The organism is Glutamicibacter sp. MOO4, from assembly GCF_056934395.1.
The window spans coordinates 172502-403187 of the sequence record NZ_CM167800.1; the positions used below are offsets into that span (position 1 = coordinate 172502).

209 protein-coding genes, 3 tRNA genes, 1 pseudogene and 3 riboswitches (2 of these 216 cut by a window edge) are annotated in these 230686 nt (G+C 56.4%); of the genes and pseudogenes, 132 read left to right on the forward strand and 81 right to left on the reverse strand.

Translation table 11 applies throughout. The features are described from left to right. On the reverse strand, window positions 1-48 hold the 5' end (the start) of the coding sequence (locus tag AC1Z3F_RS00785) for a LamB/YcsF family protein (RefSeq protein ID WP_483566327.1). It extends 711 nt beyond the left edge of the window; only the first 48 of its 759 coding nucleotides appear in the window; it begins with the start codon at window positions 46-48; its stop codon lies off the left edge, out of view. A 350-nt stretch (window positions 49-398) separates the two neighbouring features. Between AC1Z3F_RS00785 and AC1Z3F_RS00790 the strand changes: the two genes are divergently transcribed. Together AC1Z3F_RS00790 and AC1Z3F_RS00795 are read left to right on the forward strand one after the other, a co-directional pair. Next, a complete protein-coding gene (locus tag AC1Z3F_RS00790) occupies window positions 399-929 on the forward strand; it encodes a hypothetical protein (protein WP_483566328.1) in 531 nt (176 codons plus the stop codon). Then, window positions 898-1500 (forward strand): hypothetical protein, encoded by a 603-nt coding sequence (locus AC1Z3F_RS00795; protein WP_483566329.1) that lies wholly within the window; start codon window positions 898-900, stop codon window positions 1498-1500. The genes AC1Z3F_RS00790 and AC1Z3F_RS00795 overlap by 32 nt, the downstream gene beginning before the upstream one ends. Window positions 1501-1986: 486 nt before the next feature. Here the strand turns inward: AC1Z3F_RS00795 and AC1Z3F_RS00800 are convergent, their stop codons facing one another. After that, window positions 1987-3390: a DHA2 family efflux MFS transporter permease subunit gene (locus AC1Z3F_RS00800; protein WP_483566330.1), complete on the reverse strand. Its 1404-nt coding sequence runs from the start codon at window positions 3388-3390 to the stop codon at window positions 1987-1989. A 210-nt stretch (window positions 3391-3600) separates the two neighbouring features. On the opposite strand from AC1Z3F_RS00800, the gene AC1Z3F_RS00805 reads away from it, so the two are divergent. Continuing rightward, a complete protein-coding gene (locus tag AC1Z3F_RS00805; protein WP_483566331.1) occupies window positions 3601-4200 on the forward strand; it encodes a TetR/AcrR family transcriptional regulator in 600 nt (199 codons plus the stop codon). 221 nt (window positions 4201-4421) lie between these two features. Then, entirely contained in the window at window positions 4422-6644 is a 2223-nt protein-coding gene (locus AC1Z3F_RS00810; RefSeq protein WP_483566332.1) for an NADP-dependent isocitrate dehydrogenase, read from the forward strand. A 124-nt stretch (window positions 6645-6768) separates the two neighbouring features. Here AC1Z3F_RS00810 and AC1Z3F_RS00815 read toward each other — a convergent pair whose 3' ends face one another. Then, window positions 6769-7134, reverse strand: coding sequence for a hypothetical protein (locus AC1Z3F_RS00815; protein ID WP_483566333.1), 366 nt, complete (start codon window positions 7132-7134; stop codon window positions 6769-6771). 753 nt (window positions 7135-7887) lie between these two features. Then, window positions 7888-8265: a hypothetical protein gene (locus tag AC1Z3F_RS00820; protein WP_483566334.1), complete on the reverse strand. Its 378-nt coding sequence runs from the start codon at window positions 8263-8265 to the stop codon at window positions 7888-7890. A gap of 57 nt (window positions 8266-8322) precedes the next feature. Between AC1Z3F_RS00820 and AC1Z3F_RS00825 the strand changes: the two genes are divergently transcribed. Further along, the gene (locus tag AC1Z3F_RS00825) at window positions 8323-8877 is read left to right on the forward strand and encodes an RNase H family protein (protein WP_483566335.1); all 555 of its coding nucleotides are present in this window, start codon (window positions 8323-8325) and stop codon (window positions 8875-8877) included. A 30-nt stretch (window positions 8878-8907) separates the two neighbouring features. Here AC1Z3F_RS00825 and AC1Z3F_RS00830 read toward each other — a convergent pair whose 3' ends face one another. Together AC1Z3F_RS00830 and AC1Z3F_RS00835 are read right to left on the reverse strand one after the other, a co-directional pair. After that, the gene (locus AC1Z3F_RS00830) at window positions 8908-10440 is read right to left on the reverse strand and encodes a deoxyguanosinetriphosphate triphosphohydrolase family protein (protein ID WP_444612816.1); all 1533 of its coding nucleotides are present in this window, start codon (window positions 10438-10440) and stop codon (window positions 8908-8910) included. A 40-nt stretch (window positions 10441-10480) separates the two neighbouring features. After that, window positions 10481-11428 carry a 2-hydroxyacid dehydrogenase gene (locus tag AC1Z3F_RS00835; protein ID WP_483566336.1) on the reverse strand — a complete coding sequence of 316 codons (948 nt, stop codon included), beginning with the start codon at window positions 11426-11428 and terminating at the stop codon, window positions 10481-10483. A 117-nt stretch (window positions 11429-11545) separates the two neighbouring features. Between AC1Z3F_RS00835 and AC1Z3F_RS00840 the strand changes: the two genes are divergently transcribed. The 3 genes from AC1Z3F_RS00840 (at window position 11546) to AC1Z3F_RS00850 (ending at window position 13955) form a co-directional block, all read left to right on the forward strand. Further along, window positions 11546-11740: a hypothetical protein gene (locus AC1Z3F_RS00840; RefSeq protein ID WP_131090241.1), complete on the forward strand. Its 195-nt coding sequence runs from the start codon at window positions 11546-11548 to the stop codon at window positions 11738-11740. A gap of 389 nt (window positions 11741-12129) precedes the next feature. Then, complete coding sequence (locus tag AC1Z3F_RS00845; RefSeq protein WP_131090240.1) at window positions 12130-12588, forward strand: hypothetical protein; 459 nt, start codon at window positions 12130-12132, stop codon at window positions 12586-12588. Window positions 12589-12803: 215 nt separating this feature from the next. Next, a complete protein-coding gene (locus tag AC1Z3F_RS00850; RefSeq protein WP_483566337.1) occupies window positions 12804-13955 on the forward strand; it encodes a hypothetical protein in 1152 nt (383 codons plus the stop codon). 66 nt (window positions 13956-14021) lie between these two features. Here AC1Z3F_RS00850 and AC1Z3F_RS00855 read toward each other — a convergent pair whose 3' ends face one another. The 3 genes from AC1Z3F_RS00855 to AC1Z3F_RS00865 are packed head-to-tail and all read right to left on the reverse strand — an operon-like array spanning window position 14022 to window position 16607. Beyond that, the gene (locus AC1Z3F_RS00855; RefSeq protein ID WP_262198249.1) at window positions 14022-14570 is read right to left on the reverse strand and encodes a flavin reductase family protein; all 549 of its coding nucleotides are present in this window, start codon (window positions 14568-14570) and stop codon (window positions 14022-14024) included. Continuing rightward, window positions 14557-15597 carry a methionine synthase gene (locus AC1Z3F_RS00860; protein WP_483566338.1) on the reverse strand — a complete coding sequence of 347 codons (1041 nt, stop codon included), beginning with the start codon at window positions 15595-15597 and terminating at the stop codon, window positions 14557-14559. The genes AC1Z3F_RS00855 and AC1Z3F_RS00860 overlap by 14 nt, the downstream gene beginning before the upstream one ends. Window positions 15598-15614: 17 nt before the next feature. Then, entirely contained in the window at window positions 15615-16607 is a 993-nt protein-coding gene (locus tag AC1Z3F_RS00865) for a putative oxygenase MesX (RefSeq protein WP_444612820.1), read from the reverse strand. A gap of 121 nt (window positions 16608-16728) precedes the next feature. Between AC1Z3F_RS00865 and AC1Z3F_RS00870 the strand changes: the two genes are divergently transcribed. The 4 genes from AC1Z3F_RS00870 (at window position 16729) to AC1Z3F_RS00885 (ending at window position 22469) form a co-directional block, all read left to right on the forward strand. Then, window positions 16729-17670 carry a LysR family transcriptional regulator gene (locus AC1Z3F_RS00870; RefSeq protein WP_483566339.1) on the forward strand — a complete coding sequence of 314 codons (942 nt, stop codon included), beginning with the start codon at window positions 16729-16731 and terminating at the stop codon, window positions 17668-17670. 224 nt (window positions 17671-17894) lie between these two features. Then, a riboswitch (SAM riboswitch) is annotated at window positions 17895-17985 on the forward strand. Between the two features lie 109 nt (window positions 17986-18094). After that, window positions 18095-19396 carry an O-acetylhomoserine aminocarboxypropyltransferase/cysteine synthase family protein gene (locus AC1Z3F_RS00875; protein WP_483566340.1) on the forward strand — a complete coding sequence of 434 codons (1302 nt, stop codon included), beginning with the start codon at window positions 18095-18097 and terminating at the stop codon, window positions 19394-19396. After that, complete coding sequence (locus AC1Z3F_RS00880; RefSeq protein ID WP_483566925.1) at window positions 19396-20634, forward strand: cystathionine gamma-synthase; 1239 nt, start codon at window positions 19396-19398, stop codon at window positions 20632-20634. The genes AC1Z3F_RS00875 and AC1Z3F_RS00880 overlap by 1 nt, the downstream gene beginning before the upstream one ends. A 71-nt stretch (window positions 20635-20705) precedes the next feature. Continuing rightward, window positions 20706-22469, forward strand: coding sequence for an HNH endonuclease signature motif containing protein (locus AC1Z3F_RS00885; protein WP_483566341.1), 1764 nt, complete (start codon window positions 20706-20708; stop codon window positions 22467-22469). Here the strand turns inward: AC1Z3F_RS00885 and AC1Z3F_RS00890 are convergent. The 3 genes from AC1Z3F_RS00890 to AC1Z3F_RS00900 are packed head-to-tail and all read right to left on the reverse strand — an operon-like array spanning window position 22466 to window position 24958. Beyond that, complete coding sequence (locus AC1Z3F_RS00890) at window positions 22466-22984, reverse strand: gamma carbonic anhydrase family protein (RefSeq protein ID WP_483566342.1); 519 nt, start codon at window positions 22982-22984, stop codon at window positions 22466-22468. The two genes, AC1Z3F_RS00885 and AC1Z3F_RS00890, sit on opposite strands and share 4 nt — an antisense overlap. Window positions 22985-23021: 37 nt before the next feature. Next, window positions 23022-23864: a formyltetrahydrofolate deformylase gene (purU, locus tag AC1Z3F_RS00895; RefSeq protein ID WP_483566343.1), complete on the reverse strand. Its 843-nt coding sequence runs from the start codon at window positions 23862-23864 to the stop codon at window positions 23022-23024. Between the two features lie 47 nt (window positions 23865-23911). Continuing rightward, window positions 23912-24958 carry a flavin-containing monooxygenase gene (locus AC1Z3F_RS00900; protein ID WP_483566344.1) on the reverse strand — a complete coding sequence of 349 codons (1047 nt, stop codon included), beginning with the start codon at window positions 24956-24958 and terminating at the stop codon, window positions 23912-23914. A gap of 54 nt (window positions 24959-25012) precedes the next feature. Further along, window positions 25013-25089: riboswitch (ZMP/ZTP riboswitch) on the forward strand. Between the two features lie 40 nt (window positions 25090-25129). Here AC1Z3F_RS00900 and AC1Z3F_RS00905 point away from each other — a divergent pair. Beyond that, the gene (locus AC1Z3F_RS00905) at window positions 25130-25993 is read left to right on the forward strand and encodes a bifunctional methylenetetrahydrofolate dehydrogenase/methenyltetrahydrofolate cyclohydrolase (RefSeq protein WP_483566345.1); all 864 of its coding nucleotides are present in this window, start codon (window positions 25130-25132) and stop codon (window positions 25991-25993) included. Window positions 25994-26124: 131 nt separating this feature from the next. Beyond that, window positions 26125-26442, forward strand: a complete 318-nt coding sequence (locus tag AC1Z3F_RS00910; protein WP_058255460.1) for a TM2 domain-containing protein — start codon at window positions 26125-26127, stop codon at window positions 26440-26442. Window positions 26443-26499: 57 nt separating this feature from the next. Here the strand turns inward: AC1Z3F_RS00910 and AC1Z3F_RS00915 are convergent. Then, window positions 26500-27887: pseudogene (locus tag AC1Z3F_RS00915) on the reverse strand (MFS transporter). A 68-nt stretch (window positions 27888-27955) separates the two neighbouring features. Between AC1Z3F_RS00915 and AC1Z3F_RS00920 the strand changes: the two are divergent. Then, window positions 27956-28612 carry a LysR substrate-binding domain-containing protein gene (locus tag AC1Z3F_RS00920; RefSeq protein ID WP_483566346.1) on the forward strand — a complete coding sequence of 219 codons (657 nt, stop codon included), beginning with the start codon at window positions 27956-27958 and terminating at the stop codon, window positions 28610-28612. A 32-nt stretch (window positions 28613-28644) separates the two neighbouring features. Continuing rightward, window positions 28645-29001, forward strand: coding sequence for a VOC family protein (locus tag AC1Z3F_RS00925; RefSeq protein ID WP_483566347.1), 357 nt, complete (start codon window positions 28645-28647; stop codon window positions 28999-29001). Here AC1Z3F_RS00925 and AC1Z3F_RS00930 read toward each other — a convergent pair. Further along, window positions 28949-29605: a response regulator gene (locus tag AC1Z3F_RS00930; protein ID WP_483566348.1), complete on the reverse strand. Its 657-nt coding sequence runs from the start codon at window positions 29603-29605 to the stop codon at window positions 28949-28951. The two genes, AC1Z3F_RS00925 and AC1Z3F_RS00930, sit on opposite strands and share 53 nt — an antisense overlap. After that, window positions 29602-30756 carry a sensor histidine kinase gene (locus tag AC1Z3F_RS00935; RefSeq protein ID WP_483566349.1) on the reverse strand — a complete coding sequence of 385 codons (1155 nt, stop codon included), beginning with the start codon at window positions 30754-30756 and terminating at the stop codon, window positions 29602-29604. The genes AC1Z3F_RS00930 and AC1Z3F_RS00935 overlap by 4 nt, the downstream gene beginning before the upstream one ends. A 109-nt stretch (window positions 30757-30865) precedes the next feature. On the opposite strand from AC1Z3F_RS00935, the gene AC1Z3F_RS00940 reads away from it, so the two are divergent. From AC1Z3F_RS00940 to AC1Z3F_RS00960, 5 genes are all read left to right on the forward strand, one after another. Continuing rightward, window positions 30866-31663: a GAP family protein gene (locus tag AC1Z3F_RS00940; RefSeq protein WP_483566350.1), complete on the forward strand. Its 798-nt coding sequence runs from the start codon at window positions 30866-30868 to the stop codon at window positions 31661-31663. A 69-nt stretch (window positions 31664-31732) separates the two neighbouring features. After that, window positions 31733-32230, forward strand: coding sequence for a hypothetical protein (locus AC1Z3F_RS00945; protein ID WP_483566351.1), 498 nt, complete (start codon window positions 31733-31735; stop codon window positions 32228-32230). 130 nt (window positions 32231-32360) lie between these two features. Further along, a complete protein-coding gene (locus tag AC1Z3F_RS00950; RefSeq protein ID WP_483566926.1) occupies window positions 32361-33173 on the forward strand; it encodes an exodeoxyribonuclease III in 813 nt (270 codons plus the stop codon). A 9-nt stretch (window positions 33174-33182) separates the two neighbouring features. Continuing rightward, entirely contained in the window at window positions 33183-34199 is a 1017-nt protein-coding gene (trpS, locus tag AC1Z3F_RS00955; RefSeq protein ID WP_483566352.1) for a tryptophan--tRNA ligase, read from the forward strand. A 7-nt stretch (window positions 34200-34206) separates the two neighbouring features. Further along, complete coding sequence (locus AC1Z3F_RS00960) at window positions 34207-34713, forward strand: 2'-5' RNA ligase family protein (RefSeq protein ID WP_483566353.1); 507 nt, start codon at window positions 34207-34209, stop codon at window positions 34711-34713. A gap of 44 nt (window positions 34714-34757) precedes the next feature. On the opposite strand, the gene AC1Z3F_RS00965 is transcribed toward AC1Z3F_RS00960, so the two are convergent. From AC1Z3F_RS00965 to sdhC, 5 genes are all read right to left on the reverse strand, one after another. Beyond that, a complete protein-coding gene (locus tag AC1Z3F_RS00965; RefSeq protein ID WP_483566354.1) occupies window positions 34758-36212 on the reverse strand; it encodes a catalase in 1455 nt (484 codons plus the stop codon). A 113-nt stretch (window positions 36213-36325) separates the two neighbouring features. Then, on the reverse strand, window positions 36326-37108 hold the full coding sequence (locus AC1Z3F_RS00970; protein ID WP_131090214.1) for a succinate dehydrogenase iron-sulfur subunit: 783 nt from the start codon (window positions 37106-37108) through the stop codon (window positions 36326-36328). Continuing rightward, window positions 37108-38895 (reverse strand): succinate dehydrogenase flavoprotein subunit, encoded by a 1788-nt coding sequence (gene sdhA, locus AC1Z3F_RS00975; protein WP_131090213.1) that lies wholly within the window; start codon window positions 38893-38895, stop codon window positions 37108-37110. Before sdhA ends, AC1Z3F_RS00970 begins: the two co-directional genes overlap by 1 nt. A 53-nt stretch (window positions 38896-38948) precedes the next feature. Then, complete coding sequence (locus tag AC1Z3F_RS00980; protein WP_131090212.1) at window positions 38949-39395, reverse strand: succinate dehydrogenase hydrophobic membrane anchor subunit; 447 nt, start codon at window positions 39393-39395, stop codon at window positions 38949-38951. A 3-nt stretch (window positions 39396-39398) separates the two neighbouring features. Further along, on the reverse strand, window positions 39399-39779 hold the full coding sequence (sdhC, locus tag AC1Z3F_RS00985) for a succinate dehydrogenase, cytochrome b556 subunit (RefSeq protein WP_131090211.1): 381 nt from the start codon (window positions 39777-39779) through the stop codon (window positions 39399-39401). A gap of 279 nt (window positions 39780-40058) precedes the next feature. Between sdhC and AC1Z3F_RS00990 the strand changes: the two genes are divergently transcribed. The 24 genes from AC1Z3F_RS00990 to ilvA all read left to right on the forward strand — a co-directional run bounded on the left by AC1Z3F_RS00990 (window position 40059) and on the right by ilvA (window position 69529). Next, entirely contained in the window at window positions 40059-41174 is a 1116-nt protein-coding gene (locus tag AC1Z3F_RS00990; RefSeq protein WP_131090210.1) for a mannose-1-phosphate guanylyltransferase, read from the forward strand. A 214-nt stretch (window positions 41175-41388) separates the two neighbouring features. Next, window positions 41389-43533: a choline BCCT transporter BetT gene (gene betT, locus AC1Z3F_RS00995; protein WP_483566355.1), complete on the forward strand. Its 2145-nt coding sequence runs from the start codon at window positions 41389-41391 to the stop codon at window positions 43531-43533. Beyond that, complete coding sequence (locus AC1Z3F_RS01000) at window positions 43530-45044, forward strand: aldehyde dehydrogenase family protein (protein WP_483566356.1); 1515 nt, start codon at window positions 43530-43532, stop codon at window positions 45042-45044. Before betT ends, AC1Z3F_RS01000 begins: the two co-directional genes overlap by 4 nt. A 12-nt stretch (window positions 45045-45056) precedes the next feature. Further along, entirely contained in the window at window positions 45057-46619 is a 1563-nt protein-coding gene (locus AC1Z3F_RS01005; RefSeq protein WP_131090207.1) for a GMC family oxidoreductase, read from the forward strand. A 130-nt stretch (window positions 46620-46749) separates the two neighbouring features. Next, window positions 46750-47958: an amidohydrolase gene (locus AC1Z3F_RS01010; protein WP_444612842.1), complete on the forward strand. Its 1209-nt coding sequence runs from the start codon at window positions 46750-46752 to the stop codon at window positions 47956-47958. Window positions 47959-48245: 287 nt separating this feature from the next. Further along, window positions 48246-49334 (forward strand): BMP family lipoprotein, encoded by a 1089-nt coding sequence (locus AC1Z3F_RS01015; protein ID WP_131090205.1) that lies wholly within the window; start codon window positions 48246-48248, stop codon window positions 49332-49334. Between the two features lie 131 nt (window positions 49335-49465). Beyond that, window positions 49466-51067, forward strand: coding sequence for an ABC transporter ATP-binding protein (locus tag AC1Z3F_RS01020; RefSeq protein WP_131090204.1), 1602 nt, complete (start codon window positions 49466-49468; stop codon window positions 51065-51067). Then, on the forward strand, window positions 51064-52272 hold the full coding sequence (locus tag AC1Z3F_RS01025) for an ABC transporter permease (RefSeq protein ID WP_315973719.1): 1209 nt from the start codon (window positions 51064-51066) through the stop codon (window positions 52270-52272). The genes AC1Z3F_RS01020 and AC1Z3F_RS01025 overlap by 4 nt, the downstream gene beginning before the upstream one ends. After that, entirely contained in the window at window positions 52269-53540 is a 1272-nt protein-coding gene (locus tag AC1Z3F_RS01030; protein ID WP_131090202.1) for an ABC transporter permease, read from the forward strand. Before AC1Z3F_RS01025 ends, AC1Z3F_RS01030 begins: the two co-directional genes overlap by 4 nt. 9 nt (window positions 53541-53549) lie before the next feature. Then, window positions 53550-53960, forward strand: coding sequence for a cytidine deaminase (locus AC1Z3F_RS01035; protein WP_131090201.1), 411 nt, complete (start codon window positions 53550-53552; stop codon window positions 53958-53960). A gap of 41 nt (window positions 53961-54001) precedes the next feature. After that, window positions 54002-55315, forward strand: coding sequence for a thymidine phosphorylase (locus AC1Z3F_RS01040; protein WP_262198224.1), 1314 nt, complete (start codon window positions 54002-54004; stop codon window positions 55313-55315). Between the two features lie 239 nt (window positions 55316-55554). Next, entirely contained in the window at window positions 55555-56229 is a 675-nt protein-coding gene (locus tag AC1Z3F_RS01045; protein WP_131090199.1) for a DedA family protein, read from the forward strand. Window positions 56230-56320: 91 nt separating this feature from the next. Beyond that, window positions 56321-57526 carry an adenosine deaminase gene (locus tag AC1Z3F_RS01050; protein WP_131090198.1) on the forward strand — a complete coding sequence of 402 codons (1206 nt, stop codon included), beginning with the start codon at window positions 56321-56323 and terminating at the stop codon, window positions 57524-57526. Between the two features lie 110 nt (window positions 57527-57636). Further along, window positions 57637-58335, forward strand: coding sequence for a MazG nucleotide pyrophosphohydrolase domain-containing protein (locus tag AC1Z3F_RS01055; protein ID WP_483566357.1), 699 nt, complete (start codon window positions 57637-57639; stop codon window positions 58333-58335). Between the two features lie 90 nt (window positions 58336-58425). Then, the gene (gene eno / locus AC1Z3F_RS01060; protein ID WP_131090197.1) at window positions 58426-59706 is read left to right on the forward strand and encodes a phosphopyruvate hydratase; all 1281 of its coding nucleotides are present in this window, start codon (window positions 58426-58428) and stop codon (window positions 59704-59706) included. Between the two features lie 123 nt (window positions 59707-59829). Next, window positions 59830-60681 (forward strand): FtsB family cell division protein, encoded by an 852-nt coding sequence (locus AC1Z3F_RS01065; protein WP_483566358.1) that lies wholly within the window; start codon window positions 59830-59832, stop codon window positions 60679-60681. Window positions 60682-60709: 28 nt separating this feature from the next. Further along, entirely contained in the window at window positions 60710-61414 is a 705-nt protein-coding gene (locus tag AC1Z3F_RS01070) for a DUF501 domain-containing protein (protein WP_483566359.1), read from the forward strand. Then, complete coding sequence (locus AC1Z3F_RS01075; protein ID WP_483566360.1) at window positions 61414-62352, forward strand: Ppx/GppA phosphatase family protein; 939 nt, start codon at window positions 61414-61416, stop codon at window positions 62350-62352. Before AC1Z3F_RS01070 ends, AC1Z3F_RS01075 begins: the two co-directional genes overlap by 1 nt. Before the next feature lie 154 nt (window positions 62353-62506). Next, window positions 62507-63943, forward strand: a complete 1437-nt coding sequence (locus AC1Z3F_RS01080) for a S8 family serine peptidase (protein WP_444614608.1) — start codon at window positions 62507-62509, stop codon at window positions 63941-63943. A gap of 181 nt (window positions 63944-64124) precedes the next feature. Next, a complete protein-coding gene (locus AC1Z3F_RS01085; protein WP_131090194.1) occupies window positions 64125-65492 on the forward strand; it encodes an NAD(P)/FAD-dependent oxidoreductase in 1368 nt (455 codons plus the stop codon). Window positions 65493-65608: 116 nt separating this feature from the next. Next, a tRNA-Leu gene (locus tag AC1Z3F_RS01090) sits at window positions 65609-65693 on the forward strand. A 331-nt stretch (window positions 65694-66024) separates the two neighbouring features. Further along, complete coding sequence (locus tag AC1Z3F_RS01095) at window positions 66025-66831, forward strand: Bax inhibitor-1/YccA family protein (protein WP_444614609.1); 807 nt, start codon at window positions 66025-66027, stop codon at window positions 66829-66831. Between the two features lie 232 nt (window positions 66832-67063). Further along, complete coding sequence (locus AC1Z3F_RS01100) at window positions 67064-68254, forward strand: AI-2E family transporter (protein WP_483566361.1); 1191 nt, start codon at window positions 67064-67066, stop codon at window positions 68252-68254. Between the two features lie 3 nt (window positions 68255-68257). Then, window positions 68258-69529 (forward strand): threonine ammonia-lyase, encoded by a 1272-nt coding sequence (gene ilvA / locus AC1Z3F_RS01105; protein WP_131090191.1) that lies wholly within the window; start codon window positions 68258-68260, stop codon window positions 69527-69529. Between the two features lie 76 nt (window positions 69530-69605). Here ilvA and greA read toward each other — a convergent pair whose 3' ends face one another. Both greA and AC1Z3F_RS01115 read right to left on the reverse strand, forming a co-directional pair. Continuing rightward, window positions 69606-70103: a transcription elongation factor GreA gene (gene greA, locus AC1Z3F_RS01110; protein ID WP_131090190.1), complete on the reverse strand. Its 498-nt coding sequence runs from the start codon at window positions 70101-70103 to the stop codon at window positions 69606-69608. Between the two features lie 289 nt (window positions 70104-70392). Then, on the reverse strand, window positions 70393-70812 hold the full coding sequence (locus AC1Z3F_RS01115) for a DUF4307 domain-containing protein (protein ID WP_483566362.1): 420 nt from the start codon (window positions 70810-70812) through the stop codon (window positions 70393-70395). A gap of 243 nt (window positions 70813-71055) precedes the next feature. On the opposite strand from AC1Z3F_RS01115, the gene mca reads away from it, so the two are divergent. The 5 genes from mca (at window position 71056) to phoH2 (ending at window position 76872) form a co-directional block, all read left to right on the forward strand. Then, window positions 71056-71922 carry a mycothiol conjugate amidase Mca gene (gene mca, locus AC1Z3F_RS01120; RefSeq protein WP_131090376.1) on the forward strand — a complete coding sequence of 289 codons (867 nt, stop codon included), beginning with the start codon at window positions 71056-71058 and terminating at the stop codon, window positions 71920-71922. Between the two features lie 43 nt (window positions 71923-71965). Next, complete coding sequence (locus AC1Z3F_RS01125; protein WP_131090188.1) at window positions 71966-72247, forward strand: hypothetical protein; 282 nt, start codon at window positions 71966-71968, stop codon at window positions 72245-72247. Between the two features lie 33 nt (window positions 72248-72280). After that, complete coding sequence (locus AC1Z3F_RS01130; protein WP_483566363.1) at window positions 72281-74395, forward strand: thioredoxin domain-containing protein; 2115 nt, start codon at window positions 72281-72283, stop codon at window positions 74393-74395. A gap of 124 nt (window positions 74396-74519) precedes the next feature. Then, window positions 74520-75281, forward strand: coding sequence for an isoprenyl transferase (locus AC1Z3F_RS01135; protein WP_131090375.1), 762 nt, complete (start codon window positions 74520-74522; stop codon window positions 75279-75281). A gap of 274 nt (window positions 75282-75555) precedes the next feature. Next, on the forward strand, window positions 75556-76872 hold the full coding sequence (gene phoH2 / locus AC1Z3F_RS01140; protein ID WP_483566364.1) for an RNA 5'-3' helicase PhoH2: 1317 nt from the start codon (window positions 75556-75558) through the stop codon (window positions 76870-76872). A 102-nt stretch (window positions 76873-76974) separates the two neighbouring features. On the opposite strand, the gene AC1Z3F_RS01145 is transcribed toward phoH2, so the two are convergent. Next, entirely contained in the window at window positions 76975-77760 is a 786-nt protein-coding gene (locus tag AC1Z3F_RS01145; protein ID WP_483566365.1) for a hypothetical protein, read from the reverse strand. Between the two features lie 83 nt (window positions 77761-77843). On the opposite strand from AC1Z3F_RS01145, the gene AC1Z3F_RS01150 reads away from it, so the two are divergent. Then, on the forward strand, window positions 77844-78347 hold the full coding sequence (locus AC1Z3F_RS01150) for a prepilin peptidase (RefSeq protein ID WP_483566366.1): 504 nt from the start codon (window positions 77844-77846) through the stop codon (window positions 78345-78347). 4 nt (window positions 78348-78351) lie between these two features. Next, a complete protein-coding gene (locus tag AC1Z3F_RS01155; protein WP_483566368.1) occupies window positions 78352-78816 on the forward strand; it encodes an NUDIX hydrolase in 465 nt (154 codons plus the stop codon). Window positions 78817-78905: 89 nt separating this feature from the next. Here AC1Z3F_RS01155 and AC1Z3F_RS01160 read toward each other — a convergent pair whose 3' ends face one another. Together AC1Z3F_RS01160 and AC1Z3F_RS01165 are read right to left on the reverse strand one after the other, a co-directional pair. Continuing rightward, on the reverse strand, window positions 78906-80612 hold the full coding sequence (locus AC1Z3F_RS01160) for an MDR family MFS transporter (RefSeq protein WP_483566369.1): 1707 nt from the start codon (window positions 80610-80612) through the stop codon (window positions 78906-78908). 32 nt (window positions 80613-80644) lie between these two features. Beyond that, window positions 80645-81247, reverse strand: coding sequence for a TetR/AcrR family transcriptional regulator (locus AC1Z3F_RS01165; RefSeq protein WP_242632578.1), 603 nt, complete (start codon window positions 81245-81247; stop codon window positions 80645-80647). A 175-nt stretch (window positions 81248-81422) separates the two neighbouring features. Here AC1Z3F_RS01165 and AC1Z3F_RS01170 point away from each other — a divergent pair, with 175 nt between their 5' ends. Next, on the forward strand, window positions 81423-81989 hold the full coding sequence (locus tag AC1Z3F_RS01170; protein WP_483566370.1) for a GNAT family N-acetyltransferase: 567 nt from the start codon (window positions 81423-81425) through the stop codon (window positions 81987-81989). Here AC1Z3F_RS01170 and AC1Z3F_RS01175 read toward each other — a convergent pair. The 4 genes from AC1Z3F_RS01175 to AC1Z3F_RS01190 all read right to left on the reverse strand — a co-directional run bounded on the left by AC1Z3F_RS01175 (window position 81979) and on the right by AC1Z3F_RS01190 (window position 86339). Beyond that, entirely contained in the window at window positions 81979-83325 is a 1347-nt protein-coding gene (locus AC1Z3F_RS01175) for a hypothetical protein (RefSeq protein WP_483566371.1), read from the reverse strand. The two genes, AC1Z3F_RS01170 and AC1Z3F_RS01175, sit on opposite strands and share 11 nt — an antisense overlap. Window positions 83326-83423: 98 nt before the next feature. Continuing rightward, entirely contained in the window at window positions 83424-84836 is a 1413-nt protein-coding gene (locus AC1Z3F_RS01180) for a class II fumarate hydratase (protein ID WP_483566372.1), read from the reverse strand. 130 nt (window positions 84837-84966) lie between these two features. Beyond that, the gene (locus tag AC1Z3F_RS01185) at window positions 84967-85596 is read right to left on the reverse strand and encodes a carbonic anhydrase (RefSeq protein ID WP_483566373.1); all 630 of its coding nucleotides are present in this window, start codon (window positions 85594-85596) and stop codon (window positions 84967-84969) included. A 68-nt stretch (window positions 85597-85664) separates the two neighbouring features. Continuing rightward, window positions 85665-86339 (reverse strand): DUF4245 domain-containing protein, encoded by a 675-nt coding sequence (locus AC1Z3F_RS01190; RefSeq protein ID WP_165477364.1) that lies wholly within the window; start codon window positions 86337-86339, stop codon window positions 85665-85667. A 155-nt stretch (window positions 86340-86494) separates the two neighbouring features. Here AC1Z3F_RS01190 and glpX point away from each other — a divergent pair, with 155 nt between their 5' ends. Beyond that, complete coding sequence (gene glpX, locus AC1Z3F_RS01195; protein WP_131090374.1) at window positions 86495-87529, forward strand: class II fructose-bisphosphatase; 1035 nt, start codon at window positions 86495-86497, stop codon at window positions 87527-87529. 98 nt (window positions 87530-87627) lie between these two features. On the opposite strand, the gene manA is transcribed toward glpX, so the two are convergent. The 4 genes from manA to AC1Z3F_RS01215 form a co-directional block, all read right to left on the reverse strand. Continuing rightward, window positions 87628-88836 carry a mannose-6-phosphate isomerase, class I gene (gene manA / locus AC1Z3F_RS01200; protein ID WP_483566374.1) on the reverse strand — a complete coding sequence of 403 codons (1209 nt, stop codon included), beginning with the start codon at window positions 88834-88836 and terminating at the stop codon, window positions 87628-87630. A gap of 88 nt (window positions 88837-88924) precedes the next feature. Then, complete coding sequence (locus tag AC1Z3F_RS01205; RefSeq protein ID WP_483566375.1) at window positions 88925-90562, reverse strand: LCP family glycopolymer transferase; 1638 nt, start codon at window positions 90560-90562, stop codon at window positions 88925-88927. Window positions 90563-90580: 18 nt separating this feature from the next. Beyond that, window positions 90581-91111, reverse strand: coding sequence for a 5-(carboxyamino)imidazole ribonucleotide mutase (purE, locus tag AC1Z3F_RS01210; RefSeq protein WP_444612857.1), 531 nt, complete (start codon window positions 91109-91111; stop codon window positions 90581-90583). A gap of 75 nt (window positions 91112-91186) precedes the next feature. Then, window positions 91187-92347, reverse strand: coding sequence for a 5-(carboxyamino)imidazole ribonucleotide synthase (locus tag AC1Z3F_RS01215; RefSeq protein WP_483566376.1), 1161 nt, complete (start codon window positions 92345-92347; stop codon window positions 91187-91189). Between the two features lie 176 nt (window positions 92348-92523). Between AC1Z3F_RS01215 and AC1Z3F_RS01220 the strand changes: the two genes are divergently transcribed. Further along, window positions 92524-93105: a GtrA family protein gene (locus tag AC1Z3F_RS01220; RefSeq protein WP_131090170.1), complete on the forward strand. Its 582-nt coding sequence runs from the start codon at window positions 92524-92526 to the stop codon at window positions 93103-93105. Here the strand turns inward: AC1Z3F_RS01220 and AC1Z3F_RS01225 are convergent. Further along, complete coding sequence (locus AC1Z3F_RS01225) at window positions 93102-93830, reverse strand: TIGR03089 family protein (RefSeq protein ID WP_131090169.1); 729 nt, start codon at window positions 93828-93830, stop codon at window positions 93102-93104. The genes AC1Z3F_RS01220 and AC1Z3F_RS01225 overlap by 4 nt on opposite strands. Window positions 93831-94117: 287 nt before the next feature. Between AC1Z3F_RS01225 and AC1Z3F_RS01230 the strand changes: the two genes are divergently transcribed. The 4 genes from AC1Z3F_RS01230 to AC1Z3F_RS01245 are packed head-to-tail and all read left to right on the forward strand — an operon-like array spanning window position 94118 to window position 101826. Further along, the gene (locus AC1Z3F_RS01230) at window positions 94118-94642 is read left to right on the forward strand and encodes a WhiB family transcriptional regulator (protein WP_131090373.1); all 525 of its coding nucleotides are present in this window, start codon (window positions 94118-94120) and stop codon (window positions 94640-94642) included. Then, entirely contained in the window at window positions 94588-98118 is a 3531-nt protein-coding gene (locus AC1Z3F_RS01235) for a glycosyltransferase family 2 protein (RefSeq protein ID WP_483566377.1), read from the forward strand. Before AC1Z3F_RS01230 ends, AC1Z3F_RS01235 begins: the two co-directional genes overlap by 55 nt. After that, on the forward strand, window positions 98118-100871 hold the full coding sequence (locus AC1Z3F_RS01240; RefSeq protein WP_483566378.1) for a DUF5719 family protein: 2754 nt from the start codon (window positions 98118-98120) through the stop codon (window positions 100869-100871). The genes AC1Z3F_RS01235 and AC1Z3F_RS01240 overlap by 1 nt, the downstream gene beginning before the upstream one ends. 25 nt (window positions 100872-100896) lie before the next feature. Continuing rightward, window positions 100897-101826, forward strand: coding sequence for a COX15/CtaA family protein (locus tag AC1Z3F_RS01245; RefSeq protein ID WP_483566379.1), 930 nt, complete (start codon window positions 100897-100899; stop codon window positions 101824-101826). On the opposite strand, the gene AC1Z3F_RS01250 is transcribed toward AC1Z3F_RS01245, so the two are convergent. Then, window positions 101823-102284: a metallopeptidase family protein gene (locus AC1Z3F_RS01250; protein WP_131090165.1), complete on the reverse strand. Its 462-nt coding sequence runs from the start codon at window positions 102282-102284 to the stop codon at window positions 101823-101825. The two genes, AC1Z3F_RS01245 and AC1Z3F_RS01250, sit on opposite strands and share 4 nt — an antisense overlap. A gap of 99 nt (window positions 102285-102383) precedes the next feature. Here AC1Z3F_RS01250 and AC1Z3F_RS01255 point away from each other — a divergent pair, with 99 nt between their 5' ends. Then, window positions 102384-102770, forward strand: coding sequence for a DUF3499 domain-containing protein (locus AC1Z3F_RS01255; protein WP_131090164.1), 387 nt, complete (start codon window positions 102384-102386; stop codon window positions 102768-102770). A 179-nt stretch (window positions 102771-102949) separates the two neighbouring features. Further along, window positions 102950-104458 carry a TIGR01906 family membrane protein gene (locus tag AC1Z3F_RS01260; protein WP_131090163.1) on the forward strand — a complete coding sequence of 503 codons (1509 nt, stop codon included), beginning with the start codon at window positions 102950-102952 and terminating at the stop codon, window positions 104456-104458. 73 nt (window positions 104459-104531) lie between these two features. On the opposite strand, the gene AC1Z3F_RS01265 is transcribed toward AC1Z3F_RS01260, so the two are convergent. Together AC1Z3F_RS01265 and AC1Z3F_RS01270 are read right to left on the reverse strand one after the other, a co-directional pair. Then, complete coding sequence (locus tag AC1Z3F_RS01265; protein WP_131090162.1) at window positions 104532-106373, reverse strand: AMP-dependent synthetase/ligase; 1842 nt, start codon at window positions 106371-106373, stop codon at window positions 104532-104534. Window positions 106374-106451: 78 nt separating this feature from the next. After that, window positions 106452-107972: a dolichyl-phosphate-mannose--protein mannosyltransferase gene (locus AC1Z3F_RS01270; RefSeq protein WP_262198205.1), complete on the reverse strand. Its 1521-nt coding sequence runs from the start codon at window positions 107970-107972 to the stop codon at window positions 106452-106454. 158 nt (window positions 107973-108130) lie between these two features. Here AC1Z3F_RS01270 and rsmI point away from each other — a divergent pair, with 158 nt between their 5' ends. Both rsmI and AC1Z3F_RS01280 read left to right on the forward strand, forming a co-directional pair. Continuing rightward, on the forward strand, window positions 108131-108991 hold the full coding sequence (gene rsmI, locus AC1Z3F_RS01275) for a 16S rRNA (cytidine(1402)-2'-O)-methyltransferase (protein WP_483566380.1): 861 nt from the start codon (window positions 108131-108133) through the stop codon (window positions 108989-108991). A 136-nt stretch (window positions 108992-109127) separates the two neighbouring features. Next, window positions 109128-110615 (forward strand): NAD-dependent succinate-semialdehyde dehydrogenase, encoded by a 1488-nt coding sequence (locus AC1Z3F_RS01280; RefSeq protein ID WP_483566381.1) that lies wholly within the window; start codon window positions 109128-109130, stop codon window positions 110613-110615. 86 nt (window positions 110616-110701) lie between these two features. On the opposite strand, the gene AC1Z3F_RS01285 is transcribed toward AC1Z3F_RS01280, so the two are convergent. The 3 genes from AC1Z3F_RS01285 to AC1Z3F_RS01295 all read right to left on the reverse strand — a co-directional run bounded on the left by AC1Z3F_RS01285 (window position 110702) and on the right by AC1Z3F_RS01295 (window position 115411). After that, window positions 110702-113116 carry a transglutaminase TgpA family protein gene (locus AC1Z3F_RS01285; RefSeq protein WP_483566382.1) on the reverse strand — a complete coding sequence of 805 codons (2415 nt, stop codon included), beginning with the start codon at window positions 113114-113116 and terminating at the stop codon, window positions 110702-110704. Further along, complete coding sequence (locus tag AC1Z3F_RS01290; RefSeq protein ID WP_483566383.1) at window positions 113116-114297, reverse strand: DUF58 domain-containing protein; 1182 nt, start codon at window positions 114295-114297, stop codon at window positions 113116-113118. Before AC1Z3F_RS01290 ends, AC1Z3F_RS01285 begins: the two co-directional genes overlap by 1 nt. 151 nt (window positions 114298-114448) lie before the next feature. Continuing rightward, the gene (locus AC1Z3F_RS01295) at window positions 114449-115411 is read right to left on the reverse strand and encodes an AAA family ATPase (protein WP_262198201.1); all 963 of its coding nucleotides are present in this window, start codon (window positions 115409-115411) and stop codon (window positions 114449-114451) included. Window positions 115412-115619: 208 nt separating this feature from the next. On the opposite strand from AC1Z3F_RS01295, the gene AC1Z3F_RS01300 reads away from it, so the two are divergent. The 5 genes from AC1Z3F_RS01300 (at window position 115620) to AC1Z3F_RS01320 (ending at window position 121562) form a co-directional block, all read left to right on the forward strand. Further along, window positions 115620-116576: a TatD family hydrolase gene (locus tag AC1Z3F_RS01300; RefSeq protein WP_483566384.1), complete on the forward strand. Its 957-nt coding sequence runs from the start codon at window positions 115620-115622 to the stop codon at window positions 116574-116576. Between the two features lie 257 nt (window positions 116577-116833). Beyond that, a complete protein-coding gene (locus AC1Z3F_RS01305) occupies window positions 116834-118123 on the forward strand; it encodes a resuscitation-promoting factor (protein ID WP_315973716.1) in 1290 nt (429 codons plus the stop codon). Window positions 118124-118222: 99 nt separating this feature from the next. Continuing rightward, window positions 118223-119107: a 16S rRNA (adenine(1518)-N(6)/adenine(1519)-N(6))-dimethyltransferase RsmA gene (gene rsmA, locus AC1Z3F_RS01310; protein ID WP_262198200.1), complete on the forward strand. Its 885-nt coding sequence runs from the start codon at window positions 118223-118225 to the stop codon at window positions 119105-119107. 2 nt (window positions 119108-119109) lie between these two features. Beyond that, window positions 119110-120042, forward strand: coding sequence for a 4-(cytidine 5'-diphospho)-2-C-methyl-D-erythritol kinase (locus AC1Z3F_RS01315; protein WP_131090152.1), 933 nt, complete (start codon window positions 119110-119112; stop codon window positions 120040-120042). A gap of 149 nt (window positions 120043-120191) precedes the next feature. Then, window positions 120192-121562, forward strand: coding sequence for an NAD(P)/FAD-dependent oxidoreductase (locus tag AC1Z3F_RS01320; protein WP_483566385.1), 1371 nt, complete (start codon window positions 120192-120194; stop codon window positions 121560-121562). Window positions 121563-121589: 27 nt separating this feature from the next. Here AC1Z3F_RS01320 and AC1Z3F_RS01325 read toward each other — a convergent pair whose 3' ends face one another. Then, the gene (locus AC1Z3F_RS01325) at window positions 121590-121868 is read right to left on the reverse strand and encodes a putative quinol monooxygenase (RefSeq protein ID WP_131090150.1); all 279 of its coding nucleotides are present in this window, start codon (window positions 121866-121868) and stop codon (window positions 121590-121592) included. Between the two features lie 119 nt (window positions 121869-121987). After that, window positions 121988-123781: an ABC-F family ATP-binding cassette domain-containing protein gene (locus tag AC1Z3F_RS01330; protein WP_483566927.1), complete on the reverse strand. Its 1794-nt coding sequence runs from the start codon at window positions 123779-123781 to the stop codon at window positions 121988-121990. Window positions 123782-123944: 163 nt separating this feature from the next. Here AC1Z3F_RS01330 and AC1Z3F_RS01335 point away from each other — a divergent pair. The 8 genes from AC1Z3F_RS01335 to sufU all read left to right on the forward strand — a co-directional run bounded on the left by AC1Z3F_RS01335 (window position 123945) and on the right by sufU (window position 130923). Then, a tRNA-Gln gene (locus AC1Z3F_RS01335) sits at window positions 123945-124019 on the forward strand. Window positions 124020-124151: 132 nt separating this feature from the next. Continuing rightward, complete coding sequence (gene glmU, locus AC1Z3F_RS01340) at window positions 124152-125603, forward strand: bifunctional UDP-N-acetylglucosamine diphosphorylase/glucosamine-1-phosphate N-acetyltransferase GlmU (protein ID WP_483566386.1); 1452 nt, start codon at window positions 124152-124154, stop codon at window positions 125601-125603. 72 nt (window positions 125604-125675) lie between these two features. Beyond that, window positions 125676-126656, forward strand: a complete 981-nt coding sequence (locus AC1Z3F_RS01345) for a ribose-phosphate diphosphokinase (RefSeq protein ID WP_131090147.1) — start codon at window positions 125676-125678, stop codon at window positions 126654-126656. Between the two features lie 470 nt (window positions 126657-127126). Further along, window positions 127127-127432, forward strand: a complete 306-nt coding sequence (locus AC1Z3F_RS01350) for a hypothetical protein (protein WP_483566387.1) — start codon at window positions 127127-127129, stop codon at window positions 127430-127432. 589 nt (window positions 127433-128021) lie between these two features. Then, a complete protein-coding gene (locus AC1Z3F_RS01355; protein WP_131090145.1) occupies window positions 128022-128306 on the forward strand; it encodes a 50S ribosomal protein L25 in 285 nt (94 codons plus the stop codon). Window positions 128307-128336: 30 nt separating this feature from the next. Beyond that, the gene (gene pth / locus AC1Z3F_RS01360) at window positions 128337-128918 is read left to right on the forward strand and encodes an aminoacyl-tRNA hydrolase (protein ID WP_483566388.1); all 582 of its coding nucleotides are present in this window, start codon (window positions 128337-128339) and stop codon (window positions 128916-128918) included. Between the two features lie 259 nt (window positions 128919-129177). After that, window positions 129178-130470: a SufS family cysteine desulfurase gene (locus AC1Z3F_RS01365; protein WP_131090372.1), complete on the forward strand. Its 1293-nt coding sequence runs from the start codon at window positions 129178-129180 to the stop codon at window positions 130468-130470. Then, window positions 130471-130923 (forward strand): Fe-S cluster assembly sulfur transfer protein SufU, encoded by a 453-nt coding sequence (gene sufU / locus AC1Z3F_RS01370; protein ID WP_131090143.1) that lies wholly within the window; start codon window positions 130471-130473, stop codon window positions 130921-130923. Window positions 130924-131010: 87 nt separating this feature from the next. On the opposite strand, the gene nhaA is transcribed toward sufU, so the two are convergent. Together nhaA and AC1Z3F_RS01380 are read right to left on the reverse strand one after the other, a co-directional pair. After that, window positions 131011-132363: a Na+/H+ antiporter NhaA gene (nhaA, locus tag AC1Z3F_RS01375; RefSeq protein WP_483566389.1), complete on the reverse strand. Its 1353-nt coding sequence runs from the start codon at window positions 132361-132363 to the stop codon at window positions 131011-131013. Between the two features lie 168 nt (window positions 132364-132531). Next, window positions 132532-133026, reverse strand: a complete 495-nt coding sequence (locus AC1Z3F_RS01380) for a DUF2505 domain-containing protein (protein WP_262198198.1) — start codon at window positions 133024-133026, stop codon at window positions 132532-132534. A gap of 245 nt (window positions 133027-133271) precedes the next feature. Here AC1Z3F_RS01380 and mfd point away from each other — a divergent pair, with 245 nt between their 5' ends. Further along, on the forward strand, window positions 133272-136883 hold the full coding sequence (mfd, locus tag AC1Z3F_RS01385) for a transcription-repair coupling factor (RefSeq protein ID WP_483566390.1): 3612 nt from the start codon (window positions 133272-133274) through the stop codon (window positions 136881-136883). A gap of 23 nt (window positions 136884-136906) precedes the next feature. On the opposite strand, the gene AC1Z3F_RS01390 is transcribed toward mfd, so the two are convergent. The 5 genes from AC1Z3F_RS01390 to AC1Z3F_RS01410 all read right to left on the reverse strand — a co-directional run bounded on the left by AC1Z3F_RS01390 (window position 136907) and on the right by AC1Z3F_RS01410 (window position 141124). Beyond that, a complete protein-coding gene (locus AC1Z3F_RS01390) occupies window positions 136907-137401 on the reverse strand; it encodes a tetratricopeptide repeat protein (RefSeq protein ID WP_483566392.1) in 495 nt (164 codons plus the stop codon). A 91-nt stretch (window positions 137402-137492) separates the two neighbouring features. Next, window positions 137493-137750, reverse strand: a complete 258-nt coding sequence (locus AC1Z3F_RS01395) for a hypothetical protein (protein ID WP_131090138.1) — start codon at window positions 137748-137750, stop codon at window positions 137493-137495. A 35-nt stretch (window positions 137751-137785) separates the two neighbouring features. Further along, entirely contained in the window at window positions 137786-138472 is a 687-nt protein-coding gene (gene deoC, locus AC1Z3F_RS01400) for a deoxyribose-phosphate aldolase (protein ID WP_483566393.1), read from the reverse strand. Between the two features lie 59 nt (window positions 138473-138531). Then, a complete protein-coding gene (locus AC1Z3F_RS01405) occupies window positions 138532-140229 on the reverse strand; it encodes a phospho-sugar mutase (protein WP_483566928.1) in 1698 nt (565 codons plus the stop codon). Between the two features lie 85 nt (window positions 140230-140314). Next, on the reverse strand, window positions 140315-141124 hold the full coding sequence (locus tag AC1Z3F_RS01410; protein WP_444612883.1) for a purine-nucleoside phosphorylase: 810 nt from the start codon (window positions 141122-141124) through the stop codon (window positions 140315-140317). A gap of 123 nt (window positions 141125-141247) precedes the next feature. On the opposite strand from AC1Z3F_RS01410, the gene AC1Z3F_RS01415 reads away from it, so the two are divergent. The 3 genes from AC1Z3F_RS01415 to AC1Z3F_RS01425 all read left to right on the forward strand — a co-directional run bounded on the left by AC1Z3F_RS01415 (window position 141248) and on the right by AC1Z3F_RS01425 (window position 145259). Then, window positions 141248-142651 (forward strand): NAD(P)H-quinone dehydrogenase, encoded by a 1404-nt coding sequence (locus AC1Z3F_RS01415; RefSeq protein WP_131090134.1) that lies wholly within the window; start codon window positions 141248-141250, stop codon window positions 142649-142651. 332 nt (window positions 142652-142983) lie between these two features. Further along, the gene (locus AC1Z3F_RS01420) at window positions 142984-144372 is read left to right on the forward strand and encodes an MFS transporter (protein ID WP_131090133.1); all 1389 of its coding nucleotides are present in this window, start codon (window positions 142984-142986) and stop codon (window positions 144370-144372) included. A 146-nt stretch (window positions 144373-144518) separates the two neighbouring features. Beyond that, on the forward strand, window positions 144519-145259 hold the full coding sequence (locus AC1Z3F_RS01425) for an SDR family oxidoreductase (protein WP_483566394.1): 741 nt from the start codon (window positions 144519-144521) through the stop codon (window positions 145257-145259). Window positions 145260-145341: 82 nt separating this feature from the next. Here AC1Z3F_RS01425 and AC1Z3F_RS01430 read toward each other — a convergent pair whose 3' ends face one another. Then, a complete protein-coding gene (locus AC1Z3F_RS01430; protein ID WP_483566395.1) occupies window positions 145342-147123 on the reverse strand; it encodes an acetyl/propionyl/methylcrotonyl-CoA carboxylase subunit alpha in 1782 nt (593 codons plus the stop codon). 268 nt (window positions 147124-147391) lie between these two features. Next, window positions 147392-147910 carry a CGNR zinc finger domain-containing protein gene (locus AC1Z3F_RS01435; RefSeq protein WP_444612885.1) on the reverse strand — a complete coding sequence of 173 codons (519 nt, stop codon included), beginning with the start codon at window positions 147908-147910 and terminating at the stop codon, window positions 147392-147394. Window positions 147911-147935: 25 nt separating this feature from the next. On the opposite strand from AC1Z3F_RS01435, the gene AC1Z3F_RS01440 reads away from it, so the two are divergent. Next, window positions 147936-148139 carry a hypothetical protein gene (locus AC1Z3F_RS01440; protein ID WP_483566396.1) on the forward strand — a complete coding sequence of 68 codons (204 nt, stop codon included), beginning with the start codon at window positions 147936-147938 and terminating at the stop codon, window positions 148137-148139. Between the two features lie 31 nt (window positions 148140-148170). On the opposite strand, the gene AC1Z3F_RS01445 is transcribed toward AC1Z3F_RS01440, so the two are convergent. The 4 genes from AC1Z3F_RS01445 to AC1Z3F_RS01460 form a co-directional block, all read right to left on the reverse strand. Next, window positions 148171-148812: a Maf family protein gene (locus AC1Z3F_RS01445; protein ID WP_483566397.1), complete on the reverse strand. Its 642-nt coding sequence runs from the start codon at window positions 148810-148812 to the stop codon at window positions 148171-148173. Continuing rightward, on the reverse strand, window positions 148809-152312 hold the full coding sequence (locus AC1Z3F_RS01450; RefSeq protein ID WP_483566398.1) for an MMPL family transporter: 3504 nt from the start codon (window positions 152310-152312) through the stop codon (window positions 148809-148811). Before AC1Z3F_RS01450 ends, AC1Z3F_RS01445 begins: the two co-directional genes overlap by 4 nt. A gap of 4 nt (window positions 152313-152316) precedes the next feature. Next, window positions 152317-152988 carry a TetR/AcrR family transcriptional regulator gene (locus tag AC1Z3F_RS01455; protein WP_483566399.1) on the reverse strand — a complete coding sequence of 224 codons (672 nt, stop codon included), beginning with the start codon at window positions 152986-152988 and terminating at the stop codon, window positions 152317-152319. A gap of 121 nt (window positions 152989-153109) precedes the next feature. After that, entirely contained in the window at window positions 153110-154489 is a 1380-nt protein-coding gene (locus AC1Z3F_RS01460) for a dicarboxylate/amino acid:cation symporter (RefSeq protein ID WP_483566400.1), read from the reverse strand. Window positions 154490-154811: 322 nt separating this feature from the next. Between AC1Z3F_RS01460 and AC1Z3F_RS01465 the strand changes: the two genes are divergently transcribed. Beyond that, the gene (locus AC1Z3F_RS01465; protein WP_131090124.1) at window positions 154812-155201 is read left to right on the forward strand and encodes a VOC family protein; all 390 of its coding nucleotides are present in this window, start codon (window positions 154812-154814) and stop codon (window positions 155199-155201) included. A gap of 49 nt (window positions 155202-155250) precedes the next feature. Here the strand turns inward: AC1Z3F_RS01465 and AC1Z3F_RS01470 are convergent, their stop codons facing one another. The 3 genes from AC1Z3F_RS01470 to AC1Z3F_RS01480 form a co-directional block, all read right to left on the reverse strand. Then, window positions 155251-156918 carry a DUF885 domain-containing protein gene (locus AC1Z3F_RS01470; protein WP_131090123.1) on the reverse strand — a complete coding sequence of 556 codons (1668 nt, stop codon included), beginning with the start codon at window positions 156916-156918 and terminating at the stop codon, window positions 155251-155253. Between the two features lie 197 nt (window positions 156919-157115). Next, complete coding sequence (locus tag AC1Z3F_RS01475; RefSeq protein WP_483566402.1) at window positions 157116-157337, reverse strand: acyl-CoA carboxylase subunit epsilon; 222 nt, start codon at window positions 157335-157337, stop codon at window positions 157116-157118. 43 nt (window positions 157338-157380) lie between these two features. Continuing rightward, window positions 157381-158991 carry an acyl-CoA carboxylase subunit beta gene (locus AC1Z3F_RS01480; protein WP_131090121.1) on the reverse strand — a complete coding sequence of 537 codons (1611 nt, stop codon included), beginning with the start codon at window positions 158989-158991 and terminating at the stop codon, window positions 157381-157383. Window positions 158992-159186: 195 nt separating this feature from the next. On the opposite strand from AC1Z3F_RS01480, the gene AC1Z3F_RS01485 reads away from it, so the two are divergent. The 7 genes from AC1Z3F_RS01485 to AC1Z3F_RS01515 all read left to right on the forward strand — a co-directional run bounded on the left by AC1Z3F_RS01485 (window position 159187) and on the right by AC1Z3F_RS01515 (window position 166852). Further along, complete coding sequence (locus AC1Z3F_RS01485; RefSeq protein ID WP_483566403.1) at window positions 159187-160044, forward strand: SDR family oxidoreductase; 858 nt, start codon at window positions 159187-159189, stop codon at window positions 160042-160044. Between the two features lie 40 nt (window positions 160045-160084). After that, entirely contained in the window at window positions 160085-160951 is an 867-nt protein-coding gene (locus AC1Z3F_RS01490) for a biotin--[acetyl-CoA-carboxylase] ligase (protein ID WP_483566405.1), read from the forward strand. A gap of 85 nt (window positions 160952-161036) precedes the next feature. Next, on the forward strand, window positions 161037-161585 hold the full coding sequence (locus tag AC1Z3F_RS01495; protein ID WP_483566406.1) for a hypothetical protein: 549 nt from the start codon (window positions 161037-161039) through the stop codon (window positions 161583-161585). Continuing rightward, complete coding sequence (locus AC1Z3F_RS01500) at window positions 161582-162793, forward strand: adenylate/guanylate cyclase domain-containing protein (protein ID WP_131090117.1); 1212 nt, start codon at window positions 161582-161584, stop codon at window positions 162791-162793. The genes AC1Z3F_RS01495 and AC1Z3F_RS01500 overlap by 4 nt, the downstream gene beginning before the upstream one ends. After that, window positions 162793-163725: a PP2C family protein-serine/threonine phosphatase gene (locus AC1Z3F_RS01505; RefSeq protein ID WP_483566407.1), complete on the forward strand. Its 933-nt coding sequence runs from the start codon at window positions 162793-162795 to the stop codon at window positions 163723-163725. Before AC1Z3F_RS01500 ends, AC1Z3F_RS01505 begins: the two co-directional genes overlap by 1 nt. 47 nt (window positions 163726-163772) lie before the next feature. Then, window positions 163773-166049 carry an NAD-dependent DNA ligase LigA gene (gene ligA / locus AC1Z3F_RS01510; RefSeq protein WP_483566408.1) on the forward strand — a complete coding sequence of 759 codons (2277 nt, stop codon included), beginning with the start codon at window positions 163773-163775 and terminating at the stop codon, window positions 166047-166049. A 2-nt stretch (window positions 166050-166051) separates the two neighbouring features. Beyond that, entirely contained in the window at window positions 166052-166852 is an 801-nt protein-coding gene (locus AC1Z3F_RS01515) for an inositol monophosphatase family protein (protein ID WP_483566409.1), read from the forward strand. Window positions 166853-166862: 10 nt separating this feature from the next. On the opposite strand, the gene AC1Z3F_RS01520 is transcribed toward AC1Z3F_RS01515, so the two are convergent. Genes AC1Z3F_RS01520 through AC1Z3F_RS01535 form a run of 4 tightly spaced genes read right to left on the reverse strand, consistent with a single transcriptional unit; the run spans window position 166863 to window position 169996 of the window. Next, a complete protein-coding gene (locus AC1Z3F_RS01520) occupies window positions 166863-167471 on the reverse strand; it encodes a hypothetical protein (protein WP_483566410.1) in 609 nt (202 codons plus the stop codon). Between the two features lie 55 nt (window positions 167472-167526). Further along, the gene (locus AC1Z3F_RS01525) at window positions 167527-167976 is read right to left on the reverse strand and encodes an SRPBCC family protein (protein ID WP_483566411.1); all 450 of its coding nucleotides are present in this window, start codon (window positions 167974-167976) and stop codon (window positions 167527-167529) included. Between the two features lie 40 nt (window positions 167977-168016). Then, complete coding sequence (locus tag AC1Z3F_RS01530) at window positions 168017-168823, reverse strand: glucosamine-6-phosphate deaminase (RefSeq protein WP_483566412.1); 807 nt, start codon at window positions 168821-168823, stop codon at window positions 168017-168019. A gap of 27 nt (window positions 168824-168850) precedes the next feature. Beyond that, window positions 168851-169996 (reverse strand): ROK family transcriptional regulator, encoded by a 1146-nt coding sequence (locus tag AC1Z3F_RS01535; RefSeq protein WP_483566413.1) that lies wholly within the window; start codon window positions 169994-169996, stop codon window positions 168851-168853. A 97-nt stretch (window positions 169997-170093) separates the two neighbouring features. Here AC1Z3F_RS01535 and AC1Z3F_RS01540 point away from each other — a divergent pair, with 97 nt between their 5' ends. From AC1Z3F_RS01540 to AC1Z3F_RS01575, 8 genes are all read left to right on the forward strand, one after another. Further along, window positions 170094-170627 carry a GNAT family N-acetyltransferase gene (locus tag AC1Z3F_RS01540; protein ID WP_131090109.1) on the forward strand — a complete coding sequence of 178 codons (534 nt, stop codon included), beginning with the start codon at window positions 170094-170096 and terminating at the stop codon, window positions 170625-170627. Window positions 170628-170681: 54 nt separating this feature from the next. After that, complete coding sequence (locus AC1Z3F_RS01545) at window positions 170682-172595, forward strand: penicillin-binding transpeptidase domain-containing protein (RefSeq protein ID WP_131090108.1); 1914 nt, start codon at window positions 170682-170684, stop codon at window positions 172593-172595. A gap of 71 nt (window positions 172596-172666) precedes the next feature. Next, window positions 172667-173218, forward strand: a complete 552-nt coding sequence (locus AC1Z3F_RS01550) for a maltokinase N-terminal cap-like domain-containing protein (RefSeq protein ID WP_483566414.1) — start codon at window positions 172667-172669, stop codon at window positions 173216-173218. An 84-nt stretch (window positions 173219-173302) separates the two neighbouring features. Next, complete coding sequence (gene gatC / locus AC1Z3F_RS01555; RefSeq protein WP_022875011.1) at window positions 173303-173599, forward strand: Asp-tRNA(Asn)/Glu-tRNA(Gln) amidotransferase subunit GatC; 297 nt, start codon at window positions 173303-173305, stop codon at window positions 173597-173599. 4 nt (window positions 173600-173603) lie between these two features. Next, window positions 173604-175142 (forward strand): Asp-tRNA(Asn)/Glu-tRNA(Gln) amidotransferase subunit GatA, encoded by a 1539-nt coding sequence (gatA, locus tag AC1Z3F_RS01560; protein WP_131090106.1) that lies wholly within the window; start codon window positions 173604-173606, stop codon window positions 175140-175142. 5 nt (window positions 175143-175147) lie between these two features. Beyond that, window positions 175148-176656 (forward strand): Asp-tRNA(Asn)/Glu-tRNA(Gln) amidotransferase subunit GatB, encoded by a 1509-nt coding sequence (gene gatB, locus AC1Z3F_RS01565; RefSeq protein WP_483566415.1) that lies wholly within the window; start codon window positions 175148-175150, stop codon window positions 176654-176656. Window positions 176657-176801: 145 nt separating this feature from the next. After that, the gene (locus AC1Z3F_RS01570) at window positions 176802-177734 is read left to right on the forward strand and encodes a hypothetical protein (protein ID WP_483566416.1); all 933 of its coding nucleotides are present in this window, start codon (window positions 176802-176804) and stop codon (window positions 177732-177734) included. A gap of 774 nt (window positions 177735-178508) precedes the next feature. After that, complete coding sequence (locus tag AC1Z3F_RS01575) at window positions 178509-178790, forward strand: GrpB family protein (protein WP_483566929.1); 282 nt, start codon at window positions 178509-178511, stop codon at window positions 178788-178790. On the opposite strand, the gene AC1Z3F_RS01580 is transcribed toward AC1Z3F_RS01575, so the two are convergent. Further along, the gene (locus AC1Z3F_RS01580; RefSeq protein ID WP_483566417.1) at window positions 178744-179691 is read right to left on the reverse strand and encodes a GlxA family transcriptional regulator; all 948 of its coding nucleotides are present in this window, start codon (window positions 179689-179691) and stop codon (window positions 178744-178746) included. The two genes, AC1Z3F_RS01575 and AC1Z3F_RS01580, sit on opposite strands and share 47 nt — an antisense overlap. A 70-nt stretch (window positions 179692-179761) precedes the next feature. Here AC1Z3F_RS01580 and AC1Z3F_RS01585 point away from each other — a divergent pair, with 70 nt between their 5' ends. After that, window positions 179762-180337, forward strand: a complete 576-nt coding sequence (locus AC1Z3F_RS01585; protein ID WP_483566418.1) for a cysteine hydrolase family protein — start codon at window positions 179762-179764, stop codon at window positions 180335-180337. 285 nt (window positions 180338-180622) lie between these two features. Further along, window positions 180623-180967, forward strand: a complete 345-nt coding sequence (locus AC1Z3F_RS01590) for a GNAT family N-acetyltransferase (protein ID WP_483566419.1) — start codon at window positions 180623-180625, stop codon at window positions 180965-180967. Window positions 180968-180984: 17 nt separating this feature from the next. Here AC1Z3F_RS01590 and AC1Z3F_RS01595 read toward each other — a convergent pair whose 3' ends face one another. Both AC1Z3F_RS01595 and AC1Z3F_RS01600 read right to left on the reverse strand, forming a co-directional pair. After that, window positions 180985-181458, reverse strand: coding sequence for a mycothiol transferase (locus AC1Z3F_RS01595; protein ID WP_483566420.1), 474 nt, complete (start codon window positions 181456-181458; stop codon window positions 180985-180987). A gap of 169 nt (window positions 181459-181627) precedes the next feature. Next, window positions 181628-182692 carry a hypothetical protein gene (locus AC1Z3F_RS01600; protein ID WP_483566421.1) on the reverse strand — a complete coding sequence of 355 codons (1065 nt, stop codon included), beginning with the start codon at window positions 182690-182692 and terminating at the stop codon, window positions 181628-181630. A 229-nt stretch (window positions 182693-182921) separates the two neighbouring features. On the opposite strand from AC1Z3F_RS01600, the gene AC1Z3F_RS01605 reads away from it, so the two are divergent. Next, the gene (locus AC1Z3F_RS01605) at window positions 182922-183596 is read left to right on the forward strand and encodes a TetR/AcrR family transcriptional regulator (RefSeq protein ID WP_483566422.1); all 675 of its coding nucleotides are present in this window, start codon (window positions 182922-182924) and stop codon (window positions 183594-183596) included. Here the strand turns inward: AC1Z3F_RS01605 and AC1Z3F_RS01610 are convergent. Continuing rightward, window positions 183545-184129 carry a HutD/Ves family protein gene (locus AC1Z3F_RS01610; RefSeq protein WP_483566424.1) on the reverse strand — a complete coding sequence of 195 codons (585 nt, stop codon included), beginning with the start codon at window positions 184127-184129 and terminating at the stop codon, window positions 183545-183547. The genes AC1Z3F_RS01605 and AC1Z3F_RS01610 overlap by 52 nt on opposite strands. 142 nt (window positions 184130-184271) lie before the next feature. Between AC1Z3F_RS01610 and AC1Z3F_RS01615 the strand changes: the two genes are divergently transcribed. Further along, a complete protein-coding gene (locus tag AC1Z3F_RS01615; protein WP_483566425.1) occupies window positions 184272-185204 on the forward strand; it encodes an aminoglycoside phosphotransferase family protein in 933 nt (310 codons plus the stop codon). Between the two features lie 33 nt (window positions 185205-185237). Then, window positions 185238-185864, forward strand: coding sequence for a maleylpyruvate isomerase N-terminal domain-containing protein (locus AC1Z3F_RS01620; protein WP_483566426.1), 627 nt, complete (start codon window positions 185238-185240; stop codon window positions 185862-185864). Between the two features lie 38 nt (window positions 185865-185902). Here AC1Z3F_RS01620 and AC1Z3F_RS01625 read toward each other — a convergent pair whose 3' ends face one another. Beyond that, on the reverse strand, window positions 185903-186580 hold the full coding sequence (locus AC1Z3F_RS01625) for an HAD family hydrolase (protein WP_483566427.1): 678 nt from the start codon (window positions 186578-186580) through the stop codon (window positions 185903-185905). A gap of 29 nt (window positions 186581-186609) precedes the next feature. After that, complete coding sequence (locus tag AC1Z3F_RS01630; RefSeq protein WP_483566428.1) at window positions 186610-187056, reverse strand: MarR family winged helix-turn-helix transcriptional regulator; 447 nt, start codon at window positions 187054-187056, stop codon at window positions 186610-186612. Window positions 187057-187169: 113 nt separating this feature from the next. Between AC1Z3F_RS01630 and AC1Z3F_RS01635 the strand changes: the two genes are divergently transcribed. Further along, complete coding sequence (locus tag AC1Z3F_RS01635) at window positions 187170-188351, forward strand: MFS transporter (protein ID WP_483566429.1); 1182 nt, start codon at window positions 187170-187172, stop codon at window positions 188349-188351. 45 nt (window positions 188352-188396) lie between these two features. Next, the gene (locus tag AC1Z3F_RS01640) at window positions 188397-189227 is read left to right on the forward strand and encodes an aldo/keto reductase (RefSeq protein WP_483566430.1); all 831 of its coding nucleotides are present in this window, start codon (window positions 188397-188399) and stop codon (window positions 189225-189227) included. Window positions 189228-189297: 70 nt separating this feature from the next. On the opposite strand, the gene AC1Z3F_RS01645 is transcribed toward AC1Z3F_RS01640, so the two are convergent. After that, window positions 189298-190203, reverse strand: coding sequence for a LysR family transcriptional regulator (locus tag AC1Z3F_RS01645; RefSeq protein ID WP_483566432.1), 906 nt, complete (start codon window positions 190201-190203; stop codon window positions 189298-189300). A 134-nt stretch (window positions 190204-190337) separates the two neighbouring features. On the opposite strand from AC1Z3F_RS01645, the gene tdh reads away from it, so the two are divergent. The 7 genes from tdh to hutI all read left to right on the forward strand — a co-directional run bounded on the left by tdh (window position 190338) and on the right by hutI (window position 198794). After that, on the forward strand, window positions 190338-191390 hold the full coding sequence (gene tdh, locus AC1Z3F_RS01650; protein ID WP_483566434.1) for an L-threonine 3-dehydrogenase: 1053 nt from the start codon (window positions 190338-190340) through the stop codon (window positions 191388-191390). 31 nt (window positions 191391-191421) lie between these two features. Continuing rightward, window positions 191422-192621: a glycine C-acetyltransferase gene (locus tag AC1Z3F_RS01655; protein ID WP_483566435.1), complete on the forward strand. Its 1200-nt coding sequence runs from the start codon at window positions 191422-191424 to the stop codon at window positions 192619-192621. Between the two features lie 69 nt (window positions 192622-192690). Further along, window positions 192691-193716: a LacI family DNA-binding transcriptional regulator gene (locus AC1Z3F_RS01660; protein WP_483566436.1), complete on the forward strand. Its 1026-nt coding sequence runs from the start codon at window positions 192691-192693 to the stop codon at window positions 193714-193716. A 125-nt stretch (window positions 193717-193841) separates the two neighbouring features. After that, a complete protein-coding gene (locus tag AC1Z3F_RS01665) occupies window positions 193842-195206 on the forward strand; it encodes an ABC transporter substrate-binding protein (RefSeq protein WP_483566437.1) in 1365 nt (454 codons plus the stop codon). Between the two features lie 68 nt (window positions 195207-195274). Further along, entirely contained in the window at window positions 195275-196411 is a 1137-nt protein-coding gene (locus tag AC1Z3F_RS01670; RefSeq protein ID WP_483566438.1) for a carbohydrate ABC transporter permease, read from the forward strand. Next, window positions 196411-197358, forward strand: a complete 948-nt coding sequence (locus AC1Z3F_RS01675; RefSeq protein ID WP_483566439.1) for a carbohydrate ABC transporter permease — start codon at window positions 196411-196413, stop codon at window positions 197356-197358. The genes AC1Z3F_RS01670 and AC1Z3F_RS01675 overlap by 1 nt, the downstream gene beginning before the upstream one ends. A 245-nt stretch (window positions 197359-197603) precedes the next feature. Continuing rightward, the gene (gene hutI, locus AC1Z3F_RS01680) at window positions 197604-198794 is read left to right on the forward strand and encodes an imidazolonepropionase (RefSeq protein ID WP_483566440.1); all 1191 of its coding nucleotides are present in this window, start codon (window positions 197604-197606) and stop codon (window positions 198792-198794) included. 82 nt (window positions 198795-198876) lie between these two features. On the opposite strand, the gene AC1Z3F_RS01685 is transcribed toward hutI, so the two are convergent. Continuing rightward, window positions 198877-199128 carry a hypothetical protein gene (locus AC1Z3F_RS01685; RefSeq protein ID WP_483566441.1) on the reverse strand — a complete coding sequence of 84 codons (252 nt, stop codon included), beginning with the start codon at window positions 199126-199128 and terminating at the stop codon, window positions 198877-198879. Between the two features lie 175 nt (window positions 199129-199303). Then, window positions 199304-199936, reverse strand: coding sequence for a class I SAM-dependent methyltransferase (locus AC1Z3F_RS01690; RefSeq protein WP_483566442.1), 633 nt, complete (start codon window positions 199934-199936; stop codon window positions 199304-199306). Window positions 199937-200033: 97 nt separating this feature from the next. Here AC1Z3F_RS01690 and tpx point away from each other — a divergent pair, with 97 nt between their 5' ends. After that, window positions 200034-200531, forward strand: a complete 498-nt coding sequence (gene tpx, locus AC1Z3F_RS01695) for a thiol peroxidase (protein ID WP_483566443.1) — start codon at window positions 200034-200036, stop codon at window positions 200529-200531. Window positions 200532-200616: 85 nt separating this feature from the next. Here the strand turns inward: tpx and AC1Z3F_RS01700 are convergent, their stop codons facing one another. From AC1Z3F_RS01700 to AC1Z3F_RS01710, 3 genes are all read right to left on the reverse strand, one after another. Further along, complete coding sequence (locus AC1Z3F_RS01700) at window positions 200617-201507, reverse strand: phosphotransferase (protein ID WP_483566444.1); 891 nt, start codon at window positions 201505-201507, stop codon at window positions 200617-200619. Continuing rightward, window positions 201507-201686, reverse strand: a complete 180-nt coding sequence (locus AC1Z3F_RS01705) for a hypothetical protein (protein ID WP_483566445.1) — start codon at window positions 201684-201686, stop codon at window positions 201507-201509. Before AC1Z3F_RS01705 ends, AC1Z3F_RS01700 begins: the two co-directional genes overlap by 1 nt. An 83-nt stretch (window positions 201687-201769) precedes the next feature. Continuing rightward, window positions 201770-202351, reverse strand: a complete 582-nt coding sequence (locus AC1Z3F_RS01710; protein WP_483566446.1) for a phosphotransferase — start codon at window positions 202349-202351, stop codon at window positions 201770-201772. A 73-nt stretch (window positions 202352-202424) separates the two neighbouring features. Between AC1Z3F_RS01710 and AC1Z3F_RS01715 the strand changes: the two genes are divergently transcribed. Further along, window positions 202425-203195: a CPBP family intramembrane glutamic endopeptidase gene (locus AC1Z3F_RS01715; RefSeq protein ID WP_483566447.1), complete on the forward strand. Its 771-nt coding sequence runs from the start codon at window positions 202425-202427 to the stop codon at window positions 203193-203195. A gap of 70 nt (window positions 203196-203265) precedes the next feature. Here the strand turns inward: AC1Z3F_RS01715 and AC1Z3F_RS01720 are convergent, their stop codons facing one another. Beyond that, window positions 203266-203910 (reverse strand): VOC family protein, encoded by a 645-nt coding sequence (locus AC1Z3F_RS01720; RefSeq protein ID WP_483566448.1) that lies wholly within the window; start codon window positions 203908-203910, stop codon window positions 203266-203268. A 172-nt stretch (window positions 203911-204082) separates the two neighbouring features. Then, a riboswitch (SAM riboswitch) is annotated at window positions 204083-204203 on the forward strand. A gap of 103 nt (window positions 204204-204306) precedes the next feature. On the opposite strand from AC1Z3F_RS01720, the gene AC1Z3F_RS01725 reads away from it, so the two are divergent. After that, entirely contained in the window at window positions 204307-205650 is a 1344-nt protein-coding gene (locus AC1Z3F_RS01725; protein ID WP_483566449.1) for a bifunctional o-acetylhomoserine/o-acetylserine sulfhydrylase, read from the forward strand. Window positions 205651-205652: 2 nt separating this feature from the next. Then, complete coding sequence (gene metX / locus AC1Z3F_RS01730; RefSeq protein WP_483566450.1) at window positions 205653-206786, forward strand: homoserine O-acetyltransferase MetX; 1134 nt, start codon at window positions 205653-205655, stop codon at window positions 206784-206786. A 96-nt stretch (window positions 206787-206882) separates the two neighbouring features. On the opposite strand, the gene AC1Z3F_RS01735 is transcribed toward metX, so the two are convergent. Together AC1Z3F_RS01735 and AC1Z3F_RS01740 are read right to left on the reverse strand one after the other, a co-directional pair. Continuing rightward, on the reverse strand, window positions 206883-207740 hold the full coding sequence (locus AC1Z3F_RS01735) for an SGNH/GDSL hydrolase family protein (protein ID WP_483566451.1): 858 nt from the start codon (window positions 207738-207740) through the stop codon (window positions 206883-206885). Window positions 207741-207810: 70 nt separating this feature from the next. Continuing rightward, the gene (locus tag AC1Z3F_RS01740) at window positions 207811-208209 is read right to left on the reverse strand and encodes an SHOCT domain-containing protein (RefSeq protein ID WP_483566452.1); all 399 of its coding nucleotides are present in this window, start codon (window positions 208207-208209) and stop codon (window positions 207811-207813) included. A gap of 345 nt (window positions 208210-208554) precedes the next feature. Between AC1Z3F_RS01740 and AC1Z3F_RS01745 the strand changes: the two genes are divergently transcribed. Together AC1Z3F_RS01745 and AC1Z3F_RS01750 are read left to right on the forward strand one after the other, a co-directional pair. After that, a complete protein-coding gene (locus AC1Z3F_RS01745; RefSeq protein WP_483566453.1) occupies window positions 208555-210114 on the forward strand; it encodes an HNH endonuclease signature motif containing protein in 1560 nt (519 codons plus the stop codon). Window positions 210115-210665: 551 nt separating this feature from the next. Further along, complete coding sequence (locus tag AC1Z3F_RS01750) at window positions 210666-211313, forward strand: alpha/beta hydrolase (protein WP_483566454.1); 648 nt, start codon at window positions 210666-210668, stop codon at window positions 211311-211313. A gap of 3 nt (window positions 211314-211316) precedes the next feature. Here AC1Z3F_RS01750 and AC1Z3F_RS01755 read toward each other — a convergent pair whose 3' ends face one another. Further along, window positions 211317-211550, reverse strand: coding sequence for an RNA-binding S4 domain-containing protein (locus AC1Z3F_RS01755; RefSeq protein WP_131090069.1), 234 nt, complete (start codon window positions 211548-211550; stop codon window positions 211317-211319). A gap of 180 nt (window positions 211551-211730) precedes the next feature. Here AC1Z3F_RS01755 and AC1Z3F_RS01760 point away from each other — a divergent pair, with 180 nt between their 5' ends. The 8 genes from AC1Z3F_RS01760 to AC1Z3F_RS01795 all read left to right on the forward strand — a co-directional run bounded on the left by AC1Z3F_RS01760 (window position 211731) and on the right by AC1Z3F_RS01795 (window position 220993). Beyond that, entirely contained in the window at window positions 211731-213116 is a 1386-nt protein-coding gene (locus tag AC1Z3F_RS01760; protein WP_131090068.1) for a glycine--tRNA ligase, read from the forward strand. 6 nt (window positions 213117-213122) lie between these two features. Then, window positions 213123-214046: a GNAT family N-acetyltransferase gene (locus tag AC1Z3F_RS01765; RefSeq protein WP_483566455.1), complete on the forward strand. Its 924-nt coding sequence runs from the start codon at window positions 213123-213125 to the stop codon at window positions 214044-214046. A gap of 75 nt (window positions 214047-214121) precedes the next feature. Continuing rightward, window positions 214122-215333, forward strand: a complete 1212-nt coding sequence (gene chrA / locus AC1Z3F_RS01770; protein ID WP_483566456.1) for a chromate efflux transporter — start codon at window positions 214122-214124, stop codon at window positions 215331-215333. A 46-nt stretch (window positions 215334-215379) separates the two neighbouring features. Beyond that, a complete protein-coding gene (gene dusB / locus AC1Z3F_RS01775) occupies window positions 215380-216564 on the forward strand; it encodes a tRNA dihydrouridine synthase DusB (RefSeq protein ID WP_131090065.1) in 1185 nt (394 codons plus the stop codon). 55 nt (window positions 216565-216619) lie between these two features. Next, window positions 216620-217903, forward strand: coding sequence for a deoxyguanosinetriphosphate triphosphohydrolase (locus AC1Z3F_RS01780; protein ID WP_483566457.1), 1284 nt, complete (start codon window positions 216620-216622; stop codon window positions 217901-217903). Between the two features lie 9 nt (window positions 217904-217912). Then, window positions 217913-219790, forward strand: a complete 1878-nt coding sequence (gene dnaG, locus AC1Z3F_RS01785; RefSeq protein WP_483566458.1) for a DNA primase — start codon at window positions 217913-217915, stop codon at window positions 219788-219790. A gap of 54 nt (window positions 219791-219844) precedes the next feature. Further along, window positions 219845-219917 (forward strand) — tRNA-Asn (locus AC1Z3F_RS01790). 596 nt (window positions 219918-220513) lie between these two features. After that, a complete protein-coding gene (locus tag AC1Z3F_RS01795; RefSeq protein WP_483566459.1) occupies window positions 220514-220993 on the forward strand; it encodes a hypothetical protein in 480 nt (159 codons plus the stop codon). Window positions 220994-221232: 239 nt separating this feature from the next. On the opposite strand, the gene AC1Z3F_RS01800 is transcribed toward AC1Z3F_RS01795, so the two are convergent. Beyond that, on the reverse strand, window positions 221233-222054 hold the full coding sequence (locus AC1Z3F_RS01800; RefSeq protein ID WP_483566460.1) for a hypothetical protein: 822 nt from the start codon (window positions 222052-222054) through the stop codon (window positions 221233-221235). A gap of 306 nt (window positions 222055-222360) precedes the next feature. Between AC1Z3F_RS01800 and AC1Z3F_RS01805 the strand changes: the two genes are divergently transcribed. Both AC1Z3F_RS01805 and AC1Z3F_RS01810 read left to right on the forward strand, forming a co-directional pair. Next, window positions 222361-223023 (forward strand): hypothetical protein, encoded by a 663-nt coding sequence (locus AC1Z3F_RS01805; RefSeq protein WP_483566461.1) that lies wholly within the window; start codon window positions 222361-222363, stop codon window positions 223021-223023. An 11-nt stretch (window positions 223024-223034) separates the two neighbouring features. Next, window positions 223035-223496, forward strand: a complete 462-nt coding sequence (locus AC1Z3F_RS01810) for a hypothetical protein (RefSeq protein WP_483566462.1) — start codon at window positions 223035-223037, stop codon at window positions 223494-223496. A 356-nt stretch (window positions 223497-223852) separates the two neighbouring features. Here AC1Z3F_RS01810 and AC1Z3F_RS01815 read toward each other — a convergent pair whose 3' ends face one another. Then, entirely contained in the window at window positions 223853-224518 is a 666-nt protein-coding gene (locus tag AC1Z3F_RS01815) for a hypothetical protein (protein WP_483566463.1), read from the reverse strand. Between the two features lie 415 nt (window positions 224519-224933). Between AC1Z3F_RS01815 and AC1Z3F_RS01820 the strand changes: the two genes are divergently transcribed. From AC1Z3F_RS01820 to AC1Z3F_RS01840, 5 genes are all read left to right on the forward strand, one after another. Beyond that, complete coding sequence (locus AC1Z3F_RS01820; protein WP_483566464.1) at window positions 224934-225743, forward strand: DUF4352 domain-containing protein; 810 nt, start codon at window positions 224934-224936, stop codon at window positions 225741-225743. 212 nt (window positions 225744-225955) lie between these two features. Beyond that, window positions 225956-226147, forward strand: coding sequence for a hypothetical protein (locus AC1Z3F_RS01825; RefSeq protein WP_483566465.1), 192 nt, complete (start codon window positions 225956-225958; stop codon window positions 226145-226147). Continuing rightward, window positions 226137-227660: an ATP-binding protein gene (locus tag AC1Z3F_RS01830; RefSeq protein ID WP_483566466.1), complete on the forward strand. Its 1524-nt coding sequence runs from the start codon at window positions 226137-226139 to the stop codon at window positions 227658-227660. Before AC1Z3F_RS01825 ends, AC1Z3F_RS01830 begins: the two co-directional genes overlap by 11 nt. Further along, window positions 227657-229216: an SLC13 family permease gene (locus tag AC1Z3F_RS01835; RefSeq protein WP_483566467.1), complete on the forward strand. Its 1560-nt coding sequence runs from the start codon at window positions 227657-227659 to the stop codon at window positions 229214-229216. The genes AC1Z3F_RS01830 and AC1Z3F_RS01835 overlap by 4 nt, the downstream gene beginning before the upstream one ends. Window positions 229217-229323: 107 nt before the next feature. Next, complete coding sequence (locus AC1Z3F_RS01840; RefSeq protein ID WP_483566468.1) at window positions 229324-230490, forward strand: glycerate kinase family protein; 1167 nt, start codon at window positions 229324-229326, stop codon at window positions 230488-230490. A gap of 10 nt (window positions 230491-230500) precedes the next feature. Here AC1Z3F_RS01840 and AC1Z3F_RS01845 read toward each other — a convergent pair whose 3' ends face one another. After that, window positions 230501-230686, reverse strand: partial view of a PH domain-containing protein gene (locus AC1Z3F_RS01845; RefSeq protein WP_483566469.1) — the final stretch only. The gene runs 189 nt beyond the window's last position; the window shows 186 of its 375 coding nt (coding positions 190-375); its start codon lies beyond the right edge, outside the window — the gene reads right to left on this strand; its stop codon occupies window positions 230501-230503.

A 230686-nucleotide genomic window follows, 5' to 3' on the forward strand; every position in this document is an offset into this window, starting at 1 on the left:
GTTGCCGAAAGATTCGCCTACGTCAGAATTCAGGTCTATGAATGGCATTGTGATCCCCGTCTCGTAAACATGTCTTGGTAAAAGGATGCCTTACTTTCGATAATTGTTCAACAATCTGCGCAGAAGTTTCTTGTACTGCTTCGATTTCATTCACGGGCGACAAGGCGCGGAGGGGCCAGCGAACTGCTCCCCGAAAGTTGGACTGTCAAAGTCAACAACTTTTGGGGAGCATTTTCAGGCGTGCTGAGAGCGCACTATCCGAGTTTCAACGGGAACAACTCGTTGGACTCTTCGAGCAAGGCTATGGGTATCAGACAGCGTCATCAATAGCCAACTTGGGCTCTGAAGCGGCCAAACCCCTCTACAATCGGTGGTGGTTACATGGCAGGCTATGCCTCATGGAGAAACCAACTAAAACGCACTACTCCTTCGACACCGAGAGGGAAATCGTCGACCGATTCCTTGCCGGTGAAACTGCCATGGAACGCGCCGCAGATTTCAATCTGAGTTACAAACAGATGGTTATGAACTGGACACGTGAAGGGCGAATCGACGGCAAAATGCAGTCTTTTGTCCCCGAAGACAGGTCATCCGTTTCGACCAACGAGGTAGCAATGGATGAGGCCGGTGATCTCGTAGTGACACTCGATACTCCACGAACTCCGATGGATCTGAGGTTCCGGACCTTCACTGACCTCAAGGATGAGGTTCCAGTATCAGACATCCCCGATCGCGAGCTGATCTGCAGCGCTGGCGACTCTGAGTGCACGTATTCAACCACAGGTGATCAGACGATTGTCACGATTGGTCGAGCATCAGTCCCAATCGGTATGCATGTGCTGGAAGTCGCTTACCCTACCCAAGAGTCACCCGACAAAGCAGAAGGGATCAACCACTATGCCAATTCTTGGGCCATTCGAACCAGATAGTTTCCTCGCGGCGTCCTATATTCCGACGTCCCACCGCGAACTTCCCCTGCTGAGGCTTTTTCTTCCTGGAACGCTGCAAGAAGTGCCATTCCGGTGGAGCGCGATGCTGTTGGGGGAGCGGGAGCTTCGAGCCGATGATGATTGGCACGAGCTACTGTCGGCTTGGGCGGATCCGTGCAGCGGCGAGGAATCTCCCATTCCTCCTGTCGGTGAACTTGATGCATCTACTGCCAGGGTGCTGAGGCGGCTTTGCCAAGGGCTCACACTCCGGTGTGCACGGTGGGAAGGGTATTCTCAGGACGCGCTCTCTGGTGAGAAAATAACCATCGACGGCAATCATTTCCGGGAAACCGACCTGATTGTCGATCGTGATTTGTCTCAGGATCGGACAGTTCCGAATTTTGCTTGGGATCTTGAGGGCCAGGTGGCCTGGGGAAGTAGGCTTTACCCGGACTCATTGGTTATCGCAGCCACCCCGGAAAGGTATCGGGAGTTGTTCGGTACTGAGGGTGTTGATGCTGTGTCGCTTCGTAAAGATGAAGACCGGCCCCCGCCAAGTGCTGGCGATTGATCTGTGAAAGCACAATAAACAAAACCTTGTGATCATGGTGGCGGGTCTTTCGTTATCAGCTGAGAGAACAGGCTCTGCTCATGCCTATCGCACACGCGTCCCTCAACGCCTCAGAGGGGTGGACGTACTTGGCGGGTGTCATGCCCCATCGTGCGGGCGATGCGCGCCGCGTCGGCGAAGCGCGCGACTCGCCCATCACGACCGCACTCGCGCTGACTGGCTGTGTTGGTGGTGGCAGCAGCGCTCACCAGGGCGGTGGTGGATGGGAATACCTCCGGATCGACGGGAACCCCGTCACCCATACCGAGCTCAACTGCAAGGAAATCTCGCAGACCGTCGCCGGCTTCGAGGCACTCTCAACGATGCCAAGAGTGTGCGGGATTAAACAGTGAGCTCTTGCGCATCACGCTAGTCACCAGGCCTAGAAGGTAGACCCCGTCGTCCTGATCCTTCCGCGGCGCCCTGTGCGGTTGGTGCTCTGGCTATTTAGTGGCCAGCGCTTTGTCGATTGCCTTTGATCCGGAAGGCGAAGGCAATGCTGATGGTTGCGAGGATGGCCCCGACGATAAACGCGATATGCGCACCTAGGAACAAGCCCTGCGTGGCTGCGGTTCCGTCGGCGATTTTTGCTTTGGAAACTACTGACATGATGGTGACAAAAATGGTGGTGCCGATGGCGCCGGCAAGCTGTTGGCCGGTGTTAAAGATTGCTGAACCGTGGCCGAAGAGTCGTGGGTTCAGCGATGACATCGCCGAAGACATTAATCCGGTCATGAGCAATGCCAGTCCGATGGAGAAGACAATGTGGGTCAGCATAAACATCCACAGTTCACTCTCCGCGCCAACCAAGGTGTAGAGCCATTGACCTGCGGCCAGCATGATGGCACCTGGGATCAGTACTGGTCGTGGACCGTGCTTGTCGTAGATGCGACCAAAAATTGGCGAAACGATGATCTGAGCGACACCGCCAGGCAGGAGCATCATGCCAATCTTTAGTGAGTCGATGCCTTGGCCTGACTCCAGCAAAATCGGGATGATCATCAATGAACCGAGCAGCGTGCCAAAGGCGATCATGATCATGACTATGGAGAACGTGAATTCACGAGACTTGAAAGCCGAAAGGTTCAGCAGCTCGCGGCCCTGACCGGTGAGTGAAATCTGTCGTTTGATGAAGATGGCTAGCGAAACGATGCCGATAGCAAAGCTGAGAATGGTCAGGACCGGGTTACTGGCCGCATGCTCAATACTGGAAATTCCATAAACCAAGAATCCGAATGCCAGCGCCGACAACACGACGGAGACTGCATCAACGCGGATCTTGCGGACGTTGCTTGGAACCTTGAAGAAGATGATGCCAAGTACTAGCACCAGAGCAGCGATGGGAAGCATTAGCGCAAAGACGTAATGCCAGCTCAGGGCGTGGACAATGGCGCCAGATACCGTCGGGCCGATCGCTGGGCCGACGCCGATAACGATGGAGTTTAGGCCCATGATGGTGCCACGCTTTTGAACCGGCACCAAGGTCAAGGTGGTGGTCATCAGCAAAGGCAAGACGATCGCTGTTCCTAGCGCCTGAATGATTCGGGCCAGAAGCAAGAAGGCAAAGCTAGGAGCAAAAACGGCAATGCCAGTACCCACCAAGAAACTAATGATGGCAAACATGAACAGCGAGCGGTGATTGAAGCGCTGAAGCAAGAAACCGGTAGTCGGAATCACCACAGACATGGTTAGGAGGAATCCTGTTGTCAGCCACTGCCCGGTGGCGGCAGTGATGTCCATATCTGACATGATCCCCGGCAGGGCCACGGTTAATACAGTTTCGTTCAGGATCATCATGAAAGCTGCCAAAGCCAGTGCAGCGATGATCCCGGTGAGCTGTTTGGTGCTCAACTGTGTTTCAACAGGATGCGATGGTGATGCTACGGGTTCGGTTTCTGTACGTTCCGACGTCACTTTTCCTCTTTCTTGGAGTTCTCAACTTTCAAATAGTGTCACAGAGTGACAGAATTTCGTAAGTCAAAGTGTCACAGTGTGACAGGAAACTACTTTTGCATCAGAGTCGTGAGACGATCACTAGGATCTAAAGGTATGGAGGAATGCATGGGGATTCGTGATCAGCGCAAGGCCGAAACTTGGCGCAAGATTCAAGTTGCATCCTTAGATCTTGTGGAAGAGCTTGGGCTGGAAGCCACGACGGTGGCTCGAATTGCACAACGAGTTGGGATCTCTTCTCGCACGTTCTTCCGTTACTTTGATTCCAAAGAATCTGCCATCGTTCCCGGCCAGGGCGAGCTGGTCACCGCGCTCACTGACCTAGAGATCGCCAAAGGTACCTCCGCTTCGCTGATTTTCCAGTCGTTGCTTCACGTGTGCCGAGAACATTTTTCTGCGGAGATCGAACAGCATGAGTTCCGTAGGGTCACCCGGCTTATGCTCGCTGACCCCAAATTGTTGTTGATTGCCACTCAGCGGGAACAAGAACTCGTGGTGGAGCTGAGCCAATCTTTGATATCGCGGGGACTGTTAACGCCAATGCAAGCGATGCTGATTTCGGAGATGGTGGCTTCTACCTGGCGTGTTGCTTGGCAGTGCTTTACCCAAGCGGAAAAATCTGGAACTAGTGCCGCTCCCTCTCAATTCTTTGAGCAAGCGGTCAAGGAAATGGCGCAAATTTCGGCTGCAGGCCCGTCGGACTCCTAAAGGTGCAGGAAAATCACCATTGAGTTATGGCAGATTAACTTAAATGTGACAAACCGCTCCGATGCTATTCATCCCGGCATTTCGGGGAAAAATTGGCATTCCGCAAAAGGTTTCGCACTTCGTGAAAGTGTGGTGCACGCCAAAATCGGGTAGATTTGGAACGTTGAGTTCAGGGCGGTTAACACCGCTTCCGCACGACGTTCAGGGAGACGCCACACCTTATGGCCAAGATTATTTACACCCACACCGATGAAGCGCCAATGTTGGCGACTCACTCGTTCCTGCCAATCGTTGAGGCCTTCGCTTCGACTGCAGGCGTGGAATTAGAGACCCGCGACATCTCGCTGGCAGGCCGCGTTATCGCTACCTTCCCTGACTATGTCACCGAAGAACAGCGCATCAGCGATGCTCTGGCAGAACTTGGCGATCTAGCTAAGTCCCCAGAAGCTAACATCATCAAGCTGCCAAACATCTCGGCTTCCATCCCACAGCTCAAGGCCGTTATTGCCGAGCTGCAGGCTGCCGGATACGCACTGCCTGATTACCCGGACAATCCATCTTCGGATGAAGAGACCGACGTTCGCGCACGTTACGACAAGATCAAGGGTTCGGCTGTGAACCCAGTGCTGCGCGAGGGTAACTCGGACCGCCGCGCACCACTGAGCGTAAAGAACTACGCTCGCAAGTACCCACACTCCATGGGTGCATGGACTGCAGATTCGAAGACCAACGTTGCCACCATGGGCGCTGACGACTTCGCTTCGAACGAGAAGTCCATCGTCATTGACCAGGACAAGAAGATCTCGATCCGCTTTGTTGGCGAAGACGGCGAAGTAAAGGTTCTAAAGAAGCCTTTCGACGTTCTTAAAGACGAAGTTATCGACGGCACCGTCCTGCAGGTTGCTGCACTGGACGAGTTCCTGAAGAACTCCGTGGCTCGCGCCAAGGAAGAGGGTGTGCTGTTCTCGGCTCACCTGAAGGCCACCATGATGAAGGTTTCTGACCCAATCATCTTCGGTCACGTAGTCAAGGCATACTTCTCCGAGCTGTTCGCTACCTACGGTGACGAGCTGGCTGCAGCTGGCCTGAACCCAAATAACGGTCTGGCAGCTATCCTCGGCGGCTTGGATGAACTCTCTGACGAGGTTCGCGCCGGCGTTGAGAAGCTGATCGCTAAGGGTCTGGAAGAAGGCCCGGCAGTTGCCATGGTCGATTCCGACAAGGGCATCACCAACCTGCACGTCCCATCGGACGTTATCGTTGACGCTTCCATGCCAGCAATGATCCGCCTGGGCGGCAAGATGTGGGATGCCAAGGGCAACACCGCAGACACCCTGGCTGTTCTTCCGGATTCCTCCTACGCAGGCATCTACCAGGTTGTTATCGATGACTGCCGTGCCAACGGTGCTTACGATCCAACCACCATGGGTACCGTGCCAAACGTTGGTCTGATGGCTCAGAAGGCCGAAGAATACGGCTCCCACGACAAGACTTTCGAAATCGCTGGCAATGGTCACGTACAGATCGTTGACGAGAACGACGCAGTGCTCATCGAGCACCAGGTCTTCACCGGTGACATCTGGCGTGCATGCCAGGCCAAGGACGTTGCAATCCGTGACTGGGTAAAGCTGGCAGTGAACCGTGCCCGCGCATCCCAGACTCCTGCAGTGTTCTGGCTTGATGAGAAGCGCGCACACGATGCCGTGCTGATTACCAAGGTCAACGAGTACCTCAAGGAACTGGACACCGATGGCCTGACCATCGAAATCCTGTCCCCAGAAGATGCCACCAAGTACACCATCGACCGCATCCGTAAGGGTGAGGACACCATCTCGGTGACCGGTAACGTACTGCGTGACTACCTGACTGACCTGTTCCCAATTCTTGAATTGGGTACCTCGGCCAAGATGCTTTCGATCGTTCCACTGCTCGCTGGTGGCGGACTGTTCGAAACCGGTGCTGGTGGATCTGCTCCAAAGCACGTGCAGCAGCTGGTGAACGAAAACCACCTGCGTTGGGATTCGCTGGGCGAATTCATGGCTTTGGGCGCTTCTTTCGAGCACCTTGCAGTGAACAACGACAACGCTCGCGCTCAGGTTCTGGCAGACACCTTGGATGCCGCAACCGGCTCCTTCCTGCTGGAAGACAAGTCGCCTAAGCGCAAGGTTGGCGAACTGGACAACCGTGGCAGCCACTTCTACCTGGCTAAGTTCTGGGCAGAAGAACTGGCTAAGCAGGACAAGGACGCTCAGCTAGCTGAAGCCTTCTCCGCAGTAGCCAAGGCACTGGACGAGAACGAGGAAGCTATTGTTTCCGAGCTCGCCGAGGTTCAGGGTAAGGCTGTTGACCTGGGCGGTTACTACCGTCCGGACGAAGCTAAGACCGCAGCGGTTATGCGCCCAAGCGCAACGCTGAACAAGGCTCTGGAACTGTTGACCAAGTAGTCACCAAAGTTAGCTAGTTTGAGGCGTCACCTGCGGGTGGCGCCCCAAACTTTTAAGTAATGCATCAAGATAGTTTCCAGTGCTCACGTTAGGCCGGGGCGTGATTCTTCCTCGTCGGGGCTTCCTACTCTTTTGGGCGCTGCGCTATACCCAGCTGCGCAGACGTCAACCCATCGGTTTGTTCACGCTCGGAGGGCTCGGCGCCTTGAACGTGCTGATGATGCGCAGGCGGTTCAGAAGCAACGGACTCCAGTTCACCAAGTAGGGCGGGGACGTCTTCTGCCGTGACCTCTTCAAAAACCAGGTGACCTACTTCCGCATAGAGCTCAGGGAAGAAATAGTGCCCGGCACTCACTCGATCCATGAGCCACACATCGCGGTAGTTGTTGTAGGTATAGAGCTCTTCAGATCCTTCGTCCAACACGTGCAGGCCCAAGCTATCGGTAGGGTCGGAATAGTCGCTGTGAAATTGGCTCTTGAAGAATCTCATTGTCTCGCCTTGCTCAAGTCGGATCGGGCCCTATACCAACAGTAGCTAGTGGCAGTTCGATAGGCCTGTTCAAGGGCATTCGGCACCAACACTTTGGTGAACTGTCCTAAGTCAGACTTCTTGCGAGTCGACTTCGTGGCGCCTGGCAAGGTGATGGCGCTTATCAAACGAAGGAAAGCGAATCAACACTGACCATGTAAAACGCTCATTTCCTGAGTGTAAAAACTTTCTCATTTTGTCTAAATCACTTTTGCTTTGAACCCAATGATAATAGTGTCGTAATTGTCAGGAAGAGAATCTGTGACTGGCTGAAAGAAACTACGCAACGAAATCGATTGAGGTATTTTTGATGTTGAGCAATCTCCTTGTGTCCCTGGCCGAGCTGATCCATAGCCTGGGCCTCTAGAACTTTAGACCGCTGCTGTTGAGCAGACAGTATTGACCGTTACTCGTGCAGGGGTAACGGTCAATATTTTTTGCGCAGTTAGAGGCGCTCCTGACTAGAGGCGATAAGAATACAGTCCGATTCTTCCGGCGCATTACAGTGGGCCCTCACGTGGTGAAAGCCGGTACAACGAGGGTTGGTGCTGGAATTGTTGGATTCACTAATTGCTTTTATCGCCAAAGAAACAGGATATTTAACGCGTCAGAAACCAAAGTGTCGGTGAATGGCAGTAGGATCATTTTCAAGTCATTTAGGCGCTAGGAGGGATGATGTCTGCTCATTTCCCAGGATCTCGGATATCCATAGTTTTAGATGCTGATGGGGTGCGGAGATTTGCTACCGAGGCGCGCCAAACACAACCCACCAGAATTCTTGCCGTTGTAGAACGCTCCGCATTTACGCGCGACGCAACAGGGCAAAAACATGGCTACGTGCCATTTTCTTCGTCGATAATGTCGCATGGACATCTGGCTCAACGCAGTCAGAGGGGCCTGCACTTCGATTTTGCCGTTACGCTGTGTGATTCCATCCACCGTCCTGTCATCACCCTGACCGGAACTTGTGGCATCGGCGAGTTGGATGTGGCGATTCTCGATGTCATCGCGGAGTTTACTGGCAGTAGCCGGATTGCTTGTTCCGGTGCGATAGACATTCTCATTTCGAATCGTGACGGACTCGGACATCAAGATTTAGCTTCGAACCCAGTTTTTTGCTTGAATCCTGCATGGTTATTCGGCCTCAATATGGAACTTGCAAATCACGTGAACACTCAGGCCCTGGCTGCTACCCGGCAGGCCTATCAATCACGGTCTTCGGTCATTGCTTATACCGACGGTTCGCTTCCTCATCACGGACAAGATCGAGGTGCCGGAGTCATGGTCACCATGCAAGGACATTGGGCTTCGCAAGTTGCACCCAAGCGTTTTTCACGTAGTCCGTTGATGGCAGAAACCACTGGGGCATTATTGGCGCTTCGCCACACGCCCGTAGATTCGGACCTCATCATGTTTAGCGACTGCAAGGCGTTGGTCAAATCCGTAAATGATGCCGTCAGTGGACTTCAGGGCCAACGGGGCGCTCATGACATCGCGATTGATGTAGCGATGGCGCGTCGCAGGGGAGACACTCGTGCTATTTGGGTGCGTGGGCACAACGGCAATTGCTTTAATGAAGCCGCTGACCGGATGGCCGTACTCATGGCACGACACTTCAACGCAGGAATTAATCCCGAGCAGACCTATTCCTTGATGCAGAAGATTGTTGCTGAGGAACTCTCTGAACTCGCACTAGCCGTGTAGCGCGGGATTGGGCTGAACCGCCAACGGTGGTTACAGCCCTCGCCCTGCTTCCCAAAGACTGTCCGAGGTTCCCGTGAGTAGTGAGTTCAACGAGACTGCTTGCGTATCGGTGAATGAAGCAATGTAATCGACGATGGCTCGTGCCTGACCCAACCGTTGAATTTCGTTCGGTCCAGCCTGAGAGAACAGTTCAGGGTTGGTCTCTCGCAGATGCCGGTATTCCTCCGTCGTTGCTTCTACAGAATCTAAAAGCCGTCGCGGTGCGCGGCCTGCGTCATCTGGATCATTGAGCCAGGTATTAAATCCTTCTGCCAAAGAGCGGATGATCCTAGTCTGGCCGCGCTGATAAACGGCCAAGTCGGACCGGTCCAGAACGAAGCGTGAGTGTACAAACTTGAGGACAACAACGTCATGCCAGGCCTCCTCGCTCAGACGAATATGGCCGCTACGAACAATCGGTGTCCGATCAACCGTCACCGATGCCTGGAGCCTGTCGATCCAACGGCGCGTAAAAGCGGTCACCGCACGATCGGCCTGCAGCCCTCCGTCATAAGGAACCGCTAGGAGTCCGTCAACCAAGTCATGGTCCACGCGTCGCACGGAATCACGGAACGCATCAGGATTAGCGATCCAAGGGTCCTTTGCCACAAGGCGACGCCAAGTTAGCTCCAAGGCGTGCCCTGGTTGGCGCTGATCCAACTCTGCCGTCTTCAGCGTTTTGAGCTCGGCAGAGTGATCCAGCCATGCTCGTAATTCGGCCGAGACGCTCGTGTACTGCAAAATGCCGGCGCGGTAGAAATCATCAAGGTCATGGACCGCGTAAGCAATGTCGTCAGCAATATCCATTACCGAGCATTCCAAGGTCTGCTGATATTGGGCAATACCGGGAAATACTGAAAGTACATCTGCCATCTCTGCGGCTTCGATGTCGTAGGCAGAGTATTTCATCGCTCCGGCAGATGGGTCTGTGCCGATGCCACGGGGCAGCAGCTCTGGGGAAATCGGTCCCTTACTTCGCCACTCATTGCGCGTCCAGGGGTACTTCAAAACCGCTGCCCGAACCGCTCGTGTGAGGTTCATTCCGCGTGGAGTAGCTCCGCAACTGTCCAAAGCGGTGAGGATGCGGAAGCTCTGAGCGTTGCCCTCAAAACCGTCCGGCAGGCCCAACATATTACGGGCGACCCGATCGAGTTCTTGTTCGCCAAGATGACCAAAAGGTGGGTGGCCTAGGTCGTGTGCTGCGGCCGCCGCCTGTACAACCACAGGGTCGCAACCACCCAAATCGGAGATTAGTCTCCTAGTTGATTCATCTGTTGATCTGAGGTTGATCGCGATGGAGCGAGCCACTGCCGAGACCTTGAGCGAATGCGTCAAACGGTTATGCACCAGGGTTCCCGAACCACCCTGCGGAATCACCTGCGTGACCGAGGAGAGACGTGAAAAATACGGAGAGAAGCGGATGCGTTCTACGTCAACGCGGAACTCATCCTCACCAGCATGATCCTGCTCGGCGATGTCGCGGACTCGTCCGCCGGTCTGATGCGTTTTAACTCTGGTATCCATCGTAGGAACCAGCCTAGGGGATCGGCTGCTCAACGCCGAGTCAATTGATGATTCGGTTGGCGAGTTTTTCACCGTGCGCAAAGGCAATGACCTGATTTACTGCCAGTTCACTGACCAGAGCAATGAACTGCCCGGTGTCTCCAGCCATGTGCGGGGTGATGATGCAATTCGGCGCGCTCCACAGTGCATGATGTGCCGGCAGCGGCTCGGGGTCGGTGACATCCAAGGCCGCATGCAGCCTGCCGGATTGCAGTTCCGGTAACAGCGCTTCGGTGTCGATGAGGGGCCCGCGACCCACATTGACCAGTAACGAGCCGTTTTTCATTGCCGAGAGGAATTCGGCATCGACAAGCTGCTCGGTTTCCGGGGTCTGCGGCAGGGCAACAATCACCACATCGGCGGTGGGAAGAACAGCCCGGAGTTGATTAAAGGAATGAACAGGGTAGCCCTGCTCATGGACTCGTTCAGTGCGGGCAATAGAAGTTAGCTCGGCAGGTTTGAAGGGCTGCAACCGCGAGCGGATTTCACTGCCCACTCCACCAGCACCAAGGAGCACCACCTTAGACCCGTGCAGCGAGCTGGTCCATGTTCTGGTCCACTGCCGCTCGCGCTGCTGCTGGCCGACTCGCGGCAGCTGGCGCAGAGATGCCAGAACCAAAGCAAGGCAGTGTTCGGCGGTGGCGTCTTCCACGGCACCCTTGGAATTTGTTAATGACACTTGTTTCGGAAGATGCTCCAGAACCCACTCGTATCCGATGGAAAGCAGGTGGACATGCTTCAGTCCCTTGATGCGAGAGACTCTTGAACGTAGACGAGGGTTGCTCGGACGTTCGGTGACCAGGACGTCGGCTTCAGGCGCATCGTGCGGATCATCGTCGATGTGCCACAGGATCGGTTCTATGCCGGGAAGCGTCAACTCGTCGACGAGATCCTGCCAGGGGACGAGAACACGAAGGATCAAGGAAATTCCAATCATCGGTGGGTACATGGCTATTGTGTCTGTTCTGTCTGTAGCTGGACAAGTCCGGCGTCAGAAGTGCACTCAATCGTCGAGCGCCGAGCGTATTGGTCTGCGTGGAAATGATCCAGTGGATAGAATCAGGGTATGACTCAAACTTCAGAGCGCAATGGCCGGAAGGTCTCAGCAGGTTCCACCTCGACAATGGTTATCGGATGGACGTTGGTAGTAATCGGCCTAATCGTTTTCGTGCTCGGAGAACCGGCTGGAGGCGGGCTGCTGGTGGTGTCCGGAGCCGTGCTCCATGCCGGCGCGATGGTTGCCGAGTCCAACCGCCGGTAGGCGCCATATCGGTTCGGGACGTAGTTGTGTGCCGAGGTCAAGAACCAGAGAAGCCGGACAAATCGGAACTTGTACGGGACGCCCATTTAAGTCTTGGCGTGCACTTGCCCAGCCTTGGCAGTGGTGCGGACGCGCAGCAGCCCACGAGGTGCATTCTCGGCTAGCTATCTGTAGTTGCAGTAGGCCTTGGCGAATCAAGAAGCGCCGAGCATGGTTCCAGCGAGGCGCGCTTCGATCTATATCCGCACAATGCGGACTTTTCCGTATCGGCGGCCCACGCATGGTGTGAGTTCATGTTGGACACGGTTCAGGACGCCGGGGCGCCGTGGACCAATCTGAACGGTGCATAGTTAGTCCAAAGTGTCGGCGGCACTTCCTATAGTTCAGTTATGACTACAGAAGAGACAACCCTCTGGGTTCAGGCGGCCGCTGTGGTGGTTGCCGTTGGTGCGTCCATTGTTGCGTTGATTGTGTCGGCGTTGGATCGGCGCAACGCCCGATCAATCGCGGCGAAGGACCGCGAACTCGCAGTGAGACAAGCGACGCTCATGTTTGAGCTTGAATCGTTATTGCGCCTTGGACAGCTCCGCCGTCGTGGCGGTCATGTCGACAAGGAAAAGAGCACTGACATGGGTGCCGAAGCGGCGGCACTGGTCGGCGCGCTAGGTGCGGAGCGATTGCCGAAGAATTGGCTAGGCGCCGTTGATCGTGACGATGCAGGGTTGCGCGCGTTCGTGGACGACGAATCGAACGAAGAATGGAAGAGAAAAGCGGTAGAGGTCCAACTGGCGCTAAATGCCGTGACCGCCGAAATACAAGAACTGCTTCGTGGACAAAAAGCCGAATAGACAGTCATTGATTCGGCGATTGCCCCTAGCGATTTGTGAGAAAATTCCATTGTGGTTCTTCAGTTAATGGGCTACATTAGATTCAATCATCAATCTATCGGCACAGGTCAGCATGTATTTATTTGCAAATTCATGATTCATGATGACGTGATGCATTACGCCGATTCGCACCCTTTGAAGCAGGATAATTGAAAACTAAATTAGGCGCGGCAGCAATGTCCACTGTACTAATCTCAGGATTGGTGCTTTGTGGCCCGGCAGCAAATGCAGAAGTGGTTACGGACGAGGCCATTTCGAGTCCAGCTGAATCTTCAGCGTCAGTTGACTCTCCGACGGAGCCAGTCGTCGTTACTGTTGCACCGGAATCGCCTGTAGAAGAAGTCATCGAATCAGAAGCGGCCGTCGTTCCGACTGAGTCAGAGGCGACTCCAGATGTAGAAGAGCCTGTCGAGGTTGCAACGTCAGAACCTGCTATTTCCCCGACACCCGAGCCCTCGGAAACCCAAGCAGACCAGTCAGATGTGGCCGTCGAATCTGAGCCTATGGTGGCAGAATCCTCGTCGGCCCCGGAGCCCGAAGCCACAACGGAGGTTACCGCCGAAGCAAGTGAGTCAGCAGAGTCCACGAGCACGCCAACGGACGTTGCAGACCAGGACGAAGACCCTCGCTGGGCCCAAATCGATGCTCTGATGCCTGAGGGCAGCGAGGATTGGGACGAAGCTCAATGGGAAGCTTTCGAGCAAACTGAAGCCGGGCAGGAGATGAACCGTCTTCTTGACGAATTGTTTGCTGAAGATGACATCTGGGACGAAGAATCCGAGCTTTCCGACGAAGAGCTGGCTTTCTGGGAGTCCATTACCGACCTTCTTCCCGAGGAAAGCTTCGACTGGGATGAAGCCCAGTGGGAAGCTTACTTAAGCACCGACCAAGGCCTCGAACTGCTTGACCTGATGCTGCCATTCATCGCCGAAAGTATCGAAAGCGATGAAGACGCCACTGAGTTCCAGGCGTTCCTCGAAGAAGTCTTTGCCCATAATCCCGAACTGCGAGCGTACTACCTTGAATTGTTCTTCGGGATCCAGCCGGAGCAAGAAGACGATGATATCGACGAACCACAAACTGATCAGGAGATGGTTCCATCGGAGAGTGAATCTGCGTCGGCTAGCGCAGAAATCGAGCCTGCCGGGGATGTCAGTGCAGCGCCTTCGGCTAAGAAGCACGACACAAAGAAGAGCGCCGACTCCGCAACACCAGTACTGGCGAACACTGGCTTTGACGGAGTCACCGCTGGAGTAGCGGGGCTGCTGGTGGCCCTTGCCGGTGTGATCTTTGTTGCTCTCGGCCGTCGAAAGTCGACCAAGCACTAACGCAAAGAGACATTGGACCAGCTAAAGCCGTTCGGCCGCCGTCTATGAGACGGCGGCCGAAGAGTTTTAACCGTTTAGGCGTGAATTTTCGTTGAGGTGATGCCACGAACGGTTGTGGTAAACCAACGCGTCACCAAGTTCGCCCGGCTGAGCATCACGTTCAATGTGCGCCTGCAGAGCGCGGGCAACAATCACCGTGGAAGTTCCGGCCTGAATCCGTTGAATAACATCGCAGCGGACCCACGCACGAACGTTGTCAAACACCGTTTCGCCGGTGCTTAAACGTGTCCACGACTGGCTCTGTGCGAAGCGGTCAATGCCGCTGGTTGCACCCAGTTTGGCAACCTCAAGGTCGTGCACATCCAGGCTATGAACGACGATCGTTGCCGCACGAGAAAGAACGTCGGCAGCCGAAGATAACGCCGAGATCGAAAAGACCAATAGCGGTGGATCAACGCTGATTGATGCCACCGAGGTGGCAGTGAGCGCAACGGGCCCGTCGCCAGCATCTGCCGTAATGACGCTGACACCACCCGGGTGTCCGCGGAAGACAGCTTTGAAGTCATCCGCGGATAGCGAATCGGTAGCGTCGATGGTGACCTTAGACGCTGGCACCGACGAGCTCCTCGCGCAGGATGGACGCTCCGGCGCTCAAAGCGCTGAGCTTTGCCAGCGCAGTGTCGCGAGGGAACGGTGCCATGCCACAGTTGGTGCTGGCAATCAGCTTGTCCGCGTCCACAAATTCCAACGCCTTGCGCAGAGTCTGAGCGACTTCTTCTGGACTTTCAACGGTTTCACTGGCTACGTCGATGGCGCCGAGCATGACCTTCTTGCCACGGACCATCTCAACGACTTCAATCGGCACGTTGGAGTGGTGCGATTCCAAAGATACGGTGTTGATGGTTGAAGCCTGCAGCAGTGGGAAGGACTTCTCGTAGTGGCGCCACTGAGCGCCGAGGGTGGCCTTCCAATCATTATTAGCCTTGATGCCGTAACCGAAACAGATGTGAGCGACGGTTTCAGCTTTTAACCCTGCGCATGAGCGCTCCAGCGCAGCAATGCCCCAGTCAGCAACTTCGTCAAAAAAGACGTTGAACGCTGGCTCGTCGAACTGGATGACATCCACTCCAGCGGCTTCGAGTTCCTTGGCTTCCTGATTCAGGATGGTAGCGAACTCCCAGGCCAATTTTTCGCGGCTCTGGTAGTGAGCGTCATACAAGGTGTCCACCATGGTCATTGGGCCAGGCAACGTCCACTTAATCTGCTTGTCAGTGTATGAACGCAGGAACTTTGCATCGTCAACAAATACTGGCTTTTTTCGCTCTACTGCACCAACAACAGTGGGCACGCTTGCGTCGTAGCGGTTGCGGATGCGCACGGTCTCACGCTTTTCAAAGTCAACACCGCTCAGGTGCTCAATGAAGGTTGTGACGAAGTGCTGACGGGTCTGTTCGCCATCGCTAATGATGTCGATGCCACGCTGAGTCTGCTCCAGTACGGCAGCGCGCATGGCATCTTGCTTTCCTTCGCTCAGCTCGGAACCTTGGAGCTTCCAATCGGACCACAGGGTCTCAGGTTGGGCCAGCCATGAAGGCTTGGGGAGGCTGCCGACGATTGAGGTTGGAATTAGCTTTGAAGTCATCGTTTATCTTTCGATTCTCAGGCGACAGGAGTTGGGCAGGTGGCGGAAAATTGGTTGAGCAATTCTTGATTAGGGATGATGAAGTGCTCCTGCGTGTACTTACCCTGGCTAGCTCCGAGTCGGGTGCGTTCTTCGCGGTCGTAGTCGATCCGAGTCGGAGCGAAGTCCTGAGCGCTCAGGCTTGGACGGTAGACCGACGGGGCAGCACAATTGGCGTTGTAAATCTCGGGGCGGTAGATCTTCTGGAAGGTCTCCATCGTGCTAATCAGACTGATCAACTGCAGGTTGGTGTAGTCATTGAGTAGATCGCCACGGAAGTAGAAAGCCAGTGGAGCTACGGAACCTGCAGGCATGAAGTAGCGCACCTGCAAACCCATTTTGCCGAAGTAGGTATCGGTCAGGGAGTTCTCGTCCTGCTGGTATTCCAAGCCAAGGACCGGGTGACTATTGCCGGTGCGGTAGTAGGTTTTGGACGTGGAGACGCTGATGGCGACCACTGGCAACTGGTTAAAACGCTGCTGGTAGGCTTCCGAATCCAAGAAATGCTGGAAGAGCTGGCCGTGAAGGTCGCCGAAATCTTCAGGTAACTTAGGAGCACCCGAGCCGTTGCTGGCCGCCGGAAGCACCACACTGAAGTCATAATCACGGACGTAAGAAGAGAAATTATTGCCCACCATGCCATGGCTACGGGTACCGGTGAGGCGGTCGACAACGATGGTGTCTAGAACTTCAAGAAGCGGAAAATCCTGCTCTTCATTCTCGGCGGCAAAATGCACGTTGGCCGAGATGATTTCCAGTTCGAGCTCATAACGATCTCCGGCAGGATTGTCCCAGTGAGCCAGCGAATTGAAGCGACGGTTGATCATCGTCAGGGCGTTGCGCAGGTTCTGTTGGCGATTCTCACCACGGGCCAGATTTGCGAAGTTTGTGGTCACTCGCGAGGTGGCACAGGGAGTGTAATTCTCGTCGAATTTGGTGGTGCTAATGCTGAAAGTGAACTCGTCTGCCATGGCGGCCAATCTTGTGATGAGGGCCTGGGCAGGCCGAAAGTAAGTCGATGCGTCCATCATGCAGGGTCTTCATTGATATCAGGTAACTCGATATAACTATGGATTCATATAGACTCAATCTATGGTTCAGGGAACAAGCGGTTTAACACTCCAACAGCTTCGCTACTTCACCGCGGTCGCTACCGAGGGCTCCATCTCCGGTGCCGCCGACTTAATTTACGTCGCACAGCCCAGCATGTCCGCAGCGATGAAAGAGCTCGAAGCACGAGTGGGACGCACCCTGCTGGTCCGCTCGGCAAGGGGAGTGACGCTCACCCCCGAGGGGGCAGAATTCCTGGGTTATGCACGCCAGGTCCTAGAGCAGGTGGAGCTTCTTGAGCATCGCTACCTCGGCCGGCCTTCGGCGCGGCGCTTGCTTGGTGTCTCCACGCAGCACTACTCGTTTTCGGTTGACGCCTTTGTGCGCATGGTTCAGGCCAGCGGCGCAGAGGAGTACCAATTTTCGCTCCGGGAGACCCGCACCGAGGAAATCATCGAGGACGTACGCACCCTACGCAGCGACATTGGGATCTTGTACCGCAACGACTTCAACCGCAAAGTGATCGACAAGCTGCTGCGCGAATCCAGGCTTGTCTTCCATCCGCTGTTCCTGGCCGATCCGCATATTTTTATTTCACGCAGCAACCCGCTGGCCTCGCGTGCACAGGTGACGCTTGAAGACCTCGAGGACCTGCCGCGGCTTACCTTCGACCAGGGTGCAAACAACTCCTTCTACTTTTCCGAAGAGGTGCTCTCCACCCGTTCAAGCCAACGCGAAATTCAAGTCTCGGACCGCGCCACGATCTTTAACCTCATGATCGGCTTGGGCGGGTACACCATCTCCACCGGCATCATCAGCGACGAGCTTGATCCCTCCATCGTTGCCATCCCGCTGTCCATCGACGAGCGAATCGAGATCGGTTGGATCGACCACGCCGGGATCCCGCTCACCGATCAAGCGCAACTTTATTTGGAAGAAGTGCGTGCGGTGGTCGCCAGCTTTGACGTTGAGGTGCTGGGCTAAAACCGTAACAGTGTGTCATCTCTAGCCTTCGAGTCGTCACACTAGCAGGGCAAAACTGCTAGATTCCGCGGATTATGCTCAAAGTGGCGCGTCATAAACAGGTCGTAAACCCCGTGTCATCATGACAACTTGGCGACATATGAAGCGTGGCGACCTTGTATGAAGCCGTGAGCCCGATGCCGCTTGCGCCGCCCGGGGCAGATATCGAACCATGGAAGAACAACAAACCATCAAGAGCGACTAAGAGATCTGGCTCGAAGACGTCGCAGCAACCATCGGGAAACCGAAAGGTGCTAATGCCAGGGACGATGGAGCAGTTCCGAACGCTTTTAAGCGCACTGTGCCTCGTACCAAGTCAGTGTTCGGGCTTTGGTACGGGTTACATCTTTCGGTGCACTCCCTCGCTAGGAAACGAGAAGGAGCTATGAGCCAAGGAACCGACGCTGTCCACGCAGGGTATCGACCAAGCGGAGATTTCCGCCCGATGCTGCCACCACTACATAACTCCGCAGCGTACCAATTTGAATCCCATGCTGAAGCGATCGAAAAGTTCGCTTTGCGCCAGTCCGGGTTCACCTACTCACGCACCGGTAACCCCACCGTTTCAATCCTCGAACAGCGTGTAGCCGCGCTGGAAGGTGGAGCTCAAGCGGTGGCCACCGCCTCGGGACAGGCAGCTGTTTCACTGTCCCTGTTGGCGCTGACCCAGGGACCTAAGCACATTGTGGCGTCTTCCTCGTTATACGGTGGCACGGTGGACCTACTGACCGACTCCTTCGCCGACTTTGGCATCCGCGTCAGCTTTGTTGACCAAGCCGATCCGGCAGCCTGGGCCGGGGCCATCGAGGATGAGACCCGCGCGTTTTTCCTAGAGTCCGTGTCCAACCCGCTGTGCACGGTGGCCGATCTTCCCGCCATTTCGGCGATCGCCCACGAGCACAACATCCCGGTGGTCGTGGATAACACCCTGGCCACCCCGTTGAACTTCCGTCCGCTGGATTTTGGCGCGGATATTGTGGTCCACTCGGCTACCAAGGGTCTGGCCGGCCATGGCTCGGTACTAGGCGGCGTGGTGGTGGATTCGGGAAAGTTCGACTTCTCCGATCCGCTGCGTTGGCCACAGATTGCCGCCCCACGAGTGAGGTTGAACAATACTTCCTTGCTCGAACGCCACGGCTCTGCTGCCTATGCGATGCTGGTGCGTTCCAAGTTCCTGCACGATCTAGGTCCGGCATTAGCTCCGGCCAGCGCCCAAGGCATTTTGGCCGGCATCGAAACTTTGCCGGTGCGTGCAGCGCATGTACAGCGCAGCGTGAGCACCCTGATCCAAGAGCTCTCCGGCCACCCGGGCATCGCGGCCATCCACCACCCGTCGCTGTCCAGCCACCCGAGCCACACCTTGGCCCAACAGCTCACTCCCAAGGGCACCGGCTGCGTGCTGGCCATCGAGCTGGCGCACCCGTCGCTGGTTTCCCCGGTAATTGATGGGCTAGAACTGATCAGCTTGGCCGCGAATGTGGGGGATACCCGCACGATGATTTCACACCCGGCCACCATGACCCATTGCCGGCTCTCGGCCGATCAGTTGGCCGACGCTGGCCTGAACGCCTCCACCCTGCGCCTTTCGGTCGGGCTTGAAGATCCTGTGGATCTGCTCGCGGACCTGAACCGTGCGCTTGATAATGCACTAAACCGGGCCCTGGCCCCACAAACTCAAGGAGCATGATGACTGGCTTCAACACTCAGGCCGTACACGCAGGCCAGGAAAAAGACCCACACACCGGCGCGGTTGTTCCGCCGATCTACCAGACCAGCACCTTCATCCAAGACGGTATTAACGTACTGCGATCCGGGCACGAATACTCCCGCGGCTCCAACCCCACCCGCGACGGTTTCCAAGACCAGCTCACCATCCTAGAAAACGGCGCGGCCGGTTTTGCCTTCGCCTCAGGGATCGCCGCCGAAGATGCGCTGCTGCGTGCCGTGCTGGAACCGGGCGATCACATCGTTCTGGGCGCCGACGGTTACGGCGGCACCAACCGGTTGATCTCCAAATTGCACAGCAAATGGGGCATCACCTCCTCGGCGGTAGACATCACCAACTTGGATTCGGTGCGAGCTGCACTGCAGCCCAATACCGCCCTGCTCTGGGTTGAAACCCCGTCCAACCCATTACTTGGCATCGCCGATCTAGCCGGCTGGGCCCAGCTGGCCAAGGAAATTGGTGCGCTGCTGGTGGTTGATAACACCTTCGCTACCCCTTATCTACAGCGCCCGTTGGACTTCGGCGCGCACGCGGTGGTGCACTCCACCACCAAGTACATCGGCGGGCACTCCGACGTGCTCGGTGGTGCGGTAATTGTGGCCGATCACCTCTTCCGCGGCCAGTCCCTGGCCGAAGCGGTCGGCTACCAGCAGTTTGCCGGCGGTGCGGTGGCCGGACCGCAGGATTCCTACCTGGCCGCCCGCGGACTGAAAACCCTGGGCCTGCGCATGGAACGTCACTGTTCTACCGCCGATAAGCTGGCCCGCTGGCTTGATGCTCAGCCCGAGGTCACCCGCGTGTACTACCCGGGGCTGGAAACTCACCCCGGACACGAACTGGCCAAGCGCCAGCAACGCGGTTTTGGCGGCATTGTTTCGCTGCAGCTCACCGATGAAGCCGGCGCTCGCGCCTTCGCTGAATCCATGGAGTACTTCCAGCTCTCGGTCTCCTTAGGCGGGGTTGAATCGCTGGTCTGCTATCCACGCGAAATGACCCACGCCTCGCTGATTGGCACCGAACTGGAGATCCCGGCCAACCTGGTCCGCCTCTCGGTGGGCATCGAAGAGGTCGAAGATCTGATCGCCGATCTGGAACGTGGGCTGATTGCCGCCCGCGCAGCGTCGAACGCCTCGCGATCCGCGGCCAAGCCCGTAACCCAGGGAACCCGCCAGAGCGCATCCGCTTTCGCTACCGCGTAAATATCCACAGCTATCCACAGCCCGACCGAGTTTGCCCCGCAGATCAGTAGCTGCGGGGCAAACTCGTTTCCATGGACACAGCACAAGCACTCAAAGATCTGGCCACGGCGGCCCAACTGACCGCCAGCGCTACTACTGTGTTGTCCCAGACAGATCTGACCGCCGGCCACGCGGCCTATTTTGCACTCTTGACCGAGCACCTCGGCCAGCAGCAATCGCGCACACAGCTTCACGCCGCCCACGCGCTTCGTCGCACCGGCGCGCACAAACTTGATCAAGCCTCCTTTCAAGCCATCACCGACGCCGGCACCAACCCCACGCTGGAACAGATCGAAGCCACCCATGGCCGCACCATCGCCGGACGCACCCATTTTAAGAGTGCCCGCGGGTTGATGCATGACTGGTTGGACATACCGCGCAGCACCGCAGGGGACCGGTTGGTCCAAGCCGACTGTCTCATTGGCCGGATTGATGAGGCCGGCCAACAGCTCGATCCGTGGCTGCCGGAACTCGCCGCCACGTTCACCGACCCTACCGTGGACCCGCGGCTCGTTGCCGCAACGGCAAGCAAACTGCATTCGGCCCGCAAAGATATGGGCGAGGGCAAAGCCGGCCGGGACAAACTGCGCCAGCTCCAAGCCAAATCCGTTGCTTTCCTCAACGCCGAACCCAAGTCGGCCCGCAAACATATCAATGACCTTGTCGCCGAAGTGAAATCCGGCAAGCGCCCACTTAAAGCCCTGCTTGAATGCATCGGCATCTTCAAACGGGGCACGCGCCAGGGACTCGTGGAATATGTGTTGCGGGTTTTGCCCTCGCACGCCGCGTTCATTGAGGCATTTTTTGCCAAGGTGGATAACCCTGCCACCGTGGCCGGCAACCGCGAGCGTCTAAAGGACTCCGAGGCTCAATTCACCGGCGAGCCGGGCAGCGACTGGGACGACGAAGAAACAATGCCCGACTGGGCCAAGGGTGGAAACCGCTCCGGCCCGGACGACGAGGGTCCGGACGACTCACCCGCCGCCGACGATCCGGACGAAGATCCGGGCAGCGACGATCCGGACGACGATCCGGGCAGCGACGATCCGGACGAAGATCGTGACAGCGAGGATCCCGACGACGCACCGGCCGATTCGAGCGACTCACAAACTCCGGAACCCGCAGCTCCGTGGGAAGAGATGAAGCCCGAACGACGACGGCTGATCGGCCTGATGGCCCTACTCATGACCAACCGGACAACTGATTCGCAGCCTGAACCGGGATTCGGCTCAGCGCAGGTGAGCATCGTGATGAACTGGGAAAAGATGCAACGCCAAGCACAAGATTTCGCCGTCACCTCCAGCGGAATCCCGTTATCGCCCGGTGAAGCCAGAGCCGCGCTGTGTACCGCCGGCATTTACCCGCTAGTACTCAATGGCGCTTCTCTGCCCTTGGACCTCGGTCGAACTCAACGGCTCTTCTCCAAAGCCCAAGGCCGAGCGATCCGGGCCGCCTACCGAGGCTGCTCCTACCCTGGCTGCAGTATGCCCGCCGAACGCTGCGAACTGGACCATCTGGATCCGTGGGAAAAGGGTGGACGCACCGACATTGCCTCGGCCGACCTTAACTGCCCAATCCACCACATCGGCCGGCACTGCGGACTCTTCCGGACGGTCAAGATCGCCGGCCACCGGCCGCTGGTGTTGCTCTCCACGGAACTTGATCCGGAACAAAAGCTCCGGGTTAATACGTATTTCATGACGCCGAACGAGGCGCTTGACGCAGAAGCCATGGCGCAGCAGATGACGATCAGGTGGCGGGCTGGAGCGCTGGCGCTAGAATTTGCTGAAGCCTAGGCGTTCGCAGCCAAATGCTTGGCAGATAGCTCAAGGTAGTGCTCGGCGTTAACGTTCAGCCCGGCCACTTCCTCGTCGCTGAGCTCTCGGCGCACCTTGGCCGGCACCCCGGCAACCAGCGAACGCGGTGGAACCTGTGTGCCTTCGAGCACTAGCGCTCCGGCGGCCACCAACGACTGCTCACCAATGACCGCGCCATTCATGATGGTCGCACTCATACCCACCAGGCAACCATCACCCACGGTGGCACCGTGCACTACCGCCGAATGTCCCACCGATACTCCTGCGCCCAGCGTGCAAGGGAAACCCGAATCGGCGTGAAGCACCACGTTGTCCTGCAAATTGGTGCCCTCACCAACCCGAATCGGAGCCGAGTCCCCGCGCACGGACACCCCGTAGAAGGCGCTGGCCTGATCGGCCAGAACCACGTCTCCGCTCAAGACGGCGGTGGGTGCGATAAATACGTTGTTGCCGACCTGGGGAGTCGACCCGTCAATAGTAATAATGTGGCTCATGCCACCTACTCTAATTGGCGGGCGAGTCCGGTGCGAGTTACGAGAAGACGATGGTGCGCTGACCGTCGAGCATCACGCGATGCTCGGCATGCCACTGCACGGCACGAGTCAGTGTGCGACCCTCAACGCTTCGCCCCAGCTCCACCAGCTGCTCGGCGGTGCGGGTGTGCGACACGTGAGTGACTTCCTGATCAATGATCGGACCCTCATCCAGATCCGCGGTGACGTAGTGTGCGGTCGCGCCGATCAGCTTCACGCCGCGAGCATAGGCCTGGTGATAAGGCTTGGCGCCCTTAAACGAAGGCAAGAACGAGTGGTGAATGTTGATCACGCGCCCCTCCATCCGCTCACACAACGAGTCGGAGAGGATCTGCATGTAGCGGGCCAACACCACCAGTTCGATGTCGTAATCTTCGGCGAGCTTAAGCAGCTCCGCCTCGGCCTGCGACTTGTTCTCTTTGGTTACCGGCAAGTGCACAAAGTCCACACCGTAAAAATCTGCCATCGGCTTCAGATCCAGGTGATTGGAGACGATCACCGGCACATCTATCGCCAACGTGCCCGCACGCTGCGCAAAGAGCAGGTCATTGAGCGCATGGCCAGCCTTGGAGCACATGATCATGGTGCGCACCCGATCGGCCGCGTCAGCAACCTTCAACGACATCGCAAACTGATCGCGAATCGGTGCCAAAGACGCACGAGCCTGATCCAGGGACTGTTCGGTCTCAACCTGGATCCGCATGAAGAACGTGCCAGTCTCGGGGGAGAGGAACTGCTGTGACTCGGTGATATTGCAACCGGCACCCAAAAGACCTCCGGAAATGGCGTGGACAATACCGGGGCGGTCGAGGCAAGACAGGGTGACGATGTACTGGTTCATGGGTTCTAAGTTAGCGCCCGCCAGCGTTTTTCTACCAATTGCGTGATCTACGTTGCGTTGCCCAGGTACTTTGCGTCGCGCAAATACTTTGCGGCAGCCAGCGCAGCCTTTCGACCGGCCCGGGTGGCCCCCAACGTAGAAGCCGAGGCGCCGTAGCCGACAAAAAAGATCCCCGGCATCGCGGAAGCCGAAACCCCGTCGTCCTCCATCACGATGCCGCCGGCCTCGGTATGAAGTTTGAGGTTGCGCAAATGGCGGTGGGCATGGCGGAAGCCGGTGGCCCAGAGTATCGCGTCGATCTTCTCCCGCGTTCCGTCGGCAAACACCACCGCGTCGGATTCCAATCGGGCGATCTTGCCCCGGGAAATAAGCGCCCCGGAATCGATCCCGGCGCGCATCTTCTCGTTCAGCAGCAAACCGGTGGTTCCGACTACCGACTTGGGCGGTAATCCGGCCCGCGTGCGCTCATTAACCTGCCGCTCCACATCCAGCCCCCATTCGGCGCCGGTGAACTCCCGCCAATCGGGCGCTCGCCGAGTGGACCAGAGGGTGTCGACCCCGGCCTCACGCAGCTGCACAATAAATTGTGTGGCACTAGCCCCGGCTCCGACTACTAGCACTCGTCCGGAGAACTGCGATGGGGAGATGAACCCATTGGTATGTACCTGTGGCCCGTCAAATTGTCCGGGGTACACCGGCCAGAACGGGTTGGACCAGGTGCCGGTCGCGTTGATAACGGTGCGAGCGGTGTAGAGCTGATCGGCGTGCACCTCAAAGTGATTCTCCACCCGCGTTACCGAGGTGACCGTGGCCGAATGACGCACCGGCAAGTTGAAGCGTCGCTCGTACTCGCCGTAGTACTCCTTAACCACGGCCGACGCGGGCCGGGTGGAGTCCTGATTCTCCAACGGGAAATCTGGTAGCGGGTGAATATGGTGCGTCGCGCCTAAGGTGAGCGAGTCCCAACGGTTTTGCCACGCGCCTCCGGGCCCGGGGTTTGCATCGAGCACGAGGAAGTCCACACCGCGCTTGGCCAGATGGTAGGCAGCTGAGAGCCCTGCTTGCCCGGCCCCGATCACAATTGTTGAGTACACATCCAAAGGTAACCCTGCGCACTGCGCTCTCATTCCCGAACCGATTTTCGCTACACTGGAACGCGTGACTGGCGTTAGGTGGGTAACCACCGGGGAGCTAATCGTGCGAGCCGCGCGCCTGGGTTTGCACACCACCCGCCTTGGCAACGAGGCGCCTACGGAAGGATACGCGTGAGCGCACGCATTCTCGACGGAAAGGCCACCGCGGCCACCATCAAGCAGGAACTTGCTGAACGTGTGGCCAAGCTGAAGGCTGCTGGTCACTCCACCGGTCTGGGCACCATCTTGGTCGGCAATGATCCAGGCTCGGCCTGGTACGTCGGCGGCAAGCACAAGGACTGCGCCGAGGTGGGCATCGAGTCGATCCGCGTGGATCTGCCCGAGGAAACCACCCAAGATGAACTGCTGACCAAGGTCAAGGAACTGAACGAAAACCCGGCCTGCACCGGTTACATCGTGCAGCTGCCCCTGCCAAAGCACATCGATCAGGATGTCATTTTGGAGGCCATGGATCCGGCCAAGGATGCCGACGGTCTGCACCCGATGAACCTTGGCCGCCTGGTGGCCAACGTGAATCGCCCGATGAATTCGCCATTGCCATGCACCCCGCTGGGCTGCGTTGATCTGCTGGCCCGTCACGATATTGATTTGAACGGCAAGCACGTGCTGGTGCTCGGCCGAGGTGTGACCATTGGCCGTCCGGTCGGGCTGTTGCTGACCCGTCGTAGCGTGAACGCGACGGTTACCCTGGCACACACCGGCACCACCAACCTGCCAGAACTTCTGGCTCAGGCAGATGTCATCATCGCCGCCGCTGGCGTGCCACATATTGTGAAGGCCGACGCTATCAAGCCCGGCGCGATCGTGCTGGACGTTGGTGTCTCCCGCGTGGATGGCAAGGTGACCGGCGACGTTGACCCAGCTGCCGCCGAGGTGGCCAGCTGGATCAGCCCGAACCCGGGCGGTGTGGGTCCGATGACCCGTGCCATGCTGCTGAACAACGTGGTGGAAGCCGCCGAGCGCAACGCTCGCTAAGCACCTTTAGCCCGCACTTCACGGTGCGGGCTTTTGTGTACCCAACGTAAACGTCATAGTGGATGTTCCACTCGTCGGATAAAGTGAGGTGAGCCGGGTTTTCGGCCATCGCATCATCACTAAAGGGACACATGACACAGAATTACGAGCAGAACGAACGACCCATCCAGATTAACAACCACATCGTGGTGGTCAACCAGAAGAGCACCCTGCTGGCCTACGTGCTGTGGTTCTTCCTGGGGCAGCTAGGCATCCACAAGTTCTACCTCGGCCAGGTCGTGGCCGGCGTTGTTTACCTAGCACTGGGCATTATCGGCTGGGCGACAACCTTCATCCTGATCGGCTGGGTGCCATTGGGTGTGCTGTGGATCTTGCTGATTATCGACCTGTTCACGATCCCGGGCACCGTGCAGCGGATCAACCAGCGGGCGACTCGCTCGTTCCAGTAATCTCTTAAGACACAGCAGGGGTCCGCTCACCGAGCGGACCCCTGCTGTTGTCTTAACCTAAACTTGTTGGGTTTCTTTCACTTCATTGACTTTGCGCTGATCAAAGATCAGCGCGCTCACTTCCTGCTCAGCCTGGTTCCGGAAGGACAAATCGATTCCGGCGCGGTCGCGAATCAGCGAGACCGCGGTGAAGGAAATCGCGACAACAACCAGCAGGTAGACGGCGACCGCGGTGGTTCCGCCGGTGGCCTGCGCCAGTGCCTGGGTGATGGTCGGAGCGAACGCGCCGCCGACGATCGCGCCGATCGCGTAGGAAATCGAGACCCCGGAGAAGCGGACCGAAGCCGGGAACCGCTCCGAGTACAGCGCCGCCTGCGGACCGTAGGTCAGGCCCAGGCCGATGGAGGACAGGTCGAAGGCCACGTACAGCAGGGCCAGCGAGCCGGAGTTCACCAGTGCGAAGACCGGGAACAGGGAGGCTGCGAGGATGATGAAGCCCAGCTGGTAGGTGCGCTTGCGCCGATCTTGTCGGCCAGGAAGCCGGCCACCAGGGTCATGACCAGCCAGACTGCGGCGCCGAAGGCCACCGCCACCAGCACGTCGGTGCGCTCCAGCCCGACCGGACCGTCAGGGTCGGTGGTGTAGGACTGGATGAATCCGCCGGTGGTCATGTAGCCGGCGGCGTTGTTGTCGGCGAAGACCAGGGCCGCGATGATGACCAGCGGCCAGTGCTTCTTGAACAGCATCAGGATCGGCACATTGGTCTGTGCCTTGTGTTCGGCGATCTCTTCAAAGACCGGGGATTCATCCACGGAGCGGCGCACGAAGTAGCCCACGGCGATCAGCACGATCGAGACGAGGAACGGAATGCGCCAGCCCCAAGCCATAAAGGCCTCACCGGGGAGATCACGCCGGTCATCAGCGCCAAGGTGCCCGAGGCCAGCAGCATGCCCAGTGGCACACCGACCTGCGGGTAGGAGCCGGCGCGGCCGCGGTGGCCTTCCGGCGCGTGCTCCACGGCCATCAATACCGCGCCGCCCCACTCACCGCCAGCGGAAATGCCCTGCAAGATGCGCAGCAACAATAGTAGTACCGGTGCCCACAACCCTGCCGTGTCATAGGTCGGCAGGATGCCGATCAGCGTGGTGGAGGCACCCATCAGGGCCAGGGTGAGCACCAGCATGGCGCGGCGGCCGATCTTGTCGCCGAAGCGGCCGGCAAGGAATTCGCCCAGCGGACGGAAGAGGAATGACAGGCCCACCGAGGCGAAGGAGATCAGCAGCGCGATGTCCTGGCCGGCAGGCTCGAAGAACAGCTTGCTGAAGACCAGGCCAGCAGCGGTGGCGTAGATGAAGAAGTCGTACCACTACAACGGTGGTGCCGATGACCGTCGCGAATGCCACGCGGCGCTGCGTGGCCTTTCCGGCGTGTGCTGTTGAAGTCATGTGTGCTTCCCTTGCAAGCCGCGACCGAGGCATCGATCACTGGCTGGTGAGTTTTGGGTCACTTCAGTGTGGCATCCCTCGTAACCGAGGGCGCGCTGCGCCGGCCGGTGCGCTTCGGCTGCTTCGCCTCGCTCTCCCCGCACCTGATCCCCGCCACCCTGGAAGGGTTCGACCACCCCGAGGTGCAGCTCGATGTGCGCGTGGGCACCCACGACGAGCTGCTGCCGGCGCTGCGCGAAGGCGAGATCGACGTCGCCTTCGTCTACGACCTGCAGCTGCCCGCCGACATGGACAAGCAGCCGATCTACCAGACCGAGATGCAGGTGGTGCTGCACCCCGAGCATCCGCTGGCCAAGCTCGACCGCCCGCTGGAACTGGCGGACCTGGTCGGCGAATCGCTGATCGTCTACGAGTCCGACCCGAGCACCGAGCACCAGATGCAGCTCTTCGCCTCCCAGGGCCTGGTCCCGAAGGTCACCGCCTCGGTGCCGCAGATGATCCTGGTGGCCGCGATGGTGGGCCGCGGCCTGGGCTACGGGCTGCTCATGCGCCGCCCGAACAACGCCGAGGTCTCCATCGAGGGCCGCCCGCTGGCTTTCCGCGAGCTGAAGGCGCCCAACTACCCGAACGCGGTCGTGGCAATCACGCCCAAGGGGGCGCAGATCCCGGCCCGCGTCCAGGCGCTGATCGACCACTGCACCTGCGCAATGGCTGAATCCTGGTAGACGCGGCGCCGCGCCACGCGGATAATGGCCACATGATTGGCACATGGCAGGCCATGGTCATCGACTGCGAGGACCCCGATGCACTGGCCGGATTCTATGAACAGCTCCTCGGAATGGTGCGCATCGACAACGAGCCCGACTGGGTCTCCATTGGCGATGCCCCGGATCATCCTGCGCTCGCCTTCCAGGCGGTCAGCCCCTATGTGGCACCGCAATGGCCCGGGCATGTGCACCCGCAGCAGGCGCATATCGACGTGAAGGTCGCCGACCTGGACCTGGCAGAAGCGCAGGTGCTGCACCTGGGCGCCCGCGCCACCGGCGAAGGCGCCAAGACCTTCAGGGTGTACCTGGATCCGCAGGACCACCCGTTCTGCCTGGTGAGCTGGTAGCCCCGTAGGCGATCCTCGCCGCCTGCAGCCTGGTTGACACCCCGAGCTTGGCCAGCACCTGGGAGACGTGCGTCTTCACGGTGCTCTGCCCGATGCCCAGGCGCTGCGCCAGCTGCGGGTTGCTCAGCCCCTCGCCGATGCCTTGCAGCACCTCTTGTTCCCGGCCGGTCAGCTCAGGCAGCGCAGCGGGCTCGGGCACCGCCAGCGCACGGGCCAGGATCCGGTCGGTCACCTGCGGATCCAGCACCGATTCGCCGCGCGCGGCGGCCCGCACGCCCAGGATGATCGCCTGCGGCTCGGCACTCTTGAGCAAGAACCCGTGCGCGCCGGCCTGCAGCGCGCCGAACAGGTATTCGTCGTCGTCGAAGGTCGTGAGCACCACGACCCGGTACTTCTCGTGCAGCGCCTTGGTGGCCTCGATGCCATCGAGCACCGGCATGCGCAGGTCCATCAGGATCACGTCCGGGGACAGGGCCCGGGCCATGGAAATGGCCGAGCGCCCGTCCGCCGCCTCGCCCACGACCTCCAGGTCATCGGCCGCCTGCAGCACCAGCCGGATGCCCATGCGGACGGTGGCATGGTCATCGACGATCAGCACTTTCATTCTTCCTCCGTTATTTCAGGGAATTCGACGTGCACCGCGAAAGCCGCGCCGTTGCGCACCTCGACGTGCCCGCCCAGCGCGGCGACGCGGGTCTTGATGTTCTCCAGCCCGGTCCCGGCACCCGTGGACGAGCCGGCATCCTGCCCCAGCGGGTTGCGCGCGGTGATGGACAGATTCCGGTCCTGGATGACGCTCAGCTTCAGATAGGTGCCCGGGGCATGCTTGGCATGGTTGACCAGCAGCTCGGCGACCGTGCGGTGCGCAGCGGTGTGCACCGCCGGGGAGAAGCGCCGCGGATCCGCCACCCGGTACTCCCAGCGCACCGGGCTGCCGAACCTTGCCACCAGCTCGGGCAGGTCCTCGATCCGCGCCTGCAGCGCCGGCCCGCCGGAATGCAGCATCCGCACCATGCCGGCCATGTCCTCCAGCCCGGACACCGATTCGTCGCGGATGCTCTGCAGCGGGGCGCGCACCGTTTCCGGCGCCGAGGGCAGCAGCGCGCCGGACAGCAGGGCGATCGAGGAGAACCTGGCCGAAAGCACGTCATGCATCTCCCTGGCCAACGCGGTGCGCTCTTCGACCCGCGAGAACTCGTGTTCCGCGACCAGCTGGTCCTCGCGGGCCGCCGCCGCGGACTGCACCGCCTGCACCCGCTGGGCCTCCGCGGTGGCCAGGTCCTTGGCGGTGCGCACATTCTGCGCCCAGAGCATCGGGATGAACAGGATGAAGCCGGCCATGAACAGGCTCAGCACCAGCTGTTGCGGATCACCGCTGCCCAGCCAGGCGACGACGCCCAGCACGATGGCGGCCAGGCACAGCAGCGCGAAGGCCGCCGTCCGGAGCCTGGATGAGCCGAGCAGGAACAGGCCGAAGACGCACTCGAAGAGCAGGAAATACCCGCCGATGCTGCCCACCGCCAGCAGGCCGGCACCGCACAGCAGCATGATCAGCGTGCTGGCGAGCAGGAACCGGCGGCGCACCAGCACGGCGGCCAGGCCGATCAGCAGCAGCACAATCCACTCGTAGCCGCCGATCGCGACCCACGGGGGATTGGACAGCCCGGACAGGTGCAGGATCACAGTCAGCACCAGATAGGTGCCGACGACCTCGGGCTCCTTGTCGCCGCTGCCCATCCTCCGAATGAAGTTCATGCTTCCAGCATCCCCGACGCCCTGCCCGCCGGGTATCCCCCTTAAGGAGGAGAAAGCGCAGACCACTGGCCGATACCGCATTGCGGCAAGGCACGGAAGAGTGGAAACCATGGATATCATCACGAGCAATCCCGAACTTTCCCTGGTCATCCTGGCGCTGATCGACTCGACCAGCATCGGCACCCTGGTCATCCCGCTGTGGCTGCTGCTGCGCGGGCGCCGCGAGGCCATCGCCAAGGTGCTGGCCTACCTCATGGTCATCGCCGGCTTCTACTGGGTCATCGGGGTGCTGCTGCGCAGCGGGCTGCTGCTCATCGACCCCAGCATCTTCGAGCACCGGTTCTTCCGGCTGGCGGGCATGGCGGTTGGCGCGCTGATGATCATCTGGGCGCTGGCCTACCGCACCGACGCGCAGAAGGCTGACAGCGCGCGGAAGAAAGCCGCCGCGCATAGCGGCGGGCTGCATAGCGGCGGGGGATCCGCAGCCCACGCCGCAGAAGCAACGGAGGCCACCGATCAGGTGCCGAAGCGGCTGCGCGGACGCCTGGGCACCGCACTGGAAACCCGCATCGGGCTGGTGGTGCTGGCGTTGGTCGCCGGACTGCTGGAACTGCCCACCATGCTTCCCTACCTGGCGGCCGTCGGGGTGATGCAGGGCGCCGGGTGGGGCACCAGCGTGCAGCTGCTCGCGCTCATCGGCTACTGCCTGGTGATGATCGTGCCCGCCCTGGCGCTGGTGGGCGCGCGTGCGCTGGCCGGGCCGCGGATCGAAGCCTGGATGCAGAAGATGGGCTCCAAGGCCGCGGCCTACGCGCAGGAAACCTTCGGCTGGGTGGTGGGCATCGCCGGCTACCTGCTGATTCGCGCGAGCCTGTCCGGGCAGGACCTGCACAGCTTGTTCGGCTAGCCACGCTGTGGGCGAAAGGGCAGGGTTGAAATTGGCTAGAAGCGGGGTGATGGTGCGAGAATTGGAGGCATGGAACCTCTAGGCAGCAGCGCGAAGCAGGGCAAGAAGATCTCCCTGAACGCATCAACTCTGGCAATGGCCGTCATGGTCATCGTCCTTCTGGTGGCAGTGGTCTTCGCCGCCAACTCCAACGAGATCGTCGGCTGGTTTGTTGTCGTGATTTCCGCTGGCTGGCTGCTGCTGGCCGCCTTCATGATGTTCGGCCTCAAGCGTGGGGCCGATCGGATCAACACCTCCTTGCGTGAAGCCACCGCCGCGGCCACCCCGCGAGCCCAGGCCGGCACCGTGGTGGTTGATGAGTCCACCAGCCAGCGCGATATGAAGCTGGACCACTCGTTCAAGATCGTCCAGGTCCAGGCCCGCGTGGTCTCCGAACAGCGAGCGGCCAAGAGCCCTGAGTCCGAGGCGATGATCGATCGGGCACTGGAGACAATCCAGATGACCGCCGCCAATGCGCGGGACATGATCAAGCCGGCCAAGCCGATGGACGGCGAAATAATCGACTAACACTTTGGGGCAACGCACACGCGTTGCCCTTCGTGTTTAAGCTCGGTTGCGAAGGCTCAGAGGTGATCAACGCGTAATTGGTCGCAGAATTTTGTAAGCTGGTTAGGTGATACCTACCAGCGTGGAAATTCTGAGCAAGGACGCCGGCGCACTACGCGTAGCGTCGGTCAACGTTAACGGCATTCGCGCCGCCTATAAGCGCAATATGGCCGACTGGATTGCCGCCCGCGACGTGGACATCCTCTGCCTGCAAGAAGTGCGCGCACCGGATCAAGTCCTGCGCGATCTGATCGGCGAGGGCTGGCACATTTTGCACGCCGAAGCCAAGGACAAGGGCCGCGCTGGCGTGGCTGTGCTCTCGCGCCTTCAACCGGTTGCCGTGCGCGAAAACATCGGCGAGGAGTACTTCGCAGAATCCGGCCGTTGGGTCGAAGCAGACTTCGAGGTCAACGGCGAGATCTTCACCGTCGTCTCCGCCTATGTGCACTCCGGCGAACTGGGCACGCAAAAGCAGGAAGATAAGTACCGCTTTTTGCAGCGCATGAACGTGCGCCTAGTCGAGCTGAAAAATGAGAAGGACCATGTTCTGGTGGTGGGCGATCTGAACGTCGTGCACACCGAAAAGGACATCAAAAACTGGAAGCCGAACCACAATAAGCGCGCCGGTGTGATGGACGAGGAGATCGCCTACTTTGACGGCTTCTTCGGTGAGACGGGCTACAAGGACGTGGCCCGCGAGCTGGCCGGCGACGTGCAGGGACCGTACACCTGGTGGTCCTTCCGTGGGCAGGCCTTCGACAACGACGCAGGTTGGCGTATCGACTACCATATGGCCACCCCCGCCCTTGCCGACAAGGCCATCAAGTCCCACGTAGACCGTGCCTCGGCCTACGATTTGCGCTTCTCCGACCACTCACCGCTGGTCGTCGACTACCAGTTCTAAGGAACCACAATGAACACCAACCGTTCTCGCGTCCTCTCGGGCATGCAGCCATCGGCCGATTCGCTGCACCTAGGCAACTACTTGGGCGCACTGGTCAACTGGGTTAAGGCCCAGGACGAGTACGAGGCGTTTTTCTTCATTCCGGACATGCACGCGATCACCACGCCGCAGGATCCACAAGCGATGCGCACTCGCACCCGGGTGACCGCTGCCCAGTACATCGCTGGCGGCATTGACCTGGACAAGTCCACCTTGTTTGTCCAGTCCCAGGTGCCCGAGCACGCACAGCTGGCCTGGGTGCTCAACTGCATCACCGGCTTCGGCGAAGCCAGCCGGATGACCCAGTTTAAGGACAAGTCAGCCAAGGGTGGCGCGGATGCCGCCAGCGTGGGCCTGTTCACCTACCCGATCCTGATGGCGGCGGACATTTTGCTCTACCAGCCACAGGGTGTGCCGGTGGGTGATGACCAGCGTCAGCACGTGGAACTGGCTCGCGACTTGGCCAAGCGCTTTAACCACCGATTTGGTGAGACCTTCACCGTGCCCGAGGCCTTCATTCCCAAAGAGGGCGCACGCATTTATGACCTACAGAACCCGACGTCCAAGATGTCCAAGTCGGCTGAGTCGCCCGCTGGCCTGATCAACGTGCTCGACGAACCGAAGCTGATCGCCAAGCGCATCAAGTCCGCGGTCACCGATGCCGGGTCCGTGGTGGCTTATGACAAGGCCGAAAAGCCTGGGGTATCCAACCTGCTTGATATCCTGGCCGCCGTGACCGGCAAGCACGTTCCGGAACTGGTCAACGAGTTTGAGGGCAAGATGTACGGTCACCTCAAGGTGGCCGTGGCCGAGGCCGTGGTGGAAGCGCTGACCCCGGTCCGCACCCGCACCCTAGAGCTGCTTGATGATCCTGCGGAGCTTGATCGCCTGCTGCTCGCCGGTGCCACCAAGGCCCGCGAAGTCGCCTCGAAGACCGTGGCCGACGTGTACCAGAAGGTCGGCTTCCTGCCGCCGTTGGGTATCTAGGAATCAGATGGTTTACACCCTGGGCGTAGTGATCCCGGTGCCACAACCGCACCGGGAGACTTTACGTGCCTGGCGCCGGGAATTCGGGGGAGCGGCGACCGAGGTCATCGCCCCACATATCACCTTGGTCTCGGGCTCGTACCTGCATTCATGGGAGCAGGCCGCCGAGCAGGTGCGTCAGGTGGCCGGTGGAGTATCGCCATTCACGCTGAGCCTAGGCTCGGCGCGGACCTTCCGCCCGGCCAGCGAAGTGGTGTTTTTACCATTGGAATCCGGCGCGGATGAGTGCTGGGACCTGCATCGAGCGCTTTTGGGTGATCAATTGCGCCACGAGTCTGACTTTGCCTATCACCCGCACCTGACGATCGCACAGAATGTGCCGGCCGCTGATTTGGACGCTGCGCAGGCTGCCTTGCAGGATGTCGAGCTGAGCTTCGAGGTCACCACGGTGCAGCTTTTTGACACCCGGGGTGCAACGTGGAATTTGAGCGAGGAAATTTCCCTGGGTGCCTAAGGACATGAAAAAACGCCAGCCTTCGCTGGCGTTTTCTCATGCCACTACTTGGCGCGCACGTTAGCTTCGATCTTGGCGCCGGTGTCGGCATCGATATTTTTCCAGTACTCGATGGCGTTGGATAATACCGGCTCCTTAACACCGTCCAACGCACCGGTCACGGTGGTGACCAGTTCGGCGCGTTGGGAATCGTTGAAGACCTCACGCACGAGGATGCCCGGCTGGGAGAAATCGTCGTCGTCTTCGCGCAGTGTGTAGGCCGCACGCAGAAGATCTCCGTCGGATTCAAACCCGTTGTCCACCGGCCCGGTTTCATCGCTCCACGAGTCACCAAAGGAGTTTGGAGCGTACACGGTTCGGTCCCCGGTGTGTTCGAAGGTCATATTGCCTTCAAAATTGTACGAGTGCACCGGGCACTGCGGCTTGTTCACCGGCAGCTGTTGGAAATTGGTGCCGATGCGATAACGCTGCGCGTCCGCGTAGGCGAAGGTGCGTCCCAGCAGCATCTTATCCGGGCTGACGCCCATGCCAGGGACCATATTGCCGGGGGAGAAGGCCGCCTGTTCGATCTGCGCGAAGAAGTTCTCCGGGTTGCGGTTCAGCGTCATGGTGCCCACTTTGATGCGTGGGAAGTCCTTTTTAGGCCAGACCTTGGTCAGGTCGAAAGGGTTGATCCGGTAGGTTTTGGCCTGTTCGTACTCCATGATCTGCACGTACAGATCCCACTTGGGGAATTGACCGTTGGCGATCGCATCAAAGAGGTCGCGTCGGTGGTGATCGGCGTCCGCGCCGGCCAGTTCTTCTGCCTTATCCCCGCTGATGGTTTCAAAATGTTGCGACTGCTGGTTGAGGAAATGGTACTTGACCCAGAACTTTTCGCCGTCCGCGTTGACCCACATGTAGGTGTGCGATCCGTAGCCGTTCATCTCGCGCCAGGTTTTGGGCAGACCACGTTCACCCATCAGATAGGCGACCTGATGAGCGGATTCTGGGTTTTGCGTCCAGAAGTCCCACTGCATGGTGCCGTCACGCAGCCCGGAATCGGGCAAGCGCTTTTGCGAGCGGATGAAGTGTGGGAACTTCATCGGGTCGCGGACAAAGAATACCGGGGTGTTGTTGCCGACCAAATCAAAGTTGCCCTCGGTGGTGTAGAACTTCAGCGCAAAACCGCGCACGTCGCGCCAGGTGTCGGGGGAGCCGAGCTCACCGGCGACGGTGGAGAAGCGGGCAAGCATGTCGGTTTTGACCCCGGGTTGGAATAGGGCTGCCTTGGTGTAGGCGGTGAGATCTTCGGTGGTCTCAAATACTCCGAAGGCGCCGGAGCCCTTGGCATGTGGGCGACGTTCGGGCACATTCATCCGGTTGAAGTGCTGCAGGGTCTCAATGAGCTGGTGGTCGTGTAGGACGATCGGGCCGTCGGCGCCCACGGTGAGCGAATTGCGATCGCTGACTGCCTTAATGCCGGCCTGTGTAGTTGACTGCGGTTCTTTGCTAGTCATGTGTGCTCCTTAGTCGGTGGGACCAGCTTGTCATAGATGCCTAAGGAACTAAAGGGATGCAAAAAGCCCGGACCAAATCCACAGGGAATTGGTCCGGGCTTTTCAGCGCGGTCTTAGACGGTGCGCGAGAGAATTGCCTGCTTAACCTCGGCGATAGCCTTGGTTACCTGGATGCCACGTGGGCATGCTTCGGAGCAGTTGAAGGTGGTGCGGCAACGCCACACACCTTCCTTGTCGTTCAGGATCTCCAGACGCATGTCGCCTGCATCATCGCGGGAGTCGAAGATGAAGCGGTGTGCGTTTACGATCGCAGCTGGGCCGAAGTACTGACCGTCGGTCCAGAACACTGGGCAGGAGCTGGTGCACGCGGCGCACAGGATGCACTTGGTGGTGTCATCGAACTTCGCGTGGTCCTCAGCGGACTGGTAGCGTTCCTTGGTTGGTTCGTGGCCCTTGGAGATCAAGAATGGCATGATCTCGCGGTAGGACTGGAAGAACGGTTCCATGTCGACGATGAGGTCCTTTTCAAGGGGCAGGCCCTTGATGGCTTCAACGGTGATCGGCTTGGAGGTGTCAAGGTCCTTGAGCAGGGTCTTGCAGGCCAGGCGGTTACGGCCGTTGATGCGCATAGCATCGGAGCCACACACACCGTGCGCGCAGGAGCGGCGGAAGGACAGCGAGCCGTCGTGCTCCCACTTGACCTTGTGCAGTGCGTCGAGCACACGGTCGGTGCCGTACATGGTCAGCTTGAAGTCTTCCCAGTAAGCATCCGCGGTAGCTTCTGGAAGGAAGCGGCGAACGCGCAGGGTGATGTCGAAGCTAGGGATTTCTCCGCCGCCACCAACACCAGGCTTCAGCTCAATTTTTGATGGGGGTTCTGGCAGTTCGGTGCTCATTAGTACTTACGCTCCATTGGCTGGTAACGGGTAAAGATGACCGGCTTGGTTTCCATGCGGATACCCCGGATGTCTTCGGTGATAGCGTCGGCGTCGCGGAAGGACATCGAGTGCTTCATGAAGTTCTCATCATCACGGTTCGGGAAGTCCTCGCGGTAGTGACCGCCGCGGGATTCCTTGCGGTGAAGGGCAGCGACGATCATGACCTCGGCCAAGTCCAGCAGGAAGCCGAGTTCTACAGCTTCGAGCAGATCCAGGTTAAAGCGCTTGCCCTTATCCTGGATGCCGATGTTCTTGTAGCGGGTGCGCAGTTCTTCAACAACGCCACGGGCTTCCTTCAGGGTGTTCTCATCGCGGAATACCTGGACGTTAGCGTCCATGGTCTCCTGCAAGATGGTGCGCAATTCCGATACGCGCTCGGTGCCGTTGGAATCCAACAGGGCCGAGAGCTGCTCGGTAACAAATACCTCTGGGTTTTCAGGCAGTTCAACAAATTCAGCGGTCTTGGCGTATTCAGCGGCCGAGATGCCGGCGCGCTTACCAAAGACGTTGATGTCCAACAGCGAGTTGGTGCCCAGACGGTTCGATCCGTGGACCGATACACAAGCAACCTCACCGGCAGCGTACAGGCCTGGAACAACGGTGTTGTTGTCCTGCAGTACCTCTGCGTCGATGTTGGTTGGCATGCCACCCATGACGTAGTGGGCGGTTGGGAACACTGGTACTGGCTCGGTGTATGGTTCTACACCCAGGTAGGTACGAGCGAACTCGGTGATGTCTGGAAGCTTGGCATCGATGTGTGCTGGTTCCAGGTGGGTTAGGTCCAGAAGGACGTAGTCCTTGTTAGGACCGCAACCGCGGCCTTCGCGCACTTCGTTGGCCATCGAACGGGCCACGATGTCTCGTGGTGCCAAGTCTTTGATGGTTGGAGCGTAACGCTCCATGAAGCGCTCACCGTCGGAGTTACGCAGGATTGCGCCTTCGCCACGAGCAGCTTCGGAGAGCAGGATGCCCAGGCCGGCCAAGCCGGTTGGGTGGAACTGAACAAACTCCATGTCTTCCAGTGGAAGACCCTTGCGGAAGGCGATGCCCATGCCGTCACCGGTCAGGGTGTGTGCGTTGGAGGTGGTCTTGAAGACTTTGCCGGCACCACCGGTTGCGAAGATGATCGACTTTGCCTGGAACACGTGCAGTTCGCCGGTAGCCAGGTCGTAGGAGACAACGCCAGCAACACGCTTCTGCTTGTAGGCGGTGCCGTCCTCGCGGTAAGCATCTTCTTCAACGGTCAACAGGTCAAGGACGTAGAACTCGTTGTAGAACTCAACGTTGTGCTTGACGCAGTTTTGGTACAGGGTCTGCAGAATCATGTGACCGGTGCGGTCTGCTGCGTAGCAAGCGCGGCGCACGGCGGCTTTGCCGTGGTCGCGAGTGTGGCCACCGAAGCGACGCTGGTCAATCTTGCCTTCTGGGGTTCGGTTGAAGGGCAAGCCCATCTTTTCCAGGTCGAGCACGGCGTCGATGGCTTCCTTAGCCATAACCTCTGCTGCGTCCTGGTCAACCAGGTAGTCGCCACCCTTAACGGTGTCGAAGGTGTGCCATTCCCAGTTGTCTTCTTCGACGTTGGCAAGTGCTGCACACATACCACCCTGGGCTGCACCGGTGTGCGAGCGGGTTGGGTAAAGCTTGGTTAGCACTGCGGTGCGTGCACGCTGACCGGATTCGATCGCTGCGCGCATACCTGCACCACCGGCACCGACGATGACTACGTCGTACTTATGTACCTGCATTCTTGATGCTCTCTTTTCTAAAAATCTATCTTGCTATCGGCTGAAACGAGGAGTTACAGGCACTGCTGTAGCTGGCTGCCAGTGACACAAGGATCAAAGGTGAAGATCACCAGGGAGCCCAGCACGATGATGAAGATTGTTGCGACGTACAGAATGCCCTTGAGCCAAGCGCGGGTTGCGTGCTTTTCTGCGTAGTCGTTGATGACGGTGCGCACTCCGTTGGCGCCGTGCAGCATGGCTAGCCACAATAGTGCCAGGTCCCAGAACTGCCACAGCGGTGAAGCCCACTTGCCAGCAACAAAGCCGAAGCCGATGCCGGAAATGCCTTCGCCGACCATGAGGTTGGTGAACAGGTGGCCGAAGATCAACACGATCAGTACTACGCCGGAGAGGCGCATGAACAGCCATGCCAGCTTCTCGAAGCTGCCGTGCGACTTCGGTCCGCGCTTGTACTTAGGATCAATGCGCTGGCTGCGGGGAGCAGGAATAGAAACGCTCATGGCTTAGTGGCCTCCCAAAGCGATCGACAGGTGACGGATTGCGAAAGCTGCGAAGACGATAACCCAGAGGATCAAAACACCCCAGAGCATCTGGCGCTGGTACTTAGTACCCTGCTTCCAGAAGTCCACCAGGATAAGACGCAGACCGTTGAACGCGTGGAAAAGGATTGCTGCAACCAGACCGACTTCACCAAAAGCCATCCACGGAGTCTGGTAGGTGCTGATGATGGCGTTGTAGGCGTTAGCATCAACGCGGACCATCGCCGTGTCGAGTACGTGCACCAGCAAATAAAGAAAAATAGCGACACCGGTGACTCGGTGTCCCACCCAGGACCACATGCCTTCATGGCCGCGGTAAAGGGTGCCTGACGAAGTCTTCGACACTGAACTTAACCTCCAAGGCTCGCAACGGCGCATGTGTATATTGCACACAATGAGATTTGACGCACTTGTGCGAGCGTTCCTTGTGCGAGTCTAAACCACATGGCACACTGCAATCTATTTCGTGTCGAGTTCCTGTGAGCATGTTCACCGAATAGCACGAAAAAAGCGCCCAGTGGCTGATATTTCGGGCTTATTACCGCATACTTACCGTTCGTATTTCCGCGCAATGAAAGATGTCAATGGACGGAATTATCCACCGGATGAATTAGTCTGGAATGCGTGAATGCAGACCTATTAGCCAGATTCCACGGCGTGATCCCCGCCGGCGGTGTTGGTACCCGATTGTGGCCGCTGTCCAGGGCTTCGGCTCCCAAGTTTTTGCACGATCTGACAGGCTCCGGATCGACGCTGATTCGTGCCACCTATGACCGCCTGGTCCCGCTGGCCGGTGAACGCATTATGGTGGTCACTGGTCGTGCCCACCGTGGAGCGGTAGTCAGTCAGCTGCCAGAACTGTGCGACGAGGATCTGGTGCTTGAGCCAGAGCCGCGCGACTCCGCGGCAGCGATCGGGCTGGCCGCAGCCATCTTGTACCGCCGCGATCCGAACATCATCATGGGTTCTTTTGCCGCGGACCAGGTCATTGAGCCGGTTCAGGTGTTCCAAGAGGCATTGAGCGAAGCCATTCATACCGCGGCCACCGGCAAGATCGTGACCATCGGCATCCATCCGACTCATCCATCCACCGCCTTCGGTTACATCCGCACTGGGCAGCTGCTGGATATCCCTAACGCGCCCACCGCTCGTGGTGTGGTGGAGTTTGTGGAGAAGCCGGACGAGGATACCGCACGCAAGTATCTGGCCTCGGGTGGATTCTTCTGGAACGCAGGCATGTTTGTCGCCCCGGTGAGCCTGATGCTTGAGCACCTTGAAGCCAATGAACCTGCGCTGCACGCCGGACTAATGAAAATCGCAGATGCCTGGGAAACCGAAGCACGCGACGAGGTCATGCGTGAAGTCTGGCCCGATCTGCCAAAGATCGCCATCGACTATGCCGTGGCCGAACCCGCAGCCGCCGCAGGAGATGTGGCAGTGATCCCTGGCGTCTTTAACTGGGACGACGTAGGTGACTTTGCCGCGATCGGCCGCTTGAACAAGGCCAGTGCCGAAGAGGGCATTATCAACCTCGGAGACAAGCAGGTCCGTGTGTATGCCGATAACGCCACTGGCGTGGTCTACTCGGATCGTCCGCGAGTCATCGCGCTGGTCGGCATCGAAGACGTGGTGGTCGTGGATACCGCCGACGCGCTGCTGGTAACTACCAAGGAGCACGCGCAGAAGGTCAAACAGACCGTGGAGGCTCTAAAGGCCGACGGAGCCACCGAGGTGCTCTAGAGCGCACGCGCTGGCGAAAAAACTGTTGGGCCAAGCCGAGATGTACAACAAAAACCGTTGTATGTCTCGGCTTTGTCATTTTTGACGTAATTATGAATTATCTCCCAACTGGGATTTAATATGCTGACCTGACCTCACGTTTTATGCGGCGGTCTGTAGGGGTAAAGCCAAATTGACCGCCAAAAGACGTGGGCGCGTTGATAGGTTGGAAGACATGACTACGGCCAAGATGAACGATGAGTTGTCCAAGTCCGAAAGCAATTCTCCGCCTGGTTCGCCACCGCCAGCGGAGAAAACAAGAATCAACAAGGTGGTGTTTTACGGCTCGGCACTACTGGTGCTGGCCATTGCCCTGTGGGCGATGCTCGACCGCGAATCAGCAAGCGCCGTTATTACCACCACGGTGAACTGGATTGGCAAAAACTTCGGCTGGTACTACACCCTGATTGTGGTCTCGGTACTCGTTTTTGTTGTGGGTATCGCAATTTCCAAGGTGGGCAAAACCCGTCTGGGGCCGGATCATTCGCGCCCCACCTTCAACATGTTCACCTGGGCGGCCATGCTTTTTGCTGCCGGCATCGGCATCGATCTGATGTTCTTCTCGGTCTCCGAACCGGTCACCCAATATCTGGCTCCGCCGGCCATTGAAGGATCGACCGTAGAAGCGGCACGACAGGCGATGGCCTGGACGCTATTCCACTACGGCCTACTCGGCTGGGGACTGTACGCGCTGATCGGCCTAGCGCTGGGCTACTTCGCCTACCGGCACAACCTTCCACTTTCCATCCGCTCGGCGCTGTACCCGATTTTGGGTAAGCGCACCGAGGGCTGGATCGGGCACACCGTAGATATCGCCGCCATGCTCGGCACCATTTTTGGTATCGCCACCTCCCTAGGTATTGGTGTGGCGCAGCTGAACTACGGGCTGAACTTTATGTTCGGCATCCCGGAGAACCGCTCCTGGCAGATCATCCTGATCGTCATTGCGGTCATTATGGCCACCGTCTCGGTACTGACCGGTGTGGAAAAGGGTATCCGCCGACTCTCCGAACTGAACGTGGTGCTGTGCATTGCGCTGATGCTCTTTGTGCTGATCACCGGTTCCACCGCGTACCTGTTCGACGGCATCGTGAACAACATCGGCGACAGCATCGCCATGTTCCCCTCCATGGCGCTAGATACCTTCGCCTATGACCGTCCGGATGAATGGCTGAATGGTTGGACGCTGTTCTTCTGGGCCTGGTGGATCGCTTGGGCCCCATTTGTGGGACTGTTCTTGGCACGCATTTCGCGCGGGCGCACCATCCGCCAGTTTGTCATCGCCGTGTTGGTGATTCCTTTTGCGTTCATCTTGCTGTGGATCTCGATCTTCGGCAATAGCGCACTGGAACTGGTCCGTTCGGGCAATACCGCCTTTGGTGAGGTGGCGATGAATACCCCCGAGCGTGCGTTCTATTCGCTGCTGGAACAGATGCCTTTTGCCCCGGTGACCGCGGCGATCGCAACCTTCACCGGTCTGCTGTTCTACGTCACCAGTGCCGACTCCGGTGCCCTGGTGATGGCCAACTTCACCTCGCATCTCAAAGACCCACAGGCCGACGGCTCCAAGCCGGTACGACTGTTCTGGTCGTTGGCCACCGGCCTACTGACCTTGGGCATGCTCTTTGTTGACGGGGTGCCCACCTTGCAGGGCGCCACGGTGATTATGGGATTGCCCTTCTCCTTTGTTTTGGTGCTGATCATGCTGGGGCTCTTTAAGTCCCTGCGCATGGAAACCGCACTGGCGGACAGCTACCAGAACAACATGCACAAGGTGCTCACCAGCCGCATGGGATCAAATTCGGATCGACGCAATTGGAAGCAGCGCATGACCCGCGCGATGACCTATCCGGGTCGACGTTCAACTACCCGGTTCCTGAACGAGACCGCATTGCCTGCCCTGCAGGAAGTCAGCGAGGAATTCACCGTTCGTGGGGCCAAGGTCAGCTTGGAAATCGAACAGGTGGAGCACCTGGGATTGGATTCGCTGGACCTGGTGGTCGCCAACGGAGAAGAACGTCCGTTTAAGTACCAGATCTATCCGGTGCAGCTGCAGGTGCCAAGCTTCGCGCGAGTTTCCTCGGGCAAAAACGATTACTTCCGCGTCGAAGTTTTCTCTCAGGAAGGTAGCCACGGTTATGACCTGATGGGTCTGACCAAGGAGCAACTGATCTGCGATGTGCTTGATCAGTATGAAGCGCACCTGGTGTTCCTCGAAGCGCAGACCGAACTTGCCGCCCCGAGCCAGATCAACGCCAGTGGGGTATCCAAAACCCACTGGGAATCAGATTTTGAAACGACACCGAAAGAGGAAGCATGAGTTTTCCACGCAATGAAAATCCGCGCCTACACAGTGGCGCCACCCTATTTATCAACGGTGAATTCCAGTCGGCCGCTAGCGGTGCCACCCGCACCATCAAGTGCCCGGCCAACGGTATCGAGGTAGCCACGGTCTCCGAGGCTACCCAAGAGGACTCCGAGCGCGCCATCGCTGCCGCTCGTGCTTCATTTGACTCAGGCATCTGGTCCCAGGTCCCGGCCGGTGAACGTGGAGACTTCCTGCTGAAGGTCGCCGATCGTTTGGTTGAACGCAAGGACGAATTTGCGCTGGCCGAAACCCTGGATACCGGCAAGCGACTGGTCGAATCCGAAATTGATATGGACGACATCACCAACAGCTTCCGCTACTTCGGCAAGCTCGCCGGAAACGACGCCGGACGTCTGGTGGATGCTGGGGATGCCAATATTCTCAGCCGCATCACCTACGAACCAGTGGGCGTGGCCGCGATGATTACCCCGTGGAACTACCCGCTGCTTCAGGCCGCTTGGAAAATTGCGCCGGCCATCGCCGCAGGGTGCTCCTTTGTGCTCAAGCCAGCTGAGCTGAGCCCGTCCACCGCGATCTTGATGATGGAAATCCTCGACGAGCTGGGCCTACCTAAGGGTGTAGCCAACCTGGTCACCGGTACCGGTGCGCAGGCCGGTGCGATCCTCTCCGAACACCATGATGTAGACCTGGTCTCCTTCACCGGCGGTCTGGTCACCGGTCGCAAGGTGGCTGCAGCCGCCGCTGGCACGGTGAAGAAGGTGGCACTGGAACTGGGTGGCAAAAACCCGAATGTCATCTTTGCTGATGCAGATTTTGATGCCGCCGTTGACAACGCGCTGAACGCAGCGTTTGTGCACTCAGGCCAGGTTTGCTCCGCCGGTGCTCGACTGGTGGTTGAAGAGTCGATCGCCGAAAAGTTTGTTGATGAGCTGGTGCGTCGTACCAAAAACATCAAGCTTGGTGGACCCTTTGATGAGCAGGCGGAAACCGGTGCGCTGATTTCCGAAGACCACCTGGCCAAGGTGGAAGCCTACGTGCAGGCCGGCATCGCCGAGGGTGTGCGGGTGCGCTGTGGTGGACGCCGAGCTACGGCCGAGGACGGCGCAGGGCTAGAAGCAGGCAGCTTCTACCTGCCAACCGTTTTGGACCAGGTTCAGCGCGGCATGTCCGTGGTGGTTGATGAAGCCTTTGGTCCGGTAGTGACCGTGGAAACCTTCAGCACCGAAGACGAAGCAGTGCAGATCGCCAATGACACCGACTACGGTCTTGCCGGTGCGGTGTGGAGCCAGGATGCTTCAAAGACTCAGCGCATCGCCGCACGCCTGCGTCACGGCACCATTTGGATCAACGATTTCCACCCATACCTGCCACAGGCAGAGTGGGGCGGCTTTGGCCAGTCCGGTGTAGGCCGCGAGCTCGGCCCGACCGGTCTGGGCGAGTACCAGGAAGCAAAACATATTTACCAGAACCTGGCACCACAGGTCACCGGTTGGTTTAAGTAAGGAGCATCCCAAATGAAGCAAGAATTTGACTACATCGTCATTGGTGGCGGCTCGGCCGGCTCGGCAGTAGCAGCCCGTTTGAGCGAGGACCCCAACGTAGAAGTGGCCCTGGTTGAAGCTGGCCCCGATGATCGCAACTACGACGAAGTGCTCCAGCTGGATCGCTGGATGGAGCTTCTGGAATCCGGCCTGGACTGGGATTACCCGATCGAGGAACAGGAAAACGGCAACTCTTTTATGCGCCATGCCCGCGCCAAGGTGATGGGTGGCTGTTCGAGCCACAACTCGTGCATTGCCTTCTGGGCACCACGCGAAGATATCGACGAGTGGGAGAGCAAGCACGGGGCTACCGGCTGGAATTCTGCCATGGCCTATCGGCTCTACAAGCAGCTGGAAACCAACGAGGATGCGGGCCCCGACGCACCACACCATGGTGACAGCGGTCCGGTGAAGCTGATGAACGTTCCAGCTAATGACCCTTGCGGTGTGGCTTTGCTTGACGCCTGTGAACAGGCCGGGATTCCCCGGGCAAAGTTCAACAACAACCAGACGGTACTCAACGGAGCGAACTTCTTCCAGATCAACCGACGTACTGATGGAACCCGTTCTTCCTCCTCGGTCTCCTACATCCACCCCATCTTGGAGCGCAAAAACTTCACGGTGCTCACCGGGTTGCAGGCCAAGAAGCTGAACTTTGATCAGGACAAAAAGTGCACCGGCGTGGACGTAGCCAACGGAGCTTTTGGTCGCACTGTCACCTTAACGGCCCGCCGTGAAGTGGTGCTCAGCGCCGGCGCCATCGATTCGCCTAAGCTGCTGATGCTCTCGGGCATTGGCCCAGCCGAGCATCTGAAGTCCGTGGGTGTTGAGGTATTGGTTGATGCACCGGGCGTGGGCGAGCACCTACAGGATCACCCTGAAGGCGTCATCCAGTGGGAAGCGAAAAAGCCGATGCCTGAAACCTCCACCCAGTGGTGGGAGATTGGTATTTTCACCCCAACCGAAGAAGGTCTGGATCGTCCGGATTTGATGATGCACTACGGTTCGGTGCCATTTGATATGCACACCCTGCGTCAGGGCTACCCCACCGGGGACAACACCTTCTGTCTGACCCCGAACGTTACTCACGCGAAGTCTCGTGGCACTGTGCGTCTACGCAGCTGCGACTTCCGTGACAAGCCGAAGGTGGATCCGCGGTACTTCACCGATGAGCAGGGTCATGATGCCAGGGTGATGATTGCCGGTATCCGTAAGGCACGTGAAATCGTTGAGCAGTCGGCCATGGGGCAGTGGGCCGGGGAAGAGCAGTTCCCGGGCAAGGCTGCACAGAGCGATGAGGAAATCTTCGACTACATCAAGCGCACCCACAACACCGTGTACCACCCGGCTGGCACCGTGCGGATGGGTGCCACCGATGATGAACTCAGCCCGCTTGATCCGCAGCTGAAGGTTAAGGGTGTTACCGGCCTGCGCGTCGCAGATGCTTCGGTCATGCCGGAGTTAGTGACCGTGAATCCGAACATCACAGTGATGATGATCGGTGAGCGCTGTGCGGAACTAATTCGCGAAAGCTAGTCTCACAAACTGTGGTGGCGTCCATCGGGAAACCGGTGGGCGCCACCTTTTCTTATGCCTAAACTGTTTCGCGTTGTGGCCAAACATTACGAAGAAATGTTATCTGCGGCTGTTGGACGAGTATGTTCGAATGGTGTCCACCGTGAATGAATATGACAATGTTGCCTCCGTCGCCACCTTCACCGTGCCGATAAACGATCAGCTGATCGACTTTCGGCGTGAATTGCATCGGAACCCGGAGCTGTCGTTCGCGGAGCACCAAACAACAGCCCGGATCATTGAAGCGCTGAGCGCTGCCGGGCTCAACCCGCAAAAAATGGAAGCAACGGGAGCTTTTGTCGACATCGGCGAAGGTCCAATCCGCATTGCCTTCCGCGCAGATATTGATGCGCTACCCGTGGTTGAAGAAACCAATCTTGACTACGCCTCGCTCATTGAGGGAGTGGCCCACGCATGCGGGCACGACATTCACACCACCGTAATGCTCGGCGTTGCCCTGTCCCTGGGCAAGCTGAACGACCAAGGATTGCTCAACGGACGTGTCCGGGTGATCTTCCAGCCGGCCGAGGAGAAACTTCCTGGTGGTGCCTTGTCGGTGATTGAACAAGGATTGCTTGACGAAGTTCCTCGTGTGCTTGCTTTGCACTGCGACCCGAGGATCGATGCTGGCCACATTGGCACCCGTATCGGTGCCATCACTTCGGCCAGCGACACCATTCGTATTGAGGTTAACGGCCGCGGCGGGCATACCTCGCGTCCACATCTGACCGAAGACATCGTTTTTGCCATGAGCCAGATCGCCACCCAGGTCCCAGCGGTGCTGGGGCGCAAGGTCGACGTGCGTTCAGCAGTTTCTGTGGTGTGGGGACAGATCCACGCAGGCAGCGCACCAAACGCCATTCCTGCCACCGGCTACTTGGCCGGCACCATGCGCTGCTTGGACGGGGACATTTGGTACGAAGCTGGCGAGCTGTTGGACAACGCTGTGCGTCAGGTAGCTGCGCCGTACGGCGTGGAAATCAAGTTGCAGCACACCCGTGGTGTTCCACCGGTAGTTAACACCCCAGCGGAAACCGCCCTGATTGAAGAAGCTGCACGCCGAGAATTTGGTGCTGAAGCCATTGAACTGACCCCGCAGTCCATGGGCGGGGAAGATTTTGCCTGGATGACCCAGAAGGTTCCTGGAGCGATGTTGCGCCTAGGTACTCGAACTCCTGGCGGGAAGACCTATGACCTGCATCGTGGGGACTACGTTCCTGATGAATCATGCATTGGTGTAGGCGTGCGTATCATGACTGCGGCTGCCGTTCAGGCCGTCCGAGAGGCTAACGCTAAGTAGTACGTTGGTCACAGTCGGTTCAAAACTTTTTAACAACTCTTTGACAGTTAGTGAATTCTTTTGGTGACTTGGGCGTTGACGTTAAGCGCTTGCCGTTTTGAAGCCACTTAGTTATATGTTTGTAATCTTTATCGTCTTTACCTGTGACATATCTCCGATAGGCTATGGAAACGATGGGAATGCTACGGCATTTGGGGTGCTCGCGTGAGGCTTAGCATGCTGCTAACCGGCACGAGTGGCTGGTGTCTACTTTCCCACACGATCTCGCACCAACTTTGGAGGAACAGATGCGCTTCGTATCGCGCAAGACCGGTATGGCTGCGGCCATGCTCGGCATCTCGGCATTGGCTTTGAGCGCCTGCGGCGCTGCACCGGAAGAGTCCAGCTCAGCTGGCGCAAACGCAGACTACACCGGTTGTATTGTTTCTGACTCCGGTGGATTCGATGACCAGTCCTTCAACGAGTCTTCTTACCGTGGTTTGATGCAGGCCGAAAAGGACCTGGGCATCAAGGTGAAGAAGGCCGAGTCGAAGTCCAACGCTGACTTCTCCACCAACCTCAACGGCATGATGAGCGCCAAGTGCGACCTGACTGTCACCGTGGGCTTCTTGCTGGCAGATGCGACCGCAGATGCTGCGGCAAAGAACCCAGACTCGCACTTCGCTATCGTCGATAACCAGTACGAGAAGCCAATCAAGAACGTCAAGCCAATTATTTACAACACGGCTCAGGCAGCATACCTAGCTGGCTACGCTGCTGCTGCGGCTTCCGAGACCGGCACCGTTGCTACCTTCGGTGGCATGCAGATCCCTACCGTCACCATCTTCATGGACGGCTTTGCTGATGGCGTTGCCAAGTTCAACGAAGACAAGGGCAAGAACGTCAAGCTGCTTGGCTGGGACAAGAAGAAGCAGAACGGTACCTTCTCCGGCGATTTCGAAAAGCAGGATAAGGGCAAGCAGATCACCAAGAACTTCATCTCTGCTGGTGCAGACGTGATCATGCCTGTTGCCGGTCCAGTAGGTAAGGGCGCTGGCGCTGCAGTAGCTGACGCTAACAAGGGCGGCGACAAGACCAAGCTCATCTGGGTTGACTCCGATGGCTACTTGACCGCACCTGACTACAAGGACTACATGCTGACCTCGGTCGTCAAGACCATGGACAAGGCTGTTGAAGATGTCATCAAGGCTGACTCCGAAGACAAGTTCGACGCCACTCCATACGTAGGCACCTTGGAAAACGAAGGTGTCGCACTGGCACCGTTCCACGATTTCGACTCGACTATCGGGGACGACACCAAGAAGGAGATCGAAGCCCTGAAGGCACAGATCATCTCCGGTGACCTCAAGGTCGAATCGGCAGCAAGCCCAAAGTAGGCTTAGGTATCTAATCCATATAGCGCGTCACCCCTTGCCGATACTCGGCGAGTCGGTGACGCGCTTTATGAATGCCTAGAGGCCAAACCGGCCAACTACCTCGCACAACGAACTATGAAGATGGTGGAATCGTGAAACTCGAACTACGGGGAATCTCGAAAGCCTTCGGTTCTTTCTACGCCAACAAGAACATTGACCTCTTGGTTGATGACGCCCAGATTCACTGTCTGCTCGGCGAAAACGGTGCTGGAAAATCCACGCTTATGAACGTGCTCTACGGTCTATACCAACCGACCGAGGGCGAAATCCTGCTTGATGGAAACCCCGTCGAGTTCTCCGGCCCAGGCGACGCCATGGCCGCCGGTATTGGCATGGTGCACCAGCACTTCATGCTCGTGCCGGTATTCACCGTGGCAGAAAATATTGCCCTCGGCTCAGAAACCACCAAAGCTGGCGGCGTGCTAGACCTGCAGGTCACACGCAAGAAGATCCGCGAAATTTCAGACCGCTACGGTTTTGACGTTGATCCGGACGCCATCGTTGAAGATTTGCCAGTGGGCGTTCAACAGCGCGTGGAGATCATCAAGGCATTGGTGCGCGAGGCCAAGATCTTAATCCTTGATGAACCAACCGCGGTGCTGACCCCACAGGAAACCGACGAGCTGCTGGAAATCATGCGCCAGCTCAAAGCTAATGGCACGTCCATCGTTTTCATTTCGCACAAGCTACGTGAAGTGCGAGCCGTTTCCGATGTTATTACCGTGATCCGTCGCGGTGAAGTCATCGATTCGGTGTCACCAGAATCCTCCACCACCGAGCTGGCTAACCTGATGGTCGGCCGCTCCGTGGAACTGAACCTGAACAAGGCCGCTGCCACCCCGGGTGAGGCAGTCTTGCAGGTCAAAGACCTCACCGTGATTGATCCGGCGGGCTCCACCACTTTGAACGCAGTAACCTTCGATATCCACGAAGGTGAAATTCTGGCAGTGGCCGGTGTGCAGGGCAACGGACAGACTGAACTGACCGAAGCCATTTTGGGAACCCAAGCGGTGACCGCCGGCTCGGTGAAGTTGGCCGGTGAAGAACTTGTTGGCAAATCGGTAAAGCAGGTTCTGCGCGCAGGCGTCGGTTTTGTTCCCGAAGACCGTTCGGTCCACGGTCTTGTCACCCAGTTCTCCATCGAAGAGAACTTGGTCCTAGATCTTTATGACCGCGCACCTTTTGGCAAGGGCATCTCGATGAACTTGGATGCGATCAAGAAGAACGCAACCCAGCAGATCAAAGACTTTGATGTTCGCACCGACAACGCACTGAACCCAGCCTCCAGCCTCTCTGGTGGCAACCAGCAAAAGGTTGTCATGGCGCGCGAGCTCAGCCGCGACCTGAAACTATTTATCGCTTCCCAGCCAACCCGTGGCGTGGACGTGGGATCCATCGAGTTCCTGCACCGTCGCATTGTCGCCGAACGCGACAAGGGCACCCCGGTGATGATCGTATCCACCGAGTTGGACGAGGTCATGGAGCTGGCTGACCGCATTGCCGTGCTTTACAAGGGCAAGATCAACGGAATTGTCCCGGGCAACACTTCTCGCGAAGTGCTCGGTTTGATGATGGCCGGAGTTACTGCCGAAGAAGCCGCGGAACAAGCCGAATTCACTAAGTCAGATAATGAGCCCGTGGAAGCAGTACCCACTAGCGAGCGCAGCGAAAACCAGGAAGGAGAAGGCCAGTGAGCGACACAAAATCACCGGTCATTCCCGACTCCGACAAACCGGGCAACGACCTCTTTAAGCAAATCACCCAGGGACCGGGACTAGTTTCAGTCCTCGGCGTGATTGTTGCCCTAGTGATCGGCGGTCTGCTGATCGCCGTGACCGATCAGAAGGTTGCCGAGACCGCCGGATACCTCTTCGCCCGGCCTGCCGACTTCTTCGCTGAGGTTTGGCGTGCAGCCACCGAAAGCTACGTGGCACTGTTCAACGGAGCAGTTTACAACTCCACCCAGGGCTTCAAGCCGTTCTTGGAAACCCTCACCGTCTCCACCCCACTAATCTGCGCCGGCCTCGGCGTGGCAGTGGCATTCCGTGCGGGCCTGTTCAACATTGGCGCGCAGGGTCAGATCATCATCGGTTCGGTCTTGGCCGGCTACGTTGGCTTTGCCTGGCACCTTCCAGTTGTCCTGCACCTCTTGCTGGTGATCGTCTTCGGACTGATCGGCGGCGCGATCTGGGGCGGCATTGTTGGCTTGCTTAAGGCAAAGACCGGCGCCCACGAAGTGATCCTCACGATCATGTTCAACTACGTTGCGCTGTATCTGATCGATTACCTGATGAACACTCAGGCGTTCCGTCGTCCAGGCGAAACCAACCCAATTTCTCCGATCTTGGATACCACCGCGACCTTCCCAGCCATTCCAGGTTCACGCCTGCACTTGGGCTTTGTCATGGCCGTGCTGCTGGTGATTCTGGTTTCGTGGATGTTCAAGCGCTCCACCATCGGTTTTGAATTCCGCGCCGTTGGCCACAACCCTGAGGCTGCAAAAACCGCAGGTATCAACGTTGCTCGCAGCACCATCATTGCCATGGCTTTGGCCGGCGCCCTTGCCGGTGCCGCTGGTGTGGCTCAGGTGGCGGGTACCGAAAAGGTACTGACCAACGGTATTGCCGGTTCGCTCGGCTTCGACGCGATTACCGTCGCGTTACTCGGCCGTTCCACCCCGTGGGGCACCTTCTTTGCTGGCCTGCTCTTTGGAGCTTTCCAGGCCGGTGCGGTGAACATGCAGATCACTACCGGTACCCCGATCGACATTGTCTCGGTGGTGCAGTCGCTGATCGTTCTGTTCATCGCCGCTCCACCACTGGTCAAGGCGATCTTCGGTATGAACCGCAAGAAGAAGCGCAGCCCTAAGCTCGAAACTACCCAGGCAGGTGCCAAGTGACCTCCTCCACCTTGCAGCCGGCAATCACCGTATTGCCAAGTAAGAAGACCCCGATCATCCTGACGGCGATCGCTGTAATTGTCTTCTTCTGTTTCGGTCTGATGGGCAACAGCCAAAGCGCGCACTTCGCGCTGAACAGTGCCGGCGACGCGTTTAAGCTTCCCGAGCTGGTCTTCCCTGGAAAAGCCAGCAACATTGTTATTGGTCTGCTGCTCATTGCTGCTGCGGTCTACTCATGGTTGCAACGCAAAAAGAGCAAGACCCTAGCCACCTGGATTATCGCTCTGGCCGCGATCCTCTTTGTCCTAGCCTTCCTCATCTGGGTTGTTGCCGGTGCCGATATCACCACCATCTCGCTGGCAAGTCTGCTGGCCGGTGCTGTGGTGCTGGCGGTCCCACTGGTCTTCGGTTCCCTCTCCGGTGTGCTCTGTGAGCGTGCCGGCGTGGTCAACATTGCCATTGAAGGTCAGCTACTGGGTGGTGCATTCACCGCAGCGCTAGTTTCCTCACTGACCAAAAATGCTTTTGCCGGTCTGATCGCAGCCGGTATTGCCGGTGCCTTGGTCTCCTTGATCCTTGCGCTGTTCTCCATCAAATACTTGGTCAACCAGATCATCGTCGGCGTTGTGCTCAACGTTTTGGTTTCCGGTATCACCGGCTTCCTGTTCACCACCGTGATGCAGGAAGATCCAGAGTTGTACAACTCGCCAGCTCACCTTCCAGTGATTGAAATTCCGTTGCTTTCGGCGATCCCAGTGATCGGTCCAATTCTGTTCAAGCAGTCGGTCATCGGTTACCTGATGTACCTCGCGGTCTTCATCGTTTGGTTTGGTTTGTTCAAGACCAAATGGGGTTTGCGCGTGCGTGCCGTGGGCGAACACCCGAAGGCCGCTGACACCCTGGGTATCAAGGTCAACCGCACCCGCTTCTGGAATGTCACCTTGGGTGGCATCGTGGCCGGTATCGGTGGTTCCTTCTTCACCTTGGTCGCCATCGACTCCTTCACCAAGGAAATCTCCGGCGGTCGTGGCTTCATCGCATTGGCCGCAGTCATCTTTGGCCGTTGGAACCCTATTGGGGCATTCCTCGCTGCCTTGCTCTTTGGCTTTGCCGATAACTTGCAGGTCATCTTGACCATCATTGGTACTCCGGTGCCAAGCCAGTTCATGGCCATGATGCCTTACCTCGTGACCATCTTCGCCGTAGCTGGACTGGTGGGACGATCCCGCGGGCCGGCAGCCGCCGGCGAACCCTACGTGAAGGAATAACTGGTACCCATGAATACCAACACCGCGCCGTGGTCGCAGCTTGAAGCTGCCGCCGCGGCCGCGCTGTCTCAGGCCTACGCACCCTACTCCAAGTTCCGGGTAGGGTCCGCGGCTTTGACCAGCGACGGCCGCACAATCTCCGGATGCAACGTCGAAAACGCCGCCTACGGTGTCACCCTGTGCGCCGAATGCGCCATGGTCGGACAGCTCTTTGCTACCGGCGGCGGCACCTTGGAATACTTCGTTTGCTTCGGCCAACTCGAAGAGAACCAACTGGAACTTATCACCCCCTGCGGGCGCTGCCGCCAAATCCTCTTTGAACACCGAGGGGCAGATCTAAAGATCAAAACTGCCCGCGGCATCGTGGGGATTGAAGATCTATTGCCTGATGCCTTCGGGCCGCAAAACCTCAACGTGTAACACCGGTTTACCGGTGAACTCCAGAACGAAAGGTGCCAACGATGGCTACCGAAAAATTCAGTGCAGTTGAAGTCATTCGTGCCAAGCGCGACGGCGGAGAACTGAGCAACGAAATGATTGACTGGACCATCGACGCTTATACCCGCGGGGTCATTGCTGAAGAGCAGATGTCCGCGTTGAATATGGCGATCTTTTTCCAGGGCATGAACCGTAGCGAGATTTCCCGCTGGACCACCGCTATGATCAACTCCGGTGAGCGCATGGACTTCTCCACCTTGGCTGATCCTCAGGGCAAAAAACTCGCAACCACCGACAAGCATTCCACCGGCGGCGTGGGAGATAAGATCACCTTGCCGCTAGCGCCATTGGTGGCAAGCTTTGGTGTTGCCGTGCCACAGCTTTCGGGCCGCGGTCTGGGTCATACCGGTGGCACCTTGGACAAGCTTGAAGCGATTCCCGGATGGCGTGCAAACCTATCCAATGAAGAACTCTTCTCCCAGCTTTCCACCGTGGGTGCGGTGATCTGTGCTGCCGGTGCTGGCTTGGCGCCGGCAGATAAGAAGCTCTACGCACTGCGCGACGTCACCGCAACCGTCGAAGCAATCCCGCTGATCGCCTCGTCAATCATGAGCAAGAAGATCGCCGAAGGTACCGGCTCTCTCGTTCTGGACGTGAAGGTTGGCTCCGGCGCGTTCATGAAGGACGAATCCATGGCCCGCGAACTCGCCGAGACCATGGTCAACCTTGGCACCGACGCCGGAGTGAACACCGTCGCCTTGCTGACCAATATGGAAACTCCGCTGGGCCTCACCGCAGGTAATGCGATCGAGGTCGAAGAGTCCGTTGAGGTGCTCGCCGGTGGGGGACCAGAAGACGTTATTGAGCTGACCGTTGCCTTGGCCGTCGAAATGCTGGCTGGTGCCGGCATTCATGATGTTGATGTGCGTGCAGCGCTGAACAATGGACAGGCCATGGACAGCTGGCGTGCCATGATCGCGGCTCAAGGTGGCGATCCGGATGCAAAACTGCCAGTGGCTAAGGAATCGCACACCGTCGTAGCTCCGGCCGAAGGTGTATTGATCAAACTTGATGCCATGGACATTGGTTTGGCCGCGTGGACTTTGGGTGCAGGCCGTGCCCGTAAGGAAGACAGCGTTCAGGCCGGCGCAGGCGTGCGTATGCACGTGAAGCCCGGAGCCATGGTTCGTCGTGGGGAGCCCATCGCGACCCTGCTGACCGACACACCAGAAAAGATGGCACGTGCTATCGAACTAGTTGAGCACGCCATCATGATCGGCGCCAAGGACGACCGCCCGGATATGCGTCTGATTATGGATCGTATTGCTGCTAGGTAACTGGCTTGAATCATCGAAGGGTCGAAAAACGTCAAAGACGTTTTTCGGCCCTACTTTTTGCGCATGGGTTGGGAACCATTTTGAGGTACCGAATCGTTGACCCATTAGCTCCTACCTGGGTAGTGGGTAGAAGAAGTCCACATTGACGCAACAGTATGATGCGAACCAGCAGACTCTCGAGCGAAAATGAAGTAGTGGACAACGCTGTAAGCGTTTCGGGAAAGAAGATGTAAGTACGTATGGAACTAGTCAATGAGGCCATTACGCAGGCTGCCAGTGCATGGTGGGTTCTGCCGCTCTTATTTCTGTTCTGCCTTATTGACGCGTTTTTCCCCATCGTTCCCAGCGAATCTTTCCTCGTCTCACTGGCCGTAGTTGGTATCCACTCCGGCACACCTAACCTCATTCTTGTTGGTGTCCTCGGCGCTGCCGGTGCACTGTTGGGGGACCAGATCACCTTTGCGATCGGTCGAAAGATCGGTTCTCGTCGATTTAGCTGGATGCGCGGACGACGTGCTCAACGGGTACTTCACTACGCTGAGAAGAAGTTAGAGACTTCCGGAGCATTGCTGATCTTCACCGCCCGCTACATTCCAGTGGGACGTGTGGCGGTGAACCTCACCGCCGGGGCCACCGGATACAGCCATAAGCGCTTCACGCTCTTTGACACCATCGGGGTGCTGACCTGGGCCACCTACTCGGTGAGCATCGGTGCTCTGGCTGGCAACTGGATGCATGATAATAAGCTGCTCGGCATCGCAATCTCGATTGTGATTGCCGTGGTACTTGGATTCATCATTGATCGGATTGTCAGTTGGGCGCTTGATCGCTATCACCGGCGTGCTGAGCTGGCCAAGGAGCACCGTGAACAAGTTGAACGTGAGACCGTCCCACCAACCACCGACGAGGGTTAACCTGCAGTATTGAGCAGGGTCACATTGTGGCTCGAAGATCTTTACCTGCTGGAACTGTCAGTTCACGGGAATAGCGACTAGGCTCAGTGGTGTGACTGAAGAATTGATTCATACTGATTATGATCCTGCGTTCGACTTCCGGGATCTGCCTAAAGTTTCGCTACACGACCACCTTGATGGCGGATTGCGACCTCAAACGATCATCGAACTGGCCGCTGAGGTAAACCACAAACTGCCTGAGACCGAAGCTGAAGCTTTGGGCGATTGGTTCCGTGAATCGGCCGACTCCGGCTCTCTGCCACGTTACTTGGAAACTTTCGAGCACACCCTTGCAGTGATGCAGACCAGTGACGCACTGATCCGCGTAGCCCGCGAGTTTGTTGAAGACCTCGCAGAAGACGGCGTGATCTACGGCGAAGTTCGCTACGCACCAGAGCAGCACCTGCGCGAAGGCCTGAGCCTGGATGACGTTGTTGACGCCGTTCAAGAAGGTCTGGACCAAGCCTGTGAAGTGCTGAACGCCCAAGGCCACCCAATGCAGGTTGGCCAAGTACTTAGCGCCATGCGCCAAAGTGATCAGAGCGTGGAAATCGCCAAGCTGGCGCTGCGCCACCGCGGCCACGGAGTTGTCGCCTTTGACATCGCCGGCCCGGAAGATGGCTTCCCGCCATCACGCCTAAAGGAAGCTTTCGACCTGTTGGCCGAAAACCTGTTCCCAACCACCGTTCACGCTGGCGAGGCCGCAGGCCTAGATTCCATCAAGGAAGCAATCTTGATCGGTCGCGCTCAGCGCTTGGGACACGGTGTTCGAGTTGCTGAAGACATCGAAATTGAATTCGGCGCCATCGATGAAAACGGTGAAGAGCTCAGTGATGACACCGGTTTGGTTTCGCTGGGTCCAGTGGCAAACTGGGTACGCGAACGCGGTATCCCACTAGAAATCTGCCCATCGTCTAACCTGCAAACCGGCGCCACCGCCAAGTTCGGTGAGGGTATTCGTAACCACCCGATCGATCTGTTGGTCCAGACTGGTTTTAACGTCACCATCTCACCAGATAACCGACTGATGTCCGGCACCAGCCTGTCCGACGAATTTGAGCTACTGGTCGAAGGCTTCGACTACGACCTCGAAGACCTGTTGGACCTGACGCTCAATGCTGCAGAAGCCGCCTTTGTCCCATTGGAAATGCGTGAGTTGCTTGTTGAATACATCAACGACTACTACGACAATCTGTTGGAAGACGACGACGTGCAGGGCGAATTCGACGAAGACGAATACGAAAACGTCGCCGACTAATAAGCGTCAGTCGCTAGAACGTTGATGCTGAAGGCCAGTTCCTCCTTGATCGGAGGAGCTGGTCTTTTGTTTTGCCTTGGGCGGTGCCAGACTTCGCTAGCATGGTCATTATGGCGCAGAAGCAGACACCGACGCAACAGTTGATTCAGACGATAAACATCTTGCGTGAAAAATGCGCTTGGACCGCAGCATTGACCCACGAGTCCCTGCGCACCTACCTCATTGAGGAAAGCTACGAGGTTCTTGATGCCATCTCCGAAAACAATCCGGAGCTGCTCAAAGAGGAACTAGGCGATCTTTACTTCCAAGTGTTACTGCATGCACTGATTGAAGACGAGCAGGGCAACTTCGGGATAGAAGACATTTCACAAACACTCAATGAAAAATTGTTGCGTCGAAACCAACATGTTTTTGATGCTGATGGCGAAGTTCGCCATTTCATTACCGATGATGTTGACGAGATTATTCGCGTCTGGGACGCAGCCAAACAAGCCGAGCGACAAGGCAAGCCGAAGGCACGCAAAAGCGCTGGCCTCCCTGCTGGATTGCCGTCCCTCACACTGGCCCAAAAGCTACTGGACAGGCATACCAGAGCGGGCTCTGACAAGGTCGATGATCAGTTAGTCAGCCATTCGGTAAGGGAACGAATTACTGATGAAGACACCCTGGCCGCCGAGCTGCTGGCGCTGACGGCAAGGGCAGAAGAACTGGGCCTAGATGCCGAATCTGTTCTGCGCGTAACGCTATCGAAACGCTACGGTTCTGAAATCGACGCCACGATATCGCCTAAATCACCTTCGAAGCGCTAGGCTAGAGACTGGCAAAGGCGCCGACGGTCTTTTCAGCGACTGCTGGCTGACCTTCCTTAGACCACACCTTTCTACAAGGAGCCCATACTCATGGCATTGATTGACGCCATCCACGCGCGCGAAATTCTTGATTCCCGCGGCAACCCAACCGTTGAGGTTGAGGTTCTGCTTTCCGACGGTTCGCACGGCCGTGCAGCAGTTCCATCCGGTGCTTCCACCGGTCAGTTCGAAGCAGTTGAGCGTCGCGACGGTGACAAGGATCGTTACCTGGGCAAGGGTGTTCTCGGAGCAGTAGAGTCCGTCATCGACGAGATCGCTGACGAACTTGAAGGCCTCGACGCAACCGATCAGCGCGCGATCGACCAGGCAATGCTTGAACTGGACGGAACCAGCAACAAGGGCAAGCTTGGCGCAAACGCTATCTTGGGCGTTTCGCTGGCAGTTGCTAACGCAGCAGCAGTGAGCTCCAACCTTCCTCTGTACAAGTACCTGGGCGGCCCGAACGCACACGTACTTCCAGTTCCACTGATGAACATCCTCAACGGTGGCTCCCACGCCGACTCCGATGTGGACATCCAGGAATTCATGATTGTTCCTTTGGGCGCACCAACCTTCTCCGAAGGTCTGCGTTGGGGCGTTGAGGTTTACCACAACCTCAAGTCCGTACTGAAGGAAAAGAACCTGTCCACCGGTCTGGGCGATGAGGGCGGCTTCGCTCCTAACCTGCCAAGCAACCGTGCTGCACTGGAACTGATCACCGAAGCTATCACCCGCGCTGGCTACACCCCAGGTGAGCAGATCGCTTTGGCTTTGGACGTTGCTTCCTCTGAGTTCTTCGAGAACGGTGCATACCAGTTCGAAGGCAAGGCACTGTCCGCTCAGGAGATGAGCGATTACTACGCTGAGCTCGTTGCCGACTTCCCATTGGTTTCCATCGAGGATCCACTGGACGAGAACGACTGGGACGGCTGGAAGACCCTTACCGATGCAATCGGTGACAAGGTTCAGCTGGTTGGTGACGACCTGTTCGTAACCAACCCAGAGCGTCTTGCCGACGGCATTGCCAAGGGCACCGCTAACTCGCTGCTGGTGAAGGTCAACCAGATTGGTTCCCTGACCGAAACCATCGACGCTGTCACCATGGCTCAGCGCGCTGGTTATACCACCATCACCTCGCACCGCTCGGGTGAAACCGAAGACGTCACCATCGCTGACATCTGTGTTGCAACCAACGCAGGTCAGATCAAGACCGGTGCACCAGCTCGTTCCGAGCGCGTAGCTAAGTACAACCAGCTGCTGCGCATCGAGGAAGACTTGGGCGCTTCAGCTGTTTACGCTGGACGCAATGCGTTCCCGCGTTTCAACAGCTAATTAACATTTAAAGCGAATAAGCTCGTCGGTAGTGGATACCGGCGAGCTTTTCGTTATTTAATGGATATATGTGCCGTTTCCACGGCAGTACTGTACGAAAGCACGATGGGAAATTGGGGGAGTATGGCACAGCGACCGCCACGCATGCCTCGGCGTAATACTCCGGAACCGGTAGAGCAGTCTGATAACATTCCTGCTCAGACGCCTGAGGATTCCGGCTTAGATTCAATGGCTGAACCACCCACCGATGCGTTGCACGTAGTTGCTCCTGTGACTCCAGCCAAAAGAGCTCCAGCGGTGTCGCGTCCTAAGTCTGCTTCAGGTGCCAGCAACAAGGCGGCTTCAACAGCTCCAAAATCTGCACCAAAGCATGAGCAGAGCGAAGATGAAGCGTCAGATGCGTCACCTCGTTCCAAAAAATTTGCTGGCAACGAGTCGTCAAAATCTAAGTTGCCTCTGGTTGAGCGTGCCAAGGAAAAGCAGAACGAACGCCGTCGCGATGACCGGATGAAGTTCTCGGCCGCGGTACGCCGTAAACCAGGTGAAAAACCTGTCACCGACAAGCCAGTCCCAGAAGGTGAACCGGTAGCAGCACACCGTTTTTCCGGGCGTATCGCTGCTTTGCTTGTGGTCCTTGCCTTCTTCGCTGTGATGCTGGTGCCAACGGTAAATTACTACCGGAAGCAAATGGCTGAACTCAACGAGCTCAACGCTTCCATCGAGTCCCTTGAAGCTCAGCGTGATGACCTCAAAGCCGAAATCGCGCGCTGGGATGATCCGCTGTACATCAAGCAGCAAGCGCGCGAGCGGATAAACTTGGTCATGCCTGGCGAAAAGCTGTACATGGTTGTGGGCGATCGCCCGGAAGATGACGACACCGCAGCTGAGGGCAATGGCAGCACCTTTGAGGTGCGCCAAGAACTTCCTTGGGTTGATGCATTGCTTGACTCGGTACGTCGTTCCGCCACTGACTAACCACTTTGACTGAAGAGAACTAAGACCCGTGACTGAACAGCCAATCCGCGAAGCCCTTGACGCTGCCGGACGAGTACCAAGTGAATCCGACCTGGAGACGCTCTCCCGCCAGCTGAACCGACCAGTGCGCGACGTCGTGGAAATCGGCGCTCGTTGCGTCTGCGGAAACCCGTTGGTTGCCACCACCGCACCTCGGCTTTCCTCGGGAATCCCATTCCCAACCACGTACTACCTGGCACATCCAGTGATCACCGCGGCGGTCTCCCGTCTAGAAGCCGCCGGGTTGATGAACGAGATGAACGAAAAGCTCGGTGAAGACTCGGCGCTGGCTGCGGCCTACGTACAAGCTCACGAATCTTACCTAGCTAACCGTGCTGCCATTGGTGAGCGTTCGGGCACCGGAGCGGTTCCCGAAATTGATGGCGTTTCCGCCGGTGGCATGCCCACTCGTGTGAAATGCCTGCACGTTTTGGTAGGACACTCACTGGCCGCGGGCGAAGGCGTGAACCCACTGGGTGATGAAGCGCTGAACGGCATTGCCGAGTGGTGGACCAAGGACAAGTGCTACTGCGTTGGCGCATGGGATACCGAGTCTGAGGCACCAAGCCACGACCGTTCCCGCCATGTTAAGACCCAAGAGATGCAGGACCCTGCAGCTAAGCGTGCACAGCGCGCCGCTAAGCGTGCTGAACGTGAAGCCGCTGAACGCGCCGCCGCCGGAGATGACGCGTAATGCGCGTTGCCGGAATCGACTGCGGAACCAATTCCATCCGCTTGCTCATTGCTGATGTGCACCATGAAAGCACCGGAACCACGCTTGTAGATGTTGTGCGCACCATGCGTGTTGTCCGTCTAGGACAGGGCGTGGATGCCACCGGTGCCTTTGCTCCTGAGGCACTCGAACGTACCTTTGCTGCCGCCCGCGAATACAAAGCGATGTGCGATGAGCATCAGGTTCAGGCCATTCGTTTTGTGGCGACCTCGGCAGCCCGTGATGTTTCAAACCGCGATGTTTTTTCCGAAGAAATTACCCGTATCCTCGGTGTTGCGCCCGAGGTAATCGGTGGAGATGAAGAAGCCTCGCTATCCTTCAACGGTGCTGCTTCGGTGCGTGCCGGTCAAAGTGGAAAGAGCTTGGTCATTGATCTGGGCGGTGGATCCACCGAATTTGTTGTAGGGGATTCGACTGGTCCCTTGGCAGCCAAGAGCTTGGACATGGGTTGTGTTCGAGTCACCGAACGGTTCCAAGAAGTAGGGCTAGATTCCCCTGCAGCAATTGACTTCATGGACACCAAGCTGAGTACCCTCAACGGCCAGGTGGATGTTTCGCAGATTGATGCTGTGATCATGGTTGCCGGAACTTTCACTACCCTGACAGCACAGGCGCTGGGTCTAAAAAAGTATGAATCTGAAAAGATTCATGGCGCAGAACTCAGCTTCGACCAGATGCGTGCTGCAACCCAAGACATGCTGTCGTACTCGCGCGAAGAACGTGAAGCGCTAGGCTTTATGCACCCCGGGCGAGTAGATGTTATTCAGGCCGGCGCGGCCATCGTAGAGCGCATCCTTCATTACTTGGAAACGACCAGCGGCAATCGCCCGATGCGACTAATTGCATCGGAACACGATATTCTCGACGGCATCGCTGCTACAGCAGCATCCAACGCCTAATCCGCAATTTCGGAACCGACCAAGGAGAGATCTCTTGAGCTCAACTCTGCGCGCCAAGAACAATGCGAGCCTGAAAAAATGCGGCTCCGCACTTGTCGTTGCGATACTCACTTTAGCTATGCTCACCGGGCTCACCCCAGCTCACGCTGATGACATGCGAGATTCTGAGTACTGGTTGAATTCGCTTGGAGTGAATGACGCGCAACAGACCACCAAGGGTGAGGGCGTCAAGGTTGCCGTGATTGACACAGGCATCGATACCTCGCATACGGACCTCAAGGGGGCCGTCGCCGGGGGAGTGGACATGTCGGGCGCTGGCGACGAAAAAGGCAACAAGCCAATTGGCGTCATGAGTGAACACGCCACCCTTGTCGCGACCCTGCTTGCCGGACGCGGCAACAACAAAAGCGAGATCACCAAGGTCAAGTCCGAAAACGAACGCCTCAAAGCAGCGTGGGAAAAATCTAAGAAGTCTGCCGAAGACGAGAACAAAAAGCGCCTAGACGAGGCCAAAGACGACGAAAAAGACGACGTCGAAAAGGTTGAAATCCCCAAAGAGCCTGAGTATGAAGAGGTTCCGAAACCAAGCGGCGGCAGCGACGGTGTACTGGGTGTAGCCCCGGAATCGAAGCTACTGTCCGTTTCGCTGTGGATGGGTGAAGGCAACCCTGCCAACATCCCAGTCGAAGAGCAGATTCCACGCGCTGTGAAGTGGGCAGTTGATAACGGGGCCAAGGTCATCAACATGTCTTTGGGCTCGACTAGTCCAGCCTGGCCCGAAAGTTGGGACGATGCGTTCAAATACGCTGAAGACCACGACGTTGTTATTGTGGCCGCCGCCGGTAACCGTTCCGGTGGCATGAGCCAGGTAGGTGCGCCTGCGACAATTCCGGGTGTGCTCACCGTGGCCGGTGTGGATGAAAGCGGCAAAGCGTCCCAGGATTCTTCCACTGAAGGCATCTCCATCGGTGTAGCGGCTCCTGCCGAACAGCTGGTGGGTGGCCTGCCAGATAATGGTTACGCTCGCTGGTCTGGTACCTCCGGTGCAGCTCCGCTGGTTGCCGGAGTGGCAGCCCTGATCCGCTCAAAGTACCCAGATATGAAGGCTCCGGATGTCATTAACCGGATCCTGAAGACTGCACGGGATACTGGAGCCCCTGGGGTGGACAACCTGTATGGCTACGGAATCATCAATGCCAATGCGGCAGTGAACAACAATGTGCCTTCGGTATCCGAAAATCCACTGGGCACCATTGAAGAATGGATTCGAGTGCATCGCCGCAACGCGTCGGACACCACCGAGGCTCCAGCACCTGGCGTCTCAATGGAAAAGTCCGCGCTTAAGCAGGTAGCCGCTCCGACTCCGATTCAGCCCGAGCAATCTACTCCGATTTTGCAGCCACTGATAATCATCGGTGGTGCGGCATTACTGGTTCTGGTGATCCTGGCTGGCGGGATTCAAACCTTGCTCCGTAAACGCCGCGAACGATATACCGAAAGTGCAGCTTCGGCATCGCTGAGCTCCTTGAAGGTTGGTAAGTCTGCAGGGGATCACGATCTTTTTGATGACATCCCCGAAGACGAAAAATAGCAGAGATTAAAAAATGGGAACGAATCCTCGCGGTTTCGTTCCCATTTTCTGTTGTGGTTTGGACACAGATTTGCTGGCTGAAGTACTCGAAGGCAAGTTCATGAAGTAAGCGTGACGCATCTGACGGAAATAGCTAGTGAATGTTTTCACTAACTCGGAATATCCGCGTAGAATCAAGAGTATGTCGATCATCGAATCCTCCCAGAAGCGTCCACGCATTCTTGTCGTCGGCGGTGGCTACGTTGGCCTTTACGTCGCGATGAAACTGCAGAAGAAGGTCAAGGCCCACGGCGGTATCGTTACCGTTGTTGACCCGAACCCATACATGACTTACCAGCCATTCTTGCCAGAAGTTGCCGGTGGCAATATCGAAGCACGCCACGTTGTGGTTTCGCACCGCCAGCACCTGAAGCACTCCGAACTTGTTAACGGTCGCGTGCTGAGCATCGACCACGCCAACAAGAAGGCAGTAGTTGCTCCAGTCAACGGCGAGCAGTTTGAGCTGGAATACACCGACGTTGTTATGTCGGCTGGCGCCGTCACTCGTACCTTCCCAATCACCGGTCTTGCTGAGACCGGCATTGGTCTGAAGACCATCGAAGAGGCTGTCGCACTGCGCAACAAGGTTGCCGAGCGCATCGAGTCCGCTTCGAACATGACTGACCCAGTAGCCCGCAAGCGCGCACTGACTTTCGTTGTTGTTGGTGGCGGCTTCGCAGGTATCGAAACCATTGCCGAGCTTGAAGATATGGCTCGCGACCTGATCAAGCTCAACGACCGCGTTGACCAGAAGGAAGCTCGCTTCGTTCTTGTTGAGGCCATGGGTCGCATCATGCCAGAAGTTACCGAAGAGCAGGCTGAGTGGGTTGTTGAACACCTGCGTAGCCGCGGCGTAGAGGTACTGCTGAACACCTCGCTGAACAGCGCAGTGGACGGCAACCTTGAGCTGATCAACATGGGCGACAAGTCCTCCGCTGGCGAATTCGGCGCTGACACCCTGATTTGGTGTGCCGGTGTTATGGCTAACCCAATGGTTCGCTCCACCGACTTCCCAATCGAGCAGCGCGGCCGCATCGAGACCCGCACCGACCTGCGCGTCAAGGATGCCAACGGCGATCCACTGGAAGGTGCCTGGGCAGCTGGCGATATCTCGGCAGTCAAGGACGTCACCGGCGGCCTGCCAGACGGAACCTGCGTTCCTAACGCTCAGCACGCCGTACGTCAGGCAAAGCTGTTGGCAAAGAACCTTTATGCTGCTCGCTACGGCGTTGGCACCATCAAGGAATACAAGCACTCAAACCTCGGCGCAGTTGCTGGCTTCGGTCGCAACAAGGGTGTTGCCAAGGTTGTTGGCATCAAGCTCAAGGGCTGGCCAGCATGGATGGCTCACCGCGGTTACCACGGTATGGCCATGCCAACCTTCGAGCGCAAGTTCCGCGTTGTCGGCGACTGGCTAGTTGCAATCTTCTTCAAGCGCGACGGCCTGCAGCTGAACAACCTTGAAGCACCACGCACTGCTTTCGAAGAGTCGGCTAAGCCAAAGAAGTAAGCTTCAGACTTAGCTGATCGACTACGTTGCGAGGGGCCGAATATTCGGCCCCTCGCGCACGTGCGATTTGTGGATTTTATATTTGCTTTCGAGATCACGTAAGATTTGAGAGTCTTGCCCCCATGGTGGAATTGGCATACACGGCTGACTTAAAATCAGCTGCCGAAAGGCTTGCGAGTTCGAGTCTCGCTGGGGGCACCACACAATAAGACCGCTACATCCTTGTAAACACAGGGCAGTAGCGGTCTTTGCTGTTTCCAGAGACAGGTAAGTGGGCGCAATGTGAGCACAGTGTGAGCACACTCGGTTCGCGAATCTTCCCGTGCGGCCTCGCAGTACTATTTCATGGACCGTTTGATGGTTGTTTGTTAGAACCTTCAAGAATATCGCTCAGAGAGTAGTTTTTCCGCGAGAAAACAGCCAATATCATCCTTCCGACTGAGCCATTTCACAGTAATGCTCAATAGGATTGACAGCAACGAACTCTCGCTTTCTGCGAGTCTGCACAATCGCAACCTATGGGGGAATGACGTTGAGCAACCCGGTATTTGGTTCAAAGAGCCAATCTGACGCTTGGGGAACCAAGCCTGGAAGTCCTGTTGGCTTCCGTGACAATGCAAATATGAGTGCCAATCAGCTGCAAGATATGTACCAGCAGCCTGCGGCGACCAGTGCTGATACTGGTCGAATGACTATCGGCGACACCATCAACAAGACCATCTTCTGTCTCGCACTTGTTGTCATCGGTGCAGCAGCCGGTTGGATCATGCCAGCGCTCATGCTGCCAGGTGCCCTCGTAGGTTTTGTTCTTGGTCTGGTTAACATCTTCAAGAAGCGCCCATCGCCAGTGCTGATTCTTTTGTACTCGGCTGCTCAGGGTCTGTTCCTTGGTGGACTATCTAGCGTTCTGGAACACCGTCCGGGTATGGAAGGCATTGCCATCCAGGCTGTCTTGGCAACGATCTGCGTTGCCGGTGTCACCTTGGCGCTGTACCGCTCAGGTAAGTACCGTATGACTCCAAAGCTGAACAAGATCTTCATGGTCGGCATGATCGGTCTTATCGTCTTCTCGCTGCTGAACATGGTTCTCTCGATGACCGGTGTTGTTGACGGAATGTTCGGCATGCGCAGTGGCGTACTTGGTCTAGTCATCGGTGTTGTCGCCGTCTTGCTGGCGACCTACGCACTGGTTTCTGACTTCACCATGATCGAGGAACTGTCCAACCAGGGTGCTCCAGCCATCATGTCTTGGCGAGGTGCTTTCGGCCTGACGATGACCCTCATCTGGCTCTACACCGAGATTCTGCGCATTCTGGCCATCTTGCGTGGCGACGATTAACCAAATTGAATCCGAATTCAAGGACCAGTGCCCAAATCGGGCACTGGTCCTTGTTTTTTGTCACAATTCCGACATGGATCAAGAAGCTAGGTTTTAAACGCGGTAGCGTAGACGCATGAAGAGTAGCCGGTTGGAACGTTTACGACGCATACGCGTCTCCCTTCCGGGTAGGATCGCAGAAAAAACTGCAGAGCCCCGCGCTGAAACTGTAGATTTTAAGAGCGCTGAAGATATGCCGTATGCCGTACGTTTGGCAGCGAGCTGGGCTTGGCGCTTCTTGATCATTGTGGCGGCACTCGGTGTGCTTGTCTGGGCGCTTTCGAAGATCTCACTGCTAGTGATTCCCGTCCTTGTCGCTGCCCTTCTATCCGGCCTACTTTCGCCGGTGGTCAATGCGTTGAACCGACGAATGGCAGTACCGCGTGGACTAGCCGTGGGCATTACGCTCATTGGCTTCCTAGCCTTGGTGATCGCCGGGCTATCCATGGCCGGACAGAAACTGACCTCTGGCTTTAACGCCCTGTGGAGCCAAGCCCTATTTGGTATCGAGCAGGTCCAAGACTGGCTGTTTAACGGTCCGCTGAAGCTGACCAACGCAGACCTGCAGAGCGTCATCGATGACATGATCGCCCAGCTGCGCGGCAACGCTACCAACATCCTGAGTGAAGCTTTGGGTTGGACATCTTTCATTGGCCAATTCCTCACCGGAACCTTGCTGGCACTCTTTGTGCTGATTTTCTTACTACTCGACGGCCGGAAAATCGGTCTGTTCCTGATCAACCTTTTGCCACGACGCGCTCGTCCAGCCATGGACGGAGCGCTGACCCGCGGATGGGCATCTTTGGTCAGTTACGTACGAGTGCAAATGCTCGTGGCGCTCATCGACGCCATCGGTATTGGGCTCGGTGCGTTGTTCCTTGGCGTTCCGCTCGCATTGCCACTGGGCGTACTGGTCTTCATCGGATCCTTTATCCCGGTAGTTGGTGCACTGATTACCGGCGCCTTGGCAGTGCTGCTGGCCCTGGTAGCCAACGGCTGGGTGAACGCACTGATCATGCTCGCGGTGGTCCTGCTAGTACAGCAGGCTGAGTCCAACGTTCTGCAGCCATTGATCATGGGCAAGGCAGTAAGCCTGCATCCACTGGCAGTTGTGCTGGCAGTAGCCGGCGGCACCATGCTGGCCGGAATCCCCGGTGCGCTCTTCGCAGTACCGCTGTTGGCTGTAGTCAACGCCGTCGTCAAATACCTTTCGGCCAGAGCTTGGGAGAGTGATCCGATAGTGCTAGAGCACTATGGAATTCAACCCATAACCGAGCCACCAGCACAAGATGCAGCAGCGACTCCACCGCCAAAGCCTGCGTCAACCCAACCACCAACTTCGCCGGAGACCCGGCATCCTGAGCAGACATCAGACGAGGACTAAGCCATGACCACAGAAACTAAGTTGCCAATCACCCTGGCCGACATCGAGTCCGCTGCCCAGGTCTTGAAGCCAGTTATTGCTTTGACCCCTGTGGAGCATTCCAGGGTACTGTCCCAGCACATTGGTGCCGAAGTCTTCCTCAAATGCGAAAACATGCAGCGTGCCGGATCCTTCAAGGTGCGAGGCGCCTACGTTCGCATGTCCAAACTCAGCGATGAAGAGAAAGCACGCGGTGTTGTCGCAGCTTCCGCCGGTAACCACGCCCAAGGCGTAGCGCAGGCCGCCAGCCAGCTGGGTATCAAGGCTCGTATCTACATGCCTCGTGGAGTTGCACTGCCCAAGCTCACCGCCACTCGCGATCACGGTGCGGAAGTAGTGCTCTTTGGAGACACCGTGGACCAAGCACTGGCCGAAGCCCAGCGCTTCGCCGATAAATCAGGCGCAGTATTTGTTCACCCCTTTGACCACCCGGACATCATCGCCGGCCAGGGAACCATCGGCCTGGAGCTACTAGAACAACTTCCAGAAGTGGAAACGGTTCTTATGGGCGTCGGCGGTGGCGGTCTGCTTGCCGGTGTAGCCATTGCGTTGAAGGAAAAAGCGCGAGAACTGGGACGAACCATCAAGGTGATTGGTGTGCAGGCAGAAAATGCTGCAGCCTACCCACCGTCACTGGCAGCTGACGCATTAGTTCCGCTGGATACCGTGCACACTATCGCTGACGGCATTGCAGTGGGCAAGCCAGGGCAACTGCCGTTCACCATCATCAAGGAACTTGTTGATGATGTGGTGACAGTATCTGAGGACGCACTAGCTCGCGCCTTGGTGGTCCTGTTAGAACGCAACAAGCTGGTGGTTGAACCAGCTGGTGCCGTGGGTGTTGCCGCGCTGCTGGAGAACCGTCTGGAAGAACATGGAATCAATCCAGCGACCACCGCGGTGATCCTCTCGGGCGGCAACATCGATCCGTTGCTGATGCTCAAGGTTATTCAGCGTGGTCTGTCGGCGGCCGGGCGATTCTTGACCGTGCGAATGATGCTTCCGGATCGTCCCGGCGCGCTGGCTCAGATCTCGCGCATCATCGCTGAATCAGATGCCAACGTGACGCGCCTGGACCACACCCGTATCGGTGGCTCGTTGTCCATGGGCGACGTGGCCATCACCATTGATCTGGAAACCAAGGGACACGAACATTCCAAGGCAGTGCTCAATAATCTTCGTGCCGAGGGATTTGATCCACAGATCACTAACAACGCTGGCGGATCGGTCGGCTAGTCTCAACGCATAAAAGTCCACGGGCCGCTAACTCAATTGAGTTAGCGGCCCGTGGACTTTGCGCTTATTAGCTTTATTAGGAAGCTTGGTAAGGCTTAGCCGAGATGATTTCGACCTTGATGTCTCGGCCGTTTGGAGCCACGTAGGAAAGCTTGTCGCCAACCTTGGCGCCGTGAACGGCTACGCCGATAGGCGACTGCTCCGAGTAAACTTCCAGATCGGTGTCGCCAGCAACTTCGCGGGAACCGAAGAGGAATGAGGTCTCGTCACCAGCGATGTTGGCAACAACCATCATGCCTGGTTCAACGATGCCATCATCGGCAGGTGCTTCGCCAACGTTGGCGCGACGCAGTAGGTCCTTGAGGTACAGGATGCGGGCTTCGGCCTTACCCTGCTCTTCACGAGCGGCGTGGTAGCCACCGTTCTCCTTGAGGTCACCTTCGGAACGGGCCTGCTCGATACGCGCAACGATCTCGGCGCGTCCCGGGCCGGAGAGGAAGGTCAATTCGGTCTGGAGGCGGTCGAAGGCTTCCTGAGTCAGCCAAACGACAGGTTCGTTGCTGTTGGTGCTCACGTTGTACTTCCTTTGGTCAGTTAGGACTTCGCGGCGGCCATTGGGGCTCAAAGAGCCACAAAAGCCGAACGCCACCAGTGCGGTGGCGTCGACGAAGTCGAATTCGGTACGGTTTTGCGGGCTTGCGTTGTTCTAGCGTTGCAAGCAAAGACCCCGCCAGCTACATGAAACAGTTCGAAGCTGACTCATTCACCGATGCGGGGCAAAACGTATCTTTTCAACGATAGTAGTCGCCAAAACGCTTTAAGCCCAATAGGTTCAGCTATTAGGGAATGAACTGGCAGAAATATTAACCCTTGAAGTTCTGCGGAACCTTGTAGCAGGATTCAACACCGGATGTCACCGCAAGGTTGTCGGTATGAAGGTCAACATCAATTTGTTGTTTGATCACGCCTGACTGCTCGCCTGGATCAAGCAACACGGTCTTGTAACCGACAACGGCTTTGGACTCGTTCATGGCCCGGATATCACACTGGACACGATCTTTGGAGTTGTACTCAACGATGATGCTGCTCTTGGCCAAGGTTGGAGAAACAACCTCAAAGTTCACGTCCTGAGCCGTGATGGCACTGTAGTTATTGAACCCGACGTATGCAGCGCCAACAACACCAATGCTCAGCGCAGCGCCAATAAGCCAGTTACGTGCTCGTTTGCTGAGGTTGCGTTTCTTGGGGTTGTTGTAGCGAGCCGTTAAGCTTGGATCAGACATTGCTTGTCTTGCACCACTCTCTATATGCCTTGGCGGCATTTGAACAGGGAATGCCGTATGTTGGTTCCTTCGACAAGTTTACCGCCTGAGCTGAATCGGGAATAACCGGCAGTCGAGTATCAGTTGTCATGAGTGGTGGACAGTCATCAATATTTTCGACTGTGCAGCATAGTGACGAAGGAAAGTAGATAAGTGGAGATTCACAACGTGAAGAAAATTGCCCCATCGCAGGGTTTGCGTCTCATGGCGATTCACGCGCACCCGGATGATGAATCTTCGAAGGGCGCTGCCACCATGGCTGCCTACGTTGACGCCGGCGCTGAGGTCATGGTCGTTTCCTGCACAGGCGGCGAACGTGGCGACATTCTTAATGCAGCTGCAGGCGAGTTGGCTCACGCGCACCGCGATCTACCAGGGGTTCGCCGTACCGAGATGGCAGAAGCCGCTTCGGTGCTGGGCATTAAGCACCGCTGGCTCGGCTACGTTGACTCTGGCCTGCCTGAAGGTGACCCGCTACCGGAACTTCCTTTTGGCGCTTTTGCGCTACAACCAGTGGAGGTGGCTGCCGCTGGCATCATTAAGCTGATCCGCGAATTCCGTCCACATGTCATCACTACTTATGACGAAAACGGTGGCTACCCTCACCCGGATCACATCCACAGCCACAAGGTGGCAACCTTCGCATTTGAGCATGCTGATAACCCAGAGATGTACCCAGAACTGGGGGAGCCATGGTCGGTAGGCAAGCTGTACTACGACCGTGCTTTTGCACCGGACCGTTTCCGCGCATTGCACTACGCGATGGTCGAGGCCGGCATCGAGTCCCCGTACGCAGAACGTGTTGCGCAGTGGGAAACCGATGAAGATAACCAGATGTTCCAGTGGGTTTCACCACATACGACCACTACTCAGATTCACTGCGCAGACTTTTTCTCGCAGCGTGATCAAGCGTTGCTGGCTCACCGAACCCAGATTGACCCGGAGGGTTTCTTCTTCGCGGTCCCTGAACATGTGTACGCAGAGCGCTGGCCGTGGGAGGATTACACCTTGATCTCTTCGAAGGTGGCTACCGAGTTGCCCGAGTCGGACCTGTTTGCCGGACTAAGATAGCACTAAGCACTTCCCAGTTGTAGAAAAGAGTTGTCCGTATATCGTGAATACGATTTTCGCGTCCTTCGCAGTAGCCTCCGAGACCACCAAATTGGGCACGGAGACCAGTAGCGACTACGGTCCCGGATTCCTTGGATTTATTTTCACCGCGGTCATGGTCATCGCAGTGATTTTCCTGATCCGTGACATGGTTCGCCGTGTTCGCCGGGTGCGCTACACCTCGGAAGCTGAAGCCAAGCAGCAGGAAATGGTTACCAAGGGCAACGAACGCAAACTTCAGGAGCCTGAAGAGCCGATCGACCCTAAGACCAGCGAAGAGCGGTAAACAGTTGTGTGAGCTGCGCGATAGCATTATTGCGTGGCTCAACGACTCGCTGGCGCTGCCAGCCAATATCTTAGACAACATGCGCATCAACTAGTGGACTGGTTCCCTTATGGGGACGAAGCCTTTGAACAGGCTCGGTTGCGCGATGTACCAGTGATGCTCTCCATCGGTTATGCCGCGTGCCACTGGTGCCATGTGATGAGCCACGAATCTTTTGACGATCCCCAAATCGCTGAATTACTCAACGAAAATTTTGTGGCCATCAAGGTGGACCGTGAAGAGCACCCCTTGGTGGATGACACGTATATGATGGCCACCCAAGCGCTCACCGGTGCTGGTGGCTGGCCTATGACCATCTTCGCTATGCCTGATGGACGCGCGGTGCACGCTGGGACTTATTACCCAGCACAGCAGCGCGGCAAAACTCCTGGCTTCAGGCAAGTACTTGATGCTGTGCACCAAGCGTGGGAATTCAAGCGCGAGGGCTTAGAAGAACAAGCCCAGATGCTCGCGGATCACCTAGCTGAACTTGGTACCCGGCAGAGTGCGTTGCTGTCCTTAGAATCTGCAGAACCAGCGGCGCAGGCACTGAGCACTGCCACCGAACGCTGGCTGGCTGCAACAAAGCCTGAAGGCGGATTTACGCCTGCGCCTAAGTTCCCTCCCACCTGGGCTTTGAAGACCATGTGGCGTTCGGTCTTTACCCGTCCAGACACCGCCGAAGACGCCTTTGGCGCCGTAGCAACTCACCTTGAAGCAATTTTCTTGGGCGGATTACAAGACCATATTGATGGCGGATTCGCCCGGTACTGTGTGGATGAAAATTGGTCGGTCCCACACTTTGAAAAGATGCTCTACGACAATGCTGGCTTGCTTTCGTTAGCTGCGCGCAGCGCGGTGCTGGCCAAAGAAGTTGCCTCGAATACGCAGCGCGAATCGGCCCCTCGTGCACAAGCGCTAGCAACACTGGCGGCAAGCAGCGCGCGGGGAATTATCACGTTCCTCAAGGAAGAACTGCTGGTAGATTCCACTTCAGCACCGGCCTTTGCCGCCTCACTGGACGCGGATTCCACCCGAGATGGCGCCCAAGTTGAAGGCGCTTACTACAGCTATAGCCGCGAAGAGATCAACAGCGTCACTTCATCGCTGACGCAGGTTTTGCCTCAGGGGCTGATCCGTTTTGCGCCTATCGCCGAGGACGCCGAGCACTTCTGCTTCTCCTTCGCCAGAATGCCAAAGCCTGGCGAGCAAGCTGTGATCACCGAGCTGATAACTGCCCTACGCAATATGCGCACCTCACGCATCAGGCCGGTCCGCGATGAGAAAATCATCGCTGGCTGGAACGGGCTAGCCATTCAAGCATTGTGCGATGCCGCCGTACTGCTTGATAATTCAGAAGCATTAGAACTGGCCAAGCAAGTTGGAAATAGTGTGTGGCAAACACAATGGGATTCGTCCACCCAACGTCTAGCGCGGGTAAGTTTTGCTTCGCGTGCGGCCACCGGCAACGAAGCAACGCTGCAAGACTATGCCGCTCTAGCTGTTGGTTTCTTGGCCTTGGGACAAGCCACGGAAGATGACCAGTGGTCCGAACGAGCGGGACAGCTGTTAGTACGGGCTAAGGATTTTGTGGATCCGGAATCTGGAGTGCCACGCGACAGCGTTCAAGCTGATGAGCGCATTACCGCGCAACGCAGTGATGTTGCTTCCGTGAGCGTGCTCGACGATGCGTTGCCAGCAGCCGGAGCGCTTTATGCCAAGGCGTTATCTATGCATGCAATTAGGGCCATGGCCAAGGGCGAATACTCCCAAACCCATGCAGAAGAACTAGAAAGCGCACGCAAGCTAAGCGCCCACGCTGCAGCGTTGGCTGCTGACGCGCCTACCCAGGTAGCTACCGCCCTGGAAGTCCAGAACATCATCTCTAGCACCGTGCACTACGTGGGACTCTCCGACTGGGAAGGTCCTCAAGCTGCGCAAGTGCGCAATATCGCCTGGGCCCTAGACCTCAATGCCCATCACGATCCGCAGCTCGCCGGTTCAGGCTCAACACTGAAGATTCAACCCTGCCGTGAAGAACTGTGCCAAATGCCGGTTGAATCCATTGAAGATCTACTGGAGCTGCTGCGCGTGAGCCACAACAACTAGGCGAAAAAACGGTGAGCGAGTAGTGTCTTTGGACTGCTGGGATTGCAAGATCCGCAAAGCAACGAGTGATTCGCGGTAGATTTAGAACCTAGACTTTTTGAATCGATTGAAAGGCAGTGCCACGGTGCAGCTTCCCAACCTTGCGTATCGTTACTACGAACGGCGCTTGGCGAAGTCACTGCCTGCCGACAAGCTCCCTCACCACATCGGGGTTATGGTCGATGGCAACCGGCGCTGGGCCAAGCTTGCCGGTTCGCCCACCATGGCCGGTCATCAGGCCGGAGCAGACAAGATTCTTGAATTCTTGGACTGGTGCGAAGACCTCAACATCAAGATGGTCACGCTCTACATGCTCTCCACCGACAATCTGAACCGCGAGGCCAGCGAACTGCGAGACCTCTTGGAAGTCATCGGTGGAACCCTGGATCGACTGGGCGAAACCAACCGGGTGAAAGTTCAACAGGTTGGCGCCAAGGATTTGCTGCCACCTCAATTGGCTCAGAAGCTGTCCGCCTTGGAAACCATTACCGCAAACCGTACTGGTGTCCACGTGAACGTGGCCATCGGTTATGGCGGACGCCGTGAAATCTTGGATGCTTTTAAAGAGCTCTTGGGGCAGGCCGCCCATGACGGACGCACCATCGAAGAGCTGGCAGAAAACCTGTCCACCGACGACATCGAATCGGCCCTGTATACCAAAGGGCAGCCAGACCCAGACTTGGTTATCCGCACCAGCGGTGAGCAGCGCCTGAGCGGATTCTTGACCTGGCAGAGTGCGTACTCAGAGTTCTACTTCTGCGAAGCCTTGTGGCCTGACTTCCGCCGTGTTGACTTCCTGCGAGCCTTGCGCGACTTTGCGGATCGCCAACGCCGATTCGGCGCCTAGTTTCTTTCTCGGTCTAGCGTCTCAAATCTTTGTGCAGCGCGCAGAGTTAAAATAATCGTTACCCAGCTGTTGCTTACTGGTGACCTTCACAGGTCTATGGTGTTCATAAGGCCGGGGCATCAAGCCCTAGCTGACTGAAGGGTTCCGCACTAGATGACCAAAAGCAGCGCAAGCCGGTACCACTGCCGGAAACGCCTTGGACATCCGGTGTTGGGGTTCCCCACTGACGCGTGGGGAAATTCCTCACGCCGGATTCGAGATTGGGTGCGCTGCCATGAGCCGAACTGCCGAACAAGGTGTACGAACCTACGTCATTGACACCTCGGTTTTGCTTTCAGATCCGAAAGCAATGTTCCACTTCGAAGAGCACCATGTGGTGATTCCATTAACCGTGGTCACCGAGTTGGAACAGAAACGCAAAGACCCTGAGCTGGGTTACTTTGCCCGTCAAGCCTTGCGCCTGCTTGATGATTTGATTGCCAACCACGGCGGACTCGCCCAAGCGGTTCCCGTCTCTTCTTCCGGTGGCACGCTGCGCATTGAACTAAACCATATTGCCCCTGACGTGCTTCCGGTAGGAATGCGTTCGGGAGATAACGACGCCCGTATTCTCGCCGTGGCAAAATACCTCTTGGATTCCGGTCTCGACGTTGCCCTAGTGACCAAAGATCTGCCGATGCGAATCAAAGCATCAGCCATGGGTCTGCACGCAGAGGTGTACCGAAACGAGCTGATCGCCTCCACCGGTTGGACCGGCATTGAACAGCTGGAGCTTGACGAAGAATCCATGGCGACGCTTTATGAGCACGAACAGCTCTTGAACCTTAAAGCCGTCGCTAATGCGCCGATCAATACCGGTTTTGTCATCACTTCAACGCGCGGAAGCGCCTTGGCTCGCAAGACCGACGCCACCACGTTGAAATTGGTTCGCGGAGACCAGCAAGCGTTTGGACTACATGGCCGCAGCGCAGAACAGCGCATCGCATTGGACTTGCTCATGGATCCTTCGGTGGGGATTGTATCCCTCGGTGGTAACGCCGGTACCGGTAAGTCAGCGCTGGCGCTCTGTGCCGGCATGGAGGCGGTGCTGGAGCGTCGAGAACATCGTAAGATCACGGTGTTCCGTCCGCTGTATGCCGTGGGCGGCCAGGAGCTAGGCTATTTGCCCGGTTCCGAAGGTGAGAAGATGGGCCCGTGGGCGCAAGCGGTATTCGATACTCTCGGATCAATCGTGTCAAAGAACGCCATCGATGAAGTCATGGAACGTGGCATGCTCGAGGTCCTTCCGCTCACGCACATTCGAGGCCGTTCCCTGCATGACTCTTATGTCATCGTTGATGAGGCTCAGTCACTGGAACGCAATGTGCTGCTCACGGTGCTTTCGCGCATCGGTCAGAATTCAAAAGTGGTGTTGACCCACGATGTGGCCCAGCGCGACAACCTGCATGTTGGACGACACGACGGTATCGCCGCGGTGGTGGAGCAGCTCAAGGGCCACTCGCTGTTCGGCCACGTAACGCTGACTCGATCTGAACGTTCTGCTATCGCCGCGTTGGTGACCCAAATGCTGGACTCGCCAACTCTTCCCTAACCGTCGATAGTTCTCCGGCTCCTCCTGTCCCAAAGAACAACGGGACAGGGGGAGCCCACGCTATTGCGAGCTGTGGAACGGGGTCCTTAGGGTTCGAGAACCTTAGGGATTGACGGTCGGCTGATCTAGCCAGTGAACTTTCTGGAACTGAGAATTGATGTAGTACTCGTCTTGCGCAATGACTCTAGCCGTTAGATCGGGAGCAACCGGGGCCGAACCATCCTCAGTTATTACCTTTCGCAGCAGACAAATTCCCGTGCGCTGATCTAAGACCACCAAGGTGCGGGTGTTTTCTGGCACGAGTGGGCAGTGGGCGACTGCAGGTTGATAAGTATGTCCGGCGCTGAGCACGGCGGCTAGTGCAGGGCGACCCTCATGGATCAGCTCGACGGCCTCATGGATATACGTCGGGTGATCAAAAGCCAAATCCAGCGAAGCTGGTTCAGCGCCAGCAAGTTCTACTGGATCCAGAATTGCTTGCCAGTACTCTATTGGCAGCAGCGTGCCAAACCCGGAGATTTCAGGTCGTCGAAGGACCAATTGATCTGCGGTGAACACTGGAGTGCTAAGTTCGGAAGGCAACTGCCAGGAAGCGTTGGTGGATGCCACGTACCCGCGGCTTCGTTGCGCGCTGAAAGTTTCCTTTTGGAAGAGCAGTTCGCCTTCAGCGCTGTGCACAGCGATGGCTTCGCGCCCACGGATTTTTACCGTGACGGTGCCGGCCAAATTGAGTTGCTGTTGCGCCAGCTGCGTTGGCACCTGAATTTCTAGGTTTATTGAAGTGCTCAGCCAAGGGGCCGAACGAGCCAGCGCGCGGTACCTTCGCCGGGTGGCCGAATCGGGAACCGGATGGCCGGGGAAGTAAAGCGGAGCTGATGGTACGTCCATACTTCAATTGTAGAAGTGTCCCTATTATTCACAAGGGCAATCTCCTTCTCCCACTGGGCGCAGAAGTTGCCTATGCTCTTTACATGTCAGAGATTTGGAGCGTATCCCACGAAGGACCGGTCATCGGCGTCCTAGTTGCGCTCCAGTTGCTGTGCTTTGTGATCTTTGGATTCTTGTTATCAAAGGAGGACATTTCCAGCCACCGTTTACCCAACCGGCTGGTGGGCTATTGGCTGGTAGCCAGCACCCTAGTGATCGTAGGTTTGGGCATCGCACGCGGCGATGGGTTGGGCATCGTGCAAGGGGTCCTGGGTCTGGTCTTACTTGGTGGCGCCTACCTGTTGATCAGTGTCGTGTCCTTAGGAGCAATGGGCATGGGAGATGTAAAACTTGCCGCTGTTCTCGGGATAAATCTTGGATATTATTCGTTGGCGTCCTTGTTTCTGGCCACGCTGGTAACTTTTGTGCTCTCTACGCTGTGGATTCTTGGGGGAGTGATTGCTAGAAGGCTGACCTTAAAATCAGCTGTTCCTTTCGGACCGTTCATGATCATTGGCGCCTTAGCGGTGCTGCTTGTGGCACGATGAAATTATGGCAACTCCGGAATTCATCACTAGTCTTCGTATGCATATTGGACACGAAATGCTTTGGCTCTCGGGGGTGAAAGTCGTGGTTTTCCAAGATAATAAAGTTCTGTTGGTTCGTCGCGCGGATAACGGGTTGTGGACCCTGCCAGCGGGAATCATTGACCCCGGCGAAGAACCATCGTTGACGGCTGCGCGAGAGGTTTTAGAAGAGACCGGGGTATCGTGCGAAGTTACGGATCTGATTGGTGTTGGGGTGACAGCCCCGACCGTTTATCCCAATGGGGATCACGCCCAGTATCTAGATATCGTCTTTAGAGCACGCCACGTTTCTGGACAGGCAAAAATCAACGATGATGAAAACCTTGAAGTGGGTTACTTCGACCTAGCGGACCGTCCAAAACTACCTCCACTTCACGAACGAGCCTTGGCGTGGGCGCTGGATCCGCGTCCCGGTGGTTACTTCGCGTAGAGACAAAAGAAAAGGCAGCTGGGGTGCGAACCAATAATGGTTCGCACCCCAGCTGCCTTTCGACGCTTTAGCTACAGGCTAAGGCAGTCTTATTTGATGTCGCTATCGGCTTCGCCTGTTGGCTTTTCAGCTACGAGGACAGAGCCTTCGGCCTCTAAGGCCGGGTCGACCGAATCAGTGTGCTGTACGAGGTGGGCTTCTTCGTAAGCGATTGCTTCTTCGCCGCCGATAGCCTCGCCACGAGCCACCATGCCGGCGGTGTCGGACAGTGGAATCTGCTTGAGGAACAGTGCCAAAGCAAACGCGACAACCAGGAATGGAACCAGGTACCAGAACACTGGAGCCAACGAACCTGCGTAGGCATCCACGATGCCGTCACGCAGTGCCTGAGGCAACGAGGAAAGTGTTTGTGGGTCCAAGGACGAAGTTGCTTGACCAGCTTCGGCAGCGCTGGCGCCAGCACCGGAGAACACGTCCATCAGCTTCTCGGAGAGGCGGTTGGTGAACAGTGCACCGAAGATCGCAACACCGAGCGAAGCGCCAACTTCACGGAAGTAGTTGTTGGTCGAGGTTGCGGTACCGATCATCTCGGGATCCACCGCGTTCTGTACCACCAGGACAACAACCTGCATGATCAGACCCATGCCGGCGCCCAATACGAAGAGGTAAACGCAGATCAGCCACAGTGGGGTCTGAGCAGTCAGCGTGGTGAAAGCCAGCAGTGCCACGATGGTCACCAGGGTGCCCGCAATTGGGTACGCCTTGTATCGACCGGACTTGGAGATTGCGATACCGGAGTAGATGGAGGTACCCATCATGCCGACCATCATTGGAACCATCAGCAAGCCGGATACCGCAGCCGAGGTGCCCGAAGACATCTGCAGGAAGGTTGGCACGAAGGCAATAGCCGAGAACATGCCAATACCCAAGGTGAAGCCGATGGCGGTGGCGGTAATAAAGACCCGGTTCTTGAATAGGCCCAGCGGGATGATTGGATCTTGTGCCTTGGCTTCAGCAAAGACAAACAACGAAGCAGCAACAACCAGTCCTGCGCCCCATGCCCAGGTTTCCGGTGCGTTCCAACCGTGGGTTGCAGATCCACCGAAGTCGGTGAAGAAGATCAAGCAGGTAGTTGCAATCGACAGCAGTAGAACACCGAAGTAGTCAATCTTCTTTTCGGCCTTCTTGTTTGGCAGGGTCAGTGCGAACCATGCAATGGCGAAAGCGGCGATACCAACAGGGATGTTGATGTAGAAAGCCCATTCCCAAGTGAGGTGGTCAACGAAGAATCCACCCAGCAGTGGGCCGGCGACTGCGGACAAGCCGAAGATGCCACCTAGTGGACCCATGTACTTGCCACGCTCGGAAGCGGGAACGATGTCAGCGATGATGGCCTGCGACAGGATCATCAAGCCACCGCCACCCAGACCTTGAAGGGCGCGGAAAATCACGAACATCCAGAAGGTGGTGGAGAAGGCTGCGCCAACCGATGCCAAGGTGAACAGGGCAATAGCGATTAGGAACAGATTGCGTCGCCCAAGGACGTCGCCAAATTTGCCATAAATCGGCATCACGATAGTGGTTGCCAGCAAGTAGGCAGTGGTGATCCAGGCCTGGTGCTCAACGCCACCGAGCTTGCCAACGATGGTTGGCATCGCGGTGGAAACGATGGTCTGGTCCAGTGAGGACAGGAGCATGCCTGCGATCAGGGCCGAGAAGATGATCCAGATGCGCCGCTGAGTTAATACCAGTGGCGCGTCGCCCGGGGTTTTCCGGGAACTAACGGTTGTAGCCATGTTTATCCTTGCGAGATTTGTGCGAAAAGTTTTTAGTCGTTGGTGCGACGTAGCTGCTGGCCCATGATGCTTTGAACTTGGGACATCAAATTCAGGAATTCTTCGCTAAGTGAGCGTTTCCCGGATCCTGCAACGTAGGCATCGATAGCTTGAAGCATGGTGTGTTTCAGGATGTGCATCAGGCTGCTGAGTCGTGGATCTTGGGGATCCACTCCTTCACGCGAAGCGATGAGCTCACGGAACTTTGCCTCTTTTTTCGGGCCGGTCTGAACCATGTGTTGGAGTAGCTCCGGTTCGCGGTGGGCCATGGTGAAGAACCCGTGAGTGCTCACGATCTCGTTCTCATCGATGCTTAGTCGTTCAAGGACTAATTCCACCAAGTCGGCCAGCAATGTTGGGGAGATTCCTTCAATGCCTTCAGGACGTGCGGCCATAAAACGTTCAATGCTTCCCTCTGGCAAAGCATCGGATTCATGGCCAAAGACGGCATCAAGCTTGCTGGGGAAGTAGTTGAAGAAGGTGCGACGCGATATGCCTACGCGTTCGCAAACATTTTCAATAGTGAACCCAGTAAATCCAAGATCTGCGGTCAACTCGCGACAGTGGCGGGTGATGGCCGTTTTGGTTTTTTGCATGCGATCGCTAAGCGTTGGTGCCCCGCAAGGTACCTCAGTTTCGCTTGTTGCACTATTGTTCATATAGTGCAGTATTGCACTATGGGAACGAGGGTGCAACTTATGTGATCTGCAACATTGTGGCCTTCAGGGTCACCGAAAACAGCTCATAGTCTTGGTGTCATAGGGTTGGGTTATGGCCCAAATAGAACTGCGCAAACCAACTCCTGAACTCCATGCATCATTCATGCAAAGTACTGCCGAATGGAACGGCGTCGACCAAGATGGCGCCTCAGTCTTCTTCGCCGAAAAGTATGGCTGGGACTTGGCTGACCGCACTGATTTTGAGCATTGGGTGCAGTTGCTCAATGACTTGGCAAAGCCGGATTTCACACCCCTGCCGGGATTCGTCTCGCAAAGCACGCTATGGGTCGTGGAAAACGGCGAATACTTAGGTGCCGTGAGCTTGAGGCACGAGTTAGGCAATGACTACTTGTTGGAAGTCGGCGGCCACATCGGTTACGGCATTCGCCCTAGCGCCAGACGAAGAGGGCTCGCCAAATTTGCGCTCGCCGGATCATTGGAGCAAGCGCGAGCACTGGGTCTCTCGAAAGTACTGATTACCTGTACTGACTCCAACATCGGCTCCGCTCGCACCATTGAATCCAGCGGGGGAGTACTCGAAGAAATTCGCCCTCTCAGCGAGGTTGGGCCACGCTTTGGTTCGGTCGATTCAGTTCGACGTTATTGGATCAATCTGTAGATTGATCAGAATCCGCTGGAGTTTCATCTGCCACAAACCAAGCCCTCGAATGCTTGTAGCGCACTGCGAAACCGGAGAAGCCCGAGCCATGAAGGTCAATTTTGTCGATGCCTCCCAGGTGAGGTGCCGAAAGCGCCTCAGGCTCATCAAGCTGCTGGCCTATGAATTCTTCGGCGCGGTCCGAATCTTCACCAGTATCCACTCGGCCGTCTTTATCGATTGATGCGTAATAGCCAGTAAACGCAGCCCCAGTGAAGCCTAGAACTACCGTTGACCCTGACTCCTGACCATTTCGTGAAGGCCACGGCGATTCTGCCGCCCAGAGCCATGCCTGATCAGCAGCGTGCGTAAACTCAGTCGGGCTCATTGAATTGATGGCATCAATGCCGTGAATTGGGCAATGAGGGCTGGCAACAACGTCAAGACTTTCCCGGATTTCCTCAGCATCGTGCGGGTACATCTGAACAAGTTCAGCAGTGCAGATGCAACGGGCAACAGCATGCTTAGGGTCATTAGATACCCATCCGGTGGGCACCCCCTGCAGTGAGCCAAAGTCAACCAATGGCCCCTGAAGCAGAGGAATACGCCAGACGTGTAGTCCGACTGTGGATCGTGCCCACCACCCGGTGACTGCTCTAAGAAGTAGCAATAGGCCAAAGGCCGTGGCGATTACTGATGCCGCTGCAATGAAGTCGGCATAAGATGTTTCTTCGATCTGTGCTGCGGTGGCACCTTTTTCGTCGGCGAACACCTTGAAAGTCCACCACCAGCCTGCAGCAGCAAGGCCGAACCATACGGCGGCCAATGCGACATCTACGAAGGCACTAAAGCGTAAGTCGTCGCGTGAATCTTCAGTCAGCGCAACAGTCTTGCTGCCGCTGAGAGCCTGGGCTAGGTTGCCGACCTGCTTCGTCTGATGGACGAGTGAACCTAGATCGTATAGTCCCCACGCCAGGGCGGTAAGGGCTCCGAGACACCAGAAAGGTGCCTCAGCGCTGCTATCCAAAGTGTGAAGCGTTGCCGCGTAGCCTAGAAATAGCGGGGCTAGAAACACCATGTAGCGCGCGAAAAACCAACCGAACATGGCCGTGGCCATAATCAGTGAAATGCTGGAGAGCCCCAACATGTCGAGCAGCCGGTACTCACCCGTCCACGAAGGCACGTCACCATCAAGCCAATGCTTGAAGCCAAGGAAAATGCCCAGCAGGGTTGCCGCCAAGATGGCAAGCGCGACATTACCGGCGAATCGCCTTGAGCGACGCAAGGGAAGCGAAGACCATTGCGCCGAATTAGGCGTCAGCAAATACCGGTTGGAAGTCCGGTTTTCATCGTTCATTTATACAGTTTGACTTGCAATACTGCGGCAAACAAATGTTTTGTAATCAAGAATGGGGCTCCGCGCCAGTTCGACGCGAAACCCCATGCAATCCCTGATTAGTGCTTACCAACCATGGTGGAAACATCGAGCAACTGATCTAGCTGTTCTTCGGTAACTTCACCGCGCTCAACAAAGCCCAAAGCGACGGTAGCTTCACGCACTGTCAGCCCTTCGGCAACGGCCTTCTTGGCAATCTTTGCGGCGTTCTCGTAGCCAATCAACTTGTTCAGTGGTGTCACGATCGATGGTGAGGCCTCGGCCAAGAATCGAGCACGCTCAACGTTGGCTTTGATGCCGTCAATCATCTTCTCAGCCATGACCTTAGTGGTGTTGGAGAGCAAACGAATTGACTCAAGCAGGTTCGAGGCGATCACTGGAATGCCGACGTTCAGTTCAAAGGCACCGTTCGTTCCGGCCCAGGCGATAGCGGTGTCATTGCCGATCACCTGAGCCGCAACCTGAATGGTGGCTTCAGGGATGACTGGGTTGACCTTGCCCGGCATGATCGATGATCCTGGCTGCAGATCCGGAATGGCAATTTCACCCAAACCAGTGTTTGGACCGGAGCCCATCCAGCGCAAGTCGTTGGCAATCTTGATCAGCGAAATTGCGATGGTGCGAAGAGCGGCGGATGCTTCCACCAGGCCATCACGGTTTGCCTGCGCCTCAAAGTGGTTGCGGGCTTCGGTGATAGGTAGGCCAGTATCTTCGCGGAGGAACTCGATGACCTTCTGTGGGAAACCGTCCGGGGTGTTGATGCCGGTACCCACCGCAGTGCCGCCCAGAGGAACTTCGGCCACTCGTGGCAATGCAGCCTCGATACGTTCAATGCCGTAACGAACCTGTGCAGCGTAGCCACCAAATTCCTGACCCAAAGTCACCGGGGTAGCGTCCATGAGGTGAGTACGTCCGGACTTTACAACGTCCTTGAATTCGGTCGACTTGGACTCCAACGAGGAAGCGAGCTGGCCCAAGGCTGGAATCAGGTCGTTGATCAATGCGCTGGTAGCTGCCACGTGCACCGAAGTAGGGAACACGTCGTTGGAAGACTGCGAAGCGTTCACGTGATCATTCGGATGAACTTCGGTGTCGCTGTTCTTGGCCTTCAAGGCGCGGGTGGCAAGCTCAGCTAGAACCTCGTTGGTGTTCATATTTGAACTGGTGCCGGAGCCGGTCTGAAAGACGTCAATAGGGAACTGCGAATCGTATTTACCGCTGGCCACTTCTTGGGCCGCATCGGTAATTGCTTCGGCGCGTTCGGCATCCAAGACGCCCAAAGCGAGGTTGGCGGCAGCTGCGGCCTTTTTTACCTGCGCGAGAGCCTTGATGTGCGATGGCTCTAGGGTTTTGCCTGAGATGGGAAAGTTCTCCACCGCACGCTGAGTTTGTGCGCGATACAAAGCCTGAGCTGGAACTCGGACTTCGCCCATGGTGTCGTGTTCAATGCGGAAATCGTCACTGTTAGTCATGCGCCCAGATTACGCCTGTTTGGCAGGCGAAAGACAGGACCGTGATGCAAACATCACAACCCACAGTGACGCTTCAGAAAATCGGGAATAAATGTTGATCTACAAGGCAGTTTGCAAAGTGCGCGGGTGCTTAGTCCAGACCCAAGCTGGAGACCAGCTGTGCTCGCCCGTCGTGCAAGTGATAGGCCACGCCAGCTACTGCCGTGCGGCCTTCTTCGATGGCTTGCGCAATGATGGTGGACAAATCAACAAGACGATCGGTGGTCTGCTTGACGTGCTCGACGGCGGTGCCGTTTACATCGGTGATGCCCTTGCGCTCAGCGGCCAGTACCGATGGGGTAATGTGCTCAACCAAGTCCCGAACAAAGCCCTTGGGCATGTTGCCGGTTTCTTTAACCTTGATGGCGCTGGTGATTGCACCACAGGAGTTGTGGCCAAGGATCACAATCAACGGGACGTTCAGGCTCTCAACCGCGAATTCCAATGAGCCCAAGCTAGCCGGGTCAATCACGTGACCGGCGGTGCGCACCACAAACATGTCACCCAAACCGGCATCAAAAATGATTTCAGCAGCAAGTCGGGAATCCGAGCAACCAAAAATCACTGCATAGGGTTCTTGACCAGTGAGCAAGGACTGGCGTCGTGCACTGTCCTGATTGGGGTGCTCGGTCTCTTCGTTGACGAAGCGTAAGTTGCCGGCGCTGAGTTTTTCCCATGCCTCGTTGGGCGACAGGGACTGAGCGTTTGAATCATATGGCATAAGTCAAAGTCTACGGGAACAAATTCGAATATCGAATTCGTCGCGTCAGGTCGCAGTCATAATGCGAATTAATTCATCGTCGATTCTGCCAACTTTGCGACGTTCTCCAACTCTTCGGTGGAAGTGTCGGTCGAAAGGATGAGAGTCGAGTCTTTGCGCTCTGAGATCAGGTAGGTAGTTTTGTCTTTCACACGTTCTTCCCACTTCCAGCCACCAATTGTTTTGGTGCCCGTAGGAACGGCAGCGTCCGTGGTCAAAGCGATCCACGTTTGGTTGGCCTTGGCAGCTTGGCGAACCCATACAAAATTCTTGTCATCGGAGACAACGCCAAATTCCCAGTACGGAACGCCCTGGGCATTGTTAGCCTGCCAACGCGCAAAATTCGCGTACTCGTCTTCGGCCAGCTCGGGTGCAAAAATCTTGAATCCTGCGATGGATTCAGTCTGCTCGGCAGTCTGCGCCAGGTTAACATCGCTCTTAAAGGCTTGTTCTTTAGGAGCCGGGTTGAGAAGAATCAACGGAATGAGAATCGCCAGGGTGAAACCGACCGAAAGAATCATGCCCTTGTAAGTCTGATTGGCACGCTTGGCGGCTTTTTCGGTGAGCTGTGGCTTGAACGGAAGATCGTCAAAGGTAGCTTCGGGATCGTTTAGATCGCGCCGTGGGGCCGAATCTAGCTCGGCGTTTTGATCCAGCGGTTCGTTGACAGGCACGTTGTTCCCGTTGTTGTTCTCAAGTTGCACGTCTTCTATTCTCCCTGAAGAGTCTGTGTAATTCGAACTTGCGTGCCCAAGCCCATGCTGATGTGTTGCAGGGACCGTCGACATGAACTGTCACGTAATTTTCTAAAGAGCTAGAATGTCAGTGTTTGCATAGGCGCAATGACTACGACTCAGTGATGGGATCTTTCGTGACCGAAAAGAACAATTATGCCCAACTTTCTCCGCGATTGTCGTTAACCGACGCGGAGCCGGACCGCAACCTAGCACTGGAGTTGGTGCGCGCTACAGAAGCGGCCGCTATCGCTTCCACGCCATGGGTTGGCTTCGGAGACAAAAACGCGGCAGACGGCGCTGCAGTTGATGCAATGCGTGGTCTGCTCTCCACCGTGAACTTCAATGGCGTTGTTGTTATCGGTGAAGGCGAAAAAGACGAAGCACCAATGCTCTTCAACGGCGAGGAAGTTGGCAACGGCACCGGTGCGGAGTGCGACGTAGCCGTTGACCCAATCGACGGAACCCGTTTGACGGCCCTGGGCCTGAACAACGCACTTTCGGTCTTGGCAGTAGCTGACCGCGGATCCATGTTTGATCCGTCAGCAGTGTTCTACATGGAAAAGCTGGTCACCGGACCAGAAGCAGCAGACCTAGTTGACCTACGTCTGCCTGTGAAGCAAAACCTGCACCTGATCGCTAAGGCCAAAGGCAAGAAGATCAGCCAGATTACCGTCACCATCTTGGACCGCCCGCGTCACGCTGGGTTGATCGAAGAGATCCGTGCTGCTGGTGCTCGCACCAAGCTGCTCATGGATGGCGACGTAGCCGGTGCTATCGCGGCAACTCGTGAAGGCACGGGTGTTGACGCACTGATGGGTATCGGTGGAACTCCAGAAGGCATTGTGACCGCCTGCGCTATCAAGGCACTGGGCGGTGTCATCCAGGGACGTCTATGGCCTACCGACGATGACGAGAAGCAGAAGGCGCTGGACGCTGGCCACAAGTTGGACCGCGTTCTCACCACCAATGATTTGGTGACCTCGGATAACTGCTACTTCGCAGCTACCGGCATCACCGACGGCGACCTGCTGCGCGGTGTGCGCTACAAGGGCAACCGCATCAGCACCCAGTCGATCGTTATGCGCGCGAAGTCCGGAACCATCCGCTTCGTTGAAGGCGAACACCACCAGGACAAGTGGGAAGCTTACACCCGCTAAATCCAGGTAAGACAAAGACCTGCGGCCATGGACTCAAGTAAGTCCATGGCCGCAGGTCTTTAATCGCTCAACGTTCGTAGCGGCTGGTGTCTGAGATGTCAGTCCAGCTGCGAGCTGGAAGCAAAGAGCTGGCCCCGAGTATCACCTTGGAGAGTTGCTGAAGCTGGTAGTTCCGCAGCGGTGATGAACCAGGATTGGCCCCGGGTAATTGTCCGTTGGCCTTCTTGGGTTCTGATCAAGAATTCGCCTGCGGTGCACAGGATAATGGCGGCCCCATGCAATTGCAGATCCGATGCTTGGCCTGGTTGTGTCGGATCCAGAACCTGCAACTGGAACTCTTCAAACTCTGGCTTGTACAAGCGGTCATGGTTAGCCAGCGCTACCGGCTCCAGAATTGGTGCGGGGGAGGGCTGGGCTATGGTGACGTCCAAGAGCTCTGGAACATCAATGTGCTTGCTGGTCAGTCCGCCTCGCAATACATTGTCCGAATTAGCCATGACCTCGATGCCGAGTCCACGCAGATAAGCGTGTACGTTTCCGGCACCCAAACTGATGGCCTGTCCTGGCTCCAAGAAAACCAAATTCAGCAACAGAGCAACAAGTACGCCCGGATCGTTCGGGTAGATCTTGTTGATCGAGACAAGCTCCGCAAAGTGAATATTAGAGCTCAACTTTGCCGAAGACTCGATGGCTGCGCAGATCTGCTCAACGGCTTGGGCCACGGGTTCACCCGCGGTGAGAATGTGCTTAAAGGTCTGGGCTAAAGGATCCGATCCTTGCAACAGACCGATGATCTGCTTGACCTCACCCAGCTGATTGGCTGGGAGCTCACCGGATACCAAGCGTAGATCTTTGATGATTTGAGCTGGCTGACGGAATCCAGACAGAGCCACAAAATCGGTGAGCGCATAGAGCATCTCCGGTTTGTGATTGTCATCCTTGTAGTTACGATCAGCTGCATCCAAAGCCTTGCCACTGGCATTTTCCGAGGCAAAACGTTCTTGAGCTTGCTTGAGCGTTGGATGGGTTTGGATTGATAGCGGCTGGGTGGCCGAGAGTACTTTGAACAAGTATGGCAATCGGCCAAAACGCTGGGCCACAGTAGTACCCAAGATGTGTTGTGGGTCTTGCGCGATGAAGTCATTAAGCGCAACATCTTCATCCGCCACACGGCTTGGGCACCCAGGATGAGCACCAAGCCACATCTCTGCCTGCGGAGTAATCTCCGCAGGCAGATTCAGCAAGTCAGAGATCTCAGAATCGGATCCCCAGTGGTAGTCCCTGATCGCGTTATTCAACTCGAACACGTCGCTTGACCATAGCCTTTCATTAACAGTGATTGGGTTGCGTTGCGGTCGGGGGGTCTAACCGTTGGTACTGCAGTGCATGATCCGTCTAAGGAACGGTGCACTCGTCGTTGTTGGCGGCAATCTGAGAAATTCTGGTGGTTGCGCCGGCCATTTCCAGCTCAACCAAGTATTCCTCGGTGATCGGGCTGCCATCAGGCTGGGTGAACTCCGCGTCGCCACTGTCGGACAGCTTCGGCGCGTTATTGATATCTCCAGCATCTGAAGTGTCCTCGGAAGCCTCGGTACTCTCAGTGCTCTCTTCAGACTTGGAGGAATCCGTTGAGTCTTCACTTGCTTCAGCCGCGGCGCTCTTCTTAGCCTTCTTCTCATCATCCGATTCGTTTTGCTTTGCGATCAAGGTCTGAATTCGACCCTGCAACTTATCAAAATCTGGGTAGGTGGAGAAGGTGCGTTCGAAGTCCGGAGCGCCGAGGGTCAGTCGAGCCATTGGCTGCGAGGAGACCTTTTCTGCCAAGGAGACAAAGGAACCGAGCTGACCGGCTGGAATGTTGGTTTCCACCAGCTGTTCACCGGCGGACATGATGCTGGTGAAGTTGCTCAGAATGGTCTGCGGAGTGAACTGCTTGATGATTGCCTGCTGTAAGCACTGCTGGCGCTTGATGCGGTGGTAGTCATCGGTGAAGTCACGGGAGCGAGCAAACCACAGGGCCTGCTTTCCGGTGAAGGTCTGGTTGCCCGGAGCGAACCAGTGGGTACGAATGGTGCTGTTTTCGTAGCGCTTACCGTTGTAAGGAACCCAGCCACCCGAATCGATGTTCACGCCGCCGAGGGCATCAACAAACTGCTCGAAGCCAGCCATGTCGACCATGACGTAACCCTGAACAGGTAGGCCGGTGGTGCCTTCCAAAGCGTCCATCGCGGCCTGCGCACCGACGTTCTTAACTGTGCTTGGGAAAGCGTCAGCGTGCTCGTCGGTTGCGTTGCGGTAGATGGCGTTAAAGATGCATTCGTCACCGCAGTTGTAGCCGTCAGGCCAGATCTTCTTCATCGGTGAGTCATCGGCAAAGCGAGCACCCTGGAAGTTACGCGGGATGGAGATCAATAGGGTCTTGCCGGTCTTGGCATCCACCGAAAGCAGTGCCACCGAGTCAGTACGCACACCTTCGCGGTCGCTACCGGAGTCGGCACCGAACACGGCGACGTTATAGCGCCCGTTGACCGGTTCAAAGGCCGGTCCTTCGTCAAAGACGGACACGATGGTTTCGCGACCGGTGTTCAGAATCGATGCTCCGTAAATGAACACGCCACTGGTGGCCACAACCGCAGCTAGCGTAAACACGGTCACGATAGCGCGCATACCTGGTGCCAACATTCTTGGCTTGATGATCACCAAGGTGTTAACGAACATGACGAACCAACCGACGGCCAATACTGAGAGCACGATGATCAGGAACATCTGGAAGTTCGGGTGCGCGACCCAGCCAAGGATCACCGAACGGTTAATGAAATAGATTGCGAGGACGGCAAGGATAGCCACCCAGCAAATCATGGTGACGGTGACGGCGATACGTCCAAGTTTGCGGTTTCCGGCAACGAGCTGAGCGCTGCCCGGGAAGAAAATGGTCAAGAGGACCAAGATCAGCGCACGTTTGCTGCGTTGCGGAGCGCTTATGGTCTCCGGACTGCGCAACGGACCTTGTGCGCGATGATTGGCAGAACCCATGTACTTATGTGACTTTCCCTAGGAAGCGAAATTCTCGTTGGCAACTTCTTCGCGCAGTGCAGCACCCTTAGCGTGGGCTGATTCGCGCAGAGATTCTGCGAACTCAAGCAACTTTACCTGCAATGACTGTGCAAGCTCGTCGGTTCCCGATGCGAGAGTGCGCACTGCAAGCAATCCTGCATTGCGTGCACCACCGATGGAAACAGTCGCTACGGGGACTCCTGCAGGCATCTGAACGATGGACAGCAAAGAATCCATTCCATCAAGTTTAGCCAGTGGAACTGGCACTCCGATGACAGGAAGCGGAGTAACTGCTGCGAGCATGCCCGGCAGGTGAGCTGCGCCACCAGCGCCAGCAATGATCACACGCAGTCCGCGTTCGTGAGCTTTTGTACCGTACTCAATCATTTCGGTGGGCATCCGGTGAGCAGAGACAACGTCAGCTTCAAAGGGAATGCCAAATTCAGCCAGGGCTTGTGCGGCGAGGCGCATTACTGGCCAATCGGAATCCGAACCCATGACAAGGCCAACAAGAGGTGCAACAGACATCAGAATATTCCTTGGGATAAGTAAGTGTAAGAGCCACTGCGTTGTTGGGTGCAGTGGCTCTTGGCGGTCAAAAGATTAGTGGTCAGCATCCACGCCGTCGCGGATTATCGCGGCGACCTTATTGGCTTGGGAGCGAAGTTCATCCACGCTCTGCCCGGCATTAGCGACTACGTTTACGTGTCCGATCTTGCGTCCCGGACGCACCGATTTGCCGTAGGCATGGACCTTCACCTCGGGCGCGGCGGCCAGGGCAGCGCTAAACGCAGAGTAAAGATCTTGGTTGGCGCCGCCAAGGTAATTCTTCATGACGGTCAGACCCAACTCGCTCGTTTCACCCAGCGGCAAATCTAGAACCGCCCGCAGGTGCTGTTCGAACTGGCTGGTGATAGAACCATTCATGGTCCAGTGCCCGGTGTTGTGTGGACGCATGGCCAATTCATTAATCACAAAACCAGCCCCTTGGCCGGGCGTTTCGAAAAGTTCTGCAGCCATGACACCAGTGACACCAAATTCATTGGCGATCAGCAGTGCCGCCTGCGCAGCGGCTTGGGCCGTAGCCTGATCCAGTTCCTGGGCCGGTGCAATAACTTCGTCGCAGACTCCATCAACCTGGATGGTGTGCACTACTGGCCAAGCCTTGGCTTCACCGGAGGGGGTGCGTGCCACCATGGCTGAAAGTTCTCGGGAGAAATCGACTTTGTCTTCGGCCAGCAGTGGACCGTTGGCGAACCAGTCGGCAGCGTCTTTGGCGTCTTGTGCGTTATCCAGCATGCGCACGCCCTTGCCGTCATATCCGCCGCGAGGGGTTTTGAGCACGATGGGCCAGCCGGTTTGATCACCAAAAGCGATCAGCTGCTCAACATCATCTACCTTGGCCCACGCAGGATTGGGCAAGCCCAGAGCTTCGATAGCTTCACGCATTACCAGCTTGTCCTGTGCATGAATCAGGGCGGCCGGGCGCGGCTGAATGTTTACGCCTTCATTGATTAGCGTGGTGAGAAATTCGTTGGGAACATGTTCATGGTCAAAGGTGACCACGTCCTTACCCTGAGCAAATTTGCGCAGGGTTTCGAGGTCCTTGTAGTCACCAATGGGTGCATCAGGAACACTTCGGGCTGCCGACACCTCGGGCCCTTCGGCCAGAACATGAAGTTCAAAACCTAGGTTCAGGGCCTCGGGGGCCATCATTCGGGCTAGCTGCCCGCCACCAATCACACCAATTTTTGGAAAGCTCACGATATCTAGGGTATCGAAATCACGCGGTAGATTCGCATGCGCGTTGTCTGATTACTCTCAGAATTCGGTCAATCACCAGAAACTACCGATAAAATAGCAAGGTCGCGTGCTCTGAGTTCTGCTCTGCGCGCCCTGTTACTGCTAGCCAGACGGGAACTTGATTCCCTGGAGGACCCTTGCTCGAGCGCATCAAATCAAAAATTGCCGGACTCATATCGCTGTTTTGGCGGGAAGTTGCGAAGTTCGGTGTCGTCGGTGGCGTCGCGTTCATCATTGACTCGGGCATCTATGTCTGGCTATTGCATGGCTCAATGAGCGATTCGCAGGTTAAGGCAAAAATCGTTGCAGGTGTCGTTGCGACCATCTTCTCGTGGGTCGCTAACCGATACTGGACCTTCCGCCATCGTCGCCAAGCAAATGTGGTGCGCGAGCTGGTGATGTTCATCATCATGAACGCAATCGGTCTGGGCATTGCGGCCGCGTGTGTTTGGGTCACCAAGTACTGGCTGGGTCTAACCGATGCAACTTCGGTCTTCATTGCCGGTTCGGTCGTCGGCCTGATCCTGGGCACCATCTTCCGCTTCTTCGCTTACCGCTTCTGGGTCTTTGGTAAGGAAATGGATCAGGAAGAAGAGTTCGCCCACGACCACGAGATTTTGGGTCGACCACAGAGCGAAACCGGTGCGGACGGCAAGGACCTAGCAACAGGTTCCAATGGACCGACCGACACCGGCTCTACTCCTAAGGTCTTTCGTTAGGCCCCAGGCACGTAGTCGAAGGTGATGCGCTCACCATCTCGTAGGCGGTCGCTGACCTCTAGAGAATCTTCAACCAGAACTACGCCGTCCCCGGCTTTCCACTGCCCAATTAGGTAGGGGAGTAGTTTCAAAATTGGCTGATCCGCACGTACCAAGATCGTGCCCTTGGGATCTGCCGCCGGTGCGAAGAGCTCTTCGATGCTCAGCTCTGCGCCAGCAGGGGTGGCAATGGCCGCGGTAGAACCAGCTACTGCCGATGGGTAGAACTGGTCGCCATAAGAACGTACCGTGGCATTAAAGTCTTCAGCAACGGGCCCCAGATCCGAACCGAAGGACAGCGCGAGAGCTGCCGGGTTCACTGCGAGGATCTCGCTACTTGCTGGAATGTTTTCATCGTTGGGCGTGGCCGTAATAAACAGGGCCGCGCTCTGCGCATCTTGATGAGCTGGGTCGACAAGTTTGGCGCCGTGGTGCAATGCAGCTAGGGCCAGAACCAGCGATTTCCAGTGTGGGGCGAGGCCTATGACGACGATGGATTCTTCGCCGAGGTCGTAAAGGTCGCCCAGCAAATTCGCGCTTTTAGCCACCCAGTTGTCAAATACCCGTCCAGAGAGCTCGATGCGTTCACCACTTTGAGAATGCCAAGTAAGCCAAGGAGACGCCGAGGACCGTCGCACCGCGAGCAGTGCTTCGACGAAAGTTCCAAGTTGTTGGTTGCTACTCATTGATCGTCCTTTGAAACTAGTTACTGAGAATTCACCGGGAATTCAAGCAAGTCGAGACTCGCCCGCTCTTCTGCCCGTTTTGACGGCGTGTTGTGCCGGGAGTTTCCTGAAAATTGTTCTTAGAATGACCTCCCCACTTGACTCTAGCGGAGTTACACGGATGTAATTAGATGGTGAGTCCGGCGGAATCCATCACATTCTCTAGTTTGATGGAATAAATGCTGCCGGATGGGTAGGCGCCATAGATGGCCCAATCCACTCAAACCAATCGAAAGGTCAACATCACCATGGCGAATCTGGAGCAGGGGTACTCCGAATTTTCGACCTCGGCTGTTGCGTCCGCTCAGTACGGGCTCGAAGACGCACCGTCTGACTGGTTTGTCGACCCTCAAGCCGGTGAGTCCGCACGAGTGGCGCTCGCAGCTGATCTTGAAACTGCAGCCGACAATTATCTTAAAGAGCATGACTCATCTCAGGATGCTGAAGAGATCCCTTCCGTAGGATCTTGGGCACCGGAGCTTGACGAGGACGACGACGTACGCGAGAGCATCAAGGCCGTTTGGCTTGGTGTCGGCGGCGAAGTTGATGAAGGTGAATTGGGCTGGCAAGCCCGCGCACTGTGTGCACAAACAGACCCAGAAGCGTTTTTCCCTGAAAAGGGCGGATCGACTCGAGACGCGAAACGCGTCTGCGGCGCATGTGTTGTTCGCTCAGAATGTCTAGAATATGCCTTGAGCAATGATGAGCGCTTCGGCATATGGGGAGGGCTCTCAGAGCGCGAACGTCGCCGTCTACGGAAACGAGCAATCTAATTCGTCCGCCAATTCATGTCACCGCCATCGTTGCCTCGCACGATGGCGCTGACTTTTTACCACGCACTTTGGCCGCACTGCGAAACCAGTCGAGGCCTATTGAACGCTTTGTCGGAGTAGACGCTTCTTCCTCCGACGCTTCCCTTGAGGTATTGCGTGCCAATCTGCCTTCCAACGCTGCTTTACTGCAAGCCGAGGAAGGCTCTTTGGGCCTATCGATGGAAGCGGCAGTCTCGCAACTGCCAGAAGCACGAGAAGACCGCGACGAATGGTTATGGATCGTCCATGATGACTCCATGCCGGCACCCGAGGCACTTGAAGCACTGACCCGAGCCGTTGAAGCGTCAGAATCGGTGTCCATTGCCGGGTGCAAACTGCTGGACATTGATAACCCCCGCCACCTCGTCGAGGTGGGACTGAGCGTAGACCGCAAGGCTCAGCGACTGACCATGATCGATACCGACGAAGTTGATCAGGGACAGTACGACGCACGCAGCGACTACTTCGCAGTGTCCTCTGCCGGTATGTTCATCCGCCGCGACGTTTTTGAATACCTTGGCGGATTTGATCCAGCAATTCCAGGCCGTGGCGACGACGTGGACCTGTGCTGGCGCAACCGCCTGGCCGGATACCGTGTTGTTGTTGTCCCCGAAGCCAAGATGTACCACCAGGTTGAGGTAGTTGACTCCCTGGCCGGGCCTAGCGAAGCCAAGCGTTCGGAAGTATTCCAGCGTTTGAAGTTTGCCGCCCCACTAACTTTGCCGTTCCTCTGGATCGGCCTTTTGCTCGGCGGTATCGGCCACTTCCTGCTGGCTCTGCTGGCTAAGGACCCAGGCCACGGTTTTGGTCACCTGCGCGCAACGCTGCGCGGTCTATTCACCCCGGGCAAGCTGTCGGCCTCCCGGCGCAATGTGCGCACAATTCGTGAGATTCCACGCCGCCAGGTCCGCAAGCTGATGACCTCGGCGTCGCAGGTTCGCGAATATCGACGCAATCTGACCACCGGCCGCGATGATGCAGAAGTCTTTGGCGACGGAAGCGGTGCCGATGCCATGGTTGAACCCAGTGGCGACAACTTCTCGGACTTTGTTCGCATCGCCCGCCCTCCGCGTACCACCGCGGTACTGTCACTGATTTTTGCCCTGCTGATTTCCACGGCCGCTTCGCTAATCGCTTGGCGCAACGTACTTGGTGCGTCTGCGCTTTCGGGTGGCGCCTTGCGTCCGTTCTCGCAGAGCACCAAGGAAATCGGAGCCAATGCGATTTCCTGGTGGCAGAGCATTGGGACCGGGCTGAGTGCTCCACCAGATAATACGGATGCGTTGTTCTGGCTGTACTCGGTAGTGACCTTTGGCCACGCCAACCAGGTAGCTCCTTACCTCTTCCTTGCCGCCATGCCATTGGCTGCCTTGAGCGCTTGGTGGGGCATCGGGGTAGTCAGCCGATCGCGCGCTGTGCGATTCTTTGCCGCACTGGTGTGGGCCCTGCTTCCATCACTCACCTCTTCACTGGCCTCGGGCCGAATCGGCTCAGCTTTGGTTCACATCGTGCTGCCGGTATTTGTGATGGCAGTGATCCGCTCCATGAACGCGCAGGTTGCCGTTGAGGGAGCCAGGCCAAAGACGGCCAAGGCGCAGTCAGTTTCTGCATGGACCGCGTCGGCCTGTGCCGCATTGTTGCTGTGGGTAGTTTCCGCCGGTTCAATGGCGTTCTTCCTGGCAGCGACCATCTTGATTTACGCTCTGGCGCTGTCCTCCCTCCACCGGGCACGTAGCCTGTGGTGGATCCCGTTGCCAGCTGTTGTGTGGAACTTGCCTTTGCTCTTCGCAGCATTGAGCGAACCACGTTTGCTGTTCACCGAGCCAGGAGCTCCTACCGCTTTCTCGCCAGCATTGCCATGGCAGATGCTTCTTGGTTTCCCAGAAGCTTTTGATGCCAAGGCGGGCTTGGTCGGTTGGGATATGTTGCCCGCTGGCCCTTGGGCGCTCGTAGCAGCTTTGCTTATTGGCGCACCGGTGATCATCATGGCCCTTATTGGTACGTTGAGCTCGGCTTTCAGCCACAACGCCACCATGCGCCGCAACTCGCGCCGTCTGCTCTGGGCCGGCGTGATCTCGTTGGCCGCTGGTTGGGCTGTTGGATTTATTCCGGTCAGCCTTCAATCGCATACTTCGGTAACCGCCTACACCGGACCGTTTGTCTCGTTCACCGTTTTTGCTTTGATGGCCGCAGCTGCCAACGCATTGGCTGCACTGCGTCACGAAAACCAGCCTCGCACCCTGCGTGCACGCGCACCACGATCCTTGGTTTCGCTGATGGCAGTCCTGAGCGTGATCGCTGTTGCCGGCTCAGGAAGCGTACTTTTGGCCTCCCAGCTGAACCCAACGGCAGCTTCGCAGGAGCTGACCAAGCTGGTGGATACCCAGCAAGTTCAGTCCTCCCAGCCACGCACCTTGCCGGCCACGGCCGCTGACGCCGGACGCTCTGAATTCCAAGAGCGCACCTTGGTACTCAGCCCACGTTCATCGGGTGAAATCGACAGCCAGCTGGTTTCCAGCTCAGGTGAGACCCTCGATAGCATCAGCCGCTACTCGCAGGTTAAGCAGCTTGATGGAAGCTTGCTAAACCCGGAACGCAACGAAAGCTCGATTACCTCCTCGACCCAGAGCAAGGCAGTTGCCAAGTTGCTCTCCGAGTCCGCACTGGATTCTCGCGATTCCCTGCGTGACTTAGGTATTGGTTACGTTGTACTGAACGAAACCGGTGAGTCCGTTCCCGCCACCGTGCGCACCCTGAACGCAGCTACCGGTTTGGCTTCAGTAGGACAGACCGACAGCGGTTGGCTGTGGCGTGTGGATTACAAAACTTCGGGTGAAACCGAAGGCGCTGGATTTGCTCGCATCGTTGATGAAAATAGTGGCGTGACCGTACTGCCAACCGAGCGTGGCAAGATGAGCAACGTTGAGCTGCCGGAGTCCAAATTGAAGCGGACCTTGGTGCTGTCCACCGCTGCCGATTCGAAGCTGCGCGCCAGCCTCGGGGATGTGGCACTGCGTTCGGTGGCCTATCCGGAAAATTCGGATACCCGCTGGGCTCAGGCCTACGAAATCCCTAATTCCGGTGGCAAGTTGTCGCTGACGCACAAGGAAAGCATGGACACCCCGGTTCTGATTCTAGGCGCCTTGGTCTTGTTGATTACCGTGCTGCTGGCCATTCCGGTTCCAAGCTCGCGCCGATTCGCCAACTACCGCAATAGCGATTATCGTTTCCGCGAACCTCGCGCTGCGGACGAAGAGCTAGCTGATGGTCATGAAGTCTTGGCCGCAGCTGAAGTTCGCAGCCCCTCAACGGCTACTGGCGTCCTGCCACAAAGCCGTCGCGAGGCTCGTGAGCGGGCCAGTGAGATCCGAGAAAACTTGACCCCGAAGCTCAACGACCGAATTTCGGACGATGAAGCCGAGCAGGAGAAGAAGTAGTGAGCGACGAGAAGAACGTTAACTCAGCGGATTCTGCTGATAAGCCTGAAAGCAAGGCTTCGGAGCAATCCAAGCATCCAATGTCTGCAGCGCTGACCCGCGCCGAAGAAAAAGCTGCCAAGATCAAAGCCAAAATCGACGCAAAGTTGGACAAGGCTCGGGCGAAGGAAGCAACACAACGCGCCAAGGCGGACGCCAAAAACGCTGCTGAGTCTGAAAAGGTTCAGAAGGCGCAGCAGGAAGCTGATGCCAAGGCTGAAGCTAAAGCCGAAAAGGCTCGTTTAGCGCAGCAGGAAGCTGACGCTGCCGAAAAAGCCAAGGCTGACAAAAAGGCCGAAGCCCTGGCCGCCAAGCAGGCTGAAGCTGAGCAGAAGGCTGCCGCCAAGGCAGAGAAAAAGCCAACTGCTCAGAATCAGAGCGAGCAGAAGCCTGCAGTGACCCCGGCACCAGTTGCCGATCCTGACAAGGCTGAAAAGTCTGACCAGGCTGATAAGTCTGCCAAGGATGAGAAATCCGAGACCATTCAGCAGCCTGAGACTTCCCAGAAGTCTGCAACTTCTGTGCCTCTTGCAGTATCGAATACCGAACCGGCAAATGCTCCAGCGCAGGAGCCTGCAAAGCCAGTCGCTGCGCAGAAGCCTGAGCCGGTTGCTCACAAGGCTGAAGAGCACAAGCACGCCTCGCATAAGGCCGAGGAACCAAGCCACGCATCGCATAAGGCAGAGCCACAGCAGGATGAAACCTCAAAACCTGCACAGCTAGTTGCACCGTTGCCTGCTTCGCAGCAGCTAGGTGCACCCGTAGCTGCCGATAAGGCTTCGGATTCGGCGGCGACCAAGGATCCTGAGAGTGCCCCGCAACCAGCAAAGAGTTCAGCAACGCCTGCTGCCGGGACTGCAACTGTTGCCGGTGCTACAGCTGCCGCTGGCGGTGTCCCAGCATCGAATTCCGCAGATGAGAAGAATCAGGTTCCTGCCGCGCAAGAGCCAGAAGACGCACAGGCTGCCAAGCGCCGCCGTAAGTTGGAAAAGATTCGTGCTGCTGAGGCAGCTAAGGAAGAACAGTCGCAGAAGTCGGAGGCAGTGGCTACCGTCCCGGCGTCCGAACCAAAAGATTCAAAGGTCAGCGCCCGTCGACGCAAGCTAGAAAAGGCACGTATTGCGGCGAGCAAGGATGCCGCAACGGCTCCTACTCGTAAGAAGACCGGGGCAGTGCTCCTGAGTCTGGCCGCCGTTGTTGCAGCCTGCGCGGTTGTTGGTGGCGGATCGATTATCGCCCCCAAAGCGGCAGAAAGTACTCTGCCAGCGGCGGTGACCAACCTGCCTGCAGGTGACGCCACGAGTATCTGTGCTTCAACTCCACAGCTGCTCAAGGGTGTTGATGGAACGGATCCGCAGTTTGCTGCCGGTGCCAAAAACGTGAACAGCAACGTGCGTTCCATTGCGGTCTCAGACCTAGCCAAACGTATCCCGGGCTCATCGGTTGCCAAACTTGATGGTTCCTCACCCCGCACACTGACCAAACGCATCAAGGAAGCCGAAGCGGTAGAAGCTCGCGGCGCAGATGATGCTGGACAGACCGGGCGAGTCAGCAAGATTTCAACGCTGAATAACGTCGAGGGTATCCAGTCGTATTCGTTGCAGCCATTAGGCGGCCTGGCCTCGGAAGGTAGCGCACTACGCAGCTACCAAGCCTCGGACGGTGACCTTGAAGGTTTAGCCACGGCTACCTGCCAGGCACCTGCCTCCAACTGGCGCTTCACCGGCCTGCAGACCAGCACCGGATCAACCAGCGTGATGCACCTGTCCAACCCAACACACACCACCGCTCAGGTTGCACTGCAGCTGCGTGGTCCAGATGGACTGATCGATACCCCAACCCTGCAGAGCATTGTTCTTGCTCCGGGGGAGGACAAAGCCTTGGTCCTCGGCGGCTACGCGCAGAATATGGGCTCTGTTTCGGCTGAGGTCACCAGCGTTGGTGGAAAGATCACCGCAACGGTTCAGCAGGCAGCGCTTCGCGGCCTGACCCCCTCGGGTGTGGACTTTGTTGGTGCCAATGCTTCGGCTTCAAACAGTCAGGTAATCCCGGGCGTCTGGATTGATAGCAAGGAGAACATCTCCTCGCTGAGCAAGGACGATAGCTCCTTGGTGCCACAGTTGCACGTTTCTGCCACCGGGTCTTCAGGGGCCGGCTACAAGGTAAAGGTCCTTGGAGAAAATGGTGAAGTAGCAGCAAGCTTTGACGAGAACTTGGCGGCAGCATCAAACGCAACCAGTGTTGTGGATTTGAAGCAGCTGGCCGGTGGCTACTACACCGTCGTGGTTGAATCTGACGCTCCGGTGACCGCAGCAGTACGCATGGTACGAGGTGCTAACCCGAAGGATTCTTCGGACACCGCGTGGGCAGCGAGCTCCAATGTTCTTGCTGGCACTCAGGCCATGCCCATTTCTGCCAACGGCACCGGAAAATTTGCTTTGGCTGCCGTAGATTCGGATTCCTCCGTGGAAGCCACCGTAGTAACCAAGGACGGCAAACTGCAGAAAGCAAAGAAGCTACAGATTGATGCCGGTTCTTCTATTGTTTTTGATCCAAACTCAGTCTCGGATGATGCTCAGGCAGTAATTTTCTCAACCGACGCCAATACCTATATTGCTCAGGTGGCGCTCGGTTCGGATCGTTCGATTGCTTGGGCTGCGATGCCTCAGGCTAATGCCGGTCGCGACGGCATTGTGGTAAATATCGGCGGGTAGCGCCCCGTCACCAAGGAACAGTTTTATGATTACCCCCTTCGGCTGGCTAGCTAGCCGATACATCTTGGAGCGTCGTGCCTTGCGTGCGGCCAGCTTCACGGCACTAGCTGCTGCCATCTTGATCATCGTGGGTGGCGGCGTGGTTCGCGTGACCGGCTCCGGGCTAGGCTGCCCGGATTGGCCGGCCTGCACCGATGGGTCACTTGCACCCACGGCGCAGATGGGCATCCACGCAACCATCGAGTTCGCCAACCGAATGCTCACCACGGTGCTCTGCGTCGCGGTGGGTTGGGTCATCATTGCAGCTCGTCTGCAACGCGAACCAGTTCCCACCATTACTCGGTGGGCCTGGCTACAGTTCTGGTTGGTCGTTTTGAATGCGGTACTTGGTGGCGTGACCGTATGGGTCAAGCTCAATCCGTTTATGGTCGCCGGGCACTTCCTTGCAGCGACTCTGTTGCTGACCGCTGCGGCTATTACCTGGGATAAAACTCAGAACCTTGAAGCCAGCGAACCACCGTCGAGCACCAGTGAACTTAGGCGATGGGGCACCATCGCGGTCATCATCAACGCGGTGCTGGTTGTTTTGGGAACCGCCGTCACGGGTTCCGGACCGCATGCCGGAGATTCGGCCGACGTTCCACGTATGGGCTTTGACTGGCTAAGCATCACCCTCATCCACGCTATCGCGGCCTTTGCGGCGTTGGCAGTTACCTTGATCATCTGGCGCAAAGCCAAGACTCAGCAGGTCGCAGCGGTGTCTCGTAAGGCCAAGATCTACGTTCTGGTTTTCGCCGCTCAGGGTGTGATTGGCATCGTTCAGGCGCTGACCCATTTGCCTGAACTGTTGGTGGTCTGTCACCTGGTGGGTTCGGCCCTGGTATGGATCGGGGCGGTGCGCCTGATGCTCGCCACCCACGCGCCAGCACAAGTTCCGGCGGCTACGCGAAGCTAAAAGTCTTCGGGATCTTCGGGGAAGTAGGACGGGTCAATCTCGTTGATCGGTTTCACCCATAACTGCGCCACCTCGTGAACCACACACTGGTGAACGAGGTCCATCAGCTCTGCGGTGCTATCGGCGATCTGTTCAATCGGCAGACGATAGATCACCAACTCGGCACGCTTATGAGCGGTGGCCGGAGTTGACGATGCCAACGGGATACGATCGGAGACTGCTTCTGCCTGATTGATGAGTTTCTCGCTGGGCACCGGCTCAATGAGGAAATCAATCTGTTCAACTTTATTTGGCCAGCGTTCAGAAAGCCTTTGAGCGCTGGCCATTACTGCGTCGTCGAACCGTTCCGGACGGGAGCGGTAGGCCGGCAAATGAATGGGGATCAGTGGCCCGCGCCGTCCGCGGCCATGGCGATTACGCCGCGGACCACTGGGACGATCAGGCAACTTCGAGTTCATCGTCTCAGCCTATCGCTTAGCACGCTCATGGACCGGCTCCGGCCCACGAACACTGCTAGATCCCCAGCATCAGGGCATCCCACGAGTAGAATAAATAGCGTGGAAGGTCTTCGTCTTTGTTCTCGCCCAGCGTGCCGTGAAACGGCTCGTGCCACCCTCACCTACGTATACGCCGATTCAACGGCCGTGCTAGGTCCATTGGCTACTTACCCCGAGCCGCACTGCTACGACCTCTGCGCTCGGCACGCCAATCGACTCACTGTTCCCAGTGGTTGGTCGCTGATTCGAGGTGCCATGCCTGAAGTGCTTGAGCCCGAAGATGAGTTGAACGCCCTCGTGGACGCGGTGCGCGATAAGCAGCCGCAACCTCATGAATCACGTCATTCCTCCAGCACGCCAGCAGATTCGGTGCGCTCTCGCGATATCAGCAGCCAGCGTTTTGACTCTCGGGTCCGTTTGGCCATGCTCCCTGACGAAGAAAAGTAGTCTAGGCTCACGTATTTAGCCTTTGACGTCCTGCTTATCTCCTAGCCCAAACGTGATTTAGGTGTGGTAATCCGTCGGTTGAGCCCTTGCGGTGGATAAGCTGGAGGCGCGTGAGCCCTCGGTGGCTTACCAGTAACCTAAAACATCACACCATCGCGCGAATTGCAGGAGGTCTGCTCATGGCTGAGGCGGCGAAAAACCCAACCGAGGGGCAAGGAAATGCGGGTCAGCCTGCACCGGCTGCCCCGGAGCGAGCACCCAAGGCGTCACTGAGCCAAAAAGCAGAAGAGCTTGCCGCGCGTCTGGAAGCTCATAAGAATCAGGCTCAGGCCGAAGTAGCTGCCCGCAAGGAAGCTGTTCGCCGAGCCATGTCTGGCAAGTCTGAGTCTGGCACGAACGAATCCGAGACCAATCCAGCTGCTTCACAATCGTCACCTGCAAAGCCGGCTGAGCAGAAGCAGCCTGAACAGAAGCCTGCAGAGCAAAAGTCGACCGCGGACCAGCCAACTGCGCAGAAGCCTGCAGAGCAGAAGCCAGCAACGGCCCAGCCCGCAGCAGCTAAGACTGAGCAGCAGAAGCCAGCGGCAACTACACCTGCACCGGCAAGCACTCCAGCCAAATCTGCTGCTGAAAAACCAGCCGCTGCCAAGCCAGCAGCGAAGCCTCAAGCTCAAGAGCCGGTAGAAGACGTCATTCGCGCCATCAAACTGCCTCACGAACTTGAAGCAGAGAAAAATGCCAAGAACGAACCTGTTGCTCCAGCAACTACCGTTCAACCTAAGGCTGAGCCCGAGAGCAAAACTACCGTCCAGCAGGTCCCACCGGTAGCAGTTGCACCGAAGACCGGCTCACTGCCAACCACCAAAGCAGCCGTAGCCCAGGCACGCAATCGTGTCTTTGGTAGCTATGAACCAGAGCCAGAGCGGTCCGAAGCAGCACAGAAGCGTCGGGTGGCTCGTGAGCGGGCGCTGAACTCCAAACCACCACTGGGGCGCACTGCGCAGGTTGTTGTTGCCTTGATCTTCCCCGTGCTCACCCTGATTACGGCCATTCGCCTGATCGCCACCCCGGCATTCCTAGCGCTGTCCTATGGCCGCCCAGGATTCCCTAGTGACCTCTTCGGATTCAGCGATGATGAACGACTGACCTACGGCAGCTACGGACTGGACTACCTGAACAACTTTGCTGGCCCGGAATACTTGTCGGGGCTTAAGCTTTCCACCGGTTCAGCTATGTTCACCGAGGGCGAGGTTCAGCATATGGTGGACGTCAAGCACCTTATTGGTTTCTCCTACATCCTTGGCATCATCTTGGCAGTCATCTTGATTGTTGGTGTTTGGTACCTAGCTAAGCGTTATGCCGGTGGGGTACGCCGGGCCCTGTTCTCTGGAGCTATTCTCACTTTGGTGATGATTGCGGTCCTGACTGTCGCCGCGCTGATGGGCTGGGAAACCTTCTTTACCCAGTTCCACGCGTTGTTCTTCTCGCAAGGTACATGGACCTTCAGCGTCAAGGACACCTTGATCCGCTTGTATCCTGAGCAGTTCTGGGTCGACAGTGCCATTGGAATCGCTGTATTGGTTGTTGCCACCGTTGTTGTGGTTCTTATCAGTTGCTGGCCAACCGGACGCCGCCGTGAGGCCGCAAGGCTTCGGCAGGAAGCACGCGCCTTCGGTCTGGGTGGCTAAGAGAAAACTGCATAAAAACGAGCTGAGGTGCCGCACAAAAATTGCGGCACCTCAGCTCGTTTATGTCAGGATTTTATTTTGTGTAAAGGCCCTGGATCGTCTGATCAAACTGCTCAATGACGGCTTGACGCTTGAGCTTTAGTGAGTTGGTCAGATGTCCTGAGGCTTCAGTAAGTTCGTCGTCAAGGACCACAAACTTACGGATTGATTCGGCCTTGGAGACCGTCAGGTTTGCCGTATCAACGTAGGTCTGCACCTCCGCAATGACCTCAGGATGAGTGGCTGCCTCAGCCAGGGACAGCTCGCCCAGTCCCTTAGCTTTGCCCCACAAGACCAGTTCTTCATGGTCCAAGGTCACCAGAGCCGCGATGAACGGAAGCTGGTCACCAACAAGCACACACTGAGCAACAATTCGTCCGGCGCGAACCATTTCTTCCAAAGGCCCGGGGGAGACGTTTTTGCCACCAGCGGTGACGATTAGTTCCTTCTTGCGCCCGGTCACCTTCAAGAAGCCTGCTTCATCGAGTACACCGGTATCGCCAGTCTTAAAGAATCCGTCAGCATCAAAAGCTTCGGCGGTTGCCTTTGGATTGTTGTGATAGCTGGAGAAGACGCCGATGCCCCTAATGAGGATTTCCCCGTCCTCCGCGATTTTCACGCTGGTGCCAGGGATGGGCCGGCCCACCGTTCCCACACGGGTTCGAGATCCTTCATTCACCGTTGCCGGCGCGGTAGTTTCGGTCAGGCCGTAACCCTCCACCAGCTTGATTCCTGCCCCGCGGAAGAAGTGCGCAAGATCTTGGTTCAGAGCGCTGGCGCCAGAGATGGCGTAGTCGCATTCGCCGCCAAAGACATTGCGCAGCTTTGGATAAAGCACCTTGTTGAACAGTGCATGGCGGGCCCGAAGTCCTAGAGGGAAGCGAGCCTTGTTTCCGCGTGCACGCGCGTCACGGATTTTGGATACCTCGATGGCAACTGCTTCAGCCTTGAGGAAGACCTCGCCCTTGCCACTGCTTTCGGCGGTAGCAAGCGCTGTGGTGCGGATCTTTTCAAAGACGCGCGGTACTGCCAGTAAGAACCCTGGCTTCACAGCGGCCATATCTTGAATCAGGGTGCCCATCGAACTTGAGTGTGCGACGATCGACCCGCCATGGATGCAGGTCTGCTGCACCGCACGGGCCAAGACGTGCGCCAGCGGCAAGAACATCAAGGTACGACGGTCCTTGCCTAGGACGTCGGGCATATTGCCTGCGAGGTTGTGAGCCACCATGGCAAAGTTCGAGTGGGACATATTGCAACCCTTGGGCCGTCCCGTGGTGCCGGAGGTGTAGACCATCGTGGCGACATCTTCGAGCTTCATTGAAGAACGGCGGGATTCAATGAGCTCCTCGTTCACCCGTTCAGGGGCAACCAGCAGCTGGTGTAGACCAGCCGAGGGGATCAGCGACTTGTCCGCCTGATCGGATCCTTCAAAAATGTGGGTGCGTACTTCTTCACCCAATTGTGCCACCGCGCGACGGACGTTGGCACGCAGCTCATGATCCTCGGCAAAGACAACCCGAGCACCTGAATCACGCAAGATCCATTCAATTTGGAAGGGACTGGAGGATTCATAGATGGGCACCGAAACTCCGCCAGCAAACCAGATGGCTTCTTCAGCAAGAGCCCATTCGTACCGAGTGCGAGAAATGATCGCGACCTTGTCGCCGGGCTGCAAGCCATCATTGACCAGCGTGGTGGCAAGGCGTTTCACGTCAACGAGGAATTTTGCTGCACTGATATCGTGCCACTGACTCTCGCGCTGCACGCTGAACAGGGGCAGATCCGAGCCGCGGGCGACGCGGTCAAGGAGTAGATTCGTCGTATTAAACTCGGGCGGTAGCTCGGTTAGTAGCTCGACGGAAACTTCTTGCATGGAAGCTAAATCCTTCTTGAATCGAAAATCATCAAAGTGGCCTATCTTATGGCTTTAAGGCCCAGCGACCACCGGTGCCTAGCCCCAGCTAGGGATCCACACATGGAGGCGCCACAGTTCATCCGCTATCATTTCCCCAGTCCAGATTGACCAGAAGAATGCTGAAGTGACTAGGAATATCACTAGCACTAAGGTGACCACGACGATGCGTGAGCGGTACTCGAGGGCAGAATTCGACTCCCGTGAAACGAACTTGCCAATCATATACGTCAACGAAAGCATCATGAACGGGACCAGCGGCAAGGTGTAGAAGAAGAACATGGTGCGTTCCGGGTACATCAGCCAAGGCAGGAAACCAGCTACAGCTGAGGACAAGATTGCCCCTGCGCGCCAATCTCTCGCGCCAATCCACCACAGGATCAGCAAGAACATGCTGATGGAGCAAGCCCACCACAATAGCGGGTTGGGAAGATCGGTGATGACCTCGGTGCAACGCTTGAGATCACAACCGTTGGCGCCCTTGTCGTAGCCTTCAAAGTAGAACAGCACAGGGCGCCCGGCAAAAGGCCAAGTCCATGGTGAGGACTGCCAGCCATGTTCTGAACTCAGCCCGGTATGGAACTCGTAGCCTGCCTGATGGTAGTGCCACAAGGACCGGAGCGGCGCTGGCAACCAGCTGACTCCTTGGCCAGGATTTTCCTCGGCCCAGTGCCGATAGCGTCCACCGGTTGTGACCAGCCATCCGGCCCACGTGGACAGGTAGGTCATAAATGCCAAGGGCACCATGGTGAAGAAGGAGTAAATTCCGTCACGAGTGAAGGTCGAACGCTGCCACTGATGAATGCCAGCGGTACGGCGAGCAGCAAAATCCCACAGGACGGCGAGCAAGCAGAAAACCGCGACGAAGGACAAGGCGGACCATTTGATCCCGACGGCGCCACCGAGCATGACGGCTGCTATCAGACGCCAAGGACGCCACCAGAGCATGGGACCTTGTTTTAGTAAAAAGTCATCGGGGCGGTTGCCTTCTGGGACGGCTAATTTGCGGGCCAGTTGTGTGCGCCCATGCACCCGATCTTTGAGCAGTGCGTAAAAGGCCGCCAAAACGAAGAACATCAGGAAGATGTCCAACAAAGCGGTACGGGACATCACAATTGAGTGACCATCAATGGCCATCAGTAGACCGGCGATACCGGCCAGTGTGTGGGAGCCGAAGAGCAACCGTGCACACAAGGTCACTAGAAGGACCGCCAAGGTGCCGAATAAGGCGGTGGAGAATCGCCAACCGAATCCGTTGAAGTCGCCAAAGACCAACATGCCCAGAGCGATTAACCACTTACCCAAGGGTGGGTGAACCACGAAGGAGGAGTCTGCGGACAGCTGCGGATTTCCAGCAATGAACTGAGGATCGCTTTCGTCTGCCCATTCGCGCTCATAGCCACTTTGGAGTAGCGAAAAAGCGTCTTTGACGTAGTAGGTTTCGTCAAAGATCAGCATGTGAGGGTGGGCAAGATTTACAAAGCGGAGCAATCCGGCCAACAGCGTGACGGCTAACGGGATAATCCACATCAGCGGACCGGAGGCCACAGCGGTTGGCAAGAGCCGAGCTTTCAGGCTCTGAAAAGTGTAGGCCTGCCGTGCTGAGCGGACATGGCCAGCGTCCGCGGAGTATAAAGTCGAGGTGCCCATCACCAACTCATGCTACCGGCGGAAAGTACAGAAAGTGGGCTTTTCCTACTTCGCGTAGGCTTAAGAATGTGCAGATCTCAGAGAATGAGGGCGTAATCGTCCTGGGCGCCACCCCGATTGGCAATTTATCCGATGCATCCCCGCGATTGCGGGAGATGATGACCAGCGCGGATATTATCGCCGCGGAAGATACTAGAAACTTCCACCACCTCGCTCACGCCCTCGGTATCAAGATCACCGCCAAGGTCATGAGCCTCCATGAGCACAACGAAGCTCACAAGCTCTCCGAAGTCATTGAACTGGCTGCGCAGGGTGCCACCATCCTGGTCGTCTCGGATGCTGGCATGCCTGCAGTTTCTGACCCCGGTTACCCACTGGTGGCTGCTGCCCTCAGCGCGGGGGTCCGGGTCACCGCAGTACCTGGCCCATCAGCCGTACTGACCGCACTTGCCCTTTCCGGACTTCCCACGGGACGCTTCACCTTTGAGGGCTTCTTGCCTCGTAAGGCGGGGGAGCGACGCAAACGTCTGGACACGTTGCTCCATGAAGAACGCACCATGGTCTTCTTTGAAGCACCACACCGCCTCGGTGATTTTCTTGACGCTGCCATTGAAGCTTTTGGCGAAGACCGCCAAGCTGCGGTGGCTCGCGAACTGACCAAAAAGTTTGAAGAGGTTCGCCGTGACTCACTGGGTGCCTTGAAGACTTGGGCCGAGCCTGGAGTGCGTGGAGAAATCGTGGTGGTGATCCACGGTGCCGAAGAAGCTGAGCCAGCAACCATTGAGGAACTGCTGCCCAAAGTCTCAGATCTCGTGGAGCAGGGCACCCGAATGAAGCAAGCCGTGGCTGAGGTGGCGGAAAAGTTCGGTGCCAAAAAACGTGACCTGTATGAGGCTGTCTTGGCACAACGTCACGAAGCGAAGAAATAGCAAAATTCGCATAGGCTGATTGCACAATGAATCTACGCTTTTATAGTGCACAGGGCGATTTACAGTTTGCTCATGCCGAGAATAGCGTAGGCATCAACGACGATTAGTTTCATTTAGAGATTCAGGAGATGCGCGTATGTCGATCACTGCCCAGCGCGAAGCAGAACTGCTTGCCAAGGTTCCAACCGGTCTTTTGATTAACGGCGAATGGCGCGATGCCTCGGACGGCGGCACTTTTGATGTGCTTGATCCGGCCACCGGTGAAAAGCTACTGACCCTAGCCAGTGCCACCAGCGAAGACGCCATGGCAGCACTGGATGCAGCCGACGCGGTTCAGGCTGAATGGGCCTTGACCGCACCACGTGATCGTGCCGAAATTCTGCGCCGTGCCTTTGACTTGGTCACCGCACGCAAAGATGACTTTGCCCTGTTGATGAGCCTTGAAATGGGTAAGCCACTGGCCGAAGCCTACGGCGAAGTGACCTACGGTGCTGAGTTCCTGCGCTGGTTCTCCGAAGAGACCGTGCGCCACTACGGCCGTTACATCACCACCCCAGAGGGCAAGAACAAGGTCCTTGTTCAGCACAAGCCAGTTGGCCCATGCCTGTTGATCACCCCATGGAACTTCCCATTGGCGATGGCCACCCGTAAGGTCGGCCCAGCGATTGCTGCAGGTTGCACCATGGTGCTCAAGCCAGCAAAGCTGACCCCACTGACTTCCCAGCTGTTCGCAGCCACCATGATGGAAGCTGGCCTTCCAGCAGGTGTGCTCAACGTTGTTTCGGGCTCCTCGGCTTCGAAGATCTCCGCTCCACTGATGCAGGATGACCGCCTGCGCAAGGTTTCCTTCACCGGTTCCACCCCAGTGGGCAAGCAGCTGATGAAGGATGCCGCAGACAAGGTTCTGCGTACTTCGATGGAATTGGGCGGCAACGCACCATTTATCGTCTTTGAGGATGCTGACCTGGATGCTGCAGTTGAGGGCGCCATGGCTGCCAAGATGCGCAACATGGGCGAGGCCTGCACCGCAGCTAACCGCTTCTTGGTTCACGCTGACGTTGCCGAAGAGTTCACCGCGAAGTTCGCTGAAGCGATGAAGGCTCTGAAGCCAGGACGTGGCACCGAAGAGGGCACCACCGTTGGCCCACTGGTTGAAGAGAAGGCCCGCGACGAAGTGCATGCACTGGTCGAGGCTGCCATCAGCGCTGGCGCAACCGCCGTGACCGGTGGCGCACCAGTTGAAGGCCCAGGCTACTTCTACCAGCCAACCGTGCTGGCTAACGTTGCCAACGACGCCAAGATCCTTACCCAGGAAATCTTCGGCCCAGTTGCACCTGTCACCACCTTCACCTCGGAAGAAGAAGCCATCAAGCTGGCTAACTCCACCGAGTACGGTCTGGCTTCCTACATCTACTCGCAGGACTTCAACCGCATGTTCCGCGTTTCGGAGCAGATCGAATTCGGTCTGGTTGGCTTCAACGCTGGTGTTATCTCCAACGCTGCAGCACCATTCGGTGGCGTGAAGCAGTCGGGTCTGGGTCGCGAAGGCGGCGCTGAAGGCTTGGCCGAGTACACCACCGTGCAGTACATCGGCATCGCCGATCCATACGCTGCAAAGAAGTAATCTGTGCATCCATAGATGCCAATCATGAAATGAGGCCCAGCCATTTGGCTGGGCCTCATTTCTTTAAGAAACTAGTGTGGGCGTCCCTATCTGGAACGTTGTTTGTCGCGGAGTCCTGACCGTAACGACGGCGGGACAAGGAATGTAGTTAGTCGTTGCCAGACCGACAGCTGAGCACGCAGTTGCTCTTGAATTCTGTGCAGGGCATTGAGCGCAGGTGCTTCATCGGTTTCACCAGGGTGGCGATCGGCGTAGAAACTCTGCTCAACAACTTGCTGAATCTGTTGGAGTTCTGGGGCCAAAGCCGGGTAGTCAACAGATAATCTAACCGTGTAGTCTCCAACGGACTCGTGAGTACCAGCCGGGAGCTTCGCGTCGGCTCCGACACTGAGCAGTTCCGCCCACAAGGCTTGGGCAGCCTCTGGTGTGCCAGCACGGATTTGTTTCAGACGTTCCTGCCGGATGCGATTACGACGCCAAGGGCCGATGCACAACACAGCGCCAATCAACACCAGCGCCACAGGAAGCAACCATAGGTTCGTTGCGCCCTGTTCACTGGTTTGTGGCGTTGCAGCCTGAGCCGAGGGAGTTGCTGATGGTGTACGAGTCGGAGTGCTGCGGGTTGTAGGTACTTCAGGTGCGGTGCTTTCCGAAGGGGCCGCGCTCCGGGTTGCTTCTGGCGCATAACTTGGGGTGTAGCCTCGACCTGGTGTTGGCTCAAAGGGAACCCAGCCTAGGCCGGTGATAAATAGCTCAGGCCATGCGTGCGCCTGTTGTCCGCTGACGGTATAGCCTTCAAGTTTGGTGCCAGGCTTGGCGGTTCTTTCAAACCTCTGCGGACTTCCAATTTCTTCAGCATTAATGGATTCACCAGTAGCAACGCCTGGGGCGTAGCCCACGGCAATGCGCGAAGGGATTCCTGCTTCACGCGCCAACAGCGCCATTGCCGAAGCAAAGTGAACGCAGTATCCCTGCCTGCGGTCTAGGAACGCCTCGACCACTTGTGCGTTGGCTCCGTCGTAACCTTCACGCAATGGGGTGCGCTCTGAGTAAGCGAACTTTCCAGAACGGAAGAAATCTTGGATGGCTGCGGCCTTAGCCAATTCGGTGTCCGGGCTCGCCCCATCCGCATAGGCTTCGTCGAGAGTCTCTCGCAATAGGGGCTGCAGCGAGTTTTCTTCATTTGTCGGAAGCCGGGAATATTCGCTGGACACGCTGGGCCCGCTCATCGCACCCCACCCGGCAAGTTCTTCAACTAGTTCAGGCGTGAATTGAAGTTGTTCATAAGCTACGGAGATATCTTTGGTTGCGCTTAACGCGTCGCCACTGAGTCTGGCCACAGAGGTTTCATGAGTCCAACGCCAATCGCCTTGGATGCCTTGGACAAAATAACTTTGAGCCGGCAGCGGGAGCAACGGGTTGGTGTTGTTATTGGGCCAGGTCATTCGCAGTACTTGTTCAGAACTACCAAACGAGGAGTAATCACTGGTGACCGCGGTGTCACCGTAGTAATCAGAATAGAAAAGGTTCTCGCTCGGTTCCCAGCGTTGCTGGGTCAAATCTGTGATGACTTGGGTTCGCAGATATGGAGCTTGGTCTGCACTGGTGTAGTACGTCAAGAACGGTTTTTTACCGTTTGATCGTAGATCTCGCCCCAAATGGATGAGTGGGTCTACGTTATTGGCCAGCAATTCTCCCGAGGGGCGTTTACCCTCGGGGAACATGCCTGCACGAAAACCGGGCATCCATAAACTCGCGGCGAACAGCGAACCTATACAGGCCAGTGCAGTAATTCCAAAGACGCCCAATGTCTTGGCTGGCGGGAATTTATGTTGAGCTGCGCCCTGAGAAACGGAAGTGAACGTGTACGGCAACAAAGCTACATAGCCCAGTACACCAACGACCAGAAGGGCGAGAAAACCTATTCCGGCACCTTCCTGCTTAAACAGGGACGCAACGATAGGTGCAAAAGACAGCGGAATAACGGCCAGCAAAGCGGTGCGTCGGAATGTGGCAAGTATTTGCGTCAGCAGACTCACTACGAGGGCAAGAACCAGTATCGAGAGGTCGATATACGCTGAGCTAGCCACCGGCGGAACTTGAGTTGCCAGTTGCAATCCTGCTTCAGAGATCGAAGAGAAAAACCACTGCATTGGTGACAGACCGTAGGCATTTGAGTCCATGGCGTCGTGGCCCATGACCGCAGCCAAAGCTACAAGGGCTGCAGCTGGCAAAGCTAACCAGCGGATCACCCGGATCCCGCGGATCAACCCGTAAACCAGATGAAGTACAACAACGGGGAAGATCAGGTAGGGCAGCCATGAGGTGCCCTCGACCACTCCGGTCAGTGATGCTGTTCCGGCCAGAACCGCTAGTGCTAAACAAAGCGCGGCCAGGCCTCGGGCTAGTAAATGATCTATTGCTGGCGCGCGAGAAGACTCAACGGACGGCTGAGCCTCAGAAGGGTTGGTCACTGGTGAATCTTGCACTTCGACACCCACTAGTTTCCCCAAATCTGTTCGACGCCAGAGGTGCCGGGCAGGAGATGAATTTTCCAACCGGTTGTTGAGAGCTCTTGCTGAACCGCCGCATATCGTTCTGGGTGGGTAACGAGAATAAATAGCTCCACACGTCGTACCGTGCGAGCCAATGTTGCTAGCCAGCTGGCTTGGGCAACGGTGAGTTCTCCCAAGATCATGATCACTGGTTCTTCGCGAGAATCTAGCATGTCCTTTTGCAGACCTGAACCCAATAATTCAGTTGGGTCAGTTGCTTGAGTGCTCGTGTCTAAAGCAAGTCCTGCTGTGGCGGCATGGAAAGTGTCAAAGCTTCGATGCGCTGAATGATCCGAAGCTACCTGGTGCTGTCCGGCGATAATCGGTGTTCCCGATAGGTCACGGAACGATAAGTTGTAGCCGCTGCTGGCAAAACGAAGTCCGATACTGCTTGCCAAGGACAGCGCCGTCTCAAAGCGACGGCTACTTGGTAAGTCTTCTTGGGAACCGTTGGGGATCGCTAGACGAAGATCTGAACCATTTTGACACCAGTGTTCATGGTCAGTATCCAAAATCAGCAGAGCATGAGCGGTGGCTACGTGATTCTCTTGACGAACCATTAGCTTGCCTTGACGCGCGCTAGCCTTCCAATGAACCTGTCGGATGGAGTCACCCTGTTGATAGTCACGGATGGCCACGTCATAGTAATCAGCTGTGGTGCTATGCGAATGTCGTGCATCGCCCGAGAGCGTTTGTTCGCCGAGGTTCGCGAAGCGCTGGAGATCCAAGAGCTTGGAACGGACAGGGACGTTGAGGGTATCTCCTGCGTTGACCATCCCACGGATGAGGCCCAAGGAGTCGGTAATGATTTGCTGTGCCGGACCAACCTGGTGGACGCCACGGGTTCCGAACACCAATTCGTACTCACAGTAGCCGGGTGCATCAAGAACTGGTCCACGGGCGAAAGGCTCAGGTAGCTGCTCCTGAATCATCGATGATTCACTGGCGCTTAGACGGAATCTAGATACGTCCCCGACGCTGGGTTCCACGGAAACAAGTTCTCGGTGTATTTGAGTACGTGCTCGAAGGCTTGATGCCAACGCCCAACTGATGATCGCCAAGACCAGTAAACAGATCCCGAGAGCCATCAACTCGTGGCGACCGAATAGGTAAGCCAAAAAAATCATGAGGGCTCCTGCACCAATGGTGCACCAGCCACGAATCGTAAATAGATCTAATCGGAATCGACGTAGCGCTAAGGGCACAGAACTTTCCGAGCGTACCCACGAAAGAGTATCGCTTGAGTCATAGCGGGGGATCTTGCCCATGGGGTGCCAGCTAGCTAACCGGGGTATTGGACAGCAGGTCTTGAATAATGTTTGACACTTCTGCACCTTCAGCGACAGCTCGTCTGGTCAAAATCAATCGGTGGTTCAAGACCATGTGTGCCACACTGCGAATGTCTTCTGGCAAGACATGGTCCCGGGCGTTGATGGCCGCATGCGCTTTGGCCGCACGGACCCACTGAAGAAGGGCACGCGGTGAGGCGCCTAGCTCTATTTGCGGATGGTTACGCGTCGCGCGACCAAGATCCACCACGTAGGTCCCCAGCCGTTCGGTCACGGTGACCGAATTGACCTGTTCGATCATTTGCTGCAAATCGACGAGCTGAAGTACTGACTCCAATGACTCAATCGGTTCATGCTGATGGTGGCCAGCGATCATTGAGATCTCGGCTTCTCGTTCTGGGTACCCAAGTGAAATTCGTGCCATGAAACGGTCACGCTGTGCTTCAGGAAGAGCGAAAGTACCTTCTGAATCCAATGGATTCTGTGTGGCAACAACCATGAAAGGATGCTCAAGAGTATGAGTGATAGAGTCCACCGTCACCTGAGCTTCTTCCATACATTCAAGAAGCGCCGATTGTGTTTTAGCATTGGCACGATTGATCTCGTCAGCAATGACAATGTTGGCGAATACCGGCCCAGGATGAAAAGTGAACTCGTGTGTTTGTGGTGAATACACCGAAACGCCAGTAACGTCGCTTGGCAGAAGATCAGGGGTGAACTGGATGCGATGAACCGTGCCGTTGACGCTCTTTGCCAAGGACTTCGCCAGCATGGTTTTGCCGACGCCCGGGACATCTTCGAGTAATAGATGGCCCTGTGCCAACAAAACGATGAGCGCGTTAGTGATGACCTCTGGTTTACCGGTGATCACCGTTTGCACAGCACCAGATATCCGTTCGCAGTTTGTACGGAATGTTGAATCCAACGACGGCATCGTGGGGTTGGCACTCATTCAAGTTCCTCCTGCGCAGTGGTTCAGTTGCGAGACACTTCGCATCCTGAGGTATTCAGCAAACTCTTAGTGACTATCATATGGGCATGTTTTATCCGTATAAATAGGCTAACTGGCTCAATGACAAAAAATAAATGTGGCTCATTTGCGAGTTGATGACAGACTAAAATTGATAGTGGTCTGTAGTAACAAAGTGCAAAGGAAAATCGTGTCAAAGAAGTTGGATACCGACATCACCCGAATCCCTGAGGCCTACCGACCCACGTTGGGAGAGCTGCCGGCTGGTCACGAGGGCCGGGCTCGTAAGAGCGAAAGTGAAAAGGGTGGCAGTAAACGGAACCTGCAGTATCCCGAAACGCCCGAAGCCTTGCCGATAGCCGTGGTAGATAACCATACGCATTTGGATTTCTTAGACGGCACCGTCAAAGTCTCACCCGCTGATGCACTGGCCGCAGCCGAATCTGTAGGCGTTCAAGGACTGATCCAAGTCGGTTGCGACGTAGAGTCATCGGAATTTGCCGTGCAACTTGCCAACGAATACCCGAATGTTCTGGCAGCAGTCGCCATCCATCCCAATGATGCTGCACGACTTGCCGAACGCGACGAGCTGACAAGTGCACTGGCGAGAATTAAAGAGCTGGCTGCAGACCCACGGGTACGTGCGCTGGGGGAGACCGGCCTGGACTACTTCCGTACCGGTGAGGAGGGACGAGGCGCTCAAGAGCAATCCTTCCGTGAACACCTTCGGATTGCAGTCGAGCTGGGCAAAGCTGTGCAGATTCATGACCGTGACGCGCACGAAGATGTGGTGCGAATTCTCAAGAGTTCCAAACTCCCTGAGAAAGTGGTCTTTCACTGCTTCTCCGGAGACAAAGACTTGGCGCAGATCTGTAACGACAATGGCTGGTACATGTCATTCTCTGGAACGGTGACTTTTAAGAATTCGTTTGGTCTTCGAGAAGCGCTGCAGATTGCTGACCCAAAGTTGCTGCTGGTTGAAACTGACGCACCATTTTTGACACCGCATCCATTCCGCGGACGCCCCAACGCAAGCTACATGATTCCGTACACCACCCGGTTCATGGCGCAGTCATTGGGTATGGATCTTGAAGAACTCTGTGCACAGATTAATGCAAATACCGGTGAAGTGTACGGAGGATTCTAGACCCGCTTGCGTGCGTCTGGTTACAGAACTGTTGCAATGAATGTAACGATTCGGTTACGGTAGATGTGATGTTCGAGATAATTCCTGTCAACTAAAGTGGCGGCGTTGAGTCGAGGCAGCCTGAAACTCGCTTGTTTATCAAGCGAGAAAATGGCCAAGAATTTGATTACTAACTAAGCAGCGGGTGCTGCTGGGCTCAACTGAAAGCTGAATTACCTTCAGCTCCTGAGCCATTAAACGATGGGGATCTCACTACCGTGACTCACTTGCTCAAGAAAACCTGGGTTAAATACCTGGCTCAGGCGCTCGCCGTGGCTGTGGTTATCGCCGGTGCCGTGTTCTACGTTGCCAGTCAAAAATCCGTAGTCATCTCCGTTGACGGAGAGCAAGAAGAAGTCTCCACTCGTGCAGCAACTGTCAGCGAACTGCTGAATCAGCAAGAAATCACCTTGGCGGAACGCGACGAAATTTCTGCCGCGCCAGAATCCGGACTGTCGGACAACCAGCAGATCGATATCAAGCGCAACAAGTCCGTTGAAGTAACTATCGACGGAACCGAGCGAGTCGTTCACACCACTGGCATGACCGTGGCAGACGTCGTTAACCAACTGAACCTTGATAAGGGCTCAGAAGTTTCCCTCGATGAAGACATGCAGCTCACCGCAGTGAGCGACGAACTTGAAGTGATCACTCCTAAAGACGTAAAGCTGATTGTTAACGACAAAAAGAAGACTGTCGCAAGCACCGCGTCAACCATCAAAGAACTGCTCGCCGAGCAGAAAATCAAGGTTGACGACAACGACGAAATCAACGTCAAGGTTGACGATAAGAAGGACAAAAACGTCAAGGACAGCGTAGCTATCGAAGCTGGCGCTGAAGTTGAGGTTATCGACGTCTCCGTAAAGACTTGGGACGAAACCCGCGACATCGACTTTGATACCAAGGAAGTTAAAGACGACTCCTTGGAAAAGGGTGAAACCGAAGTAGAGACCACCGGCGAAAAGGGCGAGCGCGAGCTGACCCTTCGTCAGGAAACCCGAAACGGCAAAAAGGGTGAGGAAGAAGTTCTCAAGTCCAAGGTCTCCAAGGAACCTGTGGTTGAGGTAGTCAGCGTCGGCACTAAGGACTCTGCCAAGGAAGCTCAGGAAGCCAAGGAAAAGGCCGACAAGGAAGCCGAAGCGAAGGCTGAGGAAGAAGAATCTTCAGCTAAGAAGAGCGAAGCTAAGGAAGAGAAATCTTCCAATAGCAGCGAAGAAAAGGAAGAATCCGCTCCGAAGCCTTCCACCAACACCAGCAACATTTCCTCCACCTGGAAGGCTCTGGCCAAGTGTGAGTCCGGTGGTAACTGGGCGATCAACTCCGGAAACGGTTACTACGGTGGCCTGCAGTTCTCTGCTTCTTCATGGAGGGCAGTCGGCGGTACCAAGTACGCACCACTTCCACACCAGGCTTCGCCTCAAGAACAGATCGCAGCAGCTGAAAAGCTTCGTGCATCGGGCGGCTGGGGGCACTGGCCAGCATGCTCGTCCAAGCTGGGCCTGCGCTAAAAATTAACAAGCCTAACGACGCGACGCGTTCACCATCACGGTGGACGCGTCGCGTTGTTATGTTTGGATCTATCTGACTGAACTAGAATTGGACTTGTGATGTCTAAGGAATCTTTGCCGCTGCTTGGGGCCACCGAAATCCGTCGTCTGGCCGAAGAGCTAGGAATCCGCCCTACCAAGACCTTGGGGCAGAACTTTGTGATTGATGGAAACACCATCCGTCGCATCGTTGCCGCCGCCAACGTTGACCCAGCCGAGACCGTGCTGGAAGTCGGCCCGGGGCTCGGTTCGCTGACCCTTGGCATCATGGATGCTGCAGCCAAAGTTGTCGCGGTGGAAATTGACCCTCCACTAGCCAAGCGCCTGCCACAGACCATGGCTGAGTTCCGTCCAGGGCGTGAAGATGACCTGACGGTGATCCTCAGTGATGCCATGAAGGTCACCGAACTGCCGCATAACCCCACTGCATTGGTGGCCAACCTGCCCTACAACGTTGCGGTACCGGTAGTCCTGCACTTACTGGAGCACTTCCCAAGCATCCGTCATGGACTGGTGATGGTTCAGGACGAAGTTGCTGACCGCATGAGCGCAACTCCGGGCAACAAGATTTACGGCATCCCATCGGTCAAGGGTGCCTGGTATGGCACCATGCGCAAGGCTGGCGTTATTGGCATGAACGTCTTCTGGCCAGCTCCGAAGATCCACTCTGGTCTAGTCTCGTTCACCCGGGACAAGGACCGCAGTGATGCGCCGGATCGCAAGGAAGTTTTTGCCATCATCGACGCCGCTTTTGCCCAGCGCCGCAAGACACTACGCGCAGCTCTGTCCGGTTGGGCAGGCTCCGGTATTCGTGCCGAAAAGATTTTGGTGTTGGCCGGTATCGATCCAAAGGAACGCGGCGAAAAGCTGGATGTCGAGAAGTACATCGATATCGCTCGAGCCGCACAGCAGGTTCCTGCCGACGAACCAGCCAGCGAGGGTTAATCGTGGCCAAGCAACGAGTCATCGCCACTGCGCCGGGAAAGATCAACTGCTATTTCCGTGTTGGTCCGCCTCGCGAAGACGGCTATCACGAAGTGGCAAGCCTGTACGTAGCAGTGTCACTGACCGAGCAAATTGAAGCCAGCGTACGCACCGATGGTGAGCTTCTGCTGAGCTTGGAACCAGATTCGCCGGTAGTCCACGACCCAGAAAACTTCCCCTTGGGTGAAGGCAACCTCGTGTACCAAGCTGCTTCGCTACTGCGTGAGCACACCGGAACCACTCTGGGTGCAAACCTCCACATCACCAAGCGGGTACCCATCGCAGGCGGAATGGGTGGGGGATCAGCGGACGCTGCCGCCACCCTGGTGGCCTGCAACGAATTATGGCAGACACACCTAGACCGCGAGGAACTAGGACGATTAGGTGCACGGCTTGGCGCTGACGTACCTTTTGCCTTGATGGGTGGCGCAGCCATCGGTTTGGGCATTGGAGACAAGTTGGCTCCATTGCTTACCCGCGCCAAAACTCAGTGGGTACTCATCCCCGCCAGCTACGGTCTGTCCACGCCTCGGGTCTACGGCATGTTAGATCGTTTGCGCGCAGGTATGGAAATTGACGTACCTCAGGAAATTGATCCTGCAGTCATTGAAGCGTTGATGGCCTCTGACGCACCGGCTCTTGCCGAAGTTCTGGCCAACGACCTGACCCAAGCGTCCCTAGCCCTAGCACCAGAATTGGGCACCATGCGTGATCTGGCCGAAGGCGCCGGTGCGCTACGCGCGATGGTTTCCGGCTCAGGGCCAACCCTTGCTCTACTGGTGCGCGATCACGAGCATGCTCAGGAAGTCATCGCGCAGTTGGGCGATGAGGTAGGAGTAGCCACGATCCCGGTTACCGCCCCAGCTGCCGGAGCATATGTCACGCTCAGTGAGTAGCTGACCTTACTTTGTAGATCCTTGTAGCTTCGTGTAACCGCAAAGTTAACTTCCACCCATGCCTCTTGTCGTGCAATAAAACTGGTCATAGGCTGATTTCCAAGCGATGAATGAAAGTGGTTCATTTACGGAGTTCGGGGGAGTGGACCATGCTCAATGGACAGGTTTCGCATTGGTGGCAACAAATTGGTGCTCAGGAGCCTCGCCCCAACCTGCGCGGGCACGGCACTTTTGACGTCGCCATTGTTGGCGGTGGTTTTACCGGATTGTGGACGGCCTATTACCTAGCCAAGTCGGCTCCTGAACTGAATATCGCGATCTTTGAAGCTAGACATTTTGGCTACGGCGCTTCAGGACGTAACGGCGGTTGGCTGACAAATACCATCACCGCTGGCCGTGAACGCTACCTGAAAACACATCCGGTTCAGGCCATCAATGATTTCCAATTAGCCATGAATGACTCCGTTGAAGAGGTCATCAAGGTCTGCGAAACGGAAAATATCGATGCTGATATCTTGCGCGGTGGAGAATTTGAAGTCGCTTACACCCCTGCCCAAGAACATCGGCTACGCGCTCAAGCAGAAGCTGATCAGGGCTGGGAGCACACAGATGTTCGATTGCTAGAGGCCGCCGAAGCACAATGCAAGATCAGTGTTGCCGGAACACGAGCAGCCCTATGGCACCCACATGCTGCAAGAATTCAACCAGCAAAGCTTGTCCGAGGTCTGGCCCAAGCGGTGGAACGTCTCGGCGTGAAAATTTACGAAGATACTCCGGTGCGCTCTATTCGTCCCCGTCAGGTTGATATCGAAGGCGGGACGGTTAGCGCGGAATACATTGTGCGTGCCACCGAAGGATTCACCGCGCAACTTACCGGTCACAAGCGGCTGTGGTTGCCCATGAACTCGTCGATGATTGTGACCGAGTCACTGCCGTCTTCTGTTTGGGATGAGTTGAATTGGAGCCAGGGAGAAGTGTTAGGCGACTTTGCCCATGTCTACATGTATGCCCAGCGCACCGCCGATAATCGAATCGCTATCGGTGGGCGTGGAGTGCCCTACAAATATGGTTCGCGCACCGACACCGATGGGCAAACCCCGCAAAGCACCATCGATGGATTGCAGGATGTTCTGCACAGGATGTTCCCACAAACTCATCACGCAAAAATTGATCATGCCTGGTCTGGCGTTTTAGGTGTTCCTCGGGACTGGGCTGCCACGGTGGGGTTGGACCCCATGACCGGCATAGGTTGGGCCGGCGGATACGTGGGCACGGGAGTAGCCACAACCAATCTTTCTGGTCGCACGTTGCGAGATTTGATCCTTGGGGAACAAACGGCACTGACAGAACTGCCGTGGGTCAACCATGCTGTACGCAAATGGGAACCTGAACCCCTACGCTGGCTGGCCACCAAGGGACTTTATGCTGCCTACGGCGCAGCGGATCGAAGCGAGCTGCGTGGAAGGGAAACGTCTTCGCCACTAGCCCTGCTTGCCGACAAGATCACCGGCAAACCCTAACCGCAGGGCCGCACATGTGATGTCGGGTTACAGACCCTCAATACGATAGTCGCGCTGGATCCCTGTAGTCCCTTGACCCCATGCACTGGAAGCCATGCGCTGCTGGTGCGCGTGGAAAGCTGAGGGACTGACGAATCGCTCAGCGACCTCCCACACCAGCGGGTCTTCGGTGGGTTGCACTTCAAATGAAATACAACCTTGCTCGGCCCGAGTCAGTTGGATATGGCTCGGCAATAAAGCACGTACGGTATCCGTTTCAGAAGGATTGCGGCAGATAAGGCGCCCGGTCAGGCTAACAATTTCCATATTTAGAGTCTGTCATATTCGCTGTGCAGCGCTGGCAGCAGTGGCTGAATACGGCGTTGGCCCGGAATCTCAAAAAGATTCCGGGCCGACGAATGGTTGTCGCTCGCAGCTAGCGGGGACTACTCAAACAGTTCAGTCAGTTCCAGCCAGCGCTCTTCCAGCTCATCAATTTGAGCTTGGTATTCATCGATTTCCGCGGTGAATTTGCCCAGACCTGCATAGTCGCTTTGGTCATGACCAGCCATTTTGGTATGCACCTTGGCGATTTTTTCGTTCAGCTGTGAAACCTTGCGCTCGTTCGCGTTCAGTTCCTTTTGAGCCGCACGTAATTCGGCGCCGGAGGGACCTGCTGGCTTGGCAGCCGAGGAGTCACTCTGAGACTGCGATGGGTTGGAACCACCAGTAGAGCCTTCAGCGGCGCGAAGCTTTAGGTACTCATCTACGCCACCTGGCACATGACGGAATTTTCCACCCAAAATGGCGTACTGCTGGTCAGTGACTCGTTCAAGTAAGTAACGGTCGTGGGAGACCACGATCAGGGTGCCTGGCCAAGAATCCAAGAGATCTTCTAGAGCCGCCAACATGTCGGTATCAACATCGTTAGTCGGCTCATCGAGGATCATTACGTTGGGCTCATCCATCAGGATCATCAGCAACTGCAGGCGACGACGTTGCCCACCAGAAAGCTCAGCGACCTTGGTGGATAGGTGTGCCGAAGAGAAACCAAGGCGCTCCAGCAGCTGTGCCGGAGTCAGGTCCTTGCCGTCCACATTAAAGGTCGTGCGGTAGCGGGCCAGGATTTCGCGGACCTTGTCCTGTCCGATCTGATCCAGCTCGCGGAACTGCTGATCCAGTACAGCCAGCTTCACGGTTTGCCCCCGCTTGATCTTGCCACCGGTAGGTTCGACGGTGCCAGCGATCAGACCCAGCAACGTAGACTTGCCCGCTCCGTTGGCGCCAAGCAAGCCGCTGCGCTCGCCCGGACCGATTCGCCAGGTAAAGGGTTTGAGGACTTGTTTGGAACCGAAGGAAACCTCGGTATCCAACAGATCAATGACGTCTTTGCCCAGACGGCTGGTGGCCATCTTTTGCAGTTCCAGCGGGTTACGCGCCGGTGGCACATCAGCAATCAGCTGGTTGGCGGCTTCGATACGGAACTTTGGCTTGGACGTACGGGCTGGGGCGCCACGACGTAGCCAAGCGAGTTCCTTTTTCATCATGTTCTGGCGCTTGTTTTCGGTGACCGCGGCGATGCGGTCGCGTTCTACGCGCTGCAGTACGTAGGCGGCGTAGCCACCTTCAAAAGGTTCCACGATCTGGTTGTGTACTTCCCACGTGGTGGTGCACACTTCGTCAAGGAACCAACGGTCGTGGGTGACAACCATCAGGCCGCCGGAGTTTTTGGACCAGCGGTTGTTAACGTGCTCAGCCAACCAGGAGATGCCTTCAACATCAAGGTGGTTAGTAGGCTCATCGAGGATGACAACGTCCCAGTCTTGAACCAATAGAGCAGCTAGGGCAACACGGCGGCGCTGGCCGCCGGAGAGCGTGCCGACCTTTGCCTCCCAGTCCAAGTCGGCTACGAGACCGGCAATGACGTCACGAATACGAGCTTCGCCAGCCCACTGGTGATCATCCATCTCGCCGACCACACTGAAGTGCACGGTAGCCTCAGGATCTAGGGTGTCAGACTGATCCAACACGCCAACCCGCAGGCCGTTGCGTGAGGTGACACGTCCGGAATTGGGTTCGATTTTGCCCGAAAGCATACCGAGCAGCGAGGACTTGCCTTCGCCGTTGCGTCCCACCAAGCCGATACGGTCTCCATCGGAAAAACCGATGGTGATCGATTCGAAGACAGTATGGGTGGGATATTCGAGATGTAGGGCTTCGCCCCCGAGTAAATGAGCCACGATTTCTATTTTACGTTCCGGGTGCAAATCGAAGTCTGAGCGCGGTGCCAGGTGCCACTTCGTGTACTCGTATTTAGCCATGGCGTTTTGCGATTTCACTCACGGGGCCGAACATGGCAGAATAATTAGCGTGCTTGTGGGGGATGACCCACATAAGCCGTTTTCCGCCCTGGTGTAATGGCAACACTCCAGCCTTTGGAGCTGTGTATTCTAGGTTCGAATCCTAGGGGCGGAACCAAAGAAAAAGCGTCACGCATGTGGCGCTTTTATTCTTTAACCAGTTCAGCCAATCTGGCTATGCACGTTAGACTTGTCTAAGGGTTATTCTTCTCTGCCCGAAACCTTGAATCTAATATGCAGGAGAACGCACTTGAGCGATCAGGTCAATGCACCAGTAGCTGTCATCGTCCTCGCCGCCGGCGCTGGTACCCGGATGAAGTCCGCCAAGCCGAAGATCATGCACGAAATCGCAGGTCGATCCATGATTGGGCACGCACTTCACGCAGCTTCTGCATTGGAACCAAAAAATCTTGTGGCCGTGGTTCGCCACCAGCGAGACCTGGTAGCTGAGCACATCCTCAGCCAGTTCCCTTCGATCACCATCGCTGATCAGGATGAAATTCCGGGCACCGGACGCGCAGTTGCACAGGGCCTTGAAGCCGTGGACCCATCCCTTGAAGGCACCGTCGTGGTGACTTACGGTGATGTGCCATTGCTCACCAGCGAAGTACTGCAGGATCTTGTGGCTACCCACGAGACCAACCGCAACTCGGTGACCGTGCTGACCACCTCGTTGGAAGACCCCAACGGATATGGTCGTATTCTGCGCGACGAGAACGGCGAAGTTGCTGGAATCCGCGAGCAGAAGGATGCTTCGGCAGATGAACTGCTGATCAAGGAAATCAACTCCGGAATCTACGCATTTGATGCACAGATGCTGCGTTCGGCACTGACCGAGGTCACTACCGACAACGCGCAGGGCGAGATGTACCTGACCGACGTTTTGGCTATCGCTCGCGGTCGTGGCGGCCGTGTTGCTTCCTCGCAGATCGCTGACCGTTGGCAGATTGAGGGCGCTAACGACCGCGTCCAGGTCTCCAACTTGGCTCGTATTTACAACCAGCGCAAAACCGAATTCTGGATGCGTCAGGGTGTAACCATCGTTGATCCAGCCACCACGTGGATTGATGCAGACGTGATCATCGGTCAGGACACCACTCTGAAGCCAGGCACTCAGCTGCACGGCGAAACGATTATTGGCGATAACGCCATCGTCGGCCCAGACACCACATTGACCAACGTGGTGGTTGGCCAGCGTGCCACCGTCAAGCGCACCGACGCCACCGACTCGCGCATCGCTGCAGGCGCCTCGGTTGGTCCCTTCGCTTACCTTCGCCCAGGTACCGATTTGGGTGTCGATGGCAAGATTGGCGCTTTCTACGAAACCAAGAACGTCACGATCGGTCGTGGCTCCAAGCTCTCGCATCTCGGCTACGCCGGCGATGCTGAAATCGGTGAATTCACCAATATCGGGTGTGGCAATATCACCGCGAACTACGATGGCGAAAAGAAGCACCGGACCAAGATTGGTTCGCACGTGCGCACCAGCTCTAACACCGTATTTGTTGCCCCAGTGGAAATTGGGGACGGCGCATACACCGGAGCTGGCGCCATCGTCCGCAAAAACGTCCCCGCCGGTGCCTTGGCACTGTCTGTGGCCCCGCAGCGTAACTCTGAGGGGTGGACGCTTGAAAAGCGCCCAGGTACCCCTTCGGCAGACGCCGCATTCAAGTCCTCTCTGAATTCCTCGGGCACCGAGTAATCCGGTCACGGACTTTATTTCCTCGACAACAACCTCATACGTGATAGCGAAGCGAGCGAGAAAGCATACCCAATGAGTGAAATCAGCCATAACGTCGACAAAAAGCTGGTGCTGGCCAGCGGTCGTGCACACCCGGAACTAGCCGCCGAGGTCGCCAAGGAACTTGGCACCGAACTTCTGCCGCTGAACGCCTATGACTTCGCCAACGGCGAGATCTACGTGCGCTCGGACGAGTCGGTCCGCGGTAAGGACGTCTTCCTGCTGCAGTCCTACCCAGCGCCAACAAACAACTGGCTGATGGAACAGCTGATCATGATTGACTCGATGAAGCGCGCTTCGGCTCGTCGTATCACCGTGGTAGCTCCGTTCTACCCTTACGCACGACAGGACAAGAAGGGCCGTGGCCGCGAGCCTATCTCGGCTCGTCTGGTTGCCGACCTATTCAAGACTGCCGGCGCAGACCGTATCATCTCTTGCGACCTGCACACCGCGCAGATTCAGGGCTTCTTCGACGGCCCGGTTGACCACCTCTTTGGTTTCCCAATGCTGGCGGACTACATCAAGACCAAAATTGATGTTAACGAAGCCACCGTGGTTTCCCCAGACACCGGACGTGTTCGCGTAGCAGAGCAGTGGGCTGACCGTTTGGGCGGCGTTCCTCTGGCCTTCGTACACAAGTCCCGCGACTTGACCGTGCCTAACCAGGCAGAGTCCAAGACCGTTGTGGGTCAGGTTGAGGGCCGCACCGCGATCCTGATTGACGACATGATTGATACCGGTGGAACCATCGCAGGTGCTGTGCGCGTGCTGAAGGAAGCCGGCGCCAAGGACGTCATCATCGCAGCTACCCACGCTGTCTTCTCGGATCCTGCTGCTCAGCGTTTGGCTGATTGTGGTGCACGCGAAGTTGTTGTCACCAACACCCTGCCAATCCCTGAAGACAAGCGTTTTGAGAACCTGACGGTGCTGTCCATTGCACCGACTATCGCTCGCGCGATCTCGGAAGTATTCCACGACGGTTCGGTCACGAACCTGTTTGACGGCCGCGCTTAGTAGCCCTCGTTTCGCATAGCTTCTGGCCGGTCCCTTTTGGGGCCGGCCAGAAGCGGTTAAGCCGAGTTGCTGAGAAGCTCAGGTAAAGGGCTTGAGCCTCTCCTACACTATGCAGAATCAACGTCCTCTAGTGCAGTTGAAACTGATCGAGATAGTAGCCGGACGGCTGTGTCTAGACAAAATCAAAACGGTCTTGGTTGGTGAAACCATGACTGGGCAGATCCGGACTGACAGATGGCGCAGGCATTGGCCAGCTGAACGACGTCTGGTCCGGATTCGTAATTGGCATGGGAAAGGCATGCCCACCGACTTCATCCATTAGAAGATTTGAGTCAACCTCAAGATCAGCCTAGAGGCTCAGCCCGTAATTTGATCGCTGATGAGTGCGACAGTATCCGTCAGTATTTGGGTGACTTAACCTGTCGGTGACGCACAGTAGGGTCACGAGTGAGGGTACTAAGGAGAAAAGCATGGGTACGTGGATCACAAGTATCAGAAAACTCGACGGCGACTACATCGGCGGCAAAGAAGACTATTGGCTCGGGAAAGCAATCTATGACTTATGGGACGAGCGCTCTTTACACAAAGTAGAGGATGGGAAAACGACCTATCAGTATCGTCTGTCCTGCAAGGTTCAACCTGTCTTGGATCGAATGAAGACGGAACTGGACAAATCATCCGTTCCACCGTCCATTGAACTCTATTCAGGGATTGTTGAGCGGCTTTCAGCACTTGATCCGGACTCAGAACTGTACATAGAACTTTTTGACTGGTGACTCATTCCCTTTTGGGAAAGGTAGTAATTTGTAGATGCTCTGCTGCCATCCCAGCCTCAGTGAAAACACTCCGGATCATTGGTTAGTCAGGGGCAAGACACCACGCCGAGACTAGTCGGCAGACAGTCCCTATGATCCTCTTTTGGAGACTGTCAAAATAGATAATGGGGAGAGAGGCATCGATGCGAGTTGCCCGGTCGATGGCTTTTTCCATGGAACGGGTGACTCTGAATGGAGGCAACGACTTGACCTTCGCCTACTCTGATCTCTGCCTTTGGATGACAGTGAGGACCTTCGCTGTGAGCCGCGAAGGCATTCTTCGTGGAATCTAACTAAGCAGCGGGGGAGCGTTATTACCGAATTGTTATCGTTTCGACAACTAAGCTGATTTAGTGGCGTTCGCTACAGGTTTTCTTCCTTGGAAGCGGAACTGGTAGAATTATTGACTGTGCCCAGGCGAGGGAATCACCAGAAATGGTGGGACCGTTATCGACAAGGCCGGAAAAGCTCTAGATCTCTTAGATGTTAGTTGCTTCCCGAGTCCACGCAAGGGCCTTAACGAAGCATCTATTTCCTAAGGAGAATCATCATGGCATCTGTAAACCTTGACGCCGTAGTACGCACCGATTTCGGTAAGGGCGCTGCCCGCCAGGCTCGTCGCGACGGCCAGATCCCAGCAGTAATCTACGGTGCAGGCTCGGAGCCACAGCACGTATTGCTGCCAATCCACGAAACCACCCTTGCTGTTCGTGACCGTAGCGTTGAGCTCGTTCTGAACGTTGAAGGCAAGACCGTAAAGACCAGCATCAAGGACATCCAGATCCACGCGCTTAACCGCACCGTTGATCACCTGGACCTCTTGATCGCTGCCTAATTCCAGCGAACTAGGTTTTAGCTAAGCATCATGAGTGATGGCACTTGGCTCGTATCCGGACTCGGGAATCCCGGGTCCGGCTACGCTGGCAATAGACACAATATTGGGCAAATGGTGCTCGATGAACTGGCCAACCGTGTGGGATCGAAATTCAAAACTCACTCCTCCCGGTCGCAAATCGTTGAAGGCCGCATGGGTGTCGGCGGTCCGCGCATCGTGCTGGCCAAGCCGACGGTATTTATGAATCTCTCCGGAGGGCCGGTGGCCAACGCCGCTAAGTTCTTTGGAATCGACGTTGATCACCTGATCGTCGTTCACGATGAGATCGATATTCCTTTTGACACCGTCAAACTCAAACGTGGCGGGGGAGAAGGTGGACATAACGGTCTGCGCGATATCTCCAAAGCAATGGGTTCCAAAGACTATCTGCGCGTTCGCGCAGGAGTTGGTCGTCCACCAGGACGCATGGACACGGCTAAATGGGTCCTGCAAGATTTCTCGAAGACGGAAAAGCAAGATCTTCCGTTTTTGATTGATAACTGCGCAGACGCTGTTGAGCTACTAATGAGCTCGGGTCTCGAAGCAGCCCAAACAAAATTCCATACCAGCTAATCTGTATCACGTTGCCTTGCATTGTGCTCACACTTAGTTTTCGAGGATCGCGGGATGGCTCAGCCAACTCACCGCGGTCCTCGATCCGTTAAATAGGTCCCCTTTGAGGTGTTACTTACTAAGGCCAAACTTAGATGTACTTCTTGAGCCGGAGTGGAATAATTACCCAATGTACACCTTGCCTAATCCTTCAACGGTTTCTGACAACCGGCGAAACATGGCATCCCATGACAATTATTCGGAGGACCACGTGCAGACGATGACCGGTCAGCCAGAAGCCAATGTATCGCTCAGCGCCGTCGAGGTTCAGCGAATCAAGGCAGACTTTGAAATTCTGGAGCATCAAGTCAACAGCACCGACGTCGTGTACTTAGACTCTGGTGCAACCAGCCAAAAGCCACGTTGCGTGTATGAAGCGGAGCAGCACTACTACGAAAACGCTAACGCGGCCGTACACCGTGGCGCTCACACGCTAGCCGTTGAGGCCACCGAAATCTATGAAGAGGCGCGCGAGACCGTCGCGAAATTCATCGGCGCACGCACCAATGAACTGGTGTGGACCTCCAACGCAACAGAAGCACTGAACTTAATCAGCTACTCAATCTCCAATGCCTCATTGGGCCGCGGAGGAGAAGCCGCGGCACGCTTCCGCATTGGTCCTGGCGATGAAATTCTCACCACCGAAATTGAGCACCACGCCAACCTGATTCCGTGGCAGGAACTTGCGTTCCGCACTGGTGCTACCTTGCGTTACGTTCCTGTCAGCGAAGACGGATCATTGCGTTATGACTTGATCGATGAGTTGGTGACCGAGAAGACCAAGCTTGTAGCCTTCACCCACGTCTCCAACGTCTTGGGAACTATCACCGATACTCAGCGTTTTGTCGATGCTGCCCGCAAGGTTGGTGCACTGACTGTTCTTGATGGTTGCCAGTCAGTACCGCACCTTCCGGTAGACGTGAAGGCCCTTGACGTGGATTTCATGGCTTTCTCAGGACATAAGATGCTCGGGCCAACCGGCATCGGGGCGCTCTATGGTCGTGAAGAACTACTGAACGCCATGCCTCCGTTCCTCACCGGCGGATCAATGATCACCGTGGTTGATATGGAGCACGCAGAATTTCTTCCGGCTCCGCAGCGCTTTGAAGCCGGGACCCAGCGCATTGCCCAGACCCATGGTTTGGCTACCGCGGTAAGTTACCTGCAAGAAATTGGCATGGACCGCATCGCTCAGTGGGAAGAACACCTGGGTACTTTGCTCTTTGAAGGATTATCCAAGATTGAAGGCGTGCGCGTCTTTGGACCAAGCGACGTCCGTCGAATCGGTACCGTGCCATTTGAGGTCGTAGGAGTGCACCCACACGACGTAGGGCAATACCTAGACTCGCGTGGCATTGCCGTACGAGTAGGACATCACTGCGCACAACCACTGCACCGAGCCCTGGGCGTCACTGCGACCACTCGTGCAAGCACTTATCTGTACAACACGGAAGACGATATCAAGGCTCTACTAGTCGCCTTGAGCTCCGTGCGCGAATACTTTGGAGTCTAAGTGAACGAATTAGATCAGCTATACCAACAGGTCATCCTGGATCACTCCAAGCGACGCTTCGGCTCGCCACTGGTGGAGACCACCGAAGGGCTTCTGCACGGTGAATCACACCAGCACAACCCCATTTGTGGTGACCAGATCCGCGTGCGCGTGGAATTGAACGATGAAGACCATTTTGAAGCCATGAGCTGGGAAGGCGATGGCTGTTCTATCTCCATGGCCTCGGCCTCAGTACTCAGCGAGATGCTCCCGGAGATGACCAAGGAAGAGTTCTTGGACAAGCTGGAGATCTTCCGCGAGATGATGCGCTCCAAGGGAACCTTTGAACCAGATGAAGAGGTCCTAGAGGACGCTGCCGCCTTCGTGGGCGTCTCCAAGTTCCCTGCTCGCGTCAAGTGCGCGATGCTCGCCTGGGTCGCTGCTGAAGCGGCCATGTTTGGCGCTAATAAGTAGCCAGCACGCAAAGAACTGTGGCGCTTGCTCTCCATCTCGGAGGGCAAGCGCCACAGTCGTTTAACTACTAGCTACGAATTCTGCACGCTAGTTATTTTCGCCATCTTGCTGATACACATCAGGCACACCATCAGCATTAGCGTCCCGAGTCTCACGCTCATTGATCACCTTGTAGCGACGATTGCGCGGGACAAGCCACAGGGCGCCGAGGATAGCTGCGATAAACGAACCGCTGAGGATGGCAACCTTCGCATGCTCATAGTGAGCAGATTCCAGACCAAAGGACAGCTCGGAAACCAGCAGCGAGACGGTGAAGCCAATTCCTGCCAACAGAGTTACCCCGAGCAAGTCACCCCACTGAGCATCCTTGTCCAAGGAAGCCTTGGTGAATTTGGTCAGCAACCAGGTTGATCCCATGATGCCAATCGGCTTGCCCAACACAAGACCCAGAACAATGCCCCAGAAGACAGGGTCAGTAAATACGTTGCCACTGGCTGGATCGGATGAAACTACGCTCACGCCGGCCGCAAAGAACGCAAAAATTGGGATGCAGATACCGGATGACAACGGGCGGAAGCGATGCTCAAACTGTTCAGCAAGCCCGATTCCTTCGCGACCGTCCGTGCGCTTGACTGGGACACAGAAGCCCAAGACTACGCCCGCGATGGTGGCGTGAATGCCGGAGCCAAAGACGAAGATCCAGGTGATGATGCCCAATGGCAACAAGATCACCCAGGCAGCCCAAGCGCGCTTGGCAAAGAACTTGCCCAAGTAGCGTGCCAAGAGAGTGAAAAGAATGATCGGGATCAGCGATAGCCCAAGATAGCCGAGCTTAAGTTCATCAGTGAAAACAAAGGCAATGATGACGATGGCGATTAGGTCATCCACCACTGCCAAGGTGAGCAGGAAGATTCTTAGTGCGGCTGGAAGTGCCGAACCGATGACGGCCAGCACGGCGACAGCAAAGGCAATGTCAGTGGCTGTTGGAATGGCCCAACCGCGTAGTAGTTCTTGGCCACCGCCAGAGCCCGAAGCAATGGCCACAAAGATGAGCGCCGGTACGAGGACACCGCCGAATGCTGCAGCCACAGGGACAGCTGCAGTCTTCACGTTACGCAGGTCACCGATGACAAATTCTTTTTTCAGTTCCAAACCGGTGAGGAAGAAGAACACCGCAAGCAGCGCGTCCGCAGCCCAGTGGCCGATGGAGAGATTTAGATCTACACCTAACAGCGTTGGGCCAAAGTGGAAATCACGCAGTGCAAAGTAGGACTCGCGTAGGGGAGTGTTGGCCCAGATTAGTGCCAGCAACGCTCCGGCGATAAGCACCATGCCACCGACGGTTTCTTTGCGCAGGATATCTCCGATGCGCACGGACTCTTTGTAGCTTGGGCGGGAAAACAGGCTCTTGTCGGAACCCGAAGACGGAGTTTGGTTCATGCGTTAACTCGCTTACTTCGTTAAATGAATATTTCTCGCCGACCAGACTTCCCGGCACACCTTATTCCAGCCTATCGCGATCGATGATCAAGAGCACAAATCCCCGGATGTATTGCGAAATTCGCAGATCCGGGGAATGCGCTCAGAGCGATCTTTTGAGTCGTTGGCCTACTTGGAGAGCCAAGCGTTAACCTGTTCTGCCTGCAAGTTCAGGGCCTTGCCAATGTAGGGTTCGGCGGCGGAAGCAAGCTTGCCGCCGATGAATGGAATCGAGGAAGAGACTTTGGCATCAACGGCTAGCTGCGAGGTTTCGCCTTGTCCGGTGAGCTGCTCGGTGCCAGTGACAGTCACCGGAACGCCGCCGATGGTGATTCGCACTGTTGCAGAACGGCTTCCGCCGGCATCCGGTGCGGTCCACTGTTCTACCTGAGTGATTTCAATGGAGGCTCCAACAAACTTGCGAGCGAAGTCAGGAACCCGGTCAGTAGGCACGGAACGGACTGTCGTTAGCGTAAAGGCCCCTGCGACATCGCCATCTACGGTGAATTCGTTCAGGGTGCCGTTGGCGACCTTGGTCAGATGCTCGGCGAAGCCGCGATCGCTTAAAGTAGCGATGACCTGCTGTGCAGGATGGCCGATCTGAGTACTTGCGTTCAATGCCATGAAAGCTAATCCCAATCTGGAAATTTGGCTGGGCGGGCAACAAAAAGTGCACGCCCGGGGACGGACAGTATTAACACTATCCGCTGGGATGTATTAGGTAGGCTAGGACTGCACCTAAAACAACATATTGGCGTTGAGTCGACCGCGGAATATCATTTGCGGTCGGTGTTCGTGGTGTCGAATTGGTTCAGGAATACAACTGAGCACACGGCTTCAAGCGCCTGCACGAGAGGATACGAACCCCCATGAGCCTGAGCGGACTTCATGACTTCCTGCGCGAGGAACCATCCTTCCGTCGCATCCACCAAAGTGCAGCGAACAGCTTTTCGACGCGGAGTGAAGAGCTGGAGATCGCGGCCCCGCAAGGCATGCGTGCGATCCTCGCCGCCCAGATTTCTCAGGCGCTGAGCGAGAGCAAACATTCTGGAGTGACCCTGATTGTCACTGCCACCGGTCGTGAAGCCGAAGAAGTATCAAGCTCGCTAAACGCCTTCCTTCCGGTGGAGCAGATTGCTGAATTCCCATCGTGGGAGACCTTGCCGCATGAACGCCTTTCGCCTCGAAGCGACACGGTGGGACGTCGCCTCGAAGTACTGCGCCGGCTACACAACCGGGACGAAAATCTCAACGTGGTGATCGCACCCATCCGAGCAGTGCTGCAACCACTCGTTGCTGGCCTAGGTGAACTGCGCCCGGTGACCTTGGAACTAGACGCCGAGGCTGGTTTTGATCAGGTCATCAAGGATCTCGCATCAGCTGCCTATGCTCGGGTGGACATGGTCACGCACCGAGGCGAGTTTGCCGTACGTGGTGGCATCATCGATGTCTTCCCACCAACGTTGGACCATCCGGTCCGTATCGATTTTTTCGGTGACCAAATTGATTCGATGCGTTTCTTCGCCATCGCCGATCAGCGCTCCACCGATGACCAGGGCCCACAAAAGATTATTGCCACGCCGTGCCGAGAAATGTTGATCACACCACAGGTCATGAGCCGGGCTGCCAACCTGAAAAACCATTTCCCAGCCGCTGAAGAAATGCTCACCAAAATTGCTGGTGGCATCGCCGTGGAGGGTATGGAATCTCTGGCACCCCTTCTGGTGGACCACATGGTTCCGTTGCTTTCCCTCCTGCCGGAATCCTCGATTGCACTGGTCATGGAACCAGAACGAGTGCGCGCCCGTGCACAGGATCTGAATGCCACTAACGCGGAGTTCCTTGCGGCCGCGTGGGCTTCGGCCTCAGATGGCGCCACAGCCCCACTGGATTTGAACACCGCCAGCTCGGAGCGCAAGCTCGCTAGCGGCGATTTTGCCTCGCTTTCCGAAACCCTTGAGCACGCCAAGGCCGCGAAGGTGTCCTGGTGGGCGCTGACCGCCATGGGCGCGGATGAAGAGCTGGAAGTCGGCGCGTCAACCATTCGCATCCCTGCGCGGGAACCACACGGCTATCAAGGCGACATTGAGGCGATGATGGAATTCATCGCTTCACGAGTTAAAGATCAGTGGCGTTTTGTTGTGGCCACCGACGGACCTGGTCCAGCGCAACGGCTATCTGAGCTGTTCGCTGAATTCAGCATTCCAGCCCACCGAGTTGAAACCCTTGACCAGGCGCCAACCGCGGGACTTATCGAAATCACCCAAGCGACCGCTGGGCGTGGATTTGTCTTTGAAAAGCTCAAGCTTGGGCTACTCACCGAAGCCGACCTTTTGGGTCGTTCAAGCGCGTACCCAAATCGTAAGGGACGCAAGCTCACCGCAAAGCGCAAGCGCAATGCCGTAGATCCACTCAGCCTGCAGGCGGGGGACTTCATCGTCCATGAGCAGCACGGCATCGGTAAATTTGTTGAATTGATGGCTCGCAAAGTTGCAGGTTCAGGCAAAGACGCCAAACGAGAATACTTGGTCGTTGAATACGCCTCCTCCAAACGTGGCGCACCGGGGGACCGACTATTCGTTCCCACAGACCAGCTGCACATGGTTACCCGATATGTCGGCGGCGAAGCACCCACCCTGTCCAAGATGGGTGGCTCAGACTGGGCCAGCACCAAGTCCAAAGCGCGCAAAGCGGTCAAGGAGATCGCTGGCGATTTGATCAAGCTGTATTCGGCACGCATGGCCAGCCGTGGGCACGCCTTCGGCCAAGACACTCCTTGGCAACATGAACTCGAAGAGGCCTTTGCCTTCATCGAAACTCCTGACCAGCTAACCGCAATCAATGAGGTTAAGTCGGATATGGAAAAGGAAATCCCGATGGATCGGTTGATTTCTGGTGACGTGGGCTTCGGCAAAACCGAAATCGCTGTCCGTGCAGCCTTCAAGGCCGTTCAAGACTCAAAGCAGGTTGCGGTACTGGTACCGACCACATTGCTTGCCTCCCAGCATCAGCAGACGTTCACCGAACGCTATTCGGGATTCCCGGTTCGAGTGAAAACACTGTCACGTTTCCAGACGGCCAAGGAATCCAAGGAGATCATGGCCGGACTGCAAGATGGCAGTGTTGATATCGTCATCGGTACCCACCGTTTGCTCTCCAAAAACGTTCAGTTCAAAAATCTTGGCCTTGTCATCATCGATGAGGAACAGCGTTTTGGTGTTGAGCACAAGGAAGAACTTAAGAAGCTGCGCACTAACGTGGATGTGCTGGCAATGAGCGCCACGCCAATTCCGCGTACCTTGGAAATGTCGCTCACCGGAATCCGTGAGACCTCCACTTTGGCCACGCCACCGGAAGAACGTCATCCGGTCTTGACCTACGTTGGCCCGCGAAGCGACAAGCAGATTTCGGCAGCCATCAAGCGTGAACTCATGCGCGATGGGCAGGTCTTCTTTGTCCACAACCGAGTTTCATCCATTGAGCGAGTGGCAGCAGAACTTCGCGAGCTGGCCCCTGAAGCGCGCATTGAAGTGGCGCATGGCAAGATGAGTGAGTCACGACTGGAACGGATCATCCAGGACTTCTGGGAAAAGAAATTTGATGTTCTGGTCTCCACCACCATTATTGAAACCGGCTTGGACATTTCCAACGCCAACACTTTGATTGTGGACCGGGCCAACAACTATGGTCTCTCCCAATTGCACCAGCTTCGTGGACGAGTCGGTCGTGGCCGTGAGCGTGCCTACGCTTACTTCCTGTGGGATGTAGAAAAGCCGTTGGGCGAGATTGCTCTTGAACGCCTCAAAGCGGTAGCAGCGCACAATGAGTTGGGTTCCGGCTACCAACTAGCGATGAAGGACTTGGAGCTGCGTGGAGCTGGCAATCTACTTGGTGGAGAGCAGTCCGGACATATTGCTGGGGTTGGCTTTGATTTGTACCTGCGCCTCGTGGGCGAGGCTGTCGCCGACTACAAGGGTGAGGGTGAAGAAGAAGCCACCGAGATGAAAATCGACCTGCCGGTCAACGCTCACCTACCGCACGACTATGTTCCCGGTGAACGTCTGCGCTTGGAGGCTTACCGCAATATCGCCGCCGCGGAAACCGACGAGGCGTTGACCGAGGTGCGTGAAGAACTGGTGGACCGCTACGGAAAGCTACCGCAACCGGTCGAGAACCTGATGCGGGTAGCAGCACTGCGCATCCGTGCTCGGGCTGTCGGGCTCAATGACATTCAGCAGATTGGCAACAACATCAAGGTGTCACCAGCCAAGATTGAAGACCTACCAGCGTCACGACAAGTCCGACTGGAACGCCTGTACCCAGGGGCAGCAAATAAGCCAGCGCTTAACTCGATCTTCATTCCAAAGCCAAGAACTTCACCTATTGGCGGGCGCGACCTAGTGGACGAAGAAATTTTGGAGTGGGCCGAAAAGCTGCTCTACGCGATCTTCGAACCAACCCCGGCACCGGCTACGAAATAACCGCCGGCCAGACGGAGATGGGCTTAGCTTTGCGCTACGCCCGGGGCGGAAAGGTCCTGGGCGTAGGCGGATAAGGCTCTGGCGTAGAGTTTGCTCGCTGGCGCCAGAGCAGTCACAGCAATTCGCACGGCTTCGGTCTGTCGACCGGCATCCGATAAGGCGAGCGTGAGAAACCCCTGTGCGTCGATGTGTAAGTCGGAGTCGGGGGAAACCTGTTCCAACAGGCTAATTGCTTGGTCAAAATCTCCAAGATTTCGCAATGTGCTCGCTAGTTGGATCCGAGCCTCATCCTGCTTTTGACCCGGTAGACCAGCCTGCAGTGCCTTGCTGTAGGGCTCTACTGCCAGTTGCTCTTCACCGAGAAAATCATGCAGGGAAGCAATTTCAAATAGGACACGTGGATCATTGGGGTCCAAGCCGGATAGCAGTTCATCAAGTTCAGCACGAAGCTGCTCGCCGCTCTTTGCCGCCGAAGCGTTCCAATAATCTTCTACCTGCTGATCCCACGACTTTTCCATAACCCAAGTTTATGGCCGGCTTTTGGATTCACTACAGCTTAAAGAAAAGTTGGGCGATCCCGTAGGACCGCCCAACTATCGAAAGTCTGAATTACTGCTGGTGGGCAGCGCTTGCAGCGATGCGAGCTTCAGCCTTTTCGGAGTGGCTCATCAGGTGCATTGGAATAGCAAAAGCCAAGAACATCAGGGCGAAGCCCAGAAGAGTTGGCAACCACGCATTGTCCAGTTCCCAGAAGCCCAGGGTGTAAATGCCAGCTGAGAACATCACGAAGAAGATCACAAAACTAACAATGTTGCCGACAAGGCGGCCTTCACCTGAATGGGCAGTGTTCTTGCCGTTCGAGTACACTTTTTCTCCTTGAGGAAACAGATCGGTGCGATGTCCTAGTAGCTGGAACCGCTTTGCTCTCCTTCTAGGATAGCAACTCCTGAGCTAGATCCCAGACGGGTTGCTCCAGCGGCGATCATGGCTCGGGCAGTTTCAACGCTTCGCACCCCGCCGGAGGCCTTAACGCCGAGTTCAGCGCCGACGGTCTGGCGCATCAATGCGACATCTTCAACAGTGGCCCCGCCGGTGGAGAAGCCAGTGGAGGTCTTCACGAAGTCAGCACCTGCTGCCTTAGCGGCCTCGCAAGCCAAAACCTTGGCTTCTTCGGTGAGCAGGCAGGTTTCGATGATGACCTTCAAGATCGCGCCACCCTCGTGAGCGGCCTGAGCGATAGCAAAGATCTCGTTGACCAACGCGTCGCGATCTCCGCGCAGTGCAGCAGCAATATCAATGACCATGTCGATCTCGTTGGCACCGTCAGCTACTGCGTGCTTGGTTTCAAAAACCTTGGTGTCGGTGGCCGAAGCACCAAGTGGGAAGCCGATCACCGAGCAGGTCAAGACGTCGGAGCCTTCAAGCTCGCGAGCCACGGTGGAAACCCACAGTGGGTTGACGCATACCGACTTGAATTCATACTTCTTGGCTTCTTCGCAGATCTGCACAATCTGTTCCCGGGAGGCGTTGGGAGCCAACAGGGTGTGATCAATGTAGCCAGCAATGTCGCGGGCGGTAAGTTCAGTCATCTATTCCTCTAACAAATACGGGTTCAAGCCATTCAGCTGAAAGTCTTGAAGGGGTAAGCCTAGTTGGCATTTAGGTATGCTGCCAATTCCTGCTTGATGGTTTGGACCTGAGCGGTGGCGCGTTCACGTGCAGCAGGAACCTGTTCCAGCTGGTCAACCGGTTCAATGGTTTCCAAGTAGCACTTGAGTTTTGGTTCGGTGCCCGAAGGACGAACGATGATGCGTGCGCCGGAGAAGGTGTGCAAAACAATGGCGTTGGTTGCCGGCAGCTTATCTGTTCCCTTGGACAGATCCGTGACCTCAGAAACTTCCGAACCACCTAGGGACTCAGGAGCGTTCTGACGGAAGCGATCCATCAACACAGGGATCTGCGCCAGGTCCGTGAAACGCAAAGACAATTGGTCGGTGACGTGCACACCATGACGGGCAGCTAGCTCATCAAGGCGGGCCGATATTGTGCTGCCCTCATCGTTGAGCTGGGCAGCTAGGTCGGCCAATGCGATACCGGCAGAGATTCCATCTTTGTCGCGGACAAGATCTGGAGCGACGCAGTAGCCCAGTGCTTCTTCATAACCAAAACCAAGGTCTTCAACTCGTGAGATCCACTTAAAACCGGTCAAGGTTTCCTCATGCTCACGCCCCGCGTCCTTGGCAATAGCTGCCAGCATCCGGGAGGAAACGATGGAATTAGCCAGCTTTTTGCCCTCGGGCAAAGTCTTTGAAATTTGGTCACCCAAAAGCCAACCGACTTCATCACCGCGCAGCATACGCCACGTATCCCCAACGATGATCGCTGCTGCGCAGCGGTCAGCATCCGGGTCATTGGCGATTACTAGATCCGCGTTCACCTCACGAGCCAAGGCCAAAGATAAATCAATGGCTCCTGGTTCTTCAGGGTTTGGGAACTTTACGGTTGGGAAGAGTGGATCTGGACGCTCTTGTTCGACAACCATGTGAACGTCGCTAAAACCGGCATTGATCAATGCCTGTTTCATGGTGTGCCCACCAACCCCATGCATGGCAGAAACAACAACGCGCAGGTTCTTGCGGGACGATCCTTCGGGCTGATCTTCTGGGATCACCGGATGAATCGCGGCCAAGTAGGCTGCCTCAATATCACCCTCAGTGCCAAGCGCGGGAAGTACTTCCCAACCAGAGTTCGCCAGCTCAATCTGTGCAACTGGCTGTTGGTGATCAATTAAGGCGGCAATCTGAGCATCAATAGGGGAGACAATCTGCGCGCCACGACCCGAATCATCGGTAATCCGCCCGCCAACGTAGACCTTGTAACCGTTATCGCGTGGTGGGTTATGACTTGCCGTGACCATGACCCCTGCTTCAGCAGCAAATTCACGCACTGCCCACGCCAAGACGGGTGTTGGCAGTGGGGAAGGCATCAGCAATACCTCGAAGCCGGCGGCGGCGAACACACCGGCTGAGTCCTTGGCAAAAACATCAGAGTTAAATCGAGCGTCAAAGCCGATCACAACTTTGGGGGTATAGGCAGATGCTGCCTTCTCTTTGAGGAATCGAGCGATACCTGCGGCGGTACGCAAAACTACAACGCGGTTCATGCGCATTGGACCGGCACCCAGTTCAGCGCGCAGCCCGGCCGTGCCAAATTCGAGCACACCAGAAAAACGGTCAGCGATGTCCTCGAAGGCCAACGCGTCACCTTCGGTGACCCGCTCGATGAGCAAGTTCAACTCTTCTTGAGTCTCGGCGTCCGGATCTTGGGCCGCCCATTTGCTGGCCATATCGAGCAGCTCGATCTTATCTGTATGATTCACTGATTTCCCTTTGAGAAAAACACCATTATTTGCCTATACCGCCCGGAAAAACTTAGAGCTTGGCGATGATCTGGGCTAGAAGTTTGGAGATGCGCGGGCCAGCAGCCTGGCCAGCTTCGATGACTTCTTCATGGCTCAGTGGAACTGGGCTAATGCCAGCGGCCAGGTTCGTCACCAATGACATTCCAAAGATCTCCATGCCGGCGTGGCGTGCGGCAATCGCTTCCAGCGCGGTGGACATGCCAACCAAATCTGCACCAATAGTTTTGGCGTACTGCACCTCGGCTGGGGTTTCGTAGTGTGGGCCGGTGAACTGCGCGTACACGCCTTCATCCAGGCTTGAATCTACTTCGCGAGCGATTTCACGAATGCGTGAAGAATAAAGATCGGTCAGATCAACAAAGGTGGCGCCTTCCAACGGGGAAGTGGCCGTGAGGTTGATGTGATCGGAGATCATCACTGGGGTGCCTGGGGTCCAGTTCTCATTCAGGCCACCGCAACCGTTGGTCAGTACCAGGGTTTCGCATCCTGCGGCTGCAGCGGTGCGGATTGGGTGGACGACCGAGCGTACGCCGCGTCCTTCGTAGTAGTGGGTGCGTGCGCCCAGTACGAGCACTCGCTTTCCGGTGGAGGTCAGGATCGAGGAGATGCTGCCCTTGTGGCCTGGGACGGCCGAGGCGTGGAAGCCTGGAATCGTGGTGGCGTCCAAGGTGTGGGTGGTTTCGCCGATCAATTCGGCGGCCTGGCCCCATCCGGAGCCCAGCACTAGCGCGATGTCGTGTTTTTCGACGTTGGTCTGCTCAGCGATTACCTGTGCAGCCTGCGCTGCTAGAGCCTGTGGGTCATTATGCGTATCAGTCACGGGCAATACGCTACCGGTAGCGGGGCTATTTGTCAGGTGAAGCTAGTGCTTCAGAATCAATATCACGTCCAAAATCTGGCTTTCGATGTGCGCATTGAACGCACATGGTGAACAATAGAAATTGTGAGCGCAGACAGTAGTAGTGAAGCAACCCGTTTAGTAATTCTCGGCGGAGGACCTGGTGGCTATGAAGCTGCCATCGGAGCAGCCCAAATGGGCGCCAACGTCACCGTTGTAGAACGTGCCGGCATGGGCGGTTCGGCAGTGCTGACCGATGTCGTCCCATCCAAGACCCTAATTGCTACCGCCGACGCTGTGCGCCGCGTAAAGCAAGCTGAAGCATTCGGAGTCCACGTTGAAGGACTCGACTCAGCGGTTACCGACTTCTCGGTAGTCAACCACCGACTCTTGGCCTTGGCCAAAGAGCAGTCCTCGGACATTCGCAACACCCTAGAACGTGGTGGCGTGCGCATTGTGATTGGTGAAGGTCGTCTTCTCGACGCGAACACCGTCGCTGTGGCTCACCCGGATGGAACCGAGCAGAACATCGATGCTGACGCCATTCTTCTGGCCGTCGGTGCCCACCCACGCGAATTGCCTACGGCTAAGCCAGATGGCGAACGCATTTTTAACTGGACCCAGATCTACAACATGAACGAGGTGCCAGAGCACCTGATCGTGATCGGTTCTGGTGTCACCGGCGCTGAGTTCGCTTCCGCCTACAAGTTGCTAGGCGCCAAGGTCACCTTGGTGTCCTCGCGTGACCGAGTCCTTCCGGGCGAGGACGCAGACGCAGCGGCAGTGCTGGAAGATGCCTTCAAGGAAAACGGCGTTAACGTTGTTTCCCAGGCTCGCGCCGAAGGCGTAGAGCGCAAGGGCGACAAGGTCTTTGTCACCTTGGCCGATGGCCGTGTACTTGAAGGAAGCCACTGCCTCGTTGCAGTTGGCGGCATCCCCAACACCGCAAACCTCGGTCTGGAAGAGGCTGGCGTACAGCTCAGCGAATCTGGACACATCAAGGTCGACGGTGTTTCGCGTACTACCGCAACCAACATCTACGCCACCGGTGACTGCACCGGCGTCTTCGCACTAGCATCGGTAGCTGCGATGCAGGGCCGTATTGCCGTAGCTCACCTTCTTGGCGACACGGTGAAGCCGCTGAACTTGGATTTGGTTGCCTCGAACGTTTTCACTTCCCCAGAAATCGCTACCGTTGGTGTCACCCAGCGCGCAGTAGCTGAGGGCAAGTACCAGGCGAACATCATCAAGGTGGACTTGAACACCAACGCTCGCGCCAAGATGATGAACGTGGAGCACGGCTTTGTGAAGATCGTTTCGCGCAAGGGCTCAGGCACCGTCATTGGCGGTGTGGTGGTAGCACCGCGAGCTAGTGAACTGATTTACTCGCTGGCCTTGGCAGTTCAGAACGGCCTGCACGTTGATGACGTGGCAGAGACCTTCACGGTCTACCCATCCTTGTCCGGTTCGTTGGGCGAGGCGGCACGTCGCCTTCACCGACACCTCTAAACACCGGTTAGCATCCAAGAACGGCAGCTGAGTTTTCACAACTCAGCTGCCGTTCTTGTGTTGTTTAAGGGGAGTCGCAAGTAATAGTGATTGCTTTCACCTTGACCCTGCCTTCAGCGGAAGAAAACTTTTCTTTTTGCTAGTCATATCTCATTATATGAACGGCGAAATTCGGCTATTTCCCCGGGAAGTAAGAGGGTAGTGAACGTCAGGTGGGGATTTAGTGTCCAAATAATGGACATCAATATCCGAATACTGGGCAGCGAGGCTTAAGATTGTGACATTCGTAAATGACCGACCAACTCGTACTTTCACTCTAAGGAGCAGCCTCAATGTCGCAGGCTAACCAGACAGTGGTGCCCAAGGGGAACTCACGCGGACGCGTGCTATTCGCCAGCATGATTGGCACTACAGTCGAATTCTTCGATTTCTACGCCTACGCCACCGCGTCGGTGCTCGTGTTCCCAGCACTGTTCTTCCCGAACGCCACCGCAATCAACGCGATCCTTTCTTCGTTCGCGATTTTCGGTGTTGCCTTCCTGGCCCGTCCATTGGGATCGATTGTCTTCGGTCACTACGGCGACAAGCTGGGACGTAAAGGCACCTTAGTTGCCTCGCTGCTGCTCATGGGTATTGCGACATTCCTGATTGGCTTCCTGCCGCCAGCTGCCGGTCACTGGACCATCTTGGCGCCGCTAGCTTTGGTCATCCTGCGCTTTGCACAGGGCTTGGCCTTGGGTGGTGAGTGGTCCGGTGCAGCACTGCTGGCCACAGAAAATGCTCCAAAGAACAAGCGTGCCATCTACGGCACGTTCCCACAGCTGGGCGCACCAATCGGTTTCATCATTGCCAACCTGATCTTTGTGGCTCTGCAGACCTGGAGCACCCCAGAGCAGTTCCAAGCATGGGGCTGGCGTATTCCGTTCTTCTTCTCGGCTGTTATGGTTCTCATCGGTTTGTGGGTTCGCCTCAAGCTGGTTGAGTCCGCTTCCTTCCAGAAGGTTCTGGATCAGAAGAAGGTTGTAAAGTCGCCATTCGCGGTGACCATGAAGAAGCACTGGCGTCCAACCTTGGCTGGTACCTTCATCATGCTGGCAACCTACGTGCTGTTCTACCTGATGACTTCCTTCACCCTGACCTATGGCACCCAGCCCGCTACCGTTGAGACGGCTTCTGCGGCTGCTGCAGCCAAGGGCAAAGCCTTTGACGCAGCCGGATTTGTTCCAGGCTTGGGCATTGAACGTCCAACCTTCCTGACCATGCTGATCATCGGTGTTGTCTTCTTCGGTATCTTCACCGTTGTCTCCGGCCCACTGGCTGAGAAGTTCGGCCGTCGTAAGTTCCTGATGTGGGTTTCTACCGGCATCTTGGTCTTCGGCCTTGCCTGGACCTTGTTCTTCGGTCCAGGTCAGGCAGCCGCTATGGCAGGCTTGATTGTTGGTTTCGCGCTGATGGGCATGACCTTTGGCCCAATGGCTTCCTACCTGCCTGAGCTCTTCCCTTCCAACGTTCGCTACACCGGCTCTGCGGTTGCCTACAACATGTCCTCGGTGATCGGCGCTGCTCCTGCATCATTTGTTGCAGTAGCCCTGTGGAAGGCCGGAGACGGCAACACCGTTGGTGTTGGTATCTACCTCTCAATTGCCGCAGTACTGACCTTGATTGCCTTGTTCCTCACCCGAGACACTTCGGATGTTGACATGGAAGAATTCATTGAATAATTGAACTGCGCTTCACGCCTAAGGCCTGCACAAACACCACATGATGGTGTTTGGGCAGGCCTTAGTTCGTTGTTTCCGTTCGTTGCATCCGTACATAGATGTGCGAGCATGGGAACACAGTCACTGTGGATCAAAAAGGAGCAGTCATGCGCGTTGCAGTTGCCGGAGGCACCGGAATGTTAGGACGCCAAGTCGTTGAAGTACTCAGAACTCTTGGTCATGAGCCGCTGGTTCTTTCACGTTCCTCAGGATGCGACCTGACTAACCAGAACTCCGTACGGCAGTGGCTGACCGACTGCGAATCGGTCATTGACGTCTCTGGCTCCGCGACCACCAGCGCATCAGCTTCGATGCGTTATTTCACCCAGTCCACCGCGAACCTGGTCAGCGCCGGACGCGAGGCCGGGGTGCAGAACCACGTGGCTCTGTCCATCATCGGTGCTGCAGCTATCGACTCCGGCTACTATGCCGGCAAAGCTGCCCAAGAACGTATGCTGCAAATGCTGGACGGCGGATACACGTTGTTGCGCACCACTCAGTTCCATGAATTTGTGGGTCAAAACATCACTCGCCTTGGCGCAGGCCCCGTGCAAATGGCCCCAAAAATGCGTCTCCAGCCGATTGCCGGCAGTGAAGTAGCGATCGCGCTAGCCGAGCTGGCGTTGGTTCCTGCTCAGGGTGTGGTCCAGGATCTGGCCGGACCGCAAGAAGAGAGCATGCCGGATCTTTTTGCCCAGTACCTTGCACACCAAGGCAAATCACCAAAGATCGTTGAAGTCCCGGTTCCCGGTGCCATGGGTAAAGCGATGCGTACTGGCGGAATCCTGCCTGGTAGCTCTGCCCGGCTAGGACAAGTGAACTTCACCGATTGGCTTGCTGCCCAGTAGCCATACAGGAAAGTTAAACACCGGTGGGGGTTCTTTCAAGGAAAATACCTTAAAAGAACCCCCACCAGTTTTGCGAAAGAAACTAGCTTGCGTCACCAATCGAAGCGATCACAGCACCGGAAGACAAGGTCTCGCCGGGAGCTACCTCTAGGCCACTAACCACACCATCGCGGTGCGCGGTGATCGGCTGTTCCATCTTCATGGCTTCAAGCACCACGATCAGATCGCCCTGAGCTACCTCTGCGCCATTTTCAACGGCGACCTTCACGATCGTTCCCTGCATAGGGGAGCGCAGCTCAGCGCTGTTGGCACTGGAGCCAGCAGCTGCCTTACGGCTGGACTTGCGCTTCTTCTTAGCTCCGCCTTGATCGGCGCTGCCGGCAGAGATTGAGCCAAGCGAGGAAGGAAGGGTCACTTCTAAGCGCTTTCCGTCAACCTCAACGGTGACGCTGGTGCGCTGCGAATCTTCAGCTTCCTCTGGCGCCCCTGGCATTGGGTGCGGTTCAATGGCGGTGGCAAATTCGGTCTCGATCCAGCGGGTGTGAACCGTGAAAGCACCTTGTGTAGGAACAAATGCTGGGTCGCTCATCACTGCACGGTGGAATGGAAGAACTGTAGCCATGCCATCAATCTGGAATTCCTCCAGTGCGCGACGGGCACGTGCTGCAGCAATTTCACGGGTGCCGCCGGTGACGATGAGCTTAGCGATCATCGAGTCGAAGTTACCGGAGACACTTTCGCCCTGCTCGATACCCGAGTCAACACGCACGCCAGGACCCGAGGGCAGGTTCATCTTGGAGATGGTGCCCGGGGTAGGCATGAAGTTGCGGCCAGCGTCTTCACCGTTGATGCGGAATTCGAAGGAGTGGCCACGAACTTCTGGATCGGTGTAGCCCAGCTCTTCGCCACGGGCGATGCGGAACTGTTCGCGAACCAAATCCAGTCCGGTCACTTCCTCGGAGACTGGGTGCTCTACCTGTAGGCGGGTATTGACCTCCAAGAAGGAGATCACGCCGTCCTGGCCTACCAAGAACTCGCAGGTTCCAGCGCCGGTGTACTTAGCTTCACGCAAGATCGCTTTGGACGCTTCGTAGAGTCGGGTGATCTGATCTTCGCTCAAGTATGGTGCCGGGGCCTCTTCAACCAGCTTCTGGTTGCGGCGCTGCAGTGAGCAGTCGCGGGTGGAGACAACAACAACGTTGCCGTGCACGTCGGCCAAGCACTGAGTTTCTACGTGGCGCGGTGCGTCCAGGAAGCGTTCGATGAAGCATTCGCCGCGGCCGAAGGCTGCGACGGCTTCGCGAACTGCAGAGTCATAAAGCTCGCCAATTTCCTCGCGGTTGCGAACCACCTTGATACCGCGTCCGCCGCCACCGTAGGCAGCCTTGATGGCTAGTGGCAGACCGTGCTCATCGGCGAAGGCGTAGACCTCGTCAGCTGAAGCGACAGGATCTTTGGTACCTGGTACCAGCGGAGCGCCAACCTTCTCAGCGATGTGGCGGGCCTTGACCTTGTCACCGAGCTGATCGATGGAATCTGGCGAAGGCCCGATCCAGGTCAGGCCGGCGTCGATAACTGCCTGAGCGAATTCCGCGTTCTCCGACAAGAAGCCGTAACCCGGGTGGATAGCGTCCGCGCCGGAGCGTTCGGCAGCGTCCAAGATCTTCTCAATGCGAAGGTATGACTCGGCAGCGGTGATGCCGCCCAGCGCGTAGGCTTCATCAGCCAAACGCACATGCAGTGCATCGCGGTCGGAGTCGGCGTAGACCGCTACGGACTCGATTCCTTCATCGCGTGCGGCACGGATAATGCGCACTGCAATCTCGCCGCGGTTGGCGATTAGCACCTTCGTCAATTGATTCATCGTGAACCTGTCTTCAAAAAATAGGGTTTCTCATCTAGGAGCCTATCGTTTTTGTGGGAACTATATGTAGTTAACCCGCCAAACCCGGGTGTTTGAGATGAAACTTTGGAGGAATCCTACAAATATTAGGTCTCTGAAAGGCTGTTCAGCGGAGCTGAGCAGAACCAGCGGGGTAGGCGCGGCTGAACGTGAGGGGACGTAGGAGGAACTACAAGTGAAAGCTTGATTGCTGTCCGGGATGTCCGCGTGGGCTTTTGCCGATGAACCTTTAGGCCTGACGCACGCGGTGGCGACGGACCGCAGCTCGATTGGCGCAGCGCACCGAGCAGTAACGCTGTCGTCCATTGCGCGTTACATCCACAACCACCTGGGTGCAGGGTTCGGCTTCGCATCGACGCAATCGGTGCATGCCGCGGGTGCTCAGATGCAGGGCCGTTCCCACCGCAATGACCGACCGCAGTACCAGTGGCATATTCTGCCCGTTATCGCGATAGTGCAGATGCCACCCTTCTCCATCGTGATTGACCATGCGTGGATACGCGGAAGCTTGGGCCATCTGCAGATTTAATAGCTCAGCACGTTCTTCATCCGAAGTCGCATCAACGATGCGCAACCAGTCATCAATCATGGCGCGCGTTTGACTATGGTCGGCACTGCGCCGCGGAAAAGGCATGGTCATGCCGACCTCGCGAGTGCGCGCTTCGATCTCATCGCGGTTTTCCGGCCAGTTATTTGCCAAGGAAGCAGCGAGTAAAACCGCATACTCTCCGTAAGGGTTGAGTTGCATAAGGACATTACATCATGCTGATTCTATGACCACAACGAACTACAGCCCCAGCATTGATCAACGATCCTCAACGACCAGCCATGAGCACTTCTGGGAAGTGCAATCTAGTCACCAGACCTCCCAGGGGATTGTGCAATACCTACAGTGCCACGACTGCCGCACGCACCAGGTGCGCCAGTTTGGTTTGAGCGCGCAGACAACTTTGGCCAGCAAAGAACTACGCGCCTAGGAGCAGTGCTCCTAGGCGCGTGATTCGGTGATTATTTCCAAAGATCTATGATGCTGATTCCGGCTTGAGTCAAAAGCTTGCGTAGAACAAATACGTCCACACCGACAACGTTCTGGAAGTTGCCCTCGATGGATTCGATAAAGGCTGCGGCCAGTCCGTCGATGGTGAAGGCTCCGGCGCAAGGTAGTGGCTCACCACTGGCCACGTAAGCCTGGATCTCCGCCTCACTGACCGTGGAAAAATGCACGACCGTCGAGGAGACTTCTCCAGCAGATTTGCTTGGATCATTTGGATCAATCAGCCAATGACCAGAATGCAGAATTCCGGTGGAACCGCTTAGTTGCTGCCACCGTTCACGCGCAACCTGTTCAGTGTGCGGTTTGCCGTAGGCTACACCGTTCAGTTCAAAGACCGAGTCGCAGCCAAGCACCACGGTGCCTTGAGGATGCTGGCCAGCTGCGACATCTTCAGCTTTGGCCTTAGCCAGTAGCTGCGCTGTTTGCGCTGGACTCTGTTGACCGAACTGAGCGACTGCATTGGCTAAAACCGCATCTTCATCCACCTTCGAAACCTGAGTTTCAAATTGCAGACCAGCATCGCTAAGCACTTTCTTGCGTCCCCATGAAGCCGAGGCCAAAACCAGCTGCGCTGTTGATTTATTCAAATCGCTCATACCGAGACATTTTCCTTGGTGTAGTCCTGATCTCGCTCATCATCGTTGCCAGAGTACTCGGACTCAAGCATCTGATTTAACTTAGATCCTTCCACATCAACATCGGGCAGGATCTTGTCCAGCCACTTTGGCAGGTACCAAGCCTTGTCGCCCAGCAAGTGCATCACTGCAGGAATCAAGGTCATGCGGATGATGAAGGCGTCGAAGAGCACTCCGAATGCCAAGGCAAAGCCCAACGGGCGGAGCATGGCCAGATGCGAGAACATAAATCCGGCAAAGACGGAGATCATGATCAACGCTGCCGCGGTAACCACCGGAGCCGCCATCGAGAAGCCGGAACGAACTGCATCCTTGGCTGGCTCACCGTGCGCGTAGCGTTCACGCATGGCCGATACCAAGAACACTTGGTAGTCCATGGCCAAACCAAAGAGGATACCGGTGAGCAGAATCGGCAGGAAGCTGAGCAAGGGACCGGGGACATTGACGTCGAAGATCTTGGAGAACCAACCGAACTGGTAGACCAAGGTGCTCGCGCCAAAGGCCGCTGCCAAAGACAACAGGAAGCCGCCGGTTGCCAAGAGCGGAACCACCACGGAGCGGAAAACCAAGAGCAAGAGAATCAGCGACAGACCAACCACAATGCTCAGGTAAGGAACCAGTGCCGCGGTGACTTTTTCAGACACATCGATCTGAGCGGCCACCTGACCGGTCACCGCGATGCTTGCGCCGGAAGCGTCCGCAATCTTGGTGTGGTCAGCACGTAACTGGTGAACCAGCGCCTCGGTCTGTTCGGAGGAGGGGCCGCCGGTCGGAATGACCTGGATGGCTGCCAAACGGTGGTTATCGGTCATTGTGACCGGAATGGCTGCGACCACTCCGTCGTATTCACGGATCTTGTCAGCCACGTCCAACGACTTGGTCTGCGCATCCCGCTCGTTCAGGTTCTCCGGCAGATCAGCCAGGACCAGCAGGGGACCGTTGTAGCCGGCACCAAATTTATCGCTGGTCTGCTCGAAGGCTTGGAATGCCTGTGAGTCAGCCGGTTCAGCACTGCCATCTGGCAGTGCGGTGCGCATCTGGGACGCAGGCAGGGCGATTGCCCCAAGGAGCACCACAACCAACAGCGTGACTGGAACGGCAAACTTGGTGACGGTGTGAACCCAACGTGCGGACAGTGGCTCCTTGATTTCTGGGTTCTTTACCATCGTCGCGGCCTTGTTGCGGGCACGCTTGGAAACCAGGCGGTGTCCGACCAAGGAGAGCAATGCGGGCAGCAAGGTGATGTTCAACAGTACCGAGCAGAACACGGTGAACGCCGCCGATAGACCCAGCACGGTCAAGAATGGCAAGCCCGGCACTGCCAACGCGGCCAGCGCGATGATCACGGTCAAACCGGCGAACACCACGGCGTTGCCACTGGTGCCAACCGAACGCGCGATGGATTCACCCACCTCCATGCCACCAAGTAATTGCGTGCGGTGACGGTGAATGATGAACAGTGCGTAGTCTATACCCACCGCGAGGCCCAGCATCAAAGCGAGGGCGGGAGTAATCGAGGCCATGTCAATCAGTGAGGAGAAGGCCATGGTGGTACCAACGCCGGCACCCACACCCAGTATTGCTAGTACCAGCGGGAGACCAGCGGCAACAAAGGTGCCCAGCATGACCAGCAGAACGATGGCCGCAATGACCACACCAATGATTTCCGAGGAGCCGAAGACCTCAGACATATCCTGCATGATGTCCTTGGAGAACAGCACCTCAACACCATTGGCCTGCGGGCCAGCGGCGATGGCTTTGATCTGTTCGCGGTCTGCCGGAGTTAATGCATCGGTCTGCACTTTGAAGCTGACCTGGGAGACGGCGGTGCTCTGATCTTCAGAGACAAAACGCATATCCGAATTGGCGCCAACCTGACGTGAAGCGAACTGCAGTTCGGCCTGGCCAGAGGCTAACTCTTTTTCGCCCTTTTCTACGTCTTTTTCGCCTTGTTCAAGCTCGGCAGTTTTTTCCTTAATGGTTTTTTCGCCGGTCTCAAGCTTTGCTTTGGCCGCGGCAAGCTGCGCCGTACCTTCGAGGAACTCGGCCTTCTTCTGGTCGAATTCTTGCTGACCAGCATTCAGCTTGGCCCAACCAGAATCTAGCTGTGCCTGCCCCTGATTCAGCTTGGCTTTGTTAGCTGCAATTTCAGACTTTGCCTTATCCAGCTCGGCCTTTGCATCAGCCAGCTGAGACTTGGCTGCGGCGAGTTGGGGCTTATTGGCGTCCAATTCTTTACGGCCCGAGGTGATCTGCGCTTGGCCATCATCAAGTTTTTTCTTTGCCGCATCAAGCTTGACTAAACCAGCTTCGCCCTGAGCAATCTGGTCCAACGCGGCATTGGCTTCTTCCTTGCCGGCTTGGGCTTGCTTGACCCCTGCTTGCGCGGTGGCCTTGCCCTCTTCAGCTTGCGCCAATCCGGCTTGGAGCTGAGTTAGTGTTTCGGTGTATTGAGCAACGGCTTGTTCATCCTCATCGCTCTTTGCTTGTTCTAGTGCCTTTTCGGTGGCCGAGATCTGCTCGTTGAGCTGTTTGATGGAGGCATCTGCCTGTTCAATACCGGCAGTGGCCTTGGCCAGTCCGTCCTCCGCCTGCGAAAGGCCCGCCTGTGCTTTCTTCTTTCCTGCAGCTAATGAGGCTTCGAATTCGCTTCGTGAAGAGTTGCCTAGAAGCTGCTTTTCTCCGGCTTCATACTGCTGTTCACCGGTAGCCAGCTGCTTTTGTGCGGCGGCAAGTTTGTTTTCTCCCGCGGTGTACTGAGCCTGGCCAGCATCATAAGACTGCTTGCCCGCTTGGTACTTCGCTAGACCGTCGTTGTACTTGGCTTCACCGGCCGCAAGCTTGGACGCTCCGGAGTCGAGTTCGGCTTGTCCGGCATTCAGCTGCGCGCGACTGTCCGCCAGCTTTGTTTCGGCAGCGGTGATCTGAGGTTCGCCATCTTTGATCTTCTTTTCGCCGTCGAAGTACTGTGCCCATCCGGTTTTTAGTTCTTCGCGACCGTCTTCGAGCTGTACCTTGCCGTCAGCAATTTTCTTTTTGGCGTCTTCTAGCTTCTTCTGACCATCAACGAGCTTCTTATTGTTTTTATCAAGTTCAGGCTGGGCATCATCAAGCTTCTTTTGAAGCTCAAAAGGGCTCATCGCGTCAGCAACCTGTGGGTGCAGTGAAAGCTGCTCCAAGGACTCGCCAATGGATTTCTGCTGAGCGGGGCTTAGCTGTTTGCCGGTGCTTTCGCGGAAGACGATCGAGCCAGAGCCGCCGGCCAGATCAGGAAGTTCTTCCTTCATCCGGTCCAGGGTTCGCTGGGTTTCAGTGCCGGGCAAGGTGAAGGTGTTGGAGAGCTGTCCCATGAACAGACTGGCGCAGATTCCGATGAAAATGAACGTTGCTAACCACATGGAAATGACCCGGAAACGGTGCAGATGTGCCCACCGTGCCAGGCGGTAGAGGAATGATGCCATGAGCTTAGATGTCCTTCGAAGTGCTGATGCTGTTCATCGCAGGTGGTGCGAATCCTTGATCCAGTGTGTTCATTGCCTTGGTTACCAATTCGTGGAACTTAACAATGAGCTCAGGAGTGATGTCCATGCTTGCGTTCACATTGGACGGGACGTGTTCCATCCATTCATCAAAGGCGGCTTGGCCAGCGCCCAAAACTGAATGAGTGAGAACACGCAGTGAAAAACTGTCTGCTTGCGGGTAGCGGGCGATGACTTTTGCAAAGAGATCATTGGTTGCCTTTTGCCATTCGCTGACATTGGCCGGCAGGCAACGGCTGTCTTCATCGGCCATGACAAAAGCGCCAAAGTAGGCCACCTGACCCAGAAGCTGAGCAACCTTGTCAGATTTTAGAGCCTGCATAATCGAGTCAAGCAGGGTGAAAGTCTCGGTCGGCTCACTCATGGTTTCCACCGTGACATCTAGCAGCTGATGCAGGGGATAGGAATAGACGGCGTCCACTGTTGAGAAGTAGTTGAACAGCGTGCGCCTGGAAATCCCGGCAGCGTCGGCGATGTCGTTCGCGGTCGGTGCAGTTGAAGATCCTTGATGGAGAAGCTGCGCAACAGCATCCACGATGGCCTGTTTAGTGGCACGTTTGTTTTGTTCTCGGCGAGTGCCGACGCTCAGGGTAGTCACGTAATTACACTACGTGCAAACTTGCACGCTGTGCAACTTCTTTTGGTTTAAAGAGTAGGTGATTAACGACAATGGCGTCCAAGCTCAATTGCTCGGACGCCTTCGCGCTAGTACTCAGAAGCTATTTGGTAGCTACTGGCTCTGCGTTTGTGTTGTTATCCGAAAAGGAATCCTCAGCAAATGGGTTGCCGTTACGCGCAGCGTTGTACATCTCAATATCCAAGATGCCCTCACGTTTAGCCACAATCGTTGGGACCAAGGCTTGGCCAGCAACGTTCAGCGCGGTACGGCCCATGTCAATGATTGGGTCTACGGCCATAAGCAGGCCCACACCGGCAAGTGGCAATCCCAAAGTCGACAGGGTCAGGGTCAACATGACCACAGCGCCGGTAGTACCAGCGGTAGCAGCTGAGCCCAGCACCGAAACAATGGCAATCAAGATGTAGTCCGTGAAGCTCAGATCGATATTGAAGAACTGGGCGACAAATACCGATGCCACAGCTGGGTAAATCGAAGCGCAACCATCCATCTTGGTGGTTGCACCCAGTGGCACGGCGAAGGATGCGTAGCCCGAAGGTACACCGAGGTTTCGTTCGGTGACACGCTGGGTCAAAGGCAAGGTGCCGATTGACGAGCGGGAGACAAAGCCTAACTGCACGGCTGGCCACACGCCAGAGAAGTACTGCTTGACGGATAGGCCATGGCTGCGAACCAAAATTGGGTAGAACGCAAAGAGCACTAGGGCGAGGCCAACATAGATAGCTACGGTGAACTTACCCAGGGCACCAATGGTGTCCCAGCCGTAGGTAGCGACGGCGTTACCGATCAAGCCGACGGTGCCAATCGGGGCAACGCGGATGATCCACCATAAAACCTTCTGGATGATAGCCAGTGCCGAAGCGGAGAAAGTCAGGAATGGTTCGGCAGCTTTACCAACCTTGAGTGCGGCAACACCCACGGCGATGGCAACAACGAGAATCTGCAGCACGTTGAAGCTGACCGAGGTGGTGGCTGCACCATCTGCAATAGTGGTGCTCGCTCCCAAGCCGAGGAAGTTCGATGGCACTAGACCGGTAAGGAAGCCGAGCCAATCGCCGGTTTTGCCTTCGTAGTCTGCTGGGGCGCTCTGGCCGGTGTTGGCGCCTGGCTGGAATACTACGCCCAGGAGCATGCCGATGGTTACGGAGACCAGTGCGGTAATTGCGAACCACAGTAGGGTCTGCCATGCCAAACGTGCGGCGTTGGTGACCTTGGAAAGGTTGGCGATAGACGCCACTACTGCGAAGAAGATCAGGGGGATTACTGCGGTGCGAAGCAAAGAAACGTAGCTTGAGCCAATGATCGAAAGGAATCGACCTAGCCCGTTTGGTTCCTCGGCGGTGCTACCGGTGTACTTTGCAATAAGACCCAGAACGAGACCGACAATCAGTGCTGCAATGATTTGCGGCCCGAAGCTGGTCATCCATTTAGGGAGTTTGGATGATGGTGCGGAGTTAGACATGTCTTTAAGGCTAGGGTGATCGCTAATCTCCGCCACACTCAATATTACGAGGTGTTACAAATAAGTCCTCATTGTGGGTATTGACATACTTTTCGCGGTTTCCAAGCGCTGAAATAAGGGAATTTTCGCCAATATTCCCTCGACTCTCTCACCGACAATTTCTGCGTGTTTGAGGCCGCGGGCACCTCAGCGCTTAGGTGTGAGTTGGATTAGTCAGTCAGTGTGTGGCATACGTCAGGCCTGCGCTCAGGCCTTGAGAAATGCTCACAGTATGGAAAGCTGAGAGTCACTGATATATGGAGCAAAGCTAAGGACTAAGGGAATGCGCGTATACATCACTAGCGTCTTTGTTGATGATCAAGAAAAAGCCAAAGAGTTCTACACAAACATTTTGGGTTTTAAGGTTAAGCATGATGTGCCAGTCGGCCCCTACAGTTGGCTGACCCTTGTCGCACCTGATCAGGAAAATGGGCCCGAGCTTCTGCTGGAGCCTGCGGCCCACAGGGCTGTTGGACCATATCGAGAAGCGCTCAAAGCTGATGGTGTCCCCATCACCTCGTTTGCCGTCGATGATGTTCAAGCCGAATATGAGCGCTTGAGCGACTTGGGTGTGCACTTCACGCAAGGCCCAACGGACGCAGGCACTGTCTTTGTCGCAACTTTCGATGATACTTGCGGAAATCTGATTCAGATATCCAGCTATCAGCCATAAAAAGCTGGGCTCCGAATAATCATTCGGAGCCCTGGCTTTTTGGCAATACTTACTTAAGTAGCGCGCGCTTCAAGGTGTCCAGACCGACTGAGCCCAGCTGTAGAGCTGAGGTGTGGAAGGCCTTGAGAGAGAAGGAATCACCCTCGGTAGCGGCATATTCATCTCGGATCTGTTCCCATAGACGCTGGCCGATCTTGTATGACGGTGCTTGCCCGGGCCATCCGAGGTAGCGGTTGTATTCAAAGTCGAGTTGGCCTTGAGACAGATCCAGATTCTTCTTCAAGAATTCGTAGCCGTTCTCTGCGTTCCAGATGCCTTGGCCCCACTGTGCTGGCACCGGCAAGCCAAGGTGAACTCCGATATCAAAAACAACGCGAGCTGCGCGCAAACGTTGCGCATCAAGCATGCCCATGTAATCGCCCGGATCGTCGAGGTAACCCAATTGATGCATCAGGCGCTCTGAGTAAAGAGCCCAACCTTCACCTTGGCCAGATACCCAGCACATCAACCGGCGCCAGCTATTAAGTGTGGCTGCCTGCATTTGTGCTGTTCCGATTTGCAGGTGATGTCCGGGGACACCTTCGTGGTACACGGTGGTTAGCTCGGCCCACGTGGTGAACTGGTCTTCGCCTGGCGGCACCGACCACCACATGCGACCGGGACGGCTGAAGTCTTCAGACGGTCCGGTGTAGTACACGCCGCCATCTTCAGTAGGCGCAATCATGCACTCAATACGGTCCATGGGAGCCGGAATGTCAAAGTGCTCTTTCGACAAGTCCGCAATAGCCTGGTCCGCTTTGCCCTGCATCCATTCACGCAGTGCGTCGGTACCACTGAGCTTTCGAGCTGGATCCTCATTGAGTACGCGCTTGGCTTCTTCAATGGTGGAACCTGGCTTGATCTGCTGCGCCACACGCTGCTGCTCGGCGATGATGGCGTCGAGTTCGGCCACGCCCCATGCGTAGGTCTCATCCAAGTCAACAGTGGCCCCAAGGAAACGACGCGACATCAGCGAGTAGTATTCACGACCCACCGCATCTTGTTCAGGGGCCTGAGCAAGTAATTCGCTCTCTAGGTATTCTGCCAACCGGCGATAGGCGTCCTTGGCAAGGCTGGCACCATTTGCCAGACGTTCCTCAAGACCAGCGTCGACCTTTTTTCCTGAGGCGGCTAGCTGATCAAAGAAGCCGCCATCCTTGGCGTAATCGATGCACTGGGTGTTGACGATACGAACCTGCCGCTTGGCAGGAACCAGCGAGTTGGATGCCGAGTCCCGCAGTGAAGCAATGTAACCGTCAATTGCAGCCGGAAGATTTTCCAAACGCTGAGCGATGAAAGCAAAATCCTCAGCTGTTTCTTGAGGCATCAAGTCAAAGATGGAGCGGATCTCTTGTGCGGGGCTGGCGATATTGTTCAGTTCCGTGCGCCCGGAGAACAAGATTTCTAATTCCAAACTCAACCGCTCGGTCATCGCGTCGAGGGTGACCTCGTCGATGGCATCAGCGGCAGTTGAATTAGCCAGTGCACTTAAAGTGTCACGTAAAAGTCGAATTTGCCCAGTGGTGCCCAAGGGGGAGTAGTCACCATAGTCGGACTCGTGACCGGCTATACCTAGTGAAACGCCCCATTCAGGGGTGAGCTCAAGGCTCTGGGTGAAGAAGTCTTCAGCAATCTTGTCGATTGCTGAAGGCTCGCGGTGCGAGGAGGATGATGTCATGACGCTAACACTAGTTGATATGAAAGATTTGTTGAAGAGTTTTACATCTGCTTTTTGACTAAAATCATTGATTTCATCTGGGCACGAAGACTGCGAACATGACTTCAATGTCCTCGAGACGCAAAAAACTCAAGGCTTGATGCTCTGAGTAACAGAGCATCAAGCCTTGAGTGATGTTTAGTGCGTGCTGCCAGAAATTACCGGCGCCCGATGGTCCAACCCAAACGAGGAGTCAGCGCACGACGCTTGCGCATCCGCGTTGCCCGCTTTTTCTCAGGAGCTGCCGTCTCACTCTGCTGAGCAGGAGCATTCCCTAGCGCGCACAGCAGTGCAGTGACCGCTGCTAATTCTTCAGCGGTGGGATTGCCCTTGGTCACACGGATCTGCGGAACTGCAGTATTCGCGGCGTCCTGTTCCATTGGCTTGCTCCTTGGTAGTGCTCGAATGTTTGACCGGTGACGCTTACAGCGGGATGTTGCCGTGCTTCTTTGGAGGCAAGACTGCATGCTTCTCGCGGAGCGCTCGCAGTCCTCGAACCAGCTGCACACGAGTATCACTTGGCGCGATAACAGCGTCAACGTAACCGAGTTCGGCAGCCTGGTACGGGTTGAGCAACTCAGCCTCGTAGTCATCAATGATGGCCTTGCGACGAGCTTCGACGTCGCCGCCTTCAGCTTCTACCGCTGCCAAATCGCGACGGTAAAGGATGTTTACCGCACCCTGGGCGCCCATAACGCCAATCTGCGCGGTTGGCCAAGCCAAGTTGAGGTCAGCTCCGAGCTTCTTGGAGCCCATCACGATGTACGCTCCGCCGTAGGCTTTGCGGGTAATGACGGTCAGCTTTGGCACCGTGGCTTCGGCGTAAGCGTAAAGCAACTTGGCGCCGCGGCGAATGATGCCCTGGAATTCTTGATCCTTGCCCGGGAGGAAGCCTGGCACATCCACGAAGGTGAGGATTGGGATATTGAAGGCGTCGCAGTTGCGTACAAAGCGGGCGGCCTTTTCGGAGGCCGCAATATCCAAGGTGCCGGCAAACTGCATTGGCTGGTTAGCCACAATGCCTACGGTGCGACCTTCAATGCGGGCGTAACCGATCATCACGTTTGGTGCGTAGAGTGACTGCATCTCAAAGAAGTGTGCGTCATCCACGATGGACTCGATGATCTTACGCATGTCATAAGGCTGGTTTGCGGAGTCTGGGATCAAGGTATCAAGTCCGAGATCTTCCTCGGAGATTTCCAGATCTTCATCAAATTCTGCGATCAGTGCATCGGCAAGGTTTGAGGAAGGTAGGAAGTCCAGCAGTTCCTTGCAGAATTCCACAGCGTCTTCTTCATCGCTAGCCAAGTAGGTAGCGGTACCGGTGTTGGCGTTGTGCTGACGCGCGCCACCGAGAGTTTCCATGTCGATCTCTTCACCGGTGACGGTCTTGATCACGTCTGGACCGGTGATGAACATGTGGCTGGTCTTGTCGACCATGATCACGTAATCAGTCAAGGCAGGGGAGTAGGCCGCACCGCCAGCTGAAGGGCCCATGATCAAGGAGATCTGAGGTACTACGCCGGAGGCGTGAACGTTATTGCGGAAGATATCAGCGAACATCGCCAACGAGGCTACGCCCTCCTGAATACGAGCGCCACCACCGTCGAGGATGCCCACAACTGGGCAACCGTTGCGCAGCGCAAATTCCTGAACCTTGACGATCTTCTCACCGTTGACCTGCGAGAGCGATCCGCCGTAAACGCTGAAGTCTTGGGAGTAGACGGCAACCAAACGACCGTCAACCGTGCCGTAGCCAGAAACCAGGCCGTCGCCTAGGGGCTTCTTCTTTTCCATTCCGAAGGCGGTGGAACGGTGAACGGCTAGAGCATCAAATTCGACAAAAGAGTCCTCGTCCATGAGCATCTCGATGCGTTCGCGGGCGGTATTCTTGCCACGGGAATGCTGCTTTTCGATAGCTGCCTGGCCGCTAGGTGCCTCGGAGAGTTTCTGGCGGCGGCGGAATTCAGCGAGTTTGCCGGCGGTGGTGGACAGGTCGATCGCTTCGTCTGCCTCGGTTCTGCCCTGCGTCATGCCTTCGACTCCCTCGAGTTGTCTTCAATGTGTAGGAATGACACAAGAAAAATGTCATCTAAGCCAGTCTAACTGGGGAAACGCGAGTTCTGATTGTAGGAATCTTACAAATTGGAAAGATATCCAGTGCGTGGCACGCCAGAATAAGTTACTGTACAGTAGCTTAGCGGAGAATCTTCGCGTAACCTAGATCACATGACTAATGAACCTCGAACTCAGATCGCCCCTGATGCGAAGAGCCTCAAGAATCGCACAATCTTGATGAGCGGCGGAAGCCGCGGTATCGGATTAGCCATAGCAAAAGCCGCCGGTGCACTCGGTGCCAACGTGGTGTTGCTGTCTAAAACCTCGGATCCACACCCCAGCCTCGAAGGCACCATCCACACCGCAGTACAAGAAATTAATCAGGCCGGCGGTAAAGGCCTAGCAGTGGTTGGCGATGTTCGTATCGACGCCGACGTACAACGAGCAGTTGATGAAGCCGTGGCAACATTTGGTGGAATCGACATCGTGGTGAATAACGCGTCAGCCATCAACCTCGCCAAAACTGACCAGGTAGATATGAAACGCTACGACCTGATGCAGGACATCAACGTCCGTGGAACCTTCTTGCTATCCAAAACCGCGCTTCCATACCTGCGTGCCTCAAAGCACGCACATATCCTCACACTCTCTCCACCGCTGAACCTTGACCCGCGGTGGGCCGGAGAACACCTGGCCTACACCATGGCCAAATACGGCATGTCGCTCACCACCCTAGGTCTGGCCGAGGAACTGAAGGACGAAGGCGTGGGTGTGAACTCACTATGGCCTGAAACCCTGATTGATACCGCGGCCATTCGTAACCTGCCTGGTGGGCAAAAGATGATCCAGGGGGCGCGCGACGCACAAATTGTCGCCGATGCCGCGATGGCCATCTTGAGCAGCAACCCGCAAACATTGAGTGGAAACTTCTTCACCGATGGCCAGGTGCTGAAATCTGCCGGCGTTACCGATTTGGAGAAGTATTCACTAAAGCCCGAGGTGCCATTGGTGGAAGACATCTTCCTCTAAACTCGCGTTGACTCAGTTGGCGGTGTCTTAGGGTTTAGCTATGGATAATTCCTCTGACACCGCCCGCGCCACTATTGATCCGAGTCGCTTAACCAAGCTCACCGATCAGTTGCAGCTGGGGCTTGTGCAGCTTAAGGCGGTCTCCGGTTCTACCAACACGGAACTAGCGACCCTGGCATCTGCCGGCCAAGCCGGGCACCTTAGTGTTTACTTCACCGAACATCAGCAAGCAGGAAAAGGTCGACTGGGCCGTAGTTGGGTAACCCCGTTAGGCTCATCAATCACCGTCAGTGTGCTTGTGATTCCCGGCGTCAATGTGTCGACCGAGGCACTGTCTTGGTACACGATGATCGCAGCCTTGGCGTGGAGTCGAGCCGCTGAACGCGTCGCTGAAGTTCCGGTAAGTATCAAGTGGCCCAATGACTTGCTTGCTGGAGAATTCAAAATCTGCGGCATCCTTGCTCAACTGGTACCGGTGGCCAACGGTTATGGCGTAGTCATCGGTACCGGGATGAACGTGGATCAAGACCGAGAAGAATTGCCGGTACCTACCGCAACCTCGCTTCGCCTCGCTAGCTCTGGCTCGATCGACCGCACCGAGCTATTGGCCGAGTACCTCAAAGAGCTGGTCGGATTGGATCGCAGCTTCCGCCAAGTTGCCGGATCTGTCCACTTGCCATTGCCTGGATTTGATGGCCAGTCACTTCACCAAATGGTCAGCGCCAAACTGGCAACCTTGGGACATCTAGTACGCGTAGAATTCCCGGACGGTTCCACCATTGAAGCCACAGCAGTTCAGCTTGGCGCAGATGGCGCACTGATTTTAGAAGACGCAGCAGGCAAGCGCCGAGAAGTACTGGCCGGGGACGTGCACCATGTGCGGCGCGCCGACGGAAAGTATGCCTAATAGGTGTTGGGCCTAGTACCGGGACTATTATTGAAGGTACTGACCGAAGCACTATGTCTGAAGGGGAGGGGCGAGGACCCATACGATGAAGTTGCCGCTACATGAACGGGAGCGAGTGGTCATCAAAACTCGCGAGCACTCCCGGGTGTTGCGACAGCCGATCACCGTCTTCCTCATCCTCACCGCCCTGTGCACTTTTGCCTTGGGCTACCTCTCACGTGAGGACCTCTCGGATTGGTTGGCTAACAATGCCAACGTCTGGATGATCGTGAGCGTAGTGCTGTGGGCGGCACTGGTGCTCATCTGGGTACTGCTTCCGTGGATTCGTTGGACGCGTAGCTTGGTGGTGCTGACCACCGAACGGATCATGTTCCGCTCCACCTACAGCCAAGGCAAACTGCAATCTGTAGGATTATTTACGGTTCGTGATCTTGTTGCCTACGCGAAGTCCAATAACGCGATGACACGAGCGGGGACCTTGGATATCGTGATGAATCAAGGATATGTTCGCATTTCCCACGTACCGGCCGTTGGGTACTTCCGCTCATTGGCCGTGGAAACGATGACCAACCTACGAAACAATCCCGGTGCGGCGCACACCGAAACGACGAACAGTGAAGGCATGGGGGCATGAGCACCGAGCACACCAATCCACCCCGGCCGGATTCTCCGCAGTCCGCCGCACAGGCCGCCCGCGAAGCCCGTCAACACCCTGTCGTTGAAGCCCCGGGCGAGTCAGATCCGATCCTGGAACTGGCCCAAGCCATGGAAGGCCCGCTGCGCATTCCGGCCCACACTCCTGATGCGGTGCGCGACAACGTCGCCTCCCTGGAGAACCGTCTTATTGGTGGCCAACGCGAATTCCGCCGCCGCGAAGTAGCCGCTGAAGCCGGAATTTCGTTGCACTCTGCGCGCAAACTTTGGCGCGCCATCGGATTCCCTGAACTCAGTGACGATGAAGTCTTCTTCACCAAAGCGGACAAGGCAGCCCTGGGCACCATGGTGGACATGGTGCGCGAAGGAAAACTCACCGAAGAGACCGCCATTTCGCTGATGCGTTCGGTGGGGCAGATGACCGACCGTATGGTGGTTTGGCAGATCGAAGCCTTGGTGGAAGACATGATCGCAAACCAAAATATGTCTGACCGCCAAGCCCGCCGTCAGCTCTTTGGCATGCTTCCAGACATCATCCCTGCCATTGAAGACTTACTGCTTTATTCGTGGCGCCGCCAGCTGAACTCTGCGGTGCACCGAATGGCCTTGCGTGTGGAAACCGGTGTGGCTGCTTACAAACAGGACACCACCGACGCTGACGGTGGCACCCCGTTGCCGCTTGCTCGTGCCGTCGGTTTTGCTGACTTGGTTTCCTACACCTCCCTGTCACGGCGGATGAACGAACGCACGCTGGCGCAACTGGTCCAACGCTTTGAAGCCAAATGTGCGGAGGTTATCTCTGTGGGTGGTGGACGTTTGGTCAAGACCATCGGTGATGAAGTGCTCTATGTGGCCGAAACTCCGCAGGCAGGCGCCCTTATCGCGCTCTCGCTGTCTCGCGAACTAGCCAAGGACGAACTGTTTCCACAAACGCGTGGAGCGGTCGTCTGGGGTCGTGTGCTTTCGCGACTTGGCGACATTTACGGTCCCACCGTCAACATGGCCGCGCGACTAACCTCTCTAGCTGAGCCAGGAGCGGTACTCACCGACGCGATCACCGCCAATACCTTGCGCAACGACGCTCGCTTTGTGCTCACTGCCCAAGAAATTACCGCGGTGCGTGGCTTCGGTGACATTCAACCTTATGAACTCTCGCCTGGCGAGGGAGCCGGACTGGTGATTGACTGATGAACGCCGAACCAAATACAGTTCCATTTACGCTTGCTGCTGCCGGGCTGACCGATGTGGGCCGCAAACGTGCCGAAAACCAGGACCGGATCCTGCTGCACGACATCGTATATGCGGTAGCTGACGGCATGGGTGGGCACGAAGCCGGGGAAGTTGCTAGCCAGCTTGCGGTGGAAACCATGCAAGAAATTTGCACCTTCGCCAATAAGACATCGGTACGCAAACTTCCCACCGTGGCCGAGGTGCAGCGCCAGGTGCAACTGGCCGATGACCGAATCCGTGAAGCTCTGGAAGCTCGCGGCGGAACCACGCTCTGCGCGCTGGTTCAGATTAAGGCCCCAGACCAGGGCCGAGATAATGTCACCGCACCGGTGGCGGCCGTGCCACCATGGACTTCAAGTTTTTCCATGAACATCAATACCGACGTGATTTCAAAGATTACTCCGGAGCTACTAAAAAACCACCGCACCAATTCGACCCCGAGCACCGCACCACTGACGGTACTCAGCGAAGACATCCCAAACCTCTTGCTGGTCAATGTGGGGGACTCTCGTGGCTACCGGTTGCGCGACGGAGCATTGCAACAGCTCACCCGTGACCACTCGGCCGTCCAAGAGATGGTTGATGCTGGGCAGATCACCGAATTTGAAGCGCGCAACCACCCGCATCGCAACCTCATCACTCGGGCCTTGGGCGCTGGGGCGGAAAGCCAGCCAGATGTCACCGTGCTGCAACCGCGCATCGGGGACCGCTATTTGTTGTGCAGTGATGGACTCTCCGGCGAACTGACCGAAGACATCTTGCAGACCATTCTGGTCAACTTCAAAGACCGTGCTGAAGCAGCCAAGGTCTTGACCGGGGCAGCGCTTGAAGCTGGCGGACGAGACAATATCGCAGTCATCGTCATTGATGTGTTGGCGGCCGAAAACTAACAGGTCAAGTCTGCGCTTCTGGCATTGAGTGGGGCACAATTGGATATGTGAGTGAAAATTCCGTAACCCCAGTTGAGACCACCAATGCTCCGCCGGAAGCTGAAAAGACCCGCTACGAACAGTTGGTTGAACAGATTCGCGGGCACCGCGATGCGTACTACCAAAATGATGCCCCGCTGATTTCCGACGTTGAGTACGACGCACTGTTCCATGAGCTGCAGCTACTCGAGGCGAAATACCCGATCTTGGCCGGACAGGATTCACCCACCCAAGAAGTTGGTGGCGAAGTTTCTGCCGCCTTCGCCTCGGTCACTCACGCCAGCCGCATGTACTCGCTGGAAGACGTCTTTTCACTCGACGAACTCGAAGCATGGCTTGAACGAGCCCAGCTCAACGCCGAACGCCTGCACCCACAAAGCCCAGTTAAATGGTTGTGCGAAGTCAAGATCGACGGACTGGCACTGAACCTGACCTACCGAGACGGTAAGTTGGTCCGCGCCGCCACCCGTGGTGATGGCACCACCGGTGAAGATGTCACTCACAATGCCTTGACCATCAGCGATATTCCCCAAGAATTGACCGGTTCAGGCTGGCCTGCAGAATTTGAAGTACGTGGTGAGGTATTCATTGCCACCGATGACTTCAACGCTTACAACGAAATGTTGATTGCTCAGGGCAAAGCGCCGTTGGCCAATCCTCGCAACGCAGCGGCCGGAAGCCTACGCCAAAAGGACCCGGAACAAACTGCAAAGCGCCCGCTGAGAATGTTTGTCCACGGGCTAGGACGCAGCCGCGACTTCGACATGACCGAGCAGTCCCAAGCCTATGAGCTCATGCGTGGCTGGGGCCTTCCCGTTTCACCGTATGGCCGAGTAGTTGATAGCCGAGCTGAGGCTAGAGACTACATTGCCGAACATGGGGAAAAACGCCATGACCTGATCCATGACATTGACGGCATTGTTATCAAGGTTAATGACCTGGCCACCCAAGAACAGCTCGGTTACACCTCTCGTGTGCCACGCTGGGCCGTAGCCTACAAATACCCACCAGAAGAAGTGCACACCAAACTGTTGGACATCCAAGTTCAGGTTGGTCGCACCGGACGTGTTACTCCCTTTGGTGTCATGGAGCCAGTACTTGTGGCCGGTTCAACCGTGGCCCGTGCAACTTTGCATAACCAAGAAGTGGTTATTGCCAAGAACGTGAAAATCGGCGATACGGTGATCCTACGCAAAGCTGGAGATGTCATCCCAGAAATCGTTGGCCCGGTCTTGCCACTTCGTGAGGGCAATACTGAACTACGCGACTTTGTCATGCCCACTCACTGCCCATCGTGCGGTGAACCTTTGGCGCCAGCCAAAGAAGGCGACGTGGATATCCGCTGCCTCAATGCCGAATCTTGCCCTGCACAGCTCACTGAGCGTGTTGCCTACCTCTCGGGTCGCAGTGCACTAGATATTGAAGCCTTAGGCTACGAAGCCGCGGCCGCTTTGACCAGCGGTCCGGGCGAAGACCCTGCTACCCAAGGCGGAGTAATCCTGCCTGCTGGTCCGGGTCCGTTGCACAATGAAGCGCAGCTGTTCAATCTCAAAGACAAGCTCGAAGAGCTCGGCGAGGTAATGGTCTGGCGCGAAAAGCGAGTGAAGGGCGAAGGTACCGGAAAGTTTGAACTGGTCCCGTACTTCTACTCCAAAGCCACCGCCAAGAAGCCTTCGGCACCCACTCGAAGCACCATGAAACTGCTTGATGAGCTGGAGAAAGCCAAAGAAAATCCGCTCTGGCGCGTACTGGTGGCTTTGTCCATCCGTCACGTCGGACCCAATGCTTCGCGTGCAATTGCCACCCGATACGGATCTATGGACGCGCTGCTAGAAGTCCTGAATTCAGGTAATGCCGAGGCTGAACTCAGCGACATTGACTCTGTCGGCTCGATTATCGCCGAAGCCCTAGTGGACTGGTTCAAAGTCGACTGGCATCGCGACATCGTCTCCTCCTGGCAAGCAGCCGGGGTGAAGATGAAAGACGAGCAGGACGCAAACATCACCAAAAATCTTGAGTCTCTGGCCATCGTGGTGACCGGAACTTTGGAGAATTTCTCGCGCGATACCGCGAAGGAAGCCATCATCGTGCGCGGTGGTAAAGCGACCGGTAGCGTCTCGAAGAAGACCGATTTCTTAGTTGCCGGCGAAGCTGCCGGGTCCAAGCTAGATAAGGCGCAGTCTCTGGGTGTACCAGTGCTGGATGAAGCCGGATTTGTTGTGCTCCTTGACCAAGGACCAGATGCAGCGCGCGAGGTAGCCCTCGCCGCACCTACGGAAGGCTAACGATGGACAAAGCAATTACTCACGATCCACTGGTGCTGGTGGCTCGACGGGCCGCAGCAGCCGGTGCTGAAGTACTAGCCGGCCGTGACGAATCCCAATTTAACATCAGTGATAAGTCAGCCGTTGGGGACTGGGTGACCGATTTTGATCGGGCCTCGGAGGAAGCAATTCGAGCCACCATCACCACCTCGCGACCTAACGATCAGCTCACCGGCGAAGAGTACCCAAGCGCTAAACCACTGAATCCCAGCGGTGTGCGTTGGAGCATTGACCCGTTGGACGGAACCATCAACTTCGTACGCAACATTGCTTACTACTGTTCATCAGTGGGCGCCTGCCAGCTCGAAGAAGACGGAACCGAAACTTGGGTCGCCGCGGCGATTGTCGCCCCGGCATTGCAAGTGGAGTACTTCGCGGGCAAGGGATTGGGAGCGTGGAAGCAGGACTTGCGTACCGGCAAGCTGACCAAGCTCAGCGGCCCGGTAGATTCACCGGCCAAAATCCTGGGCACCGGTTTTGGTTATGACGCGCAGCGTCGTCAATTCCAAGCCCGCGTATTGGAAGAAATGCTTGCCGATTACGTCAACGTTCGGCGCATCGGCTCGGCGGCCCTTGACCTATGCCTCGTTGCTCAGGGGTCCTTGGACGCCTACGCCGAATACGGCACCCAAGAATATGACTGGGCTGCCGGCGCACTGATTGCTGAAGAAGCTGGATGCGCTGTGGGCAGACCTGCAACCTATCCGGGCTGGCAGTACGCCGGACTGGTGGACCCAGCCAAGCTCACTGAGCCAACTAGCTAATAATTCGCAACTAGTTCACGAACAGCGCCATGACCTCATGGGCATAGTGGATGAGGATGCCGACGGCTACACCGCCGCACACTTGTGTGGCGGTGTGCTGGAAGCTTCGAAGCCGGGACCACGAGAGCACTGCGATAAAGAGCAAGACCGCAGGCAGTAGGTCGGCTCTCTGGCTGGCCACCTGCAAGATGACGTAGGTGCCCACCGCCAGATGGACCGAGACTTTCCACCAAATATTGATGACCGCAACGGTAAACAAACCGAGCAAGATGCAGAACACTTCGCGGAAAATTCCGGCACTGGCATTGATCAACCACAAGATGATCAGACCGATAATGATCATCGTGGCAGTCATCGCGTAAATCAGATGACGCTGACGACGCACGGTGACATGCATGTCGGTAACTGCGCCGCGCAGCTTGGCTAGCGCCAGGATCAGCCACGGAAGGATCGTGGTAAATACTGCGGCAAGAACTGCTTCACTCCAGGCAATCGAGGCATCACGCAGCGGCGCGAGCAACAGCAACAATGTCGCCAAAATAATCGGTGAAAGTACGTGGGAAACGATCAAAGCGATCTTGCGTACCAATGCGCTGGATGGCGAAGCGATCTGCGTCAAAGTCTAAAAGCCTTGCTGGTGTAGGGAAGTGCTGATCAATGGCACACCTGAAATTCTAGTGTTCGGAATTGATCAGATACGCATTGCGCATGCGGATCAGTTTCGGCATGTACCAGCTGAGCACCAGGCGTTCGGCCAGCCACCCAAGCGGGCCCAACGGGGCTTCGAAGTGGATCTTATCCACCATGAGGGTGCCCGTTGTGCTCTCAAAAAATTCGTGGACGTGATGGAACTTCTTGAATGGTCCGCGCACCTGCTGATCGGTGAATGATCTTGGGGCATCCAGCGCAAGGATTTCTGAGGTCATTCGAACGGGCAGGCCAAAATGCTTTGCCTGCCAGGTGACCTGCTCACCCAGTGCGATCTGTCCGGTAACCACACCATCAACTGCCCGCTCGCCGGATTCGGCCATGGAACCAGAGTGAGCATCGATGCTCAACGATTTTTCGAAGAGCTGCTCGCGGGTCATCTCCGTTTTGGTGAAACATTCAAAATACACGGCCATGCCTGTCAGTCTGCCACATTAGGGCACATCAGGGCCCGTTCTATTGCAGGCGTAACTGTATATCGGAAAGTCCAGCAGCGGCATCTGCATAGTATTCGCGAAGTTTCAGTCCAGCTGCAGCTTCTTCGTCCAGTACAACTACCGCGTCGGGGTGTAGCTGCAGAACCGATCCGGGGCAGGAAGCTGTCAGTGGTCCTTCGACGGCAGCGGTGATGGCCTCGGCCTTGCCAGCCCCGTTGGCTACAAGAACCAACCGCCCGGCTTCGAGGATTGTGCCTAGACCTTGGGTGACGCAATGGGTTGGTACGCCCTCGATTCCGTCAAAGAACCGAGCGTTGTCGTGACGGGTCTTGGCTGCCAGTCGCTTAACTCTGGTGCGGCTACGTAGTGCGGATCCGGGTTCGTTGAAACCCAGATGCCCGTTGGAACCAATGCCAAGAATTTGCACCTGGACGCCTCCAGCGGCGGCAATCGACTTGTCGTAGTTTGATGCGGCGGCTTCGATCTCTTCTAACGATTCGCCCAGACCCACGGGGGTGTGTAGAGACTTGGCTGGCAGCCCGATCACATTGCAGACTTCATTGATCAGCGTCTGTCGGTAGGACTGCTGATGTGTATCGGGAATGCCGATGTACTCATCGAGTGCAAAACCTTGGGCCTGCGAAAAGTCGGCGCGGCCATCGTCAACTGCGGCAGCTAGCTGCTGGTACAGGCCTAGGGGAGAGGACCCGGTGGCCAAGCCAAGGACCGGTGTCCGCCCAGCGCCGTGGTTGGCCAGGCCCTCAAGGACGCTGCTGGCAGCGATCTTTGCTACCTCTTGTGCTGATTCACCTACGAGCACGCGCATGATGTGTACTCTCCGTTCTGTTGTTGGTTATGAAATGCCTAGTTCGTGGAACAGTACGTTGACTGCTGTGCCACGTAACACCAGATGCTCGGGGTCATCACTGATGTTGAGTTGGAAATCTTCGCCACGAGCGGTCCGCGAACGTTCAGCAAGGGCGTCTAACAACCATTGAGCCATCTGCGGATTAACTACTTCTGGCGGTCCGGTGAAAATGACATTGCGGATATCGAGCACCGAGATCAATGGCGCCAACGCGTTGGCTAGAGCCACGCTCGCCTGCTGCCCGACTTCTTCGGCAGGCTGCCCAGAAGCTATTGCCTGAAGGATGGCGGGTACTGACGCGTAGGCTTCCAAACAACCTGTCTCACCGCAGCTACAGGGCTTGTTCGCCGTAGGATCTTGTTTAACGTGGCCGAGTTCGCCCGCGGCAAATTTCGAACCGCGCACCAAGGTGTTGTGGGTGATCACGCCGCAACCCACACCTCGCCCCAGTCGAAGCAGCAGCATATGTTCACTGCCGTGCCCGAAGGTGTGCTCAGCAAGGGTGGCGCAGTCTGCGTCATTAAGAACATGGGTTTTTATGTTCGTAGCTTGCTGGATTTTGTTGCGTAGGTCGTAGTCGACCCAGCCGAACTTTTCGGCTAAGCGGACAACACCCTGCTCGGTCACGATGCCGGGTGTGCCAATGCCAATACCTAATACTGGCTCCGTGCACTGAGCCAGGGCCTGATTCACGAGTTCTAACAGCTGGGCAGTTGCAGTCTCGCCGGTGGCTCCTTGCTCATGGCTGTCCAAGGTGAAGCTTTGAAGTAGGGTGCCATCAAGATCCATGATGGCGGCGCGGAACGGGAGAATTCCGGAAAGATCCACGCCGATAATGCGCAGCCCAGGGCGGTTGAGATCCACCAGCGTTGCTGGCTTGCCCGGGCGTTTTCCTTCTTTAGGACCGGTTTCAATGACATGGCCCCGGAGCAGAAGTTCTGCCACTAATTCCGAGACGGTGACTCGCGTGAGTTTGGTGGCACGAGAAAGCTCAGCTCGGCTCAGCGCTCCGTGCTCCATCAGGGTCTGCAACACTAGGGACAAGTTCTGCTCCCTGCCGTGCGCCGGCAGGACGGCGCCACCGTGCGACAGAAAGGTTCCGTCGCGACGTAAGACAGTTTCGGAGCTCATGAGGTTAGTTAACTCTATTAACAAACCTTTGTGCAAGGCCCGGAGTCAATATTTCTCTCGTCTAATTCTGCGCAGACCGTGGCACACTTGAAGCACCATGAATGAGGCAGAAACTTTCACAAGCGTCCACGGCGGAATACTCATAGAACTGGCCACGCCCCAGGATTACCAGCGGGTGGGGGAGCTGACCGCGAGCTCCTATTTTGCCGCCGGACACTTTGACAGTCCCGACCACGAGTATCTGAAATTTGCACAAAAGGTCGCAGAGCGTGCCGAGCAAACCGAAATTTATGTTGCCCGCCGCGATGCTCAGATCCTTGGCTCCATGACTCTTATCCAAGTAGGCAGCGACTACGCGGACATTGCACGTCCTGGCGAATTGGAGATCCGCATGCTCAGTGTTGACCCTTCGGCGCAGCGCAGCGGAGTGGGCCGAGCCATGGTTCAAGCCAGCATTGATCGTGCTCGCAGTCTGCCAAATATCAGCGCGGTGAGCCTGACTACTGGGCAGAGCTGGAATACAGCTCGAGCCCTGTATGAATCTATGGGTTTTGTGCACGATTCACAGCGCGACTGGACGGTGCCCGGTACCGATATCAAGCTGGTGGTCTACTCGAAAGAAATAATCTGAGGCAGACCGACAGGTTATTGTGAACCGGCCTGTCAGCATGAATAGAATGGCTCCATGAGTGCTCTTCGTCGTAGTGTTGTTGCCCTGTCAGTTGCCGCCCTAGCCTTGGGCTCCCTCAGTGCGTGCAGCGCAAAAACACCGGACCCAGCACCGTCCGCCGACGCCCTAGCTTCGGCAATCAACTCCGGTGACTTCAGCGACGTCCAGTTCGCAAGCTCCGATGCACAAGCTGCGGCCAGTGAACAAAAGACCGCCTTTGGTTCCATGGGCGAAGTTAAGCACAGCAGCACCGTGAGTTCAGTGGCCAAGGACGAGGAAGAAACGGACGGCATCAAAACCGCGACGGCCGATATCACCACCGTGTGGGACGTTGATGACACCGACAAAGACTTCAGCTACACCACCAAAGCCGTCTGGGAATTTGATAAAGACGCCGACGCGTGGAAGCTGCGCTTCGACCCAGCAGTGCTTGCCCCGGACTTGCAGGCAGGGGACTACCTCAAAGCCACTGTGGAAGTAGCGGACCGCGGCAGCATCACTGCCGCCGGTGGCGACAAGATCGTCACCAACCGGCCAGTAATCCGTGTGGGTCTGGATAAGACCCGCACCGAGAAAGCCAACTGGAAAGCCTCGGCTAAAAAACTAGCCAAGCTCGTAGACATTGACGAAGACCAGTATGTGAGCACCGTGCTGGCCGCTGGCGACAAGGCCTGGGTGCCAGCGATCGTCTTACGCGATGATTCCAGTCGTGAGGTCAGCGACAACGAGATCAAGGCGATTGAGGGCGCAACCTTCACCAACGATGAAATTCCGTTGGCTCCCACTCGCGAATTTGCCCGACCGCTCCTAGGCGCCGTGGGCGAAGCAACCGCAGAAATCATCAAGAAGTCTGACGGCAAGATCAAGAGCGGTGACCAGGTTGGTACCTCCGGGTTGCAGTCGGCCTACAATGACACTCTTTCGGGCACCGACGGCATCAAGGTTTCGCGCTACAACAAAGCCAACGAGGCCCAGGCGGAGCTGTTCACCACCAAGCCGGTGGCCGGCAAAAATGTGGAAACCACCTTGGACATGGATCTGCAAAAGGCTGCAGATAAGCTCATCGCCGACGCGGATTCAAATTCCGGTATTGTTGCGATCCGCCCATCAGATGGCAGTGTTCTCGCTGCTTCCTCAGGCCCGGTGAGCTCCGGACTGAACACCGCGCTTCAGGGATCCTACGCACCTGGCTCCTCATTCAAGGTAATCAGTGCGCTGGCAATGGTTCGTGACGGGGCCACCGCAAATACCAAGGTCGAGTGCACCGCCAGCACCACCGTGGACGGCAAAACATTCAAGAACTATGACCACTATCCAGCAGCCGAGCTTGGAACCATCCCACTGTCCGAAGCCATTGCTCAATCCTGCAACACCGTCTTCATCAATGAAGGTTCAAAAATCAGCGGCAAGAAGCTCTCTGAAGCTGCCGCAGCCCTAGGATTGACCGGCGAAGACGGAACCGGTGTTGGCGCAGTGCTCGGCTCGGTGCCCGATGATTCAGAAGGAACCACTCAGGCGGCCAACATGATTGGTCAGGGCGTAGTGGAAGCTTCGCCACTGGGTATGGCCACCGTGGTCGCCTCGGTCCAGGCCAAGTCCACCGTCCAGCCTAAGCTGGTAACTTCACCTGAGCCCAAGGCCCCAGCCAAGGCAGCCTCAGCTCTCACCGAAGATGAAGCCAAACAACTCTCCGACATGATGGCCGAGGTCATTGATCACGGAACCCTGAAGGATCTGAACTCCTTGAGCGGGGCAAAGATCATCGGCAAGTCCGGCACCGCAGAATATGACAGCGAGCGCAACGCTCACGCCTGGGCCATCGTTGCCCAAGGCGACTTGGCCGTTGCGGCGTTTGTTGAAGATGGTGACGGTGGCGCGCAAAGCGCTGGCCCGCTGGTCAAGTCCATGCTTGAAGCAGCAGCTAAGTAGTAAAGCAGGACGCAGTCAAGGAACGTTGCTCAGGACTTGTGTCGCAATGATGCAATTGACAGACTAAGCGCATGGGAATTGTCTACAACACCAGTATGTCGCCAACCAAAAACGAGTTGGTTTCCGCTTGGCTGCCCAAGCAGAACTTCTATACGGGTAAAGGCACCCCAAAACTTCAGCACATCGGCGGTTTCCGCTTAGAAGACCCGCAAGGTGAAGTTGGGATAGAACTACGTATCTACGCGGACCATTCGGACACTTCTGACGTGGTTTACCACCTGCCGCTCACCTACCGTGGTGCACCCTTGCCCGGGGGAGAAAAGCACCTGATCGGCATCAGCGAGCACGCCATTTTAGGTCCGCGCTACATTTACGATGCTGCCGGCGACCCGGTCTTTGCCGCCCAAGCGCGTCAATTGCTCGCTGGCAAGACCGCACCCCAGCACCATAGTGAGTCATTCACCGATGATCCACGGATCAAGGTCAACGGCAACCCTGCGGGCAAAGAGGCCGCGATCATCCGCAAGCCAGTATCCGGCGCTTCCAGCGCTGATGGGGTCATCGGCTACTGGGAGAACGCGCTGGGCCAAGAACTCACTGGTTTGGTATTGCGCACAGCATAACGAACCGGGCACATAAAGGTCTGATGGTCGGCGCGTAAGGGATAGACTTGTCTATGAAACCAAACCGCCATTTAAGGGAGATACATGTCTGCCATCAGCCGTGAGGACGTTGTGCATCTGGCACACCTTGCCCACATCGAGATGAGCGGCGCAGAGCTGGACAAAATGACCGGTGAGCTCGACGCTATCGTCGGTGCCATTGCGTCCGTCAGCGAAGTCGCCTCCTCCGACGTCCCAGCCACCAGCCACCCAATCCCGCTGACCAATGTGTTGCGCGAAGACACGGTGGGGCAGACGCTGAGCATCGACGAAGTTCTGCTCAACGCCCCAGATTCTGATTCGGACCGCTTTAAGGTCCCAGCAATTCTGGACGGTGAATAATTTCATGAACGAACTGATTAAGCTTTCCGGCACCGAGTTGGCCGCCAAGCTGCGCGCTGGCGAAGTCACTTCCGTGCAGGCAGTACAGGCGCACCTGGATCGCATTGCTGAAGTGGACGGCGCGCTCAACGCCTTCCTGCACGTGAACGCCGAAGAGGCGCTCGCCGTAGCAGCAGAAGTTGACGCCATCCGTGCCGCAGGCGGCGCCGACGCAGAAGCACTGCACCCACTGGCCGGCGTGCCCATCGCCATCAAGGACCTGATCGTCACCAAGGGCCAGCCAACCACCGCAGCATCAAAGATGCTCGAAGGCTGGATGAGCCCGTACGACGCAACCGTGATCGAGAAGATCCGTGCTGCCAAGCTGCCAATGCTTGGCAAAACCAACCTCGATGAATTTGCCATGGGTTCCTCCACCGAGCACTCCGCGTACGGTGTGACTCGCAACCCTTGGAACCTGAACCGCATTCCTGGCGGTTCCGGCGGCGGCTCGGCTGCTGCAGTGGCTTCTTTTGAAGCTCCACTGGCACTGGGTACCGACACCGGTGGTTCCATCCGCCAGCCAGGTGCTGTCACCGGCACCGTTGGCGTGAAGCCAACCTATGGCGCGGTATCGCGTTACGGTGCGATCGCTATGGCTTCCTCGCTGGACCAGATCGGCCCGGTATCGCGTACCGTGCTGGACTCGGCTTACCTGCAGGAATTGATCGGCGGACACGATCCGAAGGATTCCACCTCACTGCCAAAGGACCTTGAAGGTCTGGTTGCTGCCGCTGAGGCTGGCGCCACCGGAGACCTGAAGGGGCTGCGTGTTGGTGTCATCAAGGAACTGCAGGGCGAGGGCTACCAGGAAGGCGTGCAGGCACGCTTCAACGAGTCGCTGGAACTGCTCAAGGCTGCCGGCGCAGAAATCGTTGAGGTTTCCTGCCCGAACTTTAAGTACGCGCTGGGCGCCTACTACCTGATCATGCCTTCGGAAGTATCCTCCAACCTGGCCAAGTTCGACGGTGTTCGTTTTGGCAAGCGTGTGCTTCCACAAGAGGGTCCGATGACCATCGAGCGGGTTATGGGTTCCACCCGTGCCGCTGGTTTTGGCGATGAGGTTAAGCGCCGCATCATCCTAGGTACCTACGCACTGAGCGCCGGCTACTACGACGCCTACTACGGTTCAGCGCAGAAGGTCCGCACCCTGATTCAGCGTGACTTTGACGCCGCGTTTGAGCAGGCTGACGTACTGATTTCGCCAACCGCTCCAACCGTAGCTTTTGAGCTGGGCGCCAACGACAATGACCCGCTGGCCATGTACCTCAACGACGTGGCAACCATCCCGGCTAACCTCGCTGGCATCCCAGGCATCACCGTGCCTGGCGGCCTGTCCGAGAACCTGCCGGTAGGCATCCAGTTCCTGGCTCCGGCCTTCCAAGACGCACGTCTGTACCGTGCCGGCGCCGCACTGGAAACCCTGCTGGAAAAGCAGTGGGGTCAGTCGCTGATCTCGCAGGCACCAGCCATTGACACCGCTTCGATCGCGCAGGAGGCCTAGAGATCATGAGCAACTACACCGATGAATTGGTCGACTTCGACGAAGCACTGGATCGCTACGATCCGGTACTGGGCTTTGAGGTCCACGTTGAGCTGAACACCAAGACCAAGATGTTCTCCGACGCACCGAACGCCTTTGGCGATGCGCCGAACACCAACGTCACCCCGGTAGACCTGGGCCTGCCCGGCGTACTGCCAGTGGTCAACAAGACCGCCGTGGAGTACTCCATCCTGATCGGCCTGGCACTGAACTGCCAGATCGCCGAGAAGTGCGGCTTTGCCCGGAAGAACTACTTCTACCCGGACACTCCAAAGAACTTCCAGACCTCCCAGTTTGAAGATCCAATTGCCTACGACGGCTACCTGGACGTTGAGCTGGAAGATGGCGAAATCTTCCGCGTTGAGATCGAACGTGCCCACATGGAAGAAGACGCCGGCAAGCTGACCCACATGGGTGGCGCAACCGGTCGTATTCAGGGTGCTGACTACTCGCTGGTGGACTACAACCGTTCAGGTGTGCCACTGGTGGAAATCGTCACCAAGCCCATCGAGGGTGCAGGAAAGCGCGCACCAGAGCTGGCCAAGGCCTACGTGGCTGCAGTGCGCGAAATCGTGAAGAACCTGGGTGTTTCGGACGCCAAGATGGAACGCGGCAACGTACGTTGCGACGCCAACGTTTCGCTGATGCCAAAGGGCGCCGAGAAGTTCGGTACCCGTACCGAAACCAAGAACGTTAATAGCTTGCGCGCCGTTGAGCACGCAGTGCACTTCGAGATCGAGCGTCACGCAGCGGTGCTGGATTCCGGAGCCAAGATCGTTCAGGAAACCCGCCACTGGCATGAAGATACCCGTAGCACCACCTCGGGTCGTCCAAAGTCAGATGCTGATGACTACCGCTACTTCCCAGAGCCTGACCTGGTGCCTATCGTCACCACCGTTGAGTGGATCGAAGAGCTGCGCGGCCGTCTGCCAGAACCACCAGCCGAGCGTCGCAAGCGACTGAAGGCTGAGTGGGGCTACGCGGACAAGGAATTCCGCGACGTAGTCAACGCCGGTGTGCTCGACGAGATCGAAGCAACCATTGCTGCTGGTGCGAGTGCCGCTGTAGCCCGTAAGTGGTGGATGGGCGAGATCGCTCGTCTGGCCAAGGCTGCGGACAAGGACATCGCTGCTCTGGGCGTTACTCCTGCGACCATCGTTGAACTGAACTCGCTCATTGAGGGCAAGAAGATCAACGATAAGATCGCTCGCCAGGTACTGGAATTTGTCATTGCTGGCGAAGGCACCCCAAGCGAAATCGTTGACAAGCGCAGCTTGGCTGTAGTGAACGACGATGACGCACTGGGCAAGGCCGTGGATGATGCCATGGCTGCGATGCCTGATGTCGTCGAGAAGATCAAGGGCGGCAAGATGCAGGCCATCGGTGCGCTGATGGGCCCTGTTATGAAGGCTACCCGCGGACAGGCCGACGCCGGCCGCGTACGTGAAATCGTGATGGAGAAGCTGGGACTCTAGTCCTAACACTTCAGCTACGGCGTTCTGGCCCTGGAGTTCTCTTTTGGGAAGTCCGGGGCCAGCGTTTTTAACCAAAGCTGTAATGATGTCGTGTTGATGACTCATGGTTTTATGAGGCGTTTTGATATTCGGATACTATCTGAGCATGATCAATGCATCTCGTGGAGTAAAGATTTTCGGCTTTGTCGCAACTCTGGGCCTACTGCTTGCTGGCTGTGGTTCACCCGATTCTGAGCTGAAGACTACTACGCCCACACTTGTGCCCTCGCCAAGTAAAACGGCGCCTGCGATCAAGTCTCTACGCGATGCAGATCTTGGAAATACAACCTGGATTGACCCGTTGGCTGCGTCGGAGAAAGACAGCAAAGTAAAGCTTGTTGACTCGAAAGCCAGTGACGAGTTCAGCAGTTTTGAGCTTGGCAAGATTGTTTATGCGGATCTGAACGGTGACGGCGTAGATGATGCCGTCGCAGCGTTTACGAACACCTCCGGCAACGCTTATTGGCAACACTATATTGCGTGGGTAGCTACCAAACAGGGACCTGTTCAGGTTCCCGGCGAGATCGCTTATACGCATAATTGCGGATCAACAGTTCGCAGTGTTGTCCCTGCCAAACGAGGCGTCAAGATCACCGAGTACCTACGCAGCGACTTCCAAGATACTGCGTGTTCTGAAAATGGTCCGTTGAAGCAGGAACGAACGGTAGGCGTCCAAAAGTTTGCAGGCGATGACCTGTACCATCTTGTGCGTACGGACCAGCCTGGGGGATATGGCGGTTACTGTCATCCGGAGGCAAAGGGGGAGACTATCGCGGTTTCAATCCCGATTTATTCTGCCCCGAATGCCAAGAGCAAGATGCCTCTGAAGTCTCAAGCAATGATGGGCTACATGGCCGGACCCGATGCTGTCAGCGAAATAACTGAAGATGGACAGTGGTCACTAGTCTCCGTGATGATCAGGGATGAACAAGCGGAATCGGGCATGCAGGCGCGTTGCGCCTGGATACCAACGACCAAGAACCCACTGCATACAGACGGTCAAGCGGTGCTGGGCGAAAACGGGAAACCGGTCGGATAGTGCGTTACACCGGAACGGCATGCGGTCCGCACTAAAACGATCGTTTGACGGCTTGGATATGGTCCCCGGAGCTAAGCTCCACTCCAAATGGAGCACATGCGACTGCCAATAATGAACGACGATTGATCGAGTGATCTGGTTATTTAGCGCAAGCTAGGGTGTGTAATACAAGAATGCCTCCAGTATTTTACTGGAGGTATTTATGGAACCAATGGGAACTACTGTTTGTCATCAGTTGGAGTGCGTGAGGTCAATGAGGCTCTGGTAAGGGATCGCTCGACGAGGAGCGACGAAATGAGCAAGACGCCGGCACCGGAAATCCAAGGAACAAAGCCCAGTACTTCTGTGTAGTCATTGAATAACCAACGCGTGATGGCGAAAGTCAGGAACGATATTCCTAGACACACCAGAAGCGAACCCCATTTGGCCTTTTCGCTGACACCGTTCCAAAGTGGCACCGATTCGTTTTTGGATTTACCGTCTAACCCTAGCCAAGCCAGCAAAAGTCCCACGTTCCCTTCAGCATGAGCGGCACCAAGCTTCAACGCGGTGCAAATGGTGTTTTCTAGTCGGCTTTAACACTATGCTCACGTCAAGTGATTTTCTATAGTCCTTTTGGATGAGTGGAGCCACCTGTAAGAAAAAACGTCATGGGCTCGTCGGCGAATCCTGAATTGATTGAGCTCAAGGGTTCGCTGAGCATCAATATTTGGCATTCCAGATATCGCAGACGCGTCTGTGCATCGTAGTGCCCTTGAAGGTCTGAGCCCGGTGGTGCGACATCGACAAATCGACCATCGTCTCTTTCGCCCGGTTGCGGGGAAACCACGAACCGTGCATGTTCACGTGTGTGAGACTGGACCAAAGTGGGAACAAGATCATCTGGTGTTTCGAGATCGACTCAGAACAGAGGCAACTTTGGTCGTTGCTTACGCAAATCTGAAACTGGGATTGGCCAAGAGCGTTGGAAGGGACCGCCTTGCCTATACGAGCAAAAAGTCTCAGTTCATCAAGGACGTGGTTGACGGAACGTCGATGCGTGACTGGTTGGTGTGATCCCCAGCCTGGCGGTGAAGTGCTTTCGCAGTAGATCGTCTGATGAGAAGCCGACCTCGCGAGCTATGACACCTACCGACAAGTCAGTTTGTTCCAGAAGCCGTTGAGCCTCTTGTACCCGTAGATCATTGAGCCATCTGACAGGTGTTGTTCCTACAGCGTCAGAGAACCAACGGTGAAAAGTCCGCGGAGACATTGTGCAAATTGCTGAGAGGTCTTTGACGCTCCACGGTCGTTGAAGATCTGCTCTGACCTCAAAATGCAGGTTTTCGACTGATGGCGCCGAGCTTGTTGGAGTGTTCGTATCCGCAAATTGAGCTTGAGTACCCGGTCTAAAAACTGGGGTGACCATGGCCTTTGCGACAGTCTCTGCGGCGCTGGTTCCCCAGTCCAGACGAACCAATTGCAATAAGAGATCAACTCCGGCGGTGACGCCGGCCGAAGTCCATACTTTGTCCTCGCCGCAATATAAATCGCGTGCTTTGACGTGAATTCTTGGGTAGCGTCGGGCTAGATCATCGGCAAAACGCCAGTGCGTCGTTGCCTGTCGTCCATCAAGAAGTCCGGCGGCAGCCAGCGTGAATGCCCCGGTGCATAACGATGCTACAAGAACGCCGGCTGATGCGGCCCGTGAAACCGTTGAAACTTCCCGAGAATCAGGTTCCGCGAGTGGGTCTTCACTTCCAGGAACCACAAGCATGTCGAGCTCCTCCACCGTATCCAGACCATGGGTGCGGCGTATCGAGTGGAGCGGATCAAGATCAGTGATTGCCCTGGCGGCAAGGATTCGCACCGTTGGCCGGGGGAGCCCTCGATCCGAGCGGTCATCGTACACCTCGCGCACAACCGCAAGATCAAACGCACGGCGTCCCGGGCCAACTAAGATTCCCACAATGGTCATGGCGCAATCTTATCGAACACTGTCATTCCTGCCACTGTTTGAGTTCTTTGAACACTGATGAACTAGAGACATGATTAGAAATGAAAAGACAGCATTGATTGTGGTTGATATGCAGCATGGTTTTTACGATGCCTCATGGGGTCCAACGATCAATTACCCCGCATGCGAGAACAACGTTGAGCAACTGCTAGAGGCTTGGTCCTCAAAGCAAATGCCGATAGTCATAGTTAGGCACGATAGTCGAAATTCGGATTCGCCCTTGTACGTCCAAGGGCCAGGAAATGAACTTCAAGAATCGGTGCAGGGGGTCATCCCTGATCTATTGGTGTCCAAAACGGTGAACTCATCATTCTATGGTGCTCCGGATTTGGAACAGTGGCTTAGAGCTAGGCAGATCAATCAGATTGTTGTCTGTGGAATCCAAACCAACTTATGTGTAGAAACGACCGCTCGCATGGGAGGCAATCTTGGGTTCGATGTCATCGTGCCGCTCGACGCTACCCGAACTTTTGATCTGGCAGGACCCGATGACACCGTAATTTCGGCAGCCACTCTCATGCAGGTTACGGCGACGAATCTGCATGGAGGTGGCTTTGCTCAGGTGGTTTCCACGCAGGACGTCTTGAGTTCAGTGACAGAGGTATGACATGACAGTGGCCATTTTCTAGAGCGAGATTGACACCTGCATTCATGAATAGGCTAATCAAGACCGACATGGCTTGTGTAGGCTGGCGCCATGAAGATCTCGTTTACGTCGATGGGACCGGAAGACAGCAACGCCATCGTCACGTTTTTATCTACCAACAACTTCCCGTTCCACGTTCGTCGAGAATGGACAGAAGTGGAGTTAACAGGTGTAGTCGAAGGCGGAAGATATTGGAACAACGAGAGCTAGGGTTTTAGGATCATTGGCGACGGCGAATGCCTCGGAATGGCAGTGCTGGAAGACCTGGAAGACGACACCCCAATGTTTGACCTGCGCTTGGCGGGGACTTATCGGGGAGTAGGTCTGGGTGTCCTAGTGCTAAAGGAATTAACTGCCAAGGTCTTTAACGACCACCCTGAGACTCTGCGATTCGAGGGCCAAACCAGAGAAGACAATCTTGCGATGCGCAAAACTTTCGTTAAAGCTGGTTTTCTCAAGGAAGCCCATTACCGGATGAGTTGGCCCGCCGATGACGGTACAAGAGTGGCGTCAGTCGCCTACGCAATTCTTCGTCAGGACTGGGAGAGTGGTGAAACTACCCGGTTCGACTGGAACGACTTGAAAGTCTGACTTCGATGATCAGGATCTCATTTAGCGGGGTGGCACAAGAAATCGCGAGTGAGTTCTAGATGGCCCAAGTGTTGGCAAAGCTCTTCGTATACATGCATGAGGACGCCTTCGCAGGTGGCCATCCAATATTCGACGTCACGACCCGGTGGCACAACGGCGGGAGGCTGCTGTAACTCGGTGCGCGAGATATCTGCAACGAATGCTGTTCGGGCTTCGGAAGCCAACATCAGTGCTTCCGCCTTCACCATGTTTGCGTTGAACTCAGCGTCCCGATCTCGGGGGACTGCGATGCCGAGGTTGACCGTTGAAGACCAGCGACGCATCATGCCGCAACAGTGCAACAAGATTTGCACCGGCGAATTGCTGCCTTCGATCGGCAAACAGCTGTTGATCAATTCCTCTGGAATATCATCGATAGTTTTATAGAGCTGGTCAAACTTTTCAAGGATAAGTTGAACGAGAATTTGTTCGCTGGCTGCCGATGAACTCATGCCATGATTCTAGACCGGATCCTGAGGGTAGTTCCTTATCTGGATAGGTAAGCGACTAGTCCAGAGTGTACTTCTAGAGCACGGCGGATCAGATCCGTCCGTGCTCTAGAAAAGTGTTCTGTTCAGAACCACGCCAACTGGCCATTAACAAGTTGGCTGCTCAGCTTGATCAGGAAGCGTGCTTCCCAGCATGGGATGTTTCCAGCGTGCTTTCTGGCATGTGCATTGATTCTTTGGCACGGAAATGCCCAATCAAAGTCAACACGACACCGAGCAAGACCCATGCGCCAAGAGTCCACCACTGACCAGCGGTAGAAGCTTCAGGGAAGTAGCTCAGCGATCGAATGAGTGATCCGGAAGCGCCTGGGACCAGATGCTGTCCAATCGCACCCCATGGCGCTGCCAAGAATTGCCACGGCATGGTTGCACCCGACAGGGGATTGCCGATAAACATCGTCAGTACGGCGCCAATTCCGATACCTGCCCGGCCAATCAGCGAGGTGCAGCCAACAATGAAGGCAGCGGTTGCCATCATTGTCAGTCCCATGGCCAGGGCATTCATCAAGAAGTCACCCTGCAGGTACTGGAACCAGGTCTGCATAATGAACGCGATGACGAGCCCTGCGAAAATTGCAAAGCTAGCTACGGCGACCAATCGCCGCACTGGGCCGGTGATCAGCAATGAAATAAGTACGCCGCCAATCATGCCGCCGATGGCCATCGGGAAGGACGCTGAAGCAAGCCCGGAACCATTTGGATCATGCTCGGAGAAGGGGACCACTGGGGTGACCGAGACCTTCACGGACGCTGGGTCGCCGCCAGCTTTAGCTACTTGCTGCGACACCTGAGCCTGCAACTGAGTAGCTACGCCCGTTAGCATCTGAGCTGATACCGGGCTTGCTGCTGGAGCGGTCAAAACCTCAGGAACTTCGGTGCCTGAACCCAAGACGATGGCGCCGTACGTTTGCTGGGATTCAATTTGGTCCACGGCATCCGCGCGGTCTTGTGCCGTGACGAACTCGAAGGTATTGCTCTGGCCCATGGCGCTTTGGAGAGCGGATACTTTGGCCTGATCGCCTGAAATGCTGACCGGCAGATTTTCTGCCTGCGCGGTTTTGCCGGGCCAGAGGAAGGCGAGCACAACAACTGCCAGCACGAGTGAGGCTAGGGCTCCGATGATCACCGCGACTGGCCATTTTGTATGTGGTGTTGGGGTGGTTACTTGGGATTTCATGGCTGACTCCTCCGTTGATTTCAGCACGAGGGCGGGCAGTGACAGATAGGTAAAATCTGCGACCGACGGTCTTCTTGAGGGAAGTTTTATGGCAGAGAGTGGCTTTCGACGAGAACTGTTAGGTCCCGAATGAGCTTCTCCACTCAGAGTCAGATTTTGAGATGTCACGGCTCTTGATCATTAACTCTACACCTGAGGAATTCCTCAGGTGTAGAAGTATACTGGAAATATGAGTGATCAAGACGAACAGCCCCTCCATAAGCGCCCCACTGGACGTCGTTCCGGTGATAGTGGCACGAAGGAAGCAATTCTGGATGCTGCGCGAGAACTGTTTTCGCAGAGGGGTTATGACTCGACGTCAATTCGAACTATTGCCACGTCAGCCGGTGTTGACCCGGCACTGATTCGCCACTTCTTTGGGGACAAGGCGACCCTATTTGCGACAACCTTGACTGAGCACACAACCATCCCACAGCGACTAGGAAATGCCTTTCTTGGTGATCCTGCCCATATAGGTTCCCGAGTGGTCGATACCTACCTTCACCTTTGGGAAGAAGAGGAAACTCGCCACATCATGTTGGCACTAGTTCGGTCCGCTTCCACTTCAAATAGCGCGGCGGAAATGCTCAAGACGGTCCTCGGATCACGAATGCGCGGCGTTCCGCAGCTCTCCGAAGCTGATCCGGATCAAAGCAAGCGAGTTGCCCTAGCCGCCGCTCACATGCTCGGCATTGGCTTCACCCGCTATGTCATCCAACTCCCGGACATTTCCTCGCGGACTCATGAGGAGATCGTCGCTGAGGTCGGCCCGACCATCCAAAGGTACTTGACCGGGACGCATCGCTATCGAGCTCAGGCCTCGGAGTCACTGACCTTGGCTAAAGGGGTGAAGGCCACCAGATAAAAATGACCCGCGGTGGTGACCTGTGATTCTGCGGGAACTATGAGTGCATCCAGCCGAGCCAGAGGATCGCCGTCAGCCCGGCAATACTCGTCTAGTGCAACAAGGATTTTCACTTCATCACTTGTTGCCCTGAGGCTGGCAGCGCCGATAGTCGACACCTTGGCCTCCCACTTTTCGCCGACGAACATAAGGTTGAGGGCCAAGAATCCAGTGCCAAATGGCGCAACTGAAACTTCATCTTCACCAGCGAACGCTACCTGTTCACCTGCGTGAAGACTATGGGCTTGGCCACCAATATTCAAGTCGATCTCGCCAGGGCCTAGGGCGACCTGAATCCGCTGGATTCCAGGGTATTGGCTATAGGGCTGAGCCTGAGAAATTTCCGCTACGCTAACTTTCCACGACCACGGCCCACGGGCATCTGCATCGCTAAGGACAGTGCGCGATACGCCCTTGCCGTTCTTCCACGGCTGTGCCGAAAGATCTGCGTAGCGAACGCTGGGCAGTGCCTGCATAGAGGTCAGCTTCCTCAAGAATCTAAGTGGTTTTTGATCATCATTTTGCCATCAGGGTCGGCTCCCAAATCAATTCGTGACGGCAGGCCGGTCCCAATTCTGAGTTCGCTTCGAGGGGTCAGAGCAGGGTCCATTCCGAGTGAAAGATTAGTATTGAGCGATGAGCAACCCGCCAGCTAAGAAGTCCGTCATGCCCGAGGCAGAAGTCGCCATCGATCTGGCAATGGTTCGTGAGCTGATAGCTACACAAGCGCCACAGTGGGCTCATGAAAAAATCAGCTATCTTGCCACCGGTTGGGATAACGAGGTTTATCGTCTCGGAGATTCCCTGCTGATCCGCCTACCCCGAAGACAAATGGGGGAGGAGATCGGCATCAAAGAGCGCCGTTGGCTTCCGCTGCTGGCAAAGGACACCGGGGTGGATATTGGCCTAGTGATCTTTGAAGGTCAGCCGACTGGCAGGTACCCCTTTACCTTTTCGATTTGCCGCTACGTTCCTGGAAATAGCGCAGCTCAACTCAAACGCCAAGATCGCGATGAATACGCGGAAGTATTTTCTGAACTGTTGCGAGCTCTGCATCAACCCGCCAGCTCGACGGAGCCGCGAAGCGAGTTTCGTGGTTGTGCCTTGACGCTGGTTGATGCGCGAACGCGTGAGCAAATTGCAAACTTGGATGCCGCCTTACAGGCCGGTGCTTTAGCAATTTGGCAGGATGCGTTGGAGGCGGGGAACTATGAAGATGCCCAAGTATGGCTGCATGGTGACCCGCATCCACACAACACCGTTGTTGGTCACGATCTGCCACATCTGTCGGTCTGTCTAGTCGATTACGGGGACTTGTGTGTTGGCGACCCGGCCTCGGATCTAGGTATGTTCTGGATGCATTTCACGCCTGCGGGCATCAGCCGGGCGTTCGAGAGTTACGGCATTGAAGTTGGCAGTCCAACGTGGAAACGAGCGCGTGGTTGGGGGCTTCGATACGCCATGCTGACCGCAGATCTTGGCGCCGATGATCTTCTGGGCATAGTCGGACGCGAGAGCCTGGGAGTACTCCTTGGTAGCTCAGACCGTAAGCTGAATTCAAGCAACTGAGCACTGTCTGATCTGGTCAGCGAGAGGATCACCATGGATCTCGAGAAAAATCCGAGCATAGCGGCACGTTTATGTCTCAAATCCCACGCGGAATTATTGCAGCATGTGGCTGGCCTCAGCGAGGCGGAAATGCGGCAGAACAGTAATTTGCCTGATTGGTCGGTGGGCCACGTGTTGACGCATCTTGCGCGAAATGCCGATGCACATGCACGTCGTCTGGACGGGGCCTTGAATGGTGAGGATGTTCCCAAATACGCGAACGGTCCAGAGCAACGGCGTCAGGAAATTGAGGACGGTGCGAAGGACTCAGCAGCTGAAATCTTGGCTGACCTGGAATCGAGTGTTCGCCGTTTAGATGGAATTCTTGAGCAAAGCGAACAGGCTGGCTGGCCCAACTCCGATTTCATGGGAGGTGGGCACTATGGGGTCGGTGGTTGCCCGGCTCACCGCCTACGCGAAGTACAAATGCACCTTGTTGATCTTGGGCTGGGATATACGCCAAGCCAGTGGAACGAAGACTACGTAGCGTGGGATCTTGGCAATCTACTGGCCACCGTTCCCGAACGATTGGCGAGCCAGCAAGCGCGTGTCGAGCTAGTTGCCTGGTTGGCTGGGCGCGGTCCGTTAGGAAAGGGCTTTGCTTTGGAGCCCTGGGGCTGACCAGTTCCTCCCCGACGACTATCGGGTTCTTTCCTCAGCTAGGCCTGGGTAAGAAGTGCTGGCAACTGATCCATGTGCATGAACACCTCGGTTGCGCCGGCAGCCAGGAGCTTTTCCTTAGTGCTGCTGATCGGTCCACCGGGGCAGTATCCAAAGACCGTGGCTCCGGCCGCAACGCCGGCGGTCACTCCGGTAACGGTATCCTCAACCACGGCTGCCTGAATGGGATCAATCTCCAGTCCAGCGGCGGCGGCCAAGTAGACATCGGGGGCCGGTTTACTGTGCGCGTATTCCATGCCGCTATAGACATCAGTGCCGAAGGAAGAAGCCATCCCGGTAATCGACAGCTGCATCTCGACCTTGCCACGGTCTGCTCCCGTGGCGCATGCGATCTTGTTTTTATACACGCGTGAAATCAGGTGTACTGCGTTCAAGGCGCCAGGCACGGCTTGCAGGTTTGAGCGCAACGCGACATCTCTGCGTTCCCTGAACTGGCTGATCCATTGCTCATCAATACGCACGCCAGTGTGAGTCAGGATTGGTTCCCACTGGTCCTTCAGGGCTTTGCCGATGAAGATGCTGATGCATTCTTCTTGGCTAATGTTCCATCCAAGCTCGATGAGCATCTGGCGAAGAACTGCGTTGGTGATGGACTCAGAATCAACGAGTACACCGTCGCAGTCAAAGAGGACGGCAGAGAATTTTGGACGCAACAAGCTACCCCTTCTACGCAATGGGCGATCGACTAGGCCAGTGAGAACTCGTGAAGAATGCGGGCCAAAGGTGCCAGCTCGGGCTGTTCTTCGGCTTGCTTCAGGATGCGTTCTAACGTGGCATCGTGGATGGGCTTGGCCTTCTGATACAGCTCATGGCCCAACGGGGTCAGCTCGGTGTAGATCCCGCGGCGATCATCGGCGCACAGTACGCGTGAGAGCAGGTTTCGATCTTCTAGCCGGGTGACTAGTCGGGTGGTGGCGCTGGGGCTTAATGCAGTGGCGCGAGCAAGCTGCGCCATGCGCATATGCCAACCATCCTGCCGGTTCAAAGCGTCCAACAATGTGTACTCGACCACAGATAGGCCAACCTTAGTGGTGAGATCTTTTTCTAGTGCGGCATCGATTAATCCGTGCAATGACGCCAATGTACGCCATCCTCGTGCCCGGATTTCTACCGCATCATCTGCGATTCCCATGGCTTCCTCCAAATTACTTGCTTGCGCTGGTTAGTTGCGTGTGCAACGATAGTGTTCATCGCGCAATAACAAGCGTGTGCAACTATTTTTTCTAGTGTATCAGGAGTAACGCTATGCCGCTCGGCCTCCTTGCGTTGGCTATCGGTGCTTTTGGCATCGGGCTTACCGAATTTGTCATCATGGGCTTGCTGCCAGACGTAGCCACCGACTTCGCAGTCAGCGAGGCCGCTGCAGGCTGGCTCATTTCCGGTTATGCACTCAGCGTGGTTGTCGGAGCCTTGGGCCTGACCGCCGCCACCGTCCGTCTTCCACGCAAGCCGGTACTAGTCGGTTTGCTGGTTCTCTTCATCATCGGCAACTCGCTCACCGCACTGGCGGGCACCTACGAAGTGGCCATGATTGGCCGCATCATCGCCGCTCTTTGTCACGGAGCATTCTTCGGCATCGGTTCGGTAGTGGCCTCCGACATGGTCCCAGCCAATAAGAAGGCAGGCGCCATCGCCATCATGTTCACCGGCCTGACCGCCGCTAACGTGCTTGGTGTTCCATTCGGCACCCTGCTGGGTCAGCACTCCGGCTGGCGCTCAACCTTCTGGGCTATTTCCGGAATCGGTGTACTTGCATTGATTGGCATCCTTGTCTTGGTTCCAGCAATCAAGCACGCAGCAGAAGGAATCTCACTGCGACGCGAACTTGGCGCCTTCACCTCTTTGCAGGTCTGGCTATCTTTGGGCGTCACTATCCTGGGCTACGGCGGAATGTTTGGCGCTTTCACCTACATCGCTTACACCCTGACCGAAATCACCGGTTTCAACGAAACCACCGTGCCATGGTTGCTGATGCTCTTCGGTGTTGGCCTCTTTGTGGGTAACTGGATCGGTGGCCGCATGGCCGATAAGAGCATCGACCGCACCTTACTCTTCTTCATCGCAGCCCTGCTCGTTGTGCTTGTGGTCTTCGGCTTCTTGGCAAGCAACCAGATCGCAACCATCATTGCCTTGCTACTCATGGGTGGCTTCGGTTTTGGTACCGTTCCTGGTCTGCAAAGTCGCATCATGCAGTACGCCGGCAACGCTCCAACCTTGGCATCAGGTGCCAACATCGGTGCCTTCAACGTGGGTAACGCACTAGGTGCTTGGGCCGGTGGCCTGGGTATCGCTGCAGGCTTGGGTTACACCTCGCCGATCTGGATCGGCGCCATCATCACCTTCGCTGCATTGGTCCTTGTGCTTGTTGCTATGGGCCTGGCCAAGAAGTCTTCGGCAGCAGCACCCGAGCTAGTTCCAGCTAGCTAATCCACAATTTTCACAAGTCCCTCAAGTAATTTCAAGGAGTTAGTTATGACTACCGCAATCCCAACCGTCACCCTGAACAACGGCGTAGAAATGCCACAGGTCGGCTTTGGTGTCTTCCAGGTGCCGAACGAGGAATCCACCACCGCAGTAGCAGCGGCACTGAAGGCCGGCTACCGCAGCATCGATACCGCTGCCATCTATGGCAATGAAGAAGGCGTCGGCAAGGCATTGGCACAGTCCGGCATTGCCCGTGACGAACTGTTCATCACCTCCAAGCTCTGGATCGCAGAGATGGGATACGAGCAGACCATCGCCGGGCTCGAAGCTAGCCTTGAGCGCTTGGGTCTGGACTACCTAGACCTGTTCTTGATTCACTGGCCAGCTCCAGAAAAGGAACTGTACGTTGAAACTTGGAAGGCTCTTGAGAAGCTGTACGCCGACAAGAAGATCCGCGCCATCGGTGTTTCCAACTTCCAGCCTGAGCACCTGAACAAGCTGATTGCACAAGGAACTATCGTTCCAGCTGTAAATCAGGTTGAGCTTCACCCTGCACTGCAGAATCGTGAAGTGATTGCCGCTAACGCTGAGAACGGTATCGTCACCGAGGCTTGGAGCCCACTGGCTCAGGGCGCAATGCTCACCGACGAAACCATCCTGGCAATTGCCGAGGCTCACGAGGTCAGCGCCGCGCAGGTCATCTTGCGCTGGCACCTGCAGCAGGGACGCGTCATCATCCCTAAGTCGGTCACCGAATCACGCATCATCGCCAACCTTGACCTGTTCGGTTTTGAACTGACCGGCGAAGAATTGGCAAACATTGATTCCCTAGACCGCGACGGTCGTACCGGTCCTAACCCAGACACCTTCAATGGCTAATATACAACCCATAAGCAAGGCCCGTACTCGTTCGAGTGCGGGCCTTGTGTGTTCGAGGCGTCATGCCTTGCTAACCAATAACCAACCGCTGAACCGCTTCTCGAATCGCTTCAATGACATCTTTGACGGTGCTTCGGTGCAGATGTTCGGCCCGCAGTAGAAGGTCGATTTGTCTACCGGAATCTAAACCTTTGATTGGTCGTAAAGTCACCGACGGATCGATGGTTTTACGCACGGTGAATCGTGGCAGAATCCCAAGGCAATCACCGGCTTCTACCAGCGCAGCGGCAGTTGCGTAGTCATTCACGCGGTGCTCAATTCGAGGCGCCTTGCCCGCCAGGGCCGCAATGGTCTCCAGGACATCGGCGGGGGAGTATCCCGGACGAGAAACTACCCAACGTTCATTGATAACCTGCGCGGGAGAAAGCTGATCAAACTTGGCTAGCGGATGATCTTGATGGATGGCAATATCCAAAGGTTCAAATGCCAACGGTATGACTTTGATTCGATCTTCTGGCCAGGGCGCGGTGTGGGGCATGCGGTGGGCAAGGACCAAATCGTAGGTTGAGGTAAGCGCAGGAAAATCTTGTTGCGAAACGTCCTCATCGGAAAAGTGCAGTGGTGGCAGTTGTCCTTGTGGAACGGTGAGCAGCGGGGCAAACACTGTCTGCCCGATCGAGTGAAATCCAGCGATGCGAATAGGGACGTCTCGGTCTTGATCAACCGTACGAATTTGCGCATTAGCTTCGGCCAAGGTCGAAGCCACAGTAGCAGCAGCCGCAGCTAATAATTTCCCTTCGGCGGTCAGCACCAGCCGACGGCCTTCCTTCTGCGTCAGGGGTGCCGGAAACCCGCGCTGCAACTGAGCCAGGTGCTGAGAAACTGCAGAGGGAGAGACAAAAAGTGCCTTTGCTACAGCATTGACGCTACCCAGATCCGCGAGTTCGCGCAGAATCCGTAGCTGATGTAATTCCATGAAGTAAATGCTAAAGCAATAGATCAGTAGATCGATCTTCTTCTAATATGTTTTCCGTGCGAGTTGAGTGCGACACTTGAAGCAACACCGTCCGTCGCGTGCACATCCCGACGGCCATCGCTAAAGGATCATGCATGAAAGCACTGTACAAATCAGGCCCCCACGCAGGACTGGAACTTGTGGACCGCCCCGAGCCAGAAGTCGGCGTTCACGACGTCAAAATCCGTGTGATGACCACCGGTATTTGCGGCACCGACCTGCACATCGAAGCCTACGATGACGCCGCCAAAGCGATGATCAATACGCCGCTGGTGCCAGGCCACGAGTTTTACGGTGAAGTTGTCGACACCGGATCCTTTGTCCACGGCGTCAAAGTGGGAGACCGCGTATCAGGTGAAGGCCACGTGGTCTGCGGAATCTGCCGCAACTGTCGTGCCGGACGCAAGCAGATGTGCATCAACGTGGACTCGGTTGGCGTGCAACGCGATGGCGCCTTTGCCGAATATGTGGTGATCCCCGAGAGCAACGTTTACATTCACCGCGACGAGCGCATCACTCCATTGCTCGGCGCAATCTTTGATCCCTTTGGCAACGCGGTACACACCGCGCTGCAATTCCCGATGGTTGGCGAAGACGTACTGATCACCGGCGCTGGACCCATCGGTCTGATGTCCGCTGCGGTAGCCCGCCACGTGGGTGCACGCAAGATCGCCATCACCGATATCTCGGACCAACGACTCGAGCTGGCCCAATCCATGGGCGTGGACCTGACAGTAAACGTGGGCACCACTCGAATCAGCCAGGCGCAGCGTGATTTGGGCATGGTCGAGGGCTTTGACTACGGCATGGAAATGTCCGGACACGCAAGCGCCTTGCCAGAAATGATCGAGAACATGAAGCACGGCGGCAAGATCTGCATGCTCGGTTTGCCTAGTTCTTCCATTGACATCAACTGGGGCAAGGTGGTCACTCACATGCTCACGCTTAAAGGTATCTACGGCCGCGAAATGTTCGAAACCTGGTACGCCATGAGCGCCATGCTCACCAGCTCCGAAGTTATGCGCGAACGCATCACCTCGGTAGTCACGGACTTTGTCCCGGCTACCGAATGGCAGCAGGGATTCGAAGCAGCCCGAGGCGGGCACGGCGGCAAAGTCGTTCTCGACTGGACCGTTTTCGCAAGCTAAGCACAACTCGCATCAACAAGGAGCACCACCCATGTACACCGACCTTAAAGACCAGCTCAGCGCCGAGCTTGAAGAGCTAAAGACCTCCGGCCTATTCAAAGCCGAACGCCACATTGACTCCGCACAGTCCGCCTCCATCCTGGCCGGTTCCTTGGGCACCGATGCCCGCGAGGTACTGAATTTCTGCGCGAATAACTACCTAGGTCTAGCCGATAACGCCCAGATTATTCAGGCCGCAAAATCCGCCATGGACGAGCGCGGCTTCGGCATGGCCTCGGTCCGCTTCATCTGCGGCACCCAAGATGGACACCTGGAACTAGAAGCCAAGCTCTCACAGTTCCTGGGCACCGAAGACACCATCTTGTTCTCCAGCTGCTTTGATGCCAACGGTGGCGTTTTTGAATCCCTGTTTGGCAAGGAAGACGCCATCATTTCCGATGCGTTGAACCACGCCTCGATTATTGATGGCATCCGTCTGTCCAAGGCGGCCCGTTTCCGCTATGCCAATCAAGATATGGCCGATCTGGAAACCCAGTTACAGGCCGCCGCGCAGCTCAACGATGGACAGGGCGCACGGCGCACCATCATTGTCACCGACGGTGTGTTCTCCATGGACGGCTACCTTGCACCACTAGAAGCCATCTGCGATTTGGCCGACAAATACAACGCTCTGGTGATGGTTGATGACTCCCACGCGGTGGGCTTCATGGGCGCAACCGGCGCTGGCACCCCGGAACATGCTGGGGTCTCTGACCGGGTGGATATCTACACCGGTACTTTTGGCAAAGCCCTCGGTGGAGCTTCCGGCGGTTACGTCTCAGGACGCGGTGAAATCGTGGCAATGCTGCGCCAAAAAGCCCGTCCTTACCTGTTCTCCAATTCTTTGGCTCCCTCAATTGTTGCCGCCACGATCAAAGCCCTGGAACTTGTAGTGGACTCCGGGGAACTGCGCGAAAAGCTGTTCGAAAATGCAGCGCACTTCCGCCGCCGGATGAGCGAAGAGGGCTTCGAACTGCTCGACGGTGAACATGCGATCATCCCGGTAATGTTCGGCGATGCAATCAAGGCCGCCGACGTGGCAGCCAAGATGCTCGAACGCGGCGTATTTGTCACGGCCTTTAGCTACCCCGTAGTGCCTAAGGGAGCTGCACGCATTCGTGTTCAGCTCTCTGCCGCCCACTCTGCGCAGGATATTGAAGCCTGCGTTCAGGCATTTATCGCCAGCCGCTGAACCGGTACAACGCCCGCCGACGTGTTTCAATAGGAACTACGTGTCAGCACAACCAAAGGCGGAGGACTGATGGCTACAAGGGACGACGTGGCGCGCCTAGCCGGAGTTTCTCCCAGTACCGTGTCCTACGCGATCAGTGGCCGGCGAACTATTTCCGATGCGACCAAAGCCAAAGTTCTGGCAGCCATGCGGGAGCTAAACTACACCCCGGATGCTTTTGCCCAGGGCTTGGCTGGGTCGCGTCGCGGCATCCTGGCTTTGCACTTTCCCACCAGTGTTGACGGCTATTCCTCCACCGAGTTCGAGTACGTCACCGCGGCCATGGAACGTGCTCGTGTGCTGGGTTATCACATGCTGCTCTGGTCTAATCCCACGACCGATGTGATGGGCTTGGAGAGTTTGGTCGGCCAAAAGCTGGTCGCCGGTGTGCTGCTTATGGAGGTCTCGGTCAACGATCCGCGCTTTGATGTCCTGCGTCGGGCCAAGATCCCTTTTGCTTCCATTGGCCGTCCCGATGACGCCGATGATCTGTCCTATGTCGACAATAATTTTGCCGAAGCCGGACGCATCGCGGTGGATTACCTAGCCGATCTCGGTCACCAATCGATCATGTACATCAACGTGTCTGTGGAAGATCAACAAGCCGGCAACGGCCCGGCCATCCGTACCGCTCGAGCCATCGCCCAAGCAGCGGCGGCGCGAAATATTCCGATGCTTGAAGCCCCGGTGGAGAACAACGCTCGCGGTGGCCGCGAAGCGCTGGAAACCTACCTGCAATTAGCCTCGCGTCCCACGGCTGTACTGGGCCTGAAAGAGTTCGCCACCGCTGGCTTCGTGAACGCCGCAGGTATGGCCTCCTTGCAAATTCCGCAGGACCTTTCGGTCATCGCGTTGGGCGTGAGCGGTCGATCAGCCGAGATGGTTGCTCCTGCCTTGACCACAGTGGCGCCCCCTGGCGAACGTATCTCCCAGAAGGCCGTTGATGCACTGGTGCAAGGGATTGAAGCCCGGGTTCCTCAAGTCATTCAAGAGCTAGTCTCCCCAGAAATGGCTGTCCGTCAAAGCTCCGGCCCGGCTCCCAAACCAAAGTCATAATCTACTTTCTGCTGTGCATTTAAGCGCAAGTGTTGACGCGCGTCGATGATCTACGTCACTATAAGAGAGATCATTCGCGCCAGGCCGGATTAACGCGCTCGGTGCTACTCAACGTGGAGGACAGCATGAAAAGTACAAAACGCGGATTGAAGTTCGCGCCGCTTATTTCAGTGGCAGCGATCAGCATGCTTCTGGCAGGATGCTCCGGCGGTGCAGACCCGAATGACCCTAATGCTTCCGGTGGTGGCGGAGGCGAAGCCCAAGTAGGTAAGGCCGATGGTGTTGTTGACATCTATGGTCCGGTGACCGGCCTCGAAGCCAAATTGTTGGAAAAGTCTTGGGCCAAGTGGTCCGAGGAGAACAACATCAAGATCCGCTACACGGGCGACAAGAACTTTGAATCTCAGATCGGCATCAAGGTCCAAGGTGGAGACACCCCAGACTTGGCCGTATTCCCGCAGCCGGGTCTTCTGCAGGCCACCGTGGCGCAAGGCAAGGTACAAAAACTTCCCGAAGCAGTGCAGAGCCAACTGCAAAGCAACTGGTCCGAAGACTGGCAGAACTACGGCAAGGTTGAAGGCGTCCAGTACGGTGTTCCACTGATGGCCAGCGTCAAGGGTTATGTCTGGTACTCACCAAAGCAGTTCGAAGAGTGGGGTGTGAGCGTACCGAAGACCTGGGACGAGATGACCAACCTTGGCACCGAGATTTCTAAGAAGACCAACGAGCCAGCGTGGTGTGCCGGATTTGCTTCAGGTGAAGCCTCAGGCTGGCCGGGCACCGACTGGATTGAAGACGCCGTACTGCGTCAGGCCGGAACCGAAGCCTACGACAAGTGGGTTGCTGGCGATCTAGAATTTACTTCCCCAGAAGTCACCAGTGCCTTCGAATCGGTGGGAAAGATCCTGTTGGATCCAAAGCAGGTGAATGCCGGATATGGTGACGTTAAGTCGATCAACTCCACCGCATTCGGCGACGTGGCCACCGCAGTGGCCAAGGGAACCTGCCCACTGACCCACCAGGCATCCTTCTTGGAAGGTTATGTTTTGGACTCCAAGAATGCTGACGGTAAAAAGACCACCGTTGCACCAGATGGAGATGTCTGGGCGTTTGTTGCCCCACCTGCTAAGGCCGATGATCCGGTATCCGTCGTTGGCGGTGGCGAATTTGTTGCTGCCTTCTCCAACGATGAAGACACCGCCAAGGTTCAGGAATACCTAGCCAGCGCAGACTGGGCCAATAGCCGCGTTTCACTCGGTGGCGTCATTTCTGCAAACTCCGGACTGGATCCTAAAAATGCCAGCAGCGACCTGCTGCGCTCCGCTGTTGAGCTTCTCCAGGATCCAAATACCACCTTCCGCTTTGATGGTTCGGACTTGATGCCAAAGAGCGTCGGTTCCGACTCCTTCTGGAAGGGACTAGTGGACTGGGTTGATGGCAAGTCCACCAAGGAAGTGCTTGAAAACATTCAGTCCGGTTATGACTCTTAGTCACCGATTAACTCATCGTCAATGGCCGGTTCTGCCGGCCATTGACGGCGTTGTGGGAGTTGTCTGTTATGTCTGAATTTTTCCAGTGGCTTGCTGGTGTGCCACCGCTGGGCCAAATCCCTATAGTTCTTCTCGCTTTCGGCGTGCTGGTCTTTGTGATTCTGGCTTTTGTAGAGCTAGCCACTAAACGAGGCCGCGCCTTCACCATCGTTCGGCTTGCCGCCGCCGTACTAGTTCCGGTCATCATCTTGCTGATCCTAGGGCTGTACAACTCAGTGATGTGGGTTGCCGCGATTGCTGCCGTGCTCGGCGCGATACTCTTTTTCATGGACCGACGCTCACGTCACGGCGCAGGCTCCCTACTTCAACTCACAGGCTTTTTGGCCCCGGCAGCGTTGTTGCTCGCCATCGGGTTGATCTACCCAACCATCAGAACCGCGTTCAGCGCATTTATGGCCAATGACGGATCCGGCTTTGTCGGACTTTCGAACTTTGTCTGGGTCTTCACTAGCCCTGATGGTGTGACCGCGTTGCTCAATACCTTGGTTTGGGTACTGGTAGCTCCCGTGGTGTCAACGATTATCGGCCTGGCCTATGCAGTGTTCATCGATAAGAGCCGCGGCGAGAAGTTCTTCAAACTTCTGGTGTTCATGCCAATGGCAATTTCATTTGTCGGCGCATCGATCATTTTTAAGTTCTTCTACGACACCCGTCAAGGCGACCAGATCGGTGTTCTGAATGCCATCATCACCGCATTTGGTGCTAAACCTGTTGACTGGCTCGGGCTTGAACCATGGAACACACTGTTCCTGGTCATCATCTTGATCTGGACACAAGCCGGATTCGCCATGGTGATCCTCTCCGCAGCGATCAAGGGTGTACCTACTGAGCAACTTGAAGCAGCTGACCTTGATGGGGCAAGCCCATGGCAGCGCTTCGCTAATGTCACTCTTCCCGGGATTCGTTCTTCGGTGATCGTTGTCTTGACCACCATTTCGATTGCTTCGCTCAAGGTTTACGACATCGTCTCATCGATGACCGGTGGCCGTTCAGATACCACGGTGCTCGCCTTCGAGATGGTGCGCCAGTTCCAGCTCGGTGCCCGCACCGGCTACAGCTCGGCGTTGGCAGTCATCTTGTTTATCTTGGTTTTGCCGATCATCATCTACAACGTTCGACAGCACAATAAACAAAGGGGCATCTGATGAGCGCCGTCAGCGAATCATCTCGGCGCCTGCTCAAGGCCACCGAAAAAACCAGCGGGAAGCTGCGTAAGGCCACCACTTCGCGCGGGGCTACCTTTGCCGCATTTATCATTGCTGCGGTATGGACCATCCCTACCTTTGGCCTATTTGTTTCCTCGTTCAGGCAAGCAGATGACATCAAGACCTCGGGCTGGTGGACGGCCCTGTCTAACCCGTCATTCACGTTGGACAATTACGCTCAGGCCTTCGCCTCGGGTGATAGCTTGCCGTTGTCCAAGGCATTCTTGAACTCGCTGGTCATCACCATTCCGGCGGCGATCATACCGATCATCATTGCCAGCCTCGCGGCCTACGCGTTTGCTTGGATCAATTTTAAAGGTCGCAATACGCTGTTCGTTTTGGTGTTTGCCCTACAGATTGTTCCGATCCAAATGGTGCTGGTTCCGTTGCTTCAGCTATTTTCGGACGGAGTGAAAATCGGTGGGCTGTTTATCCTGCCGGGGTTGGGCATCAACGGACTTGACGGTGCCTATGCCAAGGTCTGGATTGCCCACACCATCATTGCCTTGCCGCTAGCAATATTCATGCTGCACAACTTCATTTCGGAAATCCCTAACGAAGTCATCGAGGCCGCCCGAGTTGATGGTGCTGGTCATGGAAAGATCTTCTCGAGAATTGTTCTTCCCTTGTCCATGCCCGCGATTGCATCTTTCGGAATTTTCCAATTCCTCTGGGTATGGAATGACCTCTTGGTGGCAACCGTCTTCACCTCCGGTGGAGAACTACCGATTACCAAAGCATTGCAGGATCTCTCGGGTACCTACGGACAATCGTGGGAGCTGCTCACCGCGGGCGCGTTCATTTCGATGATCGTTCCATTGGCAGTGTTCTTTGCACTGCAACGCTTCTTCGTTCGAGGTCTGCTCGCCGGAGCAACCAAGGGCTAAAGCAAAGCTGGAATCACCAACTCATCAACGGCCTCGGTCCCTATAGAACATCACTTGCGGATGCTCGGTAGGGACCGAGGTTTTTGTTGTATCTACCCCTTCGAGACGCACGTCTGAAATCCCGGATTCGAAACTGGGCGAGAACAAAAACTTCAGATCCCTACCGCGTAGGCTCAAGAAGAGTAGGGAAATTGTTAATCGCTTGCACGCGGCGAGCTACGGTAGATAACTGGAAAGGCTATCCCATGGGTACAACATTGCTGACGAATATCGCTCAACTTGTCACCGTTGATGCCACCGGCAGCGTGTTGCAGGACGCGGCGGTACTCATCTGTGAGGACCGGATCCAGTGGATCGGCGCCGCTGATGAAGCGCCAGCTGCCGATACAGTTCACGACCTAACGGGAAAAACCGTGCTGCCAGGCTGGGTCGACTCACACAGCCACCTGATCTTTGGGGGAGACCGAGCCGAAGAGTTTGTTGCCCGCATGGCCGGCCAGTCCTACGCAGCCGGCGGAATTGCGGTCACCACCTCAGCCACCAGAAACCTGACCGATGACGAGCTCACCGAGCTAGTCACCTCCCGCCGTGCCGAAGCCCTATCCATGGGAACAACATGGATGGAAACCAAAACCGGCTACGGTTTGGAGCTGACTGAGGAGATCCGCCATGCACGCTTGGGTGAACCAATCGTCGATACCCTCACTTTCCTTGGTGCGCATCTGGTTCCCGCCGGCTCCGACGCTGATGAATATACCGACCTGGTTGCCGGTCCCATGCTTGATGCAGTGGCAGAGCAGGTCGACTTTGTTGATGTATTCTGCGAACGCGGAGCCTTCAACGAGGAGCAAACCCGTCGCGTTCTGCAAGCAGCCCAAGACAAAAATCTGTCGACGAAAGTTCACGGAAACCAGCTGGGTGCAGGCCCCGGGGTGAAGCTGGCTGTTGAATTCGGTAGCCATTCGGTAGACCACGTAAATTACCTAGACGACTCGGATATCCACGCGCTCGCCGGAAGCTGGAGCAAGTGGGATCGCCAGACTCGCTCCGGGAAGCCAGGAACTGTAGCCACCTGTCTGCCTGCCTGCGACTTATCGACCAGACAGCCGCTGGCCCCAGGACGCGAACTATTGGACGCTGGGGTGAGCATTGCCCTGGCGAGTAACTGCAATCCCGGGACCAGCTACACCAGCAACATGAACTTCTGCGTGGCTACGGCGGTGTTGCAGATGAACCTGTCTTTGGCCGAAGCCATCGAGGCGGCCACCTATGGGGGAGCGCTGGCACTGGGCATTGCCGATCAAGTGGGTTCCATCGAGGTTGGCAAACGTGCAGACCTTCACGTACTTGATGCTCCGGGCGCTGCACACTTGGCTTATCGTCCGGGAATGAATTTGACGCACAGTGTTTATCAAGCAGGCCAGATGGTGCGCTGACGAACCTGCCAAGGTGTTTGTGCTTCTGAGTAGAAGTTGGGGCACGAACGCGTTGAATCAAAATGATCTGGCGTGGAAGGCACTAACCAATGGAGCCATGATCCAGTTTCTCCCACAGCAAGTGGTGTTCTGTACCCGCTAGGAGTCGTGCTTCAAATCTAGTTTCGATTCGCGTTGCCGGATCGTCGGCCAAGAGGTAACCATCGCGAAGCTCATTCACCGTGTACCAGCCCGGTCCGTAATCTTCCTCAACAAGATCGTGTTGACCATCAGTCCAATGAGTCTGCCACCACATGCATTCTTGTTGTTCCCACAAGAAGGGGAATGAGCGCATGATGCTTACCGAAGTAGTCAGCCACCCGCGGAGCTGTCCATCGTGTGTGAGCTCCCAGACTGAGTCTCGAAAAACGTCTAGCTCGGGATCTCGCTTGCAATCGCTCTCATTGAAGCACTTGTCCATCCAACGCATGGCAGCAATCATATCGAAACCTCTCGACCCGCACGATGACTCAGGCAGTCAAGACGAAGATCCCGTCAGGGGCAGTGAAACCATTTCTTTTCTGGCTTTTGGCGTACACACTGACGGACCAGTCAGCCAAGGAATCAAAAGCAGAAAGGTGCCAATCTGAGAATCGGCCAACTAGCTGCAGCTGTGATCCATCAAACAGCTCGTCTTGTTGCTCCGTGCCACCTTTAGCTTCTGCCGTTGTTCCAATGACCAGCACACCTGAATCGCTCAGCAGATGTTGAGCTGAGATGAACAACCCCGCAAACTCTTCTTCGGGCAAGAATGCTGGGACGTTTCCCGCAAGCACGATGGCATCAAAACTAATCGGCAGTCCGTTCGCTTGCATGACGTCCGCGTCTAACTGTCCAGCACCAAGTTGGCTAAACCAACGCTCATCAAACAACTCCTCAGCCACCTTCAGAACTTCTGGAGTCGGATCAATCCCAAAGGCTTGATGTCCGCGCTGTCGCAGTGCATTAACCGAATTTCCGATGCCGCACCCAATATCAAGAATTCTTGAGCCGCGCGGACACAGCATGTCCACAAACCGTGCTGCCGTTTCGAGATCGGTGCCAGTAAGAGTCAGGTCGCGCATCTTTGCCGCGTAGGAATCGTAGTCCTTACTCAAGCTCATGGTCGCAAGTATGGCATGAATCTAAACCCCACGACTTGTTCTGGCCGGTTTGTCGAAAATCTGGCAGTCAAATAGGCATTCGTGATAAACAAGAACCATGGCTAATACTGCTTTTAAGGGAACTCCCGTACAGACCATTGGTGAACTGCCAGCCGTAGGCGCGCAGGCTCCATCATTCACCCTCACCGACACCGACCTTGCGGACCTCACCAGCGATTCGCTGGTTGGCCGTCGCGTTGTCCTGAACATCTTCCCATCGGTTGATACCGGCGTTTGCGCTGCCAGCGTTCGTCAATTCAACGAGCTGGCTGCTGGCCTGGAGAACACCACCGTTGTGTGCGTTTCTGCTGACCTGCCATTCGCACTGGGCCGCTTCTGCGGTGCAGAGAACATCGAGAATGTTTCGGCTGCTTCGGTCTTCCGTTCGGACTTCGGTTCGGATTACGGCGTAACCCAGATCGACGGTCCACTGGCTGGCCTGTTGGCCCGCTCGGTCATCGTCTTGGACGAAACCGGCAAGGTGACCTACACCCAGGTTGTTCCTGAAATCACCACCGAGCCAGACTACGATGCAGCTATCGCAGCCCTGAGCTAACCACTTTTCGCATCACTAGTGTTGCGCTAAAAACCCACCTGAGCTTCTTGCTCAGGTGGGTTTTTTGTTGCCCCGTGATAAGAATCTAGAGATCGAGTAGTATCGCTCTTGCCCTTCTGAGGAACAGCTCGGCCAGATCCTCTCTGGGGCTCACCGAGGTAAAAACGCCGGCAAGCATGAGCGCTGCGTCCAGCCGCGCAATGCTCCAAGCAGGTGTGGATTCGTCGAAAGCGCCAGAATTAAACCTGTACCCGTCGCTGATTTCAGAGAAGTTCAAACCATTTTCTGGAATCGCAGAATACTCCTGAATCCGAGCCAGTTCGAGCTCCGGAGCGGCAACAAGTGCGTTGCTCCAGTCAATGAGTGCCCGTGGTTTGCCGTTCATCGCCCGAATGTTCTGCCGACGTATATCTAGATGCAGCAAGCTAACCCGGTGCAAAGATCGTTCGAGCAACGAAGCCAGAATTGTTTCTTCGGGCAAGGAAGGCAACGGATGCTCTGCGCTGAGCCTGGCGTAACGATCGCTTATTCGCTGGGCGAGGTAGCGATAAGTACCCGAGTACTTTTCAACTGCATCATTGGTCGGTTTCTGTTTATGCATATGTGCCAGCAACGCGCCCAACGCTTGTTGGTCCAATGACACTTCGTCGTCTTCAATGATTTGCGTGATCAGGATCGGATACCCATCTTGATCAACTACATCCGTTGGCCGGGCAGAGGGCACCGCGTGATCTAGCGCCCAGGCGCTGAGTTCTAGTTCCTTGTGTTGCAGGCCCAAAGCTGGAGTAGCTGGATTGTTTGTGGTGTCATAAACACGTGCTCGCGGTACACGGTAGCCTTCATAATGCGTCCCGATGGCCGCGCTGAAAAACAGAAACTCGACACCTTCACCGATGAGCTTCAGTTTGTGCGCTCCACGGCAATGCGCGAGTCGTTGGGTCGCTTCGTTGGGACAGGGGTCCAGAGGTTTAACCATCAGTTCTTCATCGCCTGCGCGGCCTCTAGGATTCGCGGCCCAATCTTGTCTATCAGCTTGTCGATGTTCCGATCATCGGCGCGCAAAAGGGTATCGGAGAGCCGCTCCAAACTCATCAGGCCAAGCCAGATTTTTGCTCGATAGGCTTCGTCCCGATTCGGTGCGATCAGATCCACCATCTGAAGACCGTGCCACAGGCTCAGTTACGCGGTATTCAGCGCAGGATCCCACGCCGCGGCAAGATCCCAGTCCAGGATGCCGATCAGCTCTTCACCCACCCAGTGCATATTGTGTCCAGTAGATCGCCGTGGACCAACCCCGGCGGGACCTGGGCCAGCTCATCTAGCTGTGCCCAAAGCCTTCTGGCAGCCCCACGCAGTTGATCGGGCAAGGCGTCGAAACACTGCTGCTGGCGTTTTTCGGTCCACTCACCGCGGAAAGCAAAGGGCTTGGCCAGATACTTGCTCAGAGGTTCCAATTCAACAGCAGCCAGATCATTAACCAGCTTTCCCAAAACTTTCGGATCCCCATAGTGCGGTTCGTGGGCACTGCCAGGGACGAAACTCATGGCCACCGAACTGAGCCCGTCAACCTGCAGAATCTGCGAGGTCGCCACCGGGATCTGATAATCCAGCTGACCGGAAAGCTGCTCCAGCAGCTTCACCGAACGCTGCATCTGCGCGCTAGCTTGGGGAGTGCGGGCCATGCGAATCACCGAATGCGGATTGGCGATGACTACCTTGTGGAACTGGCCGCCCTCATTAACTCCGGCATCTTCCCATGAAAGATCGGGGCGTAATTGGCGGGCGATACGTAGTTCTTCGCTGGTGGCAGGACGACTCACTCATGCTCCTTTACTTCACTACCTTTAGGCTACCTCAGCCTAAACACAGCCTAATCAGCCTATGATCTATTGCGTGAGTGTCGAAGAATTTGGGCCAAGCCCAACACGAAAGATCCTGAAATTTGAGATCGTTGTGGTCCTAGCTTTGTCTTTGGGCCAAAGCGCGGTGTATTCGATTCTTAGCTTTGCCGACAAACTCACCCGCGGACCGTTGCGCGAACAGACCACGTCGCTGAACAACCAACTGAGCAGCCGAGAATTTTTTGACTTCTCCTACCAGCTACTCGATATCCTCTTTGCCTTGGTACCGGTGCTGCTGGCCCTCTACCTGATGAAGCGCAGCACCGGGCGAGGGGTTCGGGAGATCGGTTTTGACCTACGCACCCAGGGCAAGGATGCGCTCTTTGGAGCCGGCCTGTTCCTAGCCATGGGGCTTGGCACCCTAGGCGTTTATGCAGCCGGCCGAGCACTGGGGATCACCACCGCGATCTCGGCGGCCAACCTAGGGGACTACTGGTGGAGCGTACCGGTGTTGTTACTCTCGGCGGTGCGCCATGCGGTTCTGGAAGAAGTGCTCATGCTCGGCTTCCTGTTCACCTACGCAAAGAAGCTGAACCTAGGATTGTGGACCACGATCATCGGCTCGGCAGCGATCCGCGGCAGTTACCACCTGTACCAAGGAGTGGGGCCGATGATCGGCAATATGCTCATGGGTGTGGTGTTCGGCTGGGTTTATCAAAAGTACGGTCGAGTGATGCCACTGGTGATCGCGCACTTCTTACTTGATGCCATCGGCTTTGTTGGTTATGCCCTGATCGGTCCGGCGATCGGGATCGGTAGCTAGCCGAAAAAACAGCACATAAAAAGAGGTAGGTGGGGACGCCATTGTCCCCGCCTACCTTTGAAAAACGTTGCTACAGCACAACCGGACCGTTTTCGGTCTCGAAGGTCACCGTCATGATTCCCGGGGTACCGTTGGGTGCCTCGTAGTCCATAACCACCGGGCCAAGATGCACGTTTTCAGGTTGCCCCAACCATTCCAGCACACGATCACGCGAGCCGGCAATGGTGATCTCGCTGATCGCGCCGCTCGGTTCAAGTGCCTTGGAAGGGTGCAGATCCTTGGCTTCTTCGTCCCAGGAAATCAGGTACGGGCACTGCGGGTCGGCGATCAAACCCTTAATGCCGATCTGCTGCCAGGTCAGCTCGCGACCATCGGGGAACTTGCGGTTGCCTGGAACCGACTTGCGACCCAACCGGTCTTCGGCGCTGGACAGATCGTCCACCGAAACGCACCAGCCCATCCAGCCGCCGCCGAGCTCTGAACGCGCTCGTACCGCTTGGCCAAAAGGGGCCTTGTCGCTGGCGGGGTGGTTGAGCACTTCAACCACTTCCAGATACTGACCATGCTTCAACGGGAAGATGACATTACGTGTTCCGAAGCGCGGATGCACGCCTCCCTTAACGAACTCCAAACCCAAGGCCTCGGAGATTCTCTGCGCGGTTGGCAACAGCCCATCTGGGCCGCAGGCATAACTTACGTGATCTAACCTCATCATGTGCCCATCATGACAACATGTGATGACAGTCTCTACTTAGGCAAGCCTAATTTTTTATCGGTGATCGAATTCTCTGCACCCAAATCGCGCCTGGCGCGAAATATGACCGATTGCTACCCATTTTGCGCTCTCACATTGCAAAAATCTTCGGTTTTCGGGCACACTGGAAGTAGGTCATGAGTCCCAGTAACAAGCCCCGGCTTACTGGGCGGCAACCCTCCAACCGCGGTGGGGTGCCCCGGGTGAAGACCTGGCCCTTAAGAGCAAAAAGCTGCTAAGGACAAGCGCGGGTAACCCTGGAAGTGCCTTGACGAAGCTACCCTGACAAGGATCTTCCTGTCGGTGTCTTCTCAGTGGTCTACCCCAAAAGTCACAGAACTATTTTTGGAGGAAACCATGAGCAATAACTGGTCATTTGAAACCCGTCAGATCCACTCCGGGCAGACCCCAGATCCAACCACCGGTGCCCGGGCGTTACCGATCTTCCAGACCACTTCCTTCGTCTTCCCAAACGCAGAAAGTGCCGCAGCCCGTTTTGCGCTGCAGGAACTGGAACCGATCTACACCCGCATCGGCAACCCCACCACCGACGCAGTAGAAACTCGCATCGCCGATCTAGAAGGCGGCGTGGGTGCGCTGTTGCTGTCCTCCGGACAGGCCGCGACCACCTTGGCCATCCTGAACCTCGCCGAGTCCGGCGATCACCTGGTGGCCAGCCCAAGTTTGTACGGCGGAACCCAGAACCTGCTCAAGCACACGCTTAAGCGCCTGGGCATCGAGGTCAGCTTTGTGGCCGACCCGGATAACCTGCAGGATTGGCGCGACGCGGTGCGCCCAAACACCAAGGCGTTCTTCGGCGAAACCATTTCCAACCCACGCCAAGACGTGCTGGACATCGAAGAAATCGCCAAGATCGCCCATGAAAATGGAGTGCCGCTGCTGGTGGATAACACCCTGGCCACTCCGTACCTGATCCGCCCGATCGAATTTGGGGCTGACATCGTCATCCACTCGGCCACCAAATTCCTGGGCGGTCACGGCAACGCGATCGCCGGGGTGATTGTGGACTCGGGCAACTTCGACTTTGCCAAGGACCCGCAGCGCTTCCCGGGCTTTAATACCCCGGACGAGTCCTACAACGGCCTGGTTTTTGCTCGCGATCTTGGCGTGAACGGCATCCTCGGCGCCAACCTGGCCTACATCCTCAAGGCGCGAGTCCAGCTCTTGCGCGATTTGGGTTCGGCGCTGTCACCTTTTAACGCGTTCTTGATCGCCCAGGGGCTAGAAACCCTGTCCCTGCGCGTTGAGCGCCACGGTGAAAACGCGCGGGAAGTGGCCAACTGGCTCGAAGCCCGTGATGAAGTGCAGCAGGTCGCCTATGCGGGCCTAGCCTCCTCACCATGGTTTGAGCGCGCCAAGAAGTACAGCCAGCACGGCGCCGGATCGGTGCTCGCCTTTGAGCTTTCTGGCGGTGCGCCGGCAGGCCAAGCCTTTGTAAACGCCCTTGAGCTGCACTCCCATGTGGCCAACATCGGCGATGTGCGCTCGCTGGCCATCCACCCGGCGTCCACCACCCACGCTCAGCTCTCCGAGGCCGATCAGCTTGCCGCGGGCGTAAGCCCCGGCTTGGTGCGCTTGAGCGTCGGACTAGAAAATATCAAGGACATTTTGGCCGATCTCCAGTTGGGCTTTAACGCTGTGGCAGCCCTTGAGAATAAGGAATTGCAGGAAACGCTCTAGGTATGGCATCCATTGCAACCAACGAAGAAACACCGCTCGCCCACGGCCAAGACGGCATGACGCGCCGTAGCGCTGTGGGGGAGTACCACTTTGAGTTTGGCGGCTACCTGCCACAGGTAGAACTCGCCTACGAAACGTGGGGCAAGCTGAGCGCCGATGGCTCCAACGCCGTGCTGGTGATGCATGCTTTGACCGGCGACGCACATGTCGCCCAGGGGCATTCATCCCTACCCGGATGGTGGGACGGCTTTATCGGCCCCGGGGCCACGATCGACACCACAAAGTACTTCGTTCTCGCCGTTAACATGGTCGGCGGTTGTAATGGATCCACCGGGCCGGCTTCGCCGGACGCACACGGTGTGCCCTATGGTTCGCGCTTTCCCTTTGTCACCATCAAGGATTCGGTGCGCCTTGAAGCGCGTCTGGCCGCCCAGCTAGGAATTAGCTCCTGGCATGCGGTGATTGGTGGTTCCATGGGTGGGGCGCGAGCCTTGGAGTATGCCGTTGAATTCCCCGAGCAGGTCAAAAACCTGGTGGTGATGGCATCTAGTGCCCAAGCCACCGCGGAACAGATCGCCTTCGCTCAGGTGCAGACCCAGTCCATCAGGCTGGATGCGAACTTTGCTGGCGGAGACTATTACGCCAACGATGCGCGCCCACATGCCGGGCTAGGCCTGGCTCGGCGTCTGGCGCACATCACGTACCGTTCGGAAGCTGAACTTGAGGCGCGCTTTGGTCGCACCGCACAGCCTGGCGAGGCGCCCACGGGCAAACTCTCTGGGCCGCGCGGTCGTTACCAAGTGGAAAGCTACCTGGATCACCAGGCCACGAAGCTGGCCAACCGCTTTGATGCCAATAGCTACCTGCTATTGACCGAAGCGCTGATGAGCCACGACGTGGCGCGCGGTCACGACTCGCTGGGTTCCGCCTTGGCGAGGCTGGAAAATGTGAACGTGCTGGTGGTCGCTGTGAGCTCGGACCGTCTGTACTTCCCGGAGCAATCGCACAAGTTAGCCGCGGCACTGCCAACGCCGGTGCCGGTGCACTTTATTGATTCCCCGATTGGGCACGATGGTTTTTTGACCGACGCGCATCAGCTCGATGGTGTTCTGCGCACAACGGTTTTTAACCGCTAAAGAAGTCGGCCCATACAAGAGCCCATACAACAGTAGGGACAGCCGCCACCAGTTTTCGGTGGATGCTGTCCCTACTATTTTGCTGTTATCTAATCCCTATTGTGCGCAGTCGCCGGCGCCGAGAGAATCATTGGGCTTAGCCACGGTAAATGGTGTGGCCGACGGACGCTTTGCGCTGATGCCATCACCCGACGACTGGTGACGTAAACGACGCAGCACCCATGGAGCCAAATGTTCGCGCGCCCAGTGCAGATCCTCAAAGCGTGCCTCGCGCCATGTGCGTAGATCCTGCACCGGCTCCACCTTGGTATCCAAGGTGTGCGGTACGTTGAGTGAATCCAGCGCCATGGCGGCGATTCGCTGATGCCCCAGAGGGGAGAAGTGCAGGCGGTCCGGTGCCCACATCTGCGGTTGGTGCAGTTCACGCAGGGCCCACATATCGCCCACGATCGCGTCGTAGCGAGCGGCGACGGCGCGCACATTCTCGTTGTAGATCGCGACCTTGCCGCGGATGCTTCCGAGCACCGGAGTATCGCGAATATCTGGACCGGTAACAAGGAGCACCGTCGCACCGGTGGCGCTGAGCTTGGAGACCGCGCCGTCAAGAATGTCCGCGATCTTATCCGGGTCTCCGCCCGGGCGCAGTACGTCATTGCCGCCCGCGCACAGCGAAATCAAGTCCGGCTTCAGGTCAATCGCCGGCGCCAACTGCTCGGCGACAATCTGGCCGATTAGCCTGCCGCGGATCGCCAAGTTTGCGTAGGCGAAGTCCGAGACTGAGGTGCTTAGCTCCTGGGCCAGACGGTCGGCCCAGCCAAGATGCTGTCCTGCATTTGATGGATCTGGATCGCCGATCCCTTCGGTGAATGAATCACCTAGGGCAACATAGCGGCGCCAAGGATGGAGCGTTTTTTCCGTGGAGTTGCTGGTTTCGAAATCAAAGTCTTTAGACACAATTCATATTGTTACCCTGTGGTAACGTTCCGTCAATCAGTCTCAGGGATGATCTGCAACACCGTGCCCTTTATTCCTTGAGCGCGTCGCGGCGAGCCTGCTCGTACTCTTCCCCGGAGATGACTCCGCGGGTGCGAAGATCGGCAAGTTCATTCAACTTAGCTTCCAGAGACTTCTTCGGGGCGAGCAAATCTGATTGTGCCAACCGAGTTGCCAATTCTGCCTCGAGGGTTAGTGGGTCCATTCCAGCGCTCTTGATCTTGCGGTAGTTGCGCACCTGGGAATAGATAATGAAGGCCACGACCGCCAAGAAGAGAACCACACAAATACCGATCAGAACCTGCATTAGGTCGAACGCCGTGTCAATAAATCCTGATCCGCTGGACGAAGAGTCTTCTATAAAACCGAAGCTGGACGTGTCGGTTGAGTCGACCTCGGTGTACTCCTCAATTACTTCGAAACTTTTCATGGAACCTAATTCTGGTTGGGCTGAATCTGCTCTACTGGCGAAGCGCTCACAGCAAGGCAATGAAATCCTTTGTGCTAGTCAACCACGCGTTTTTGGTATGGCGTAGTGAATATTGAAATGTTTATCGATCTGTAATTTCTTGAGCCTATCTGAATCCCTGATGACCTTGATGGTTTCTATGACGCAGTGCGCATCCCTCTTGATGGAGGGCGGCCCGTTGGCGCAGAGAGCGCCGGGTCGGACCCTCAGTTCGCATGAGCAAATAATCGTAAAAATATACTAATGAGTATCCACAGGTAGGCATTAACTAGTACAAAATGTCGGTTCTGAGTGGGAAAATTAAGCATGAGAAATCCAGAATTTGTAGAAGATTATGACGATGAACATCGTCTCCCGTTGCACCCTGCGGGCACCCGTAGGGAATCTCATTTGGACTCCGTCGTTGTTAACCATGTTGACCATCAGCTCTATAACGGACCGATGAAGAAGTTGGCTAATGAACTCTTTGATGCCGGGCCCGTGAACGGTCCCGGCGATGCGCTGGATCGGCTGGGCAAGGTACAGCGACTGAAGAGCAGCCTTGATGCGCTAACCTCAACTCTTCTAGCTGACTCGGTTGAGCAGGTCGGGACTAGCTTTGCCGAGGTGCTGGCTACCCAGTACGCTGCCTCGCCTGAAGAAGTTCGCGAAGCCCAGAGGAGTGCGGAATTCTATGGCGTTGATCCGAGCGATGACCAGGTCATAAACTCCAACTTCATTGCGGAAGCCGCAATTGTCCTGCGTGAAAGCCCTCGTAAAGTCAGCAAGCGGATGTTCACTGCTAAGGGGCTACGGCACGTCTGCAAGGACACTCTGATCGCGCTGGCCGCGGGTGAAATTACCCGCAAAGCGGCTCAGCACATCATCAAGTTTGCTCAGGACCTTGCACCGGATCAGATCGCGACTATGGAACGTGTACTTTTGCCGGTGGCTAGAACGGCAAACGACGATGTTGTTTATCAGCGAGCTCGCCGTTATCACGACAGGTTGAATCCAGAGGCAGCTGCGGAGCGACACAAGAAGTCAGAGGCTGCTCGCAAGGTCACTTGGTGGGAAGAGGAAAATGGCATGGGATGCCTAAAGCTCTACCACCGTGTCGACGTGATCAAGTCGATCACCAATTCGCTGCGCTGGGCTACTGATCAGGTCAACGACCCGAAAGACGAGCGGACGCAAGATCAGATCCTGGCGGATGTATACGCCGATGCAATGATCAACGGATGGCCGGGCGCTCAGGGTACACCGCTGAAGCCTCGACTCTCTATCACCATTCCTGCATTGGAGATGCTGGTGGATCCCACCAAAGCATTGGCTGATTTAGAAGGATACGGGCCCATTCCGGTCGGGCTCGCAGTGCAGTTGGCAAAAGATGCGCCATCATTCCAGAGGGTGCTCACCGATCCATGGACCGGCGCAGTGATCGATGTTGAGCGCAGGAATTACCGCCCCTCGCAGGCGATGAAGGACCTGCTTCGTCTCAGGGATGTGCATTGTTGCTTCCCAGGATGTCGGCGTAGTGCGGACCGATCCGAGATTGATCATATTGATGATTGGGCCCACGGTGGCAACACGAACCGGGAAAATACGCACTTGCTCTGTAAGCAGCATCAGATGTTCAAGCATGCACTGGGGTGGAAGGTCACGGCTAGGCCCGACGGCACCAGATCATGGGTATCACCGCACGGAGTGAACACTATCGTCACTTCGGAAAGCGTCAATATTGCAAACGGACGTGACCACCTCGATGATCATGGCTCCCAGCGACCGCACATAATCCCGGTACCACTTGTGGAAATGAATCCGGAGGTAGATCGGGTTCTGGGATATCCGATGAACGCCGGACAGCCGGCGACGGAGAGTAGCTGACTGGCCTACCAGCAGCACGGGATCTTGAGTGACAAAAATTTTCAGTCACTAAGCAACACCCAATATCTATAGCCTCAACCCGAACGACGGTCCTGAAGGTGACCGCCATAAATCCTTCTTGCGCTATTTGGCCTCTGGGAATTCGGGGATGCACGCCATCGACTCCAAATGAAAAGTTTTTTCAGTCACTACATCTTGAGTCAACGATGCCAAAGCGTGTACTTACGTCATCCGGCGCTATTCATGACAAAAATTTTCGTTCACTAATCGATGCACGTCTCCGGTGGACTCGAATCAATGGCGCTTTCCGATGCCCAGGGTGAGCCCTGCCATGCAGAAAATTCAGGCGATTCAACTTTCGGCGTCAGTGCTCACGACGTTGCGGAAGTCTCTTGAGAGCACACAACATTCTCTGCACACCAAACCCGTTAGTGAACGAAAAATTCTTTCATTCCAAAACCGACCTCATCGGTTTAATCTGCTTGGCCCAAAGGCCGACTAATCACCGGTGTTCTACTGAATGTGCCGATCGGTTAGTTAGTCTTGGAATCATGACTTCATCAGATACTGCGCCGGTCGCCATCATTTCTAGCAACGACGATTCTCGTATCGGCACACCTTTGCTGGTGTTCCTTCATGGCTACGGATCCAACGAACAAGATCTGATGGGTCTCTCTCGATACTTGCCCGAGGAATTCACTTACCTATCAGTGCGTGCACCGCTGCCTGCAGGTTCCGGCTACAGCTGGTTCCCACTAACTCAGGAAATCGATTATTCGACGGAAGCGGTAGGGCAAAGCGTTCAGGCGCTGTGGTCTTTGTTGGAGCCGTTGAGCGAGCAGCACTCGTCGGTGACTTTGCTCGGCTTCTCCCAAGGAATGGCGATGGCTACTTCATTGGCTAGGTTCCAGCCCGATGCCATTGGCGCGGTCGTCGGCCTATCAGGATTCGCTGTTGAGCCACAGGGACTGGAGATCTTTGACGACGCAAAGGTGCAAGAAAATCCGATCCCGATGTTCTGGGGACGGGATCTAGCCGACCCAGTGATTACCCGCGACAAAGTTGAATACACCTTGGGGTGGGTCTCGAAGCATACCGAGCTGACCAGCGAAACCTATCCGCAGATCGGTCACTCGGTTAGCAAAGAGGAACTTGAGGACGTAGACGCGTTCCTCAAGAAGGTTGTGCTCGGGCAGTAAAGATTACTGCTGCTGCGAGGTCACCTTTACACATTCGCCATTCACGCAGACAACGTCGCCTGGGCGGATCTGCGCACCGCGGCGGGTATCGACAGCTCCGTTGACGGTAACAACGCCCTCGGAAATAAGCTCCTTGGCGTGGATGCCGTCTTCGGCGAGGGATGCCAGTTTAAGCAGCTGGCCCAAGCGGATGGTTTCGTCGCGGATTTCTAGGTCAAAAGCTTCGTTGGCACTCATAGCTTCTATTCTTCCCTATATCTGGCGCTTCGGCAGTCCAACAAAGTCAAGAGCGGGGAAGTTCACTTTTGTGTTACCCACATTCGCTTAGTCTGAGAGCCGTGGAAACGATACCCTTGAACGGTATGTATTTTTCTACGGACCGCAACCAGCGGCCTCGTAATTTCCATTGGAGTTGATATGGCGCCACAGTCCAAGCTAGACCAGGTAATTTCCCTCGCAAAGCGTCGAGGATTCGTTTTCCAGGCTGGTGAAATTTACGGTGGTTCCCGTTCCGCATGGGATTACGGACCCCTAGGTACTGAACTCAAAGAAAACATCAAGCGCGAGTGGTGGCAGAACTTTGTCCGCGGACGCGAAGATATGGTGGGCCTGGACTCGTCGATCATCTTGCCAAAGGCAGTCTGGGAAGCCTCGGGACACGTCGCTACCTTCACCGATCCACTGGTCGAGTGCATCCAGTGCCACAAGCGTCACCGTCAGGATCACCTGATTGAGGCCTTTGAAGCCAAGAAGGGACGTCCAGCCAAGGACGGCATGAGCGAGATCGCTTGCCCTGATTGTGGCACCAAGGGACAGTTCACCGAACCACAGAATTTCTCCGGCCTAATGAAGACCTTCTTGGGCCCAGTAGATACCGAAGCTGGTCTGGCCTTCATGCGTCCAGAGACCGCTCAGGGCATCTTCGTGAACTTCGCCAACGTGCTCACCGCATCACGTAAGAAGCCACCATTTGGTATCGGCCAGGTCGGTAAGGCCTTCCGTAACGAAATCACCCCAGGTAACTTCATCTTCCGTACTCGCGAGTTTGAGCAGATGGAAATCGAGTTCTTCACCGCTCCAGAGGACGCACCAAAGTTCTTCGACCAGTGGGTAACTGACTGCTGGGCATGGTTCCTGGATCTGGGCATCAAGGAAGAAAACCTGCGCCAGTTCGACGTGCCTGAAGACGAGCGCGCACACTACTCGGCCGGCACCATCGACTTTGAATACCGCTTCGGTTTCCAGGGTTCAGAGTGGGGCGAGCTGATGGGTGTTGCCAACCGCACCGACTACGACCTGTCCAGCCACGCTAAGGCTTCGGGCGCTGAACTCTCGTACTTCAACCAGTCCACCGGCGAACGCTACACCCCTTACGTGATCGAGCCTTCCTTCGGCTTGACCCGTTCGATGATGGCGTTCTTGGTTGATGCTTACACCGAGGATGAAGCACCAAACACCAAGGGTGGCGTGGACAAGCGCACCGTGCTGAAACTGGACCCACGTCTGGCTCCGGTCAAGGCTGCCGTCTTGCCACTAAGCCGCAACGAGAACCTTTCGCCAAAGGCCAAGGCACTGGCTGCCGAGCTGCGCAAGCGCTGGAACATCGACTTCGATGATGCCGGTGCGATCGGTCGCCGTTACCGCCGTCAGGATGAGATCGGTACCCCGTTCTGCATCACCGTGGACTTCGATACCCTCGATGATCAGGCTGTGACCATTCGCGAGCGCGACACCATGGCTCAGGAACGTGTTTCCTTGGACCAGGTCACCGCCTACCTTTCCGAGCGTCTGAACGGAGCCTAGAGCCCGATGAACGAACTGGAATTCCGTGACTGGCGCATAGGCGATGACCTGGAACTGCTACAGGTTTTTGGTGATCCGCGCTCGCCGCAGGCCCATCAGGACCGCACCATGCTGCGCGAGAACAGCGACGCGCCGTTCTCTCGCACGCTGGTAGCCACCGTTGATGGCGTGGCCATCGGCGCTGGTGTGGTGTTTGCCTCCTCGTTGCACCCACAGCGTTTGTGGCTTTACGTCGAAGTTGCCTCCGAGCAGCGCCGAAGCGGTGTAGCCACCGCGTTGGTTCAGCAGCTGCGCAAGCAGATTCCGGCCGATCAAGTCCAGCAGCTCAAGGCTCGCTACACGGTGACCCCGGGCGATCCGGCCGAGGCGGCAGCGGCTTTCTGCAAGGCGCTGGGGCTGAACGAAATTCAGGTGTCCCGCGACGTGATCTTGGAGCCAGGTGCCTTGGCGGAACCGGTGTTCGACACCAACGATCGGGTGATCGAGGATCTGTCTACCGGTAGCGTTGAGCTGACCAAGCTGGTCATGGACTTCTATAACGAGGTCCATGAGCAGTGGGATCCGTCCAAGATGACCGTGGGTTCGGCCCAGCGCATGCTGTTGGACGAGCACACCGGCGCCCAGGGGGCATTGGTGTTGCGCGATAAGCCTAAGAGTGAAGGCGGAGTGCCGCTGGCCTTTGCAGTCAGCTACGTTCCGGCTCGCGAGGATGCTCCTTCGGATGTTCTGGTTGGGCACAACCCGGCGTTGTCCGATGATGAAGTGGCTGAGGCGGTTCGCGATATGGTCGCGATGCTGATCCACCAGTATCCGGTGAAGTTGGAAGTGGATTCGTCCATGTTCATTCTTGCCTCGCTGATTGATGCGTTGGCCGGCGTTGAGCAGGCGACGGTCATTTCGACCACGCATATTTTGGCCAGCGACGGCTAGAGCCAAGTATTACCGATGGGATCCAGTTTTTGAACTGGGTCCCATTGGTTTACCTGCTGTTTGCTTGGTGGCCCTATGCTCAAATCCATGCATGCAGCGCAGAAAAGTCCCGGCACAGCCACAGAAGTTTTCCGCGTCTTCTTAAAACTTGGGCTGACTTCCTTTGGTGGACCGGTGGCGCATTTGGGTTACTTCCGTGACGAGTTGGTGCTCAAACGTCGTTGGGTTGATGAGTCGGCGTACGCGCAACTGGTGGCACTGAGCCAGTTTTTGCCCGGCCCGGCCTCCAGCCAGGTGGGCTTTGGATTGGGACTGCACCGTGCCGGCTGGCGCGGGGCGATGGCCGCTTTTATTGCCTTCACTTTGCCCTCGGCGGTGCTGATGGCCACGATTGCCTATGGGGCGACGGCGTTTAACACCGCTGTGGGCGCCTCGGTCATAAGGGGACTAAAGATCGTTGCAGTGGCTATTGTGGCGCAAGCGGTGATGGGCATGGCCAAATCCTTGGCCCCGGATAAGACCCGAGCGCTGATTGCGGTACTGGCTGCCGGTGGCGCATTACTTCTTGGTGGGGGTCTTGGTCAGATCCTAGCGATCCTCGCTGGCGCAGTGGCCGGATACTTTTTCTGCCGCGATGGTGCCGGTTCCTTACGTGGAACGCTGGTTTTTGCGCATAAGCGGTCCACTGGGATTCTCGCTTTGGCTCTCTTTGCACTGTTGTTGCTGGGTCTACCGTTGGCTGCCGCAGCCACCGGCGCACCACTGTTAGGTTTTATCGACGCGTTCTACCGCAGTGGCTCCTTGGTTTTTGGCGGCGGACATGTGGTGCTGCCACTGCTGCACAGCGCGCTGGTTGACCCCGGGCTGATCGGGGACGAAGCGTTCCTCACCGGGTACGGGGCGGCCCAAGCCATGCCCGGCCCGCTGTTCACCTTTGCTGCCTATTTGGGTGTGTTCACCAGTGGGGGAGTTGGACCGGTCGCCGGGGCGGCCATCGCGCTAGTGGCGATTTTCCTGCCCGGTTTTTTGCTGCTGATTGGGGTCCTGCCGTTCTACTCTCAGCTAGGTGCAAAGCCCAAAGCGCAGGCGATGATGCGCGGGGTGAACGCCGGGGTTCTGGGCATTCTCACCGCCGCGCTGTACGACCCGGTGTTCACCAGCTCGATCCACACTTCGCTGGCGTTTGTGCTGGCCCTGCTGGGTTTTGTATTGCTCACAGTTTGCAAGCTGACCCCGTGGCTTGTGGTGCTCATTAGTGTGATTTTGGCGGTGCTGCTGGGGGCTTGACGAAGATCTCAGTTACGTCGGGGCGGAAATCGGCAATAATGGATAGGTGACGATCCTGACTGATGCGCCGAATGACACCCCAACTTTGAAGCTGCCACCTTTGCAGCTGGGCAAGCTCACCATTAATACCCCGGTGGTTCTTGCGCCCATGGCTGGGGTGACCAACCGCGCCTTCCGCCGGCTGTGCCGCGAATACGGCGGCGGGCTATTTGTCACCGAAATGGTGACCGCCCGCGCATTGGTGGAACGCAACCCAGAGTCGTTGCGCATCATTTCGCACGATCCGGACGAAGAGATTCGCTCCATCCAGATCTACGGTGTGGACCCAGGAACCGTGCGTGCGGCAGTGCGCATGGTCGTGGATGAGAACCTCGCCGATCACGTGGATCTGAACTTCGGCTGCCCAGTGCCCAAGGTAACCCGCAAGGGTGGCGGCTCGGCCCTGCCATGGAAGACCGACTTGTTCACCTCGATTATCGAGGCTGCTACCTCGGAGGCTGCCAAGGGCGATATCCCGCTGACCGTTAAGGTACGCACCGGTATCGACAAGGATCACCTGACCTACCTGGAGTCCGCCAAGATCGCCCGCGATCATGGCGCCGCAGCAGTAACCCTGCACGCGCGCACCGCGGGCCAGTACTACGCCGGCCACTCGGACTGGGACGCAATCACCACCCTGCGCGAAGCCATGGATGACATGCCAGTGCTAGGCAACGGCGATATTTTCAGCGCCGAAGACGCGATCAATATGGTCGAACAGACCGGAGCTGCCGGCGTGATGGTGGGACGCGGCTGCCAGGGTCGACCATGGATTTTTGGCGACCTGCAGGCCGCTTTTGAGGGCCGCGCGGATCGTTTCCGTCCCGGCGTGCGCAAGGTAGCTGACACCGTGTACCGTCACGGCCAGCTACTGAGCGAGTTCTTCGAGGATGAGGGCAAGGGCATGCGCGATATCCGCAAGCACATCGCCTGGTACTTTAAGGGTTATCCGGTGGGCGGAGAGATCCGTTCGCAGCTGGCCCAGGTGCCATCCTTGGCAGTGCTTCGTGAACTGTTGGACCAGCTGGATCTTGACCTGCCATACCCCGGAGATGCCGCCGAAGGTACCCGTGGGCGTGCCGGTCACCCCAAGAAGACTCACGTGCCCGACGGCTGGTTGGATAACCGCGAGATGAGCGATGCGCATCGCGAAATGATCAAGGCCGCAGAGCTCGACGTTTCCGGCGGTTAATCGCCACTGGTGGATAACGCAGTGTGCAGGCCAAAATGTCACTAGACTAGGTAACATGACTCAGATCCCCGGATATACCGAAGCCGATTCGCAACGGTGGGTGCCCGAGCCAGCTAAAAAGTCCTACCGTACCGCTTTTGAGCGCGACCGTGCCCGCGTGCTGCACTCTTCGGCGCTGCGCCGGTTGAGCGCCAAAACCCAGGTGGTCGCGCCAAATCAGAATGACTTTGTGCGCAACCGGCTAACCCACTCGCTGGAAGTTGCCCAGGTGGGACGAGAGCTCGGGGCGGCCTTGGGCTGCGACCCGGATGTGGTGGATACCGCCTGCCTCGCCCATGATCTAGGCCATCCTCCCTTTGGCCACAACGGGGAAGTAGCGCTGGACCAATTGGCTGCCGGGATCGGCGGATTTGAAGGCAACGCCCAAACTCTGCGCCTGCTCACCCGGCTGGAAACAAAAACCTTCAGGCACAATGGGCATTCGGCCGGACTGAATCTTTCGCGGGCCTCCCTTGATGCGGCCTGCAAATACCCATGGCTGAAGGCCGATGCGCCGGAAGTTAACGGCAAAAAGACCAAGAAGTTCGGCGTATATGAAGATGATGCCCCGATCTTCAACTGGCTACGCAATGTGCCCGAAGCTGCGTCCGGCGTGGTCTGCATGGAAGGCCAGGTCATGGACCTCGCCGATGACATTTCCTACTCGGTGCACGACGTGGAAGACGCCATCGTTGGTGGCCAGCTACAGCTTCGTTGGCTCAAGCAGGATCTGCCACGTGAACGCGCCCTGCAGGTTACCAGGGATTGGTACCTGCCGGTGACCGATGAGGCCGACATTGAGGCGGCTTTGCGCCGGCTAGAGTCCAGCGACGAATGGGTTTCACACTTTGATGGGTCCCGGCGTTCCATGGCTGGCCTGAAAGATATGACCAGCCAGTTTATTGGTCGCTTCGCAGCCGCCGCCATGGATGCCACGCGCACCCGCTACGGCACCGGAGACCTCACCCGTTACAACGCAAGCTTGATTGTGCCCGAAGAAACCCAGCATGAAATTGCGGTGATGAAGGGTATCGCCGCCAGCTACGTGATGACCTCCGAGGTACGCCAGCCGCTGTATCTGGACCAGCGCACCTTGCTGACCCAGCTGGTAGAACTGCTTGTTGAAACGGGTAGGGATAATCTGGAGCCAATTTTTGCTGCGGACTGGGAAGATGCGGCCGATGAGGCAGCCCAGCTGCGCGTCGTGATCGACCAGGTCGCTTCGCTCACCGACATTTCAGCCACCGAGTGGCACTCATATCTGGTCAAGGGCGAAGCCCCTGAAGCACAACTGTTTTAGAAGGGAATCATGGCAGGGCTGATCAAGCGTGAAGATATCGACGAGGTGCGCAACCGCAGTGACTTGCGCGAAGTCGTCGAATCTTATGTCACGCTCAAATCCGCGGGCATCGGCTCGTATAAAGGCCTGTGCCCTTTCCACGACGAGCGCAGCCCGTCCTTCCATATTCGTCCGCAACTAGGCACCTTCCACTGCTTCGGTTGTGGTGAGTCGGGCGACGTCATCGCCTTCATTCAGAAGATGGACCACTCCTCGTTCACCGAGACCGTGGAGCTGCTCGCTGCCCGGATCAACTATGAACTGCACTATGAGGATGGCGGTCCAGGCCCGCGCCGTGAAGACTACGGCAAACGCCAGCGCCTGGTAGACGCACACAAGATCGCCGAAGAATTTTTCCGAGCCCAGTTAGCCACCGAAGAAGGCGCCAAGGGCCGCGAATTTTTGACCGGTCGTGGATTTGACGCTGAAGTCACCACACAATTTTCGGTAGGCTACGCGCCCAAGGGCTGGGACGCATTGCTTAAGCACCTGCGTTCCAAGGGTTTTGCCGATGAGGAATTGAAGCTGACCGGAATGTTCTCGGAAGGCAACCGAGGGATTTACGACCGGTTCCGCGGACGTGTCATGTGGCCAATCCGCGACCTGTCCGGAGCGACCATCGGTTTTGGCGCGCGCAAACTGTACGACGATGACCAGGGCCCGAAATATCTGAACACTCCGGAGACCTCCCTATATAAGAAGTCTCAGGTGCTCTATGGCCTGGACCTGGCCAAAAAGCAGATCTCCAAAAATCGGCAGATCGTGGTTGTGGAAGGGTACACCGACGTGATGGCCTGCCATTTGGCTGGCATCACCACCGCGGTGGCCACCTGTGGCACCGCTTTTGGCACCGACCACATTAAAATTGCCCGTCGTTTGCTGCAAGATGATGGCACCGGCGGTGAAGTGATTTTCACGTTTGATGGTGACGCTGCTGGGCAGAAGGCCGCGCTACGTGCCTTTGAGGAAGACCAGCGTTTTATCGCCCAAACTTATGTCTGTGTTGAACCCAGCGGAGCTGATCCCTGCGATCTGCGGTTGCACCGCGGCGATGAGGCAGTGCGTGAGCTCATTGAGCTTAAGCGTCCGCTGTTTGAATTTGCGATCCGTGCCGAGCTGAAAAAGTTCAACCTCGATACGGTGGAGGGGCGTGTGCAGGCTTTGCGGCAGACCGCGCCGATCGTTGCTGAGATCAAGGACTCGGCGATCCGTCCTGCGTACGCGCGAGAACTGGCCGGCTGGCTAGGGATGAACAACGAGGACGTGAACCGTTCCGTGGGCGCATCCATTAAGCGCGCCCGACTACCTAAAAATGCTGACCAGCAAGTTCCGGTTCCGGCGGCGGGTAACGAGCAGCAGGTGTCAGCCCCTGCCTTTGAACGCCCGGATCATCGTGATCCCGTGATGCGTTTGGAGCGCCAGGCTCTGGAAGTTGTTATCCAGCAACCGCAGCGTTTGGTTGATGAGCAGTGGCAGGCCTTCTTCGAGGCCCGATTTATGGCACCGGCCCACTCGGCGGTACACGACGGGATTGTTGCCGCTTCAAGCGCCGGAGCTTCTGCGACCTCGTGGGTCGAGGTGATCCGCGATGAGGTGCCAGAGCAGCTGCGTAGCTTCGTGTCGGAGTTGGCGGTGACCAGCATTCCGGCCCAGGACGAGCACAGCCTGAACCGCTATTGCGCAGACATCATCAACGGTTTGATTGAGCTTCAAATCACACACCGTAAGGCTGAGCTGATCGGGCGCTTGCAGCGCGCCGAGATGGAGCCAGAAGGTGAAGAATATGCCCAGATCAATAGGGAATTGATGGAGCTGGAGATGCGACGAAGGATCCTTCGGGGGACCTAAGGAAGAGGATTTTGCATTAGCGAAAATCTTCGGTAAAGTTATATCTCGTTGCATTCCTCCATAGCTCAATTGGCAGAGCATTCGACTGTTAATCGAAGGGTTACTGGTTCAAGTCCAGTTGGAGGAGCTCACTATCGCCCTGATCTGCGTTTTGCGGATCGGGGCGATTTTCATTTAAGATTTTTGGCTCATTGCTTCTAACGATGCGGCCTATAGGCCAACGATGCTAACCCCTTGACGTACAAAAGTTTCTGAAGAGAGTATGTAGGTAGCACCGCAGGCAAGACCATGAGAAGAAACGTTTCCCGGTAGTGGCCCTTCCGAGTTGTAAGTTGCTAGGCAGTGTTTGCGTACTAATTTTTCAATGGTCGAGGCATCAGCAATTTCAATGTTCCCAAAGGGAAAGATGAACAATATTCCAGGTAGTATCACTCGGTCAGAGCTGTCGGTTAGTGCTGTATGGAGCCTGACGGTCGTTGGCGCCATGCCGTCCAAGGCATCGGAAACACCCAGCAAATCGCCTACCCTTTCGGATCAAAAATCCGCATCCGGCAATTTTGAACCTGGCAGCGGACCTGACCGATGGGCAACACTCCAGGACCCCTGCATGACCACTGGCAAATCTGGCTGGAGGGGCCGAACCGGTGTAGTCCTGACTGGTCAAGCTGATCCACTCGGGAACGGCTACTCGGCGAAGGTAGATCTGAATTGCACGCCTTCGATATGAATGATTTTGACGATAAGGGATACCGATACGCTCCACTTCGCGGCGAATACGCGTCTGGAACCTTTCCTGCGCTTTCGGGAAAGATGGCCAGCAACTTAGAGGCAACGTCGATTGCAGCGGTCTGCGACATAGATGACACCCCGACGGACAATTTGAGGCCGAGCATCAGCGTGAAGATCACGCAGTGCATAGTGATGAGCGATGGGTCGATGATCAGTTTGGATCTGGGCCGTGGATTCACTGCCATATCTCATGGGTCCGGGCCTGCTAGGTGGCGACAATCGTCTAATGCGCTGATTGCTGAAGTTCTTGATCTGGTGCGTGTCGATGATCCCAAAAAGCCCGGGGAGCATCCGTGGGAAGAAATTGCTGCAGCGGCCCAAAGCCGTGGTGTTGATACTGACGCTGCAAGGTTAAAGGAGATGCCCTATCAGGTCTTGCTCAGCGACAGGGTGATCCGAACGTTTGAGATTTAGACTTGCGCAACGAGCTATCGTGATCGTCCGGGGCGAGTTCTAGCGATCGTGGCAACACCGACGGTCAAAGCTTCCGATAATAATTCGTCAAGAGGCTCGGCTGGAGTTTTCCAGTCGAGCCTCTTGCGTACTCGCGCGCTAGAGAACAAACAGCTAGATCTGTGTCCTCGAGGAAGTACTAATCCGCCGGCGCATTTGTGCCGGCTCCGCCCAAGGATCTTGACGGGCGATGAACAGAGTCAAAGCGTCCACAGTCGTCTAGATTCCAGATACCAGAAGTAGGCAAAGAGACTGATTTGGTACCACTCAACAATGAAGAGCGCCTCGTCGACACCTGCGGCAAGGAGCACCGGCCAAGCGGTCAACCCCAGTGCCATCAACACCAGAATAATTCGGTAGCGATTTGGTGTACCGCCGCTGGTATCTTCGTGGCAGATCGGTGCATGACCTAGGTGGCTGGCGATGGCGATTCCCATCGAGCTAATCAACAAGAACGCTGCACAGACGTGTACCCACGCAAAACTTTTGCCTTCAATTGTTCGCCAGATCAGCAAGACGATGAAGCCAGCGAGCAGGAAGGTGCTGATCATCCCGAGGACTTTGGTGAGCCTACTGTGCATTAGCGCGAGGTGCGGCCATCGGCTGGTCTTGAATCCGAGCCAGACAAACGCTGCGCTCACAACCAACACGGCAATGATGGCCACACGAACCGACAAGATTAGCTTGCTCTGATCCACCGGAGACAACGAAGCAAGACTCTCGCTGAGTTTTGTGGGAACGAGGGCAACAAACATGGCATAAAACCCGGCGAGGTTCAACGCGTAGTCCTCCAACGCTTCGCCGCTATACACAACTAGTAAGGCGCCGGTGGTTACGAGCATTGCGACAAACAGATCCCTGGCTGGTCCCAAATAATAGGAACTAAGCGAGTCCTCGATGCGATGGTTTACCAAGCCGTAGATGATGATTGCCACGACCAATAGCAAAGGAACCACCAGCAACATCAGGCGCACATAGCGCAAAGTATCGCGACCGTGGATGCGTTCATCAGAGGAGTTCATAACTGCATTCTGTAACGGTTCAGGCTGTTTTGAGAAAGTGACTTGCCCAGTGGGAGCAGATATCCAGATATTTTTTGCGACTGGAGACAAGTCAGAGAGTCTCGGGTCGGCCGACGACTCCTATGTTCCTCGGTGGTTAGGAGGTGTCAACAATATAACGGGGCAATAGGCCAAGAATTACTGTACGATCCAACTTAAGTCGAAAATTTATGTCAAGTTCACCCTTATCAAACATGTAACTGACTTATTGCATGTTTTCTATAACTCGCACATGGTAATGACCGGATCAATTTCTAGGTGAATAGTATGAAGAGGCTAATTTCGTTCGTTTCCGGGCTAATGCTGCTCGGATCGACTTTGGCTGTCGCTGTCCCTGCGACAGCGGCGCAGTCATTTGATGGTGTTGACTCACACGTATTGGTGGCAACAACGAGTGCAAGTGGGAATGCCGAGTCATTTTCAGTCATCGGCGACGTTGGGGTATCCGAAGGCGATATTGTCACTGAACAAGATTTGAGAAAAGTGGGTATAGACCTCAAGACCGCAAAAGCAACATCTGTACAAAGCTTGCCAATCGGGGTAGCTGCAGCAGGCAACTCACCAGTTAGCCATACTTGGAAAGATAAAAAGGGCAAGAAGACAACGATCCGCAAGAACATTGTGGAGAAGCTGAACACGAAGCACAATGTGTCATGGCAGGTAGCTAGGACAGTTACAAAGTATCCAAAGAGCTGGAATTATGGCGTCCGCACGAAAACGGATGCTGAGTACCGAACCCCAGTCAATGAAGTGAAATGTACTGGGTCTCTTTGGTGGAAGAAATGCAAAGTTGTCCGGACTGTGAGTGTGTTCGCCCGTGTTGACTTCCGAACGAACACGTCAGATAAAAAGCCATACGGTGTCGTCACGTCGTTCTGCGAGGGCATGGTTAGATGCCCTAGCTTTGTTCGTAATGCCCTGAACGTATAGAGAGGCCGAGAATGAACGCAGAACAAATGGGTGCGCTATTTTTTGAGGTATCCGAGTTTGAACGTGGACAAGACGATTTCGTGTGCACAGCGTTGACTTTGCTTGAAGATCAACTCGTTGTAGTTGTTGGAGAGAATGAAGTCACCTTGAATTCCGGTGACGATCGTAATGTTCTGTATAAGCAACTGAGGGAACTTGGCACGGCTGTACTGCCTCCTCATCGTGGTGAGCTGCCCGACATTGATGTGTCAGATTCACACATTGAGTGGGTCGAGTTTCTCCGAGATCTGTCCTACGGCCCTGAAGACCTGGTGAGGATCGGCTATGGAACGTTGGCAGGAGCCTCCACTGACCGGGAAGCAGCCCAGATCGTTATCGAACACGGTGGCCAGCGTCATCCATTTCGGTTCGAGTACGACGGAACTTACCCAGCAGCTGTAGTTGTTGGCTGCATGGCTGAAATCGCAAAGTAGCAATGCAGGTGAGCGGCCCGCCCAGTGAAGAATATCTTCGTGGGCGGGCCCTTGCTGTTCGCGACCTGGAATTGCCGCCCTGAAGTTAGTACCTTCAATCCAACAGCACGTGACATTGCTTTGGTAGAGGATGCACTCTAAATAAACCTGCATGGGTTCAGTAAGATGGTGTATTCAACGGCGTATGAAGTCAGCTAGAGATCGATCGAGTTCTGGTCCAGCCAGTCCAGGCTCGATACAGGGAATGGATGCTTTTAGGAACCATCGTCACTATCTTGGGTCTGTACTGGTGGGGATGGGCTGGCGTTACTGTCGCAGCCTTCGACGTTTTGCGAAACAGCCATTGGGAGTATGTTCTACCACCCTTTAGCAACGGGACTATCCCAGAGCCGCCGTGATTCCACGTACCAGAAGTAGGCAAACAGCCCGATCTGGAACCACTCGACGATGAATAAGGCTTCGTCAACGCCGGCGATCAGCAGGATCGGCCAAGCGATCAAACCCAGCGCCATCAGTCCGAGAATGATGCGATAGCGGTTCGGAGTGCCGCCGCTAGTATCCGCTGGACACATGGGTGCGTGGCCTAAATGGCTGGCAATGGGGATGCCCATGGAGAAGATCAGCAAAAACGGTGCGCTGGCATGGACCCACGCGAAAGTCTTTCCTTCGATGGCTCTGAAGAGCAGCAGGACGACAATCACGGCGAGCAGGCTGGTACTGATCCAGCCCAAGGTCTTGGTCAAGGAGCTATGTTCCAGGGCCAAGTGCGGGGTACGGGCGGTCTTGATCCTCAGCCAGACAAAAGTCGCGCTTACTACCAAAACGGCGACGATGGCCACGCGAACCGAGAGGATCAATTTGCTTTGGTCACCCGGGGTAAGCGTGGAGAGCGTCTCGCCGAGTTTTGTGGGAACCAGCGAAACGAACATGGCGTAGAACCCCGTCAAATTCAGCGTATAGTCCTCCAGCTCCTCGCCGCTGTACACCACCAGCAGGGCCCCGGTGGTTACGAGTATGGCCACGAACAGATCTCTGGCAGGACCCAAGTAGTAGGAACTGAGCGAGTCCTCGATGCGCTAATTTACGAGGCCGTAAATCACGATGGCCACTACGAGAAGCAGGGGAACCACGAGCAGCATGAGGCGCACATAGCGCAGGGTCTCGCGACCTTGAGAGCGTTTGATTGTGTGGGCCATACCAGCATTCTGTAACCACGACATTGGATTCGAGAAAGAGATTTGCCCAGTCAGGATAGATTTCCAGAGAATTCGAGGTATTCAACCCGAATTAATGCGGGCGCAAGCCAAACTGTCGGTATCGAATGACATGATCCTTGAAGAGTCAACCAAGACTCTGATTGGACCTGGGACTGTCATCCATTCAGGTCGATCATCCTTACAGAGGCCTAGGCTCTGTCGTCACTCGAAGGAAAGATTCATGAGCATTCAAACACCAACGGATCCCGGAATGCCTCTTCCATCCCTCGCTCCGAAGAGCACTGCTGGCAAGGGATTGGGCATTGCCGCCCTCGTGATCGCGATTCTCGCGCTCGTCCTGTGCTGGGTTCCGATCGTGAACAACGTGGCAGCGATCTTGGGCGTGATCGCCCTCGTGTTGGGCATCGTCTCCTTGGCCATCGCGCTCAAGCGCAACGGCAGCAAGGGATTGGGTATCGCATCAAGCGTGATCGCAATTGTGGCCATCGTCTTGGTTTTCGTGACCCAGTCCTTCTACGTCAAGCCCATCGATGAGGTCGCCAGCGGCATCGAGGACGCCGCGGATGGACAAGTAGCAGCTCCGGCAGAGGTCGTGGACCAGGCCGAAGATGACGCTCAGGTACTAGCGCTGGGCAAGGCAGCCAACGTCGGCCAGTATTCGGTCAATGTCAGCTCCGTAAACCTGGACGCCGGCAAGGCCATTGCCAAGGTCAATGAATACAACGAAAAGGCCAAGGGACAGTATGTGCTGGTTGATATTTCCGTGGTCTACAACGGAGATGAAGAAGGCGATGCCTGGATTGATTTGAATCCGGAACTTGTCGGCTCGGATGCGAGCATTTATGACACCAGCACCGCCATGGTGATGCCTGCCAAGCCGGCGACGGATGCACCGACCCTGTCCAAGGGCGGCAAAGCAAGCTACCAAGTGGTCTTTGATGTCCCGGCACAAGCCGTTGCGGACGCCAAGATCAGAATGACCGAAACCATGTCCTTCGACGACGAATCGGTGCTCTGGGCAACTAAGTAACCTTGCCTCAATAACACAGCACAACCCAGGCCTCAGGCCCCGATAACGGGTGATGAGGCCTGGGCTTTTAAGATTTTAGCTCGATGTACTGGAAGTGAAAACCGCAAGAATCCGCGGTTAGATGCGCGTCTCATGTAGTTCTGATCGATGCGTCATGGAACTCTCATTGGCACCTAATACATGGCTCACATGGGTCTTTTAGTGTTCAAACCATGATTCGCCGCATACTTCTCATTCTTCTGGTGCTCGCTGTTCCAGCAGGCCTGGCCAGCGCTAGCCAAGCACTGGCCGATAACGCTGACCCAGCCATGGGCCACCAGCCACCGGTCATGGTAAAGCTCAGCCCTGCACCACAACCCGCGACCCCAATGCGGGAGAAGGGGGAGCAGGAAGATGCTGACTGAAAATCCAAGCCAACAGGGTTCCTCAGTCTCAGCCCGACTACGTATCGTGGGCTGGATCGTACTGACCACGGCAGTGGCCTTGTTAGCTGTCACCGCGACCATGCGATCGATCATGTCCGCCCAGATCGCTGAGTCAGCCAACGTAGGCATTGCTCAAGAGATACAAGAGTTCCGTACCTTCGCGGCAGAAGCGGTGGATCCCGCGACGGCCCAACCGTTCTCTTCGATTCATTCGCTGATGGAACGCTACCTTGCCCGCCAACAGCCCATGGCCGGCGAAGCAATTGTTGCCAAGGCTGGTGACAAGGTACTGACCACCCAGAATACTGCCGATCAGGCAGGCGATCTGCTGGCAGAGGATCCAGTTTTGCTCGGCCGCATCCTGGCCAGTAAAGAAACTTCTGGTGTAGCCCAAAGCAGTCACGGCACGGTGCGCTGGGCTAAAGCTGTCGCTCAAGATGCCGGTGGCCAGCGGGGTGCGGGGCATCAGGGGCAACTAGTCGTCGCACACTACATCGCTGGTGCACAAGAAAAGGTTGACCAGCAGGCGGTACTCCTCTTTGGCATCGCAGCCGGGGGACTAGCACTGACTGCCGGAATCGCTTGGCTGGTATCGCGACAGATCATGCGGCCAATTCACACCATGAGCGAAACAGCGGCCTCGATTACGGCCAACGATCTCTCGGCTCGCGTGCCAGTGCACGGAAGAGACGATCTGGCACAGCTGGCACAAACCTTCAACTCCATGCTGGATCGAGTTGAAGTCGCTCATTTGGCCCAACGGCACTTCATTGCCGAAGCCCGCGAACACCTCAATGAACCACAGCGTGAATTGGCGCTCGCATTATCTGAGCTGAACCGCGAAGGCTTATCGGCACAACGCCGCCAAAGCGAGATAACCAAGGCACAAAGGTTGATTGACCAGATGGGCCAGACCCTGCTGGATCTGGAAATTCTTGCACAGAGCAGCAATCCTGACTTTGTGCGCTCCAGCCTCGTGGCAGTCGGTGAAGTTACCGCTGACGTCGCTTCGGCTGCCGCCCGTCCAGGGGCCTATCCGAATCGAGCATTCCGAATTGAGCAATCTGCACGACCCCAAGCTTGGCTGGATCCGATTCGAGTCTCCGAAGCCATGCACCAATTGATTCACAACGCCGTCGCCCATACCCAAGCTGCTCAAAGTATCCGCATCGGCTCAAGCATTGAGGGGGATCAGGTGAGCTTTTGGGTGGGCAATGATGGACCCGCTCTGGATCCCAAGCAGGCCAAGGCAATGTTTGAAACCTATCGAACTGCCCCTACAAATGAAGATCGAACATCGGGCATGGGGTTGGGACTCGCTGTGGTCAAGGCCGTCGCTCAGGCACACGGCGGCACCGCATGGGTCGAATCCGGCGAGGAAAGTGGCACACGCTTCGGTTTCTCGCTTCCGGTGGCAGGCAAGGGAATGCCGCTGGGCGACGAAGCTCAGTTCGCGCAACATATGACCAGCACCTTGGGGAGCGAATCATGAGCCTGTTACCCAGTAATCACAAGGCTGCATTCCGCTACACTACGCAGGCGCCGGCGGCATCGAACGCGGTAATTCAACTTGAACCTAAAGCCCGAACCAGCTGGAACTCGAAGAACACGTTTGCACTGATAGCGGCCGTTGTCTTGGCGGGGCTCATAGGTGGTTGTGGTTACGCGAGCTTTGGTCCGTCGGCAGGAACCGCCGGCTCACTATCGGCTCAAGGCGCGTTGACCCTCACGGTCTTTGCAGTGGCTATCTGGCTGTGGATCTTCTCCTCGGTCTCCGATACCTATGTCGCACTGGGCGCTTGTCTGGTGCTGGTGATCATGGGAGTTCTACCCGAAGCAAAGCTGTTTTCCTCATTGGGGGAAGACACCATCTGGTTGCTATTGGCAGCATTTGTCATCGCAGCAGGAATCACCGCCACCGGGTTAGCCACCAGAGCAGCGGCATGGATCGTCATTGGGGCGCGCACCCCACGCCAATTGGCTCATTTGAGTACCGGTGTCCTGGTGGCTACGGCGTTTGCGGTGCCCTCGACCTCGGGCCGAGCAGCATTGGCCATGCCGGTGTTTATCGCGCTGGCAAGGGTGCTTTCCGCACAGCCACGAGTGGTGCTGGCGCTGTCGTTGCTCTTTCCTTCAGTCATCCTGCTCTCGGCAGTGGCCTCCTATCTGGGAGCCGGCGCGCACCTGATTACCAGCCAAATCTTGACGGCCTCGGGCTACGAAGGATTCTCCTTTGCGAGCTGGTTGTTGTACGGCTTGCCGCTCGCGTTCATCTCTTCGCACCTGTGCGCAGAACTGGTGTTGCTGCTATTCACCCGACGTGAGGGCCGAAAGCAGCCGCTGAGCATTGGCATCAATAAGATGCAGGAGCATTCGCCGGTGCCGCTGACCGGCCCACTTAGTGTGGCGCAAAGTCGGGCCGCCTTGTTGGTCGGTGTGGTGGTGGTGCTGTGGTGCACCGAGCCCTTGCACCAACTGCATCCCGCGGTGGTGGCGCTACTCGGGTCGTTGCTGGTGGCAAGCCCCGGTTTCGGATCGGTGTCCCTGGCGAAGGCGTTGAAGTCGGTGCCGTGGTCGATGCTGATTTTTATGGCGGCAACCCTTGCCCTGGGTACTTCTCTGATTCATTCTGGTGCCGCCAAATGGCTAGCTACAACGGCGCTGGGACCGGTGGCGCAACTCGGCGATTCAGCGCCCTGGGTCTTTACCATCCTCGTTGTGGTGATTTCCGCATCAGCTCACCTTGTTATTCAGTCACGCTCGGCTCGTTCAGCGGTATTAATTCCGCTCGTGGTTTCGTTAGCGCCAGGTGTTGGTGTGAACGCTGTGGCGATCGCACTGGCATCAACGGCCGCCGCGGGCTTCTGCCACACCCTGACCAGCAGTGCGAAGCCGGTAAATCTCTTCTCAGATATTGAAGGGATCAAAACCTATCAGCCCGCAGATCTCTTGAGATTAAGCGCAGTACTTGGACCGCTGATGATTCTGCTCGTCTTAGTTTTCTCCTTCTGGATTTGGCCGCTCATGGGCCTTCCACTTTCCGTCTAAAACCCGTTCGGGTTCCGCATTATTTCTCTGTAAAGGACACAACATCATGGCACACGCACTTCCACAACGGATCTTGGTTGCACCTTCCGGATTCAAAGAATCACTGGATGGCCGCAGCAGTTGCAACAGCCATCGGGGCAGGCGTCCGCCGTGCCCTACCCGGGGCCACTGTTAAGGCCGTACCAATCGCCGATGGCGGAGAAGGCACGGCACAAACACTGGCCTGTGCAACAGGTGGCCATCTGGTTCCGGTGCGCGTGAGCGGTCCGGTAGGTCAAAAGGTGGATTCCCATTACGCGATGCTCGGCGGAGATGCTGCAGGAACAGCAGTAGTCGAGATGGCAGCGGCTGCGGGTTTGCGATTGGTCCCAAGAGATCAGCGTGACCCGGGCATCACCACAAGCTACGGCGTGGGAGAGCTAATAGTTGCAGCCATCAACGCTGGCGCAACAAAAATTTTGGTGGGTTGTGGTGACTCGGGAACCTCCGACGGCGGAACGGGAGCACTGCAGGCGTTAGGTGCCAGGATTCTTGATGCGCAAGGACGCGAAGTTCCTGCTGGCGGCAATTACCTTGGCCGTATCGACCGGCTGGACCTGGACGGATTACACCCAGCCTTGGCTGAGGGGAAAATTCAGATCACGATGGCGCTGAACCAACACAACGTGCTGACCGGTGCACGTGGAGTCGCCCGCGTTTTCGGGCCGCAGAAAGGCGCTACGCCACAACAGGTGGAGCAGATGTCTGCCGGGTTCGAACGCTGGGCCTCAGTACTCAGGCGCGATGCCCTAGAAACTGCACGCTCCACTGATTTTGCGACGGGACCGGGAACCGGTGCTTCAGGGGGACTGGGCGCTGGGCTCGCGGCGATCGGCGCGAGCCTTGTGCCCCGCTTTGAAGCGATCTTAGACTCGGGTTTGGCCGGGATCGACTTGGATTCGATGTTGCGCGGGGCAGACCTAGTGATTACCGCCGAAGGCGCCATCGACTTCCAGACGCCCAAGGGCAAAGTCCCAGCCGAGATAGCGCGACGTGCGTCGCTACATGGAGTTCCAGTGGTGGCGCTCGCCGGAACCTTGGGTCGAGGATGCCGCGATGTGCATGACATCGGGATCGACGCGATCGCTTCTATTATGCCGATCCCAATGACTTTGCAAGAAGCGGTTGACGATGGGGAGAGATTACTGATCGAAGCTTCCGAACGCTTTATGCGCACCATCATCTTGGGTGCTTCCATGGCAGCCGCGCGGCTTAGCCCGCGGGCTGCGTGGTAAGTGCAAAGCGCTACAAAACGTAGCTAGCAATCATTTGTGAAAGGGCGCGAATGTCGACTTTGCCTTTGAACTCAAGGCGAACTTTGCCCAGGGAACTGAACCACAGATCCAGCTCGGCGTCGAGGTCAAAGGTGCCGGCTGTTTCAACAGAGAAGGACTGAACTTTTGAGTAGGGCAACGAGGTGTAGTCGCGTTT

Bases quoted from the DNA above. Each gene is read 5' to 3' on its own strand.
- AC1Z3F_RS00790 (WP_483566328.1), top strand. From the start codon at position 399: ATGGAGAAACCAACTAAAACGCACTACTCCTTCGACACCGAGAGGGAA.
- AC1Z3F_RS00795 (WP_483566329.1), top strand. From the start codon at position 898: ATGCCAATTCTTGGGCCATTCGAACCAGATAGTTTCCTCGCGGCGTCC.
- AC1Z3F_RS00805 (WP_483566331.1), top strand. From the start codon at position 3,601: ATGGGGATTCGTGATCAGCGCAAGGCCGAAACTTGGCGCAAGATTCAA.
- AC1Z3F_RS00810 (WP_483566332.1), top strand. From the start codon at position 4,422: ATGGCCAAGATTATTTACACCCACACCGATGAAGCGCCAATGTTGGCG.
- AC1Z3F_RS00815 (WP_483566333.1), bottom strand. From the start codon at position 7,134: ATGAGATTCTTCAAGAGCCAATTTCACAGCGACTATTCCGACCCTACC.
- AC1Z3F_RS00825 (WP_483566335.1), top strand. From the start codon at position 8,323: ATGGAACTTGCAAATCACGTGAACACTCAGGCCCTGGCTGCTACCCGG.
- AC1Z3F_RS00830 (WP_444612816.1), bottom strand. From the start codon at position 10,440: ATGGATACCAGAGTTAAAACGCATCAGACCGGCGGACGAGTCCGCGAC.
- AC1Z3F_RS00835 (WP_483566336.1), bottom strand. From the start codon at position 11,428: ATGTACCCACCGATGATTGGAATTTCCTTGATCCTTCGTGTTCTCGTC.
- AC1Z3F_RS00840 (WP_131090241.1), top strand. From the start codon at position 11,546: ATGACTCAAACTTCAGAGCGCAATGGCCGGAAGGTCTCAGCAGGTTCC.
- AC1Z3F_RS00845 (WP_131090240.1), top strand. From the start codon at position 12,130: ATGACTACAGAAGAGACAACCCTCTGGGTTCAGGCGGCCGCTGTGGTG.
- AC1Z3F_RS00850 (WP_483566337.1), top strand. From the start codon at position 12,804: ATGTCCACTGTACTAATCTCAGGATTGGTGCTTTGTGGCCCGGCAGCA.
- AC1Z3F_RS00860 (WP_483566338.1), bottom strand. From the start codon at position 15,597: ATGACTTCAAAGCTAATTCCAACCTCAATCGTCGGCAGCCTCCCCAAG.
- AC1Z3F_RS00865 (WP_444612820.1), bottom strand. From the start codon at position 16,607: ATGGCAGACGAGTTCACTTTCAGCATTAGCACCACCAAATTCGACGAG.
- AC1Z3F_RS00870 (WP_483566339.1), top strand. From the start codon at position 16,729: ATGGTTCAGGGAACAAGCGGTTTAACACTCCAACAGCTTCGCTACTTC.
- AC1Z3F_RS00875 (WP_483566340.1), top strand. From the start codon at position 18,095: ATGAGCCAAGGAACCGACGCTGTCCACGCAGGGTATCGACCAAGCGGA.
- AC1Z3F_RS00880 (WP_483566925.1), top strand. From the start codon at position 19,396: ATGACTGGCTTCAACACTCAGGCCGTACACGCAGGCCAGGAAAAAGAC.
- AC1Z3F_RS00885 (WP_483566341.1), top strand. From the start codon at position 20,706: ATGGACACAGCACAAGCACTCAAAGATCTGGCCACGGCGGCCCAACTG.
- AC1Z3F_RS00890 (WP_483566342.1), bottom strand. From the start codon at position 22,984: ATGAGCCACATTATTACTATTGACGGGTCGACTCCCCAGGTCGGCAAC.
- purU (WP_483566343.1), bottom strand. From the start codon at position 23,864: ATGAACCAGTACATCGTCACCCTGTCTTGCCTCGACCGCCCCGGTATT.
- AC1Z3F_RS00910 (WP_058255460.1), top strand. From the start codon at position 26,125: ATGACACAGAATTACGAGCAGAACGAACGACCCATCCAGATTAACAAC.
- AC1Z3F_RS00925 (WP_483566347.1), top strand. From the start codon at position 28,645: ATGATTGGCACATGGCAGGCCATGGTCATCGACTGCGAGGACCCCGAT.
- AC1Z3F_RS00930 (WP_483566348.1), bottom strand. From the start codon at position 29,605: ATGAAAGTGCTGATCGTCGATGACCATGCCACCGTCCGCATGGGCATC.
- AC1Z3F_RS00935 (WP_483566349.1), bottom strand. From the start codon at position 30,756: ATGAACTTCATTCGGAGGATGGGCAGCGGCGACAAGGAGCCCGAGGTC.
- AC1Z3F_RS00940 (WP_483566350.1), top strand. From the start codon at position 30,866: ATGGATATCATCACGAGCAATCCCGAACTTTCCCTGGTCATCCTGGCG.
- AC1Z3F_RS00945 (WP_483566351.1), top strand. From the start codon at position 31,733: ATGGAACCTCTAGGCAGCAGCGCGAAGCAGGGCAAGAAGATCTCCCTG.
- trpS (WP_483566352.1), top strand. From the start codon at position 33,183: ATGAACACCAACCGTTCTCGCGTCCTCTCGGGCATGCAGCCATCGGCC.
- AC1Z3F_RS00960 (WP_483566353.1), top strand. From the start codon at position 34,207: ATGGTTTACACCCTGGGCGTAGTGATCCCGGTGCCACAACCGCACCGG.
- AC1Z3F_RS00965 (WP_483566354.1), bottom strand. From the start codon at position 36,212: ATGACTAGCAAAGAACCGCAGTCAACTACACAGGCCGGCATTAAGGCA.
- AC1Z3F_RS00970 (WP_131090214.1), bottom strand. From the start codon at position 37,108: ATGAGCACCGAACTGCCAGAACCCCCATCAAAAATTGAGCTGAAGCCT.
- sdhA (WP_131090213.1), bottom strand. From the start codon at position 38,895: ATGCAGGTACATAAGTACGACGTAGTCATCGTCGGTGCCGGTGGTGCA.
- AC1Z3F_RS00980 (WP_131090212.1), bottom strand. From the start codon at position 39,395: ATGAGCGTTTCTATTCCTGCTCCCCGCAGCCAGCGCATTGATCCTAAG.
- betT (WP_483566355.1), top strand. From the start codon at position 41,389: ATGACTACGGCCAAGATGAACGATGAGTTGTCCAAGTCCGAAAGCAAT.
- AC1Z3F_RS01000 (WP_483566356.1), top strand. From the start codon at position 43,530: ATGAGTTTTCCACGCAATGAAAATCCGCGCCTACACAGTGGCGCCACC.
- AC1Z3F_RS01005 (WP_131090207.1), top strand. From the start codon at position 45,057: ATGAAGCAAGAATTTGACTACATCGTCATTGGTGGCGGCTCGGCCGGC.
- AC1Z3F_RS01010 (WP_444612842.1), top strand. From the start codon at position 46,750: ATGGTGTCCACCGTGAATGAATATGACAATGTTGCCTCCGTCGCCACC.
- AC1Z3F_RS01015 (WP_131090205.1), top strand. From the start codon at position 48,246: ATGCGCTTCGTATCGCGCAAGACCGGTATGGCTGCGGCCATGCTCGGC.
- AC1Z3F_RS01035 (WP_131090201.1), top strand. From the start codon at position 53,550: ATGAATACCAACACCGCGCCGTGGTCGCAGCTTGAAGCTGCCGCCGCG.
- AC1Z3F_RS01040 (WP_262198224.1), top strand. From the start codon at position 54,002: ATGGCTACCGAAAAATTCAGTGCAGTTGAAGTCATTCGTGCCAAGCGC.
- AC1Z3F_RS01045 (WP_131090199.1), top strand. From the start codon at position 55,555: ATGGAACTAGTCAATGAGGCCATTACGCAGGCTGCCAGTGCATGGTGG.
- AC1Z3F_RS01055 (WP_483566357.1), top strand. From the start codon at position 57,637: ATGGCGCAGAAGCAGACACCGACGCAACAGTTGATTCAGACGATAAAC.
- eno (WP_131090197.1), top strand. From the start codon at position 58,426: ATGGCATTGATTGACGCCATCCACGCGCGCGAAATTCTTGATTCCCGC.
- AC1Z3F_RS01065 (WP_483566358.1), top strand. From the start codon at position 59,830: ATGGCACAGCGACCGCCACGCATGCCTCGGCGTAATACTCCGGAACCG.
- AC1Z3F_RS01075 (WP_483566360.1), top strand. From the start codon at position 61,414: ATGCGCGTTGCCGGAATCGACTGCGGAACCAATTCCATCCGCTTGCTC.
- AC1Z3F_RS01080 (WP_444614608.1), top strand. From the start codon at position 62,507: ATGCGAGATTCTGAGTACTGGTTGAATTCGCTTGGAGTGAATGACGCG.
- AC1Z3F_RS01085 (WP_131090194.1), top strand. From the start codon at position 64,125: ATGTCGATCATCGAATCCTCCCAGAAGCGTCCACGCATTCTTGTCGTC.
- AC1Z3F_RS01100 (WP_483566361.1), top strand. From the start codon at position 67,064: ATGCCGTATGCCGTACGTTTGGCAGCGAGCTGGGCTTGGCGCTTCTTG.
- ilvA (WP_131090191.1), top strand. From the start codon at position 68,258: ATGACCACAGAAACTAAGTTGCCAATCACCCTGGCCGACATCGAGTCC.
- AC1Z3F_RS01115 (WP_483566362.1), bottom strand. From the start codon at position 70,812: ATGTCTGATCCAAGCTTAACGGCTCGCTACAACAACCCCAAGAAACGC.
- mca (WP_131090376.1), top strand. From the start codon at position 71,056: ATGGCGATTCACGCGCACCCGGATGATGAATCTTCGAAGGGCGCTGCC.
- phoH2 (WP_483566364.1), top strand. From the start codon at position 75,556: ATGAGCCGAACTGCCGAACAAGGTGTACGAACCTACGTCATTGACACC.
- AC1Z3F_RS01145 (WP_483566365.1), bottom strand. From the start codon at position 77,760: ATGGACGTACCATCAGCTCCGCTTTACTTCCCCGGCCATCCGGTTCCC.
- AC1Z3F_RS01150 (WP_483566366.1), top strand. From the start codon at position 77,844: ATGTCAGAGATTTGGAGCGTATCCCACGAAGGACCGGTCATCGGCGTC.
- AC1Z3F_RS01155 (WP_483566368.1), top strand. From the start codon at position 78,352: ATGGCAACTCCGGAATTCATCACTAGTCTTCGTATGCATATTGGACAC.
- AC1Z3F_RS01160 (WP_483566369.1), bottom strand. From the start codon at position 80,612: ATGGCTACAACCGTTAGTTCCCGGAAAACCCCGGGCGACGCGCCACTG.
- AC1Z3F_RS01165 (WP_242632578.1), bottom strand. From the start codon at position 81,247: ATGCAAAAAACCAAAACGGCCATCACCCGCCACTGTCGCGAGTTGACC.
- AC1Z3F_RS01170 (WP_483566370.1), top strand. From the start codon at position 81,423: ATGGCCCAAATAGAACTGCGCAAACCAACTCCTGAACTCCATGCATCA.
- AC1Z3F_RS01175 (WP_483566371.1), bottom strand. From the start codon at position 83,325: ATGAACGATGAAAACCGGACTTCCAACCGGTATTTGCTGACGCCTAAT.
- AC1Z3F_RS01180 (WP_483566372.1), bottom strand. From the start codon at position 84,836: ATGACTAACAGTGACGATTTCCGCATTGAACACGACACCATGGGCGAA.
- AC1Z3F_RS01185 (WP_483566373.1), bottom strand. From the start codon at position 85,596: ATGCCATATGATTCAAACGCTCAGTCCCTGTCGCCCAACGAGGCATGG.
- glpX (WP_131090374.1), top strand. From the start codon at position 86,495: ATGGGATCTTTCGTGACCGAAAAGAACAATTATGCCCAACTTTCTCCG.
- AC1Z3F_RS01205 (WP_483566375.1), bottom strand. From the start codon at position 90,562: ATGGGTTCTGCCAATCATCGCGCACAAGGTCCGTTGCGCAGTCCGGAG.
- purE (WP_444612857.1), bottom strand. From the start codon at position 91,111: ATGTCTGTTGCACCTCTTGTTGGCCTTGTCATGGGTTCGGATTCCGAT.
- AC1Z3F_RS01225 (WP_131090169.1), bottom strand. From the start codon at position 93,830: ATGAGTAGCAACCAACAACTTGGAACTTTCGTCGAAGCACTGCTCGCG.
- AC1Z3F_RS01230 (WP_131090373.1), top strand. From the start codon at position 94,118: ATGGCGAATCTGGAGCAGGGGTACTCCGAATTTTCGACCTCGGCTGTT.
- AC1Z3F_RS01235 (WP_483566377.1), top strand. From the start codon at position 94,588: ATGGGGAGGGCTCTCAGAGCGCGAACGTCGCCGTCTACGGAAACGAGC.
- AC1Z3F_RS01245 (WP_483566379.1), top strand. From the start codon at position 100,897: ATGATTACCCCCTTCGGCTGGCTAGCTAGCCGATACATCTTGGAGCGT.
- AC1Z3F_RS01250 (WP_131090165.1), bottom strand. From the start codon at position 102,284: ATGAACTCGAAGTTGCCTGATCGTCCCAGTGGTCCGCGGCGTAATCGC.
- AC1Z3F_RS01260 (WP_131090163.1), top strand. From the start codon at position 102,950: ATGGCTGAGGCGGCGAAAAACCCAACCGAGGGGCAAGGAAATGCGGGT.
- AC1Z3F_RS01265 (WP_131090162.1), bottom strand. From the start codon at position 106,373: ATGCAAGAAGTTTCCGTCGAGCTACTAACCGAGCTACCGCCCGAGTTT.
- AC1Z3F_RS01280 (WP_483566381.1), top strand. From the start codon at position 109,128: ATGTCGATCACTGCCCAGCGCGAAGCAGAACTGCTTGCCAAGGTTCCA.
- AC1Z3F_RS01290 (WP_483566383.1), bottom strand. From the start codon at position 114,297: ATGATTTTTTTGGCTTACCTATTCGGTCGCCACGAGTTGATGGCTCTC.
- AC1Z3F_RS01295 (WP_262198201.1), bottom strand. From the start codon at position 115,411: ATGAGTGCCAACCCCACGATGCCGTCGTTGGATTCAACATTCCGTACA.
- rsmA (WP_262198200.1), top strand. From the start codon at position 118,223: ATGTCTAAGGAATCTTTGCCGCTGCTTGGGGCCACCGAAATCCGTCGT.
- AC1Z3F_RS01320 (WP_483566385.1), top strand. From the start codon at position 120,192: ATGCTCAATGGACAGGTTTCGCATTGGTGGCAACAAATTGGTGCTCAG.
- AC1Z3F_RS01325 (WP_131090150.1), bottom strand. From the start codon at position 121,868: ATGGAAATTGTTAGCCTGACCGGGCGCCTTATCTGCCGCAATCCTTCT.
- AC1Z3F_RS01345 (WP_131090147.1), top strand. From the start codon at position 125,676: ATGAGTGAAATCAGCCATAACGTCGACAAAAAGCTGGTGCTGGCCAGC.
- AC1Z3F_RS01350 (WP_483566387.1), top strand. From the start codon at position 127,127: ATGGGTACGTGGATCACAAGTATCAGAAAACTCGACGGCGACTACATC.
- AC1Z3F_RS01355 (WP_131090145.1), top strand. From the start codon at position 128,022: ATGGCATCTGTAAACCTTGACGCCGTAGTACGCACCGATTTCGGTAAG.
- pth (WP_483566388.1), top strand. From the start codon at position 128,337: ATGAGTGATGGCACTTGGCTCGTATCCGGACTCGGGAATCCCGGGTCC.
- AC1Z3F_RS01365 (WP_131090372.1), top strand. From the start codon at position 129,178: ATGACCGGTCAGCCAGAAGCCAATGTATCGCTCAGCGCCGTCGAGGTT.
- nhaA (WP_483566389.1), bottom strand. From the start codon at position 132,363: ATGAACCAAACTCCGTCTTCGGGTTCCGACAAGAGCCTGTTTTCCCGC.
- AC1Z3F_RS01380 (WP_262198198.1), bottom strand. From the start codon at position 133,026: ATGGCATTGAACGCAAGTACTCAGATCGGCCATCCTGCACAGCAGGTC.
- mfd (WP_483566390.1), top strand. From the start codon at position 133,272: ATGAGCCTGAGCGGACTTCATGACTTCCTGCGCGAGGAACCATCCTTC.
- AC1Z3F_RS01390 (WP_483566392.1), bottom strand. From the start codon at position 137,401: ATGGAAAAGTCGTGGGATCAGCAGGTAGAAGATTATTGGAACGCTTCG.
- deoC (WP_483566393.1), bottom strand. From the start codon at position 138,472: ATGACTGAACTTACCGCCCGCGACATTGCTGGCTACATTGATCACACC.
- AC1Z3F_RS01405 (WP_483566928.1), bottom strand. From the start codon at position 140,229: ATGGCCAGCAAATGGGCGGCCCAAGATCCGGACGCCGAGACTCAAGAA.
- AC1Z3F_RS01420 (WP_131090133.1), top strand. From the start codon at position 142,984: ATGTCGCAGGCTAACCAGACAGTGGTGCCCAAGGGGAACTCACGCGGA.
- AC1Z3F_RS01425 (WP_483566394.1), top strand. From the start codon at position 144,519: ATGCGCGTTGCAGTTGCCGGAGGCACCGGAATGTTAGGACGCCAAGTC.
- AC1Z3F_RS01430 (WP_483566395.1), bottom strand. From the start codon at position 147,123: ATGAATCAATTGACGAAGGTGCTAATCGCCAACCGCGGCGAGATTGCA.
- AC1Z3F_RS01435 (WP_444612885.1), bottom strand. From the start codon at position 147,910: ATGCAACTCAACCCTTACGGAGAGTATGCGGTTTTACTCGCTGCTTCC.
- AC1Z3F_RS01440 (WP_483566396.1), top strand. From the start codon at position 147,936: ATGACCACAACGAACTACAGCCCCAGCATTGATCAACGATCCTCAACG.
- AC1Z3F_RS01445 (WP_483566397.1), bottom strand. From the start codon at position 148,812: ATGAGCGATTTGAATAAATCAACAGCGCAGCTGGTTTTGGCCTCGGCT.
- AC1Z3F_RS01450 (WP_483566398.1), bottom strand. From the start codon at position 152,312: ATGGCATCATTCCTCTACCGCCTGGCACGGTGGGCACATCTGCACCGT.
- AC1Z3F_RS01460 (WP_483566400.1), bottom strand. From the start codon at position 154,489: ATGTCTAACTCCGCACCATCATCCAAACTCCCTAAATGGATGACCAGC.
- AC1Z3F_RS01465 (WP_131090124.1), top strand. From the start codon at position 154,812: ATGCGCGTATACATCACTAGCGTCTTTGTTGATGATCAAGAAAAAGCC.
- AC1Z3F_RS01470 (WP_131090123.1), bottom strand. From the start codon at position 156,918: ATGACATCATCCTCCTCGCACCGCGAGCCTTCAGCAATCGACAAGATT.
- AC1Z3F_RS01475 (WP_483566402.1), bottom strand. From the start codon at position 157,337: ATGGAACAGGACGCCGCGAATACTGCAGTTCCGCAGATCCGTGTGACC.
- AC1Z3F_RS01480 (WP_131090121.1), bottom strand. From the start codon at position 158,991: ATGACGCAGGGCAGAACCGAGGCAGACGAAGCGATCGACCTGTCCACC.
- AC1Z3F_RS01485 (WP_483566403.1), top strand. From the start codon at position 159,187: ATGACTAATGAACCTCGAACTCAGATCGCCCCTGATGCGAAGAGCCTC.
- AC1Z3F_RS01490 (WP_483566405.1), top strand. From the start codon at position 160,085: ATGGATAATTCCTCTGACACCGCCCGCGCCACTATTGATCCGAGTCGC.
- AC1Z3F_RS01495 (WP_483566406.1), top strand. From the start codon at position 161,037: ATGAAGTTGCCGCTACATGAACGGGAGCGAGTGGTCATCAAAACTCGC.
- AC1Z3F_RS01500 (WP_131090117.1), top strand. From the start codon at position 161,582: ATGAGCACCGAGCACACCAATCCACCCCGGCCGGATTCTCCGCAGTCC.
- AC1Z3F_RS01505 (WP_483566407.1), top strand. From the start codon at position 162,793: ATGAACGCCGAACCAAATACAGTTCCATTTACGCTTGCTGCTGCCGGG.
- AC1Z3F_RS01515 (WP_483566409.1), top strand. From the start codon at position 166,052: ATGGACAAAGCAATTACTCACGATCCACTGGTGCTGGTGGCTCGACGG.
- AC1Z3F_RS01525 (WP_483566411.1), bottom strand. From the start codon at position 167,976: ATGGCCGTGTATTTTGAATGTTTCACCAAAACGGAGATGACCCGCGAG.
- AC1Z3F_RS01530 (WP_483566412.1), bottom strand. From the start codon at position 168,823: ATGCGCGTGCTCGTAGGTGAATCAGCACAAGAGGTAGCAAAGATCGCT.
- AC1Z3F_RS01535 (WP_483566413.1), bottom strand. From the start codon at position 169,996: ATGAGCTCCGAAACTGTCTTACGTCGCGACGGAACCTTTCTGTCGCAC.
- AC1Z3F_RS01540 (WP_131090109.1), top strand. From the start codon at position 170,094: ATGAATGAGGCAGAAACTTTCACAAGCGTCCACGGCGGAATACTCATA.
- AC1Z3F_RS01545 (WP_131090108.1), top strand. From the start codon at position 170,682: ATGAGTGCTCTTCGTCGTAGTGTTGTTGCCCTGTCAGTTGCCGCCCTA.
- AC1Z3F_RS01550 (WP_483566414.1), top strand. From the start codon at position 172,667: ATGGGAATTGTCTACAACACCAGTATGTCGCCAACCAAAAACGAGTTG.
- gatC (WP_022875011.1), top strand. From the start codon at position 173,303: ATGTCTGCCATCAGCCGTGAGGACGTTGTGCATCTGGCACACCTTGCC.
- gatA (WP_131090106.1), top strand. From the start codon at position 173,604: ATGAACGAACTGATTAAGCTTTCCGGCACCGAGTTGGCCGCCAAGCTG.
- gatB (WP_483566415.1), top strand. From the start codon at position 175,148: ATGAGCAACTACACCGATGAATTGGTCGACTTCGACGAAGCACTGGAT.
- AC1Z3F_RS01570 (WP_483566416.1), top strand. From the start codon at position 176,802: ATGATCAATGCATCTCGTGGAGTAAAGATTTTCGGCTTTGTCGCAACT.
- AC1Z3F_RS01580 (WP_483566417.1), bottom strand. From the start codon at position 179,691: ATGACCATTGTGGGAATCTTAGTTGGCCCGGGACGCCGTGCGTTTGAT.
- AC1Z3F_RS01585 (WP_483566418.1), top strand. From the start codon at position 179,762: ATGATTAGAAATGAAAAGACAGCATTGATTGTGGTTGATATGCAGCAT.
- AC1Z3F_RS01590 (WP_483566419.1), top strand. From the start codon at position 180,623: ATGGCAGTGCTGGAAGACCTGGAAGACGACACCCCAATGTTTGACCTG.
- AC1Z3F_RS01595 (WP_483566420.1), bottom strand. From the start codon at position 181,458: ATGAGTTCATCGGCAGCCAGCGAACAAATTCTCGTTCAACTTATCCTT.
- AC1Z3F_RS01600 (WP_483566421.1), bottom strand. From the start codon at position 182,692: ATGAAATCCCAAGTAACCACCCCAACACCACATACAAAATGGCCAGTC.
- AC1Z3F_RS01605 (WP_483566422.1), top strand. From the start codon at position 182,922: ATGAGTGATCAAGACGAACAGCCCCTCCATAAGCGCCCCACTGGACGT.
- AC1Z3F_RS01615 (WP_483566425.1), top strand. From the start codon at position 184,272: ATGAGCAACCCGCCAGCTAAGAAGTCCGTCATGCCCGAGGCAGAAGTC.
- AC1Z3F_RS01620 (WP_483566426.1), top strand. From the start codon at position 185,238: ATGGATCTCGAGAAAAATCCGAGCATAGCGGCACGTTTATGTCTCAAA.
- AC1Z3F_RS01630 (WP_483566428.1), bottom strand. From the start codon at position 187,056: ATGGGAATCGCAGATGATGCGGTAGAAATCCGGGCACGAGGATGGCGT.
- AC1Z3F_RS01635 (WP_483566429.1), top strand. From the start codon at position 187,170: ATGCCGCTCGGCCTCCTTGCGTTGGCTATCGGTGCTTTTGGCATCGGG.
- AC1Z3F_RS01640 (WP_483566430.1), top strand. From the start codon at position 188,397: ATGACTACCGCAATCCCAACCGTCACCCTGAACAACGGCGTAGAAATG.
- AC1Z3F_RS01645 (WP_483566432.1), bottom strand. From the start codon at position 190,203: ATGGAATTACATCAGCTACGGATTCTGCGCGAACTCGCGGATCTGGGT.
- tdh (WP_483566434.1), top strand. From the start codon at position 190,338: ATGAAAGCACTGTACAAATCAGGCCCCCACGCAGGACTGGAACTTGTG.
- AC1Z3F_RS01655 (WP_483566435.1), top strand. From the start codon at position 191,422: ATGTACACCGACCTTAAAGACCAGCTCAGCGCCGAGCTTGAAGAGCTA.
- AC1Z3F_RS01660 (WP_483566436.1), top strand. From the start codon at position 192,691: ATGGCTACAAGGGACGACGTGGCGCGCCTAGCCGGAGTTTCTCCCAGT.
- AC1Z3F_RS01665 (WP_483566437.1), top strand. From the start codon at position 193,842: ATGAAAAGTACAAAACGCGGATTGAAGTTCGCGCCGCTTATTTCAGTG.
- AC1Z3F_RS01670 (WP_483566438.1), top strand. From the start codon at position 195,275: ATGTCTGAATTTTTCCAGTGGCTTGCTGGTGTGCCACCGCTGGGCCAA.
- AC1Z3F_RS01675 (WP_483566439.1), top strand. From the start codon at position 196,411: ATGAGCGCCGTCAGCGAATCATCTCGGCGCCTGCTCAAGGCCACCGAA.
- hutI (WP_483566440.1), top strand. From the start codon at position 197,604: ATGGGTACAACATTGCTGACGAATATCGCTCAACTTGTCACCGTTGAT.
- AC1Z3F_RS01685 (WP_483566441.1), bottom strand. From the start codon at position 199,128: ATGCGCTCATTCCCCTTCTTGTGGGAACAACAAGAATGCATGTGGTGG.
- AC1Z3F_RS01690 (WP_483566442.1), bottom strand. From the start codon at position 199,936: ATGAGCTTGAGTAAGGACTACGATTCCTACGCGGCAAAGATGCGCGAC.
- tpx (WP_483566443.1), top strand. From the start codon at position 200,034: ATGGCTAATACTGCTTTTAAGGGAACTCCCGTACAGACCATTGGTGAA.
- AC1Z3F_RS01700 (WP_483566444.1), bottom strand. From the start codon at position 201,507: ATGGTTAAACCTCTGGACCCCTGTCCCAACGAAGCGACCCAACGACTC.
- AC1Z3F_RS01705 (WP_483566445.1), bottom strand. From the start codon at position 201,686: ATGGTGGATCTGATCGCACCGAATCGGGACGAAGCCTATCGAGCAAAA.
- AC1Z3F_RS01720 (WP_483566448.1), bottom strand. From the start codon at position 203,910: ATGATGAGGTTAGATCACGTAAGTTATGCCTGCGGCCCAGATGGGCTG.
- AC1Z3F_RS01725 (WP_483566449.1), top strand. From the start codon at position 204,307: ATGAGCAATAACTGGTCATTTGAAACCCGTCAGATCCACTCCGGGCAG.
- metX (WP_483566450.1), top strand. From the start codon at position 205,653: ATGGCATCCATTGCAACCAACGAAGAAACACCGCTCGCCCACGGCCAA.
- AC1Z3F_RS01740 (WP_483566452.1), bottom strand. From the start codon at position 208,209: ATGAAAAGTTTCGAAGTAATTGAGGAGTACACCGAGGTCGACTCAACC.
- AC1Z3F_RS01745 (WP_483566453.1), top strand. From the start codon at position 208,555: ATGAGAAATCCAGAATTTGTAGAAGATTATGACGATGAACATCGTCTC.
- AC1Z3F_RS01750 (WP_483566454.1), top strand. From the start codon at position 210,666: ATGACTTCATCAGATACTGCGCCGGTCGCCATCATTTCTAGCAACGAC.
- AC1Z3F_RS01755 (WP_131090069.1), bottom strand. From the start codon at position 211,550: ATGAGTGCCAACGAAGCTTTTGACCTAGAAATCCGCGACGAAACCATC.
- AC1Z3F_RS01760 (WP_131090068.1), top strand. From the start codon at position 211,731: ATGGCGCCACAGTCCAAGCTAGACCAGGTAATTTCCCTCGCAAAGCGT.
- AC1Z3F_RS01765 (WP_483566455.1), top strand. From the start codon at position 213,123: ATGAACGAACTGGAATTCCGTGACTGGCGCATAGGCGATGACCTGGAA.
- chrA (WP_483566456.1), top strand. From the start codon at position 214,122: ATGCTCAAATCCATGCATGCAGCGCAGAAAAGTCCCGGCACAGCCACA.
- AC1Z3F_RS01780 (WP_483566457.1), top strand. From the start codon at position 216,620: ATGACTCAGATCCCCGGATATACCGAAGCCGATTCGCAACGGTGGGTG.
- dnaG (WP_483566458.1), top strand. From the start codon at position 217,913: ATGGCAGGGCTGATCAAGCGTGAAGATATCGACGAGGTGCGCAACCGC.
- AC1Z3F_RS01795 (WP_483566459.1), top strand. From the start codon at position 220,514: ATGAATGATTTTGACGATAAGGGATACCGATACGCTCCACTTCGCGGC.
- AC1Z3F_RS01800 (WP_483566460.1), bottom strand. From the start codon at position 222,054: ATGAACTCCTCTGATGAACGCATCCACGGTCGCGATACTTTGCGCTAT.
- AC1Z3F_RS01805 (WP_483566461.1), top strand. From the start codon at position 222,361: ATGAAGAGGCTAATTTCGTTCGTTTCCGGGCTAATGCTGCTCGGATCG.
- AC1Z3F_RS01810 (WP_483566462.1), top strand. From the start codon at position 223,035: ATGAACGCAGAACAAATGGGTGCGCTATTTTTTGAGGTATCCGAGTTT.
- AC1Z3F_RS01820 (WP_483566464.1), top strand. From the start codon at position 224,934: ATGAGCATTCAAACACCAACGGATCCCGGAATGCCTCTTCCATCCCTC.
- AC1Z3F_RS01825 (WP_483566465.1), top strand. From the start codon at position 225,956: ATGATTCGCCGCATACTTCTCATTCTTCTGGTGCTCGCTGTTCCAGCA.
- AC1Z3F_RS01830 (WP_483566466.1), top strand. From the start codon at position 226,137: ATGCTGACTGAAAATCCAAGCCAACAGGGTTCCTCAGTCTCAGCCCGA.
- AC1Z3F_RS01835 (WP_483566467.1), top strand. From the start codon at position 227,657: ATGAGCCTGTTACCCAGTAATCACAAGGCTGCATTCCGCTACACTACG.
- AC1Z3F_RS01840 (WP_483566468.1), top strand. From the start codon at position 229,324: ATGGCCGCAGCAGTTGCAACAGCCATCGGGGCAGGCGTCCGCCGTGCC.